At 64.5% G+C, this 229,205-nt stretch carries 211 protein-coding genes and 1 other RNA gene (2 of these 212 cut by a window edge); 71 read left to right on the top strand and 141 right to left on the bottom strand.

Going from position 1 to position 229,205, the window contains the following annotated elements; translation table 11 throughout:
- Nucleotides 1–93 carry the 5' portion of a tRNA glutamyl-Q(34) synthetase GluQRS gene (gene gluQRS, locus QEG70_RS09780; RefSeq protein ID WP_308720482.1) on the bottom strand. Its footprint begins 786 nt before the window's first position, so only the first 93 of its 879 coding nucleotides appear in the window; its start codon is at nt 91–93; its stop codon lies beyond the left edge, outside the window.
- Between the two features lie 223 nt (nt 94–316).
- Here gluQRS and QEG70_RS09775 point away from each other — a divergent pair, with 223 nt between their 5' ends.
- Nucleotides 317–877 (top strand): HNH endonuclease, encoded by a 561-nt coding sequence (locus QEG70_RS09775; RefSeq protein WP_172158517.1) that lies wholly within the window; start codon nt 317–319, stop codon nt 875–877.
- Nucleotides 878–952: 75 nt separating this feature from the next.
- Here QEG70_RS09775 and QEG70_RS09770 read toward each other — a convergent pair whose 3' ends face one another.
- Nucleotides 953–1,267, bottom strand: a complete 315-nt coding sequence (locus QEG70_RS09770; RefSeq protein WP_308720481.1) for a hypothetical protein — start codon at nt 1,265–1,267, stop codon at nt 953–955.
- Nucleotides 1,268–1,652: 385 nt separating this feature from the next.
- On the opposite strand from QEG70_RS09770, the gene hpnR reads away from it, so the two are divergent.
- Nucleotides 1,653–3,197 carry a hopanoid C-3 methylase HpnR gene (gene hpnR / locus QEG70_RS09765; protein ID WP_308720480.1) on the top strand — a complete coding sequence of 515 codons (1,545 nt, stop codon included), beginning with the start codon at nt 1,653–1,655 and terminating at the stop codon, nt 3,195–3,197.
- Nucleotides 3,198–3,809: 612 nt separating this feature from the next.
- Entirely contained in the window at nt 3,810–4,019 is a 210-nt protein-coding gene (locus QEG70_RS09760) for a heavy-metal-associated domain-containing protein (protein WP_308720479.1), read from the top strand.
- Nucleotides 4,020–4,088: 69 nt separating this feature from the next.
- Here the strand turns inward: QEG70_RS09760 and QEG70_RS09755 are convergent, their stop codons facing one another.
- From QEG70_RS09755 to QEG70_RS09705, 11 genes are all read right to left on the bottom strand, one after another.
- On the bottom strand, nt 4,089–4,535 hold the full coding sequence (locus QEG70_RS09755) for a SufE family protein (RefSeq protein WP_308720478.1): 447 nt from the start codon (nt 4,533–4,535) through the stop codon (nt 4,089–4,091).
- A gap of 85 nt (nt 4,536–4,620) precedes the next feature.
- On the bottom strand, nt 4,621–5,934 hold the full coding sequence (hslU, locus tag QEG70_RS09750) for an ATP-dependent protease ATPase subunit HslU (RefSeq protein ID WP_308720477.1): 1,314 nt from the start codon (nt 5,932–5,934) through the stop codon (nt 4,621–4,623).
- Nucleotides 5,935–5,936: 2 nt separating this feature from the next.
- On the bottom strand, nt 5,937–6,530 hold the full coding sequence (gene hslV, locus QEG70_RS09745; RefSeq protein WP_308720476.1) for an ATP-dependent protease subunit HslV: 594 nt from the start codon (nt 6,528–6,530) through the stop codon (nt 5,937–5,939).
- A gap of 71 nt (nt 6,531–6,601) precedes the next feature.
- Nucleotides 6,602–8,563 carry a response regulator gene (locus QEG70_RS09740; protein ID WP_308720588.1) on the bottom strand — a complete coding sequence of 654 codons (1,962 nt, stop codon included), beginning with the start codon at nt 8,561–8,563 and terminating at the stop codon, nt 6,602–6,604.
- Nucleotides 8,564–8,647: 84 nt separating this feature from the next.
- Nucleotides 8,648–10,468 (bottom strand): response regulator, encoded by a 1,821-nt coding sequence (locus QEG70_RS09735; protein ID WP_308720475.1) that lies wholly within the window; start codon nt 10,466–10,468, stop codon nt 8,648–8,650.
- A 9-nt stretch (nt 10,469–10,477) separates the two neighbouring features.
- Complete coding sequence (gene cheB, locus QEG70_RS09730) at nt 10,478–11,578, bottom strand: chemotaxis-specific protein-glutamate methyltransferase CheB (RefSeq protein ID WP_308720474.1); 1,101 nt, start codon at nt 11,576–11,578, stop codon at nt 10,478–10,480.
- Nucleotides 11,575–13,677, bottom strand: coding sequence for a hybrid sensor histidine kinase/response regulator (locus tag QEG70_RS09725; protein ID WP_308720473.1), 2,103 nt, complete (start codon nt 13,675–13,677; stop codon nt 11,575–11,577). Before QEG70_RS09725 ends, cheB begins: the two co-directional genes overlap by 4 nt.
- 11 nt (nt 13,678–13,688) lie before the next feature.
- On the bottom strand, nt 13,689–15,371 hold the full coding sequence (locus tag QEG70_RS09720) for a methyl-accepting chemotaxis protein (protein ID WP_308720472.1): 1,683 nt from the start codon (nt 15,369–15,371) through the stop codon (nt 13,689–13,691).
- Nucleotides 15,372–15,377: 6 nt separating this feature from the next.
- The gene (locus QEG70_RS09715; protein WP_308720471.1) at nt 15,378–15,929 is read right to left on the bottom strand and encodes a chemotaxis protein CheW; all 552 of its coding nucleotides are present in this window, start codon (nt 15,927–15,929) and stop codon (nt 15,378–15,380) included.
- A complete protein-coding gene (locus QEG70_RS09710; RefSeq protein ID WP_308720470.1) occupies nt 15,929–17,311 on the bottom strand; it encodes a CheR family methyltransferase in 1,383 nt (460 codons plus the stop codon). The genes QEG70_RS09715 and QEG70_RS09710 overlap by 1 nt, the downstream gene beginning before the upstream one ends.
- Nucleotides 17,308–17,901 carry a chemotaxis protein CheW gene (locus QEG70_RS09705; protein WP_308720469.1) on the bottom strand — a complete coding sequence of 198 codons (594 nt, stop codon included), beginning with the start codon at nt 17,899–17,901 and terminating at the stop codon, nt 17,308–17,310. The genes QEG70_RS09710 and QEG70_RS09705 overlap by 4 nt, the downstream gene beginning before the upstream one ends.
- A gap of 133 nt (nt 17,902–18,034) precedes the next feature.
- Here QEG70_RS09705 and QEG70_RS09700 point away from each other — a divergent pair, with 133 nt between their 5' ends.
- From QEG70_RS09700 to QEG70_RS09680, 5 genes are all read left to right on the top strand, one after another.
- Nucleotides 18,035–18,442: a hypothetical protein gene (locus QEG70_RS09700; protein WP_308720468.1), complete on the top strand. Its 408-nt coding sequence runs from the start codon at nt 18,035–18,037 to the stop codon at nt 18,440–18,442.
- 20 nt (nt 18,443–18,462) lie between these two features.
- Nucleotides 18,463–19,134 (top strand): cell division ATP-binding protein FtsE, encoded by a 672-nt coding sequence (locus QEG70_RS09695; RefSeq protein ID WP_308720467.1) that lies wholly within the window; start codon nt 18,463–18,465, stop codon nt 19,132–19,134.
- Nucleotides 19,134–20,078, top strand: a complete 945-nt coding sequence (locus tag QEG70_RS09690) for a cell division protein FtsX (RefSeq protein WP_308720466.1) — start codon at nt 19,134–19,136, stop codon at nt 20,076–20,078. Before QEG70_RS09695 ends, QEG70_RS09690 begins: the two co-directional genes overlap by 1 nt.
- Nucleotides 20,075–20,710, top strand: coding sequence for a YdcF family protein (locus tag QEG70_RS09685; protein WP_308720465.1), 636 nt, complete (start codon nt 20,075–20,077; stop codon nt 20,708–20,710). The genes QEG70_RS09690 and QEG70_RS09685 overlap by 4 nt, the downstream gene beginning before the upstream one ends.
- Before the next feature lie 76 nt (nt 20,711–20,786).
- Nucleotides 20,787–21,530 carry a lysophospholipid acyltransferase family protein gene (locus tag QEG70_RS09680; RefSeq protein WP_308720464.1) on the top strand — a complete coding sequence of 248 codons (744 nt, stop codon included), beginning with the start codon at nt 20,787–20,789 and terminating at the stop codon, nt 21,528–21,530.
- A gap of 58 nt (nt 21,531–21,588) precedes the next feature.
- Here QEG70_RS09680 and QEG70_RS09675 read toward each other — a convergent pair whose 3' ends face one another.
- Nucleotides 21,589–22,329 (bottom strand): pyridoxamine 5'-phosphate oxidase family protein, encoded by a 741-nt coding sequence (locus QEG70_RS09675; RefSeq protein ID WP_308720463.1) that lies wholly within the window; start codon nt 22,327–22,329, stop codon nt 21,589–21,591.
- Between the two features lie 93 nt (nt 22,330–22,422).
- Here QEG70_RS09675 and pdxR point away from each other — a divergent pair, with 93 nt between their 5' ends.
- Nucleotides 22,423–23,970: a MocR-like pyridoxine biosynthesis transcription factor PdxR gene (gene pdxR, locus QEG70_RS09670; RefSeq protein WP_308720462.1), complete on the top strand. Its 1,548-nt coding sequence runs from the start codon at nt 22,423–22,425 to the stop codon at nt 23,968–23,970.
- 12 nt (nt 23,971–23,982) lie between these two features.
- Here pdxR and phaR read toward each other — a convergent pair whose 3' ends face one another.
- The gene (phaR, locus tag QEG70_RS09665; RefSeq protein WP_308720461.1) at nt 23,983–24,519 is read right to left on the bottom strand and encodes a polyhydroxyalkanoate synthesis repressor PhaR; all 537 of its coding nucleotides are present in this window, start codon (nt 24,517–24,519) and stop codon (nt 23,983–23,985) included.
- 227 nt (nt 24,520–24,746) lie between these two features.
- Entirely contained in the window at nt 24,747–25,478 is a 732-nt protein-coding gene (gene gloB / locus QEG70_RS09660; RefSeq protein WP_308720460.1) for a hydroxyacylglutathione hydrolase, read from the bottom strand.
- A 91-nt stretch (nt 25,479–25,569) separates the two neighbouring features.
- Here gloB and QEG70_RS09655 point away from each other — a divergent pair, with 91 nt between their 5' ends.
- Genes QEG70_RS09655 through QEG70_RS09645 form a run of 3 tightly spaced genes read left to right on the top strand, consistent with a single transcriptional unit; the run spans nt 25,570 to nt 27,907 of the window.
- Nucleotides 25,570–26,322: a methyltransferase domain-containing protein gene (locus QEG70_RS09655; protein WP_308720459.1), complete on the top strand. Its 753-nt coding sequence runs from the start codon at nt 25,570–25,572 to the stop codon at nt 26,320–26,322.
- A gap of 34 nt (nt 26,323–26,356) precedes the next feature.
- Nucleotides 26,357–27,034 (top strand): phosphatidylserine decarboxylase, encoded by a 678-nt coding sequence (locus QEG70_RS09650; protein WP_308720458.1) that lies wholly within the window; start codon nt 26,357–26,359, stop codon nt 27,032–27,034.
- 6 nt (nt 27,035–27,040) lie between these two features.
- The gene (locus QEG70_RS09645; protein ID WP_308720457.1) at nt 27,041–27,907 is read left to right on the top strand and encodes a CDP-alcohol phosphatidyltransferase family protein; all 867 of its coding nucleotides are present in this window, start codon (nt 27,041–27,043) and stop codon (nt 27,905–27,907) included.
- Between the two features lie 75 nt (nt 27,908–27,982).
- Here QEG70_RS09645 and QEG70_RS09640 read toward each other — a convergent pair whose 3' ends face one another.
- Genes QEG70_RS09640 through QEG70_RS09610 form a run of 7 tightly spaced genes read right to left on the bottom strand, consistent with a single transcriptional unit; the run spans nt 27,983 to nt 34,368 of the window.
- Nucleotides 27,983–28,426, bottom strand: a complete 444-nt coding sequence (locus QEG70_RS09640) for an NADH-quinone oxidoreductase subunit B family protein (RefSeq protein ID WP_308720456.1) — start codon at nt 28,424–28,426, stop codon at nt 27,983–27,985.
- Nucleotides 28,426–29,826: an NADH-quinone oxidoreductase gene (locus QEG70_RS09635; RefSeq protein WP_308720455.1), complete on the bottom strand. Its 1,401-nt coding sequence runs from the start codon at nt 29,824–29,826 to the stop codon at nt 28,426–28,428. Before QEG70_RS09635 ends, QEG70_RS09640 begins: the two co-directional genes overlap by 1 nt.
- Nucleotides 29,823–30,878 carry a hypothetical protein gene (locus QEG70_RS09630; protein ID WP_308720454.1) on the bottom strand — a complete coding sequence of 352 codons (1,056 nt, stop codon included), beginning with the start codon at nt 30,876–30,878 and terminating at the stop codon, nt 29,823–29,825. Before QEG70_RS09630 ends, QEG70_RS09635 begins: the two co-directional genes overlap by 4 nt.
- On the bottom strand, nt 30,875–31,420 hold the full coding sequence (locus QEG70_RS09625; protein WP_308720453.1) for a hypothetical protein: 546 nt from the start codon (nt 31,418–31,420) through the stop codon (nt 30,875–30,877). The genes QEG70_RS09630 and QEG70_RS09625 overlap by 4 nt, the downstream gene beginning before the upstream one ends.
- Nucleotides 31,421–31,422: 2 nt before the next feature.
- The gene (locus tag QEG70_RS09620) at nt 31,423–32,391 is read right to left on the bottom strand and encodes a hypothetical protein (RefSeq protein WP_308720452.1); all 969 of its coding nucleotides are present in this window, start codon (nt 32,389–32,391) and stop codon (nt 31,423–31,425) included.
- Nucleotides 32,392–32,393: 2 nt separating this feature from the next.
- Complete coding sequence (locus QEG70_RS09615) at nt 32,394–34,241, bottom strand: proton-conducting transporter transmembrane domain-containing protein (RefSeq protein WP_308720451.1); 1,848 nt, start codon at nt 34,239–34,241, stop codon at nt 32,394–32,396.
- Nucleotides 34,228–34,368, bottom strand: coding sequence for a hypothetical protein (locus tag QEG70_RS09610; RefSeq protein WP_308720450.1), 141 nt, complete (start codon nt 34,366–34,368; stop codon nt 34,228–34,230). The genes QEG70_RS09615 and QEG70_RS09610 overlap by 14 nt, the downstream gene beginning before the upstream one ends.
- A gap of 49 nt (nt 34,369–34,417) precedes the next feature.
- On the opposite strand from QEG70_RS09610, the gene QEG70_RS09605 reads away from it, so the two are divergent.
- The gene (locus QEG70_RS09605; RefSeq protein ID WP_308720449.1) at nt 34,418–34,624 is read left to right on the top strand and encodes a hypothetical protein; all 207 of its coding nucleotides are present in this window, start codon (nt 34,418–34,420) and stop codon (nt 34,622–34,624) included.
- 635 nt (nt 34,625–35,259) lie between these two features.
- Here QEG70_RS09605 and QEG70_RS09600 read toward each other — a convergent pair.
- Genes QEG70_RS09600 through QEG70_RS09590 form a run of 3 tightly spaced genes read right to left on the bottom strand, consistent with a single transcriptional unit; the run spans nt 35,260 to nt 38,122 of the window.
- A complete protein-coding gene (locus tag QEG70_RS09600) occupies nt 35,260–36,111 on the bottom strand; it encodes an aldo/keto reductase (protein ID WP_308720448.1) in 852 nt (283 codons plus the stop codon).
- A gap of 52 nt (nt 36,112–36,163) precedes the next feature.
- On the bottom strand, nt 36,164–36,610 hold the full coding sequence (locus QEG70_RS09595; protein ID WP_308720447.1) for a DNA polymerase III subunit chi: 447 nt from the start codon (nt 36,608–36,610) through the stop codon (nt 36,164–36,166).
- 42 nt (nt 36,611–36,652) lie between these two features.
- On the bottom strand, nt 36,653–38,122 hold the full coding sequence (locus tag QEG70_RS09590; RefSeq protein ID WP_308720446.1) for a leucyl aminopeptidase: 1,470 nt from the start codon (nt 38,120–38,122) through the stop codon (nt 36,653–36,655).
- Between the two features lie 130 nt (nt 38,123–38,252).
- Here QEG70_RS09590 and cysQ point away from each other — a divergent pair, with 130 nt between their 5' ends.
- The 9 genes from cysQ (at nt 38,253) to rsmA (ending at nt 49,192) form a co-directional block, all read left to right on the top strand.
- Entirely contained in the window at nt 38,253–39,038 is a 786-nt protein-coding gene (cysQ, locus tag QEG70_RS09585; RefSeq protein ID WP_308720445.1) for a 3'(2'),5'-bisphosphate nucleotidase CysQ, read from the top strand.
- 11 nt (nt 39,039–39,049) lie between these two features.
- Entirely contained in the window at nt 39,050–40,027 is a 978-nt protein-coding gene (locus tag QEG70_RS09580) for an L-threonylcarbamoyladenylate synthase (protein ID WP_308720444.1), read from the top strand.
- Between the two features lie 38 nt (nt 40,028–40,065).
- Nucleotides 40,066–40,719, top strand: coding sequence for a hypothetical protein (locus tag QEG70_RS09575; RefSeq protein WP_308720443.1), 654 nt, complete (start codon nt 40,066–40,068; stop codon nt 40,717–40,719).
- On the top strand, nt 40,716–42,173 hold the full coding sequence (locus tag QEG70_RS09570) for an FAD-binding oxidoreductase (protein ID WP_308720442.1): 1,458 nt from the start codon (nt 40,716–40,718) through the stop codon (nt 42,171–42,173). The genes QEG70_RS09575 and QEG70_RS09570 overlap by 4 nt, the downstream gene beginning before the upstream one ends.
- A gap of 100 nt (nt 42,174–42,273) precedes the next feature.
- Nucleotides 42,274–43,440 (top strand): LPS export ABC transporter permease LptF, encoded by a 1,167-nt coding sequence (gene lptF / locus QEG70_RS09565; RefSeq protein ID WP_308720441.1) that lies wholly within the window; start codon nt 42,274–42,276, stop codon nt 43,438–43,440.
- Nucleotides 43,437–44,552, top strand: a complete 1,116-nt coding sequence (gene lptG / locus QEG70_RS09560; RefSeq protein WP_308720440.1) for an LPS export ABC transporter permease LptG — start codon at nt 43,437–43,439, stop codon at nt 44,550–44,552. Before lptF ends, lptG begins: the two co-directional genes overlap by 4 nt.
- A complete protein-coding gene (locus tag QEG70_RS09555; RefSeq protein ID WP_308720439.1) occupies nt 44,552–46,930 on the top strand; it encodes an LPS-assembly protein LptD in 2,379 nt (792 codons plus the stop codon). Before lptG ends, QEG70_RS09555 begins: the two co-directional genes overlap by 1 nt.
- Nucleotides 46,931–46,934: 4 nt before the next feature.
- The gene (locus QEG70_RS09550) at nt 46,935–48,332 is read left to right on the top strand and encodes a peptidylprolyl isomerase (protein ID WP_308720438.1); all 1,398 of its coding nucleotides are present in this window, start codon (nt 46,935–46,937) and stop codon (nt 48,330–48,332) included.
- Nucleotides 48,333–48,340: 8 nt separating this feature from the next.
- The gene (rsmA, locus tag QEG70_RS09545) at nt 48,341–49,192 is read left to right on the top strand and encodes a 16S rRNA (adenine(1518)-N(6)/adenine(1519)-N(6))-dimethyltransferase RsmA (protein ID WP_374762581.1); all 852 of its coding nucleotides are present in this window, start codon (nt 48,341–48,343) and stop codon (nt 49,190–49,192) included.
- Between the two features lie 69 nt (nt 49,193–49,261).
- Here rsmA and QEG70_RS09540 read toward each other — a convergent pair whose 3' ends face one another.
- The 9 genes from QEG70_RS09540 to QEG70_RS09500 all read right to left on the bottom strand — a co-directional run bounded on the left by QEG70_RS09540 (nt 49,262) and on the right by QEG70_RS09500 (nt 57,851).
- Entirely contained in the window at nt 49,262–50,485 is a 1,224-nt protein-coding gene (locus QEG70_RS09540) for a class I SAM-dependent methyltransferase (protein WP_308720437.1), read from the bottom strand.
- A gap of 120 nt (nt 50,486–50,605) precedes the next feature.
- On the bottom strand, nt 50,606–51,196 hold the full coding sequence (rplI, locus tag QEG70_RS09535) for a 50S ribosomal protein L9 (protein ID WP_308720436.1): 591 nt from the start codon (nt 51,194–51,196) through the stop codon (nt 50,606–50,608).
- Nucleotides 51,197–51,209: 13 nt separating this feature from the next.
- The gene (gene rpsR, locus QEG70_RS09530; protein WP_061271282.1) at nt 51,210–51,485 is read right to left on the bottom strand and encodes a 30S ribosomal protein S18; all 276 of its coding nucleotides are present in this window, start codon (nt 51,483–51,485) and stop codon (nt 51,210–51,212) included.
- Nucleotides 51,486–51,491: 6 nt separating this feature from the next.
- Nucleotides 51,492–51,977, bottom strand: coding sequence for a 30S ribosomal protein S6 (gene rpsF, locus QEG70_RS09525; RefSeq protein ID WP_061271284.1), 486 nt, complete (start codon nt 51,975–51,977; stop codon nt 51,492–51,494).
- Between the two features lie 159 nt (nt 51,978–52,136).
- Nucleotides 52,137–52,691, bottom strand: coding sequence for a hypothetical protein (locus QEG70_RS09520; RefSeq protein ID WP_308720435.1), 555 nt, complete (start codon nt 52,689–52,691; stop codon nt 52,137–52,139).
- A 93-nt stretch (nt 52,692–52,784) separates the two neighbouring features.
- Nucleotides 52,785–53,387: a GNAT family N-acetyltransferase gene (locus tag QEG70_RS09515; protein WP_308720587.1), complete on the bottom strand. Its 603-nt coding sequence runs from the start codon at nt 53,385–53,387 to the stop codon at nt 52,785–52,787.
- Nucleotides 53,377–55,356, bottom strand: a complete 1,980-nt coding sequence (gene rpoD / locus QEG70_RS09510) for an RNA polymerase sigma factor RpoD (protein WP_308720434.1) — start codon at nt 55,354–55,356, stop codon at nt 53,377–53,379. The genes QEG70_RS09515 and rpoD overlap by 11 nt, the downstream gene beginning before the upstream one ends.
- Nucleotides 55,357–55,576: 220 nt before the next feature.
- Entirely contained in the window at nt 55,577–57,370 is a 1,794-nt protein-coding gene (gene dnaG / locus QEG70_RS09505) for a DNA primase (RefSeq protein WP_308720433.1), read from the bottom strand.
- Nucleotides 57,371–57,392: 22 nt separating this feature from the next.
- Nucleotides 57,393–57,851, bottom strand: coding sequence for a GatB/YqeY domain-containing protein (locus QEG70_RS09500; protein WP_159262223.1), 459 nt, complete (start codon nt 57,849–57,851; stop codon nt 57,393–57,395).
- A gap of 152 nt (nt 57,852–58,003) precedes the next feature.
- On the opposite strand from QEG70_RS09500, the gene carA reads away from it, so the two are divergent.
- The 4 genes from carA (at nt 58,004) to QEG70_RS09480 (ending at nt 64,485) form a co-directional block, all read left to right on the top strand.
- Nucleotides 58,004–59,401 carry a glutamine-hydrolyzing carbamoyl-phosphate synthase small subunit gene (gene carA / locus QEG70_RS09495; RefSeq protein ID WP_308720432.1) on the top strand — a complete coding sequence of 466 codons (1,398 nt, stop codon included), beginning with the start codon at nt 58,004–58,006 and terminating at the stop codon, nt 59,399–59,401.
- Between the two features lie 13 nt (nt 59,402–59,414).
- Nucleotides 59,415–62,669 carry a carbamoyl-phosphate synthase large subunit gene (gene carB, locus QEG70_RS09490; RefSeq protein ID WP_308720431.1) on the top strand — a complete coding sequence of 1,085 codons (3,255 nt, stop codon included), beginning with the start codon at nt 59,415–59,417 and terminating at the stop codon, nt 62,667–62,669.
- Between the two features lie 134 nt (nt 62,670–62,803).
- The gene (gene greA, locus QEG70_RS09485; protein WP_078524521.1) at nt 62,804–63,277 is read left to right on the top strand and encodes a transcription elongation factor GreA; all 474 of its coding nucleotides are present in this window, start codon (nt 62,804–62,806) and stop codon (nt 63,275–63,277) included.
- 11 nt (nt 63,278–63,288) lie between these two features.
- A complete protein-coding gene (locus QEG70_RS09480) occupies nt 63,289–64,485 on the top strand; it encodes a threonine ammonia-lyase (protein ID WP_308720430.1) in 1,197 nt (398 codons plus the stop codon).
- 177 nt (nt 64,486–64,662) lie between these two features.
- Here QEG70_RS09480 and upp read toward each other — a convergent pair whose 3' ends face one another.
- Complete coding sequence (gene upp, locus QEG70_RS09475; RefSeq protein WP_308720429.1) at nt 64,663–65,316, bottom strand: uracil phosphoribosyltransferase; 654 nt, start codon at nt 65,314–65,316, stop codon at nt 64,663–64,665.
- Nucleotides 65,317–65,430: 114 nt separating this feature from the next.
- Nucleotides 65,431–65,829 carry a peptide-methionine (R)-S-oxide reductase MsrB gene (msrB, locus tag QEG70_RS09470; RefSeq protein ID WP_308720428.1) on the bottom strand — a complete coding sequence of 133 codons (399 nt, stop codon included), beginning with the start codon at nt 65,827–65,829 and terminating at the stop codon, nt 65,431–65,433.
- 92 nt (nt 65,830–65,921) lie between these two features.
- On the opposite strand from msrB, the gene gpmI reads away from it, so the two are divergent.
- The 4 genes from gpmI to QEG70_RS09450 all read left to right on the top strand — a co-directional run bounded on the left by gpmI (nt 65,922) and on the right by QEG70_RS09450 (nt 71,112).
- Nucleotides 65,922–67,478: a 2,3-bisphosphoglycerate-independent phosphoglycerate mutase gene (gpmI, locus tag QEG70_RS09465; protein WP_308720427.1), complete on the top strand. Its 1,557-nt coding sequence runs from the start codon at nt 65,922–65,924 to the stop codon at nt 67,476–67,478.
- Nucleotides 67,479–67,516: 38 nt separating this feature from the next.
- The gene (locus tag QEG70_RS09460; protein WP_374762586.1) at nt 67,517–68,836 is read left to right on the top strand and encodes a murein hydrolase activator EnvC family protein; all 1,320 of its coding nucleotides are present in this window, start codon (nt 67,517–67,519) and stop codon (nt 68,834–68,836) included.
- Between the two features lie 147 nt (nt 68,837–68,983).
- Nucleotides 68,984–70,588 (top strand): S41 family peptidase, encoded by a 1,605-nt coding sequence (locus QEG70_RS09455; RefSeq protein ID WP_308720425.1) that lies wholly within the window; start codon nt 68,984–68,986, stop codon nt 70,586–70,588.
- Nucleotides 70,589–70,608: 20 nt separating this feature from the next.
- Nucleotides 70,609–71,112: an RNA pyrophosphohydrolase gene (locus tag QEG70_RS09450; protein WP_308720424.1), complete on the top strand. Its 504-nt coding sequence runs from the start codon at nt 70,609–70,611 to the stop codon at nt 71,110–71,112.
- Here the strand turns inward: QEG70_RS09450 and QEG70_RS09445 are convergent.
- From QEG70_RS09445 to QEG70_RS09420, 6 genes are all read right to left on the bottom strand, one after another.
- On the bottom strand, nt 71,094–71,513 hold the full coding sequence (locus QEG70_RS09445) for an NUDIX hydrolase (protein ID WP_308720423.1): 420 nt from the start codon (nt 71,511–71,513) through the stop codon (nt 71,094–71,096). The genes QEG70_RS09450 and QEG70_RS09445 overlap by 19 nt on opposite strands.
- A 111-nt stretch (nt 71,514–71,624) precedes the next feature.
- Nucleotides 71,625–73,199 (bottom strand): DHA2 family efflux MFS transporter permease subunit, encoded by a 1,575-nt coding sequence (locus tag QEG70_RS09440; protein WP_308720422.1) that lies wholly within the window; start codon nt 73,197–73,199, stop codon nt 71,625–71,627.
- Entirely contained in the window at nt 73,196–74,284 is a 1,089-nt protein-coding gene (locus QEG70_RS09435; RefSeq protein ID WP_308720421.1) for an HlyD family secretion protein, read from the bottom strand. Before QEG70_RS09435 ends, QEG70_RS09440 begins: the two co-directional genes overlap by 4 nt.
- Before the next feature lie 142 nt (nt 74,285–74,426).
- On the bottom strand, nt 74,427–76,196 hold the full coding sequence (locus tag QEG70_RS09430) for an ABC transporter ATP-binding protein (RefSeq protein WP_308720420.1): 1,770 nt from the start codon (nt 76,194–76,196) through the stop codon (nt 74,427–74,429).
- Between the two features lie 74 nt (nt 76,197–76,270).
- Nucleotides 76,271–77,458 (bottom strand): CCA tRNA nucleotidyltransferase, encoded by a 1,188-nt coding sequence (locus tag QEG70_RS09425; protein ID WP_308720586.1) that lies wholly within the window; start codon nt 77,456–77,458, stop codon nt 76,271–76,273.
- Between the two features lie 29 nt (nt 77,459–77,487).
- On the bottom strand, nt 77,488–78,057 hold the full coding sequence (locus tag QEG70_RS09420; protein ID WP_308720419.1) for a DUF1285 domain-containing protein: 570 nt from the start codon (nt 78,055–78,057) through the stop codon (nt 77,488–77,490).
- 94 nt (nt 78,058–78,151) lie between these two features.
- Here QEG70_RS09420 and QEG70_RS09415 point away from each other — a divergent pair, with 94 nt between their 5' ends.
- The 6 genes from QEG70_RS09415 (at nt 78,152) to QEG70_RS09390 (ending at nt 85,936) form a co-directional block, all read left to right on the top strand.
- Nucleotides 78,152–79,204, top strand: coding sequence for an AAA family ATPase (locus tag QEG70_RS09415; RefSeq protein WP_374762580.1), 1,053 nt, complete (start codon nt 78,152–78,154; stop codon nt 79,202–79,204).
- Nucleotides 79,205–79,206: 2 nt separating this feature from the next.
- Entirely contained in the window at nt 79,207–80,202 is a 996-nt protein-coding gene (locus QEG70_RS09410; RefSeq protein WP_308720418.1) for a DUF58 domain-containing protein, read from the top strand.
- A complete protein-coding gene (locus QEG70_RS09405) occupies nt 80,199–82,940 on the top strand; it encodes a DUF4159 domain-containing protein (RefSeq protein ID WP_308720417.1) in 2,742 nt (913 codons plus the stop codon). Before QEG70_RS09410 ends, QEG70_RS09405 begins: the two co-directional genes overlap by 4 nt.
- Before the next feature lie 5 nt (nt 82,941–82,945).
- Nucleotides 82,946–85,081, top strand: a complete 2,136-nt coding sequence (locus QEG70_RS09400) for a VWA domain-containing protein (RefSeq protein WP_308720416.1) — start codon at nt 82,946–82,948, stop codon at nt 85,079–85,081.
- Entirely contained in the window at nt 85,057–85,242 is a 186-nt protein-coding gene (locus tag QEG70_RS09395; protein WP_308720415.1) for a hypothetical protein, read from the top strand. The genes QEG70_RS09400 and QEG70_RS09395 overlap by 25 nt, the downstream gene beginning before the upstream one ends.
- Nucleotides 85,243–85,339: 97 nt before the next feature.
- A complete protein-coding gene (locus QEG70_RS09390; protein ID WP_308720414.1) occupies nt 85,340–85,936 on the top strand; it encodes an ankyrin repeat domain-containing protein in 597 nt (198 codons plus the stop codon).
- Between the two features lie 89 nt (nt 85,937–86,025).
- Here the strand turns inward: QEG70_RS09390 and QEG70_RS09385 are convergent, their stop codons facing one another.
- The 4 genes from QEG70_RS09385 to QEG70_RS09370 all read right to left on the bottom strand — a co-directional run bounded on the left by QEG70_RS09385 (nt 86,026) and on the right by QEG70_RS09370 (nt 89,546).
- The gene (locus tag QEG70_RS09385; RefSeq protein ID WP_308720413.1) at nt 86,026–87,300 is read right to left on the bottom strand and encodes a DNA adenine methylase; all 1,275 of its coding nucleotides are present in this window, start codon (nt 87,298–87,300) and stop codon (nt 86,026–86,028) included.
- 22 nt (nt 87,301–87,322) lie between these two features.
- Nucleotides 87,323–88,426 carry a site-specific DNA-methyltransferase gene (locus QEG70_RS09380; protein WP_308720412.1) on the bottom strand — a complete coding sequence of 368 codons (1,104 nt, stop codon included), beginning with the start codon at nt 88,424–88,426 and terminating at the stop codon, nt 87,323–87,325.
- A 7-nt stretch (nt 88,427–88,433) separates the two neighbouring features.
- A complete protein-coding gene (locus QEG70_RS09375) occupies nt 88,434–89,087 on the bottom strand; it encodes a ribonuclease HII (RefSeq protein WP_308720411.1) in 654 nt (217 codons plus the stop codon).
- Nucleotides 89,088–89,243: 156 nt separating this feature from the next.
- Nucleotides 89,244–89,546, bottom strand: a complete 303-nt coding sequence (locus QEG70_RS09370; protein WP_308720584.1) for a CsbD family protein — start codon at nt 89,544–89,546, stop codon at nt 89,244–89,246.
- A 178-nt stretch (nt 89,547–89,724) separates the two neighbouring features.
- On the opposite strand from QEG70_RS09370, the gene QEG70_RS09365 reads away from it, so the two are divergent.
- From QEG70_RS09365 to QEG70_RS09345, 5 genes are all read left to right on the top strand, one after another.
- Nucleotides 89,725–91,113, top strand: a complete 1,389-nt coding sequence (locus tag QEG70_RS09365; protein ID WP_308720583.1) for an MFS transporter — start codon at nt 89,725–89,727, stop codon at nt 91,111–91,113.
- A gap of 180 nt (nt 91,114–91,293) precedes the next feature.
- Nucleotides 91,294–92,511, top strand: a complete 1,218-nt coding sequence (locus QEG70_RS09360; RefSeq protein ID WP_308720410.1) for an efflux RND transporter periplasmic adaptor subunit — start codon at nt 91,294–91,296, stop codon at nt 92,509–92,511.
- 63 nt (nt 92,512–92,574) lie between these two features.
- On the top strand, nt 92,575–95,754 hold the full coding sequence (locus tag QEG70_RS09355; protein ID WP_308720409.1) for an efflux RND transporter permease subunit: 3,180 nt from the start codon (nt 92,575–92,577) through the stop codon (nt 95,752–95,754).
- Complete coding sequence (locus tag QEG70_RS09350; protein ID WP_308720408.1) at nt 95,751–99,050, top strand: efflux RND transporter permease subunit; 3,300 nt, start codon at nt 95,751–95,753, stop codon at nt 99,048–99,050. Before QEG70_RS09355 ends, QEG70_RS09350 begins: the two co-directional genes overlap by 4 nt.
- 5 nt (nt 99,051–99,055) lie before the next feature.
- Nucleotides 99,056–100,612 (top strand): efflux transporter outer membrane subunit, encoded by a 1,557-nt coding sequence (locus QEG70_RS09345; protein ID WP_308720407.1) that lies wholly within the window; start codon nt 99,056–99,058, stop codon nt 100,610–100,612.
- 62 nt (nt 100,613–100,674) lie between these two features.
- Here QEG70_RS09345 and QEG70_RS09340 read toward each other — a convergent pair whose 3' ends face one another.
- The 47 genes from QEG70_RS09340 to QEG70_RS09110 all read right to left on the bottom strand — a co-directional run bounded on the left by QEG70_RS09340 (nt 100,675) and on the right by QEG70_RS09110 (nt 142,143).
- Nucleotides 100,675–100,851 (bottom strand): DUF1328 domain-containing protein, encoded by a 177-nt coding sequence (locus tag QEG70_RS09340; protein WP_082770653.1) that lies wholly within the window; start codon nt 100,849–100,851, stop codon nt 100,675–100,677.
- Between the two features lie 61 nt (nt 100,852–100,912).
- Nucleotides 100,913–101,173 (bottom strand): hypothetical protein, encoded by a 261-nt coding sequence (locus QEG70_RS09335; protein ID WP_078524547.1) that lies wholly within the window; start codon nt 101,171–101,173, stop codon nt 100,913–100,915.
- A gap of 99 nt (nt 101,174–101,272) precedes the next feature.
- Nucleotides 101,273–102,082, bottom strand: a complete 810-nt coding sequence (locus QEG70_RS09330) for an ABC transporter ATP-binding protein (RefSeq protein ID WP_308720406.1) — start codon at nt 102,080–102,082, stop codon at nt 101,273–101,275.
- A gap of 5 nt (nt 102,083–102,087) precedes the next feature.
- Complete coding sequence (locus tag QEG70_RS09325; RefSeq protein WP_308720405.1) at nt 102,088–102,852, bottom strand: ABC transporter permease; 765 nt, start codon at nt 102,850–102,852, stop codon at nt 102,088–102,090.
- Entirely contained in the window at nt 102,849–103,892 is a 1,044-nt protein-coding gene (locus QEG70_RS09320; protein WP_308720404.1) for an ABC transporter substrate-binding protein, read from the bottom strand. The genes QEG70_RS09325 and QEG70_RS09320 overlap by 4 nt, the downstream gene beginning before the upstream one ends.
- A gap of 265 nt (nt 103,893–104,157) precedes the next feature.
- A complete protein-coding gene (gene rplQ / locus QEG70_RS09315) occupies nt 104,158–104,583 on the bottom strand; it encodes a 50S ribosomal protein L17 (RefSeq protein WP_061271359.1) in 426 nt (141 codons plus the stop codon).
- Nucleotides 104,584–104,616: 33 nt separating this feature from the next.
- Nucleotides 104,617–105,636, bottom strand: a complete 1,020-nt coding sequence (locus QEG70_RS09310) for a DNA-directed RNA polymerase subunit alpha (RefSeq protein WP_007399646.1) — start codon at nt 105,634–105,636, stop codon at nt 104,617–104,619.
- A gap of 121 nt (nt 105,637–105,757) precedes the next feature.
- Nucleotides 105,758–106,150, bottom strand: coding sequence for a 30S ribosomal protein S11 (rpsK, locus tag QEG70_RS09305; RefSeq protein WP_003621069.1), 393 nt, complete (start codon nt 106,148–106,150; stop codon nt 105,758–105,760).
- Between the two features lie 77 nt (nt 106,151–106,227).
- The gene (rpsM, locus tag QEG70_RS09300; protein ID WP_061271361.1) at nt 106,228–106,605 is read right to left on the bottom strand and encodes a 30S ribosomal protein S13; all 378 of its coding nucleotides are present in this window, start codon (nt 106,603–106,605) and stop codon (nt 106,228–106,230) included.
- A 233-nt stretch (nt 106,606–106,838) separates the two neighbouring features.
- Nucleotides 106,839–107,498 (bottom strand): adenylate kinase, encoded by a 660-nt coding sequence (locus QEG70_RS09295; RefSeq protein ID WP_308720403.1) that lies wholly within the window; start codon nt 107,496–107,498, stop codon nt 106,839–106,841.
- Complete coding sequence (secY, locus tag QEG70_RS09290; RefSeq protein WP_308720402.1) at nt 107,495–108,844, bottom strand: preprotein translocase subunit SecY; 1,350 nt, start codon at nt 108,842–108,844, stop codon at nt 107,495–107,497. The genes QEG70_RS09295 and secY overlap by 4 nt, the downstream gene beginning before the upstream one ends.
- 158 nt (nt 108,845–109,002) lie before the next feature.
- A complete protein-coding gene (rplO, locus tag QEG70_RS09285) occupies nt 109,003–109,491 on the bottom strand; it encodes a 50S ribosomal protein L15 (RefSeq protein WP_172157783.1) in 489 nt (162 codons plus the stop codon).
- Between the two features lies 1 nt (nt 109,492).
- A complete protein-coding gene (rpmD, locus tag QEG70_RS09280) occupies nt 109,493–109,681 on the bottom strand; it encodes a 50S ribosomal protein L30 (protein WP_061271369.1) in 189 nt (62 codons plus the stop codon).
- Nucleotides 109,674–110,252 (bottom strand): 30S ribosomal protein S5, encoded by a 579-nt coding sequence (rpsE, locus tag QEG70_RS09275; RefSeq protein ID WP_014105019.1) that lies wholly within the window; start codon nt 110,250–110,252, stop codon nt 109,674–109,676. The genes rpmD and rpsE overlap by 8 nt, the downstream gene beginning before the upstream one ends.
- Nucleotides 110,253–110,269: 17 nt before the next feature.
- Nucleotides 110,270–110,632: a 50S ribosomal protein L18 gene (gene rplR, locus QEG70_RS09270; RefSeq protein ID WP_078524555.1), complete on the bottom strand. Its 363-nt coding sequence runs from the start codon at nt 110,630–110,632 to the stop codon at nt 110,270–110,272.
- Nucleotides 110,632–111,165 (bottom strand): 50S ribosomal protein L6, encoded by a 534-nt coding sequence (gene rplF, locus QEG70_RS09265; RefSeq protein ID WP_061271373.1) that lies wholly within the window; start codon nt 111,163–111,165, stop codon nt 110,632–110,634. The genes rplR and rplF overlap by 1 nt, the downstream gene beginning before the upstream one ends.
- 10 nt (nt 111,166–111,175) lie before the next feature.
- Complete coding sequence (gene rpsH / locus QEG70_RS09260) at nt 111,176–111,574, bottom strand: 30S ribosomal protein S8 (RefSeq protein WP_010506719.1); 399 nt, start codon at nt 111,572–111,574, stop codon at nt 111,176–111,178.
- Between the two features lie 12 nt (nt 111,575–111,586).
- The gene (rpsN, locus tag QEG70_RS09255) at nt 111,587–111,892 is read right to left on the bottom strand and encodes a 30S ribosomal protein S14 (protein ID WP_061271375.1); all 306 of its coding nucleotides are present in this window, start codon (nt 111,890–111,892) and stop codon (nt 111,587–111,589) included.
- A 105-nt stretch (nt 111,893–111,997) separates the two neighbouring features.
- Nucleotides 111,998–112,567 (bottom strand): 50S ribosomal protein L5, encoded by a 570-nt coding sequence (rplE, locus tag QEG70_RS09250; RefSeq protein ID WP_061271377.1) that lies wholly within the window; start codon nt 112,565–112,567, stop codon nt 111,998–112,000.
- 10 nt (nt 112,568–112,577) lie between these two features.
- Nucleotides 112,578–112,898 carry a 50S ribosomal protein L24 gene (gene rplX / locus QEG70_RS09245; RefSeq protein WP_010506725.1) on the bottom strand — a complete coding sequence of 107 codons (321 nt, stop codon included), beginning with the start codon at nt 112,896–112,898 and terminating at the stop codon, nt 112,578–112,580.
- Nucleotides 112,898–113,266, bottom strand: a complete 369-nt coding sequence (rplN, locus tag QEG70_RS09240; protein WP_061271379.1) for a 50S ribosomal protein L14 — start codon at nt 113,264–113,266, stop codon at nt 112,898–112,900. Before rplN ends, rplX begins: the two co-directional genes overlap by 1 nt.
- Before the next feature lie 14 nt (nt 113,267–113,280).
- Nucleotides 113,281–113,562, bottom strand: coding sequence for a 30S ribosomal protein S17 (gene rpsQ / locus QEG70_RS09235; RefSeq protein ID WP_061271381.1), 282 nt, complete (start codon nt 113,560–113,562; stop codon nt 113,281–113,283).
- A gap of 13 nt (nt 113,563–113,575) precedes the next feature.
- Nucleotides 113,576–113,812, bottom strand: coding sequence for a 50S ribosomal protein L29 (rpmC, locus tag QEG70_RS09230; protein WP_110567219.1), 237 nt, complete (start codon nt 113,810–113,812; stop codon nt 113,576–113,578).
- A 1-nt stretch (nt 113,813) separates the two neighbouring features.
- Nucleotides 113,814–114,230, bottom strand: coding sequence for a 50S ribosomal protein L16 (gene rplP / locus QEG70_RS09225; protein ID WP_007399626.1), 417 nt, complete (start codon nt 114,228–114,230; stop codon nt 113,814–113,816).
- Between the two features lie 53 nt (nt 114,231–114,283).
- Nucleotides 114,284–114,961 (bottom strand): 30S ribosomal protein S3, encoded by a 678-nt coding sequence (gene rpsC, locus QEG70_RS09220; RefSeq protein ID WP_061271387.1) that lies wholly within the window; start codon nt 114,959–114,961, stop codon nt 114,284–114,286.
- A gap of 3 nt (nt 114,962–114,964) precedes the next feature.
- A complete protein-coding gene (rplV, locus tag QEG70_RS09215) occupies nt 114,965–115,366 on the bottom strand; it encodes a 50S ribosomal protein L22 (RefSeq protein ID WP_007399624.1) in 402 nt (133 codons plus the stop codon).
- Between the two features lie 2 nt (nt 115,367–115,368).
- Complete coding sequence (rpsS, locus tag QEG70_RS09210; RefSeq protein ID WP_007399623.1) at nt 115,369–115,647, bottom strand: 30S ribosomal protein S19; 279 nt, start codon at nt 115,645–115,647, stop codon at nt 115,369–115,371.
- 12 nt (nt 115,648–115,659) lie between these two features.
- The gene (gene rplB, locus QEG70_RS09205; RefSeq protein WP_061271389.1) at nt 115,660–116,490 is read right to left on the bottom strand and encodes a 50S ribosomal protein L2; all 831 of its coding nucleotides are present in this window, start codon (nt 116,488–116,490) and stop codon (nt 115,660–115,662) included.
- Nucleotides 116,491–116,506: 16 nt separating this feature from the next.
- Entirely contained in the window at nt 116,507–116,803 is a 297-nt protein-coding gene (locus QEG70_RS09200) for a 50S ribosomal protein L23 (RefSeq protein WP_172157796.1), read from the bottom strand.
- A 35-nt stretch (nt 116,804–116,838) separates the two neighbouring features.
- Nucleotides 116,839–117,453, bottom strand: coding sequence for a 50S ribosomal protein L4 (gene rplD / locus QEG70_RS09195; RefSeq protein ID WP_061271391.1), 615 nt, complete (start codon nt 117,451–117,453; stop codon nt 116,839–116,841).
- A gap of 12 nt (nt 117,454–117,465) precedes the next feature.
- A complete protein-coding gene (rplC, locus tag QEG70_RS09190) occupies nt 117,466–118,149 on the bottom strand; it encodes a 50S ribosomal protein L3 (RefSeq protein ID WP_061271393.1) in 684 nt (227 codons plus the stop codon).
- Nucleotides 118,150–118,159: 10 nt separating this feature from the next.
- On the bottom strand, nt 118,160–118,468 hold the full coding sequence (gene rpsJ / locus QEG70_RS09185) for a 30S ribosomal protein S10 (RefSeq protein WP_007282720.1): 309 nt from the start codon (nt 118,466–118,468) through the stop codon (nt 118,160–118,162).
- A 105-nt stretch (nt 118,469–118,573) separates the two neighbouring features.
- Entirely contained in the window at nt 118,574–119,764 is a 1,191-nt protein-coding gene (gene tuf / locus QEG70_RS09180; RefSeq protein WP_078524560.1) for an elongation factor Tu, read from the bottom strand.
- 93 nt (nt 119,765–119,857) lie between these two features.
- Complete coding sequence (gene rpsG, locus QEG70_RS09175) at nt 119,858–120,334, bottom strand: 30S ribosomal protein S7 (protein WP_007399617.1); 477 nt, start codon at nt 120,332–120,334, stop codon at nt 119,858–119,860.
- A gap of 15 nt (nt 120,335–120,349) precedes the next feature.
- The gene (gene rpsL, locus QEG70_RS09170) at nt 120,350–120,721 is read right to left on the bottom strand and encodes a 30S ribosomal protein S12 (protein ID WP_003621118.1); all 372 of its coding nucleotides are present in this window, start codon (nt 120,719–120,721) and stop codon (nt 120,350–120,352) included.
- Nucleotides 120,722–121,136: 415 nt separating this feature from the next.
- A complete protein-coding gene (rpoC, locus tag QEG70_RS09165) occupies nt 121,137–125,330 on the bottom strand; it encodes a DNA-directed RNA polymerase subunit beta' (protein WP_308720401.1) in 4,194 nt (1,397 codons plus the stop codon).
- 102 nt (nt 125,331–125,432) lie between these two features.
- Entirely contained in the window at nt 125,433–129,605 is a 4,173-nt protein-coding gene (rpoB, locus tag QEG70_RS09160; protein WP_308720400.1) for a DNA-directed RNA polymerase subunit beta, read from the bottom strand.
- Between the two features lie 256 nt (nt 129,606–129,861).
- Nucleotides 129,862–130,236, bottom strand: coding sequence for a 50S ribosomal protein L7/L12 (rplL, locus tag QEG70_RS09155; RefSeq protein ID WP_078524563.1), 375 nt, complete (start codon nt 130,234–130,236; stop codon nt 129,862–129,864).
- A 103-nt stretch (nt 130,237–130,339) separates the two neighbouring features.
- Nucleotides 130,340–130,858, bottom strand: a complete 519-nt coding sequence (gene rplJ, locus QEG70_RS09150) for a 50S ribosomal protein L10 (protein WP_078524564.1) — start codon at nt 130,856–130,858, stop codon at nt 130,340–130,342.
- Between the two features lie 279 nt (nt 130,859–131,137).
- A complete protein-coding gene (rplA, locus tag QEG70_RS09145) occupies nt 131,138–131,833 on the bottom strand; it encodes a 50S ribosomal protein L1 (protein ID WP_308720399.1) in 696 nt (231 codons plus the stop codon).
- A gap of 5 nt (nt 131,834–131,838) precedes the next feature.
- The gene (gene rplK / locus QEG70_RS09140) at nt 131,839–132,273 is read right to left on the bottom strand and encodes a 50S ribosomal protein L11 (RefSeq protein WP_039732885.1); all 435 of its coding nucleotides are present in this window, start codon (nt 132,271–132,273) and stop codon (nt 131,839–131,841) included.
- A 106-nt stretch (nt 132,274–132,379) separates the two neighbouring features.
- A complete protein-coding gene (locus QEG70_RS09135) occupies nt 132,380–134,008 on the bottom strand; it encodes an efflux transporter outer membrane subunit (RefSeq protein ID WP_374762579.1) in 1,629 nt (542 codons plus the stop codon).
- Nucleotides 134,005–135,291 carry an efflux RND transporter periplasmic adaptor subunit gene (locus QEG70_RS09130; protein WP_308720398.1) on the bottom strand — a complete coding sequence of 429 codons (1,287 nt, stop codon included), beginning with the start codon at nt 135,289–135,291 and terminating at the stop codon, nt 134,005–134,007. Before QEG70_RS09130 ends, QEG70_RS09135 begins: the two co-directional genes overlap by 4 nt.
- Nucleotides 135,288–138,476 (bottom strand): efflux RND transporter permease subunit, encoded by a 3,189-nt coding sequence (locus QEG70_RS09125; protein WP_308720397.1) that lies wholly within the window; start codon nt 138,474–138,476, stop codon nt 135,288–135,290. Before QEG70_RS09125 ends, QEG70_RS09130 begins: the two co-directional genes overlap by 4 nt.
- Before the next feature lie 159 nt (nt 138,477–138,635).
- The gene (locus QEG70_RS09120) at nt 138,636–140,033 is read right to left on the bottom strand and encodes a sensor histidine kinase (protein ID WP_308720396.1); all 1,398 of its coding nucleotides are present in this window, start codon (nt 140,031–140,033) and stop codon (nt 138,636–138,638) included.
- Entirely contained in the window at nt 140,023–140,760 is a 738-nt protein-coding gene (locus QEG70_RS09115) for a response regulator transcription factor (RefSeq protein ID WP_374762578.1), read from the bottom strand. Before QEG70_RS09115 ends, QEG70_RS09120 begins: the two co-directional genes overlap by 11 nt.
- Nucleotides 140,761–140,811: 51 nt before the next feature.
- Entirely contained in the window at nt 140,812–142,143 is a 1,332-nt protein-coding gene (locus tag QEG70_RS09110) for a DNA recombination protein RmuC (RefSeq protein WP_308720395.1), read from the bottom strand.
- A 244-nt stretch (nt 142,144–142,387) separates the two neighbouring features.
- Between QEG70_RS09110 and dctA the strand changes: the two genes are divergently transcribed.
- Both dctA and QEG70_RS09100 read left to right on the top strand, forming a co-directional pair.
- On the top strand, nt 142,388–143,749 hold the full coding sequence (gene dctA / locus QEG70_RS09105) for a C4-dicarboxylate transporter DctA (protein WP_308720394.1): 1,362 nt from the start codon (nt 142,388–142,390) through the stop codon (nt 143,747–143,749).
- A 50-nt stretch (nt 143,750–143,799) separates the two neighbouring features.
- A complete protein-coding gene (locus tag QEG70_RS09100) occupies nt 143,800–145,101 on the top strand; it encodes an MFS transporter (RefSeq protein WP_308720393.1) in 1,302 nt (433 codons plus the stop codon).
- Between the two features lie 104 nt (nt 145,102–145,205).
- Here the strand turns inward: QEG70_RS09100 and QEG70_RS09095 are convergent, their stop codons facing one another.
- Nucleotides 145,206–148,541, bottom strand: a complete 3,336-nt coding sequence (locus QEG70_RS09095; RefSeq protein ID WP_308720392.1) for an AsmA-like C-terminal region-containing protein — start codon at nt 148,539–148,541, stop codon at nt 145,206–145,208.
- 65 nt (nt 148,542–148,606) lie between these two features.
- Between QEG70_RS09095 and QEG70_RS09090 the strand changes: the two genes are divergently transcribed.
- Both QEG70_RS09090 and QEG70_RS09085 read left to right on the top strand, forming a co-directional pair.
- Entirely contained in the window at nt 148,607–151,654 is a 3,048-nt protein-coding gene (locus QEG70_RS09090; protein WP_308720391.1) for a bifunctional [glutamine synthetase] adenylyltransferase/[glutamine synthetase]-adenylyl-L-tyrosine phosphorylase, read from the top strand.
- Between the two features lie 83 nt (nt 151,655–151,737).
- Nucleotides 151,738–152,247, top strand: a complete 510-nt coding sequence (locus tag QEG70_RS09085) for a peroxiredoxin (protein WP_308720580.1) — start codon at nt 151,738–151,740, stop codon at nt 152,245–152,247.
- Here QEG70_RS09085 and QEG70_RS09080 read toward each other — a convergent pair.
- From QEG70_RS09080 to aat, 4 genes are all read right to left on the bottom strand, one after another.
- Nucleotides 152,241–152,546 carry a hypothetical protein gene (locus QEG70_RS09080; RefSeq protein WP_308720390.1) on the bottom strand — a complete coding sequence of 102 codons (306 nt, stop codon included), beginning with the start codon at nt 152,544–152,546 and terminating at the stop codon, nt 152,241–152,243. The genes QEG70_RS09085 and QEG70_RS09080 overlap by 7 nt on opposite strands.
- Nucleotides 152,547–152,673: 127 nt before the next feature.
- Entirely contained in the window at nt 152,674–153,273 is a 600-nt protein-coding gene (locus QEG70_RS09075; RefSeq protein ID WP_308720389.1) for a DUF4412 domain-containing protein, read from the bottom strand.
- Nucleotides 153,274–153,307: 34 nt separating this feature from the next.
- Nucleotides 153,308–153,940: a hypothetical protein gene (locus tag QEG70_RS09070; protein ID WP_308720579.1), complete on the bottom strand. Its 633-nt coding sequence runs from the start codon at nt 153,938–153,940 to the stop codon at nt 153,308–153,310.
- 98 nt (nt 153,941–154,038) lie between these two features.
- Nucleotides 154,039–154,722: a leucyl/phenylalanyl-tRNA--protein transferase gene (gene aat / locus QEG70_RS09065; RefSeq protein WP_308720388.1), complete on the bottom strand. Its 684-nt coding sequence runs from the start codon at nt 154,720–154,722 to the stop codon at nt 154,039–154,041.
- A gap of 81 nt (nt 154,723–154,803) precedes the next feature.
- Here aat and QEG70_RS09060 point away from each other — a divergent pair, with 81 nt between their 5' ends.
- Nucleotides 154,804–155,778: a 2-hydroxyacid dehydrogenase gene (locus QEG70_RS09060; protein WP_308720387.1), complete on the top strand. Its 975-nt coding sequence runs from the start codon at nt 154,804–154,806 to the stop codon at nt 155,776–155,778.
- 26 nt (nt 155,779–155,804) lie between these two features.
- Nucleotides 155,805–156,005 (top strand): hypothetical protein, encoded by a 201-nt coding sequence (locus tag QEG70_RS09055; protein ID WP_308720386.1) that lies wholly within the window; start codon nt 155,805–155,807, stop codon nt 156,003–156,005.
- 67 nt (nt 156,006–156,072) lie between these two features.
- Here QEG70_RS09055 and QEG70_RS09050 read toward each other — a convergent pair whose 3' ends face one another.
- From QEG70_RS09050 to QEG70_RS09040, 3 genes are all read right to left on the bottom strand, one after another.
- Nucleotides 156,073–156,918 carry an EcsC family protein gene (locus tag QEG70_RS09050; RefSeq protein ID WP_308720578.1) on the bottom strand — a complete coding sequence of 282 codons (846 nt, stop codon included), beginning with the start codon at nt 156,916–156,918 and terminating at the stop codon, nt 156,073–156,075.
- Between the two features lie 178 nt (nt 156,919–157,096).
- Nucleotides 157,097–157,510, bottom strand: coding sequence for an EVE domain-containing protein (locus tag QEG70_RS09045; RefSeq protein WP_308720385.1), 414 nt, complete (start codon nt 157,508–157,510; stop codon nt 157,097–157,099).
- A 9-nt stretch (nt 157,511–157,519) separates the two neighbouring features.
- Nucleotides 157,520–157,813, bottom strand: a complete 294-nt coding sequence (locus QEG70_RS09040; protein WP_308720384.1) for a YciI family protein — start codon at nt 157,811–157,813, stop codon at nt 157,520–157,522.
- A 177-nt stretch (nt 157,814–157,990) separates the two neighbouring features.
- Here QEG70_RS09040 and QEG70_RS09035 point away from each other — a divergent pair, with 177 nt between their 5' ends.
- The 8 genes from QEG70_RS09035 (at nt 157,991) to QEG70_RS09000 (ending at nt 163,493) form a co-directional block, all read left to right on the top strand.
- The gene (locus QEG70_RS09035; RefSeq protein ID WP_308720383.1) at nt 157,991–158,791 is read left to right on the top strand and encodes a heme ABC transporter permease; all 801 of its coding nucleotides are present in this window, start codon (nt 157,991–157,993) and stop codon (nt 158,789–158,791) included.
- Nucleotides 158,788–158,934, top strand: a complete 147-nt coding sequence (gene ccmD / locus QEG70_RS09030) for a heme exporter protein CcmD (RefSeq protein WP_308720382.1) — start codon at nt 158,788–158,790, stop codon at nt 158,932–158,934. The genes QEG70_RS09035 and ccmD overlap by 4 nt, the downstream gene beginning before the upstream one ends.
- Nucleotides 158,931–159,455: a cytochrome c maturation protein CcmE gene (ccmE, locus tag QEG70_RS09025; RefSeq protein WP_110567173.1), complete on the top strand. Its 525-nt coding sequence runs from the start codon at nt 158,931–158,933 to the stop codon at nt 159,453–159,455. Before ccmD ends, ccmE begins: the two co-directional genes overlap by 4 nt.
- Nucleotides 159,456–159,474: 19 nt before the next feature.
- Nucleotides 159,475–161,454, top strand: coding sequence for a heme lyase CcmF/NrfE family subunit (locus QEG70_RS09020; protein WP_308720381.1), 1,980 nt, complete (start codon nt 159,475–159,477; stop codon nt 161,452–161,454).
- On the top strand, nt 161,451–162,023 hold the full coding sequence (locus QEG70_RS09015; RefSeq protein WP_308720380.1) for a DsbE family thiol:disulfide interchange protein: 573 nt from the start codon (nt 161,451–161,453) through the stop codon (nt 162,021–162,023). The genes QEG70_RS09020 and QEG70_RS09015 overlap by 4 nt, the downstream gene beginning before the upstream one ends.
- Nucleotides 162,020–162,499 (top strand): cytochrome c-type biogenesis protein, encoded by a 480-nt coding sequence (locus QEG70_RS09010; protein WP_308720379.1) that lies wholly within the window; start codon nt 162,020–162,022, stop codon nt 162,497–162,499. Before QEG70_RS09015 ends, QEG70_RS09010 begins: the two co-directional genes overlap by 4 nt.
- A gap of 7 nt (nt 162,500–162,506) precedes the next feature.
- The gene (gene ccmI, locus QEG70_RS09005; RefSeq protein ID WP_308720378.1) at nt 162,507–163,229 is read left to right on the top strand and encodes a c-type cytochrome biogenesis protein CcmI; all 723 of its coding nucleotides are present in this window, start codon (nt 162,507–162,509) and stop codon (nt 163,227–163,229) included.
- Nucleotides 163,230–163,313: 84 nt separating this feature from the next.
- Entirely contained in the window at nt 163,314–163,493 is a 180-nt protein-coding gene (locus QEG70_RS09000) for a DUF1674 domain-containing protein (RefSeq protein ID WP_308720377.1), read from the top strand.
- A gap of 111 nt (nt 163,494–163,604) precedes the next feature.
- Here QEG70_RS09000 and QEG70_RS08995 read toward each other — a convergent pair whose 3' ends face one another.
- Both QEG70_RS08995 and QEG70_RS08990 read right to left on the bottom strand, forming a co-directional pair.
- Nucleotides 163,605–164,123 (bottom strand): hypothetical protein, encoded by a 519-nt coding sequence (locus tag QEG70_RS08995; RefSeq protein ID WP_308720376.1) that lies wholly within the window; start codon nt 164,121–164,123, stop codon nt 163,605–163,607.
- A 24-nt stretch (nt 164,124–164,147) separates the two neighbouring features.
- A complete protein-coding gene (locus tag QEG70_RS08990; protein WP_308720375.1) occupies nt 164,148–165,317 on the bottom strand; it encodes a serine hydrolase domain-containing protein in 1,170 nt (389 codons plus the stop codon).
- Between the two features lie 75 nt (nt 165,318–165,392).
- On the opposite strand from QEG70_RS08990, the gene QEG70_RS08985 reads away from it, so the two are divergent.
- Complete coding sequence (locus tag QEG70_RS08985; RefSeq protein ID WP_308720374.1) at nt 165,393–168,083, top strand: M16 family metallopeptidase; 2,691 nt, start codon at nt 165,393–165,395, stop codon at nt 168,081–168,083.
- A gap of 193 nt (nt 168,084–168,276) precedes the next feature.
- Here the strand turns inward: QEG70_RS08985 and rpsA are convergent, their stop codons facing one another.
- The 3 genes from rpsA to aroA form a co-directional block, all read right to left on the bottom strand.
- Nucleotides 168,277–169,974, bottom strand: coding sequence for a 30S ribosomal protein S1 (gene rpsA / locus QEG70_RS08980; RefSeq protein WP_130730351.1), 1,698 nt, complete (start codon nt 169,972–169,974; stop codon nt 168,277–168,279).
- Nucleotides 169,975–170,248: 274 nt separating this feature from the next.
- Nucleotides 170,249–170,890, bottom strand: a complete 642-nt coding sequence (gene cmk / locus QEG70_RS08975) for a (d)CMP kinase (RefSeq protein ID WP_308720373.1) — start codon at nt 170,888–170,890, stop codon at nt 170,249–170,251.
- Nucleotides 170,887–172,239 carry a 3-phosphoshikimate 1-carboxyvinyltransferase gene (gene aroA, locus QEG70_RS08970; protein WP_308720372.1) on the bottom strand — a complete coding sequence of 451 codons (1,353 nt, stop codon included), beginning with the start codon at nt 172,237–172,239 and terminating at the stop codon, nt 170,887–170,889. The genes cmk and aroA overlap by 4 nt, the downstream gene beginning before the upstream one ends.
- A 180-nt stretch (nt 172,240–172,419) precedes the next feature.
- Between aroA and QEG70_RS08965 the strand changes: the two genes are divergently transcribed.
- Nucleotides 172,420–172,758, top strand: coding sequence for a TIGR02300 family protein (locus QEG70_RS08965; protein WP_308720577.1), 339 nt, complete (start codon nt 172,420–172,422; stop codon nt 172,756–172,758).
- Between the two features lie 41 nt (nt 172,759–172,799).
- On the opposite strand, the gene folB is transcribed toward QEG70_RS08965, so the two are convergent.
- The 9 genes from folB to QEG70_RS08920 form a co-directional block, all read right to left on the bottom strand.
- Nucleotides 172,800–173,198: a dihydroneopterin aldolase gene (folB, locus tag QEG70_RS08960; protein ID WP_308720371.1), complete on the bottom strand. Its 399-nt coding sequence runs from the start codon at nt 173,196–173,198 to the stop codon at nt 172,800–172,802.
- Nucleotides 173,199–173,224: 26 nt separating this feature from the next.
- A complete protein-coding gene (locus tag QEG70_RS08955; RefSeq protein ID WP_308720370.1) occupies nt 173,225–174,004 on the bottom strand; it encodes an SDR family oxidoreductase in 780 nt (259 codons plus the stop codon).
- Nucleotides 174,001–174,597: a recombination mediator RecR gene (gene recR / locus QEG70_RS08950; RefSeq protein WP_308720369.1), complete on the bottom strand. Its 597-nt coding sequence runs from the start codon at nt 174,595–174,597 to the stop codon at nt 174,001–174,003. Before recR ends, QEG70_RS08955 begins: the two co-directional genes overlap by 4 nt.
- Before the next feature lie 22 nt (nt 174,598–174,619).
- Entirely contained in the window at nt 174,620–174,943 is a 324-nt protein-coding gene (locus tag QEG70_RS08945) for a YbaB/EbfC family nucleoid-associated protein (protein ID WP_130730357.1), read from the bottom strand.
- A gap of 15 nt (nt 174,944–174,958) precedes the next feature.
- Nucleotides 174,959–176,956, bottom strand: coding sequence for a DNA polymerase III subunit gamma/tau (locus QEG70_RS08940; RefSeq protein WP_308720368.1), 1,998 nt, complete (start codon nt 176,954–176,956; stop codon nt 174,959–174,961).
- A gap of 69 nt (nt 176,957–177,025) precedes the next feature.
- Nucleotides 177,026–177,120, bottom strand: an RNA gene (gene ffs, locus QEG70_RS08935) — signal recognition particle sRNA small type.
- Nucleotides 177,121–177,181: 61 nt separating this feature from the next.
- Nucleotides 177,182–178,957, bottom strand: coding sequence for a gamma-glutamyltransferase (gene ggt / locus QEG70_RS08930; protein WP_308720367.1), 1,776 nt, complete (start codon nt 178,955–178,957; stop codon nt 177,182–177,184).
- A gap of 52 nt (nt 178,958–179,009) precedes the next feature.
- Nucleotides 179,010–179,816: a type I methionyl aminopeptidase gene (gene map, locus QEG70_RS08925; protein ID WP_308720366.1), complete on the bottom strand. Its 807-nt coding sequence runs from the start codon at nt 179,814–179,816 to the stop codon at nt 179,010–179,012.
- 135 nt (nt 179,817–179,951) lie between these two features.
- Complete coding sequence (locus QEG70_RS08920) at nt 179,952–181,079, bottom strand: D-alanyl-D-alanine carboxypeptidase family protein (protein WP_308720365.1); 1,128 nt, start codon at nt 181,077–181,079, stop codon at nt 179,952–179,954.
- 261 nt (nt 181,080–181,340) lie between these two features.
- On the opposite strand from QEG70_RS08920, the gene clpS reads away from it, so the two are divergent.
- The 3 genes from clpS to QEG70_RS08905 all read left to right on the top strand — a co-directional run bounded on the left by clpS (nt 181,341) and on the right by QEG70_RS08905 (nt 184,744).
- Nucleotides 181,341–181,772, top strand: coding sequence for an ATP-dependent Clp protease adapter ClpS (clpS, locus tag QEG70_RS08915; protein ID WP_308720364.1), 432 nt, complete (start codon nt 181,341–181,343; stop codon nt 181,770–181,772).
- A gap of 161 nt (nt 181,773–181,933) precedes the next feature.
- Entirely contained in the window at nt 181,934–184,264 is a 2,331-nt protein-coding gene (gene clpA / locus QEG70_RS08910; protein ID WP_308720363.1) for an ATP-dependent Clp protease ATP-binding subunit ClpA, read from the top strand.
- A 150-nt stretch (nt 184,265–184,414) separates the two neighbouring features.
- On the top strand, nt 184,415–184,744 hold the full coding sequence (locus QEG70_RS08905; protein ID WP_130730363.1) for a YnfA family protein: 330 nt from the start codon (nt 184,415–184,417) through the stop codon (nt 184,742–184,744).
- Nucleotides 184,745–184,825: 81 nt separating this feature from the next.
- Here the strand turns inward: QEG70_RS08905 and QEG70_RS08900 are convergent, their stop codons facing one another.
- Genes QEG70_RS08900 through QEG70_RS08890 form a run of 3 tightly spaced genes read right to left on the bottom strand, consistent with a single transcriptional unit; the run spans nt 184,826 to nt 187,155 of the window.
- Entirely contained in the window at nt 184,826–185,410 is a 585-nt protein-coding gene (locus tag QEG70_RS08900; protein WP_308720362.1) for a hypothetical protein, read from the bottom strand.
- Between the two features lie 57 nt (nt 185,411–185,467).
- Nucleotides 185,468–186,394 carry a PPK2 family polyphosphate kinase gene (locus QEG70_RS08895; RefSeq protein WP_308720361.1) on the bottom strand — a complete coding sequence of 309 codons (927 nt, stop codon included), beginning with the start codon at nt 186,392–186,394 and terminating at the stop codon, nt 185,468–185,470.
- A gap of 2 nt (nt 186,395–186,396) precedes the next feature.
- The gene (locus QEG70_RS08890; protein WP_308720360.1) at nt 186,397–187,155 is read right to left on the bottom strand and encodes an SDR family NAD(P)-dependent oxidoreductase; all 759 of its coding nucleotides are present in this window, start codon (nt 187,153–187,155) and stop codon (nt 186,397–186,399) included.
- A 129-nt stretch (nt 187,156–187,284) separates the two neighbouring features.
- Between QEG70_RS08890 and QEG70_RS08885 the strand changes: the two genes are divergently transcribed.
- Nucleotides 187,285–187,869 (top strand): YqgE/AlgH family protein, encoded by a 585-nt coding sequence (locus QEG70_RS08885; protein WP_308720359.1) that lies wholly within the window; start codon nt 187,285–187,287, stop codon nt 187,867–187,869.
- Between the two features lie 151 nt (nt 187,870–188,020).
- Here the strand turns inward: QEG70_RS08885 and QEG70_RS08880 are convergent, their stop codons facing one another.
- Entirely contained in the window at nt 188,021–190,645 is a 2,625-nt protein-coding gene (locus tag QEG70_RS08880) for a TonB-dependent receptor plug domain-containing protein (RefSeq protein ID WP_308720358.1), read from the bottom strand.
- Between the two features lie 167 nt (nt 190,646–190,812).
- Here QEG70_RS08880 and QEG70_RS08875 point away from each other — a divergent pair, with 167 nt between their 5' ends.
- A complete protein-coding gene (locus QEG70_RS08875) occupies nt 190,813–191,922 on the top strand; it encodes a pyridoxal phosphate-dependent aminotransferase (RefSeq protein WP_308720357.1) in 1,110 nt (369 codons plus the stop codon).
- Between the two features lie 87 nt (nt 191,923–192,009).
- On the opposite strand, the gene QEG70_RS08870 is transcribed toward QEG70_RS08875, so the two are convergent.
- The 7 genes from QEG70_RS08870 to QEG70_RS08840 form a co-directional block, all read right to left on the bottom strand.
- Complete coding sequence (locus tag QEG70_RS08870) at nt 192,010–192,885, bottom strand: TIGR01459 family HAD-type hydrolase (RefSeq protein WP_308720356.1); 876 nt, start codon at nt 192,883–192,885, stop codon at nt 192,010–192,012.
- The gene (locus QEG70_RS08865) at nt 192,882–193,958 is read right to left on the bottom strand and encodes a quinone-dependent dihydroorotate dehydrogenase (RefSeq protein ID WP_308720355.1); all 1,077 of its coding nucleotides are present in this window, start codon (nt 193,956–193,958) and stop codon (nt 192,882–192,884) included. The genes QEG70_RS08870 and QEG70_RS08865 overlap by 4 nt, the downstream gene beginning before the upstream one ends.
- Before the next feature lie 44 nt (nt 193,959–194,002).
- Nucleotides 194,003–195,196 carry an L-dopachrome tautomerase-related protein gene (locus QEG70_RS08860; protein WP_308720576.1) on the bottom strand — a complete coding sequence of 398 codons (1,194 nt, stop codon included), beginning with the start codon at nt 195,194–195,196 and terminating at the stop codon, nt 194,003–194,005.
- A 97-nt stretch (nt 195,197–195,293) separates the two neighbouring features.
- A complete protein-coding gene (locus QEG70_RS08855; protein ID WP_374762577.1) occupies nt 195,294–196,640 on the bottom strand; it encodes a c-type cytochrome in 1,347 nt (448 codons plus the stop codon).
- On the bottom strand, nt 196,637–198,424 hold the full coding sequence (locus QEG70_RS08850) for a GMC family oxidoreductase (RefSeq protein WP_308720353.1): 1,788 nt from the start codon (nt 198,422–198,424) through the stop codon (nt 196,637–196,639). The genes QEG70_RS08855 and QEG70_RS08850 overlap by 4 nt, the downstream gene beginning before the upstream one ends.
- Entirely contained in the window at nt 198,421–199,065 is a 645-nt protein-coding gene (locus QEG70_RS08845) for a gluconate 2-dehydrogenase subunit 3 family protein (RefSeq protein WP_308720352.1), read from the bottom strand. Before QEG70_RS08845 ends, QEG70_RS08850 begins: the two co-directional genes overlap by 4 nt.
- 397 nt (nt 199,066–199,462) lie before the next feature.
- Nucleotides 199,463–199,843: a hypothetical protein gene (locus QEG70_RS08840; RefSeq protein ID WP_308720351.1), complete on the bottom strand. Its 381-nt coding sequence runs from the start codon at nt 199,841–199,843 to the stop codon at nt 199,463–199,465.
- Nucleotides 199,844–200,081: 238 nt separating this feature from the next.
- On the opposite strand from QEG70_RS08840, the gene cbiB reads away from it, so the two are divergent.
- Entirely contained in the window at nt 200,082–201,155 is a 1,074-nt protein-coding gene (gene cbiB / locus QEG70_RS08835) for an adenosylcobinamide-phosphate synthase CbiB (protein WP_308720350.1), read from the top strand.
- A gap of 27 nt (nt 201,156–201,182) precedes the next feature.
- Here the strand turns inward: cbiB and QEG70_RS08830 are convergent, their stop codons facing one another.
- From QEG70_RS08830 to cobU, 3 genes are read right to left on the bottom strand one after another with little or no spacing between them, the layout of a single operon-like run.
- Nucleotides 201,183–202,649, bottom strand: coding sequence for a cobyric acid synthase (locus QEG70_RS08830; RefSeq protein WP_308720349.1), 1,467 nt, complete (start codon nt 202,647–202,649; stop codon nt 201,183–201,185).
- 2 nt (nt 202,650–202,651) lie between these two features.
- A complete protein-coding gene (gene cobO, locus QEG70_RS08825) occupies nt 202,652–203,260 on the bottom strand; it encodes a cob(I)yrinic acid a,c-diamide adenosyltransferase (RefSeq protein ID WP_308720348.1) in 609 nt (202 codons plus the stop codon).
- Nucleotides 203,257–203,850 carry a bifunctional adenosylcobinamide kinase/adenosylcobinamide-phosphate guanylyltransferase gene (cobU, locus tag QEG70_RS08820; protein WP_374762576.1) on the bottom strand — a complete coding sequence of 198 codons (594 nt, stop codon included), beginning with the start codon at nt 203,848–203,850 and terminating at the stop codon, nt 203,257–203,259. Before cobU ends, cobO begins: the two co-directional genes overlap by 4 nt.
- Between cobU and cobT the strand changes: the two genes are divergently transcribed.
- Both cobT and cobS read left to right on the top strand, forming a co-directional pair.
- Nucleotides 203,849–204,874: a nicotinate-nucleotide--dimethylbenzimidazole phosphoribosyltransferase gene (gene cobT, locus QEG70_RS08815; RefSeq protein ID WP_308720346.1), complete on the top strand. Its 1,026-nt coding sequence runs from the start codon at nt 203,849–203,851 to the stop codon at nt 204,872–204,874. The two genes, cobU and cobT, sit on opposite strands and share 2 nt — an antisense overlap.
- Nucleotides 204,871–205,623, top strand: coding sequence for an adenosylcobinamide-GDP ribazoletransferase (gene cobS / locus QEG70_RS08810; RefSeq protein WP_308720345.1), 753 nt, complete (start codon nt 204,871–204,873; stop codon nt 205,621–205,623). Before cobT ends, cobS begins: the two co-directional genes overlap by 4 nt.
- On the opposite strand, the gene QEG70_RS08805 is transcribed toward cobS, so the two are convergent.
- Nucleotides 205,520–206,176, bottom strand: coding sequence for a histidine phosphatase family protein (locus tag QEG70_RS08805; protein WP_308720344.1), 657 nt, complete (start codon nt 206,174–206,176; stop codon nt 205,520–205,522). The genes cobS and QEG70_RS08805 overlap by 104 nt on opposite strands.
- Nucleotides 206,177–206,453: 277 nt before the next feature.
- Between QEG70_RS08805 and QEG70_RS08800 the strand changes: the two genes are divergently transcribed.
- Complete coding sequence (locus tag QEG70_RS08800; RefSeq protein ID WP_308720343.1) at nt 206,454–207,710, top strand: restriction endonuclease; 1,257 nt, start codon at nt 206,454–206,456, stop codon at nt 207,708–207,710.
- 21 nt (nt 207,711–207,731) lie between these two features.
- On the opposite strand, the gene QEG70_RS08795 is transcribed toward QEG70_RS08800, so the two are convergent.
- The gene (locus tag QEG70_RS08795) at nt 207,732–208,628 is read right to left on the bottom strand and encodes a hypothetical protein (RefSeq protein WP_308720342.1); all 897 of its coding nucleotides are present in this window, start codon (nt 208,626–208,628) and stop codon (nt 207,732–207,734) included.
- 374 nt (nt 208,629–209,002) lie between these two features.
- Between QEG70_RS08795 and QEG70_RS08790 the strand changes: the two genes are divergently transcribed.
- The 3 genes from QEG70_RS08790 to QEG70_RS08780 all read left to right on the top strand — a co-directional run bounded on the left by QEG70_RS08790 (nt 209,003) and on the right by QEG70_RS08780 (nt 212,975).
- Nucleotides 209,003–210,457 (top strand): amino acid permease, encoded by a 1,455-nt coding sequence (locus QEG70_RS08790; RefSeq protein WP_308720341.1) that lies wholly within the window; start codon nt 209,003–209,005, stop codon nt 210,455–210,457.
- 188 nt (nt 210,458–210,645) lie between these two features.
- Nucleotides 210,646–211,788 (top strand): hypothetical protein, encoded by a 1,143-nt coding sequence (locus QEG70_RS08785; RefSeq protein WP_308720575.1) that lies wholly within the window; start codon nt 210,646–210,648, stop codon nt 211,786–211,788.
- A 293-nt stretch (nt 211,789–212,081) separates the two neighbouring features.
- Nucleotides 212,082–212,975 carry a LysR family transcriptional regulator gene (locus QEG70_RS08780; protein WP_308720340.1) on the top strand — a complete coding sequence of 298 codons (894 nt, stop codon included), beginning with the start codon at nt 212,082–212,084 and terminating at the stop codon, nt 212,973–212,975.
- Between the two features lie 52 nt (nt 212,976–213,027).
- On the opposite strand, the gene QEG70_RS08775 is transcribed toward QEG70_RS08780, so the two are convergent.
- The gene (locus tag QEG70_RS08775) at nt 213,028–213,942 is read right to left on the bottom strand and encodes a LysR family transcriptional regulator (RefSeq protein ID WP_308720339.1); all 915 of its coding nucleotides are present in this window, start codon (nt 213,940–213,942) and stop codon (nt 213,028–213,030) included.
- 543 nt (nt 213,943–214,485) lie between these two features.
- Here QEG70_RS08775 and QEG70_RS08770 point away from each other — a divergent pair.
- Nucleotides 214,486–216,639: a TonB-dependent receptor gene (locus tag QEG70_RS08770; RefSeq protein ID WP_308720338.1), complete on the top strand. Its 2,154-nt coding sequence runs from the start codon at nt 214,486–214,488 to the stop codon at nt 216,637–216,639.
- Nucleotides 216,640–216,712: 73 nt separating this feature from the next.
- Nucleotides 216,713–218,587 carry a CocE/NonD family hydrolase gene (locus QEG70_RS08765; RefSeq protein ID WP_308720337.1) on the top strand — a complete coding sequence of 625 codons (1,875 nt, stop codon included), beginning with the start codon at nt 216,713–216,715 and terminating at the stop codon, nt 218,585–218,587.
- A gap of 175 nt (nt 218,588–218,762) precedes the next feature.
- Here the strand turns inward: QEG70_RS08765 and QEG70_RS08760 are convergent, their stop codons facing one another.
- The 8 genes from QEG70_RS08760 to rfaE2 all read right to left on the bottom strand — a co-directional run.
- On the bottom strand, nt 218,763–219,764 hold the full coding sequence (locus QEG70_RS08760; RefSeq protein WP_308720336.1) for an asparaginase: 1,002 nt from the start codon (nt 219,762–219,764) through the stop codon (nt 218,763–218,765).
- A gap of 120 nt (nt 219,765–219,884) precedes the next feature.
- Nucleotides 219,885–221,153, bottom strand: coding sequence for an acyl-CoA dehydrogenase family protein (locus QEG70_RS08755; protein WP_308720335.1), 1,269 nt, complete (start codon nt 221,151–221,153; stop codon nt 219,885–219,887).
- A 114-nt stretch (nt 221,154–221,267) separates the two neighbouring features.
- Nucleotides 221,268–222,494, bottom strand: coding sequence for an MFS transporter (locus QEG70_RS08750; protein WP_472369982.1), 1,227 nt, complete (start codon nt 222,492–222,494; stop codon nt 221,268–221,270).
- 366 nt (nt 222,495–222,860) lie between these two features.
- On the bottom strand, nt 222,861–222,992 hold the full coding sequence (locus QEG70_RS08745) for a hypothetical protein (RefSeq protein WP_308720334.1): 132 nt from the start codon (nt 222,990–222,992) through the stop codon (nt 222,861–222,863).
- A 484-nt stretch (nt 222,993–223,476) separates the two neighbouring features.
- Entirely contained in the window at nt 223,477–225,150 is a 1,674-nt protein-coding gene (locus QEG70_RS08740) for an alpha-keto acid decarboxylase family protein (RefSeq protein ID WP_308720333.1), read from the bottom strand.
- A gap of 52 nt (nt 225,151–225,202) precedes the next feature.
- Nucleotides 225,203–226,543, bottom strand: a complete 1,341-nt coding sequence (locus tag QEG70_RS08735; protein WP_308720332.1) for a B12-binding domain-containing radical SAM protein — start codon at nt 226,541–226,543, stop codon at nt 225,203–225,205.
- Nucleotides 226,544–226,996: 453 nt separating this feature from the next.
- Nucleotides 226,997–228,181, bottom strand: a complete 1,185-nt coding sequence (locus QEG70_RS08730; protein ID WP_308720331.1) for an AGE family epimerase/isomerase — start codon at nt 228,179–228,181, stop codon at nt 226,997–226,999.
- Nucleotides 228,123–229,205: the 3' portion of a D-glycero-beta-D-manno-heptose 1-phosphate adenylyltransferase gene (rfaE2, locus tag QEG70_RS08725; protein WP_308720330.1), read on the bottom strand. Its footprint extends 363 nt past the window's final position; only the last 1,083 of its 1,446 coding nucleotides appear in the window; its start codon lies beyond the right edge, outside the window — the gene reads right to left on this strand; it ends in the stop codon at nt 228,123–228,125. The genes QEG70_RS08730 and rfaE2 overlap by 59 nt, the downstream gene beginning before the upstream one ends.

Below are 229,205 nucleotides of genomic sequence, written 5' to 3'. Positions count from 1 at the left end.
CGTGGCCGCGCGCCAGGCATGCAGCACCGAGGCCACATGCCCCAGATGCAGGTGCCCCGTGGGGCTGGGCGCAAAACGGGTTATTTCAGCCATTATCAAGTCAAATCAGGGTGATGGCGAAAAATTGCACCCTCTCCCTGCCCTGCTGCGTTGATGGATCGGTTCCTGCCGCCGCCCGGACATGGGGTTGCCACGCCATGCGGGGTCTGCAATAGATTCGACAGTGACCTGACGACGACGCACATCCATAAGGCGTTCGCTTCGGAACAGAGTACGCCTGAACTTTGTGCGGCGGCATTCGGAAAGGAATGCGTCCGTGCCCTGTGACAGTCAATACCTGCCAGCCCTGGTCCTGAATGCTGATTTCAGGCCGCTCTCCTATTTCCCGCTTTCGCTATGGTCATGGCAGGATGCCATCCGCGCCGTGTGGCTCGACCGCGTATCGGTGCTGAGCGAATATGATACGGTCGTCCACTCTCCCACCCAGAGCCTGCGCCTGCCCAGCGTCATTGCGCTCAAGGACTACATCCCCACCGCCCGCAAGCCCGCCTTCACGCGGTTCAATGTGTTCCTGCGCGACAATTTCTCCTGCCAGTACTGCAACACCCGCTTCCCCACGCAGGAACTGACCTTTGACCACGTCATTCCCCGCAGCAAGGGCGGCCGCACGAGCTGGGAGAACGTGGTGACCGCCTGCAGCCCGTGCAACCTGATCAAGGGTTCCTACATGCCGCACCAGATCCGCATGTATCCCGCCCGTACGCCCGCTCGCCCCTCAAGCCGCAGGTTGCAGGAAAACGGTCGCGCCTTTCCCCCCAACTACCTGCATGAAAGCTGGCGCGACTATCTGTACTGGGATACCGAACTGGAAAGCTGAAGCCACCCCGCCCGGCCAGCGCGACGCGGGCGCAACGCACCGGGGCGGCCAGGGTTCCGTTAGCGGGCGGACACGCTATTTTGTGTAGCTGTAGCCGTATTCATCGGCCATCTTCTGCAGGTCGGGCGCGCCGCGCAGGTTGAGCGGCAGCGGCTCGGCCTTCTTCTTCTTGGAACCGAAGATGAAGTTATGGTCGCTCATGCGCTGGCAGGTATTCGCCGCGATGGGAAAGCTGAGCTGCATGGTGGTGCCCAACTGCTCGCGCAGGCATTTTACGTCACTCTCGAACGGCTTGCGCCCGATCTCGGCCGTGCAGCCACCCAGCACCACCAGCCCACATGCCAGCAGCCCGAGGCGGGCAGGCAGTTTTTCCACAATCTTCAGCTTCATTTCGACCCCGTCGCTTAAGCGCTGGCAAGACTGCCACGAAAGCGCTGCCCGCGATAGGGGACAAGAGGCCCGCGCTGGCGGTGCCGCGTGGGCAATGCATAGGTGCCCTACCGGCAATGCCGGACATGAACATAAAGCATGGCTGCCAAGAAGATATGATGACGCCAGATGGTGGTATCATCTGAATGCATAGGTGATATTACCGTGATCTTGATGACAGGCGGCCCTTATATTGCCACCCTCTGTCATTATTCTGATTTTTTTTAAATCATGCGTGATATATAAAAATTGCAAATACAGCACCGGACTGGCTGTAAATTTGTTACCAGATTGCGTATGGCTGTCGCGCGTTGTCACCGTCCCCATCGATGCCTGAGGTAAAAGAATGAGATTACTGGCCGTTCATCCAAGCTCGCTCATGTACACGAAGGTCTTCCTGCGTCTTGAACCGCTGGGGCTTGAACTGGTTGCCGGTGCCGCGCGCAACAAGGGGCATGACGTGCAGATCCTCGACCTGCAGGTCGAGAAGCACCCCGATTACTGGCAGCGCATCGAGGAATTCCGCCCGCATGCCATCTGCTTCTCGGGCAATTACCTGGCCAATGTCCCCGAGATCATCGACCTGTGCAAGGAAACGCGCAAGCGCCTGCCCAACGTGTTCCTGTTCATTGGCGGGCACTCCATCTCGTTCATCGCGCGTGACGTGCTGGCCCTGTCCGATGGCGCCATCAACTGCGTGCTCAAGGGTGAAGGTGACGCCACCGTCGGCCTGCTGCTCGAGGCATGGGAACAGGGCAAGGACCTGACCACCGTGCCCGGCGTGGTGACCATGGATGGCGAAGGCCCGCCGCCCATCTTCATCGAATCGCTGGATGAGGTGCGCCCCGCGCGCGACCTGCTGCGCCACCGCCGCAAATACTTCATCGGCACGCTCGACCCCGCCGCCTCCATCGAGTTCGCCCGTGGCTGCCCGTGGGACTGCACCTTCTGTAGCGCCTGGACCTTCTATGGCCGCTCCTACCGCACGGCCAGCGCCAAGGTGATTGGCGAGGAACTGCAGGAGATCAAGGAGCCCGGCATCTTCATCGTCGATGACGTGGCCTTCGTGCATGCCGAGCACGGCATGGCCATTGCCGACGAGATCAAGCGCCGCAACATCCAGAAGGAATACTACCTCGAGACGCGCGCCGACGTGCTGATGCGCAACAAGGAAGTGTTCGCGGTCTGGAAAGAGATCGGACTAAGCTACATCTTCATCGGGCTTGAGGCGGTGGATGCCGAAGGGCTGAAGCGCTTCCGCAAGCGCGTGTCGATGGATCGCAACTTCGAGGCGCTGGAATATGCCCGCTCGCTCGACCTGATCGTGGCCATCAACCTGATTGCTGACCCGTCATGGGACCGCGAGCGCTTCGAGGTCATCCGCCAGTGGTGCCTCGAGATCCCCGATATCGTGAACATCTCGGTCACGACCCCCTACCCCGGCACCGAAATCTGGGAGAGCGAGTCCCGCAAGCTGACCACGCGCGACTACCGCCTGTTCGACATCCAGCACGCGGTCATGCCCACCACCCTGCCGCTGCGCGAGTTCTATGAGGAACTGGTCAAGACCCAGCAGATCCTCAACAACAAGCACCTGGGCTGGAGCGCCATCAAGGACACGCTGGGCATCGCCCTGCGCCTGGCCCTGCGCGGGCAGACCAACTTCCTGACCATGATCTGGAAGTTCAACTCGGTCTTCAACCCCGACCTGCAGATGGCCGACCACGCGCAGAAGCCGGAATATGAAATGCCGGTCAAGCCGCAGGGCTCCGACCAGAAGGTGGACCGCAAGACGCTGTACGTGCATGGCCCCGCTGGCCGCAAGTCGCGCAAGATCGATGACGATACCGAAAAGTTCGTTGATGAAACCCGCATGAGCACGGTTGACTGACGCCCGCAGCGTCAATCATTACCGCCATGTAAGGGCCGGTTGCGCAAGCACCGGCCCTTTTTGTATGGGTCCCTCCGCACGTTCTTCAGGTAACACCTTCAAAAACGCCGCCTTTTTAAAAAAAAGAGCGCAGCTAAAAATTTTTATCTTTTTTTATCAATGCACTATTTTTAAACAGCCACATGCAAGCCGTGCGTGATACGGGCAGTTTTCCATTCCATCACGCCACATGAACACGCTAGGATCGCAATAGCCTCTGTACGGATAGGGAATAAACAGAGCACCATTTTCATTATGAGCGATAACTGACAGGGCAAAATAAGAAAAGTTTTGGGGTGTCGCCTTGTTTCAAGAAGGCGGTGTTCTGCGAAGCTTTTTGAAAAAAGCTTCACCAAAAACTTTTATCGGCTTCCATTTTCGCGATGCCCCGATGGATCCCATAATGAATGAGGATGCCTTTATCAGGCCTGCGGCAATACGGTGTGCATCCCATGCCATGGGGGAAGCACTGCGGAAGAGGTGATGGCGCGGCCCCCTTTTCCGTTGTAATGATTCGACCGACCAACCCAACGCAGCCACTGCGGGCATGCGACAGCAGAAGGTAGCCAGATCATGGAAAAACTGACACTGAACATACAGGGCATGACCTGCGATGGCTGCGCCGCCAAGGTGAAGCGCGCGCTCGAAGGGGTGGATGGCGTATCGATGGTTGAAGTCTCGCTTGAACAGGGCAAGGCCTTCGTTACCTATGATACCCGTTTCACCAACCTTGAAGAGCTGTACGCCGCCGTGGACGACGCAGGATTTGATGCAGGTTACTGAACGCCAGAACAGTCCACGCGCCGCCTTTTTCCCTCGTAAAGGCGGCGATTTTCAAAGCGTTTCCTGTTTTCAGGCAGGCATGGCGGCAGCCGCCTTGCGAATGGCCTGCGCCATGGCCTCCACCCCGTTGCCGCGATTGGTGGAGAGCGCCTGCACCAGGCCCAGATCACGCAGGAAGGCCGGGTCGGTATCGAGTATCTCCTGCCGACTGCGGCCGGAATAGACCCGCAGCAGCAGCGCCACCAGCCCCGACACGATGGCCGCATCCGATGCGCCAGCAAGATAGAGCGCACCATCGCGCGGCTGCACCTCCATCCAGACCTGGCTCTGGCAGCCCGGCACACGATGGGCGTCATCCTGCCACTCAGGCGGAAAAGGCGGCAGCTTGCGCCCGAGTTCGATGATGTACTGGTAGCGCTGCATCCAGTCATCAAACAGGGCCAGTTCCTCGCCAATCTCGGCAATGGCGTCAGCGGCGGTATCGTCCTCGGGCTTTACAAACGGGTCGGTCATCATCTTTCCAGCATTGGTGGCCATCAAATCGGTCAGAATGCAAAAGGCCGCGCCCTGCGGCACGGCCCCCTGCGGATCGGGTCATGCCCTACAGGATAAAGCGGCTCAGATCACCCTTGCGGGCAAGGGGGGCCACCTTGGCCTGCACGTCGGCGGCCTCGATCATCACAGCCTCGCCCTTGCGGTCAGCAGCGGTGAAGGACACATCCTCGAGCAGGCGCTCGAGCACGGTGGCCAGACGGCGCGCGCCGATATTCTCGACCCGTTCGTTGATGTCGGCTGCAAGTTCCGCCAGCGCGTCAATCGCCCCGTCGCTGAACGACAGTTTCACATCCTCCGTGCCCAGCAGGGCAACATACTGCTTGAGCAGCGAATGCTCCGGCTCGGTCAGGATGCGGCGCAGGTCCTCGCGCGTGAGCGAGGCCAGCTCCACCCGGATGGGCAACCGCCCCTGCAGCTCGGGCAACAGGTCGGACGGCTTGGCGATATGGAACGCGCCCGATGCAATGAACAGGATATGATCGGTGCGCACCGGGCCGTATTTGGTCGAGACGGTGGTGCCCTCGATCAGCGGCAGCAGGTCGCGCTGCACGCCCTCGCGCGACACATCGCCGCCACGCGCGCCCCCTTCGGCGGCACGGGCGCAGACCTTGTCGATTTCGTCGAGGAAGACGATGCCGTGATCCTGCGCGTGGGTCACGGCCTCACGCGTCAGGGCCTCGGTATCGAGCATCCGGTCCGCTTCCTGCCGGATCAGGGCAGCACGGGCGGCAGCCACCGTCATGCGCTTTTGCTGCGGCACGCGGTTCATGAAGCCCTTCATCATGTCCGAGAAGTTGATGACGGTGCCCGGCGTCATGTTCGGCATGTCGGACTGGGTCGGGTTGCCGCCCTCGGCAATCGATATCTCGACTTCCTTTTGCTCAAGCTCGCCTGCGCGCAGCATGCGGCGGAACTTGTTGCGAGTCTCGGCCGAAGCCCCCTCGCCCACCAGCGCATCGAGCAGGAGCTTCTCGGCGGCTTCCCCCGCATTGGCCTCGACATCCCTGCGCCGCAGGTCGCGCAGCATGTTGATCGAGACCTCGACCAGGTCGCGCACGATGCTCTCCACATCGCGGCCTACATAGCCGACCTCGGTAAACTTGGTGGCCTCGACCTTCAGGAACGGGGCCTGCGCCAGTTTGGCGAGGCGGCGGGCGATCTCGGTCTTGCCGCAGCCGGTCGGCCCGATCATCAGGATGTTCTTGGGCACGACCTCTTCACGCATCGCATCGGGCAATTGTGCGCGACGCCAACGGTTGCGCAGCGCAATGGCCACGGCGCGCTTGGCATCGCCCTGCCCGATAATGAAGCGGTCGAGTTCGGAGACGATCTCACGCGGGGTATGATTGGGTATTTCCATGATCAGGCTGCCCCTTCATGCGCATCCGCGCCCAGTGTCTCCACAATGACGCAGTGGTTGGTATAGACACAGATGTCACCGGCAATCTTCATCGACCGGCGGGCAATGTCCTCCGCCCCCAGCCCGTCAATGCCCAGCAGGGCGCGCGCGGCCGAGAGCGCGTAATTGCCACCCGAGCCAATGGCGATGATGCCATCCTCGGGTTCGAGCACATCACCATTGCCGGTCAGCGTGAAGGAGCGCTCGGCATCGGCCACGGCCATCATGGCCTCGAGCCGACGCAGGTAGCGGTCGGTGCGCCAGTCCTTGGCCAGTTCCACGCAGGCGCGCTCAAGCTGGTTGGGGTAGCGCTCGAGCTTGTTTTCCAGCCGCTCCAGCAGGGTGAAGGCATCCGCCGTCGCCCCCGCGAAACCTGCCAGGATCTGCCCCGTCGGCCCGATGCGGCGCACCTTGCGGGCATTGCCCTTGATCACGGTAGCCCCCAGCGTCACCTGCCCGTCGCCCGCCATGGCAACATGGCCACCACGGCGCACACACAGAATGGTCGTACCATGCCACCCGACCGGGTCATGGGATGTGGAATGATGATCTTGCATGATGTTACAGATAAAACCTTCCTGCGCCAGCACAAGGGGCAACGCGCCCACCGCTGGGCACGCGCCGCATTTCAGTCAGGCGGGCGCTGCATGATCCGGTCGATATGGGCGGCAAGGTCCGCCTGCGTGAAAGGCTTGTGCATGACATTGGCGCTGCCCGCGGGCAATGCGCCCGCGCTGGCATAGCCGGTCAGGTACAGCACGCGCAGCCCGGGCCGCAGGGCCTGGAGGTGGTGCACTGTCTCGAGCCCGCCCATGCCGGGCATCATCACATCCATGATCACGAGGTCGATCGGGCCGAGCCCGGCCTTCATCGCCTCCACCGCCGCCGTGCCGGAGGAATATTCAAGCACATCATGCCCCCGCGCGCGCAGGAAGCCTGCCGTGACCGCACGCACGCCCGGCTCGTCATCCACCACCATCACATGCAGCGCGCGGCAGCTTTCCTCGCCCTGCCGGGGGCTGGCCGTGGGCAGGGGCTGGCCCTGCGCCCTGATGCCCCCCTGCACCGGCAGGCACAGGTCCACGCGCGTGCCCTCGCCCGGCTGGCTACGCACCTGCACCTCGCCGCCCACATGGCGGATGAACCCGTAGATCATGGACAGGCCCAGCCCCGTGCCACGCCCCACATCCTTGGTGGTAAAGAACGGCTCGAACACGCGCGCCAGCGTGTCGGGCGACATGCCCACCCCCTGATCGGTCACTGAAACCATGACGTAATTACCGGGCACGAGGTTGGTGCCCGCCACGATCTCCTTAACCTGCTTGAGCGCGGTCGAGACCACGATCATGCCGCCGCCGGGCATGGCATCGACCGCGTTGATGCACAAATTGAGCACGGCAAGTTCAAGCTGGCCCGCATCGGTGCATACGGGCGGCAGCACCCCGTCGGAGGCAGCCGTATCAACCACGATGGAACAGGGCTGCCCGTTTGCCCCCTTGCCCTGGCGCGAGACCACGGTCTGGGCCAGCAGGTCCTTCATGCCGTGCAACAGGGCGTTCACATCCACCGGCTCGAGGCTCAGGTCGCGCGGGCGGCTGAAATTGAGCAGCCTGCGCGTGAGTGATGCGCCACGCTGGGCGGCGGCGGCGGCGTTATCGAGCAGGCGGGCCATCGGCCCTTCCTCCGGCCCCATGTCGCGCACGAGTTCGAGCGACCCGAGCACGGCGGTAAGCAGGTTGTTGAAGTCATGCGCAATGCCGCCCGCCAGCGTGCCAAGCGCCTGCATCTTTTCCGCCTGGCGCAGGCGGGCCGCCATTTCCTGCTGGGGGGTGATGTCGCGGTTGATCACGACCGACCCCGCCGAACCATCGCCAAGTGCCCCAAGCACCACGCGCGTGATCTCGCGCCACCGCCCCTGTGCCGCACCCCTTATGTGGGCGGGCAGTTCCAGCATTTCCTCATCCCGCCCCTCCGCCCGCAGGCGCGCGCTGGCCGCACGGATGATGGGCAGGAGGTCGGCATCGCACAGTTCCTCCTCCGTATGGCCAAGGCAGGCATTGATGTCGCGGCCATAGAAATCGGCGGCCTGCTGGTTGATGCGGATGAAGCGCCCCTGCGCATCCTTGAAGCCAAGGCCCGAGCGCAGGTTGTCGAGCAGCCCGTGCAGCAGCATGCGCTCGGTGCGCAGTTCACGCTCAAGGCGGTGGTAATCCGCCGCCTGCACGATCATGGCGCGCAGGGCGTCGGGGTCCCACGGCTTGTGGGAATAGAACGAGATGCGCCCTTGGTTGAGCGCTGCCGCCACCGCGCCAATATCGGCATAGCCGGTGAGCAGGATGGCCTGTGCATCGCTATGGGCGCGGGCGCGGGCCAGCATCACGTCGCCCCCCATCTCGGGCATGCGCTGGTCGGACACGATCACGTCCACGTCGTTGCGGGTGGAGAGAATCTCCAGCGCCTCGGTGGGCGATGTGGTGGACAGGACGGTAAACGTGTCTTCCAGCAGGTCGGTCAGGGCAACGAGGATCTCCGCCTCGTCATCCACCAACAGCACAACGGGGCGGGCCTGCGTGGCAGGATCTGTATTGATGGGCATGGTCTCTCCCTGCACGCGGGTTAAAGGCATGGCTAGTTCATGCGCTCGGACGGTGTGGCGGCGGGCAGTGCCGGGCCTTCACCCCCCCTGCCCCGGGTGCCACGGTATGGAAATGGTGAAGCGCGCCCCACCCTGTGGCGCCCGCCCCACCGACAGGCTGCCGTGATGCGCCTGCACCACGCTGTAGGCAATGGCCAGCCCCAGCCCCGTGCCCGCCCCCACCGGCTTGGTGGTGAAGAACGGCTCGAAAATACGCTCCTGCACATCGGGTGCGATGCCGGGGCCGCTATCGGTAATGACAAAGACGTAACTGTCAGGCCCGCTGTCATTATGGGCGAGATAGGTGTGGATGCCGATCTCGCCCACCGCTATGCCGCCCTGACCAGACATATCATCATGCTGGGCGGCAAGAATTGCATCCGCCGCATTGCTGATGATATTCATGATGACCTGATTGAGCAGCGCCGCCTGGCAGTACAGCCGGTCAGGGGCCTCATATTGCCTTTTGACCGCAATGCCGCTGCCCAGCTTCTGGGTCAGCAGCGCCATGACCGTTTCCAGCGCCTCGGGCACGTCGATAAGCTGGAACAGCCCTTCATCAAGTCGCGAGAATTTGCGCAGGTTCAGCACAAGGTTCTGGATGCGCCGCAAGCCCATGTTCATCGACCCCACCCGGTCGCGGCACTTGGCCAGGATCGCGCCCCGCTGGTCGTGATCGGCATCGGTGGTGGCATCTTCCATCGCTGCAAGCCGGTCCAGCCCGCGCGCCACCGTGTCCTTGTGCGCCAGAATGAAGGCCAGCGGGTTGTTGATCTCGTGCGCGATGCCCGCCACGAGCTCACCCAGCGAGGCCATCTTGGCGGTCTGCACCAGCTTGCCCTGGGTTTCGATCAGCTTGCGGTTGGCATCGGCCAGTTCGCGGTTGGCCTGCTCCAGCGCCTCGGCCAGCGAGGCTTTCGATGCAATGGCCGCCGCCTCCGCGCGCGCGCTCTTGACCGCGATCTCACGCGCCTGCCGCTCCACCTCGATGCGGCGCACGTCATCCTGCAACAGCTTGCGGCGCACCAGCACGCGAATGCGCAGCGCCAGCGCCGCAGGCCCCACATCGCGCGAGACCAGATCATCAATCCCCGCCTCGAACACGCGGGCCGAGAACTCCTTGGCATCGGGCCGGGGGGCGCCATCCACGCCAAGTATGCGCGGCGGCACGTTGCCCGAGAGCAGGTCCTCCTGCCGCCATTCATCAAGCTTGCGGCACACTTCCAGCCCGTCGAACTCCCGGCATGCAAGGTCGATCACCACGCAGTCGGGCATGTGCTCGGGGTCATGCAAAAGGGCGGGCACGAGGCGGGAGGGGTCATGCCACAGGGTCACGATATGCCCGTCGCGCCGCAACTGGTCGAGCAGTTCGGGCACGGCGCGTTTGTGTTCGGGCTCGGGGGCGATGACCATGATGCGCGCGCGGCGGAACACGCGCTGTGGCAGAAGCGAGGGCGCATGCGCCGCATGCTCGCGCAACAGGGCGCGGATGCGGAAGACGATCAGCGCCGGGTCGGAGGATTTGGGAATATAGGCATCCGCCCCGCTTTCCAGCCCCTCGCGCTCCAGCCCCGGCTCGATCCCCTCGGTCAGGATCAGCACGGGTATGGTGCGCGTGACCGCGTTCATGCGCAACTGGCGGGCCAACTGGCCGCCATTCATGCCCGGCAGGTGATAATCGGCGATCACCAGCCCCGGCAGGCGCACATCGAGCGTATCGAGCGCCTCTTCCCCGCTAGCCACGCGATGGACGTGAAAGCCGTGGCTTTCCAGCATGCGGCGGATGCGCAGGGCCTGCGTGTCGGAATCTTCCACCAGCAGCAGGGTGTCGGCAATGTCTTCGCGATCGGTCAGCACCATGAGGTCGTCTTATCCAGCCAGGGGGTCTTGTGAGGGAACCGGACCGCCTGCCATGGCCCGGAGGATATGGGGGGCGATCTCATGCACCGGCAGGCTGATGCACGCGGCCCCCGCGCGCTCGGCCGCACCGGGCATGCCGTGAATGACAGCGGTGCTGCGGTCCTCCACCACCGTATAGCCACCGCGCGCGCGGATGCGGCCAAGCCCCTCCACGCCGTCCTCGCCCATGCCGGTCAGCAGCACGCCAAGCCCGTCGGCGCCAAAAACCCGCGCCACGGAGGAAAACAGTACGTCAGCCGAAGGCCGCTGCCCCTGCACGGGCGGTGCGTCATCCAGCAGCACCTCGCCGCGCGGGCCGACCGTCATGTGCCGGTCGCCCGGTGCCACGAGCACCTGCCCGCGCGCGATGGGCATGCCATGCTGCGCCAGCCTGACCGGCAGCGGCACCTGCTGGTCCAGCCACTGGGCAAAGCCTTCCATGAAGCTCTGGCCCATATGCTGCACCAGCACCACGGGCAGCGCAAAATCGGGCGGCAGGTCGCCCAGCACGCGGGCAAAGGCGGTCGGCCCCCCGGTGGAGGCGGCCATGGCCAGGATGCGGGGGTGAATGGCCAGCGGGCGCGACCACATGCCCTTATGGCGAAAGGGTTCCGCCTGCATGAGCCTGCGCCGGATGACCGGCACCTGACTCATGATGTAAAGCTGGGTGGCAATGCCCTGGGCCACGGCGGCACCCGCGCTGCCCGTAAGGCCCTGCGGCTTCTCGATGACCGACAGCGCCCCCGAGCGCAGCGCATTCATCGAGACATGCGCGGCCCCGCCCCCCGGCCTGTCGCTTACGATCACGATGGGGGTAGGAAAATGCGCCATGATCTGCCGCGTGGCCTCAAGCCCGTCCATGCCCGGCAGGCAGATATCCATCGAGATCACATCCGGCCGCAGGCGTGGCACGAGGCGCAGGGCCTCCTCTGCCGTTTCAACGGCCTCGGCCAGTTCAAGGCGCGGGTCATCGGCCACCACGCGCATGAGCAGGTGGCGCAATACCGCCGAATCCTCCACGATCAGCACGCGCCTTGGCGGCTGGTCGGGCTGGGGCGTGGCTGCGTTCACAAAAGTCCCCTTATGGTGTCGATCAGTTCGCCCTGATCGAAACGCTGCTTGGTCAGGTAGGCCCGTGCACCCCCTTCCATGCCGCGACGGATATCCTCGCCATCATTGCGCGAGGTCATGAGCACGACGGGAATATGGGCAAGATGCGCATCCCCCTGCATGGCCGCGAGCAGTGCCAGGCCATCCATGCGCGGCATTTCCACATCCGTCACCACCACATCCACATGCCGCGAGGATTGCTGGAGCATGGCCAGCGCCTCCTCCCCATCCACCGCAAGGCACACGTCATAACCGTGGGACTGGAGGATCGTTTTCTGCAATGTCCGGGTCGTGATCGAATCATCAACCACCATCACCAGCGGCGCATGGCGCACGGGCACCACGGGGGCGGCGCTGTCCACATCGCTGAAATGCGCGCCCCCGCCATTGCCGCGCTCGCGCCAGCGCGCAAACAGCCGGTCGGGGCTGAGCACGAACACCGGCTGGTCCTCGCGCGGCCAGGCAATGCCGGGCACGAGTTCGCTGTCCAGCCCCACGGCGGTCGCGTCCGACACCAGCAGCGTGCGCACATCGAGCATGCGCTCGACGGCAAAGCCGCAGCGCACGCCATCAACCTCCATCACCACCACGCTCACCGCGCCATCGCGCACCGGCAGGGGCGCGTTTTCATCGCCCACGAAGGCACGCAGCGGGGCAAGCGGCACCCGTTCCTCCTCGCGCGGTTCGCTGGCCGTACCCGCACCAACGGGCGGATGGGACACCACGGCAAACGGCACGCCGCCCACCAGGCGGATCTCGTCACGCCGCACGCGCAGCAGGTGGCGGATCACCCGGCCCGGCAGGCCGAGGGACTGGCCCGCATTTTCAACCAGCAGCACGGTGCGCTGGCGCTGCGACACCGGCACGGTCAGGATGACGGTGGTGCCTGCGGGGTGGCGCTGCTCCATGCGCACGCTGCCGTGCAGCGCGCGCGCTGCCTCCGCCACGACGGAAAGCCCCACCCCGCGCCCGGCCAGGCTGTCGGCCTTGCCCCGGGTGGAAAAACCCGGCTCGAACACGCGCGCAAGCAACTGCCGCGCATCAAGCGGGGCCTCGGCATGGACCAGCCCCTGCCCTGCCGCGCGGGCGGCGATGGCGCGCAGGTCGGGGCCGCGCCCGTCATCACTCACCGCCACCTGCAGCCGCACCCCGGTCATGGTCACGGCAATGGTGATGTTGAGGTCTTCGGACTTGCCCGCCGCCAGCCGCTCGGCACGGGTTTCATGCCCGTGCACGATGGCGTTGCGCACGAGGTGGATGACCGGGTCGCGCAATGCCTGCATCACGCGGCGCTCGGTCTGCACGTCCATGCCGGTCATGTGCACCTCGACGCCCGCCTCCGGCCCGCCATGCTCGCGCGCGATGCGCCTTGCCATGGCGGCGAGCGAGCCGAACACGCTCTCGGCTGGCACGAGGGTCACGGCATGCACTTCCTCGCCCAGGCGCAGCAGGGCGCGGTCGATCTGGCCCGCCATGAGCTCGCGCTCGCGCCCCACGCCCATCAGCCGACGGGTCATGCGCGCGAATTCGGCCACCGGGTCGGCGCGCATGCGCTCGGGCGCGTGCATGACGGCCCGCGCATCGCCCAGCAGGTCCATCACCTGCGCCCACAGCCGCTCATGCCGGTCGGCCACGGCCATGAGGTCATGCACGGCGGCGGCCAGCGCATCGAGCCGGGCTACGGGCACCTGCACATAGGCCGGGTTTTCCGCCTGCGTTGCCGCCTCATCGGGTGCGGCAGGCGCATCCGGGGGCGTTGCGGTCATGAGCAGATCGATCTCGTCGAGCGTATCGGTAATGGCGGCAAGATCGGCCTCATCGGGCAGCGCCCGGGCCGAAAGCAGGGATGAGAGGCGGTTCTCGAGCGCATGGGCCACGCCCTCGACCACCGGCAGTTCCACCGCGCGCGCAGCCCCTTTGAGCGAATGGACACGGCGGAAGATTTCCGCAAGCGCCTGCGCGTCCGGGCAGCCCGCCGCCACGATGGCGCGGATGGAGCGCAGATGGTCGCGGTATTCGGCATCGAACACCGCCAGCAATTCGTCCCTCAGATTATCCACGGGCCGACCTGTCAGGTCCGGTAACGCGCGGAAATGGTAAGGAGCTGCTTGGACAGCTTGCCAAGGTTGCTGGCCGAGACCTCGAGGTTGCGCGTGCCGCCCGATGTCTGCTGGCTGGCCTGGCGGATGCTCTGCAACGCGGTCATGACCTGCTCGATGCCGATCTGCTGCTGGTTGGTCGAGGCCACGATCTGCTGGAAGGCATGCACGCCTTCCTCGATGCCGCCGGTCATGCGCTCGATGGTGCGATAGGCGATGTCGGTGCGCTCCTTGCCAGCCGAGACGCGCTTGACCGCCTCCTCCGTCAGCATGACCGAGGTGTTGATGCCGCGCTGGATGTCGCCAAGGATGGCGCGCACGTTCTGGGTGGCGTCGCGCGACTGGTCGGCGAGGATCTTCATCTCGGCGGCCACCACGGCGAACGAGCGGCCATGCTCGCCAGCCGCCGCCGCCTCGATGGCGGCATTGAGGGCGAGCAGGTGCGAACGCTCCGACAGGTCATTGACCGAGGCGATGATCTCGCTGATCGCCTCGGTGCGCTCGGACAGGGCCACGATGTTCGAGGCCACGGCCTCGGCGCCATCATGGGTGTGGGCCATGGCGCGCGCGGTTTCCTCCACCGCTTCAAGCCCGCTGGCCGAGCTGTGCACGATCACCTCGGCTGATGAAATCACCTCACGCGCGCGCTTGCTGATCTGGGCACCCGAATGGGTGATCTCGTCCACCGTGGCCGCCGTTTCCTGCACTGCGGCAAACTGTTCCTCAACACTTGCGGCCTGCTGCTGGGTGGAGGCACGGATCTCGGCCACCGCCGCATCGAGATTCTGCGTCACCTCGCCGCTCTGGCGGGCAATCTCGCGCAGGCCGTCGATCATGCGGTTCAGCCCGGCTGCAAGGCGGGCCACTTCATCGCGCTCCTCGCCCATGCCGCCCACCTTGGCCCGCGTGGCAAGGTCGCCCTGCCCCACGCGCTCCATCACGTGCATGATCGACGAGATCGGCTCCATGATCGAGCGCCGGGTCCAGAAGGTCACGATCAGCGCCACCACCACGGCAAGCACCATGCCAATGGCCAGCGAGCGGCGGCTGTAGTCATAGGAGGCGGCACCCTGGGTTTCGGCCGCCTGCACCCCATGGTCGAGTAGTGAGGCGGCGCGGCCCACGAGCAGATCGATCGACTGCTCGCGGCTGTCTATGCGCGAGGCCTGCTCGCGCACGCTGGGGTCGTTGCCCGCGCGGATGGCCTGGAACAGAAGCCCGGCACCGCGCGTATCCATCTGGAACTGGCTGGAAATGTCACGCAACTGGCTGGCTACGGTATTGAACATCTCGCGCTGGTCACTGCTGCGCGCAAGGCGCCCGCCTTCCTCCGCGCGCGACAGCACGCCGGCGAGCAGGCTGTCGGCCTCGCGGGCCTTTTCATCCCAGCTTGCAATGGCGTCTTCGAGCACGGCGGGCGCGGTCTCGAAATCATGGGCGTAGTAATGCGCAAGGATGGCGAGCCTGCGGGCGACGAGGTCGTTCTCATTGGCGCGGATATGGGTCAGTTCACGATAGACCGACAGGTCGCGCGTGACGATGATGGTCATCTCGTCGCGCACCTCGCGGATCTGCCCCAGCGCATAAATGCCCAGCGAGACCATGAGCAGGACACCGACCATGAAACCGAACAGCAGGCGATTGGCGATAGTCACGGGACTTCACACTCCGACATAACGGGAAGAAAACAGGCGCGCGGGGTCAATGACCGTCATGCTGCGCCCGTCGGCCAGCCTGGCCTGCGGAAAGCCCGAGGGCGTAAGCGGCGTAGGCGTTGCGGTAATATCCACCGTGCCGCCCGCCCCGCTGGCCAGCAGCGCGATGCGCCCGAGCGGAATGCTCGAGACCGAGCGCAGCAGCAGCATGACGCCGGGCTTCGCAAGGGCGGTGCCGCCAAGCAGCACCGACAGGTCGAACACGGTATAAAGATCACCCTGGTAGCCATGCACGCCCCGCACGCCGGGCGGGCAGTCGGGCCTGCGCGGCATGTCGCTCCACACCGGGTCGGTCACGCGCAGCACGGCATGCAGGTCCACCCCGCAGCACTGGCCCGCAAGGTCGAGCAGAACCAGCGGGCGCGCGGGCGCGCATGGGCCTTCGGTGTCGGCACGGGCAGCCATGATGCGCGCGCGGTCAGCGAGCACGCGCCTGGCAAAGGCCTCGCGCCCCGCAAGGGGGGCATCGGCAGGCGGAGGGCCGAAAAAACGCGCCATCAGGACGGCACCTGCTGGCTGCCAGCCACGGCTGAGGCCGCTCCGGGCGGCTCGTCAAGCTGGCGCGCCAGCCGCAGCAGGCCGCCTGCGGTCAGGCCATCGCCATCAGGCAGGGGGGCATCGGGCGGGCAGCGGCTGGCGAGTTCAATCATCTGCGCGCGGATGCGGGCCGCCTGCGCATACCCTCCCGCATCTTCCAGCAGGCGGGCAAGATAGCAGCGCGCCATGACATGGTCGCGACACAGGTAGATGACCCGGCGGAACGATTCCTCGGCCTGCAGCAGGTTCCCGTGCCCCCATGCCAGCACGGCGAACAGGAAATGGATGCCCACGTCAACCGGATGCCGGGCCAGATGGTCGCGGCACATCTGCATGGCGCGCGGCACCTGCCCGCCATCAGCCACGCGGCGGATCGCGGCGGCCACGGGCGCGCTGTCGGGCAACGGCACGGGGGCTGCGGCGCGTAGCGCGCGGCGCGCGGGCAATGGCTGGGTCGCGTCCAGTACCGCCTGCGCGCCCCCCACGGGCGGCGCGCGGAAGGCCAGCGTGCCGGGCAGGCGCACGGTCTCGAGAAAGGGCCTGAAATCGGAAACAGGCTCCGAATGCCCCAAAAGCAGCCAGCCCTCGGGCACGAGGCGCCGCGCCATGGCATGCACCAGCCCCACCGCCTGCGCCTGCGCGAAATAGATCAGCACGTTACGGCACAGGATGAGGTCAAACGGACCGGCGGGGCCGCCATCGGGGCGCAGCAGGTCAAGGATGTTGCTGTAGCGGAAGGTGACCATGCGCCGGTACCCCTCATGCAGCCGCCACAGGCGCGCGCTGACGGGCGTGAACCATTCCGCGCGCTGCGTGGGGGCGATATCACGCAGGCTCCATGCGCTGAATGCAGCCTCGCGCGCCTGATCGAGGGCGCGGGTGCTGATGTCGGTGCCCAGGATGTCGATGCGCCAGTCCGCCAGTGTCTCGCCCGCCTCTTCAAGCAGGCGCGTCAGCACGATGGCGATGGAATAGGGCTCCGCCCCGTTGGCGCAGCCCACGCTCCAGATGCGCAGGTGGCGGATGGCCTGCGCCCTGCGGATCAGCCGGGGCAGGATGGTGCGCTCAAGGGCCGCGAACTGCTCGGCATAGCGAAAGAAGAAGGTCTCGCCGATGGTGATGACCGATTCCAGCTCGCGCCATTCCGCATCGCCCTGCGCGCCGTCGGCCAGCAGGGCCAGGTAGTCATGGCAGGTGTGGCAGCCATGCAGGCGCATGCGCGCGCCCACCACCTCTTCAAGCAGGTCGGTCTTGTCGACATAATAATGCAGGCCGGTGCGCCGGGTCACGGCATTGAGCAGCCTGCGAAACCCCGCTGGGGGAAAGGCGGCCGACCCGCTCACGGCGCGCCATCCGCTGCCGTGGTGGCGTCGGGGTCCGTCTGTGCCCACAGCGCCGCGCGCGCGCGGGTGCGCTCGAGCAGGCTGTCAAGCCGCATGCGTTCATCATCATCAACGATGTCGGTCATGCGCAACATGAAGGCAATGCTGCCATCCCCCAGTTCGAGTTCCTGCCCCGCACCCTCGGCTTCCCCGGCCCCTGCGTCAACCATGGCGCCACTGCCCTTTTGCGGGCGGATGACATCGAGGGCCGCATCGACCAGCAGCGCAACACGGCCGCCGCCGGGCTGGTTGCACAAAAGCAGCGGGCGGTACAGCAGTTCAAGCGGCGCGCGCACGGCCTGGGCGCGCACGCCAAGCAGCACGCCAAGGTCAAGCACCGCCACCATGGCACCCCCGAGCCGGAACCAGCCCGAAACATGCGGCACCATGACCATGGGCGCACGCAGGGCGGGCACGGGCATGCACTCGCGCACCACCAGCCCCGCCGGCAGGCCGTACTGCCGCTCCCCCACCTGAAAGACCATGACCGGCGGGGCTTCGGGGCGGCCCTGCCCGCTCAGGGCGGCCTGCTGTGGGCTGGTCTGATCCATTGCTCCGGCGACCTTCGCTGTTTGCCATATGCACAAGGCAGAAGTTTGCATTTAATACAAGCCATCGCTACCTCGGGCAGGAATGCATTTCCTACAATCCGGGGAAGCCGCCCCTTGCCGGAGTCTTGATTTGATGGACAGTTCCTTTTCCAACCCTTCCCAGGACCGCACGCTGCCACCTGAAACCGCCCCCTCCGGCAGGCTGAACGGGTCGCGCGTCGTGCGGGTTGGCGTCTGGGCGGTGTTCTATTTCGCGTTCTACCTCGTGCAGCAGGTGGCCGAACTGGTGGCGCCGCTGGTGCTGGTGCTCGGCATTGGCTGGAGCGCGCTGCCGCATGTGATCGGCATCGTCAACGGCGCAGCAGGCGCCGACCCGCAGGCGCGTGACATGATCGCCCATGTGGCCCACTCCATTCCCGATCATCTTGAGGTGGGGTCGCATTTCCTCACGCCGTCCTCGCTGGTGTTTGACGGGCTGCTGCTCATGGCGCTGGCCGCCCTGTGCGCAACACTCTCCACCATCGCCGCGCGCACCATGTAACAAACGGACGGACGCATCCCATGTTCCGCCTGCATGATGTCAGCTACGCCTATGGCGGCAGCCAGACCGGTGTTGCCGCGCTGTCGCATGTCAGCCTTGACGTGGCGCAGGGTGAATTCCGCTGGCTGCTGGGGCCCTCGGGGGCGGGCAAGTCGTCGCTGCTGTCCATCCTGTCGCTGGAGGTGCAGGCCAGTTCGGGCATGGTCGAGATCCTGGGCGTGCCGGTCAGGCAGGCGCGGCGGGCGGGACTTGCGCGGCTGCGGCGGCGCATCGGGGCGGTAAAGCAGGATTTCGGCCTGCTGCCCGACATGAGCGTGTTCGACAACGTGGCCCTGCCGCTGCGCCTGCAGCACCGCGTCGAGGCCGAGATTGCGCATGAGGTGCACGCCATCATGAAATGGGTGGGGCTGGAACACCGGCTCGAGGCCCTGCCGCCACAGCTTTCGGGCGGCGAGCAGCAGCGCGTGGCCATTGCGCGCGCCGTGATCTACCGCCCGGCGCTGCTGGTGGCCGATGAGCCGACCAACGCCCTTGACGAGCGGCAGGCCGGTCGCCTGATGCGCATGTTCCACCGCCTGGCCGAACTGGGCACCACCATCGTGGTCGCCACCCATAACGACGCCATCGTGGCAAAATACCCTGCGCCCACCATCGAGCTCCTCCACGGTCATCTCGTGCGGGATCACGGCTGATGGCCCGGCAGCGCTATCATGACGGGCTGGCCCTGCGGCAGGCGCTGCCGGGGCGGTTCCTGCCGTTCCTTGTGGGCAGCATGGCTTTCCTTGCGGCGCTCGCGCTGGCAGGCGGCATTGCGGCGCACGGCCTCTCGCAACGCTGGACGCATGGGGCGGGCGCGGTCACCACCGTACAGGTGCCAAGCCCCACCGACCCCGCCACGGCCACCGCCGCCATGGGCCAGACGCCCGCAACCCGCATTGATGCGGTGCTGGCCACCATCGCCGCCACCCCCGGCATTACCGGCACCCATCGCCTGAGCGATGCCGAACTGCGCGCGCTGCTCGCACCCTGGATCGAGCAGACCGGCGATGCCAGCCTGCCGCTGCCCGCCGTGATCGAACTGCACACCGCCCCGGGGCAGGACGTGGCGGCCAGCCTGCTGCCCCGCCTGCAGGCGCAGGCGCCGGGCGTGCTGATGGAGCATGACAGCGTGTGGAGCGACCGGCTGGCCGCCCTTGCGGGCAGCCTGCAGGCCTGCGCGGGGCTGGCGGTGCTGGTGGTAATGACGGTGGCCGTGTGCGTGGTCATGGCCGCGACGCGGGCGGGGCTGCTCACGCGGCGGCAGGCCATCGGGCTGATTCATGCGCTGGGGGCGACCGACAGCTACATCTCGGGTCGGTTCGCCACGCGCGTGGGGCTGCTGGCGCTGTGGGGTGGCGCGTGGGGCAGCGTGCTGGCGCTGCCCATGCTGCTCGCACTCTCGCACCTTGCCGCTCCCTTTACGGCCATGGGCGATATCCCTGCCACCACACCCGACTGGCGCGACGTGCATGCATGGGCCGCCCTGCTGCCCCCTGCCCTGCTGTGGATGCTCGTGATCGTGCCACCCGCGGCCGGGCTGACCGGGTGGGCCACCACGCAACTGACCGTGCGGGCCTGGCTGCGCCGCCTGCCATGACACGCCTGCGCCGCAGCCTGCTTGTGGGCCTGTGCCTGCTGGGCCTTGGTGCGTGGAGCGCGGGGCTGGGCTGGTTCATGCTCGATGCCCGCCACCCGCCCGCCATACCCCCGCATGCCGATGGCATCGTGGCGCTGACCGGCGGGCAGGGCCGGATCGAACAGTCGCTTGCGTTACTGGCGCAGGGTTATGGCGACCGGCTGCTGATTTCGGGCGTGGACCGGCATGCAACGCTGGGTGATTTCCTGCGCCGCCAGCCACCGCCCGTGCCCCTCGCGCTATGGACCAACACCACGCTGGGCCACCAGGCCGCCTCCACGCTGGGCAATGCGGATGAAACCGCAACATGGGTGCATGAATACGGCATGAAAAGCGTGATCGTGGTCACCGCGGGCTACCATATCCGCCGCGCCATGCTCGAGATCGCCCGCACCACCCCTGACGTGCGCCTGTATGGCTACCCCATCCGCTCGCCTGCCCTGCGCCACCCACTGCATCCCGGCACGATCCGGCTCATGGTGGTGGAATATGACAAATGGCTGCTCGCCTGCCTTGACATGGCCCGCCTGACCCGGCCGCTGCACGGGCTGCTCAACCATGCCGATACGCGGCCCGCAGCCCCCATAGGGTAAGCGGGCAGCTTGTCGCGTGCCGCATTTTCTGGTGTTAGGGTAGCGCTGAACCACCCCGGATGGACCTGTTAGCCCCATGACCGTACTGCGCGCCTTCGTGTTCAACCTGTATTTTGTCGTGCTGACCCTGGTGATGGGCATCGCGGCCTTCGCCATCCGGCTATGCGGCAAAAAATACGCGCTGGCCTATGCCAAGCTGTGGACCGGGCTGACCCTGCGCGGGCTGGAGCGCATCTGCCGCATCGACATACAGGTGAGCGGGCTCGAGCACCTGCCGCCCGGCCCCTGCCTGCTGGCGTGCCAGCACCAGTCCATGTTCGACACGTTCGCGTGGATGAACATCGTGCCGCTGCCCACCTATGTCATGAAGCGCGAGCTTGAACGCATTCCACTCGTTGGCCCCATGCTGCGTCTGACCGGCATGATCGGCGTGGACCGCGATGGCGGGGCCAAGGCGCTGCGGGCCCTGCTGGCCGATGCCGACAGGGCGGCCAAAGGCGGGCGGCAGATCATCATCTTCCCCGAAGGCACGCGCACGCCGCCGGGTGCTGCGATAAAGCTGCAACCGGGCATTGCCGCCCTCTCGGCCCATACCGGCCTGCCGGTCATTCCGGTTGCGACCGATGCGGGGCTGCACTGGGGGCCAAAGGCGCTGGTCAAGACACCGGGCACCATTCACATCGTGGTGGGCAAGCCCCTGCCCGCAGGGCTGAAACGCGCGCAACTGCTGCCCGCCATTGGCACCGCGTGGCAGGAGCTGTGCACGCAGAACGGGCTGCCCGTGCCCAGCGCGCCCCCACGCCCCCCCCCAAGCGCGTGACAGGGCCGGGTTGAAACCACCTCCAGCCCCGTAACCGCCCGGCTCCCGCACGGACAGATTACCCGAAGGTACGCCGGTAGGCTGAGCCCATGACCGCATCAAGCCGGGCACCAGGCACGAAATCGGCCATCCCGGCCGGGCGCGCCAGCCCCGCCTGCTGGCGCGGGCACAGGGAAGGCGCGCCCAGCACCTGTGTTACGGGGTAGAGGGCCGTCCATGCAGGCACATCCGTATAATCCGCCTCATCATCGGATACGTGTTTTTCACGGATCTTGGCCGAGGCGGTCTCGATCTTCATGCACATGATGGATGTCGCCCTGGTCTCGCGCGCATCTGGCGGCCGGATGAGGCTGGAACGGCCCGGATAGATACGGTCGATGAGCCGGTCCATCAATGCACGTTTTTCCTTCATGTCCTCGACAGGATGCGCCTGCCCGAACACCATCGCGGAGCGGTAATTGACCGAGTGATGAAAGCCCGAACGTGCCATGACCAGCGCATCGAGGTGGGTGACGGTCAGGCACAGGTCAACACCCTGTGCCTGCGTGCGGATCATCCGGCTGGCTGATGAGCCATGCCAGTAAAGATGATCCTCCTCACGCCAGAAACTGGTGGGCGTGCAGTAAGGCCGCCCGTCGATGACATAGGCAATGTGGCACAGCAGGGCCGCATCAAGAATGGCATGGAGCGTGGCCCTGTCGTAATGGCCACGATCGGGCTGGCGCCTGACCCGGTTGACCGGTGTTGCGGGAAAGCTGTCAGGCATCCCGTCAGGCTTTGCTGGCGTCTGTCTTGTCATGATTACTGATCCCGTGATGTCGTGCGCCCCTACGATTGTGGTAAAGTGGCCCAGGAAAAAGAACCAGATAGCAAAAAACAGACTGGACCAGTCATGGGACGACAGGCACGCCGGGCCGTGCTGCTGAGCATCACGCTGGAAGAAAACAGCCACCAGACACTGCAGGCCCAGATCCACGGCCAGATCCGCCGCGCGATACTCGAAGGCCGGCTGGCCTGTGACACGAAACTGCCCTCCTCACGCCTGCTGGCCGCTGAACTTGGCTGCGCGCGGGGTACCGTGCTCGCGGCCTTCGATCAGCTTCAGGCGGAAGGGTATCTGGTGGCCCGCAGCACCGCGGGCATGTCGGTAGCGCGGGACCTGCCTGATGACATGCTTGCGCCCGCCCCCACCAAAAGCGCACCCCACACCCCCATGCTGCCACCCATGCTGCCCGAACGGACCAGGACGCTGCTCAGGCATGCACGCGCGCCACAGACCGCCCCATCGGGCAATGCCCCCATTGCCTTCCCCCTCGGGCAGCCGGACAGGCAGGCCTTCCCCTTTCCGCTATGGGCCAAACTCCTTGAGCAGGACTGGCGCAGGCCCGCATGGCCTATTGCTGGCACGCCGCCGCCATCTGGCCATCCTGCCCTGCAGCAGGCCATCGCCACCCATCTGCGCACCGCCCGCGGGTTCGATTGCGCACAGGAGAGTATCGTCATCACCGCCGGTGTGGAGCAGAGCGTATCGCTGTTTGCCCGCATCGCGCTTGAAGCAGGCGAACAGGCCTGGGTGGAGGAACCGGGCTATCCCGGCATCAGGGCCGCACTGGCGGCAGCCGGCATCCGCGCCGTGCCGGTTGCCATTGATGAAGCGGGGTTTGCCCCCGAAACGGCCCGCGCCACAGCGCCGGATGCCCGGCTGGCGGTTGTTGCCCCGTCACATCACTATCCGCTGGGTACGGTGCTGAGCCTGCAGCGCCGCCTTGCCCTGCTCAGTTGGGCGCAACGCAGGCAGGGCTGGATCATCGAAGATGATTTTGATGGCGAATACCGCTATGCCGGTCGGCCGCTGGCACCATTGCGCGCCCTCGACCGCGCGGGGCGTGTCGCCTATCTGGGCAGTTTTTCCAAACTGCTCTTTCCAGCCCTTCGGCTGAGTTACATCGTGCTGCCGCCCGCCCTTGTGCCTGTGGCGCAGAAGATCCTGCCGCAGGTTTTCACCCCCGCCCCGCTCATGGGGCAGGGCGCGCTGGCCCGTTTCATCGCAGAGGGGCACCTGGCCTCTCACCTGCGGCGCACGCGCCTGCTCTATGCCGCCCGCCAGAAAAGCCTGATGGAAGCTGCAGGTCGCCACCTTGCCGGCCTCATGCATATTCCCCCTGATTCAGGCGGCATGCATGTCGTCGCCTGTCCCACGCCTGCCCTTGCCCCCACCCTTGATGATAACGCGGCCACGGCTGTCGCGCTGAAGGCAGGCGTGCAGGTTGCGCCCCTTTCGGAATGTTATGCCGGTCCGCGTAAGCAGCACGGATTGCTGCTGGGATATGCTGGCACGCCGCACCATGAAATTGATCCCGCCATGCGCAGGCTGGCCCTGGCCCTTGAAGCCTTCATGCCGCGTCACACCGGTGCAGGAGACCCGATGGGGCGGGCGTGAAGAGGGCGCCCTTCAGTCAGCCGCGCGCGGCGGGCGTGCAAGCTGGCCCTGCAGTGTTTCCACCTGCTGGCGCAGGTCCATGATTTCCTGCAACAGGTTCTCCACCGTACGGTTGCCCGCGCGCTCCACCGCGTAAAGCGAGGTGAACAGTGACATGGCCTGCCGCACCACGGCGGCCTGCTCCTGGCCAAGCGCCTCAAGCCCGTCGCCCGTTGCATCCGGGGTCTGGCGGTCCATGAACTCGCCCATCATGCGCTCGAGATAGTCCGACACCTCGCCCTGCCTGCTGTCGCCATAACAGCGGATGAGCTGGCGCAGGAAGGCGACCGGCAGCATGGCGCGGCCGCGCGTTTCCTCCTCAAGCATGACCTGGGCGAGCACGCCACGGGTAATGTCATCGCCGGTGCGGGCATCGAGAATGACGAAGGCACGGTCGAGCTTGACCATGTCCATCAGGTTCTCAAGCGTGATGTATGCCGACAGTTCGGTATCGTACAGCCGCCGGTTGGCATATTTCTTGATGACGACGGGAGCAGAAGAGACCGACACATGCCTTCCTTTCACATGGCGCGGGACCGGGCCGAAAAGCCCGAACGCCCCGCGCGGACGCCCTGGCGTGAGGCGTGCTCCTTCCCTTTAGGGCATAACCCGCGCCCCGACCATGAGCCGTGTCATTAAACCTTCATTTTTCCCTCCGGTAAAACAGCCTGTCCTGCACCGCCAGAGGGCCACGTGCTGGCGTTTCGCACCCGGCGGCGTGTTCATGACGTATTATGTCAGAAGCTGTCCTTTTCTTTTCGCAACCGGCCCAGCGTCGCCACATCCGGCGCGCGCAGGAAGGGATTGGTCGCCCGCTCCACATCAAGGCGCACCGGCAGGGTGGGCAGGCCACGCGCCCGCAGGCTGGCCACCTCGGCGGCGCGTGCCTGCACGGCGGGGTTGTCCGGATCAACATGCAGGGCGAAACGCGCGTTTGACTGCGTATATTCATGCCCGCAGCACAGCAGCGTCTGGCCAGGCAGGGCATCAATGCGGCGCAGCGAGGCAAACATATCGGCAGGCGTGCCCTCGAACAGACGCCCGCAGCCCATGCTGAACAGCGTATCACCACAGAACAGCGCAGGCCCGGTGGGGAAATAATACGACACCTCGCCCGATGTATGGCCCGGTGTTGCGATCACCTGCACCTGCTGCGCGCCAAACGCCACCACATCGCCATCGCGCACCGCGATATCGAGCGGTGGCAGGCGGCCTGCATCCACCGCCGCCCCCACGACCCGCGCGCCATAACGCTGGCGCAGGGCCTCGGCTGCGGCAATATGGTCGGCATGGTGGTGGGTGAGGAAGATCATGTCCAGCCGCCCGCCTGCTGCATCAATGGCGGCGACAAGCGGCGCCTCCTCGGCGGGGTCGACCATGGCGGCGGGGCCTGAGGGGCCATCATGCACAAACCAGGCGTAATTGTCCGACAGGATGGGAATCGCCTCGATCAAGAGTTTCCGTGTCATGACTGTCCCTTCATGTAACCTTGCCCCCGCCACACCATGAGCATGGCATGAGTGCTGGCAGCCTGTTAGTGTAACACCCATGGGCGCCAACATGCACACCGCCGCAAGCTTTTATGCTTCCCGCCGGGGCCAGATGGCCGCCCGGCTGCTTGGCCAGCGCATGGCCGGATTCTGGCCGCAGGGCGCGCGTGGCCACATGCTCGGGCTTGGCTATGCCCTGCCCTTCCTGCCGCTATGGGACCGGCCCGGACAGCCCTGCTTTTCAGCCAGGCTCGACATGCCAGTCACGCGCGAGGGCGGGCCGTGGCAGGGGCGCGACTGCGTGGTGCGAGGCGACAGCCTGCCCTTCGATGACCTGAAATTCGACCGTATCCTGATGATCCACGCACTTGAAACCAGCGAGGACAAGAACACCCTGCTGCGCCAGGTCTGGAAAATTCTCAAGGATGATGGCGTGCTGCTGCTCATCGTGCCCAACCGGGCCGGGCTGTGGGCGCATACGGACAATTCCCCCTTCGGGCAGGGCACGCCCTTCTCGCGCCGCCAGATCAATCGCTGGCTGGCCAATGCCTGCTTCCGCGCCGAGCGCCATGAGGATGCGCTCTACATTCCCCCGGCCGGTCCGTGCCCCACCGGCCCCGCCACCATGGCGGAATGGACGGGGCGCACCCTCTTCCCCCGGCTCGGCGGCGTATGCATGATCGAGGCGGTGAAGGACATTTATGCGGGTGTGCCCACCCGCCCGGCCACGATCATGCCGGCGGGGCTGCGACTGCGGCCCGCGCGGCTGTTTTCGCGCAGCCTCACCCACCGCCAGCGGGGTGGAAACGCGCAGGATACTTGACCAATTTTGCGGGAATCTCCATGAACATTGTCCCATGTCGCTAATTCAATCCCTCAAGCTTGTCCTTGCCCCGCCGCACCCGGCTGCGCGCCCCTTCCTGCTTGCCTCCGGCGCGGGTGCCGTGATCGGGCGGCTGCTGCCGTGGCGGGCGACAAAACTGCTTGGTACGGCCAGTGGCCTGTTTTTCGGGTTCTGCCTGTATTTCTTCCGTGACCCCGAGCGCATCACCCCGGCCGAAGCCAATGTGGCCGTGGCCCCGGCGGATGGGCACATCGTCTCGATCGAGAAAGTGGCGCCGCCGCCGGAACTCGACATGGGCGATGCCCCGGTGTGGCGCATTGCCACCTTCCTGTCGGTGCTTGACGTGCATGTGAACCGCATGCCGATTGCGGGCACGGTCACGCGCGTGTCGTATCATGCGGGGCAGTTCCTCAATGCCAGCCTCGACAAGGCATCGGAGCTCAATGAGCGCAATGCCCTGCGCCTTACGCTCAAGGACGGGCGGCAGCTTGCCGTGGTGCAGATTGCGGGGCTGATCGCGCGCCGCATCCTGTGCGATGCGGAGGAAGGCATGCAATATGAAACCGGCGAACGCTTTGGCCTGATCCGCTTTGGCTCACGCACCGACCTGTACCTGCCCGCCGACGTGGCCCCGCTTGTCGAGGTGGGCCAGACCATGATCGGCGGCGAGACCGTGATGGCGCGGCTTTAAGCGATTATGGCAGTTCCTCCCCCCGCCGCCCGGTCACGCCGCATCCGCAGGCTGAAAAAACGCCAGCGCCCCCGCGTGCGGGGCCTGTCGTTCAACCGGATGATCCCCAACCTCATGACCATGCTTGGCCTGTGCGCGGGGCTGACGGGCATGCGATTCGGGCTGGAGGGACGGTTTGGTGGCGCGGCCACGGCCCTCCTGATTGCCGCGTGCATCGACGGGCTTGATGGCCGTATCGCGCGGCTTCTGCGCGGCACCAGCCGCTTTGGCGCGGAGTTCGACAGCCTGTCCGACTTCCTGTGCTTCGGGGTGGCACCCGCCTTCGTGCTGTACCTGTGGGCGCTGCATGAAGGGGGGCGGTTTGGCTACATTCCGTGCATCATGTTCACGGTGTGCATGGCGCTGCGGCTTGCCCGCTTCAACGCCAGCCTTGATGATGACGCCAACCAGCCCAAATACGCCGCCAGTTTCTTTACCGGCGTGCCCGCGCCTGCCGGTGCGGGGCTTGCGCTGTTTCCGCTCTTTCTGGGGCTGGAGGCACAGCGCCTGCACATTGACTGGCTGTATGACCTCACCCGCGACCCGCTCATGCCTGCGCTGACACTCAGCGGCACGGCTTTCCTGCTGGTTTCCACCCTGCCGGTGTGGTCGTTCAAGAACTTCAAGGTGCCATCGCCGCTCATCCTGCCCACCATGCTGGGCACTGGGGCCTATGCCGCCATCATGATTGCCGAGCCATGGGGGGCACTGGCTGCGGCGGGCGTGATCTACCTGCTGCTCCTGCCCATCAGCCGGCGCAGCTTTCACCGCCTGCGCCGCGCGGCAGAAGATTTGCAGGAAAATGACGAGCCCGCGCCCCACAGCCCGGATTGATACGGGCAAGGTGCCACCTTTTTCACAAAGCGCGGCGCTTCCTGAAGCTTTTTGAAAAAGCTTCACCAAAAACTTTTATCTTTTACCTTCAGCAGCCTGCCAGCGCACCAGGGCGGCCAGGATTTCATCCGGCGCGGGCGGGCATCCGGGCAGCGACACGTTGCTGCGCGCCCGCACGCCCACACCGCCCAGCACGGCGTAATTGCCGCCAAACAGGCCGCCATCCACCGCACAGTCTCCCACCACGGCCAGCACGCGCGGGCCGGGCATGGCCTGCCAGGCCAGTTCGACCACGGGCGCCATGCCCACCGTCAGGCTGCCGGTCAGCAGCAGCATGCCCGCCTGCCGGGGCGTGGGCACGAAGCGGATGGGGTGATTGCCCGCCAGCAGGGCGCGTGACAGGCTGGCCAGTTCAAGCGCGCAGCCCGTGCAGCCGCCGCTTTCGATATGAAAGATGTCCAGCGCCTCAAGCCTTGGCAACGCCGTGCCATCGGGCCAGAACATGTGGAGTTGCGCCATTACAGGTCCGCCCCGGTGGCTGACAGGCCCAGCGAGACCACAATCAGGTCCACATCCTCATAAGCCGCGCCCGACAGGATTGCGGGCAATGCCTGCACCTGCGCCAGTGACGGCTCACCACACCACCATGCCGCGACATGCCCTGCCTCAAGGCGCAGCCAGTGCCAGACCGGGCCTGCCGGGCCTTCGGCCCAGCCCAGACCTTCCCCTCCTCCACCTTCAACCTCCATGACAGCGCTTTCGGGCGGGGCGGCAAGCAGGGACAGGCTGGCCCCGATCTCGCCCAGACGGGCCTCAAGCCGGTCGGTCACATCGCCCTGCCCTTTTTGCGCCGCCCGCGCATTACAGCCCATGATGCCCAGGCGGGCAGCCATTGTGGCTGACAGCACGCCCTTGCCACGGGCCTGCGCCGCAAGGCCACGGGGCCGCCAGAACAGCCGGTGCAGGAGCGCGTGCTGCGCTGCCAGCGTGGCCAGTTGCGTGCCATCCACGTTCATCAAAAAAGCCGCTGCGGGCGGAATGACATCAAACAGCAGGCGCCGCCCGCATATGTTCCGGCATATCTGCCGCATCTGCTCCAGCATGCTGGCGGCCAGGGTAGCGCTGCGTCCATCACCCACGATCGCGCTGGCCTGCGCCAGCACATCCAGATGGGTGGCAATCCGTTCCATAGCCCCCAGCATCACGCCTGCCGCCACGTCCTGCGCGGGCATGACGGTGCCGGTAGCGTTGTGCAGGGCACGGGCAAAGGCAAGCTGGTGCGCCACGGTTGCAGGCGCATCAATCCGGGCGACCAGCCGTGCCGCCTGCTGTGGCGCAAGCCCCCGCAGGCGCGCAGCCACCCCCCGATGCGCGTAGCCCATGCAGGGCTGCACCGCCTCGATGCGCGCGCCGGGCAGGCCGAGCCGCAGATGAAACGGGGCACGGAAATTGCCTTCCGCCGGGCCATAACCCAGCACCGTGCCGCCTGCCTGCCGCACTGCTGCATCATCAATGAACTCCCGCCCCTCCGGCAGGCCGGGCGTGGGCGCGGGATGGGCCGCCAGAGGGGAGGCCACCGGCCATCGCCCCTGATCCAGCCACGGATCGCACCTGCCGCGAATAGCCGGAATGCCCCACAGATCATGGATAATGCGCTCTGGCGCCCGTGCCCCCACACGCACGGGCGACAGGGCGGGATAGCCCCCGGATGATACCACGACACTCGCAACCAGCGGCATCGGGTCATGGTGGAACAGGGCATGCACCTGCACGCCATCAGACCATAGCCCCAGCAGGGGCAGGTCAGCCGCACTCAACCCCGCGATCATGGCCTGCCACGCCTCGGCCTCCAGCACGAAGCGCCCGGCGCAGGGCGTGGGGGCACCCTGACGGATAAGGGCCACGATCCCCTCGCTCATGCCAGCACCATCCCGCCATGCAGGGCCAGTGCCAACACCATGCAGCCCAGTACCAGCGCCACCGCCGCGCGCGCCCGTGCAACCGGGGCGGGTTCTGTCGCGCCGTGGGCCGTGGTGGTGAATACAGGCCACAGGCAGGCCCCGGCCAGCAGGGCCACCCCCGGCATGGCCCCCATCTCGGCCAGCAGCATCAGCGCCAGCGCCACCCCCGGCAGAAAAGGCGGCCATAACAGGCTGCAAGGCCCCGCCATGCACCGCACCCCGCCACCACAGGCCAATGCCAGCAGGCAGGCCGCCAGCGGCACGGATGCCGTGGCAGGCGGCAGCCCTGCGGCCAGCACCACCCAGCCCGACCAGTCCATGCCATCGGCGTGGGCGCGGGACCGGGGCAGGAGCGACCACAGCAGGCACACGCAGCCCAGAAAGGTCAGTGCTGCGCGCAGGGCAGGCGACATGATCGCCGCCTGTGCCAGCACCGGCATGGTGGCCAGCAGCGCCATCTGCCCACCCAGCGGCTGCCGCTTGCCTGACAGCACGCCACACGCCAGCAGCAGCCCGCCAGCCAGCAGCACGGCACCGGCCTGTTCCTGCCGCGCGCCCCACCCGGCCTGCAGCACGAACAGCCCGCCCTGCGCCATGACCAGCCCCCCCAGCCCCACGCGCAGCGCGGTCCAGTCGCCCTGCCTGCCCAAAACCAGATGCAGGCCCAGCCCCAGCCCGATGAACATGACCAGCAGGTCGCACCGCCCGCATGCCATCGCCAGCGTCGCACCGGCTGACAGGATGAAAGGCTCAGGCCCCGCCATGCGCCCTTCATCGTGCGCCGTAGCCTCGGGCATGAAAACGCGCACGCACAACGCCAGTGCCGGGCAGGCCAGCATCAGCGCCTGCGCCATAGGGTGGGCAGACTGGCAGCCCACCGCGCACAGCCCCAGGAGCAGCACGGCCAGCAGGCCCCGCAAGGACTTTGGCCCGTCGGTTGCCAGAAGGGCCATGGCCGCCAGCACCATCCAGCCCACCACCAGACTGATGAAAAGCGCTGGAGACATCATGGTGCCGCCCCGCCAGAGCGGGCCGCGCGCAGCAGCATGAGGTTCAGGGCCGCGACCGCAACGAGTGTTTCCGTCATGACCTGCGGATTATTGGCCAGCCCCGCCAGCAGCATGACGCCATCAAGCCCGCAGGCCAGCCCCGCGCACAGGGCGGCGGCGGCACGGGCAATGCATGCGCCCCACACGCCACACAGAATGGCGGATAATCCGGCCAGCCCCATGAGTCGCGCCGTCATGCCGCCGGGCATGCCCGGCACGATCACCTGCGCCAGCACCGCAACGCAGACCAGCCCACCGGCAAGACGCAGGCCACTGCGCTCACGCGGGCCTGCCTGCCCGTACAGCATCTGCAGCCCCAGCAGCCCGACCAGCCCTGCCTGCGCCACCGCCAGCAGGCATGACAGCCCCACACTGCCCTGCCCCCATTGCCACAGCCACACGCATGCCGCAGCCAGGCCCGCATGCCAGGCAAGCCCCCCGCCCCGCCCCCCGGAGCCCGAAAGCGACACGATCACCATCATGCCCAGCAACAGCACCAGCATGCTCAATCCGCCCCCCGGCCCGCGAACAGCAGCACCCCGGCCATCAGCGCGCATAACAGGGCCAAGCCCGCCCGCCAGCCCGCATGCTGCCTGCCTGCCGAGACCACGAACACCCGCAGCCCCGCCACACACCCGCATGCCAGCAGCATATGCGCAGCCCACAGCCCCATCGCCCCCAGCAGCGATACGCCCCGCCATGAGCGGGCCACGAGATCGGGTTCCACGATCCCTTCAGGCCAGACCAGATCACGCGCCACCATCATCCACACCACCGCCAGCAGGTCACGCGCATACAGCGCCACCGCGCGGTCGGGGCCTGCCAAGTCCTCCAGCATGGTGGCAAACAGGCGTAATGCCGCGCCATCGCTTTCCTCCACCCCCGCCAGCACCAGTGCGGCCGCCACCAGCGCAAGCGGCACGCGCACCACGTTCATATCCGCCACATGCGCCTGCCGCACCAGCCCCGCCAGCGTGCCATCGGGCAGGCACAGCCCCAGCACCACGCACACCAGCAGCAGCACGGGCTGGATCATGATGCCGATGCACGCCGCCTTCAGCCCCGCATGGCCGGGGCGGGCCAGCCCTGCCGCAAGGGCCGTGACCACAAGGGCCAGAAACGCCATCTCCAGCAACCCGCCCACGATCAGCAGGTCCGACAGGTCGCTGCCGGGCAGGCCGATGCAAAATGACGGCACCAGCCCTGCCGCGGCCAGCGCCGCCGCAAGCCCCAGCCACGGGGCCACTGCCGTAACCTGCGCGCCTGCCGCCGAACGCACCCCCGCCTGCCGCCAGGCATGGCGCAGCACGCGCCAGTGTGCCAGCGGCGCGGGCGGGTGGCGTTCGCCCTGCATGCAGGTCGCCATCCAGCGCAGCAGGGCGATCCAGACCGGCGCCATCAGCGCAACCAGCGCCATATGCCAGCCCGCCAGTAACAGCGCCTGCATGCGTGCCGCAAGGAACGGTGCCACCATCCCTATCCCTGCCATGCAATGAACATGAGCGCCCCCACGCAGGCCACCACCAGCACCACCTGCCCCGGCACCCGCCGCCCGTGCCATGCGCCAGCCACCCGACCTGCGCCAGCCCGCGCGAGCCTGCGCGCCAGCCGCAGGCCACGGGCATAATCACGCATGGCATGCCGCCGCGTTGCTCCCGCCACGGCCATGTCGAGCAGCATGCGCGCGGGGTTGCCCGGCCCGACCTGCGTGAGCGGATCACCAAACACCATCCATGGTGGCACCACGGGCGCGCCCTGCTGCCACCCCGCCACCTGCCGCGTGGGCGTGCGGCAGGCCAGCCGCCGCACAACCGCCACCACTGCCCCTGCCAAGGCGACAAACAGGCACAGGCGGGCCGGATGCAGGGCGGCACCCCCATCTGGCGATGTCAGGGCAACCGCGGCAAGGTCCGTCCATGTGCCAGCCGCCTGTGGGGCCGCACCCTGCATCAACGCCAGCCAGCAACCGGGCCAGATGGAAACCAGCATGACCGGCAGCCCCGCCACCAGCACACCCCATTGCGCGCGCACGGGCGGGTCAGCCGCCCCCGCGCCGCGTGGCGTGCGCGGCCTGCCGCACAGCATGACCGCCACAATACGCACAAGGGCGAGCAGGCGCACCGCCCAGCCCACGCCCAGCACGGCCAGCGCCCCCAGCAGCGGCACCTCGCCCGCCAACCCGCCCGCATGCGGCATGGAGGCCAGCAGGCGCAGCAGCATCCAGATAATGGAGAACCCCAGCAGCGGCGGCAGCCCGCTTTCGGCCAGCAGCGCAAGCGCAAACAGCGCGGACAGGCGCGGCATGAGCACCCCAAGCCCACCCAACCGGAGCAGCGAGAGCACGCCTGCCTCGCGCTCCATCACATCAAGCACCCGGGCGGCCAGCATGCCAGCGAGCAGCAGCCCCGCCACCAGCAGGTAGGTGCGCTGAGCACAACTGGCCATGCCCGGCAGGTCATCGGCCCGCGCCAGCAGCATGAGGCCTGCGAGCATGATGATGATGGCCCCCGTGCCCCCTGCCAGCCCGGTCAGGACCCGGCGCGCATCAGGCGCGCGCAGCGCCCGCCACGAAGCGGTCATGTAAAACAGGCACCCCGCCACGATCAGCAGGCCGCCCCAGCGCATGTCGGACACCGCCGTGCCCGCAGGCAGGCGCGCCCACAGGCTCATGGCGGCAATCATCGCGGCGATATCGGCCATGTGGAAAGGCCGCAGGCCACGCGGGGCCACCCGCAGCGAAAGCGAAAGCCCCAGCAGCCCCCCCGTGCCCACCGCGCACAGCCCCGGCAGCAGCCACCCCGCCTGCGTGGGAAAGACGCAACCCGCCGCCAGTAAAAGCAGGGCGATGCGCTCCGGCCCGTGGCGTGACGCCTCGCCGCGCGCCAGCAGCGCCCAGCCTGCCCCCATGCAGGCCAGAACTGGCGCGCCTGCAACTGCAACCGCCGCCGCCACACAGGCCGCAAGGTCGCGCAGGCTACGGGCCGCCGCGCCAACAAGGCCAAGCGGCAGCAGCAGGGCCAGATCAGGCCGCGCGGCAAAAACGCCCGGCCACGCCACCAGCCCGCCGGGCAGCCTGCCCCCCGCAAGCGCCATGCCCTGCAGCAGGCTTACCCCCAGCCAGCAGGCGACAAGCATGGGCCGCATCCGGGCCGCCTGCCCTGGCACGCAGGCCAGCAGGGCCGTGAGCAGGGCTGCCGCCAGCAGGGCCGCAAGCACGATGACAGGAATGATGACAGCCCTCCCGCATGCGCCCGGGCAACCGGGCAGGTCATGGCCCGCTCCATTGGGTGTTACGGTGCCGATGGCTTCATCAATCCGCGCCATATCCGCGCACGTCAAGATAGGGCCGGTCGCACTCCGGGCCGCGTGCCACGATGAAGGCCTGATCCGGCAGCAGCGCATGACGGACAACCGCGCGACGCGCGCCATATGTCGGCCAAAACCTGCACATCAAATATTGTCGACCTTCAGCAAAATGTTGCATTTAAGTATCGAAAAACATGACATCTGATATTGTAATGATGGAATTTGGTTCTTCCGTTGCCATCACGGCGGCGGCTGCGTGCGCATCGCCTGCTTTTGCACAAGATATGCCACTTGTCCCGCTTCAGCATACCATCGAGGCACCGAAGCCATATCCAAATGTTGTTCTGCATGGCTTATGGCGATACCCTTGTATCACCATGCGCAAGCACCATCATTTCTGAAATAAATTAAAAATACGGAGATAATATAAGCGCAAGATACCATGCCTCTCCGCTATATAATTCCCCTTCGATATATCAATTCATCCATTTGCACGGAAATGGTAACATCGTAAAATCAGCATCCGATAATAACGAGTGTGATGTACGTAATCCGCCAGACGGTAAGGAACATGGCGATATCTGCTTTTATGTAAGGTTTGTTGCTGAAAAACCAAAACATAACCCTGATGAAGAAGCCATGGACTCATTGAGCGAGCGAGTGCCTGACAGACGAAAAGATTTTTAAAGATGATATAGACGACGTAGAATCGCAATTAAATCAGACAGTAAAAAAATACGCAGGCGCCAACAATACAAAGGACGACCTGTAATTTTAAAGTAAAACATCCGGGCCGCAGGGACACGACAGGCCACCCGTGCCGCTGCCCCTGCTCGCCCCGTCCGCCTGCGGTGACGACACACCCACACCCGAACAGCTCAAGCAGGATGACAAAAAGATAATGGGAGGTTGTGGAACTGAGAAACTGAACATCCGCATCCTGCCTGCGCGGGCGGGATCATAAACGGAAGCTGCCGGGTGCCGCCTTTGATTAAAATAAAGGCGGCGTTTTCATTCAACCAGACCGGCAGGCCCGTCAGATCATGGCCAGCGGTTCCTTGCGGCGCGGCGGGGCAATGGCGGCGTCGATCTCGGCCAGGTCATCGCGCGTCAAGGTAATTTCGGTTGCGGCAAAATTTTCATGCTGGTGCTTCGGGCTGCCTGCCTTGGGTATGGCCAGCACGTTGTCCTGCCGCAGCACCCAGGCCAGCGCGATCTGGGCGGGACTGGCCGGGCCGAGCGATGTGGTGTGCCTTGCCGCCACCCGCGCGAGCACCGGTGCACGCAGCAGGTCGCCGCCCTGCCCCAGTGGCGAATAGGCCATGGTCACGATGCCCGCTTCATGGTCACGCGCCAGAAGGTCGAATTCCGCGCCACGGTAGTCGAGGCTGTACAGCACCTGATTGGCGGCACACGGCGTGGTGGCGGTAATACTCTCTACCTCGCGCATGGCGTCGGTATCGAAATTGGATACGCCCCAGGCCCGGATCAGGTCTGCTTCAACCAGATCATCAAAGCCTGCAATGGTCTCTTCCAGCGGCTCGCTGCCCTCCCAGTGCAGCAGGTACAGGTCGAGATATTCGGTGCCCAGCCGTTTGAGCGAGGCCTCGCACGCGCGGCGCACACCCTTGCGCGAGGCGTTCGAGGGCAGCACCTTGCTGACCAGAAACACATCATCACGCCGCCCGCGTATCGCCTCGCCCACCAGTTTTTCCGATCGGCCGGAGCCATACATCTCGGCGGTGTCGACCACGCGGATACCGGCTTCAAGCCCGGCATGGATGCTTTTTATTTCATCCGCGCGGCGACTGTCGCTGTCCCCCATGTTCCATGTGCCCATGCCAAGGGCCGGGACAGTGGTGCCGTTGGGGAAAGTGACCGTTTTCATACGCAACCTGCCTTTCGTCCATGCCGCGCGGGCCTGCCCCACGCGCTGGTGCCTATTTGCGACGCGCCCAGCCTTTTGGCTGCTGTTGCCAGTAGCTCAGTTCATGCCCGGCCTCGCGCCACGCCACCCACCGGGCGCGGGCGCCTGCCACGGCGGCCTCGTCATGGCCATCGAACAGGTCGAACACCCGCTCGAACGGGGAAAGATCGGGCAGTTCCACCCCATCGAGCAGGAAGGCGAAGGTCGCGCCATTGGGCACGTCCTCCCCCTCCGTCAGCCAGATGGGCTGCCATTCCCCATGCCCCATGGCCTTGGTGCCATGGGGCAGCCACAGCGGGTTGGCGGAACGCCACAGCCCGTCATCGAGTTCGGTCACCCGCTCGGCCGTGCCACAGCGGATGACCGCGCGCCTGCCCGCCGCAAGCGTGCGGCCAAGCAGCGCGGGCAGCACTTCCACCGCCTTGGAACGCGTCAGGTGATAGAAGCCAATCTGCGCCATGGAGTTCCCTGTCCTGCCCTATCCTGCCACGCGGGGCAGGCATTACCCCTCGTAATGCGTGCTGACCAGGCGGTCGAGCAGGCGCACGCCAAAGCCGGTCGCCCCTTTGGGCGCGTGCGACGTGGCGCGGGAGGAAAACACCGTGCCCGCAATGTCGAGATGCGCCCAGGGCACGTCATTGACAAAGCATTCAAGGAACTTGGCTGCCGTAATCGACCCGCCGGGGCGGCCGCCGATGTTCTTGAGGTCGGCAATGTCCGAGCGCAGCAGTTCGAGGTAGGCGGCATCCAGCGGCATGCGCCACAGTTTCTCGCCCGTGGCCTCGCCGGTGCCGGACAAGTGGCCTGCCAGTTCATCATTGTTCGAGAACAGGCCCGCGCGTTCCACGCCAAGGCTGACCACGATCGCACCGGTGAGGGTTGCGAGGTTGACCATGAAGCGCGGCTTGAAGCGGTCCTGCGTGTACCACAGCACATCGGCCAGCACGAGGCGGCCTTCGGCATCGGTGTTGAGCACTTCCACCGTCTGGCCCGCCGCCGTGCGCACCACGTCACCGGGGCGCTGGGCGTTGCCGGACAGCATGTTCTCCACAAGGCCCACCACGCCCACAGCGTTGACCTTCGCCTTGCGACCGGCCAGGGCCGCCATGGTGCCGACCACGGCGGCAGCACCGCCCATGTCGGTCTTCATCTCGTCCATGCCGGCGGCGGGCTTGATCGAGATGCCACCGGAATCAAACGTCACACCCTTGCCAACGAAAGCCACCGGGGCTTCGCCCTGCGTGCCGCCATTCCAGCGCATGATGACCGTGCGGGGCGGCGCATCGCTGCCCTGGGCCACGCCCAGCAGCGCGCCAAAGCCCAGCTTGTGCATGGCGTCGCGGTCGAGCACCTCCACTTCCACGCCAAGGTCGCGCAGGGCGAGGATGCGCTGCTCGAATTCGGGCGGGCGCAGCATGTTGGCAGGCTCGGATACAAGGTCACGGCACAGGAACACGCCCCGCGCCACGGCCAGCAGCGGCTGCCATGCCGCCTGTGCGGCCGCCGGGTCGGCTGCCAGCACGCTCACCGTTGTCAGCTTGCCTGCCTCGCCCTTGCGCGGGGTGGTGCGATACGAATCGAAGCGGTAGCTGCCCAGCACGGCGCCAAGTGCTGCATGGGCGGCAAAACCGGGTGTCAGGCTGTCGGCCACGATCGTGCCCTGCTCGCCACCCTGCGCCAAGGCGCGCGCGGCGGCAACGCCCGCGCGTTCGGCCCCGGTTGCGCACAGTTCGCTCATGGCGCCCAGCCCGACAAGGATCACGCGGTCATAGCCTGCGCCGGGCGCCAGCACCACGCAGGTCTTGGCAAGTTCGAAGCCAAAGCGGGCTGCCTTGGCGGCACGCGCCAGCGCCCCGCCGGTGGCAGCATCGACCTGGGCAAACAGGCCAGCGGGTGCCGTGCCGGAGGGCGCAAGGATGGCGATCGTGCCGCCGGCAGGCGCCGTGGCATCGGAAAAGGCAATATCGAGCATGGGGGTCACGGAGCTCCGCTTTGGTTAAATGGTGGATGAACGGCGCGAAAGGACCGGTTTTTCGCCGCCGGGCGCCATCAGGGCCGATAAAGGCATGACGGCGCGGCACGAGTAAGCTAATGCGAACAGCATGAATACGCCATCCATGCCAGCTTATGAGGACAGATTCCTTCTGGATCTGGCCCTGCGCCTTGCCGATGAAGCAGCCGAGCTGATCCGCGCCATCCGCGCGCGCGGCTTCTCCACCAAGGTCAAGACCGACAGTTCCCCCGTAACCGAGGCCGACCACGCGGCGGAAGCGCATATCCTCAAGGGCCTGCGCGCCCATGCGCCTGCCATTCCCGTCGTGGCGGAGGAGGAAATGGCCGCGGGCATCCGCATTGATCCCGGCAGCGAGTTCTGGCTGGTTGACCCGCTTGATGGCACGCGGGAATTTGCTGCCGGCCGCGATGATTTTACCGTCAATATCGGCCTGGTCCGCCACAACCGCCCGGTGCTCGGCGCCGTGGCCCTGCCCGCCTACCACCAGCTTTATGGCGCGGGTGCCGGGCGCGGGGCCTTCCGCATTGATGCGCAGGGCGAGCAGGCCATCCATGTCCGCAAGCCCCCGGCTGAGGGGCTGACCGTGCTGGCCTCGCGCCATTATGCCGATGACCCGCGGCTGAAGGAATTCCTGGGCGGCCACCCCGTTGCCCATCTGGGCAATATCGGCTCGGCGGCCAAGTTCATCCGCGTGGCGGAAGGGCTGGCCGATCTCTACCCCCGCCTCGGCACCACCATGGAGTGGGACACCGCCGCCCCGCAGGCCGTGGTCGAGGCCGCCGGTGGCGCCATCCTCACCTCCGATGGCAGGCCACTGGCCTATGGCAAGCCGGAATGGCGCAACCCGCACTTCGTGTGCCGTGGGGCGCGGTAGGTCCGGCCCGTATGCAAACCCGCCTGCTCCCTGACACCCCCGCCGGGATCGAGACCGCAAGTGCTATCCTGCGCGCAGGCGGGCTTGTGGCCTTTGGCACCGAGACGGTCTATGGCCTCGGCGCGGATGCGGGCAATGACCGGGCCGTGGCCGCCATCTATGCTGCCAAGGGCAGGCCGGGGCGCAACCCGCTCATCAGCCACTTCGCCAGCGCGCAGGCCGCCTTCGCGCAGGTCGCGGCAACGGAACTGGCCCGCGTACTGGCCGCGCGGTTCTGGCCCGGCCCGCTGACCATGGTGCTGCCCCAGGCACCCGGCTGCGGCATTTCATCCATCGCCACGGCGGGGTTAAGCACTGCCGCCGTGCGGGTGCCCGCAGGCGCTACCACGCTGGCATTGCTGGAAGCATGCGGCTGTCCCGTCGTGGCGCCTTCGGCCAATCCTTCGGGCAGGGTCAGCCCGTCAGATGCGCAGCATGTCATGGCGGGGCTTGCGGGCCGGATTGACGCGGTGCTCGATTGCGGCCCCTGCCCCGTGGGGGTGGAGAGCACGATCATCGACCTCACAGGCCCCGTGCCCGTGCTGCTGCGCCCCGGCGGCATCACGCTTGAAGCGCTGGAGGAAGCCTGCGGCATGCCCGTGGCCCTGCCAGACGCCGCCAGCAATGACACCCGCCCTTCCGCCCCCGGCCAGCTTTCATCGCATTACGCGCCCGGCCTGCCCGTGCGGCTTGACGCCACCAGCGTGGGCGCGGATGAGGCGCTGCTGGCCTTTGGCGCGCCGCTTGCGGGAAGCCCGCTTGTGTGGAACCTGAGCGAAAGCGGTGATTTGCACGAAGCAGCAGCGCGCCTCTTCGCGGGGCTGCGGTTTCTTGATATGGAGGGGCAGCGCCGGGGGCTGGTCGGGATTGCCGTGCAGCCCGTGCCCCGGCATGCGCTGGGGCGGGCCATCCGCGACCGGCTGACCCGTGCGGCCTGTCCGCGTTCGTAATGACTTCAACCGCATGATCCGACCCTGGTGCAGCTGACATGAGCGATACACAGACAATCGACCCCAGGGAGCTGAGAATCCTTTCGGATATTCTCGCCCTTGTGCTGGATGAAAACGCTGGCCAGTCGGAAACAGCGCTGGCGGCCATCCGCGCGCGCGCGGGCAAGAATCAGGTCACGGGCGGCGCGCTCAAGAACCTGTTCACCGCCATCGCGCCCAACCCGCCGCCCAAGGCAGCCCCCAAGCCCCGCGCCCCGCGCGCCACCAAGGCGAGTGCTGCCGCCAAGAAAGAAATCGAGGAGTCGCACGCCCGCATTGCCGAGATGGCGGAAAGCATCCGCACGCTCGATGCGACGCTGCGCGACACGCGGGTTGAACTGCGCGCCTCCCTTGCCCGCAACGATGCGCTGACCGCAGAGTTGCGCCAGACCCAGCAGGCCCGCGCCGAGACGCAGGCCGCCCTGTCCGCCGCGCAGAACACCGCCCGGCCGCCTGCCCGCCGCTCATCGGGCCTGATCGTGGCCGCCGCGGTGGGCGCGCTGACCGGCTTCGCGCTGACCGAGGCCTTTCACCTGCTGGCCCAGCCCAGCCCGGCGCAGGCCAGCGCCACCTACCCGCCGGTGCGCCACCATGGGCAGGCATGGCTCGTGCCCTCCTCCTTCCCCTCCCATACAGGACACATGCTGTCATGACCGTATCCCCCTCGCCCGCGCCTGCGCGCCCTGACCTGATCGCGCGCTTTACCGATCTGCTCGGCCCGGTTGGCGTGCTGGTGGATGCGACGGACACCGCCAGTTTCTGCACTGACTGGCGCGACCTGTACCATGGCCGCGCGCTGGCCGTGCTGCGCCCCGCCAATACGGCGGAACTCGCCGCCATCGTGCGCCTGTGCAACGAGCATGACGTGCCCATGGTGCCCCAGGGCGGCAATACCAGCATGGTCGGCGGCGCAACGCCCGACGGGAGCGGGCGCGAGGTGGTGATCTGCCTGTCGCGCATGAACCGCGTGCGCGCCATCGACCCCGCCGACCTGACCATGGAGGTCGAGGCAGGTGTTACGCTGAAGGCAGCACAGGACGCAGCCCGCGAGGCAGGCTTCATGCTGCCGCTTTCCATCTCATCGGAAGGGTCGGCCCAGATGGGCGGCGTGCTGGCCACCAATGCAGGCGGCAACAACACGCTGCGCTATGGCAATGCGCGTGAACTCACGCTGGGCGTCGAGGCGGTCATGCCCGATGGCAGCGTGTTCCATGGCCTGCGCCGCCTGCGCAAGGACAATACCGGCTACGCGCTGCGCCAGTTGCTCATCGGCTCGGAAGGCACGCTGGGCATCATCACCACCGCCATCATCCAGCTCCATCCGCAGCCCCGCGCCATCGAGGCCGCACTGTGCGCGGTGGATGACGCCGATGCGGCGCTGAAGCTGCTTGGCCTGCTGCGCGCGCGCGACCCGGCCCTGGTGCAGGCGTTCGAGTTCATGTCCGGCACCGGCATGGACCTCGTGACCAGCCTGATCGCGGGCACCACCGTGCCGCTTGGCGAGCGCGCGCCCGCCTATGTGCTGGTTGAACTCGCCACCCCCCGCCCCGATGCCGACCTGCGCGAATACACCGAGGAAGTGCTGGGCGAGGCCCTTGAGGAAGGCATCATCACCGATGCCGTGATTGCCGAGAGCGAGGGCCAGCGCGCGGGGCTGTGGAAGCTGCGCGAGGAACACGCCGAGGCCCAGCGCCGCGCAGGCGCGAGCGTGAAGAACGACGTGTCGGTACCGGTCACGCACGTACCGGAACTGATCCGCCGCGCAACAGCGGCGTGCGAGGCGCTGATACCGGGCATCCGCCCCGCTCCCTTTGGCCACATGGGCGATGGCAACATCCACTTCAACCTTGTCCAGCCCGAGGGCATGGACCCCGCCGCCTTCCTCGCCTGCAGCCATGACATCATGGATACGGTGGCCGATATCGTGAAGGATCTTGATGGCTCCTTCTCGGCCGAGCATGGAGTGGGGCAGCTCAAGCCCTACATGATGCCCGCCTGGCGCGGCGGCGCGGAGCTTGCGGCCATGCGCCACATCAAGGCCGCCCTCGACCCCAAAAACCTCATGAACCCCGGCAAGGTCCTGCCACCCGCGCAACCGGGCGCATGAGCCCACGCCCTGCCTTGTCGCGCGTAACAGACTGTACCACCCCCTCATCCGGGCGGGGTTCACCCCTTTTGCCCCGGCGGGAACAGGGGTAGACAGGGGCATGCCCGCCCTCCGCCCTGGTCCCGACCGCCTTGCGCCGCGCCTGTCGATTCTGGATCGTTACATGCTGCGCCAGCTCCTGCTGGCGCTGGCAGCGAGCACGGGCGCGCTGGCAACACTGATCTGGCTGACCCAGTCGCTGCATTTCGTCTCGCTGGTGGTGGGGCGCGGGCTGTCGCTGCGCGTGTTCATTGAACTGACCAGCCTGCTCATCCCGTCCTTCGTGGCGGTGATCCTGCCCATCACCACCTTTGTCGTGGTGCAGTTCATCTACCAGCGCTTCGGCACCGACCGCGAACTGACCGTGATGCAGGCGGCCGGCCTCTCGCCGTTCATGATGGCACGGCCGGGGCTGATGTGCGCGGCCATTGCCACGGGCGCGTGCCTGCTGCTCAACGTATGGGTGGTGCCGGTCTCTTACCATGCCTTCAGGCAGTACGAGTTCCAGATCCGCAACCGCATGGCCGCCTTCCTGATCCAGGATGGGGTGTTCACGCAGGTATCGGACAGCATGACGGTGTATATCCGCGCGCGCGACAAGGACGGCACGCTGCATGGCATCATGGTGGAAGATGACCGCACGCCGGGTGCCGAGGCCACCATCCTGGCCGAGGAAGGCAACCTCGTGATCGTGGGCGACCAGCCGCGCGTGGTGCTGTTCAACGGCTCACGGCAGGAAATCGATGCCCATACCGGCCGGCTCAACGTGCTCACCTTCGCGCGCAACACCATCGACCTGTCCAGCCCGCACGGCAGCCACACCCGCCAGCCCGACGCCAATGAACTGCCCATAGCCCAGCTGCTGCACCCGGACATGCACGTCTATTCGCGCCGAGATGAGAGCAAGATGGTCATCGAGGCATGGCGCAGGCTCAGCACGCCGTTCTGCGCCTTCTCGTTCGCCATGATCGGGCTGCTTGGCGCGATGGGGGGCAATTATTCCCGCCAAGCCAGCATCATCCGCCCGGTGCTGGCCATACTGGGCGTGGTGGCCGTGCAGGCGCTCACGCTCGCGGTGCAAAACCTTGCCTCGCGCAACCTGCAGCTCATGCCGCTGATGTGGATCTGCACACTCACCCCCGGCCTGATCTGTGCGGCGATCCTGTTCTGGCCCGAAATCCACGCCGAGCGTGAAACGCCCGCCCCGGCGGGCAGGCCCCGCCCATGAACATGGCCTTTACGCTCTCGCTCTACATCGCGCGGCAGTTCACCTATGCCACGCTGGCCGTGATCGCCTTCCTGACCGGGCTGATCACGATGTTCGACTTCATCGACCTGCTGCGCCGGGTCTCGACGCGCCCCAACGTGCCGACATCGCTGGTCAGCGAGATCGCGTTCCTGCACATTCCCTTCGCCTGCCTCGAGATCCTGCCCTTTGGCGTGCTGCTGGGCGGCATCATCTGCTTCTGGCGGCTTGCCCGCACATCGGAGCTGGTGGTGGCGCGGGCGGCGGGCATCTCGGCATGGCAGTTCCTGGCGGGTCCGGTCATCTGCGCCGTGCTGATCGGCACGGTGGCCACGACCGCCATATCGCCCCTTTCCTCCGTCATGTATCGCCGCGCGGAAGTGCTCGACCGGCAGTACCTGCGCGACAATAACGGCAAGTCGCTCAACATGACCGGCGGCACGCTGTGGCTGCGCCAGAGCGATAACGGGCTGGTCAGCCACGGCACGGCCATCATCCATGCCCGCCGGGTCAGGCTCAGTGGCGGCATGCTGCATGTGGGGGGGATCACCGTCTTCCGCATGGGGCCCGATGATGACCTGATCACCCGCATCGAGGCCGAGAACGGCTACCTGGGCAAGGGGCGGTGGATCCTGACCACGGCCCGCCTGCTCCGCCCCGACGAACTGCCCGAGGCAATGGGCGAGATCACGCTCCCCGCCGACCTGACCCTGGCCGGGGTGGAGGAGAGCTTCGCCTCGCCCGATACGCTGTCGGTCTGGGCGCTGCCGGGCTTTATACGCCAGCTCAAGCGCTCGGGCTTTTCCACCATCCGCCACCGGCTGCATTTCCAGACCCTGCTCACGCTGCCGGTGCTGTCGGGCACCATGGCGCTGGTGGCCGCCGGTTTTTCCATGCGGCCCGCGCGGCGCGGCGGCGTGGTGCGCATGATCAGCTTTGGCGTGGCCGCCGGTTTCGCGCTGTTCGCCATCTCCAAGATCGCGGCGCAGTTTGGTGAAACGGGCACCCTGCCACCGCTTCTGGCCGCATGGGCGCCCACCGTGGCCGGGCTTTGTCTTGCAGTCACGCTACTTCTTCATCTAGAGGACGGTTAATGTCCCGTCCCGTCCCTTCCACGCGCGCGCCGTCACTGCTACGGCCCCCCGCCGCCATGCGGCGGTTTTCGCGCGGGCTGCTGCTTGCGGCCACCATGCTGGGCGGACTCATGTCAGCAACGGATGCGCGGGCGGACTCGCCGGTGCGCGCCATGCCCATCCATGCCCCCAAAAGCCAGCCTGAAGCCCCGGCCTCGTTTACCGGCACGGTCTCGAATACCGACCCGATGACTTTCCAGGCCGACCATGTGGCCTATGACAGCAAGAACGGCATCGCCACATGGACCGGCAACGTGCAGTTATGGCAGAATGACCAGATCATGCGCGCCGACAGGGTCGTATACGACCGCAACACCGGCGTTGCCGCGGCGCGGGGCAACGTGGCCCTTGTCGAGCCTGACGGCACCGTGCTGTTTACCGAATATGCCGAGCTGAGCAACGGCATGCGCGATGGCATCATGACGCGCATGTACGCCCAGATGTATGACAACGCCCGCCTTGCCGCCAACGGCCTGCGGCGCACAAACAGCAAGGTCAATGACCTCACGCGCGTGGTCTATACCGCCTGCGAGATCTGCGCCCGCCACCCCGAGCGCGCGCCGTTCTGGCAGTTCCGCTCCTTTGACGCGACACATGACCTGCAGCACAAGCGGCTGGAATTCCGCGATGTGTTCTTCGATTTCTTTGGCGTGCCGGTTTTCTACCTGCCCGCCTTCTCCATGACCGACCCGTCCGTGCGGCGGCAGAGCGGGTTCCTCACCCCCGGCTTCACCCCGCATGACCGCTACCTGGGCACCTATGTCACCATCCCGTATTACTGGGTGATCGACCGCTTCTCGGACCTGACGGCAACCGGGCTGTTCGCCACGCGCACCGGGCCGGAACTCATGATGAGTTTCCGCCGGTATTTCAAGGCCGCGCGCCTCTTCGTCAATGGCAACATCGCCTATGACACCCACCACGACAGCACATACGTCAATACATTTGGCGATACGGTGGACAGCTCGAACAACCACGGCATACAGGGCTATATCTCGGCCAGCGGGCAGGTGAACATCAACAAGACCTGGCGCGCGGGCGGCAATATCCAGTGGGCCAGTTCGCCCAACTACATGCGTGACTACCGTGTCAGTGGTTATGGTCAGGACACGCTCAATTCCAACCTCTACCTTGAAGGCTTTGGCACGGGCTCGTATTCGCGCATCGATGCCGAGGGCTATCAGGGCATGAACCAGGGCATCATCAACAACAAGGACCTGCCATGGGTCCTTCCGCGCTACACCTACAGCTATTTTGGCCAGCCCGATGCGCTGGGCGGCCGTTTTGCGCTCGATACGACGGATTTCTATGTCTATCGCCAGAATGGCACATCCGACCAGCGCGGCCAGCTCTCGCTCAACTGGGACCGCCCCTTCCATAACTCGCTGGGGCAGATCTGGAACCTGACGCTGCATGTCGAATCCGCCGTCCATCGCGCGACCGACCTCAACGCCCAGCCCAATTTCGGCCGCACCGCGCGCACGCAGGTGCAAGGCCAGGTGGAACCCACGGTTGCGCTGAAAATGAACTGGCCTTTCCTCCGCAGCTTCAACCACAATACCGGCACCCAGATCCTCGAGCCGATCGTGCAGTTCATCGCCGCCCCCAACACCGGCAACAGCACCTCGCGCAACATCCCCAACGAGGACAGCCTGACCTATGAGTTCACCGATTCCACGCTGTTCGCCATCAACCGCTACGCGGGCACCGACCGGCTTGATGGCGGCCTGCGCGCCAATGTGGGGCTGCACAATAACTGGACATGGAACGGCCACCAGATCGACGTGCTGATCGGCGAGAGCTTCCAGGAGCATATCGACCACAACCGCATCCCCTATTCGGGGCTGAACCATCACCTGTCGGATGTGGTGATGGGCACGCACATGGTGCCCAACCAGTATTTCGATTTTGACGGCAAGATGCGGCTCGACCCCTATGCGGGCAAGGTGGATTTTGGCGATGCGCTGGGCAGCGCGGGGTTCCGCCATTTCCGCGTAACGGGCGGCTACCTGTTCGAGCCGGTGACACCGTATTACTATTACGCCCAGCGCTCATACGCCTCGACGCCCCCGGCCATTTACTACAAGCCGGTCAGCGAACTGACTCTTGGCGCCGCCTCCAACTGGGATAACTGGCACATCGCCGCCTATCTGCGCCGCAGCCTGTCGCGCAAGGAAAGCGTGGCGGTGGGTGGCGATGCGGGCTACCAGAATGACTGCTTCGGGCTCGATGTCATGTATCTCAAGCAGTACACCACGATTGGTGGCCAACAGAGCAATTCGACCGTAATGTTCTCCCTTACGTTCAAAACCATCGGCACGTTTGGTATAAATGGCTGACCTGATGCGCGAAAGACCGAGCCGGATGTTCCTCTTCCCTGCCCCCCTTGGCACAGCCTTCCCCCCCGCACCGTGCAGCCGTGGCCCGCGCCGCATGCTGGCTACGGCCCTGCTGGCCTGCGTGGCGCTGGTGGGGCACCAGCCCGTGGCCAGTGCCCGCAGCGCCCATGCCATTGCCCAGCAGGCCCAGGCGGCGGAAGATCAGGACTCCATTGTCGCCACCGTCAATGGCGCGGTGCTGACCAAGCGCGACATCGACACGCGGGGACGGCTTTTTGCGCTCTCCTCGGGGCTGGATGTGAGCGATGACGTGATGCAGCGCCTGCGCCCGCAGATCGTGCGCCAGTTGATCGATGAAAAACTGCGCATGCAGGAAATGCTTGATCGCCACATCAACGTGCCCATCCAGCAGATTGCGGGGGCCATTTCGGGCATCGAGCAGCGCAATGGCATGCCCGAGAACGCGCTGCGCAACAAGCTGGCGGAAGATGGCGTGTCGCTCACCACGCTGATCGACCAGATCCGCGTGCAGCTTGGCTGGTCGCAGGTGCTGCGGCAGGAAACGGCGGAACACGGGCGCATCACCGCAGCCGAGATCGAGCAGCGCATGGCAGCGCTCAAGCGCGAGGACGGCAAGCCGGAATACATGATCAGCGAGATCTTCATTCCCGTCGAGGATCAGCGCCACCCCGAAGGCGAGCTGAAATTCACCGAAACCATCATTCAGGAACTGCGCGAGGGCGCGCCCTTCCCCATTGTCGCGGCGCAGTTCTCGCAGGGGCAGAGCGCGCTTGATGGCGGCATGATGGGCTGGACGCAGGAAGACGGGCTTGACCCGCAGGTGGTGACCGTGGCCCGCCAGATGCCCGATGGCGCGATTTCCAACCCCATCCGGGTGGCGGGTGGTTACGTGATCGCCACCATTGCCGAGCGCCGCACGGTGGGCCACCAGATGGTGACCGTGCTGGCCATCCGGCAGGCCTTCTTCCCCTTCGATGCGCCGCTTGACCCCGAGAACCCGACGGACCAGCAAAAGCAGACGCTCGATGCCGCCAATGCCTTTTCCACCACTGCCAAGAACTGCGACCAGGTGGAAGCGCAGAACAAGAAAAACGGTGAAAAGCACCCCGCTGACCCCGGCGAGCTGATGCTGAACCACCTCAACCCGCAGATGCGCGAAGTACTTGAGCCACTCCCGCCCGGCAAGCCCAGCCATCCGCTGGTTTCGGTAGATGGCATTCTGGTGCTGATGGTCTGCTCGCGTGAAGAGCGCAACATCGCCATCCAGACACCCAGCCAGATTGCCGACCACCTGCTGAGCGAGCGCGTGGAGCAGACCTCGCGCCAGCTCAACCGCGACCTGCAGCGCCGCGCGATCATCGACATGCGCTCCAAGACCTGAGTGCCGTCATGACCATGCCACAACGCCCCCACGGGCTTGAGCCGCTGCGCGACACCATTGCGCGGCATGGGCTGGATGCACGCAAGGCGCTTGGGCAGCACTTCCTGCTTGATCCGGGCATTACGGCGCGGATCGCGGCCCTGGCGGGCGACCTTGCAGGGCAGCATGTGGTCGAGGTCGGCCCCGGCCCCGGCGGCCTGACCCGCGCGCTGCTTGACACGGAGGCGGCCAGCATCATCGCCGTCGAGGTCGATCCACGCGCGGTGGCGGTCATTACCGAGCTTGCGGCACATGCGCCGGAGCGGTTGCAGATCATCGAGGCGGACGCCATGCGCCAGGATCTTGCAACCCTGTGCCCCGCCCCGCGCCAGATCATTGCCAACCTGCCCTACAATGTAGGCACGCCGCTGCTGGTGGGCTGGCTGCGGCAGGCAAACGCGTGGTCGCGGCTGACGCTCATGTTCCAGCAGGAAGTGGCCGAACGCATCTGCGCCGCCCCCGGCTCCGACCATTATGGCCGGCTGGGCGTGCTGGCGCAGTGGACATGCCGCTGCGGGGTCATGATGCATATTCCCCCCGGCGCGTTCTCGCCGCCGCCCAAGGTCCACTCCGCCGTGGTGGGGCTGATCCCGCATGCCGAGCAGCCCGATGCCGCCCTGTTCCGCGCCATGGAGCAGGTTACGGCCGCAGCCTTCGGGCAGCGGCGCAAGATGCTGCGCGGGTCGCTGAAATCCATCGGCGGCGAAGCGCTTCTGGCCGAGGCGGGAATTGAGGGCAGCCGCCGGGCGGAAACGCTCGAGATCGCGGATTTCGACCGCCTTGCCCGCCTGCATGCCCGCCGCAGCGCCACCGTAACCTGAAGAGATAAAAGTTTTTGGTGAAGCTTTTTTCAAAAAAGCAGCATCCACGAACTTTTATCCTGTTGCGGCTTACGCGGCACTTTCCACCCGCTGCCCCCGCGCCATCATGTAATCACGCGCCAGTGGCAGGGCATCGATTTCACGCGAGAGCGTAAGCTGGAAGTTCATGTGCCCCTGCACGCGAAACGCCAGTTCCGACACCACCAGATAGAACTCGAACATGCGGCAGAAACGCTCGTCATACAGCCGGGCGATCTGCGCGCGCCGCGCATTGAAGCGGCTGCGCCAGTGCGCGATGGTGCGGGCGTAATGCAGGCGCCAGATCTCGCAATCAGCCAGCCACAGCCCGGCATGCTCAACCGCCCCCACCACCTCGCTCACGGCAGGGGAATAGCCACCGGGAAAGATGTAGCGGTCAATCCACGGATTGGTCACGCCCGGCCCTTCCCTGCGGCCGATGGCGTGCAGCACCATCACGCCATCGGGCCGGAGCACGCGGCGCATGGTGGCAAAGAAGGCACGGTAATGCGCCACCCCCACATGCTCGAACATGCCGACTGAAATGATCCGGTCATACTGCCGGGCAACAGCGCGGTAATCGAGCAGCTCGAAGCGCACCCTGCCCTCCAGCCCGGCAGCATGCGCCCGGCCCCGGGCAATGTGTAACTGCTCGCGCGAGAGCGTGATGCCCGTGACATAAGCGCCGTAATCACGCGCCAGCGTCAGCCCCAGCCCGCCCCAGCCACAGCCCACATCCAGCACGCTCATGCCGGGGCGGTGCAGGTGCAGCTTGGCGGCAAGATGATGCTTCTTGGCGGCCTGCGCCTCGGCCAGCGTTTCGTGCCCGGTGGGGAAGTAGCCGCAGGAATACTGCATGTCCTCATCAAGGAAATGCCGGTAAAGCGTGCTGTCGAGGTCATAATGATGGGCGACATTGCGCCGGGCGCGTCCCCGGGTGTTATCTTGCAGCCACGACCGCGCCATGTAGCGCAGGGTGGAAAACACGCGCTCGCCCGCCGGGCTGCGCTCCATCACGTTGCGCATGAGCACATGCATCAGTTCATACAGCGTGCAGTCCACGGGGTGCAGCGTGCCCGCCATATAGGCCTCGCCCACCTTCAGCGCGGGGTCGAGCAGCAGGGCACGCGCGGTAGCCGTATCAGCAAGGCGCATGGCGGCTTGCGGGCCGGGCCTGCCCACGTAGCTGCGCCGGTCACCGTCAGGGTAATAGACCTCGAGCCGGCCTGATGTAATGAAATGGGCGAACGCCCGGTCCAGCAGTACAGGCGCCATCGGTCTTCTCCCCGCATGCCTTTTGCTGCAACCCGAACGGCAAAAGCCCGGAAGAGTTGCCTCTTCCGGGCTTTCACAACCATTCCAGCCACCCGCGAAGCGGGTGATGGGTCAGGTCAGTCAGACAGCCGGGGTTTCCTCGATGGCGGTCTCTTCCGAAACTTCGCCCTCAGTTACCACGCCTTCATCAGCCAGTGTGGGTTCGTCGTCGATATCAACGCCGATTTCCTCGCCACGGGCCTGACGCTCTGCTTCTTCCTCAGAGCGGGCAACGTTCACGGTCACCTGCATGGACACTTCCGGGTGCAGGGCGACGCTGACGTCATACAGGCCAAGCTGCTTGATCGGCTCGGGCAGGATCACCTGGTTGCGGGTGATGCTCAGGCCGGCCTTGGTCGCCGCTTCAGCGATGTCGCGGGTCGTGACCGAACCGTACAGGCTGCCGCTGTCACCTGCCTGGCGGATCAGGATGACCGACAGGCCGTGCATGCGCTCGGAAAGGCGCTCGGCCTCCTCGCGGTTCTTGAGGTTCTGGGCCTCAAGCTGCACGCGCTCACGCTCGAAGCGCTCGCGGTTATGTGCGTTGGCGCGGATCGCCTTGCCCTGGGGCAGCAGGAAGTTACGGGCATAACCCGGCTTCACCGTGACGATCTCGCCCATCTGGCCCAGCTTCTCGACGCGCTGGAGCAGGATGAGTTCTACTGCGGACATGATTCTGCCTCCCTCAGCTTACAATGTAGGGCAGCAAAGCCAGGAAACGCGCACGCTTGATGGCCTGGGCCAGTTCACGCTGCTTCTTGGCGGAGACTGCCGTGATGCGGCTGGGAACGATCTTGCCACGCTCGGACAGGAAGCGGCTCAGCAGGCGCACGTCCTTGTAGTCGATCTTCGGCGCGTTGGGGCCGGAGAACGGGCAGGACTTGCGGCGACGGTAGAACGGACGGCGCGCACCAACCGCAACGCGGCGGGCGGCGGGGTTGATCTCGGTGGTTTCAGACATCAGCTCTTACTCCGCTTCGGCGCTGGCAGTGGCGTTGGCGCGCTGCTGTTCTTCACGCTCGTTACGGGCGCGGAACTCCTCGCGGTCATCGAAATTGCGGCGCGTGCCACGACCGCTCTCGAAACGGCCGGTGGGCTTGGGCCCACGGAAGCCACGCTCACGCTCGTCACCCTTGCGCGACAGGATGACCGAGGGAGCCTCGTCGATCTCGTCGATGCGCAGGGTCAGGACGCGCAGGATATCTTCGTTCAGGCCGAGCTGGCGCTCGATTTCCTTGACCGCGGCAGAAGGCGCATCAAGGCCGAGGAGCATGTAATGGCCCTTGCGGTTCTTCTTGATACGGTAAGCCAGCGTGCGCAGGCCCCAGTATTCGCGCTTCTTGATGGAGCCGGATTCGGCTTCCAGATAGGTGGCGATGCCATCAGCAATGGCTTCGACCTGCTGCTGCGACACGTCATTACGTGCAATCAGCACGGTTTCATACAACGGCATTGGAACTCCCTTCGGATCACTTCAACCCCCGCATGGACGGACACGGTCCGCCATGTTGCCCATAGGGCACGGGTATAGCCGGGGGCGATGCCACGCACCCGGCAGGGAAGGAGCGGGTTGAAACACAAACCCCGTCCCTGCACAAGGAAAAAGTACGGTTTACTTCGGATCTTTTGGCGCCAGCCACGTAAAGACGGGCTCGGGCGAGACAAGCTGCGGCTCGTCATGGCGGAACCCCGTGACCGACTTGACCACCGCAAGCGGCACGTCAAGCATCGGGCCGGGGGCACGGGTCTCGCCCTTCGCCATCAGGGCGCGGGTGGCGGCAAAGGCCTCCTTGTGCAGCATGGGCACGGCGGGCGGGGCCTCGCCGCGTATCTCGAGCGCGAGCATTTCCCCGCCGCGCCCGTCATGCACCACGCTCCAGCATTCCTCGCCCGCCTCATAGCCCTGGGCCTGACTGACGGGGTCGACGCTCCCCACATCACACGTTACCAGCCTGCCCTCGCGCACCAGGGTCTTGCGGTCATAATCGGCCAGAAGCCCGCTATCGTTATCAACGCGGATGACAAACCACCCGTTGGGCAGGTCGGCTATGGCATAAGGCGCCTCACCACCCGGGTCCGGCGTGCCGGTGTCACGCAGGCCAAGCGCATCGATCAGGGCAGCCCGATCAACGCCGTGGAATTTGTAGTAGGATACGTCGAACTCCATTTCCCTCTCTCCAATTATGGGACAGGAAAGAAATGGTAACGATTTCGTGTTATAACAATATCTGGAATACTATTTTTATGCGCATGCCTGCATTCAGGCCAGCCGCAGCCGTGCGGGCGGCACAAGGCCGAGCGCATGCGGAATGGTCCAGACCTCATGCAGGGTGCGCACCTTGCGAAACCCTGCCCGCAGGTAATTGGGCAGGGCGCGCGGATGATCGGCCGAGCAGGTATTGACCCGGAGCACGGCTGGCCGCAGCCCCCAGGCCCGCGCCACCATGTTGTGCAGGAATGCCTGCCCCACCCCACGCCCGATCCATGCGGGCAACAGGCCGAAATAGGCGATGTTCACGTCCGGCGCGTAGCGGCTGTCGAGTTCGCAGAAACCGGCAGGCTCGCTGCCATCATAGAGCACATGCACGGCAATGCCGGGGCCACAGAGCAGGCGGGCAAGCTGGGCATCAGGCATGACGCGGCGCAGCCACCAGCAATAATCCTGCCCGACCGCATCATACAGGGCGCGGTACCAGGCCACGCCGGGGCGGAAGGTCTGGTGAATGCTGTAGCCCGGCGGCAGCGCCGGGGGGATTCCGGGTGGCGGACGGTCCATGCACAGGAACGTCACATCCACCCCGATCCGTGTTCCGCCCCCCTCCGGCGCGTCGCGGCCGGGGGCACATGGAACCTCAGTTATCATCAAGGAACGAGCGCAGCTTGCGGCTTCGGCTCGGGTGCTTGAGCTTGCGCAGCGCCTTGGCCTCGATCTGGCGGATACGCTCGCGCGTCACGTTGAACTGCTGGCCCACTTCCTCAAGCGTATGGTCGGTGTTCATGCCGATGCCAAAGCGCATGCGCAGCACGCGTTCCTCACGCGGGGTGAGCGAGGACAGCACCCGCGTCGTCGCCTCGCGCAGGTTGGTCTGGATCGCGGCATCAAGCGGGATGACGGCGGCCTTGTCCTCGATGAAGTCGCCAAGGTGGCTGTCTTCCTCATCACCGATCGGGGTTTCGAGCGAGATCGGCTCCTTGGCGATCTTGAGCACCTTGCGCACCTTCTCAAGCGGCATGCCCAGCTTCTCGGCCAGTTCCTCGGGCGCGGGTTCGCGACCAATCTCATGCAGCATCTGGCGCGAGGTGCGCACGAGCTTGTTGATCGTCTCGATCATGTGCACGGGAATGCGGATGGTGCGCGCCTGATCGGCGATCGAGCGGGTGATGGCCTGCCGGATCCACCACGTGGCGTAGGTGGAGAACTTGTAGCCACGGCGGTATTCGAATTTGTCCACCGCCTTCATCAGGCCGATATTGCCTTCCTGAATCAGGTCAAGGAACTGCAGGCCGCGATTGGTGTATTTCTTGGCAATCGAGATCACGAGACGCAGGTTGGCCTCGATCATTTCCTTCTTGGCGCGCGCCGAATCCCGCTCGCCGCGCGAGACGGTGGCGTATACGCGGCGGAACTCGCCTACCGGCAGCCCGGTTTCCTGCGTCAGTTCCGCCACCTGGTTGCGCAGGCGGATGACCGTCTCGGCATGCTTGGCGAGGAAGTTCTTCCACGACTTGGCAGGCAGCCCCGCCACCATGTCCATCCAGCCCGGATCGAGTTCGCGGCCACGGTATTTGAGCAGAAAGTCATCACGCGAGACGCGGGTGCTCTCGGCAAGGCGCAGCATGCGGCCTTCAAGGCCGTTGAGGCGCTGGAAGATTTCCTTGAGGTGCTCGACCAGCACCTCGATGCGGGCATTGTGCAGGTGAACCTGCTGCACCTTGCCCACCAGCTCCAGGCGCAGCTGCTCGTAGCGGGCTTCCTCATCGGCGGAGATTTCGCTACCCGCGGTGAATTTTTCCAGCCGCTCGGCCTGCACCTTGTGCAGCGCCTCGTACAGCGCCTCGACTTCCTGGAACTGCTCGAGGATCTCGGGCTTGAGTTTTTCCTCCAGCGCGGAAAGCGACAGGCCGGCACCTTCGCCCTCACCCTCGCCTTCGCTCTCGCTTTCCTCGGTCTCTTCCGCCTCGTTGCCTTCGTTCTCGGCAAAGGCGCCCTCGCCCTCGGCGGCCTCGGCAGGGTCGTTGCCGCCCGCCTGCATGGCCTCGAGGTCCACGATGTCGCGCAGCAGCATCTCACCGGCCTTGAGCCGCTCATGCCACGAAATGATGGCGCGGAAGGTCAGTGGGCTTTCGCACAGGCCGCCGATCATCTCGTCGCGGCCCGCCTCGATGCGCTTGGCAATCGCGATCTCGCCCTCACGCGAGAGCAGCTCGACCGAGCCCATCTCGCGCAGGTACATGCGCACCGGGTCATCGGTGCGGCCAAGGCTTTCGGTATCGACGTTACCGGCGGCGGGTTCCTCGCTCTCGGTTTCTTCCTCGGCGGTGTCGTCGCTCTTGGTTTCAGCGGCGGGGGCGGCCTCGGTGTCGTCGTTATCCTCGTTCTCGACCACCTGCATGCCCATCTCGGACAGGGCAGCCATCACATCCTCGATCTGCTCGGAGGACATCTGATCCTGCGGCAGGACGGCGTTGAGTTCGTCAAACGTGATGTAGCCGCGCTCCTTGCCGCGCGCGATCAGCTTCTTGACGGCGCCGGACCGGGTGTCCAGCAGGGTTGTATCGTTGTCCTGATCCCCTGAAGCCGTGTCCGTACCCGTGGCTGTCTTTGTCGCCATGCCCGATCAATCCCTACCCAGCAAATCCGTTTACACGCGTGCGCCCAAACCAGCCCGCGCACAGGGGCCGCGCCCTTGTTCCCGCCCCCTTCGCGCAGCGGGACAGGATACGGCCAATCATACCGTTTTCATCTGCATTTGTCTGGTGCAGGTGGTCGATAACATGGTCGAAGTCAAGGGCACGCGCGCCCCATTTCATTCAATCGGCCCATTTTCCGCCTCATTCCTCCTCCTCGTCACCACCGCGACGCAGGGCATCGAGGGCGATGAGGCGGGTGCGCAGGCTGTCCCATTCCGCCTCATCAGGCGTACCCGCGCACAGGCGCTCGGTATCGGCGCGCAGTTCTGCGGCGAAGCGCTCCACGTCAAGCAGGGCGTAGAAATGCCACCACTCCTGCACGGGGTCGGTGTCAAACAGGTCGGCATCGGCAGCCTGGCCCCGCCGCCCGCGGGTGGCATCCACGCGCTGGCGCACATCGGCAAGGCCCGCTTCGGCCAGCCGTGCGGCAAGTTCATCCGCATCGGGCAGTTCGCCGTTGCGGTCATACAGGTCGAGCAGTTCCTCGCGCAGGGCGGCGAGGTCGGGCGGCAGCGCAAGGCTGCAATAGGCGTCCTGCACCGCGTCAAGCACGCGGGGCTGTTCGAGCAGGATGGCGCTGAGAATGCACTGGCGCTGCAGGTCGGCGGCCATGGGGGCGACCGGGGCCGTGGCCACGGGCACCCGTTTCGCGCCGCCGCGCCCATCGCGGCGGAAGGTCTGGAAAAAGCTGTCGAGCAGGGTCGAGCGGTATTCGGCGGCCAGCGTCTTGTCAGGGATGAGGGCCGCCACTGCCACAAGCTTGCGCCGCAGGGCCGCGCGCTGCTCGGGGCCGGGATCGCGCACGCCCTCGCTCATCAGCCCGAACAGCACCTGCCCCATCGGGCGCGCGCCCTCGATCATGGCGGCCATGGCGGCGCTGCCATGGCGGCGCACGAGGCTGTCGGGGTCTTCGCCTTCGGGCAGGGTGCAAAAGCGCAGCGTGCGCTCGACATTGAGCAGCGGCAGCGCGGTTTCCGCCGCCTTCACCGCCGCGCGCTGGCCCGCGCCATCGCCATCGAAGCACAGCACGGGGGCGGGGGCGACCTGCCACAGCGCCTCGAGCTGCTCGGCGGTGAGCGCCGTGCCCAGCGGGGCGACCGCGCCATGAAAGCCCGCCTGGTGCAGCGCGATCACATCCATGTAGCCTTCAACCACCAGCAGTTCCGCCCCTGCCCCGCTGCCGCGCACGCCCTCGCGCGCGCGGTCAAGGCCGAACAGCACCCGGCGCTTGGAGAAGAGCGCGGTCTCCGGCCCGTTGAGGTATTTGGGCTGGCCATCGCCCAGAATGCGCCCGCCAAACGAGACCAGCCGCCCGCGCCGGTCGCGGATGGGAAAGGTCACGCGGTTGAAGAACAGTTCACGCTGGGGGGCGCCACTTTCATCGGCGCGCATCACCCCCGCATCACGCAGCATGGCGGGCGTGATGTCGAGTTTGGCCATTTCGGCCACCAGTTCGCCCCGCCCGGCACCCGACCAGCCCAGGCCGAAGCCAGCGATGGTCTCATCGGTCAGGCCACGGCCGTGGAGATAGGCCAGCCCCTCGCGCCCTTCGGGTTCATACAGCCTGCGCTGCCATGACTGCTGCACGGCCTCGAGCACATCGCCCAGCGTGCGGGCCTGCTCGGCACGTTCGCGCTGCACCGGGTCGGGCTTTGGCATGTCCATGCCCGCCGCGGTGGCCAGTTCCTCCACCGCCTCGGGGAAGGAACGGCCCTCGCTCTGCATGACAAACGTAATGACATCGCCATGCGCCTGGCAGCCAAAGCAGTGGTAGTGGTCGTCATAGACGTAGAATGATGGCGTCTTTTCCCCGTGGAAGGGACAGCACGCCTTCCAGTGCTTCCCCGAGCGCACCAGCTTGGTGCGCCGCCCGATAATGGGGGCGATGGGCGTGCGGGCACGCAGCTCGTCAAGGAATGCGGGGTCAAGCGCCATCGTTACACGGACTCCGGCGCAATCAGGCCGAAAGCCGCGCGCGCACGACCGCCGATGCGCTGGCCGGATTCAGTGCCGCGCCAAACTGCTCCTTGAGTGCTGCCATGACCTTGCCCATGTCCTTCATGGAGGTGGCATCGGTGCGCTCGATGGCTTCGCGCACCGCGGCCTCGATGGTGGCGTCATCCAGATCAGGCGGCAGGTAGTCGCGGATGATCGCGATCTCGGCCTCTTCCTTCTCGGCCAGTTCGGGGCGACCGCCCTTGATGTACATCGCCGCCGATTCCGTGCGGGACTTGATCATGCCACGCAGCATGGAAATCACCGCCTCATCGCTTACCTGGTCCTCGCCCTTGGCGCGGCCTGCGATATCGACATCCTTCAGCTTTGCCGTAATCATGCGGATGGTGCCGACCTTTTCGCTCTGGCCAGCCTTCATGGCGGTTTTCAGGTCATCCATGAAACGTGCGCGCAGGGACATGCTGTCAACTCCTCTGCCCGGCGGGAGGGCACGATGCCCCCTTGCATGCCGGGAATAATTTTCCCAATGTCTCGGTGCAAGGGTATGTGGGAATTTTCTTCCCAATTACCAGAGACGCTGTTAGGCAATACTCCCGGAAGGGACATCATCCAATGCCGATGACGATAGAAAGTATTATCGAACGCCTTGGCGGGGCCGAACAGGCCGCGAAGCTGACTGGCGTCAGCACCGAGGCCATTCGCAAATGGCGGCAGGCCCGCGCCATTCCGCCCAAGCACTGGACCACGGTGCTGCGCGCCACCGGCCTGTCACTGTCCGACCTGCAACCCGCTACAGAATCCGACCGACCGGAGCCCCCGATGAGCACGTCAAACCCGATCGCACCGGCCGACAGGCCCAAAGCTGCGACAGCCGCCCTGATCCTGGCCGATGGCACCATCCTGTGGGGGTGCGGATTCGGCGCGTACAGCACGGAGCGCGCGCTGGGCGAGATCTGCTTTTCCACCGGCATGACCGGCTACCAGGAAACGCTGACCGACCCGTCCTTCGCAGGCCAGATCATTACCTTCACCTTCCCCCATATCGGCAATACCGGCACCACGCCGGAGGATGATGAGGCCACCACCATCAACGCCCGCGCGCTGGTGGTGAAGGAAGACCTGACCGCGCCCGCCAACTGGCGCGCGACCGAATCGCTCGATGCGTGGCTGAAAGCCCAGAACGTGCCGGGCATCTGCGGCATCGACACCCGCGCCATCACGCGACGCATCCGCGAGGGCGGCCCGCAGACGGCCATCGTGGCCTACCCTGCCGATGGCCAGTTTGACATCGCGGCCTTGCAGGCCCAGGCCCGCGCCTGGCCGGGGCTGGAGGGCATGGACCTTGCGCGTGAAGTCACCTGCGCCAAGCCTTACGCGTGGAGCGAGGGCGTGTGGCAGTGGCCGCATGGCACCGCACCCCTGCCCGCCAAGCGCCACAAGGTGGTAGCCGTTGACTACGGGGCCAAGCGCAACATCCTGCGCTGCCTGGCCTCGGCTGGCTGTGACGTGACCGTGGTGCCCGCCACCACGACCGCCGAGGAAATCCTCGCCCTCGACCCCGCAGGCGTGTTCCTGTCCAACGGGCCGGGCGACCCGGCGGCGACCGCCAGCTATGCCGTGCCCGCCATCAGGGGCGTGCTCGAGGCGGGCAAGCCGCTTTTTGGCATCTGCCTTGGCCACCAGCTCCTGGCCCTCGCACTCGGTGCCAAGACCTACAAGCTGGCGCGCGGCCACCGTGGCGCCAACCAGCCGGTGAAAGACCTTGAAACCGGCAAGGTGGAGATCACCAGCCAGAACCATGGTTTTGCGGTGGATGACAAGTCGCTGCCCGCCGATGTGCGCGCCACCCATACCAGCCTGTTTGACGGCTCGAACGAGGGGATCGCCACCAGCCGCTACCCGGCGTTCTCGGTGCAGTACCACCCCGAGGCCAGCCCCGGCCCGTCAGACAGCCACTACCTGTTCCGCCGTTTTGTCGATCTGATCGACACCACAACCAAGACCGCGTGAAAGCCGACCCGACATGCCCAAACGGACAGACATCAGCTCCATCCTGATTATTGGCGCCGGCCCGATCGTGATCGGCCAGGCGTGCGAATTCGACTATTCCGGCGCACAGGCGTGCAAGGCCCTGAAGGAAGAGGGCTACCGCGTCATTCTGGTCAACTCCAACCCCGCCACGATCATGACCGATCCGGGGCTGGCGGATGCGACCTATATCGAGCCCATCACCCCGGAATTCGTCGAGCGCATCATACTGCGTGAAAAGCCCGATGCGGTCCTGCCCACCATGGGCGGGCAGACGGCGCTCAACACCGCCATGGCGCTCGACAAGTCCGGCTTCCTCAAGAAACACAATGTCGAACTGATCGGTGCCAATGCCGAGGTGATCGACCGCGCCGAGGACCGCCAGAAATTCCGCGAGGCGATGGACGAAATCGGCATCGAGAGCCCGCGCAGCCTGATCGCCCATACGCTTGATGAGGCCCGCGCGGCCCTTGCCACCGTGGGCCTACCCTCGGTCATTCGCCCCTCCTTCACCATGGGCGGCTCGGGCGGCGGCATTGCCTACAACAAGGAGGAGTTCGACCGCATCGTCACCTCCGGGCTTGATGCCTCCCCCACCACGGAAGTCCTGATCGAGGAATCCGTGCTGGGCTGGAAGGAGTATGAGATGGAGGTCGTGCGCGACACGGCTGACAACTGCATCATCATCTGCTCCATCGAGAACATCGACCCGATGGGCGTGCATACCGGTGATTCCATCACCGTCGCCCCTGCCCTGACCCTGACCGACAAGGAATACCAGCGTCTGCGCGACATGTCGCTGGCCTGCCTGCGCAAGATCGGGGTGGAAACCGGCGGCTCGAACGTGCAGTTCGGCATCAACCCGGTCGATGGCCGCGTCGTGGTGATCGAGATGAACCCGCGCGTGTCGCGTTCCTCGGCACTTGCCTCCAAGGCCACGGGCTTCCCCATTGCCAAGATCGCGGCCAAGCTGGCGGTGGGCTACACGCTCGATGAACTGACCAACGACATTACCGGCAGCACACCGGCCTCGTTCGAGCCCACGATCGACTACGTGGTGGTCAAGATCCCGCGCTTCACGTTCGAGAAGTTCCCCGGCACGCCTGCCCTGCTCTCGACCAGCATGAAGTCGGTCGGCGAGGCGATGGCCATTGGCCGCTCCTTCCCCGAGGCGATGCAGAAGGGCCTGCGCTCGATGGAAATCGGGCTGGCGGGTCTGGACCCGGTCGAGGCGCCGGGCGATGGCGGGCCGGATGCCTTCCGCGCCGCGCTTTCGCAGCCGCGCCCCGAGCGCATCCTCATGGCCGCCCAGGCCCTGCGCGCGGGGCTGAGCGTGGAAGACATTCACGATGCCTGCCGCTTCGAGCCGTGGTTCCTGCGCGAGCTTGCCAAGATCGTGGCCGCCGAGCACGCGGTGGTGCGTGACGGCCTGCCCGAGGATGCCGACAGCCTGCGCGCACTCAAGGCCCTGGGCTTCTCCGACATCCAGCTTGCCCGCCTGTCGGGCACGCAGGCCGAGGAAGTGGCGAAGCTGCGCGAAGGCCGGGGGGTGACCCCGGTGTACAAGCGCATCGACACCTGTGCCGGTGAGTTCGCCTCCCCCACGCCCTATATGTATTCCACCTATGAAGGCGGGTACGGCGTGCCGGAATGCGAAAGCAGGCCGACCGATCGCAAGAAGATCGTCATCCTTGGTGGCGGGCCGAACCGCATCGGCCAGGGCATTGAGTTCGACTATTGCTGCGTCCATGCCGCCTACGCCCTGCGTGAGGCCGGTTTCGAGACGATCATGGTCAACTGCAACCCCGAAACCGTCTCTACCGACTATGACACGTCGGACCGCCTGTATTTCGAGCCGCTGACGGCTGAGGACGTGATCGCCCTGATCCGCCGCGAGCAGGAGAACGGCACGGTTCTGGGCTGCATCGTGCAGTATGGCGGGCAGACCCCGCTCAAGCTGTCGCACGCGCTCGAGGCGGCGGGCATTCCACTGCTCGGCACCCCCGCCGATGCGATCGACCGCGCGGAGGACCGCGAGCGCTTCCAGACCATGCTGCACAAGCTGGGCCTGCGCCAGCCTGCCAATGGCATCGCCCGCAGCCCGGCGGAAGCCGAGGCCGTGGCCGAGAAGATCGGCTACCCGGTGGTGGTCCGCCCCTCCTACGTGCTGGGCGGACGGGCTATGGAGATCGTGCATGACCGCGCGAGCCTCCAGCGCTACATGCGCGTGGCGCTGCAGCTTGCAGGCGCCGAAGTGGCCAACGGCCCGGTGCTGATCGACCATTACCTCAATGACGCGATCGAAGCCGACGTGGACTGCATTGCCGATGGCAAGGAAGTCTATGTGGCTGGCGTGATGGAACACATCGAGGAGGCGGGCATTCATTCGGGTGACAGTGCCTGCTCGCTGCCGCCCTACACGCTCTCGCCCGCCATCGTGACCGAGCTCAAGGCCCAGACCGAGGCCATGGCGCGTGAACTGGGCATTGTGGGCCTGATGAACGTGCAGTACGCGATCAAGGGGCAGGAGATCTTCGTGCTCGAGGTCAATCCCCGCGCCTCGCGCACCGTGCCCTTCGTGGCCAAGGCGACCGGCGTGCCGGTGGCCAAGATCGGCGCGCGCGTCATGGCCGGTGCCAGGCTGGCCGAGTTCCGGCTCGATGACCGGGCCGTGGCCCCGCATGTGGCGGTGAAGGAGGCGGTGTTCCCCTTCAACCGCTTCCCCGACGTGGACACGATCCTCGGCCCCGAGATGCGCTCGACGGGTGAGGTCATGGGGCTTGACGCCTCGTTCGAGCGCGCCTTCGCCAAGTCGCAGCTTGCGGCGGGCGTGAAGCTGCCGCTTTCGGGCACGGTGTTCCTGTCGGTGCGCGACAGCGACAAGGCCGCCGTCAAGTCGATCGGCCGCCTGCTGGTCGAGATGGGCTTCAGGGTCGTGGCGACCCGCGGCACTGCCAAATACCTGCGTGAAGCCGGTGTTGCGGTGGACGTGATCAACAAGGTGCTCGAAGGCCGCCCCAACTGTGTCGATGCCATCCGCTCGGGCGAGATCCAGATGGTCATCAACACCGCGCAGGGCGCACAGGCGGTGAGCGACAGCTTTGACATCCGCCGCTCCGCACTCACCCACGGCATTCCGCACTACACCACCATTGCGGGAGCACGGGCCGCGACGCATGCCATTTCGGCCATGCGCGAGGGGGTTCTTGAAGTCGCGCCGCTTCAATCCTATTTTAAGGGATCATTCTGAGCGCATCGCCACAACGCGGGTGGTCTGCTGGTCCCTGGGCTGGCAGGCTGCCCGCGTCGTATTACAGGCAATGCACCCGGACACAGCAACCAACCGTCAGTTGCGGAAACTGACCTTCACCTCGGGGACAAACCTTGCAGAAATTTCCGATGACAGCCCCCGGGCTCGAACGGCTCGAAGACGAACTGCGCAAACTCAAGAGTGAAGAACGCCCCGCGATCATACGCGCCATTGCCGAAGCGCGGAGCCACGGCGACCTTTCGGAAAACGCGGAATACCATGCCGCCCGCGAGCGCCAGTCCTTTACCGAAGGGCGCATCCAGGAACTTGAGGAAATTGTCTCCTCCGTCGAGGTGATCGACCCGGCCTCGCTCTCGGGCGATCAGGTCAAGTTCGGCGCGCGCGTAAAGCTGGTGGATGAGGAAACCGACAAGGAAGCCACCTACCAGATCGTGGGCGTGTACGAGGCCGACATCAAGCAGGGGCTTCTGTCCATTTCTTCCCCGCTGGCCAAGTCGCTGATTGGCAAGAGCGTGGGCGACAGCGTGTCCGTGCCCGCCCCCGGCGGCGACCGGACCTACGAAATCCTGGAAGTTACCTACGGCTAGGCCATAAACCCGTGATCACGCTTGAAGACATCACCGCCGCCGCAAAGCGGATAAAGGGGCGCGTACTCCACACGCCCACCGTCCCGTGCCAGACCCTCTCGCGCGCGACCGGCGCGGATATCGTGCTCAAGCTCGATAACCTGCAGGCGGTCGGCTCGTTCAAGGAGCGCGGGGCAGCCAACAAGCTCGCCCTGCTCACCCCGCGTGAGCGCGAGCGCGGCGTGATTACCGTATCAGCGGGCAATCATGCGCAGGGCGTGGCCCGCCATGCCTCCCTGCTCGGCATTGACGCGGTGATTGTCATGCCGCGCTTCACGCCCGCCGCCAAGGTCACGCGCACGGCGGCGTGGGGGGCGACCGTGGTGCTGGAAGGCGACAACTTCGCCGAGGCCACGGCGCATGCCAACATGCTGTGCCAGCGCGAGGGGCGGGTATTCGTCCACCCCTATGACGACCCCGAGGTCATGGCCGGACAGGGCACGTTTGCACTCGAACTGTTCGAGGATGCAGGCCCGCTTGACACCTTCGTCTGCCCCATTGGCGGCGGCGGCCTGCTTTCGGGCTGCGCCGTGGCCGGGCGCGCGCTCCAGCCGGGCATGGACATCATTGGCGTGCAGGTTGAAAACTTCTCCTCGCTTTCCGGCTTCCCCGGTGATGAGGTGATGCCACCGGGTGGTGCCACCATTGCCGAGGGCATTGCGGTGCTGCAGATCGGCCGCCAGCCGCTCGAGGTCATTCGGGAACTCGTATCAAGCGTGCTGGTTGTGCCCGAAAGTGCGATCGAGACCGCGATTACCATGCTGGCCGAAGGGGCCAAGCAGGTGAGCGAGGGCGCGGGGGCCACGGCCCTTGCTGCCGTGCTGACCTACCCCGAACTGTTCCGCGGCAAGCGCGTGGCCCTACCCATTACGGGCGGCAACATCGACAGCCGCATCCTGGCCAATACCCTGCTGCGCTCGCTGCTGCGCGACGGGCGGCTTTTGTGCCTGAAGATGGAAATACCCGACCGCCCCGGCGTGCTGGCCGACATCTCGCGCAAGATTGGCGATGAAGGTGGCAACATCATCGAGGTCTCGCACCAGCGCCTGTTCACCACGCCAAGCGTGCAGGCCGCCGAGCTTGAGGTGATGATCGAGGCCCGTGACCCCGAACATGCCCGCGCACTCGAGGCCGAACTGGCCAAGACCTATATCGTGCGGCGGGCCTGACGCGGGCGCGCAAAAACAGAAGATAAAAGTTTTGGGTGAAGCTTTTTTCAAAAAGCTTCGAAAAACGCCGCCTTTTTGAAAAAAGGCGGCACCCAAAAACTTTTATCAATGGGTTATTTCCAAACAGTCTCTTAAAATCACAGGTCTGCGGGGCAGCATGCAGAACCGCGTGGTGTTTTATTTCGTGCCGAACAGCCGGTCGCCCGCATCGCCCAGGCCGGGGCGGATATAGCCATGCTCATCCAGCCCACGATCAATGGCGCAGGTCACGATCCGCACATCGGGGTGCGCGCGGCGCAGGCAGGCTACCCCTTCGGGCGAGGCGAGCAGGCACACGAACACCATCCTGTTGCACCCGGCCTGCTTCAGCCGGTCAATGGCCGCCACGGCGCTGTGGCCGGTGGCCAGCATGGGGTCGACCACAAGGCAGATGCGGTTGCCGACATCATCGGGCAGCTTGAGGTAATACTCGACCGGCTCCAGCGTTTCGGGGTCACGATACAGCCCGACATGGCCAATACGCGCCGAGGGCACAAGGTCGAGCAGCCCGTCAAGAATGCCATTGCCCGCGCGCAGGATGGAAACAAGGCACAGCTTCTTGCCCGCCAACCGCCGGGCCTCCATACGCTCGAGCGGGGTATCGATTTCCACCGGCTCGAGCGGCAGGTCACGCATCGCCTCATAGCCAAGCAGCAGGCTGAGTTCACGCGCAAGCCTGCGAAATTCCCCGGTCGAAGTCTGGCGTTCGCGCATCAGAGTCAGTTTGTGCTGCACCAGCGGGTGATCGACAACAACAACACCCGTATCATGCGGGGCGGCAGGCTCGGTCATTTTGCTTCCTTCTGTTAAAGTCATGAAAGTTTCCGGGTGTCGCCTTTTTTCACACAGGCGACGTTCTTCGAAGTTTTAAAAAAAAGCTTCACCAGAAACTTTTTTCGGCCTGCTTCACGCAGCCCCGTCACGCGGCACGAATGTCAGGGCCAGTCCGTTCATGCAATAGCGCAGGCCGGTGGGCGGCGGCCCGTCGGGAAAGACATGGCCCAGATGCCCGTGGCAGTGCGCGCAGTGCACCTCCGTGCGGGTCATGCCGTGGCTGGTATCGGTGGTGGTGCCCACCGCGCCGGGAATGGCATCGAAAAACGACGGCCAGCCGCTGCCGCTTTCATATTTCGTGCCGGAATAGAACAGTGGCGCGCCACAGCCCGCGCAACGATATTCACCGGCACGCTTTTCGTTGTTCAGCGGGCTGGAGCCGGGGCGCTCGGTGCCGTGTTCGCGCAATATGCGCAACTGCTCGGGGCTCAGGCAGCCGCATGAGGCCCCCTTGCTTGCGGGATCAGACATGGCTGCTTCCTTCCTTGGCTACAGAGGCATTTGACGCTGAACGCTTTTAGGGCATCATGCCACACAAAATAAAACAGGGAGAAAATAACCCCATGAACGACCATGAATCGGTGAACAGGCCCCCCCGCCCCGTCATGCTGGTGGTACTTGATGGATTCGGCTGGCGCGAGGATGAAGCCAATAACGCGGTAAAAGCCGCCCGTACCCCCGCCTTTGATCAATTATGGGCAACCGGCCCCCGCGCCTTCCTCAAGACGTGTGGCGAGGACGTGGGCCTGCCGGGCGGGCAGATGGGCAATTCCGAGGTGGGCCACCTCAATATCGGCGCGGGCCGCGTGGTCATGCAGGAACTGCCGCGCATCAGCACCGGCCTTGCCGATGGCACGGTGGCCAACAGCGACGTGATGCGCGATTTCATTGCCGCGCTGAAAAAAACCGGCGGTACCTGCCACCTCATGGGCCTTGTCTCGCCCGGTGGCGTGCATGCGCATCAGGACCATGCCGTAGCCCTTGCCCGCATCGTGCGCGCGGCGGGCGTGCCGGTAACCATGCACATCTTTACCGATGGGCGCGATACCGCCCCGCAATCCGGGCACGGCTATGTGTGCAAACTGCTCTCGGCCCTGCCCGAGGGCACGCGCATCGGCACCGTGTCGGGCCGCTATTACGCCATGGACCGCGACCGCCGCTGGGAGCGCGTGGAGAAGACCTACAACGCCATCGTGGCCGGTGAAGGCCCGCATGCGGGCGATGCGCTCGATGTGCTCGACAAGGCGTATGAGGCGGGCACCACCGATGAGTTCATCATCCCCACCGTCATTGGCGAATATGGCGGCATGCGCGATGGCGACGGGGTGCTGAGCTTCAATTTCCGCGCCGACCGCATCCGCCAGTTGCTCGATGCGCTGCTTGAACCCGGCTTCGAGGGATTTGCGCGCGTGAAGCTGGTCAACCTCGCCGCCGTGACCGGCATGACCCGCTACAGCGACCGGCTGGCCGAACTGATGACCGTGCTGTTCCCCCCGCAATCCCTGCATGATCTGCTGGGTGATGTGGTGAGCGAGGCGGGGCTGAAGCAGCTCCGCATGGCCGAGACGGAAAAATACCCGCACGTGACCTACTTCCTCAATGGCGGGCGCGAGGCGCAGCTTGCGGGCGAGGACCGGATCATGGTGCCCTCCCCCAAGGTCGCGACCTATGACCTCCAGCCCGAAATGTCGGCCCCCGAACTGACCGACCGCGCGGTCGAGGCGATCGGCAGCGGCAAATATGACCTGATCGTGCTCAACTTCGCCAATGCCGACATGGTGGGCCATACCGGCGTGCTCGCCGCCGCCATCAAGGCGGTCGAGGCGGTTGATACCGGGCTGGGCCGCATTGCAAAAGCCATCGAACACGCAGGCGGCGCATTGCTGGTCACCGCCGATCACGGTAATGCGGAAACCATGTTCGACCCCGAAACCAACGGCCCCCACACCGCGCATACGCTCAACGTGGTGCCCGTAGTGCTGGCCGGCGGGCCAGAAGGCGTCGGGCTGCATGATGGCCGCCTGGCCGATCTGGCGCCCACGCTGCTGCAACTCATGCACCTGCCCCAGCCCGCCGCCATGACCGGGCACTCCCTGCTGGACGGGTCCACGCCATCCTGACACCACGCCTGCATGCCACAGCCCGCTGGCCGGTCCGCCTGGCCAGCGGGTTCGTGTTTTTATGCGCGGCACACGCGCCTGCCGGGGCCGTATCCTCCCATGCGGGCGGTACCCATGCCCATGCAGGCCATGCCACGCACGCCACACCCCATGCCCCCACGGCCAGCGAGCAGCGCATCCGCGAACAGCTTGAAGCCGCGCGCAGCGCGCATGAAAACCTGCTGGCACGCGAGCAGCAGCAGGCCCACGACCTCGAGGCCCGCCGCAGGGAACAGCAGGAGGCCCGCGAGCAGGCCCGCGCGGATGCTGAAAAAGCGGCCAGCCTGTCCGCCGCCACGGTGGATGCCACGGCGCGCCTGCAACAGACCGAGCAGCAGGCCGCCGATATCGACGACCGCATTGGCGACCTGCATGCCGAGCAGGCGGCCCTGCGCCAGCAGCTTGCAGCCCAGGTCGCCCGCCTCGCCCCCCTGCTGCCGCTGGCCGAGCGCCTGTCGCTCTACCCCGCCGATACATTGCTGGCCGTGCCGCTACCGGCTGACCGCGCCGTGACCGGCCTGCTGGTGGTGCATGGCATGATGACCGACATCGCCCGGCAGGCCCGCGCCATACACGACCGCCGCACCCGCCTGCTTGCCCTTGATGATGAACTTGGCCGCCAGCAGCAGCAGATGCGCCAGGTCGTAACCCAGCGTGAAAGCCAGCGCGATGCGGTCAACCGCGCGGCCCATGCCGCCCTTGAGGCCCAGCAGCGCTCGAATGCCGCAGCCCTCAGCGCCACCCAGGCGGTGGAAGACGCCGCCCGCCGCGCCTCGAGCGTGCAGGACGCCATTACCCGCATCGAGGAAACCGAGGAACAGGCCGAAAAAAATCTTGAACAGGCCGCCCGCGCCGCCGAGCGCGCGCATAACATGCAGGCCGCCACCGCAGCCCGCCGCCAGGCGCATGAAATGGCTGATGGCGCAGGCCCCGGCATCAGCACCGCCAATGCCAGCGCGGGCGCGCCCGTGGCGGGCACGGTGCTGACCGCCTGGGGCCACACGACGGAAAGCGGGCCTGCCACCGGCATCACCTACGCGCCCCCTTCACGCGCAAGCGTACGCGCGCCATGCACGGGGCGCATTGATTTTGCCGGGCCGTTCCGTACCTATGGCCAGATGATGATCCTTGACTGTGGCAAGCATTACCGCTTCGTGCTCGCAGGACTTGGCGAGATCGCGGTCGCCGCCGGCCAGCAGGTAAGCCGCGGGGCGGCGGTAGGCCAGATGCCGCAATGGAGCGGCGGCGGCTCAAGGCCGACCCTGTTCGTGCAACTGCGCCACGGGGGGGGCACGGTCAACCCCGCGCCATACCTGTAATGGCGCGCAAGGCGGTTTTGTCCCTACGCGGGTTCGGTATATGCTACCGACCCGTGACGGATGGGCAAGACCACGTTACAACGCAACGCGAAGATTACGTGCAGGCCTGCCGGAGCATGGCGGCGGGCACCCAGGAGACAACGACGCATGAAATTCCGTAATGGCCTGCTGATCGGTTGCGCCTTTCTTGCAGGGATCGTGGTGGCCCCGCAGGTTGCCCACTATTCAGCCAGCAGGTGGGGCGGTTTTGCCCCCATGGCCCATGCGGCGGACGCAGTCTCGAAGGATGACAATTCCCCCCAGGAAATCGAACAGCTCATGTTCCTGTTCGGTTACGTGCTGGAAAAGGTGAAGGCCAATTACGTCGAGCCGGTCTCCACGCGCGACCTCATCACCAACGCGCTCAACGGCATGCTGAGCGGGCTCGACCCGCACTCCTCCTACATGACCGAGAAGCAGTTCTCCGACCTGCAGGTCCAGACCAAGGGCTCGTTTGGCGGCCTCGGCCTTGAAGTGCAGGGCGAGGACGGGCACGTGCGCGTGGTCTCCCCCATTGATGACACGCCCGCAGCCCGCGCAGGCATCAAGCCCGGTGACTTCATCGTGGCGATCGATGGCAAGAACATTGATGGCCAGCCGCTCGATCAGGTCGTGACCCGCATGCGCGGCAAGCCCGATACGCGCATCACCCTGACCCTGATCCGTGAAAAGACGCCCAAGCCCGTCATCGTCACGCTGACGCGCGCCATCATTCCGCTGCAGGTCATCAAGTCCGCGCTGTATGACAATGTCGGTTATATCCGAATCGCGCAGTTCAACGAGGAAACGCAGTCCGGCCTGATGGCCGCCTACAAGAAGCTGCAGGCCCAGACCCATAACAGGATGGCGGGCCTGATCATCGACCTGCGCTCCGACCCCGGCGGGCTGCTGACACAGGCGATCGACGTAGGCTCCGACTTCATCCGCAGTGGCGAGATCGTCTCCACCCGCGCCCGCCACCCGCAGGACAGCCAGCGCTGGGATGCGCATAATTCCGACATTACCGGCGGCCTGCCCATTGTCGTGCTGATCAATGGTGGCTCGGCCTCGGCCAGTGAAATCGTGGCCGGTGCGCTGCAGGACCACCAGCGCGCCGTGCTGCTGGGCGAGAAGACCTTTGGCAAGGGCTCGGTGCAGACCATCCTGCCCATTCCCGGCGAGGGCGCGATCCGCCTGACCACGGCGCGCTACTACACGCCGTCGGGCCGTTCCATCCAAGGGCTGGGCATCATCCCCGACATTCCCGTGCGCGAGGCGCATGATGATAGCGGCTACAGCATTCACGAGGCCGATCTCGCGCATATCATCAAGAACCGGGGCGGCAACACGGCCCAGCCGCCCACGCGCACCGACCTGCCCGCAATAGCCAAGACCATCCCGACCCAGCCGCCTGCCAACTGGCCGGAATTTGACCCGACCAAGCCCACGACCGACTTCCAGCTTCAGGAAGGGCTGCGCGTCGTGCGCTCCATGGCCGGGCTGCCGGTGCCGCCCGAGCCGCCCGCACCCCCGGCTGGCAAGGCGCCTGCCACCGCTGCTGCCACACCGGCCCCCAAGGCCACGCCGCCTGCCGCCCCATCGGCTGCGGCCCCCACCACCACGCCGGATGCAACGCCGCCCGCAACCGCTGCCCCGCCACCCGCACCGGCGGAGAAGCAGGCCCCTGCGGCCCCGGCAACGCCTGCGGTGCCCGCCGCACCGGCCCAGCCCTGATCGTGCCGGAAGACCAGCCTTTGACCAGCAACACCACCCTGCCCTATCGCCCCAATGTGGGTGCGCTCGTGTTCAACCTGCGCGGGCAGGTGCTTGTCGCCCGCCGCACCGACATGCCAGGCGCCGGCGGGCCGCCGGATGAAGGCGTATGGCAGTGCCCGCAGGGCGGCATTGATGAAGGCGAGAGCCCGCAGGTTGCCGTATTGCGCGAACTGCATGAGGAAATCGGCACCGACAGGGCCGAGATCCTCGCCGCCTACCCCGAATGGCTCAGCTACGACCTGCCCGGCCACCTGATTGGCAAGGCGCTTGGCGGCCGCTACCGGGGGCAGACGCAGCAGTGGTTCGCCCTGCGCTTTACCGGGCAGGACGGGGACATACGGCTCGATACCCACCAGCCTGCCGAATTCGATTTATGGAAGTGGGTGGAGCTCGCGCAGTTGCCGCACCTCAATGTCGGCATCAAAAAAGATATTTACGCAAAGCTTGCCGCCTATTTCGCGCCTTACGCCACCGCAAGCTGAGGCATGAGGCCCGCGCGGGCAAGCGCCGTCCACGTTTTGCCACTGAGCAGCGGCGCGAGGCACAATCCTGCTGCATCGGCAGCCGTAATCCAGCGCAGTTCGGCAATTTCAGCAGCAATAGCGGGCGTGGCTTCAAGCTGCCCGGTCCAGATGCGGGCCTGCACGGTATAGCCTGGCTCATTGGCGGCGGGCGCTGAAAAATCACCGGCCAGTTCCGCCCCCAATGTAAGGGGGCAGCCCAGTTCCTCATCAATTTCACGCCGTAATGCCTGCTCCGGGCTTTCACCCACCTCCGGCTTGCCGCCGGGCAGCATGAAGGCCGTGGTGCCGCGTTTGCGCACGACCAGCAACCGCTCTTGTTCAATAATCGCGGCGCAGACGACCCGGATTACTTTTGTCATGGCCTTTCTCCTGCCTGAAACGGATACAGGTTTTTGGGTGCCGCCCTTCTTTCAAAAAGGCGGCGTTCTTTGAAGCTTTTTGAAAAAAGCTTCACCAAAAACTTTCATACATTACTTGTCCCCGCCTTTGAGCGGCGACATGAGGAAGCAGAACGGCACAACCAGCATGCACCCGATACCGAGGATCATGAAGACCTCGTTATAGGCCAGGATCGCAACCTGACGCTGGAACTCCTTGTACAGCCGCCCCACCGCCACGTTATTGAGCGCGCCCTGTGCGTAACCACGCATCACCGCAACGCCCCGGCTGTGGGCGAGGTATTCGTTGAAGGGCTGGTGGTAGGGCGTCATCCAGTGCACCATCTGGTTCTGGTGCGCCTGTCGCAGTTCCGTCACCATGGCGGTAGCACCTGAAATACTGAGTGATCCCAGTACGTTACGCGCCATGCTGAACAGCGCTGAGCCATCGGCGTTCAGGTTGCGGGGCAAGGTGGCGTAGGTAATGGTCGAGATCGGCACGAACAGGAAGGCCATCGTCCCCGTCTGGCTCATGCGGAACAGCACCAGATGCCGGAAATCAAGGTCAGGCACCAGTTGCGCCGACCAGATCATGGATATGCCCATGAGGAAGAAGCCCAGCGCGATGATATAGCGCAACTGCACATACTTCATCGCAATGCCCACCAGCGGGATGAGCACGATCACCACAATGCCGCCGGGCGAGAGGATCAGCCCCGACAGTGTTGCGGTATAGCCCATGATCTGCTGCGAGAACTGCGGCACGATAATGGCCGAGGAATAGAGCAGCGCCCCCACCGCCCCCATCAGCCCGGTGCCCACGGCGAAGTTGCGGTCCTTGAACACCCGCAAATCCACCGCCGGGTTCTTGGCCCGCAGCAGCCAGATGATGGCGCCGCCTATGCCAAGGAAGGCAAGAATGGCCATGGTGACGATAATGCGCGAGCCGAACCAGTCCTCGTCCTCGCCACGGTCAACCGCCACTTCAAGGCAGCCAAAGCCGATGGTGATCAGCCCGATGCCCACGAAGTCGAGCGGCGCGTTCTGCTTGCGCGCCCATGGCGGGTCATCGATCATGATCGAGACCGCGATGGTGGCTAGGATGCCCACCGGCACGTTGATGAAGAACACCCACCGCCACGAGTAGTTATCCGTAATCCACCCGCCAAGCGACGGGCCGAGCACGGGGGCCACCACGGTGGCGATCGCCGTCAGGCCAAAGGCCGCGGCGCGTTTGTCAGGCGGGAAGGTGTCAAGAATGATGGATTGCTGGTTGGGCTGGAGCCCACCGCCAAAAAAGCCCTGCATCAGGCGGAAGAAGATCAGTTCGGGCAGGCTCGTCGAAATGCCGCACAGGAACGACGAGAGCGAGAACATGGCAATGCAGATGAGGAAGTAACGCTTGCGCCCGAACAACTTGCCCAGCCAGCCCGATATGGTGAGCACGATGCCGTTGGCTACCAGATAGGAGGTGAGCGTCCAGGTCGCATCATCATAGGTTGAGGACAGGCTGCCTGCGATATGCGGCAGCGCCACGTTGACGATGGTGGTATCGAGAATTTCCATGAAGGCGGCCACCGTCACAACCACGGCGATCAGCCATGGGTTGTGCTTCGGTTTCCAGCCCGCGCCATCCGCCGGGGCCGCAGGCGCTGCCTGCGCGCTCATTCCGTATGGACCGTAGGTTCAACCGACAGCCCGAGGGAAAGCGGCAGGTCGGCACGCAGCCCCTCGTCGATCAGGATCTTGACCGGCACGCGCTGCACGATCTTCACGTAGTTGCCCGTGGCGTTTTCTGGCGGGAAGGCGCTGAAGGTTGCGCCCGTGCCAAGCTGCAGCGAGTCAACATGGCCCCTGAGCTTGAGGAACGGGTAGGCATCAATGGCGATATCCACCTTCTGGCCGGGACGCATGTGGGTGAGCTGCGTTTCCTTGTAGTTGGCCACGACCCAGATTTCAGGCTCGACCACGGACACGACCGTCTGGCCTGCGGTGACATACGTGCCACGCTCGATGTTGCGCTGCGAGATCCAGCCATCATGGGGCGCGCGGATGGTGGTCCATTCCACGTTCAGCTCCGCCTCGCGCAGCTTCGCCTCGGCCTGGCTCAGCGTGGCCTGCTCCCCGCTCACGCGGGCCTCGGTGCTGGCAATGTTGGGGATGACGGGCAGCGCGGTTTCAAGGTTGCCCTGCGCTTCAAGCACCTGCGCCTTGGCCGCATTCAGCGCGGCGGTGGCGTAATCGATGTTCTGCTGCGATGTCGCCTCGCGGGTTACGCCATGCTGGCGGCGGTAATCGGTCTCGGCCTTGAACTCCTGCGCCTGCGCCTGCTGCAACTGCCCCTGGGCGACCATGAGGTGGCCGGGGAAGTTCTTTTTGGCCACTTCAGCCAGAAGGGTATAGTTCTGCACCTGCGCGCGCGCGATATCGACGGCGGCCGCCGCCTGGTCACGCTGGGCGCGCCAGTTGCGGTCATCAATGCGGGCAATGACATCACCCTGATGGACGAACTGGTTGTCGTTCACCAGCAGTTCGGTCACGTAACCGGACACATGGGGGGCCACCGCCACGGCACGGCCGGCGGTGAAGGCATCATCGGTTTCCACCTCGTTGCGGTGCAGGAACCAGTACAGCACGCCCAGCACCACGACCACCACGACAATACCGATCAGGATCAGCTTGCGGCGCGGCGATACTTCCTTTTTCTTCTTGTCCTGTCCGTCTTCAGGTGCGTTGCCTTCGTCCGCGGCCATCTGCTTTCCTCATCATCACTTGATTGCAGCCCCTGATCCTGTCATCTCGCGCATTGACCGAACGGGTCGGTCAATCCATTGCACGAAGCTTGCCACACTTCAACCGCCAACCCCGGCCCAAGTGCACATTCGCCCGGTTACCTCAGAGCGTGAAAGCCTGATTGCGCACCATGCGGGCATACAGGCCATCATGTTCCATCAGCGCATCATGCGTGCCGCATTCCACCGCCTGCCCCTGCGCGATCACCACCACCAGATCCGCCGAGCGCACGGTGGAGAGCCTGTGCGCCACCACAATGGTCGTGCGCCCGTGGCGCAGATGCGTCAGGGCCTGCTGCACGATGGCCTCGCTCTCGCTATCAAGCGCGCTTGTCGCCTCATCAAGCAAAAGCACGCGCGGGTTGCGCAGCAGGGCGCGGGCCAGCGCCACGCGCTGCCGCTGCCCGCCTGAGAGGCGCTGCCCGCCGGGGCCGACCACCGTGCCGTACCCCTGTGGCAGCGCCGTGATGAACGCATCGGCCGCGGCGGCGCGGGCGGCTTCATGCACCTGTGCATCAGTGGCCTTGGGGTTGCCCATGCGGATGTTGTCGATGACCGGCAGGTCGAACAGGAGCGTGTCCTGGCTGACATAGGCAATGGCATCGCGCAGGTCGGACAGGATCAGGCGGCGCAGGTCCACGCCATCGAGCGTGATGCGCCCGCCGGTCACATCATGCAGGCGCGGAATGAGCGAAAGTGCGGTGGACTTGCCTGCCCCCGATGGGCCGACAAGGGCCACGGTCAGGCCCGGCGCGGCCACAAAATCCAGCCCGCTCAGCCCCATGCGCCCATCGGGGTAGCGAAAGGCCACCTGCTCGAAGCACAGGTTGCCCCCGCCTGCGGGCAGGCTGATGGCATCTGGCGCCTGGGCCACGGCCACGGGCTCGTCAATCACGTCAAATACGCGCTGCAGGCCACCAAGCCCTTCCTGCAGGGCGATGTTGAGCGTGCCGAGCGCGCGCAGCGGGCGGGCGGCCAGCAGCAGGGCGGCCACAAAGCCGGAAAAATCGCCCAGCGTGGCCCCGCCCTGCGTGGCCCGCCAGCCCGCAAAGCCCAGCACGGCCGCCACGGCAATGCCGCCAAGCACCTCAAGCATCGGGTCCACGCGCGCGCGCCCGCGCGCAATGCGCAGCAGGCGGTCATGCAGGATGTCGAGCACGCGGGCGGCGCGGCCTTCCTCCTCGGCTTCAAGGCGATAGACGCGGATGGTACGCGACTGGCCAAAACTTTCGGCCAGCATCGCGCTGGTCTCGCCAATCTGTTCATGCACGCCGCCGGATTCCCGCCGCAGCCGCTTGCCCAGGCGGCGCACCGGCAGGGCGGCGATGGGGTAGAGCACGGCGGCGATCAGGCTGAGTTCCCAGTCCATGTACAGCATGGAGGCGATCAGCCCCACCACGGTCACCGCATCGCCCAGCGCATTGGTGGCACGGATCATGGCCTCGCGAATCGAGACGGCATCGGTGGTGAAGCGGGCCGCGATCTGGGCCGGGGCCTCGGTTTCAATGCGCGAGATATCGGCATTGACCAGGTGGTGGAACATGCGCCCCTGCAGGCCCCGGATCACCACCAGCACCAGCGACTGCACCGCAATCGACTGCCCGTACTGCGAGATGGCCTTGGCCACCGTAATCACCACTACCAGAATGGGCACCTGGTACAGGATGCGGGGGTCATGATCGGCAAACATGTCGAGCGCGCGCTGGATCACCAGCGGGTAGAGCGCGCTGAATATGGCCATGAGCGCCGTCAGCACCATAACCGCCATGATACGCAGCTTGTGGCGGGCCAGTTCATCGCGCCACAGCCGCCGCATGAGGCGGCGTGACGACACCGGTGCATCAGGCGCCGCCGCACGATCTGGCGCGGTCATTTTTATTGCGTTCATCAATCGGCCTATAGCCGCAAGCCAGCGCAAAACAAAGCGCCGCGACATGCGGTTACAAATTATGTGGCGCGCGCAACGCCTTCAGCCAGCACGGCGCGCAGGCGCGTGATGCAGGCGGCATGGTCCGGCGCGCAGCCCTTTTCCAGCCACCACTGCCGCACCTGCCCCAGCACCTGCCCCACTGCCGCACCGGGCGGGCAGCCAGCGTTCAGGGCATCGCCGCCATTGAGCGGGAAAACCGGCGGCGGCGTGTGCGCAAGCTGGTCGCGCAGGCCCTCCCACCCGGCATCGGGGCGCCCCAGCACGTCAGCCTGCCGCAACCATGCGCGCCAGATCAGGTCGCATGGCGCATAGTCGGCCAGCAGGCGCAGGATGGCAGCGCCATCAAGGCCGGGGCACGGCACCGGCTCGCCGCGCGTACGCGCCAGCGCGCCACCCTCCGCGCGTGACAGTTTCAGCCGCCGCGCCACCGCACGCTCGTCGCCCGCCACCAGCGCGGCCAGAAGCAGCACCGGCTCATCCGGCGCCCCACAGGCCAGCAGGCGCTCGAGGCGGGGGATGCTGCTGCCTTCGGGCAGGACACGGGCCAGCACGCCGCACTCATGCATCTGCCATAGCGTGCGCGTGACCTCGGGGCCGGTCAGGATACGCCGCAGCTCCGACCAGACCCGCTCGACCGAGAGGCGGTCGATCAGGGCGGCGAGATCGGTTATGGCGTTGATCGCCTGTGGGTCCGGCCTGCTGCCGCCATACCGGGCCTGAAAGCGGAAGAAGCGCAGGATCCGCAGGGCATCCTCGGTAATGCGCAGGCGGGCATCGCCCACAAAACGCACCCTTCCTGCCGCCAGGTCAGCCTGCCCGCCAAAATAATCATGCACCACGCCCGCGCTATCGCATGACATGGCGTTGATGGTGAAGTCGCGCCTTGCCGCATCCTCGCGCCAGTCCTGTGTCCAGGCCACGGTGGCGTGGCGGCCATCGGTGTCCTCATCGCGCCGCAGGGTCGTGATCTCGAAGGGGCGGCGGTCAATGACGGCGGTGACCGTACCATGCGCAAGCCCCGTGGGCACCACCTTCATGCCCGCGGCCTTCAGCTTCGCCATCACCACATCAGGGGCCTCGGCGCAGGCCAGGTCGATATCGGCGACCGCCTGCCCGCGCAGCAGGTCGCGCACGGCGCCGCCCACCAGCCTTGCATCGGGGAGGATGGTCCAGATCCGGCCAAGCTGTTCCAGCACGCCGGGCATGCCGTGGGCCAGCGTGGCAAGTGGGCTGGTCACGAGGCCGCCTCCATGGCGGAAAGCGGGAAGAACACATGCTGGCTCCACACGCCAAGGCAGGGCACGCCCTGGCAGTGCCCCTCCACCGCAAGGGCGGCGAGTTCGTAATAGACCGGGCGGGCGATGCGGGCCTCGATGGGCAGCGCGCCATCACCGTCGCGCACATGCAGGTAGGGCACCGGGCCGGTGCCGCAGCCTTCGCACGGCACGTTCCAGTCACATCGAATCGGGTGGTCAGGCCCTGCGCAGATCACCTGGTCGACATTGGTACGAAACGAGAGCACCTGCCCCCGCCCGCAGCCATGCCATTCAAGGTGATTGGCCACGAAGGGGGCATCCTCCACCTCGATCGTGCCCTGCTCCACCGGGGTCTGGAGCCTGAAGCCGCCCTGCGCGTCGCGCCGCAGGGTGGAGGCGAACAGGCAGACCATCGGCTTGCGGCGGATGGGGGAGCCACGGTACAGCCACGTTCCGTCGCGCCTGATCACGAACGGCAGCGCGCCGCATGTTCCCGCCTGCCCCGGCGCGCGGGCGGGCGGGTTCTGTCCTGTCTCGAAATCGTCCATCAATTGCGTTAACCCGACACTATGGAAGCTGCTGGACTTGATATAGGGATCAACACCGGCTTGATGAAACCCCCGGACCTGTCAGACTGTTGGAATGATGACCATGGATGATACCTCCCCCCTCCATGCGGCGCCGCAGGCGGGCATGACATCCCCCCCCACCCTGACCGGCGAGCAGATCGCGGCCCGGGCCGAGAGCATGGGCGCGCGCCTGCGGGCCGCGCGGGCGGAAATCGGCCGCGTCATACTCGGGCAGGACCGGGTGATCGACCTGGTGCTGACCACCATCGTGGCGGGCGGGCACGCGCTTTTAGTCGGCGCGCCGGGTCTGGGCAAGACGCTGCTGGTTACAACGCTGGGTCACGTGATGGGCATGGACGCACGCCGTGTGCAGTTCACGCCCGACCTCATGCCAGCCGATATCCTGGGCAGCGAAATCCTTGATGAGGACGAGGCCGGTCGCCGCAGCTTCCGCTTCGTGGCGGGGCCGGTGTTCTGCCAGCTGCTCATGGCGGACGAGATCAACCGCGCAAGCCCGCGCACGCAGTCGGCCCTTCTGCAGGCCATGCAGGAGCGCGAGGTGGCCATTGCGGGCACCAACCACCCGCTGCCCCGCCCCTTTCATGTGCTGGCAACCCAGAACCCCATCGAGCAGGAAGGCACCTACCCCCTGCCCGAGGCACAGCTTGACCGCTTCCTGATGCAGGTCACGCTCGACTTCCCCACGGCCGAGGCCGAGCGCGCCATGCTGCTGGCCACCACCGGCACCACCACCGCCACCGCCAGCCCCGTGCTCACGGCAGCCGACGTGATCGAGGCGCAGGCGCTCGTGCGCGCCCTGCCGGTGGGCGAGCAGGTGGTTGATGCGATCGTGCGCCTCGTGCGCGCGGCCCGCCCCGAGACCAGCGATGACCCCGCCATCCGCGAGGCCGTGGCATGGGGCCCTGGCCCCCGCGCAGCACAGGCGCTGATGCTGGCCACCCGTGCCCGCGCCCTGCTTGATGGCAGGCTCTCCCCCACCATCGAGGACGTGGTGGCGCTGGCCCAGCCCATTCTGGCCCACCGCATGGCGCTGTCCTTTACCGCGCGGGCGGAAAACCTGCGCCTGTCCACGCTGATCGATACGCTGGCCGGACGGATCGGCTGACATTGGCCGTCCTTCCCTCCTTCCTGTCGCGGCTGATCCCCAATGCCGCCTCCGGCGCGTCACGTCCCGCGCCGGAGGCGGCGGGGGCCGGGTTCCTGCCGCGCAACGCCATTACCGCCACCGCGCTGGCCGATGACCTGGCCAGCAGGCTGCCCGCCCTGCTCATTGCCGCCGGGCGCCTTGCCCGCGCCACAGGCCAGGGCCGCCATGCACGCCGCAGGGCAGGCCAGGGCGACGAGTTCTGGCAATACCGCCCCGCAACGCAGGGCGAGGCGGCCAGCGCGATTGACTGGCGGCAGTCGGCGCGGGGCGACCGGGCTTTCGTGCGCGAGCGCGAAGCCCAGACTCCCCACACCATCTGCATCTGGTGCGATAATAGCGCCTCCATGCGCTGGCATTCCGCCCCCGGCCTGCCGCCCAAAGCCGAGCGGGCCTTTTTGCTGGCTCTGGCCAGTGCCGCCATGCTGCTCGGGCAGGGCGAGCAGATCCGCCTGCTTGGCACCAACCCCACAATACCGCCGCTGCGCCTGCACGGCCATCGCGCGCTTGAGCAGATGGCCCATGCGCTGCTCGCCGCCCTGCGCCATGCGCCCGATGCGCCGGACCTGCCGCTACCCGCCGCCATCCCCGCCCGCAGCCGCGTGCTGCTGTTTGGCGACGGGCTGTACCCATCCGGACAGCTTGAAACCTTCCTGCGCCAGCTTGCCACATGCCAGGCCACCGCCACGCTGGTGGAAACCATAGACCCGGCGGAGACCACCCTGCCCTATACCGGCCCCACCCGTTTCACCGCCGTGGAGGAGGACGCAGGCCGCCTGCTTTATGGCAGCCCTGCGCTGCAACAGGATTATGCCGTGATCTGGCAGCGCCACCAGGCGCGGCTTCGCGCGCTGTGCATGGCGGCGGGCAGCCCGCCCGTCGTGCATATGACCGACCAGCCGCCGCTTGACGCCCTGATGGCATTGCACACCCTGCTCGGGGCGGGAGGGCGGCCATGATCCTGCTGGCGCCCTGGATGCTGCTCGGCCTGCTGGCCCTGCCCGCCGTGTGGTGGCTGCTGCATGCCCGCCCGCCCGCGCCGCGCACGCAGTCCTTCCCGCCCATGCGGCTGCTTGCAACGCTTGCGGCCCCACCGCCTGATGCAACCTCCGCCCCGCTGTGGCGCGTCTTGCTGCGCTGCCTGGCCGTGCTGGGGCTGGTGCTTGGACTGGCGCAGCCGGTCTTTCCACGCGGGCAGGGCGGCCTGCCCGATGCCGACTGCCTGATCGTGCTCGATAACGGCTGGGCCGCGGCGGGCACATGGTCGCAGCGCGTCCACGCGCTTGATAACCTGCTCGACCATCTTGCCCGCACGGGCCACACCGCGCGCCTGCTGCTCACCGCCCACAACGACGCGCTCGACCCGATCACGGTCCAGCCCGCCCTGCAGGCTGACCTGCTGCGCAGCCAGCTCGACCCGATGCTGCCGCGCGCCTGGCCCACCGACCGCCTTGCAGCCACCCATGCGCTCACAACCCTTGCGGACCAGGGCTGGCGTGGGCCGGTCATCTACATTGCCGACGGGCTGGCCACGCAGGGCGACACGGGTTTTGCCGCAGCGCTTGCCGCCATTGGCCCCGTGCATGACATGCAGGTGCCGCAATCCGACATCATGCTGCTCGCCCCGCCTGCCAGCGGGCAGGGCAGCCTGGCCACGCGGCTGCGCACGGTGCCACGCGACCATCCACGCAGCGGCCAGCTCCGCCTTGAAACCGCAACCGGGGGCACGCTCGGCCTGCTGCCGGTCAACCTGCCAGCAGGCGCCGACCATGCCGATCTCGCCCCCGACCTGCCCGCCGAACTGCGCAACAAGGTCGATCACCTCGCCCTTGAGGGCATGGCCGGACCTGCGGGCATCCGCCTGCTTGACGAGCGCGAGCGCCAACGCCCGGTGGGGCTGATCGCAACCGGCAGTTCCGACACGCCGCTGATGGGCAGCCTGTTCTACCTGCGCCGCGCGCTGCAACCCGCCGCCGAACTGCGCGAGGGCGACCTCGATACGCTGCTCGCCCGCCCGCTTTCGGTCATCATCGCGCCCGATGGCACATTGGGCAGCCCCGAAAGCCGCAACAAAGTCGCGGCATGGGTGCGCGCGGGCGGCACGCTGATCCGCTTTGCCGGCCCGCTGCTCATTCAGGGCGCAGACACCACGGATGGCGGTGGCGATACGCCAGCCCCGCAGGCCGACCCGCTCCTGCCCGTGCCGCTCATGGCGGGCGCGCGCGAACTGGGGGGAGCAATGTCATGGAGCAAGCCCGAACATCTGGCCCCCTTCCCCGCCACGTCGCCCTTCCATGATCTTGACATCCCGGCCGATGTCACGGTGTCGCGGCAGGTGCTGGCCCAGCCTTCCACCGATCTGGACAGCCATAGCTGGGCGCGGCTCGATGATGGTACGCCGCTGGTCACCCACGCCGCACTTGGCGCGGGGCAGGTGGTGCTGTTCCATGTCACCAGCACGGCGGAATGGTCGAACCTGCCGCTTTCGGGACTGTTCGTGGGCATGCTCCAGCACCTGATCGATCAGGCCTCGGGCATCGAAACACCTGCGGGCGCCACCCTGCTGGCCCCCTACATGGCGCTTGATGGCGATGGCACTCTGGTCTCGCCGCCTGCGGGCGCGCAGGCGCTGCGGGCCGATGCGTTTGGCCACACCGCCCCCAGCCCGGAACACCCGCCGGGCCTTTACGGCCCGCGCAACAGCCGCCGCGCGCTCAATGTAGGCGATGACCCGGCAGCCCTCGCGGCCCAGCCCCCCATCGGCACCGTGTCCGACCTGCGCGGGCAGGTGGCCGACCTGTCCATCGGGCCGGTGCTGCTTGTGCTGGCCACCATGCTGCTCCTGGCCGACGGGCTGGTCAGCATCGTGCAGCGCGGGCGGCAATGGCGTGGGCTTGCGGCCCTGGCCCTGTGCTGCGCCGTGGGCATGGCGGGCGCCCACGCGCAGGCGGCAGACATACCGCCCGACGTGCCGCGTGCCGCCCTTGAAACCCGGCTGGCCTATATCGTGACCGATCACCCCGAGATCGATGACGTGTCGAAAGAGGGGCTTCAGGGCCTGTCGGACTACGTCAATGCCCGCACCTCCGCCATGCTGGGCCACCCCGATGGCGTGACGCCGGAGCGTGATGACCTGTCCTATTACCCGCTCATCTACTGGCCGGTCACACCCGATGCCGCCACCAGCCCGGCCCGCACGGCAGCGCTGAACACCTATATGCGCCACGGCGGCATCCTGCTGATCGACACGCAGGGTCAGGACCCCGCCACCGCGCCCGAAAACGCCAGCAGCTATACCGGCTCGGCACCGGGCACGGCCGCAGCGCTGAAGCGCATGACGGCGGGGCTGGACATTCCGCCGCTCGCCCGGCTCGACAGCCATCATGTGCTCTCGCACACCTTCTACCTGCTGCATGATTTTCCCGGCCGGTACGATGGCATGCCCGTATGGGTGGCGCAGGAGGGTGACAGCACCAATGACGGGGTGAGCCCGGTCATCATCGGCAGTAATGACTGGGCGCATGCCTGGGCGGTGGATGCAACGGGCAACACGCCCTACGCTCCCGTGCCCGACGGGGCGGAACAGCGCGTCACAGCCTACCGTTTTGGCGTGAATGCCGTGATCTATGCCCTGACCGGCAACTACAAGGCGGACCAGGTGCATGTGCCTGCGCTGCTCAAACGGCTTGGGGAGTAAGCGGCATGCCTGACCTGTCGCGCCACATGATGGCGCTCAGCCCGCTTGTGCCGCCATGGTGCATCAACCTGCTGCTGGCGGCCTGCGCAGCCCTTGCCCTGTGGGGCCTTGCCCGCCGGGTGCGCGGCAGCGTGTGGCGGCTGCTGGCCGGGCTGGGTGTTGCCCTGTGGCTGTACAACCCCCAGCGCATTACCGAGACATGGCACCCCCTGCCTGAAACGGCACTTGTGGTGGTGGACCAGTCGGCCTCGATGAACGAGCGTAACCGGGGCGAGATGGCGCGCAATGCGGCAGCGAGCGTGCAGGCCGCCATGAACCGCGTGCCCGGCCTCGTGCCACGCATCGTGACCGTGCGCGCGGCACAGCATGGCGGCACGCGGCTGTTTGCGGCATTGCAGCAGGCGGCGGCTGACATTCCCCCTTCCCGCCTGGCGGGTGCGGTGCTGATTACCGATGGCGAGGACCATGACGTGCCCGCCATCGTGCCCGACACGCTCAACCCCGATGATGGCCACGGCCACCGCACGCGCCTGCCGCTGCACGTGCTGCTGACCGGCAGGGGCGAGGAAACCGACCGCCACCTGCGCGTGCTCCAGGCCCCGCCCTTCGCCATCGTGGGCAAGGACGTGACCATCCGCGTGCAGATCGACGATCAGGGCGCGCCCGCCCGGCCCGGCGCCACCACGCAACTCACGCTCACGCAGGGCGATGGCGCGACCTTTACCCGCCCCGTGAAGATTGGGGAGCCGCAGGACATTACCCTGCCCGTCACCCATCCGGGCGAGATGCTCATTGGCCTGTCAGCGCCCGAACTGCCCGGCGAGGTCTCGACGCGCAACAACCATGATGTCATCCGCATCAACGGCGTGCGCGACCGGCTGCGCGTGCTGCTGGTGTCCGGCACGCCCAACCAGGGCGAGCGCGTGTGGCGGCGGCTGCTCAAGGCTGATCCTTCGGTTGACCTCGTGCACTTCACCATCCTGCGGCCACCCGACCGTGATGACGGCACGCCGCTTTCCGACCTGGCGCTGATCGCCTTCCCCGTCAATGAGCTGTTCCAGCAGAAGGTGGGGCAGTTCGACCTCATCATTCTCGACGGGTTTGAAAACCGTGGCATCCTGCCCGAAGCCTATCTGCGCAACATCGTCAATCACATCCGTGAAGGCGGCGGGCTGCTGCTGATTGGCGGGCCGGAATTCCTCACCCCCGGTTCGCTGCAGGATACGCCGCTTGCCGATATCCTGCCCGCGCATGTGACCACGGCCGATGGCATGGCCATCCAGCGCTTCAAACCCGACCTGACCGAGACCGGCATGCGCCATCCGGTCACCTCCGGCCTGCCTGGCGCGCCCGAGCATGCAGGGAGCAAGCCGGGCTGGGGGCCGTGGTATCGCAGCCTGCGCAGCGATTCCGCCCGGGGCGAGGTGCTGATGACCGGCCCCGACCACCAGCCCCTGCTGGTGCTCGACCATGCGGATAAGGGGCGCGTGGCCTTCCTGATGTCCGATCAGGCCTGGCTGTGGTCGCATGGCGAGGGCGGCGGCGGCCCGCAATCCGAACTGCTGCGCCGCATCTCGCACTGGCTGATGAAGGAGCCGGAACTGGAGGAAAACCAGCTTGAGGCCAACATCGCGGCAGGGCAGATGACCATCACCCGCCGCTCGGTCACCGCCGGGCCTGCGCCGGTGGTGCGTGTCACGGCGCCCGATGGCACCAGCCAGCAGGTCACACTCGACCCTGCGGGCAATACCGGCCTCGCCCGCGCCCGCCTGGCCGCCACACAGGACGGCATATGGACTGTGCGTGATGATGCCGGGCATGAAGCCTTCGCCGCCCCGCGCGCGGAAGACCCCCTGGAGTTTGCCGACCTGCGGGCCACGGCTTCCGTGCTTGGCCCCATGGCGGCCGCGACCGGCGGCGGCGTGCACTGGCTTGGCGCAGATGCGCAGGCCCCATCCCTGCCCGAGATGACGATGGCGGACGGGAGCCACGCTTCATCGGCCAGCCGCTTCGCCTTCCCCGCCCGCAATGCCCACAGCGTGTCGGGGCAGCAGGCCAGTGCCGTGCTCCCGGCCTGGGCCATGGGGCTGTTCGTGCTGCTGATGGTGTTCATGGCATGGTGGCGGGAAAGTCGGCCCTGAAATCATGCAAACAGTTGATAAAAAATAATAAAAGTTTTGGGATGCCGCCTTTTTTCAAAAAGGCGGCGTTCGGAAACAAGGGCGGCCCCAAAACGTCTTTATGCGTGCACGATGCTGAACAGGCGCGCTTTTCAGGCAGCCGTGGCGGGAAAGTGGATTAATCGTCGCATCAACCATCATTTTGCGGTAATCAGCAGAACCGGCAGGCGGCGTAGGGCTGTTGCGCGGCTGGCTGAACGCTCACTCTCGGGACAGGACATGATTTCCAGATCCGGTATATATCTTCTTGTCGCCGCCCTGTTCGCGGGCCTTCCTGCCGTGTGCATGCCGCTGCATGTGGCCCATGCGCAGGATGCCGAAGACGCTGAAGCCGAATCAGAGGCCGCCGATGCCGCCAAGAAGGCCGAGGCCCGCCGCGCGGCCAAGGCTGCGGCCCCTCCGGCCGCACTGCCGGGCGCTGAATCCCGCGAGGAAGAGCACGGCCACGCCAATTCCGACATGAACCCGACCAATGCGCTGTTCGATGCCATCAACCGTGGCAGTCTTGGCGCGGCGAAGGAAGCGCTGAACCGCGGCGCGGACATGACGGCCCAGAACCAGCTTGGCCAGACGCCGCTTGACATGGCGATCGACCTGAACCGCAACGACATCACCTTCCTGCTGCTGTCGATGCGCACCTTCTCGGATGCGGACCCGCATTTCGCCTCCAACAACCTCGAAAGTGGCGAGGACGACACCCCGCCGCTCACCATGCCCAGGCATGCCTCGACCACAGCCTCGCCCGACCGGCGCTATGACGCATCAGGCGGCCATGCCGATCCGTCGATCGGGTTCCTCGGCTTTGGCGGCAGCTAGGCTGGTTACGGCGGCGTTCTCCGAAGCTTTTTGAAAAAAGCTTCAGCAAAAACTTCCTTAAACAAAAACGCCACCAGAACCTGCCTTGTTCAGGATACACCGTTCAGGCTGGCCTCAAGGGTCGTGATCTCGTGCCAGATCTCATCGGCCGTGCGTTGCGGCGTGCGGCGGGTGTTGGTCAGCACGACGAATTCCAGCGTCATGGGGCGGGCGGAATAGCGCTGGCGGCTGACACGGTAGCGCTTGTAGGGGCGGGTAAAGACCTGCACCGCGCCCCGCTCGCAATTAACCTGCAGCATGTCTTTGAGCGCAATGAAGCCATCGGTGCTGTAGCTCGTGGCGATCCAGCGCGTATCAAGCACCGACAGGAGCTGCCGGTAGGCCGCAAGCGCCTGCCTGCGGTGGTTGTAGGGGCTGCGCCGCTCGGTGCGCCAGTCCTGGCGTATGGCCGCCTTGTCGCGCCCGGTAATCTTGGGGGCAAGGGGCGGGCTGTCCCACAGGGCGATGGTGTTGAGCACGTGGTAATTGGCGCCGTAGGGATGCTGGTTGTAGGGCGGATCGATATAGGCGATGGCGGCCTCGCCCACCTCTCCCGCAAGATTGGCGGCCAGGGCATGGGCATCCATGCGCAGCACCCTGTGCTCATGCCCGTTATCAATAAACCGCGCCGGGCGTAGCGCAAGATCGGCGGCAATGCGGTACAGCGCCGTGCCCGTGCGCCCGCCCCAGCCGTGGTGAAACCCCTTGAACAGCCCGCTGGTATTGCTGTTGTAGCTGGCGCTGTACAGCAACGGGGCCAGCAGGCAGGCTTTCTGCCCTTCATCAAGCAGGCCGTCATGCTCCCACCGCGCAATCTGCGTGCGGATGGCGTCGATGCGCATACCGTTCTTGCGCATGTAGAACATCCGGTCGCGCGCGGTGTCATAATGCACGTCATCATCGGGGCAGAGATGGCGGGTGATCCAGCCCTCAAGCGGCGGCAGGGCGTTGAGTTCCGCCATGACCTGCCCATAATCGCGCCCGCCATAAAAGACCGGCGCGCGCGACTGGGCCACATGGCAGCGGTTGATCTGCTCGCTATAGGGCTCCCAGTCATTGCACAGCACGCGAAAGCCAAGCCGCTTGGCCAGCCTTGAAACCACGCCGGTGCCGGCAAACAGGTCAATGAAATCGGTGTGCTGCGGCGCCTCGCCCGTAGCCGCGATGGCCTGCGCGATCAGGCCAAGCAGCTTGCGCTTGTTGCCGATATAGGGAATGAGCTGGCTGAACAGGTATTCCCCGGTCAGCAGCGCCGCATGGCGGGCCGGGCTCCATTGGATGCCGGGCAGGCCATGCGGCCCGTCAGGATCGGGGTGCCGGTTCATGCCACCCTGCCTTGCCCCGCCATCAGGATGCGACGGCTGCCTGCTCCGCCCGGATCTCGCTGCGCAGCGTATCGAGTTGCACCAGTTCGCCTTCGTGCTCGAAATACCAGAACGTCCAGCCATTGCACGAGGGCGCGTTGGTCAGCGTCGCCCCCATCTTGTGAATGGACCCCCGGTGCCGACCGCTGACCAGCGTGCCATCGGGCGAGACGGTGGCGCGCACGCGCTTCTGCCGGTCCATGAGCACGGTGCCCGCAGGCACCATGCCACGCTCGACCAGCACGCCAAAGGGCACGCGCGGACTTTCACGCCGGGCGGGGGTGGTCAGCACGCTGTCGAGCGGCACGGGTTTTTCGCGCCGGGCGCGGCCAATCGCAGCCTCGGCATAATCGGGGTGGCGCTCGATGCCAATAAAGCGGCGGCGCAGCCTGCGCGCCATGGCCGTGGTGGTGCCGGTGCCGGTAAAGGGGTCGAGCACCACGTCATCCACATTGGTCGAGGCCACGAGCACGCGGTGCAGCAGGCTTTCGGGCTTCTGGGTGGGGTGCAGCTTCAGGCCATGTTCGTTGCGCAGCCGCTCGCCGCCGGTGCACAGCGGCAGGTACCAGTCCGAGCGCATCTGCACATCGTCATTGAGCGCCTTCATGGCCTGGTAGTTGAAGCGGTAGCGACTGTCCGGCCCGCGCGCCGCCCAGATCAGCGTTTCATGCGCGTTGGTGAAGCGCCGCCCGCGGAAGTTGGGCATGGGGTTGGACTTGCGCCAGATCACATCGTTCAGGATCCAGAATCCGAGATCCTGCAAAATCGCGCCGATGCGGAAGATGTTGTGATACGAGCCGATGACCCAGATCGTGCCATCCTTGCGCATTACGCGCCGCGCCTCGGTCAGCCAGGCGCGGGTGAATTCGTCATAGGCCCGCAGGTCGGCGAATTTGTCCCAGTCGTCATCCACGCCATCAACCACGCTGTCATCGGGGCGGCGCAGTTCGCCCTTGAGCTGGAGGTTGTATGGCGGATCGGCAAACACGCAGTCGATCGACCCCGCGGGCAGGGTCTGCATCATTTCCACGCAGTCGCCGCGCAGTACCTGGTCAAGGGGCAATTCCATCATTACCGCACCGCTCATGAATTGTTCAGCATGATGGCTGCTCCGCGCTTGAATGTGAGGAAGAAAGGCCGGAAGCCTGCAGGATGCGGCGCACCGTGCCGAAGGCCGCCCGGTGGTGGGGGGTTGCGCCGTGGGCCATCAGCCCCGCGCGGTGGACGGGGGTGCCATAACCGGCATTGCGCTCCCAGCCATAGGCGGGCCAGCGCCGGGCCAGCCGCTCCATAGCCCGGTCGCGCACGACCTTGGCCACGACCGAGGCTGCGGCAATGGACAGGCTGATCGCATCGCCACCCACGACGCATTGCGCCGGGCACCCGAAATCGGGCGCGGCGTTGCCATCAACCAGGACCAGTTCGGGCCATTGCGGCAGGCGGCCGACAGCACGCTGCATGGCGATCCATGAGGCGCGCAGGATGTTGTGCTGTTCGATTTCGGCCACGGAGGCCGCCCCCACCCCGATCAGGACATCGGGGGTGTCATGCAGCGTATCGTAAAGCTGCTGCCGGACCCTGGGCCTGAGCTTTTTTGAGTCATCAAGCGAGTCAGCCAGGGTGCCCGGCACGCCCGAGAGGAACATGACCGCCGCCGCCACGACCGGACCGGCCAGCGGGCCGCGACCGACTTCATCGACACCGGCGACCCGTCCCCCATGGGCATGCTCAAGCGTGTAATCCGGCATCCGGTCCTTCCCGTCATGGTGCGAATCGGGGGTTCAGGCCCGATTCGCACCAGATTCATATTCTGGAAGGATGGAAACCATTTTTATGCACGGTTGTGCAAGATGCTGTGGACTCATCGAGTCCCTTAAAATGAAAAAAAACGACTCGACCTGTGATCAGCCCTTGCGGCGGGGAATGAAAATCAGCCCCATGATGGTGCCGAGCACCGCCGCGATACCGAGGGAAAACAGCGGGCGTTCGCGCACGAAGGTCACGGCGCGCTCGATCTTGCCTTCGCCTTCATCATAAAGGTCAGCAAATTCCTGCCGCGCCATGCCCGAAAGCTGGTCAACCTTACCTTCGGCCTGCATGCCCACATTGCCCGTCAGGCCACCGGCGGCGTCCTTCAGGCGGCCTACGCCTTCATCCACCATGCCCTCGGCCTTGGTCTCGATGTTTTTTGCCTTGTCTTCCGACATCATTCACACTCCGTAATATCGCTGTTTTGTAGCGTGGACCCATAACGCCACGATGGCGCTTGCAGTTCCGTACTCCATACTATCATGCATGATGATGCCGCCCTTGACGACAACCCAGACCGAACGGCCCACGCCCTGCACCGACATGCCCCCCCTTTCGCCCCGGCGCAAAAGGCTCATGGCGCTGATCGTGTCGAGCCTGATGATGATGGAACAGATCGATGGCACGGCGCTGACCACGGCGCTGCCCGCCATGGCAACCGACTTCCATGTCGATATTCCCCAGACCAGCATCACGCTTACGGTCTACATGCTGGGGCTTGCGGCCCTGATCCCGGCCTCGGGCCGCATTGCCGAGCGGTTTGGCAACCGGGTCACGCTGCGCTGGGCCATTCTCGTGTTCCTTGCCGGCTCGCTGCTTGGCGGGCTTGCGCCCAACCTGCCCGTGCTGGCGCTGGCACGGCTGGTGCAGGGGCTGGGCGGGGCGATGATGGTGCCGGTGGGCCGACTCGTGATCCTGCAGAACGTGCCCAAGTCGGAGCTGATGTCGGTCATGGGGTGGGTCATGCTCACCGCCACCATCGGCCCCATGGCAGGCCCGGTGCTTGGCGGCGTGCTGACTTCGCTGCTGTCATGGCGGTGGATCTTCTACATCAACATCCCGCTCGGGCTGCTGGCCATCGGGCTGATCGGGCGGTTCATTCCGCAGGTGCGCATGCGCCATCCCCCGCCATTCGACCTCAAGGGCAACGTATGGTGCGCGCTGGCGCTGGCGGGGCTGATCTTCGGGCTGGAACTGCTGACCCATTCCGGCACGACCCGCATCGTGGCCTGCGCCCTGCTTGCCGTGGTGCCGGTGTGCAGCGTGGCCTATATCCGCCATGCCAGCAGGCTTGCCCATCCGCTGCTTGACCTGTCGCTGCTGCGGGTGAGCACCTTCCGCATCTCGGTCATTGCAGGCGCATGCACGCGCATCGCCACCGGGGGCATCATCTTTCTCCTGCCCTCCCTGCTCCAGACCCGCTTTGGCGCGAGTGCGGCGCAGAGCGGCCTGATCACCTTCATCGCCCCGCTCGGTGCGGTGGTCATGCGCTTTGGCGCGCCCGCGCTGTACCGCGCCCGGGGCTACCGCAGCGTCATGTGCGCGAGCAGCATGACCCTGCCTCTGGTGTGCCTGCTGCTGGCGCTGTATGACCCCGGCATGGGCATGCCCGCGCTGCTCGCACTGCTGGCCATGCATGGCATGGGGCAGACCACGGTCTATACCGGCTACAACACCATCGCCTATGCCGACATGCCGCCTGCGCGCATGGGGGCGGCCACGAGCCTGTATTCAACCGCCCAGCAGGTCATGCTCACGCTGGGCATTTGCTTTGCGGCAGGCGTGCTGACCTCCGCGCGGCTGGTGCTGCCGTCATCGCTCCAGATGCACGACTACCGCCTGACCTTTATCCTGTGCGGCCTTGTCGCCACGATGGCGCTGCCGGTGCTGCTGCGGCTTTCGCCCAATGCGGGGGCTGCGGTGAGTGGTCATGACCACACCGCCACACAAAAGGACCGGTTGTGAAACGTCTGGCGTTTTGGCCCTTCCACCCGCCGCACAGGATGTTACATTCCCTAACTTATTCCATTCACGCGCCATGTTAATACTGGGGTATTCCCCGGTTCAACCTTACGCTTTTTTCATAACGGCCCGGTTATTCACACCGACCCCCATTCGACAGCAAGCAGGCAGAAACCCGACCGCATGGATACAACGCCCCCCCCGCCCCGCGCCAGCGCCACACCCACGCCCCCGACCGACCGACCGCGCCGTGGGCGGCGCGTGCTCTACCTGGCGGGCGGGGCGCTGGCGGTCGTGCTTGCGGTCGCTTTCCTGCGCCCCCATGCCGGCACCAACAAGAAGCACGCCGCAAGCGGCGACCAGCCCGTGGCGGTCACCGCCGTAAGCCGGGGCGACATGCCCGTGGTGCTGACGGAGCTGGGCACGGTGGTGCCCATCACCAACGTCACGGTGCAGTCGCGCATTGATGGCTACCTGATGCAGGTGCTCTTTACCGAAGGGCAGCATGTGCACAAGGGCGACCTGCTGGCCCTGATCGATACCCGCCCCTATGAGGTGCTGCTCGCGCAGTACGAAGGCCAGCTCGCGCAGGACGTGGCCCAGCTCAGGGCCGCCCAGGTGGATAACGCCCGCTACCAGCGCCTGATCCAGCAGAACAGCGTTGCCGCCATGACGGCCAAGGACCAGCAGTACAAGGTCGAGCAGCTCGAGGGCACGGTCAAGGCCGACCAGGCGCTTGTCGATAACGAGAAGCTCCAGATCACGTACTGCCATATCATAGCCCCCGTTGACGGGCGCGTGGGCATCCGTGAAGTGGACATGGGCAACTACATCACCGCAGGGCAGACCAATGGCCTCGTGATCCTGACGCAGATGCAGCCGATCTCGGTCATCTTCACCCTGCCCGAAAACGATATCGGCCCCGTGGCCACCCGCCTGCGCGAAGGCACGCCGCTCGAGGTCGATGCATGGGACAGCGCCAACCTCAACAAGATCGCCACCGGCCAGGCCAGCGTGCTCGACAGCCAGATCGATACCTCGACCGGCACGGTGCGCATGCGCGCGATCTTCCCCAATTCGCAGGAAGAACTCTTCCCCAACCAGTTCGTCAACGCCCGCATGCTTGTCAGCACCGACCATGACGCCCTGCTCGTGCCCACCAATGCCCTGCAAAATGGCCCCAACGGCCAGTTCGTTTACGTCGTCAAGGCGGACAGCACGGTGGAAGTGCGCAACGTCAAGACCGGCCATGCCAACAACACCATGACCGTGGTGAGCGACGGCGTGAAGGAAGGCGAGCGCGTGGTGACCGATGGCGTGGACCACCTGCGTGATGGCGTAAAGGTCAGCATTCCCCAGCCTGCCGACAGCACCCCTGCCCCGCAGAAGGGCAAGCAATAGGGTGCGCGCCCGCCTGCCCGCCTCCCTGCCTGACCTGCCCTGCGCGTTGCCGGAGATTGCTGCGTGAATCCTTCCCGCCTTTTCATACACCGTCCGGTCGCGACCACGCTGCTCATGCTGGCCATCCTGCTGGCGGGGCTGCTGGGCTATCACTTCCTGCCCGTATCGGCCCTGCCGGAGGTGGAATACCCCACCATCACGGTGCAGACCTTCTACCCCGGCGCCAGCCCCGATGTGATGGCTACCTCCGTCACCGCCCCGCTTGAAACGCAACTGGGCGAAATGTCGGGGCTGGAGCAGATGACATCGCGCTCCTCGGGCGGCTCATCGGTCATTACGCTGCGCTTTGGCCTGACCATGACCATGGACATTGCCGAGCAGGAAGTGCAGGCCGCGATCAACCAGGCCAATTCCCTGCTGCCGACCGACCTGCCCGCGCCCCCGGTCTATGCCAAGGTCAACCCCGCCGACACGCCGGTCGTGACCCTTGGCATCTCGTCAAAGACCATGCCGCTGACGGAGGTGGAGGATTACGTCGATACCCGCCTGGCCGAGAAGATCAGCCAGATCTCGGGCGTGGGGCTGGTCACGCTTTCGGGCGGCAACCGCAAGGCGCTGCGGGTGCGCGTCAACATCCCCAAGCTGACCTCGTTCGGCATAGACCTTGATACGCTGCGCACCACCATCGGTAACGTCAACATCAACTCCCCCACCGGCACGTTCGATGGCCCCAAGCGCGCGACCACGCTGCGCATTGATGGCCAGATCACCGGGGTGCAGCAGCTTCTTGACCAGGTCATCGCCTACCAGAACAACGGCCCCGTGCGCATCCGCGACGTGGCCAGCGTGGTGATCGGGCCGGAGAACACCGAGCTGGCCGCCTGGGCCAACCGCACGCCAGCCCTGGTCATGAACGTGCAGCGCCAGCCGGGTGCGAACGTGATCTCGGTGGTGGACAACATCAAATACGCCCTGCCCCGCCTGCAGGAGGCCCTGCCGCCGGGCATCACCATCACCCCGCTGACCGACCGGACCACCACCATCCGCGCCTCGGTGGAGGATGTGGAGTTTGAACTGGGCCTGGCGCTGGTGCTGGTCGTGTGCGTGATCTTCGTGTTCCTGCGCAACGTGCCAGCCACGCTGATCCCCAGCCTGTCGGTGCCGCTGTCGCTGGTGGGCACGCTGGCGGTGATGTACCTGTTCGGCTTCTCGCTCGACAACCTCTCGCTCATGTCGCTCACCATCGCCACGGGTTTCGTGGTGGATGACGCCATCGTCATGATCGAGAACATCGCCCGCTACATCGAGATGGGCGATACCCGCATGCAGGCGGCGCTGAAGGGCGCGGGCGAAATCGGGTTCACCATCATCTCGCTCACCGTATCGCTGATCGCGGTGCTGATCCCGCTGCTGTTCATGGGTGACGTGGTAGGCCGCCTGTTCCATGAATTCGCCATGACGCTGGCGGTCACCATCATCCTCTCCGCCGTGGTCTCGCTCACGCTGGTGCCCATGATGTGCGCCCGCCTTTTGCATGAGCACGACACCAAGCATGCCGAACCGGCCTGGTCGGCCGCCATCGAGCGCTGGACGGTCGCCACGATCGAGGGCTATGGCCGCGCGCTCGATGTAGTGCTGCGCCACCGCAGGCTGACGCTGGGCGTGTTTGGCGCGACACTGATGCTGACCGGCGTGCTGGCGGTGATCATTCCCAAGGGTTTCTTCCCCGTGCAGGATACGGGCGTGATCCAAGGCATATCGGTCATGGCGCAGTCCACCTCGTTCAGCGCCATGAAGCGCCACCAGCAGGAACTTGCCGAGCGCATCCTGCAAGATGAGGACGTGGCCAGCCTGTCCTCCTTCGTGGGGGTGGACGGGCAGAACGTCACCCTCAACCAGGGGCGCTTCCTCATCAACCTCAAGCCGGTGGACAAGCGCTCATCCACCGCGCAGCAGGTGGCGACCCGGCTGCGGGCCGAGACCGCCGACATACCGGGGGCTGAACTGTACGTGCAGCCGGTGCAGGATCTCTCGCTTGATACCTCGGTCGCCGCCACGCAGTACCAGTTCCTGCTCGAAAACCCCGACTACAGCCAGTTCACCACCTGGGTGCCGAAATTCATCGCCCGCCTGCAGCAGGAAAAAGCGCTGTCCGACGTGACATCGGACCTGCAGGCGGCGGGACTCGTGGCGCATGTCGATCTCGACCGCACCACCGGCGCGCGCTACTCGATCACGCCGCAGACCATCGACAACGTGCTGTATGACAGTTTTGGCCAGCGCCAGATCTCGACCATCTTCACCCAGTCCAACCAGTACCGCGTGATCCTTGAGGCCACGCCCAGCTTCCAGCAGGACATGGGCTCGCTGAGCCAGATCTACCTGCCGGGCATCAGCGGCAATGCGGGCGAGAGCACGTCCGGCCCCACCCGCTCGCCCACCTCGGGGCTGGTGCCGCTTTCCTCCGTCACCACGGTTACGCAGGATACAGCGCCGCTGCTGATCACGCATGTGGGGCAGTTCCCGGCCACCACCGTCTCGTTCAACGTCAGGCCCGGCTATGCGCTGGGGGATGCTACGGATGCGATCGAGCGGGCGGCGAAGGACATCCACCTGCCCTCAAGCTTCCAGACATCGTTCCAGGGCACGGCGGCGGCCTTCCGCAGTTCGCTGTCAAACGAGGCGTGGCTGGTGCTGGCAGCGCTGGTTGCGGTTTATATCGTGCTGGGCATCCTGTACGAGAGCTTTGTCCATCCCATCACCATTCTCTCCACCCTGCCCTCGGCTGGCATTGGGGCGTTACTGGCGCTGTGGCTGACGGGATCGGGGCTGGACGTGATGGGCATCATCGGGCTGGTGCTGCTGATCGGCATCGTCAAGAAAAACGCCATCATGATGATCGACTTCGCGCTTGAGGCCGAGCGGGTGGAGGGCATGACGCCGCTGCACTCCATCCGCCACGCCGCCCTGCTGCGCTTCCGCCCCATCCTCATGACCACGCTGGCAGCCATGCTGGGCGCCGTGCCGATGATGCTGGGCACCGGCACCGGCTCGGAACTGCGCCGCCCGCTGGGCATCGCCATCGTGGGCGGGCTTGCGGTGAGCCAGTTGCTCACGCTGTTCACCACCCCGGTCATCTACCTGCTCATGGACGGGATCAGCCAGAAACTGGCCCGCCGCTTTGGTGGAACGGATCAGGCCAGACCTGATGGCGGCCAGCCCGGCCCGCAGGCTTCTGCATGAACCCGCTTGCCATCTTCGTACGCAGGCCGGTCGCTACCGTATTGCTGACGGTAGCGCTGATCCTCGGCGGCGTTATCGGCTATACCACCCTGCCGGTGGCCGACATGCCCAATGTGGATTTTCCGGTCATACAGGTGCAGGCGCAGCAGGCCGGCGGCTCGCCGGAGGAAATTGCAAGCTCGGTGGCCGCCCCGCTCGAGCGGCACCTTGGCGCCATTGCCGACCTGACGGAAATGACCTCGCAGTCATCGGCCAACCAGGCGCGGATCACGCTGCAGTTCTCGCTTGACCGCGACATCAACGGTGCCGCCCGCGACGTGGAGGCCGCCCTTCAGGCCGCCCATGCCGACCTGCCTTCCTCGCTGCGGCAGAACCCGAGCTACTTCAAGGCCAACCCCAACGGCGCGCCGGTCATGATCCTGGCGCTGACCTCGCGCACGCGCACACCGCCGCAGCTTTACGACCTCGCCTCGAACGTGCTCCAGCAGCACCTCTCGCAGATTCAGGGCGTGGGCCAGGTCGAGATCGGTGGCAGTTCGCTGCCCGCCGTGCGGGTGGAGATGAACCCGCTGGCGCTGTACAAATTCGGCATCGGGTTTGAAGATATCCGCGCGGCCCTCGCCTCGGCCAACGCACACACGCCCAAGGGTTTCATCGACCAGGGCGACAGCCGCTTCGTGCTGTCCACCAATGACCAGGCGCATAACGCCCAGGCCTATCGCGACCTGATCGTGGCCTACCATGACAGCCGCCCCGTGCGGCTGGAAGACGTGGCCTACGTGCATGACAGCGTGGAGGACGTGCGCAACGCGGGCTATGTGGATGGCAAGTCCGGCGTGCTGGCCATCATCTTCGCGCAGGCCGGGGCCAACATCATCAACACCAACGACCAGATCCGCGCGCAGATCCCCATGCTGCGGGCCGCATTGCCTGCCGATGTGGACCTTGGCAACTTCATGGACCGCTCCACCACCATCCGCGCGGCCCTGGCCGATACGCAGTTCACGCTGGTGCTGTCGGTCGTGCTGGTGGTGCTTGTGGTGCTTTTGTTCCTGCGCTCGCCGCGCATCACCATCATCCCCGCCATTGTCGTGCCCACCTCCATCATCACCACCTTCGGCGCGATGAAGCTGATGGGCTATTCAATCGACAACCTCTCGCTCATGGCGCTGACCATTTCCACCGGCTTCGTGGTGGATGACGCCATCGTGGTGGTGGAGAACATCAGCCGCCACATGGAGGCGGGCATGGACCGGCTGCAGGCCACCCTGCTCGGCACGCGCGAGGTGGCGTTCACGGTGCTGTCGATCACAATGTCGCTGATTGCGGTGTTCCTGCCCATCCTGCTGCTCAGCGGGGTGGCGGGGCGCCTGTTCCATGAATTCGCCATGACGATGTCGCTCACCATCGTCATCTCCATGGTGCTGTCGCTCTCGCTCACCCCCATGATGACCTCGCGCCTGCTCAGGCAGTATGAAAAACCCACCTCGGGCAGTGGTGTATTCGGGCGCGTTGGCCTGTGGCTGGAAAGCGGGCTGAATGCCGCCCAGCAGGGCTATGCGCACTCGCTGGAATGGGCGATCACGCACCGGCGCATCACCATCCTGTCGCTGCCCGTCACCATTGCCATCATGGTTGGCCTGTTCATCAAGATGCCCAAGAGCCTGTTCCCTGAATCGGATACCGGCATGCTGATGGGCCACCTGATGGGCGACCAGTCGATTTCGTTCCAGGCCATGCAGTCGCAGGTCCATACCGTGCAGTCCGCCATCATGGCGGATCGGGACGTGGCGCATGTCATGGGCTTCATGGGCGGGCGCGGCAGTTCCAACCAGGCCAACATGTTCGTAACCCTCAAGGACAAGTCGGAGCGAAACGACACCCCCGCCCAGACCATTGCCCGCATCTCGCGCCGGCTGCGCAACATGGTGGGGGCGACATTCTATGCCTCGGCGCCGGGCCAGTTGCGCATTGGCGGGCGGCAGAGCAATGCGGCCTACCAGTATTCACTGCATTCCGATTCCTCGAAGGATCTGTACAAATGGACGCCGCTGCTGGTCTCGGCACTGCAGAAGCATCATGAACTGTCCGATATTTCATCGGATGTGCTGCAGGGCGGCTCGGCGCTTGACGTGCAGATCGACCGCGATACCGCAAGCCGCCTCAACATCACGCCGCAGCTTGTATCGAACACGCTGTATGATGCGTATGGCCAGCGTTCGGCCTCGGTCATCTATAACGCGCTCAACCAGTACCGCGTGGTGATGGAGGTCGAGCCCCGCTTCTGGGCGGACCCGACCACGCTCAAGCAGGTCTGGGTCAGTGTTGCGGGCGGCACGGCGGGGGGCGGCACGCAGTCCAACACAATCCGCGTCAAGACCGATACGGGCACCACCGCCTCGCAGCTCAGTGCCGAATCCTTCCGCAACCAGGTGGCCAACAAGCTTGCGGGCGGCAACAGCGCCTCGACCGGTTCAGCGGTGTCCACCAGTTCGGAATCCATGGTGCCGCTCACGCTGGTCTCCACCCTCAAGCCCACCAAGACCGCGCTCAGCATCAATCATGACGGGCAGACGGTCTCGAGCACGGTCTCGTTCAACCTGAGCAATGGCGTCTCGCTCAGCCAGGCGGTGCAGATCATCAACGAGGAGATGGTGCGCCTGCACATGCCCGACAACATACAGGGCGCGTTCGCGGGCAATGCCGCGCAGTTCCAGAAATCGGTCAATAACGAGCCGCTGCTCATCCTTGCCGCCCTGGCCGCGGTGTACATGGTGCTGGGCATCCTGTATGAAAGCTACGTGCACCCGCTGACCATTCTCTCCACCCTGCCCTCCGCCGGGGTGGGTGCGCTGCTGGCGCTGCAGTTCTTTGGGGAGGCGTTCTCGCTTATTGCCATGATCGGGGTGATCCTGCTGATCGGCATCGTGAAGAAAAACGCCATCATGCTGGTCGATTTCGCCATTACCGCCGAGCGCGATGAGGGGCATACCGCGCTCGAGGCCATCCGCACCGCCTGCCTGCTGCGCTTCCGCCCGATCATGATGACCACGTTCGCCGCAGCCCTGGGCGCGCTGCCGCTCATCTTCGGCCATGGCTATGGCTCGGAGCTGCGCCGCCCGCTGGGCATCGCCATCGTGGGGGGGCTGCTCGTCAGCCAGGCGCTCACGCTTTATACCACGCCGGTTGTCTATCTCTATCTCGACCATATGGGGGTAGCCTGCCGCGACCTTTTCAACCGGCTGTATGGACGGCTGTCCCGACGCCATCGTCTTTCCCACCAGCAGGATTCCTGAACCGGATGACACGTCCCTCGCCATCCCCCATCCGTGCCAGCCACGCGCCGGGCCGCCGCCTGCGTCTTGCCCTGGCCCTCGTGCCGCTTGCAGCCCTGAGCGGGTGCATGATCGGGCCGAAATACCATCGCCCCGCCGCCATCGTCTCGGCCCGCTTCAAGGAATTGCGGCCTGAACCCGGTTGGGAAACCGCTAACCCGAAGCTTGCGGAACTGCCCAAGCATGACTGGTGGACCATCTATAACGACCCCGTGCTGAACGGCCTGGAGGCGCAGGTTGCGATCTCCAACCAGAACGTGAAGCAGTACGAGGCCAATTACCGTAACGCGCGCGCCATGATCGACAGCGTACGCGCCCAGCTTTTCCCCACCATCAGTGGCAGCCTTGGCTTCAACCGCGCGGGGCATGGGGCGGGGTCGCTTTCCTCGAGTGGCAGCAATTACGCCAGGGAGGGCTCGACCTACAACACCTATGATATCGGCCCGAGCGCCAGTTGGGATCTCGACATCTGGGGCAAGATCCGCCGGCAGGTGCAGGAGCAGGTAACGGCGGCGCAGGCGAGTGCGGCCGACCTGGCCAACGCCACGCTGTCCTATCAGGCGCAACTGGCCACGGCCTATTTCAACCTGCGCTACCAGGACAGCCTGACCGACCTTTTGCAGCGCTATGTCCACTTCAATGAACAGGCGTTGCAGATAACCCAGAACCAGTTCGAGGCGGGCACGGCAGACCCCACCGCCGTGCTGCAGGCCCGCACCACGCTGGAGCAGAACCGGGCCTCGCTGGTGCAGGCGGGCATCAACCGCGCGCAGTATGAGCATGCCATTGCGGTGCTGGTGGGCAAGCCGCCCGCCGATGTCACGATCGCCCCGGCGGAGCTGTCGCGCACCGTGCCGCCCATTCCGGTCAGCGTGCCAGTCGACCTGCTGCAACGCCGCCCCGACATTGCCGCCGCCGAGCGCACGATGGAGGAATACAACGCCATGATCGGGGCCGACATGGCGGCCTTCTTCCCCGACATCACCATCAATGCCAGCTATTCACAAAGTGGCGGCGACCCGGTGACCTCGCTGATGCAGGCCATGAACCGGGTGTGGTCGCTTGGCGCGTCCGCCACCGAAGTGCTGTTTGAAGGCGGCTCGCGCACGGCGGCCGTGCATGAGGCCAACGCCCAGTATGACAGCGCGGTGGCCACCTACCGCCAGACCGTGCTGACCGCCCTGCAGAACACGGAAGATCAGCTCTCCAACCTGCGCATCCTGGCCGAGCAGAGCCGCCAGCAGCAGAAGGCGCTCGACTTTGCCAACCGCACGGTCGAGGTCTCGCTCAACCAGTACCAGGCCGGCACCGCGATCTACACCACCGTCATCACCAACGAGAACTCGGCCCTGAGCGATGCCGAGACGCTGCTTGGCATCCAGCAGCAGCGCATGGTCGATAGCGTGAGCCTGGTGCAGGCACTTGGCGGCGGGTGGGATGCCTCGCGCCTGCCCAGCAAGAAATCGCTGCAGAAGGATAATCCCCTCCTGCCCTCCTTCATCCAGAAGGACACGAACAAATAGGCATGAAAAACCCCCTGGGCCGCATGGCACAGGGGGTTTTTTCGATAAAGCCGGACCGGTTGCTACCGGAATAATGTATTGGCCGAGAACAGTACCAGCAGCACCACGACCACAAAGCAGAGAATGGCGATAAAGAACAAAATCTTCGCCATTCCGGCCGAAACGGCGGAAATGCCGCTGAAGCCGAACACGCCGGCCACCAGCGAGACAATAAGAAAAAACAGCGCCAGTTTCAGCATGGCTTATTTCCTTGCAAATCAGTCATGCCCCATTCAACGCGGCAGCATGGCATATGTTGCCTCAGCCGCGCCTGCGGCGCAGGAACGCGGTCACGATAAAGCCGAGAAAAGAGGCGCCAAGCAGCGCCACGAGCGGGCGGTCGGCGGTCACGTCACGCAGGCTGTCGCAGATCTCGCCCATGCCCTGCTGGGCTGCACCGCCCGCACCCTGCATGCGGGCTGACAGCGGCATGCCGGAATCACCGACAAAACCATCCAGCCCATCCTGAAGGCGGCCAATGCCTTCCTCGAGATGCGCTTCAAGATTGGGGGGATTTGTCATGTTCTGTCTTCCCTGTGCTTGCCGGGAGCACAGGCCCGACCGCCCTGCCCCCATGCCTTCATGCCCACCTGCGCCAGGCAGGGTGAGTGCCGAGACTTATCATATCTCCGATGCCTGCCAATAGGCCGCATCCTCGCCGGGGTCGGGTTCACCGGCAATGAGCCGCCTCATCCGCTCGGCCATGGCCTGCACGGCAGCCCCCTCACGCGGGCGTGGCCCCACCATGAAGTCACCCTTCACGCCTGCCGGGTGGCCGTGCAGGATGATGATCCGGTCAGCGAGCAGCAGGGCCTCGTCAAGGTCATGGGTCACGAACAGCACCGTGCCCTGCCTGCGGGCATGAATGTCGAGCAATTCGCGCTGCAGGCTGGCGCGCGTAATCGCATCAAGCGCGCCAAAGGGTTCATCCATAAGCAGCAGGTCAGGCTCGACCGTCAGCGCCCGTGCCACGCCAACGCGCTGGCGCTGCCCGCCCGAAAGCTGGCGGGGCCAGCGTGCCGCCCTGTCGGCCAGTCCCACCAGTTCAAGGGCGGCCATGGCGCGGGCATGGCGCTCGGCACGGTTCAGCCCCAGCCCCTCAAGCCCGAGTTCTACATTGCGCCGCACGCTGCGCCACGGCATGAGCTTGGCATCCTGAAACACCATGGCGGCGGGCCGATGCGCCTGCGCGGGGCGCGATTGCAGGCTCACCTGCCCCTCGCTTGGGGGCATAAGCCCCATGATGACGCGCAGCAGCGTGGACTTGCCCACGCCTGAAGGACCAAGCAGCGCCACGAACTCACCGGCCCGGATTTCAAGATCGACATGACGCAGGATGAAACTGCGCCCGTGATCGTGCGACAGGCCGATATTCTCCAGCCGCACCACGATTTCCGCCGTGCTGGCGGGGTCTGTTTCGCATTTTGCCATCGTGTTCATCCCTGCCAGCCCAGAAGCCTGCGCCGCACCAGCATGAACAGCATGTCGGTCACGGCATAGAGCAACGCCATGGTAAGCATGTAGACCACCACCAGATCGGTTGCGAGCAGGCTTGACGCCTGCATCATCCGCGCGCCAATGCCCGGCACGCCGAACAGCTCCGCCGCCACGACTGACATCCAGGCCTGCCCGATGCCCGTGCGCAGCCCATCGAGCACGCCGGGGCTTGCGGCAGGCAGCACCACCGTGCGCAACCGCGCCCAGAAGCCCCCATGCCCGAAGGCGGCGGCAACCTCGTACAGGTCCGGGTCGATGGCGCGTACCGCCCCGTAAGCGGCGTAAAAATTGATCCAGAAGACCGAGATGGCGATGATGAACGTGGCCCCCGCCGTATTCAGCCCGAACCACAATATGGCGAACGGCACCCACGCCAGGCCCGGAATGGGGCGCAGCACCCGCACGATGCCCGAGAGCAGGCCATCAAGCACCGGCAGCGCCCCACACAGCAGCCCAACCAGCGTGCCCGTGACCGAGCCGGCTACGAGGCCCGTCAGGTAATGGGTCAGGCTGTCACGGATGGCCTGCACCCATGCCCCGCTGCGCACCTCATCCAGCCATGCCGGGCCGAGGCTGGAGGGCGCAGGCAGGAAACCGGACTGTATCCACCCCCCACGCACCGCTCCTTCCCACACGCCAAACAGCACAGCCAGCCCAGTCAGCCCGAGAGCGGGGCGCAGCAGGCGGGCGCGGGCCTGACTCATGGCCGGGCCTGCCGGTAGGTTTCAAGATCGAACAGGTCGGCCACCGGCTCCGCCTTGCGCAGCAGGCCGCTTTCAACCTCGAAATCCTGCAATTTGCCCACGGCCGCCATAATCCGCTCGGGATCGGACACATAGCCACCTGCCGAGGCCTTCAGCGCCTCGACAATGATCGCCTTGGGTAGCATGCCGCCGCCAAGTGCCTGCTGCACGTAAGGCGCTGCCTGCTCGGGGTCGGTTGCAAGAAGCTGCGTGGCCTTGACGAAAGCGCCGACAAACGCTGGTTTCCACGCCGCCCGGTCAGGCGCGTTTGCATTGACGATGGCCAGCACCGATCCCGGCTGGCCGGGCATGAGGTCATGACCCGAGGCCAGCACCCGTGTTGCGGGCAGACGATGGCGGATGATGGTCAGCGCGGGTTCACGCAGGATGGCGCTATCCACCGCGCCTGCCAGAAAGGCCTGCTGGGCAGCATCGATATCAATACCGACAATGTCGGCCACCTGCGCCGGGTCGAGTCCGTTGCCTACCTTCAGCCAGTAGCGCAGCAACGTATCTGGCACCGAACCGAGCGGCTGGGCGGCAATCTTGGGCTTGTGGCCATCCTTGGCCGTAAAGTCAGCCAGGCGCTGGCGCAGCGCGTCAGGGGGGAACGTTGCAGGCTGCTCGGGCAGGCCCGTTGCCAGATCCCCGCGCGCGACAACTTCGAGTTCCTCCGTCGCCGCACTGGCCACCACCTTGACATCCGCCCCATGCGCGCGGGCCTGCAACAGCGGCAGCACGCCCGCCACATAGGCATCAATCTTGCCCGAAATCAGCGCCTGTATGGCCTGCGGCCCGGACTGGAAGCGCACAAGCTGCAAATCCATGCCCGCATCCTGCCCCCAGTTCGTGCCCTGCATGACAAAAAGCGGTGCCGAACCGATGACCGGAATATAGCCCACCCGCACGGAGGCCGCCTGCGCCGCGCCGCACAGCATCATCACGCTGGCCATGGCATAAAGCCCGCGCCGTAACAAATGCCCCCAGATTTTTGCTGCCATGTTCTACGCCCCATCCTGCCGCACAGGTAAAACCCTGCTGGTAAGAGATTTTTTGAAAACACCGATTGATAAAAGATGTCACGCATCGCCCGCCTTCAGGCCAGACGATATGGCACGACGTCTTTTGAACAGAAGCCAAGTGTATTAATCAGTAATGTACGAAATACCGCCTGTATATCTATATAACGATGAAAAAAGATCAATTAGGTTCAGGACACAAAAAAACCCGGCATAAAGCCGGGTTTCCTTGAAGGAACAGGGTTCCTCAGGCTGCCAGGTTTTCTTCCGTGGCGGCCTCGGGGCGCGGACCGCTGTCCTGGCCCTTGGCCGACACGTCGCGGTCAACCAGTTCGATCACAGCCATATCGGCCGCATCGCCATGGCGCATGCCTGCACGCAGCACGCGGGTGTAACCACCCGAACGCGCCTTGTAGCGGTCAGCCACGGCAGCAAACAGCTTGGACACGATCTTGTCGTCACGCAGCTGGGCGAAAGCCTGGCGGCGGGCATGCAGATCGCCGCGCTTGCCAAGGGTGATCAGCTTTTCCACGACCGGGCGGAGTTCCTTCGCCTTGGGCAGCGTGGTGGTGATCTGTTCGTGCTTGATCAGGGCGACAGCCATGTTGCGAAACATGGCCTGTCGATGGGACGAGGTAACGCCGAGCTTACGGCCGGCAACACCGTGACGCATGATGTAATTTCCTGTTTTATCCGGTTCGGAGGATCAGAACGGCTCGTCGAGCCTCTTGGCCAGATCTTCGATATTTTCCGGCGGCCATGCCGGCACATTCATACCCAGTGAAAGCCCCATGGCGGTCAGGACTTCCTTGATCTCGTTGAGCGACTTGCGGCCGAAATTCGGGGTGCGCAGCATCTCCTGCTCGGTCTTCTGAACCAGATCACCGATATAGACGATGTTGTCGTTCTTCAGGCAGTTGGCGCTACGGACCGACAGCTCAAGCTCATCAACCTTGCGCAGCAGGTTGCGGTTGAACGGCAGGTCATCCTGCGGCTCTTCCGTACGCACCGTGCGCGGCTCATCGAAGTTGATGAACAGCTGAAGCTGATCCTGCAGGATACGCGCGGCCAGGGCCACGGCATCTTCAGGGGTCACGGCGCCGTTGGTTTCCACCGTCAGCAGCAGGCGGTCATAATCGGTGACCTGACCCACGCGGGTCTGCTCCACCTTGTATGACACGCGACGGACCGGCGAGTAGATGGCATCGACCGGGATCAGGCCAATCGGCGCATCTTCCGGGCGGTTTGCCGCTGCCGGAACATAGCCCTTGCCCATATTCACGGTGAATTCCATCCCGAACTTCACCCCTTCATCAAGGGTGCAGATCACGAGATCGGGGTTCATGACTTCAATGTCATGCCCGGTCTGGATCTGGCCGGCACGCACTTCACCAGGGCCAGTGGCCGTCAGCACCATGCGCTTGGGGCCTTCGCCATGCATGCGCAGCGCGAGCTGCTTGATGTTCAGCACGATGTCGGTCACGTCTTCACGAACGCCCGCCACCGACGAGAATTCATGCAGCACGCCGTCAATCTGGATTGCCGTAACCGCAGCCCCCTGCAGGGACGACAGCAGAACCCGACGGATCGCGTTGCCCAGCGTCATGCCGAAGCCGCGTTCCAGCGGCTCGGCTACGACGGTAGCAATGCGTGAAGGTTCCGCCCCCGGTTCGACTTCCAGCTTTTCCGGCTTGATCAGGGATTGCCAGTTTTTCTGGAGGACCAAGGTAATGGCCTTTCAAGACTGATCTGCCACCCGAAAGTGGCAGATGGTACCCTTTGGCAGGATACCGGAATGACAATCTTCCCCTGCATGCAGGGGAAATACGACTAAGGCAGACGGCGTATCAGACGCGACGGCGCTTGCGGGGGCGGCAGCCGTTATGCGGCACCGGCGTCATGTCACGGATGGCCGTGATCGAGAAACCGACAGCCTGCAGCGCGCGCAGGGCGCTCTCACGCCCCGAACCCGGACCGGAAACCTCGATCTCCAGCGTTTCCATGCCGTGCTCGCGGGCCTTGCGGCCTGCATCTTCAGCAGCAACCTGCGCCGCATACGGCGTGGACTTGCGCGAGCCCTTGAAACCCTGGGCACCAGCGGAAGACCAGGCAATCGCATTGCCCTGCGCATCCGAGATGGTGATCATGGTGTTGTTGAAGGTGGACAGCACATGCGCCACACCGGAGATGATGTTTTTCCGCTCTTTCTTACGAATACGCGGAGCCGCAGCTTTCGCCATAATTTTCTCGATCCTGTCAGTTCAAACGGTGCACGGAACCCGCAGGCTCCATGCACTCATACCAGGCAATCCGCTGATTAGCGGGTCGCCTTCTTCTTGCCCGCAATAGCCACGGCCTTACCCTTGCGGGTACGGGCGTTGGTATGAGTCCGCTGACCATGGACAGGCAGGCCACGACGGTGGCGCAGGCCACGGTAGCAGCCGAGGTCCATCAGGCGCTTGATGTTCATCGCCACTTCACGGCGAAGGTCACCTTCAACGCGGTAATCGCTGTCGATCAGTTCACGGATCTTGCCGATCTCATCGTCAGACAGTTCGTTGACGCGCCGCTCAGCCGGAATTTCCAGCTTGTCGCAGATCGCCTGGGCCTTGGTGGCCCCGATACCATAGATATAACGAAGGCCAATTGTGACCCGCTTGTTGCTAGGGATGTTCACGCCGGCAATACGTGCCACGCCACTTACTCCTCGTCCGCCCTGATTCAGGGCACTAACTATCAGGCAGGGCTGCGTCACACCACCCGCCCTGTCTGGCGGGAGCATCGTGAACATACCGGTTTACGGACCGGCCAACCCCATCATCATACATTCTGGCCCTACGAGCCGCCCCTCATGGACGACTCACACGACGCTCATACCTTGAGGGCGCGCAATATACTGCTGCCCCCCATTGAGTCAATTATTTTGCATCACTTTTTAGTGATACAGTCGATAACACCAAAGACCTGCTTCGTCACGTCATCGATATCCGCCATGCCATCCACACGGTACAGACGGCCTTCCGCCTCGTAATAAGGCAGGATCGGCGCCGTGAGTTCCCGATAGGTCTTCAGGCGCGCGGCTACGGTGTCCCGGCGGTCATCCTCGCGGCGGATGAACTCGTGGCCACCACATACATCGCATGTGCCTTCCACCTTCGGCCGCTTGGACACGTCGTTATACCCCGCGCCGCACTTGGCGCAGGTGTAACGGCCCGCGATCCGGTCGGCCAGGGCATCCTCGTCCACATCGAGCAGCAGCACCGCATCGATGTGCTGCCCGCTGCGGGCCAGCATGGCGTCAAGCGCTTCCGCCTGAGCCCGCGTGCGCGGGAATCCATCAAGGATGAACCCCTTGGCGCAGTCCGGCTGGCGGATGCGGTTTTCAATCATGGAAATGATCAGGTCATCGGACACAAGCTGCCCGTTCGCCATGACCGCCTTGACCTTCTGCCCGAGCGGGCTGCCGGTCGCGACTTCAGCCCGCAGCATGTCGCCGGTTGAAATCTGGGCGATTCCGTAGCGTTCTTCCAGCCGCTTTGACTGGGTGCCTTTTCCAGCACCCGGCGGCCCGAGAAAAATAATATTCACCGCATTTTGCCCTTTCGGCCCCGTCCGCGACGCATGAGGCCCTGATACTGATGCGCCACCAGATGCGACTGCACCTGTGTTACGGTATCGATCGTCACGGTCACGATAATGATCAGACTCGTACCACCAAAATAGAACGGCACGTTGTAATGGCTGATCAGGATCTGCGGCAACAGGCAGACAGCGACAAGATAGAGCGCGCCAATCGTCGTGATGCGCGTCAGGATCCGGTCAAAGAACGCCGCCGTATTGGCGCCAGGCCGGATGCCGGGCACAAAGCCGCCCTGCTTGCGCAGGTTCTCCGCCGTCTCCTGCGAGTTGAACGTCACCGCCGCATAGAAATACGAGAAGAACACGATCATCGCCGCATAGAACAGCATGTAGAGCGGCTGCCCCTGCCCCAGCGATTGCCCCAGGAAGGACAGCCAGCCAGGCATCGAACTGTTATTGACGAATCCCGCAATGGTCACGGGAATCAGCAGCACCGATGAGGCGAAGATCGGCGGAATCGAGCCCGCGGTGTTCACCTTGAGCGGCATATGCGTCGAGTCACCGCCAAACATGCGCTGGCCGACCTGCCGCTTGGGGTACTGGATCACCACGCGCCGCTGTGCCAGTTCCATGAACACGATGAACGCGATGGTCACCGCGGCCAGCACCAGGAAGACCAGCACGAAGAAGGGCGAGAGCGCCCCGGTATAGCCAAGCTGGAACAGGCTTGCGAGCGCATTGGGCAGGTTTGCCACGATACCTGCGAAGATGATCAGCGAGATGCCGTTCCCGACCCCCCGCGACGTTATCTGCTCGCCCAGCCACATCAGGAACATGGTGCCGCCCACCAGCGTCAGCACGCACGAGACGATGAAGAACAGCCCCGGCGAGACAACGGCCGAGCCCGCCTCCGTATGCATGTTCTCCAGCCCGATGGCGATGCCGTAGGCCTGGAACAGCGCAATGACCACCGTCAGGTAGCGGGTATATTCATTCAGCTTGCGCCGCCCGCCCTCGCCTTCCTTCTTCAGGGCCTCAAGGGAGGGAATGGCCGCCGACATGAGCTGCACGATGATCGAGGCACTGATATAGGGCATGATGTTGAGTGCGAACACGGTCATGCGCCCTAGCGCACCACCCGTGAACATATCGAACATACCCAGGATACCGCCCTGATGCCGGGCCAGAAGCTGCCCCATCACCGTCGCATCGACGCCAGGGACGGGGATATAGGTGCCAATCCGGTAGACGATCAGCGCACCAAGGGTAAACCAGATACGCTTCTTCAGTTCCGTTGCGTTGGCAAAGGAGCTGAAATTCAGATTGGCAGCCAACTGTTCGGCCGCGGAGGCCATGCGCCCATCCTTTCACAAGAACAGCGCCACCGCCGAAAACGGGACGCTGTCATGATAAAAAAAACCGCAGAAAGTAATAAAGCGATGCGCCCGCCGAGTGCAAGCAGCATCGCTTTTATCATGCTTCGGGTACAGAACGTGCCTGTGCCCCCAGCCGGTCATTCGGCGGCAGGAGCCTGCTGCTTCTGGACCTTGACCTGCACCTTGCCACCAGCCTTTTCAACGGCGGCAATGGCACCGGCCGAAGCACCGGACACTTCAATGGTCACGGCGTGGTTCAGCGCGCCATCGGCAAGCAGGCGGATGCCGTCAAAGCGGCCTGACCCGGCCAGACCGGCCTTGGTCAGGATCTCTTCCGTCACCACGGCCTTGGCATCGATCTTGCCAGCAGCAATCGCCTTGTCGAGCACGCCCAAGTTCACCACCGCATAGTCCTTGCGGAAGATGTTCTTGAAGCCGCGCTTGGGCAGACGACGGTAGATGGGCAGCTGACCGCCTTCAAAACCGTTCAGCGACACACCGGAGCGTGCCTTCTGACCCTTCACACCCTTGCCCGACGTCTTGCCCTTGCCAGAGCCGATGCCGCGACCAAGGCGCTTCTTGCGATAGCGTGCGCCCTCGTTGTCACGAAGTTCGTTCAGGTTCATCTCAATCCTCCACCTTGATCAGGTGGGACACCTTGCGGATCATGCCACGAACCGAAGGGGTATCCTCCAGCTCGCGGGTACGACCGATCTTGTTCAGGCCCAGGCCCACCAGCGTAGCCTGCTGGCCCGGCTTCTGGCCATTGCCAGAATGCACCTGGGTAACGCGAATGGTTGCCTTGGTATCAGACATCGGCCGCAGCCTCCGTCGCTACCGCAGCCTCGCGGCGCCCCAGAATGTCCGAAACCTTCTTGCCACGGCGGTTGGCAACCGAACGCGGGCTGGCGCAACGCTCCAGCGCGGCGAACGTCGCCTTGACCATGTTGTGCGGGTTGCGGGTGCCGAGCGACTTGGCCACCACGTCATTGATGCCCAGGCTCTCGAACACGGCGCGCATCGGACCACCGGCAATGATTCCCGTGCCTGCATCAGCAGAGCGCAGGACAACCTTGCCCGCTCCGAAGTGACCGGCCACATCGTGATGCAGCGTACGGCCTTCCTTCATCGGAACGCGGATCATCGTCCGCTTGGCGCGGTCGGTTGCCTTGCGGATCGCCTCGGGAACCTCACGGGCCTTGCCCGCGCCGAACCCTACGCGACCCTTCTGGTCACCAACAACAACCAGTGCCGCGAATGCAAAGCGGCGACCGCCCTTTACAACCTTGGCAACACGATTGATCGTGACCAGCTTGTCGACCAGATCGTCGCCTTCGCGGTCACGATCGCGACCACCCCGGCCGCCTTCTCTCGGTTCACGTGCCATTATGCGTGACCCTTTCGTCAGAACGAGAGACCGCCCTCACGGGCAGCCTCCGCCAGGGCCTTGATACGCCCATGATACAGATACGAGCCGCGGTCGAAAACGACCTTCGACACACCAGCAGCCACCGCGCGCTCGGCAAGAAGCTTGCCGACTGCACCGGCTGCCTTCACGTCCGTACCACCCTTGAGGGTGGAACGCAGATCCTTGTCGAGGGTCGAAGCTGCGGCCAGCGTGCGGCCAGCGGCATCGTCGATCACCTGCGCGTAGATATTCTTGCCCGAACGGAACACCGACAGACGCGGACGGCCACCACTCTTGAGGCGAAGCTGGAAACGGAGACGCTGGCGCCGCCGCTCCCGCAGATCCTTCTGCGTGCTCATTATTTCTTCTTGCCTTCCTTGCGACGGATGGTTTCCGTTTCATAACGGACACCCTTGCCCTTGTAGGGCTCAGGCTTGCGGAAGCTACGGATATCAAGCGCAACCTGACCAACCCGCTGCTTGTCGATCCCCTCGACAGTCACGGCCGTCGGCCGCGGGGTGGTGATCTTGATCCCTTCGGGAATCGCATAGACGATATCATGCGAATAACCGAGGTTCATGACCAGGTTCTTGCCCTGCACCGCAGCACGGTAACCGGTCCCGGAGATTTCCAGTGTCTTGGAAAACCCTTCCGACACACCCTTGACCATGCTCGCGATCAGGGAGCGCGTGGTGCCCCACATCATGCGGGCCTGGGCTTCGGTGCCAACCGGCTTTACCGCAACCTTGCCATCCGCAACATCAACGGCAACGTGACCGGACAGCGGCAGCTTGAGCTCGCCAAGCTTGCCCTTCGTGGTCAGCACGCCACCAGCAACGGAAACCTGAACACCCGACGGAACTTCGACGGGATATTTGCCCACTCGCGACATTTATCCCTCCTCAGAACACACGGCAGAGGACTTCACCGCCAACATTGGCAGCGCGGGCCTCCGCATCGGACAGAACACCACGCGGCGTCGACAGGATCGACACACCCAGCCCGGCATAGACACGCGGCAGTTCCTTGATCTTGGAATAGACGCGGCGCCCCGGCTTGGACACACGGTGGATTTCTTTGATGACCGGCTCGCCATCGAGATATTTCAGCTCGATGCGCAGCTGGGCCACACCCTTGCGCAGTTCCTCACGCGAGAAACCACGGATATACCCCTCGCGGCGAAGCGCCTCGAGAACACTGGCGCGCAGCTTGGAAGCCGGCGCCACGCAGGCAGCATGCCGTGCACGCTGCGCGTTGCGGATCCGGGTGAGCAGATCACCCAAAGGATCAGAAAGTGACATCGTTCCCTGCCCTTACCAGCTTGACTTGACCATGCCCGGGATCTGACCATTAGAGGCCAGGTCGCGCAGGGCGATACGGCAGAGTTCAAACTTTCTGTAATTGGCGCGAGGACGCCCGGTGAGCTTGCAGCGCAGGCGCACGCGCACGCGCGAGCCATTGCGAGGAAGTTCAGCAAGCTTGAGCGACGCATCGAAGCGATCTTCAACCGGCAGAGACCGGTCCATGATGATGTTCTTCAATGCAGTCCGCTTAGCCCGGTCCCGGTCTGCCATGCGCTCGCGCTTGACATTCCGGTTTACGGCGGAAATTTTGGCCATGCCTTGTTTTACCCTCCGGAACCTGTCGGGCCAGTCCCAACGGTTTTCCAAACAACGTGTGTATTAGGTCTTCTGGACTTCAGACGGAAGCCCTTTCGCTACATTTTATGCAGCGAAGGGCAGATCAAACGCCTTCAGCAGAGCCTTCGCTTCCGCATCCGTCTTCGCAGTGGTCACGAAGATGATGTCCATGCCGCGGATCTCGTCTACCTTGTCGTATTCGATTTCCGGGAAGACAATCTGTTCCTTCAGCCCCATCGCGAAGTTGCCACGGCCGTCGAAACCCTTGTTCGCCGGCAGCCCGCGGAAATCACGCACGCGCGGCAGGGCGATCGTCACGAAACGATCCAGGAATTCGAACATCTGGGCACGGCGCAGCGTCACCTTGCACCCGATGGGCAGACCTTCACGGATCTTGAAGCCGGCGATCGCCTTCTTGGCAACCGTCTTGACCGGCTTCTGACCAGCGATAAGGGTCATTTCCTTGACCGCCGCGTCGAGCTTCTTCTGGTCGCCAGCGGCTTCGCCAACACCCATGTTCAGGACAATCTTCTCGAGACGCGGAACCTGCATCTCGTTCTTGTACCCGAATTCCTCACGCAGCTTCGCGCGCAGCTCGTCCTGATAACGCTGCTGCATGCGCGGCAGGGCGCGGGCTTCTTTCACTTCAGACATTCCCGCCCCCTCAGCCTTCGATTACTTCGCCGGTCGCCTTGGCGACACGAACCTTGCGACCATCTTCCAGAACGCGGAAGCCGACCTTCGTCGGGTCGCCGCTCTTGGGGTCGATCAGCTTCAGGTTGGACAGGTGCACCGGCATTTCCTTCTGGACAATGCCGCCCTGCTCACCCATGCGCGAAGGACGGGTGTGACGCTTCGCAATGGCTACGCCACGCACCACGGCCTTGTTGGCTGCGGGCAGGACCGTAACGACCTCGCCACGGGTTCCCTTGGAACCACCGGTGGTGACCAGAACCTGGTCACCCTTCTTGATACGAGCAGCCATTACAGCACCTCCGGTGCCAGCGAGATGATCTTCATGAACTTGCGGGCACGCAGCTCACGCACGACCGGGCCAAAGATACGGGTACCGATCGGCTCCTGCTGCTTGTTGATCAGCACGGCCGCGTTGCGGTCAAAACGGATGGCGCTGCCATCAGCCCGGCGCACGGGGTAGGAAGTGCGCACGATCACCGCCTGGTGAACGTCGCCCTTCTTGACCTTGCCGCGGGGAATGGCTTCCTTGACGGACACGACAATCACGTCGCCGACCGAGGCAGACTTCCGCTTGGAACCGCCCAGTACCTTGATGCACTGCACCTGACGGGCGCCGGAATTGTCGGCGACGTCAAGGTTGGTCTCGGGATGGATCATGGTCTATGCCTTCTTTACGCCTGGGCGCCAGACGCAGCACCGGCGGCTGCCGCGAGCGGCTGGCCATTCCGGACAACGACCGTCCAGGTCTTGCGGCGGGAAATCGGCTTGCATTCTTCAATGCGCACCGTGTCGCCCACCTTGCATTCGTTCAAGCCGTCATGCGCCGCATACTTCTTCGAGCGGCGAATGAACTTCTTATACAGCGGGTGGATAATGCGACGATCGACAAGAACCGTAACGGTCTTGTCCATCTTGTCGCTCGTTACCCGCCCGGTCAGGACGCGCCTTGGCATCGCCCGTCTCCCTTCAGGACTTTGCTGCCGGCGCGTGGCCAGCAGAACTCTTCTTAACAACCTCGGTCGCAATCGTCTTCACGCGCGCGATCTCACGACGCACCACGCGCATACGGGACTGCCCCTCGGTCTGGCCGGTCGCATGCTGAAACCGAAGATTGAACTGCTCGCGCTTCAGATCGACGAGAAGCGTATCCAGTTCTTCAACAGTCTTGGCACGCAGATCGGCGGGCTTTGTTGCCTTTGCCATCTCACGCCTCTCCGATACGGGTCACGAACTTGGTCTTGATCGGCAGCTTTGCCGCACCGAGAGCCAGCGCTTCACGCGCGACTTCCGGCGGCACGCCTTCGATCTCGAACAGGATTCGACCCGGCTTCACACGAGCCACCCAATATTCGGGCGACCCCTTGCCGGACCCCATACGCACTTCTGCCGGCTTTGTCGAGACCGGAAGATCAGGGAAAATCCGAATCCAGACGCGACCCGCACGCTTCATGGCGCGGGTAATGGCCCGGCGGGCCGCTTCGATCTGGCGGGCCGTGATCCGTTCAGGCTGGAGAGCCTTCAGGCCAAAAGCCCCGAAATTCAGGGTTGTGCCGCCCTTGGCCAACCCATGAATGCGCCCTTTGTGGGCCTTGCGGTACTTTGTCCGCTTGGGAGAAAGCATTTTTCAAATCCTCACGCGCCGCCTGGCGCATCTAGGTCCATTGGACCCCGCAATTAGCGCTGCGGGGCCTGTTCGGCGGCGCGACGGTCCTGCGCCAGCGGATCATGGGCAAGAATCTCGCCCTTGAAGATCCAGACCTTCACACCACAGGTGCCATAGGTCGTCTTGGCGGTCGCCACACCGTAGTCGATATCCGCACGCAGCGTATGCAGCGGCACCCGACCTTCACGATACCACTCGACGCGCGCGATTTCCGCGCCGCCAAGGCGGCCCGAGCAGTTGATCCGGATACCCTGCGCACCCAGGCGCATGGCGGACTGCACGGCGCGCTTCATGGCGCGACGGAAGGCCACACGACGCTCGAGCTGCTGGGCGATGTTCTCGGCCACCAGGGTCGCATCGATTTCCGGCTTGCGGATCTCGACGATGTTCAGCGCCACATCGGTCTTGGCCATGCGGGCCAGGTCCTTGCGCAGCACATCAATGTCCTGGCCCTTCTTGCCGATCACCACGCCGGGGCGTGCCGCGTAGATGGTCACGCGCGGCTTCTTGGCCGGGCGCTCGATCACCACGCGGGACACGCCAGCACCAGCCAGCTTGCGGCGCAGGTAGGCGCGCAGCTTCAGGTCATCATGCAGCAGGCGGGCGTAGTCCGCATCGGCGTACCAGCGGCTGTCCCATGTCCGGTTAATACCGAGCCGAAGCCCGATCGGATTAACTTTATGTCCCATGGATCAGGCCGCCTTCTTTTCGGTTTCAGCTTCGGGCTTCTTTTCGGCCACGACGATCGTCAGGTGGCTGAAGAACTTCTCGATGCGGGCCGAACGGCCACGACCACGTGCGTGGAAACGACGCATCACGATCGACTTGCCCACCTCAGCGCGGGCAACAACCAGCTGGTCAACGTCCAGCTGATGGTTGTTCTCGGCATTGGCGATCGCACTTTCCAGCGTCTTCTTGACCTGCTGGGCAATGCGACGCTTGGAGAATGTGAGGGTGGCGATTGCCTGCGCGGCCGGCTTGTTGCGGATCAGGCCCGCAACAAGGTTCAGCTTGCGCGGGCTGATGCGGATGTTCCGCGTCAGCGCCTGCGCCTCGGTTTCCGCGAGCGTGCGCGGATGCTTAGGCTTGCTCATGTTCAGCCCCGCTTCGCTTTCTTGTCCGAAGAATGACCCGTGAAGGTACGGGTCGGTGAGAACTCACCGAACTTGTGGCCCACCATGTTCTCGGAAACCTGCACGGGCAGGAATTTGTGCCCGTTATAGACGCCGAACGTCAGTCCGACGAACTGCGGCAGGATGGTGGATCGACGCGACCAGATCTTGATCACTTCGTTACGGCCCGACGCGCGCGATGCATCGGCTTTGTTCAGCAGATACCCGTCTACGAACGGGCCCTTCCAGACGGAACGTGCCATCTTAAATGCCCCTTACTTGCCGGTCTTCCGGCGACGGATGATCAGACTGTCCGTACGCTTGTTGACCCTGGTCTTGTAACCCTTAGTCGGCTTGCCCCATGGCGTAACCGGATGACGCCCACCCGAAGTGCGTCCTTCACCACCACCATGCGGATGGTCAACCGGGTTCATGACGACACCACGGTTGTGCGGGCGGCGGCCCAGCCAGCGATTGCGACCGGCCTTGCCCAGGTGCTGGTTCATGTTGTCCGGGTTGGACACGGCACCGATGGTGGCCATGCATTCCGCACGCACAACACGCAGCTCACCGGACTGCAGCTTGATCTGGGCATAGCCCATGTCCTTGCCGACCAGCTGCGCATACGTGCCAGCCGAGCGGGCGATCTTGCCACCAGCACCGGCCTTGAGCTCGATGTTGTGGATGATCGTGCCCACCGGAACGGCAGACAGGGGCATGGCGTTGCCCGGCTTGATATCGGCGCGCGCACCGGCGATGACTTCGTCACCCACCTTCAGGCGCTGCGGCGCGATGATGTAGGCCAGTTCGCCATCGGCATACTTGATGAGCGCGATGAACGCCGTACGGTTGGGATCGTATTCCAGCCGCTCCACCGTGCCGACCACGTCGAACTTGCGACGCTTGAAGTCAACATAACGATAGGACTGCTTGTGTCCGCCACCGATGAAACGCGAGGTGGTGCGGCCGTGGTTGTTACGGCCGCCGCTCTTGTTCTTCCCCTCGGTCAGGCCCTTGACGGGCTTGCCTTTCCACAGCTCCTTGCGGTCGATCAGAACCGTTCCGCGCAGGCTGGGGGTAACTGGATTAAAGTGCTTCAATGCCATTTCTTGTCACCCCGCGTCAGACCAGCTTCGCGGTCAGGTCGATGGACTGACCTTCTGCAAGCTGAACAAACGCTTTCTTAACATCCGAACGCTGGCCGGGACGTCCCTTGAAGCGCTTGGCCTTTCCCTTCTGGATGAGCGTGTTCACACCCAGAACCTTCACGCCAAACAGCGTCTCGACCGCAACCTTGATCTCCGGCTTCGTGGCGCTGATCGCAACCTTGAAACCAACCTGGTTCTTCTCGGAAAGGGCGGTCGCCTTTTCCGTGATCAGGGGGGAGCGGATGATGTCGTACATCGCTTCCCGAGACATGCGTTCCGCCTTCTTGCGGATTGCCAGGATGTTGGTCATGCCAGACGCTCCTTCAGACCCTCAACCCCGGCGCGCGTGATCGCGAGCACATCGTGGTTCAGGATGTCGTAGACATTGGCGCCCACCGTCGGAAGAATATCGATCTTCGGCAGGTTGCGCGCAGCACGGCCAAAGTTCTCTTCAACCGCGGCATCCACGATCAGCGCGGATGTCCAGCCCAGGACCTTCAGCTTCTTCGCCAGCTCGGCCGACTTGCCCGAGGCGGTGGCGGCGTCGAGCACCACCAGCTTGCCTTCCGCCGCCTTCTGCGACAGGGCGGAAATCAGGCCAAGGCGACGCACCTTCTTGGGCAGGTCATAGCCATGGTCACGCACCACGGGACCATGAACGATGCCACCGGTGCGGTACTGCGGCGCACGCAGCGAACCCTGGCGGGCGCTACCCGTGCCCTTCTGGCGGTACGGCTTCTTGGTCGTGCCGGAGACTTCCCCCATGCCCTTGACCTTGTGCGTACCAGCCCGGCGCTTGGCCAGCTGCCAGTGCACCACACGCGCCAGAATGTCCGTGCGCGGCGTTGCGGCGAAAATCTCGTCGGGAAGGCTGGCGGTACCTGCGCTTCCGTTATCGAGGGTTTTGATCTCGTAATCCATTGCCCTCTATCCTCAGCCCGCAGCCTCAACCAGGGCCGCCGGATACGGCGCCTCGGCATGACGGGCCTTCTTGATCGCATCACGAACGAGAACCGTTTCATTCTTTCCGCCCGGCACGGAGCCGCGGATCATGATCAGGTTCTTTTCGGCGTCAACAGCCGCAACCTCAAGGTTCAGCGTAGTGATACGCTCGGAACCGAGATGGCCGGCCATCTTCTTGTTCTTGAAAACCTTGCCCGGATCCTGGCGGTTACCCGTGGAACCGTGCGAACGGTGACTGATCGAGACACCGTGGGTGGCTTCGAGACCGGCAAAGTTCCAGCGCTTCATCGCGCCGGCAAAACCCTTACCCTTGCTGGTGCCGGTAACGTCCACCTTCTGCCCCACCACGAAATGGGCGGCGGACAGAGAAGCCCCGACTTCCAGGACGGCGTCATCCGATACACGGAATTCCGCCAGCTTCTTCTTGGGCTCGACCTTGGCCTTGGCAAAATGGCCGCGGTTCGGCTTGGACACATTTTTGACCTTGGCCTTGCCCGCGCCAAGCTGGACGGCTGTGTAGCCATCACGCTCGGTGGTGCGAACATCAACCACCTGCAGATCATCAAGCTGCAGGACAGTCACCGGCACATGTGTGCCGTCTTCCTTGAACAGCCGGGTCATACCCAGCTTTTTTGCGATCAATCCGGTGCGCATCGTCTGGACCTTAGAGTTTAATCTCGACATCTACGCCAGCGGCGAGGTCGAGTTTCATGAGAGCGTCCACGGTCTGCGGGGTCGGCTCGACAATGTCGAGCAGCCGGCGATGGGTCCGAATTTCGAACTGCTCGCGGCTTTTCTTATCCACGTGGGGGGAGCGGTTTACGGTAAACCGTTCAATATGCGTCGGCAGCGGGATAGGACCCCGAACCCGCGCACCCGTACGCTTCGCCGTATTGACGATCTCCTTCGTGCTGTTGTCTAGCACCCGATGATCGTACGCCTTCAGGCGAATGCGGATGTTCTGGTTGTCCATCTTTCTGTTTCAGTCCAACTTTACCTGATTCGGGGGAACCCGATCCGCAATGGAAACCCGGCCGGATTGCTCCGACCGGGATGCCACAGTTCAGTTACTGTCCAATCACGCCGTGATGGAAGCAACAACACCTGCACCAACGGTGCGGCCACCTTCGCGGATAGCGAAGCGCAGGCCTTCATCCATGGCGATCGGAGCGATCAGCTCGACATCCATGGCGACGTTATCGCCAGGCATGACCATTTCCGTGCCTTCCGGCAGGTGAACGACGCCGGTGACGTCGGTCGTGCGGAAATAGAACTGCGGACGATAGTTGGTGAAGAACGGCGTGTGACGGCCACCCTCTTCCTTCGTCAGGATGTAGGCTTCCGCCTTGAACTTGGTGTGCGGGGTGATCGAACCCGGCTTTGCCAGCACCTGGCCACGCTCAACGTCTTCACGCTTCGTGCCACGCAGCAGCGCGCCGATGTTGTCACCTGCTTCACCACGATCAAGCAGCTTGCGGAACATTTCCACGCCGGTCACGGTCGTCTTCTGCGTCGGGCGCAGACCAACGATCTCGATTTCGTCGCCAACGTTCACGGCGCCACGCTCGACACGGCCCGTCACCACGGTGCCACGGCCCGAGATGGAGAACACGTCTTCGATCGGCATCAGGAACGGACGGTCGATCGGACGCTCCGGCTGCGGGATGTATTCGTCCACAGCGTTCATCAGGTCCATGACGCGGTTTTCACCGACTTCGGCGTCGCCATCTTCCAGCGTCACCAGGGCCGAACCCTTGATGATGGGGATATCGTCGCCGGGGAACTGGTAAGCGGAAAGCAGCTCGCGCACTTCCATCTCAACCAGCTCGAGCAGCTCGGGATCATCAACCTGGTCAACCTTGTTCAGGAAGACGACCAGGGCCGGCACGCCAACCTGGCGGGCAAGCAGGATGTGCTCGCGGGTCTGGGGCATCGGGCCATCAGCGGCCGACACGACCAGGATCGCGCCGTCCATCTGCGCGGCACCGGTGATCATGTTCTTCACATAGTCAGCATGGCCGGGGCAGTCGACGTGTGCGTAGTGACGCTTCGCGGTCTCGTACTCGACGTGGGCGGTCGAGATGGTGATGCCACGGGCGCGCTCTTCCGGCGCGGCGTCGATCATGTCGTACGCCTTGAATTCCGCGCCACCGGCCTTCGCCAGCGTCTTGGTGATAGCAGCGGTCAGCGAGGTCTTGCCGTGATCGACGTGACCAATCGTGCCGATGTTGCAGTGCGGCTTATTCCGCTCAAATTTAGCCTTTGCCATCGTTTTCTCCGTTAACTCGGCCTCGTGCCGAGAGTCGGGTTGGAAAGTTCCGTTTCGGAAGCCGGGCCGGTGAATAGACCGGCCTGACCGCCTTTACCAGCGGTAATGACTGAATGCCTTGTTGGCTTCTGCCATGCGGTGCGTGTCTTCGCGCTTCTTGACCGCGGCGCCACGATTGTTGACGGCGTCAAGAAGTTCGTTCGACAGGCGATCCTGCATGGTGTTCTCGCCACGCTTGCGCGAGGCGTCGATCAGCCAGCGGATGGCCAGCGCCTGACGACGCTCGGCCCGGACTTCGACCGGAACCTGGTAGGTGGCGCCACCAACACGGCGGGAACGCACCTCGACAGCCGGCTTGACGTTGTCCAGCGCGCTGTGGAACATGACCACAGGGTCCGCAGCTGCACCACCACGGCGGCGCAGCACCTCAAGGGCGCCATAGACGATCCCTTCAGCGGTGGACTTCTTGCCGTCGTACATCAGGGCGTTCATGAAACGCGTAATGACGACATCACCAAATTTCGGATCGGGAAGAATCTCGCGCTTGACTGCGCGATGACGGCGACTCATGCCTCGTTATTCCTTTTACTTAGGACGCTTCGCGCCATAGAGCGAGCGACGCTGACGACGCTTGGCGATACCCTGGGTGTCCAGAACGCCGCGCAGGATGTGATAACGCACGCCAGGAAGATCCTTAACGCGACCACCACGGATCAGGACAACGCTATGTTCCTGGAGGTTATGCCCCTCACCCGGAATATAGCTCACAACCTCATAACCGTTGGTCAGGCGTACTTTTGCCACCTTACGCAGAGCCGAGTTCGGCTTCTTCGGTGTGGTTGTGTAAACACGAGTGCAAACGCCACGCTTCTGCGGACAGCCCTGCAGGGCAGGAACCTTATTGCGTTTGGCTGCGGGTTCGCGACCTTTCGCGATCAACTGGTTGATGGTCGGCATACGCCTTTCCCGATCCTTACAAAATTCGGCCGGCCAACCCCATATCTGGTTGCCGACTGTCGTTCACAACAAAACCCCAACGAATGACAACCATCCGTTCGGGCATCATATTTACATCCGGCCTGGGCAGCCCGATTCCCGGACTGCGGCACCGCATGTCTGCATGCTGCATTCGACGGCCAACGACGTCTTTCAGACAGGGCTAGCCGAGGGCGCGTTACCTACGGGCAAACTGACCAAAAGTCAAGCCTTGCGCAGGATTCGCTAGCAGTCTGGCGAAACGACTCTGTTCCACCGGACTCGGAGCACCGCTCCGTCAGGCTGCTGATACCGCCTGAATCGGATGGTGACAATAGTGCAGCACCGAATCATGCCGGATAGCGGTCCCCCGCCATCCGGCATTTCTCTCGTGTGGTTACTCGGCCGCCTTGGGCGGCACGGCGGCACGGGCCTTGGCGAGGCGCTGCTTGTCCTCGCCCGCGGCAACCGCGCGGAGCTTGTTCATCACGCTGCCCGTCCCTGCCGGGATCAGGCGGCCGACGATGACGTTCTCCTTGAGGCCATTGAGTGTATCCTTCTTGCCCGCCGTAGCAGCCTCGGTGAGGACACGGGTGGTCTCCTGGAAGGAGGCCGCAGAGATGAAGGACTGCGTCTGCAGCGAGGCCTTGGTGATGCCCTGCAGCACCGGCATGGCGACGGCAGGATGTTCACCGAGGTTCAGGCGCTTGGCGTTCTCTTCCTCGTATTCGATACGGTCCACCGTCTCACCGATCAGGTAGGTCGTATCGCCCGGCTCAAGGATTTCCACCTTCTGCAGCATCTGGCGAACAATGACTTCGATGTGCTTGTCATTGATCTTCACGCCCTGCAGTCGGTAGACGTCCTGGATCTCGTTGACGAGATAGTCGGACAGCGCCTCGACACCCAGTACCTTCAGGATGTCATGCGGCACGCGCGGCCCGTCGACGAGCGGATCGCCCACCTGGACAAAGTCGCCTTCCTGAACGGATACGTGCTTGCCCTTGGGGATGAGGTAATCCGTCTCCTCGCCCGTCTCGTCGTTCTTGACGATGACGCGACGCTTGGACTTGTAGTCCTTGCCGAATTCCACGCGTCCCTCGGTTTCCGAGATGATGGCGTGATCCTTCGGGCGGCGGGCCTCGAACAGTTCCGCCACGCGCGGCAGACCACCGGTAATGTCACGCGTCTTGGAGCCTTCACGCGGGATACGCGCCAGCACGTCACCTGCGTTGACCTGTGCACCGTTCTCGACCGAGAGCAGCGAGTCAGGCGACAGGAAGTAGCGGGCGTCGTTACCGTTGGCCAGCTTCACCACGTCGCCGTTGGCGTCCTTGAGCTGCAGGCGCGGACGCAGGTCGATCCCCTTGGAAGCCTGCTTGTAGTCCACGACCACTTTCGAGGTCAGGCCGGTCACCTCATCCATCCGCTCCACCAGGGTGATGGAGTCGATCAGGTCGAGATATTCCACCTTACCAGGCTGCTCGGTGATGATGGGCAGGGTGTACGGGTCCCACTCGGCCATCTTCTGGCCACGGGCCACCGCAGCGCCATCCTCGACCAGCAGGCGCGCACCATAGGGCACGCGGTAGCGGGCGCGTTCGGTTCCGCGGTCATCCGTCAGCAGGATCTCGCAGTTACGCGACATGACGATGGGCACGTTCTGACTGTTATGCACCACGTTCTTGTTGCGGATCGTCACCTTGCCATCACGCGAGGCCTCGACCATCGACTGCTCGGCGCCACGCTGCGCCGCACCACCGATATGGAAGGTACGCATGGTCAGCTGCGTGCCCGGCTCACCGATGGACTGGGCGGCGATAACACCCACGGCCTCACCGATATTGACCGGCGTGCCGCGTGCAAGGTCACGGCCATAGCAGTGGCCACACACGCCCACGCGACTGTCACAGGTCAGCACGGAGCGGATCAGCAGGCTTTCGACACCCGCCTTCTCGATCTGCTCGGCCTCGGCTTCCTCGATCAGCGTATTGCGCGGGAACAGCACCTTGCCGGTTGCCGGGTCGAGCACGTCGGCTGCCAGCGTGCGGCCAAGCATCCGCTCGGACAGGGAGGCCACGACTTCGCCGCCATCCATGACCGCACGCACGGTCAGGCCGCGCTCGGTGCCGCAATCTTCCTCGACGATGATGCTGTCCTGCGCCACGTCAACGAGGCGGCGGGTCAGGTAGCCCGAGTTCGCGGTCTTGAGCGCGGTATCGGCCAGGCCCTTACGCGCCCCGTGGCTGGAGGTGAAGTAATCGAGAACCGACAGGCCTTCCTTGAAGTTGGCGATGATCGGCTGTTCGATGATCTCGCCCGACGGCTTGGCCATCAGGCCACGCATGCCGGCAAGCTGCTTCATCTGCGCTGGCGACCCACGGGCACCGGAGTGGCTCATCATCCACACCGAGTTGGTGGGCTTGCCGATCTCCTGCTTGGAGATCTCCTTCATCATCGCGGCCTGCACTTCATCGGTGCAGCGCGACCAGGCATCGACCACCTTGTTGTAGCGCTCGCCAGCGGTGATCAGACCATCCTGATACTGCTGCTCGAACTCCTTCACCTCGGCGGCGGTGCGGTCCACGAGTTCCTTCTTCTCGACGGGGACGATCATGTCGTCCTTGCCGAACGAGATGCCCGAACGCGCGGCGTGGCGGAAGCCAAGGCCCATCAGACGGTCACAGAAGATCACGCATTCCTTCTGGCCGCAGTGACGGTAAACCGCATCGATCACGTCCGACACGATCTTCTTGGTCAACTGGCGATTGATCAGCGAGAACGGCAGCGCCGGGTTGCGCGGCAGGATCTGGGCGACAAGCATGCGGCCCGGCGTGGTCACGACCGTCTCACGCACGGTCTTGCCCTCTGCATCGAAGCCCTCGATGCGCGCGCGGATCTTGTCGTGCAGCTTCACCGCACCCGTGCTCAGCGCGTATTCCACTTCACCCACGCTGGAGAAGGACGGCGCGCCGGTCACGGTCACCTGCCCCTTGTCATCGTAGCTGTTCTTGTCGGGCGTTGCGCGGAATTCGGGCGTCTCGAGGCTGAGGTAATACAGCCCGAGCACGATATCCTGCGACGGCACGATGATGGGCTTGCCGTTGGCGGGGCTGAGGATGTTGTTGGTCGACATCATCAGCACGCGGGCTTCAAGCTGCGCCTCCAGGCTCAGCGGCACGTGCACGGCCATCTGGTCGCCATCGAAGTCGGCGTTGAACGCGGTGCAGACCAGCGGGTGAAGCTGGATGGCCTTGCCTTCGATCAGCACCGGCTCAAACGCCTGGATGCCCAGACGGTGCAGCGTAGGCGCACGGTTGAGCATAACCGGATGCTCGCGGATCACCTCTTCAAGGATATCCCAGACTTCGGGACGTTCCTTTTCCACCATCCGCTTGGCGGCCTTGATGGTGGTGGCGTGACCGTATTTTTCCAGCTTGGAGTAGATGAACGGCTTGAACAGCTCGAGCGCCATCTTCTTGGGCAGGCCGCACTGGTGCAGCTTCAGCTCCGGGCCCACCACGATGACCGAACGGCCCGAATAGTCGACGCGCTTGCCAAGCAGGTTCTGGCGGAAGCGGCCCTGCTTGCCCTTGAGCATGTCGGACAGCGACTTGAGCGGACGCTTGTTGGCACCCGTGATGGCACGGCCACGACGACCGTTATCGAACAGCGCATCGACCGATTCCTGCAGCATGCGCTTTTCGTTACGCACGATGATGTCCGGCGCGCGCAGTTCGATCAGCCGCTTGAGGCGGTTGTTACGGTTGATGACGCGACGGTACAGGTCGTTCAGGTCGGACGTGGCAAAGCGGCCACCATCAAGCGGCACCAGCGGGCGCAGCTCGGGCGGAATGACCGGCACGAGGTCCAGGATCATCCATTCCGGGCGCGATTCACTGTCGGCAAAAGCCTCGACCAGCTTCAGGCGCTTGACCAGCTTCTTGCGCTTGGCCTCGGACGTGGTTTCCTTCAGCTCGAGGCGCAGCTCTTCCTTCTCGACCTTGCAGTCGATGCGCTCGAGGATCTTCTTGATCGCTTCCGCGCCAATGCCGACCTCTATGCCCTCGTCGCCATGCTCGTCCATGACATCGAGATACTGGTCTTCCGTCAGCAGGCTGTACTGCTTGAGCGGCGACGTGCCGGGCTCGAGCACCACATAGCTCTCGAAATACAGGATCTTTTCCAGATCCTTCAGCGTCATGTCGACCATCAGGCCGATACGGCTGGGCAGGGATTTCAGGAACCAGATATGCGCAACCGGGCTTGCCAGCTCGATATGGCCCATGCGCTCGCGGCGCACCTTGGCCAGCGTAACTTCAACGCCGCACTTTTCGCAGATGATGCCGCGGAACTTCATCCGCTTGTACTTGCCGCACAGACATTCGTAGTCCTTGATCGGACCAAAAATCCGCGCGCAGAACAGGCCATCACGCTCCGGCTTGAAGGTCCGGTAGTTGATGGTCTCGGGCTTCTTGATCTCGCCATAGGACCACGAACGGATCTGCTCGGCCGAAGCCAGCTGGATCTTGATCTGGTCAAAGGTCATGGCCTGGCCGCCCTGACCAAGGATCTTCATGAGTTCATTCATGCGCCGCAAACCCCCTGAGGGAATGAAGCGGAAGCAGGCGCCGCACCTGCCTCCACTCCTGAAAGAAAAATAGATGAACCGACGTGCAACATGCCGACCGGATCAGTTACCGCTCTGTTCCAGGTCAACATTCAGGCCAAGGGACTTCAGTTCCTTGATCAGCACGTTGAAGCTTTCCGGAATACCGGCCTCGAAATCATCCTGCTCACGCACGATGGCCTCATAGACCTTGGTACGACCGGACACGTCATCCGATTTGACCGTCAGCATTTCCTGCAGCGTGTAGGCGGCGCCATAGGCTTCGAGCGCCCACACTTCCATCTCACCAAAGCGCTGCCCACCGAACTGCGCCTTACCGCCCAGCGGCTGCTGGGTCACCAGCGAATACGGGCCGATGGAGCGTGCATGGATCTTGTCATCAACAAGATGATGCAGCTTGAGCATGTAGATGTAGCCAACCGTGGTCTTGCGCTCGAACGGCTCGCCCGTGCGCCCGTCGATCAACTGCGACTGGCCGGACTTGTCCACGCCCGCGCGGGTCAGCATCGCCTCGATGTCAGGGATGGACGCGCCATCGAACACCGGGGTCGCGATCGGCACGCCCTTGCGCAGGTTGCCGCACAGCTCGAGCAACTGGCTATCGGTCATGTCACCGATCTGCTCGTCATAAACCGCGTCGCCATAGACCGACTTCAGTTCATCAAGCAGTTCCTGCCGCTTCTCGCCCGTGCGCTGGTAGTCATTGGCCAACTGGCCGATCTGGCGGCCGATATTGGCGCAGGCCCAGCCCAGATGCGTCTCGAGGATCTGCCCCACGTTCATGCGCGAGGGCACGCCAAGCGGGTTGAGCACGATGTCAACCGACGTGCCATCCTCAAGGAACGGCATGTCTTCCACCGGTACGACGCGCGAGACGACACCCTTGTTGCCATGGCGGCCGGCCATCTTGTCACCCGGCTGCAGCTTGCGCTTCACCGCGACAAAGACCTTGACCATCTTCATCACGCCCGGCGGCAGTTCGTCACCGCGCTGCAGCTTCTCGACCTTGTTGTCGAAGCGGGCCTGGATCTTGGCCACCGCCGCGTCAAACTCACGGCGCAGGGTTTCAAGCTCCGCCATGACCTCATCGGACACGACGGTGATGTTGCGCCATGCACCACGCGGATGCTCGGACAGGACCTCGTCCGTGATCTCGGTACCAGAGCGGATGCCCTTGAAGCCCGCACCCGCGGTCTGGCCGATCAGGTGCTCGCGCAGACGGTTATAGAAGGAACGCTCCTGAATGGCGCGCTCGTCATCACGGTCCTTGGCGAGGCGTTCGATCTCGGCGCGCTCGATGGCCATCGCGCGCTCGTCCTTGTCCACGCCACGACGGGAGAAGACGCGCACGTCCACGATGGTGCCGGTCGTGCCGGGCGGCAGCTTGAGCGAAGTGTCACGAACATCAGACGCCTTTTCGCCAAAGATGGCGCGCAGCAGCTTTTCTTCCGGCGTCATCGGGCTTTCGCCCTTGGGCGTAACCTTGCCGATCAGGATATCGCCGGGGTTCACTTCCGCGCCGACATAGACAATGCCCGCCTCGTCGAGGTTGCGCAGCGCTTCCTCGCCGACATTGGGAATGTCGCGCGTGATTTCTTCCTGGCCCAGCTTGGTGTCGCGGGCCATGACCTCGAATTCCTCGATGTGGATCGAGGTAAACACGTCATCGCGCGCGATCCGCTCGGAAATCAGGATCGAATCTTCGAAGTTGTAACCGTTCCAGGGCATGAACGCGACCAGCACGTTGCGGCCCAGCGCCAGTTCACCCAGTTCGGTGGACGGACCATCGGCGATGATCTCGCCAGCCCGCACCTGATCCCCCACGCGCACCAGCGGGCGCTGGTTGATGCAGGTGGACTGGTTGGAGCGCATGTATTTGCGCAGGCGGTAGATATCCACGCCCTGCGTGGCACCACCCTCATCGGTGGCACGCACCACGATACGCGCACCGTCGATCTGGTCGACCACGCCATGGCGGCGGGCCACGATGGCGGCGCCCGAGTCATGCGCAACAGCCGCTTCCATGCCCGTGCCGACCAGCGGCGCATCCGAGCGCACCAGCGGCACGGCCTGACGCTGCATGTTCGAACCCATCAGGGCGCGGTTGGCGTCATCGTTCTCAAGGAACGGGATGAGCGCTGCGGCAACCGAGACAAGCTGCTTGGGCGATACGTCGCAGGCGGTGACTTCGGTCGGGGGCACCTGGCGGAAGTCGCCGCCACGGCGCACGGAAACCAGATCATCGGTCAGGTGGCCCTGCGCGTCCTGCTTCGCATCGGCCTGGGCGACGATCAGCTTCTCTTCTTCCATGGCGGAAAGATATTTCCAGCCATCCTGAAGCACGCCGTCCTCGACCATGCGGTACGGGGTCTCGATAAAGCCGTACTTGTTCACCTTGGCGTAGGTGGCCAGCGAGTTGATCAGGCCGATGTTCGGGCCTTCAGGCGTCTCGATCGGGCAGATGCGGCCATAATGCGTCGGGTGCACGTCACGGACTTCAAAGCCCGCGCGCTCACGGGTCAGGCCACCCGGGCCAAGCGCCGAGAGGCGGCGCTTGTGCGTCACTTCGGACAGCGGGTTGGTCTGGTCCATGAACTGGCTGAGCTGCGAGGAACCGAAGAACTCGCGCACGGCAGCGGCAGCAGGCTTGGCGTTGATCAGGTCATGCGGCATGACCGTGTCGATATCGACCGAACCCATGCGCTCGCGGATGGCGCGCTCCATGCGCAGCAGGCCAACGCGATACTGGTTTTCCATCAGTTCGCCCACGGAGCGGACACGACGGTTGCCAAGGTTGTCGATATCGTCGATCGCGCCGCGACCGTCCTTCAGCTCGCACATGATCTTGACGGTGCGCAGGATGTCTTCCTTGCGCAGCACGCGCACCGTGTCGGGCACGTCCACGCCAAGGCGCATGTTCATCTTCACGCGACCCACGGCGGACAGGTCGTAGCGGTCGGGATCGAAGAACAGGCCGGAGAACATCGCTTCCGCCGTCTCGGGCGTGGGCGGCTCGCCGGGGCGCATGACACGGTAGATATCGGTCAGCGCTTCCTCGCGCGAGGCGTTCTTGTCCACTGCCAGCGTGTTGCGGATCCACGGGCCATTGGCCGCGTCCACCGCCAGCGTGGTCAGCGTGGTCAGACCCTCGTTTTCCAGTTCCTCAAGCTTCTGCTCGGTCAGCTCGTCACCAGCCTCGGCATAGATCTCGCCGGTGTGCTCGTTGACGATGTCGCTTGCAATGAAGCGGCCAATCAGCCCCGCGGGGCCAACCAGCACTTCCTTGGTGGTCTCGGCGATCTTGCGGACCATGCGGGCGGTCAGCTTGGCGTCGGCCGGGGCCACTTCCTCGCCGGTCTGGGCATCGATCAGCGGCTCGAGCAGCTTCTGGCCACGGAAGGCATCGGCATCGAAACGACGCGCCCAGCCCTTCTCGGTCTTGGTGAACTCCACCTTGCCGTAGAAGTAGGACAGGATCTCGTCAGGGTCCATGCCCTGGATTTCCATCGACTCCACATCCCCGCCCTCGGCAGCCTTGGCGGCGCGGGCGGCCTCGGAGGCGGCGCCTTCGAGCGCGTAGAGCAGCGTCGTGACCGGCAGCTTGCGCTTGCGGTCGATGCGGACGTAGATCAGGTCCTTGCTGTCGAACTCGAAATCGAGCCACGAGCCACGATAGGGAATGACGCGGGCAGCAAACAGGAACTTGCCCGAGGAATGGGTCTTGCCCTTGTCATGATCAAAGAACACGCCGGGGCTGCGATGCATCTGGCTGACGATGACGCGCTCGGTGCCGTTGATGATGAACGTGCCGTTATCGGTCATGAGCGGCATGTCGCCCATATAGACCGGCTGCTCCTTGATATCGCGGATCGAGCGCGACCCGGTATCCTCATCCACGTCCCATACGATCAGGCGCAGGATCACCTTCAGCGGGGCGGCAAAGGTCAGCCCGCGCTGGATGCATTCCTCAACGTCGTATTTCGGCTCCTCGAGTTCGTAGCTTACGAACTCGAGACGCCCGCGCCCCGCAAAGTCATTGATCGGGAAGACGGAACGGAACACTTCCTGCAGGCCCGTCGGCGTCCGGCTGTCGGGCGCCACATTCATCTGAAGGAACGTTTCGTAGCTTGCCCGCTGCACGTCGATCAGATTGGGCATCGGAGCCACTTCGGGTATGTGCCCGAAGCTCTTGCGGATGCGTTTGCGTCCCGTGAACGATTTCGTAATCGCGTTCATCGCCTATCCAGCCCCCATCCACACAGGCCCGCACGGTCGTGACATGGTCATGTCACGCGGACTGCGCGGCCCTTGAAAATCCTTGGCAGATCGACCGGACCTGCGCCCGACCAACCTTTCACTACCGCCAAAGGCACCCGAAGCCTTGCGGCCAGGGTGCCTGTAACGCCCAAGGGGGCGGAAACCAGACGGTTTCCACCCTCACCTGAACAATCAGCCTGAGTGCGTCATAAACGACGCATCCCGATTGGCCAACTTATTTGATTTCGACCGAAGCGCCGTTGTCTTCAAGGGTCTTCTTGATCTTCTCGGCTTCATCCTTGCTGGCGCCTTCCTTGATGGTCTTGGGCGCGCCCTCGACCAGGTCCTTGGCTTCCTTCAGGCCCAGACCGGTGATCGCACGGATTTCCTTAATCACGTTGATCTTCTTGTCGCCAGCCTTGGTCAGGACAACGTCAAACTCGGTCTTCTCTTCTGCCGGAGCAGCGCCAGCGCCCGGAGCGGCAACGGCAACAGCGGCCGGAGCAGCGGCGGAAACGCCCCACTTCTCTTCGAGCAGCTTGGACAGCTCAGCCGCTTCCAGAACGGTCAGGGCGGACAGGTCTTCAACAATCTTGTTCAGATCGGCCATGGTATTGGTCTTCCTAATTTATACACTGGTTGGCACGACACAATCCCGTTTTTTAGGGAAAATGCCGTTTTGTTGATAGCCCGGCGGGCCGGGCCATGGGGTCTCAGGCGGCTTCGCCCGTCTTGGCATAGGCACCAAAAACCCGTGCAAGCTGTCCGGCCGGCGCCTGCAGCACGCCTGCGATCCGCGTAGCGGGGGTGGAGATGAGCCCCACCAGCTGCGCGCGCAGAACGTCAAGCGACGGCAGTTCGGCCAGAGCCTTGATGCTTTCGACGTTGAGCGTCTGAGCACCAAGCGATCCACCGAGCAGAACAAGCTTGTCATTGGTTTTGGCGAACTCGACGAGCACCTTCGCCACGGCTACCGGTTCATCCGCCCACGACAACGCGGTCGGCCCCTTAAGCAGCGGCTTGATGCCTTCGAACTGGGTCCCTGCCAGGGCGAGAGAGGCCAGCCGGTTCTTCGCGACCTTGTGTGTAGCTCCAGCCGCACGCACGCGACGCCGAAGGTCCGTCACATCAGCCACGCTCAGCCCGTCATTACGGGTGACAATGACCATGGACGTTTCAGCGAACACGGCTGCGAGGGAGGCAACAAACTCCCGCTTCTCCGTACGGTCCAAATCCCGTCTCCATCATCACCTGCCAGCCTGGGCCAGCAGGTAGGGTTTACCCTGGGGATGCGCCGACAAGCCGGTGCATCCCGGTTCGCCTGTCCTTTTAACGGAACAACCAGTGTGGGCTTTCGCCCCGATCCGGCAATCCCCGTCTTCCGGCTGCGGCCCTTTCGGGGCCATCAAGGCTTGCGCCACATCCGGTCATGGACAGGTTCGGAAACTGGCGGCAAAACCGCCAGCCCCTGTCCCCTCCCCCTTAGCGGGAAAGGGTCATTCTCTGGCTGATCAGCCCGCCGCGAAGGCGGCGACGTCAACCGTAACACCCGGCCCCATGGTGGAGGACAGGGCGATCTTCTTCACGTATGTGCCCTTGGCACCCGTGGGGCGGGCCTTCTGCACGGCATCCACGAACGCGCGGATGTTCTCGGCCAGCTTGGATTCGTCAAACGAAGCCTTGCCAACGCCAGCGTGCACGATACCGGCCTTTTCAGCGCGGTATTCAACCTGGCCGGACTTGGCGGCGGAAACCGCGCCCTTCACGTCCATGGTCACGGTGCCCAGCTTGGGGTTGGGCATCAGGCCACGCGGGCCGAGGATCTTGCCCAGACGGCCCACCAGCGCCATCATGTCCGGCGTGGCGATGCAGCGGTCGAACTCGATCTCGCCAGCCTGCACCTTCTCGGCCAGGTCTTCGGCGCCAACCACGTCGGCACCGGCGGCCTTCGCTTCCTCGGCCTTGGGGCCGCGGGCGAACACGCCAACGCGCAGGGTCTTGCCCGTGCCGTTGGGCAGGGACAGCAGGCCACGGACCATCTGGTCGGCATGACGCGGGTCGATGCCGAGGTTCATGGAGATCTCGACCGTCTCGTCGAACTTCGCCTTGGCGTTGTTCTTGACCAGCGTGATCGCCTCATCAAGGCCATACTGCTTGCTGGAATCGACTGCGGCGCGGGCTGCGGTCAGACGCTTGTTCTTTGCCATTGGTATCAGCCCTCCACCACGTCGAGGCCCATGGAGCGGGCAGAACCTGCCAGCATGCGCACGGCGCCGTCGATATCGTTGGCGTTCATGTCTTTCTGCTTCGTCTCGGCAATCTCGCGCAGCTGCGCAATGGTCACCTTACCAACGCTCGCGGCCTTGCCTACAGTCGAGCTGCCCTTGGAGACCTTGGCAGCCTTCATCAGGAAGTAGGTGTTCGGCGGGGTCTTGGTAATGAAGCTGAACGTACGGTCGGCATAGGCGGTAATCACGACCGGGATCGGCATGCCGGGCTCGAGGCCCTGCGTCTTGGCGTTGAACTCCTTGCAGAACTGCATGATGTTCAGGCCGCGCTGACCGAGTGCCGGACCAACCGGCGGTGACGGATTCGCCTTGCCGGCGGGGATTTGCAGCTTGATGTAGCCAACGATTTTTTTGGCCATATCCGGGGCTCCTGACTGTTTCACCCGGACCGCGGTTCTGGTGGCCACCCGCCTGCCCGCATGGGCAGGGCGGGCGACCTCCCGCGTTCCGATAAGAGGCGCGCACCTACCGCTGTTTTGGGGTGCCTGTCAAGTCTTTGTCATGGAATCCACTGCCGGACAGGTCAAAGGACTCGGGACCATTATCAACATTCACGCCATTGACGGCTTTTGGCATGCGCAGATGGTTGTACTGCATCACGTCAAACGGGCGGATCTGTTTGTTATTGGGCAGTTCGGCCGTGCTCCAGCCACCACCAAGCGAGCGGATGAGCTCCACCTGCGCCTGCATGTAGCGGGTCTCGACCTGCACCTCGGCAATGCGGGCCTGAAGGGCGGCCACCTGCGCCACCACCACGTCGAGGTAGTTGGTCAGGCCGCCGGTATAGAGCTGCATGGTCATGTTCTGCGTGCGCATGGAGGCCTGCACGGCCTCGGCCTGCTGACCGGCCTCGATATTGAGGTCATGCGTCATGCTCAGCCCGTCTTCCACGTCCTTGAAGGCATCGAGCACGGTGGCGCGGTACTGGTCCTCCGACTGGCGGTACTGCGACCAGTTGCGTTGCAGTTCCGCGCGCCGCAGGCCGCCCTGGAACAGCGGCAGCACCGCCTGGGCGGCATAATTGTACATGCCGTTGGCGATCTTATCGAGCGTGAAGCCGTTATCCATGAAACCGGCCATCGCGCTGAAGGTCACATGCGGGTAGAACGCCGCACGCGAGATGCCGATGGCCCGGTTGGCTGCCGCCATGTGCCGCTCGGCGCTGGCAATGTCGGGCCGCCGCTCCAGCAGGGTGGAGGGCAGGCCCGCCGGTATCTTCACCTTGGGGAAGCTGATCTGCGCACGCGGCGCGATATGGAAGCTGGACGGCGCCACGTTGCACAGGATGGCGATGGCATGCTCCATCACCGCGCGATGGGCCTGCAGGTCGGTATCTGCCGCCTGGGTCGAGGCAAGCTGGGTCTGCGCGCGGGCCACGTCGATGCCTGCCGCGATCGCGCCCGCCTGCCGCATCTTCGTGATCTGCACGGCGGTCTGGTAGTAGCGGATCGAGTCGAGATAGACGGCGTGCTGCGCGTCCATGCCGCGTAGCTGCATGTAGTCATTGGCCAGCTCGGACTGGATGCTCAGCCGGGCCACGGCGAAATCCGCCGCTGCCGCCTGCGCCAGGCGCTGCTGCACCCGCCTGCGGTTACGGATGGCCGACCAGAAATCCGGCTCCCACCGCGCCGTGGCGCTGTACTGCTCGGATGACATGTAGATCGGCCCCGTCGAACCCGCACCACGCCACAGCCTGTGGGAGGAGGCCTGGTTGTTCGAGGCCCCGGTGCTGCCCGCTATCTGCGGATAGAGGTTGGACTGCGCCTCGGCGGCGATGTCACGCGCCTGGGTGAAGGTTTCCGCATCCGCCTGCAGGTTGGGGTTCATGCGGCTGGCACGGTCCTCGAGGTCATCGAGGGTGGAGTCGTTGAAAACGGCCCACCAGTCCCCGCGCGGCGCGCCATCCTGCGGCGTGCCGTACTGCATCAGGCTGTCGCCCTTCCAGTTATCAGGCAGGAGATAATGCTGGTGGCGATATTTGGGCGCCAGGTCCACGCACCCGGCCAGGCTGCCCGCAAGGGCGGCGCATCCGGCCAGGGACAGCATGCGACGGGACAGGACCTGGCGTGACCGGCTATGCGGCGCCGCACTCATTGGCGCACTCCCGCGTCGCTTGCGCTGCTGTCTCCTGCTGGCATGGCGCGCACGTCATCTCCCTTGCCCACGGCTGGTGATGCCGACGCGCCAGCATCGTTATAGCCGGGCGTCGAGCCAACCAGATAGACCTTCTGGCCTTCGAGCAGCCCTGCCGAAGGGTTGTTCACAATCCGGTCCTGCGGGCCGATGCCTGCAAGAATCTGCACTTTGGTACCCAGGTTCGTCCCCACCGTTACGTTGCGCAGGCGGATGCGGTCGTCCTTGTCCACGATCGCCACCTGCATGCCCTGCGCGCGGAATACGAGCGCGCCTTCAGGCACTATCAGGATATCGGGGTCACCGGGTGCGACAAAGTGTACATTGGCGTAAGAATCAGGCCACAGTTCGCGCTTGTCGTTATCGACCACCAGTTCCGTGGTCACGGTGCGGGTGCCCGCGTTGAACGCCTTGGCGGTGGCAAGGAACTTGGCCTTGAACACCCGGCCCGGATATTGCGGCACCGACACGTCACCCTCGAGCTTGGGGCTGATGATGTCGGCATAATCCTGCGGCACGGACACGAACACGCGCATGCGGTGCACATCGGCCACGCTGAACAGTTCGGTGGCCGTGCCGCGTGAGGAGACATCGCCGCCGCCCGCGTTCACGTAGTCGCCTACGTCGGCCAGGCGGGTGGTGACCACGCCATCAAACGGGGCGACAAGCTGCTTGAAGCCGATCAGCGCCGCATAGCGCGAGACCTCGTGGCGGGCGGCCTCGACCTCGGCCTGCCGGGCCTCGGCATCGGCGGCCTGCACGTCCACCTCCTGCTGAGAGACGGCCTGCGTGCCCTGCAGCGCGCGCCAGCGCTTGGCCGTGATCTGGGCCAGGCGGTAGCGCGCCATCGCCACGTCAAAATTGGCTTTTGAAGCTGCGTACTGCGCATCAAGGCCCGGCGTGTCGATGGTGGCCAGGATCTCGCCTGCCTTCACCTTGGCGCCGATATCCTTGTACCACATCTGCACATAGCCCGAGACCTGCGCATAGATCGGCGCCTGGTACCATGCCGAGATGTTGCCCGGCAGGTCGAGCGTGCGGGTGGTGGGGCCTTTTTCAGCCGTGATGACCTGCACACGCGGGATGGCGGCATCCTGCGCCGCATCCCTGAGGTTGGAGACATGGATGCGCCGCTCGAGAATGCCCCCGGCAACAATGGCAGCCACCACAACCCCGCCAAGGGTCACGTACAGCCGCCCACGCCTGGACATGCGCGGCGTCTGGTTTTCCCCTGAGGCGGTCATGCGTGCTCTCCTTCGCCTGCGGCGGCTTTCTTGGACTTTCTGGAATGGATCAGCGCAAACACGCACGGCACGAACAACAGCGTGGCGCAGGTGGCCACCAGCAGCCCCCCCATCACCGCACGCCCGAGCGGCGCATTCTGTGAATTGCTCAGCGACATGGGCAGCATGCCGATGATCATGGCCGAAGCCGTCATCAGCACCGGGCGGATACGCTCATAGCCCGCCTCGATCGCAGCCTTGACCGCATCGCCATGCAAATCCATCCGCTCACGCGCGAATGACACGACAAGGATGGAGTTGGCCGTGGCCGTGCCCATGCACATGATCGCCCCCGTCAGCGCCGGAACCGACAGCGCTGTGTGCGTGAGGAACAGCGCCCAGGCAATGCCACCAAGCGCGCCCGGCAGGGCCGTGATGATGATGAACGGGTCAAGCCATGACTGGAAGTTGACGACAATGATCAGGTACACTAGCAGGATCGACATCGCGAGGCCGCCGATCAACTGGGTATAGGCCCCGTTCATGGTCGAGGCCTGGCCGTAGATGGTCAGGCTCGAGCCCTGCGGCAGTTCCTTGCGGGTCTCGTCCACCACGCGCTCGACCTCACGCGAGACCGCGCCAAGGTCCAGCCCCTCGTTCGAGGCATAGATGTTGAACACGGGCATGATGTTGTAGTGCGACACCTCGCCCGGCGTGCCGGTCTGCACGATCTCGCTCAGGCCGCCAAGGATCTGGGGCGCCTTGTCGGACGGGTTGCCATCGCCCTTGTCGATGGGAATGGTCTCGAGATCGTTCATGGTTTGCAGGAACTGCAGCGGCGTCTGGATATCGACCAGATGCGACACCCCGGTCTTGGGGTCGAGCCAGTAGGTCGGCGCCACCTGCCCGCTGCCCGACAGCACGGCGAGCGCGTTATTGGCCACGTCAGCTTCCGTAAGTCCGGTGCCCAGCGCGTAGGTGCGGCGCGCATTGACGCGCAGCGTGGGCGTGTTGAGCGGCTCCTGCACCGACACGTCGGCAATGCCGGTGACATGGCGCAGCTTCTCGGCCAGCTTCTCGGCAAAATCGAAATTGTTATACAGGTTGCGCCCCGATACCTGCACGTCGAGCGGCGCGGGCAGCCCGAAATTCAGGATCTTGGCGGTCAGGTCGGCAGGCATGAAGGTGATGTCGGTGCCAGGGAATTTCTCGGCCAGCCCCTTGCGCAGGATGCCGCGGAACTTCGCCACCGGCGCTTCCTCGTCCTTCAGCGTCACGGTCAGGTCGCAGTCCTGCGCGCCGACGGTGGGCGTGGGGATGAAGGCCTGGTTGAGCGGGCTGAACGGCAGGCCGCAGTTATTGACAATACCCTCGACCTGGCCGGGCAGCAGGCGTTCGATCTCGCCATTGACCAGCATGGCGATCTTGCCCGCTTCCGCGATCTTGGTGCCCATGGGCGCGCGCATGTGAATGGCCAGCGCGTTGGAATTGATCTCGGGGAAGAAGTCCTGCCCGGCAAACAGCAGCAGGCCCAGCGAGGCGAACGCCCCGATGCCAAAGATCGGCACGAAACGCCCGCGGATGAGCAGCAGGTGCTCGAGCAGTGCCTTGTAGCGGTTGCGGAAGGTGACGAAACGCCGCTCGAACCCCTGCTGGAAGCGGCCGAAGATGTTGGTCGGCTCATGGTGGCCGCCCTCCGCCTTGGCCTTGGCGTGGGCTGCGACCTGCGCTGCGAGCATGTATTTGGCCATGGTCGGCACCAGCGTGCGCGACAGGATGAACGAGGCGATCATGGCGAAGATGATGGCTTCGGCCATGGGCATGAACAGCCAGCCCGCAACACCCGTGAGCTGGAACAGCGGCATCCACACGATACAGATGCACAATGTCGAGACGAAGGTGGGAATGACGATCTGGTTGGCGGCGTCAATGATGGCCGTTTCCAGATCCTTCTCCATTTCCAGATGCGCGTCGATGTTCTCGATCATCACCGTCGCATCATCGACCAGAATACCCACCGCGAGCGCAAGGCCGCCAAGCGTCATGACGTTGATGGTCTGGCCCGCAGCCCCCAGCCCCACCACCGAGCACAGCATGGCCAGCGGAATGGAGGTGGCGATGATCACGGTCGATCGCCACGAGCCGAGGAACAGGAGCACGACAAGGCTGGTCAGCAATGCTGCGGTGCCCATTTCCTGCACCACGTCGCGCACCGCCTCCTTCACGAAGGTCGAGGCATCGCCCAGCACGGTAATGTCAACGCCCGGCGGCAGCGTGCGCACGATGGAGGGCAGCAGCGCCTTGATCCCGCTCACCACCGACAGCGTCGAGGCGTCGCCGCTCTTCATGATCACGATCAGCACCGCCTGGTGCCCCTTGACCAGCACCATGTTGGTCTGGGGCGGGCCGCCCGCGTGCACCCACGCCACATCGCGCAGGTAGACGACGGAGTTCCCCTCCTGCTTGATGGGCATGTTGTTGAAGCTGTCGATCTCCTCAGGCGAGGCGTTGGTCTGCACCATCCAGTCAAACGCGCCGATCTGCTGGTCGCCTGCTGGCAGCACGATGTTCTGCTTGCTCAGCGCATTGCCGATATCGGTGGCCGAAAGCCCGTGCGCGAGCAGCTTGTTCTGGTCGAGATCGACCATGATGTTGCCCGGCTGGCCACCATAGGGGTTGGGGATGGCAGCACCTGCCACCGAGACCAGCGCAGGCCGGATCAGGTTGGAGGACATGTCGTAGATCTGCGACGCGGTCATGGAATCCGATGAGACCTGCAACGTCAGCACCGGTACGGACGAGGCATTGTAGGTCAGCACCAGCGGCGGCGTCATGCCCGCGGGCATCTGCTTGATGACGGTCTGGGAGACGGCGGTGATCTGCGTCTGCGCCACGGCGGTATTGGTGCCGGGCTGGAAGAACACCTTGACGATGCCACGCCCGTAATAGGACTGGCTCTCGATATGTTCGATATTATTGACCGTGGAGGTCAGGGCGCGCTCGTAATAATAGACCACGCGGCCGGACATGTCCTCGGGCATGAGGCCGGTATAGGTCCAGCAGATCGCGACCACGGGAATGTTGATGCTGGGGAAGACATCGGTTGGCGTGCGGAGCAGGCCACGGACACCGAACACGACGATGAGAATGGACAGGACAACAAAAGTATAGGGCCGCTTGAGCGCGGTAACGACAATACCGTTCATGCGCGGCCTGTTGCCCCCTGCCCTGTCGGCAGGCCCGGCCCCACGGAGCGCGCGCGCGGCGCTCCGGGCCGGGACAGGTGGTGTTCTTGCATCTCTCGTCTCCCCGTCTGTCCATTCGGTGTTAATGGGGGTGCGTCAGGTGGCAAATGAAATTTCAATTTAGTTTCCGGCCTGCACCACACAAAAAGGCGGAAAAATTATGTTCATGGTGACACCCGGCAGCCGCTCGTGCACGCGCGTGGGCGTGATGTCGAGCCGCGCATGGTGCAGCGCCACGATGGCCGAGACCAGGCTCAGCCCCAGACCGGATCCGGGAATGTGGCGGCTCTTGTCCGAGCGGTAGAAGCGCCCCGTCACCGCCTTGCGCTCGGCTGCCGGAATGCCGATGCCCGTATCGCTCACCTGCAGCAGGGCGCACTCCCCATCCATGGCGGTATGAATTTCAACCCGGCCGCCGCCGGGGGTGAATTTGATGGCGTTGTCCACCAGGTTGGCCAGCACCTCGATCAGGAGGTCACGGTCGCCCTGCACCGTGATCGGCACCTCACGGGCGGCACAGGCGAGGATGATACCCTTGGTTTCAGCTATGGGTTCATACAGATCGACGATATCGGCCACCAGCGCATCGAGGTCCACCGTGCCGAATCCGGCCCGCCTGCGCCCGTTCTCGATCTCGCCTATGCGCAGCAGCGCGGTAATGATGGCAAAGGACTGGTCAAGGTCATCAATGGTGCGGGAAATGACATTGCGCAGCGCCTCTGCCGAATGATCGGCATTGAGCGCGCGGTCAAGGCGGGCGCGCACGCGGGCGAGCGGCGTGCGCAGGTCGTGGGCGATGTCGTTGCCCACGTCGCGTATTTCATCAAGCAGTTGCTCAAGGCGGTCGAGCATGCGGTTGACGCTGCCCGCAAGGCGCTGAAGGTCGTCATTCTGCCGTCCTGCGGGCAGGCGCTCGTGCAGGTCGCCCTCCATGATGCGGTCGATCGCCTCATGCATGACCTTGACGCGCGAGAGCGCGCGGTGGCTGAGGATGATGCCGGTAATGAGCGCGAACAGCACGGTCGGCACGATCGAGACCAGCATGGAATGCCGCATCATCAGCCGCAGTTCGGTGCGCATCTGCCGGCTGCGCCCCAGTACAAGGTAGCGCCCGCCGGGCACGCCCACGGCCACCATGCGCAGCACGGTGGCCGAACTGCCCCCCGTGGCCTCGGGGGCCACGACATGCACGCGCCCGTCGGCCACAAGCCCCGTGGGCCAGCTATGCAGGTCGCCCACGATATAATGCTGCCCGGCATCGAACAGGGTGGTGGCGTTCATGATGATGCGCAGGTCATCGGTGGCGCGGTCGCGCACCTGCTGCTCGAGCGCTGCAGGCGTTTCACGCTGCAGGATGCCCGCCTCGCGCAGCAGGAGCAGGTCAGAGCGTTTGGCCTCGAACACGCTGGCCTGGCTGTAGCCAAAAAAGAACTGCAACGCCGCCGAGCCGATCATCGCCGCCACGACCGCCAGCGTGAGGCGGAAGGTGGCGGTGCGGAACAGCTCGTTACGAAACACGCAGCATGAACCCCGCGCCGCGGATGCTCTGGATCAAAGGCGGGCGGCCCGTCTCGTCAATCTTGCGGCGCAGCTTGCCGATATGCACGTCCACGAGGTTGGTCTGGGGAATGAAGCGGTAATTCCACACATCCTCGAGCAGCATGTTGCGCGTAAGCACCTGGTTGGGGCGGCGCATGAGGTATTCGAGCAGCCGGAACTCACGCGGCAGCAGGTCGATCGGCTCGCCATCACGCCGCACGGTGCGGGTGATCAGGTCCATCTCCAGCGGGCCCGCGCGCAGCATGGTGTGGCGCGAGGTATCGGGGCGGCGCAGCAGGGCCTCGAGGCGGGCGGCGAGTTCTTCCATGGCGAACGGCTTGGTCAGGTAGTCATCCCCCCCCGCCTTGAGCCCGCTCACCCGGTCATCCACCGCCGAAAGGGCGGAAAGCACCAGCACAGGCACATGCACCTGCCGCTCGCGCAGGGTCTCGATCAGCGTCAGGCCATCGAGTTCGGGCAGCATGCGGTCAACGATCATCACATCGAAATGCGCGTTCAGCCCCATCGACAGCCCCGCCGCGCCCGAAAACTCGTGCTGCACGACATAATGCCGACTTTCCAGTTCCTCGATCACTTCCTGCGCGATCTTGCCGTCATCCTCCACCAGCAGCACGCGCGGCGTGGCCTCGGGCCGGGGCACGGTGGGCATGGGGTCGGGCGGCAGGTTTTCAGACGGAACATTCATCACCTGCCCCTTATGCCGCGTGCAGCAAAATACGGCCAATTAAAATCAATTTCAGCGAGGCGGAACACCCTCATACCCCCACTGCGCCGTCATATCGCCCTGTGCATCAGGGTCAGGGGCATCAGGGCCGGGGGGCGTGGCGGATGAATCGGGGGTGGCCGCATCCTGCGTATCAACATCAAGCTCGCGCAGCCTGCGGCTGACCAGCCCGGTGCGGCGGCGGGCCTCGTCGATGGAGGAGGACATGGCGGACGCATTGCGGGCCAGTTTTTCCAGCACGCCATCCATGCGCAGCATTTCCTGCCGCGTGGCGCCAAGCAGGCGGGCGATATCATCGGTGCGGCGCTCAAGGGCAAGCGTGACATAGCCAAGGTGGATGGTGCGCAGCATGGCGGGCATCAGCCCCGGCCCCATCACGATCACGCGGTAGGTGCGCCCGATTTCATCAAGCAGGCCGGGAATGCGCGCCACCTCGGCATACAGCCCGTCAGTGGGCAGGTACAGCACCGCGAATTCCACCGTAACGGGTGGCACGATGTATTTGGTGGCGATCTTGCGGGCCTCGATGCGCAGCGTGGTTTCAAGCGCACGGCGTGCGGCGCGCTCGGCATCGGGGTTGCAGTCCTCCACGGCCTGAAGCAGGCGTTCATAGGCTTCGGTGGGAAATTTGGAATCAATGGCCAGCACCGGCGGCACGGTGGCGCGCACCGGCATGCGCACGGCAAACTCCACCACCTCGCGGCTGTCATCGCGCAGGCGGCGGTTGGTGTCGTAGCTGCCCGCGGGCAGCACGTCGTCAAGGATGGTGCGCAACTGCGCCTCGCCCCAGCCACCACGGGTCTTGACGTTGGAGAACAGCCGCTTGAGGTCGCCCACCTGCGCGGTCATGGCCGAGACCTCGCCCATCGCCTTCTGCATCGCGCCGATCTGCTCGAGCACGCGCTGGAAGGAGGTCTGCATCTGCTTTTCCACCGCCTCATGCAGGCGTTCGTTGACGGCGGCGCGCAGCGCGTCGCTGTTGCGCCTGCCCTCTTCCGCCATCTCGCGCAGGGATTCCGACTGGGTCACCCGCATCTCGGACAGGTCGCGGCCCATCATGCGGGCAATGCGGTTGAAGGTCTCGGTCAGTTCCTGGTGGCGCTGGTCGAGGCGGTTGGTGAGCGCGCGCTCGATCTCGGCCATGCGGGCGCGCTGGGCTTCATTCTCGGCCATGCGGGCGGCAGTCTCGCGCTCCATCATCACGCATAGCCGCCCGAGCTGATCCGCATCCTGCCCGGTTCCCATGAAAGACAGCCTGCGCAGCACGATAAACGACATCAGGCACGATATGACGGCGCATAGCAGGCTGATCCAGATAACGGGTGACGCGGACAGATCAGCCATGATGCACGGACTTCCCATAATAAGAACAAACCATGACCGTGCCCTGTCATGTGGCTGATGTAAAGTCATCATGTTTTTTTGGAATATCTGGCAACCGATGATATGCACCAACCGAAACGATCGACATCTCACCTGATTTTCAGGTTCGCGCCGCGCCAAAACCCACTAGCGTACCCCCGGCATGCCACCATCCCGCCCGTTTGCGGCACATAAAACCGACCCGACCCCAAGGACCCGCGTCATCATGCTCAAGCCAACGCCGACCTGCCCGCAGGGCCAGCCCGCGCGCGGCAGATCCCTGTTCACCAGCCTGTACGCGCAGGTGATCATTGCGGTAGTGGCGGGCATTGCGCTGGGGCATTTCTGCCCGCATGCGGCGGTCACCCTCAAACCGCTGGGCGATGGCTTCATCCGCCTGGTCAAGATGGTGATCCCGCCGGTGATCTTCCTCACTGTGGTGACGGGGGTTGCCGGCCTGTCCGACCTTGGGCAGGCAGGCAGGCTTGCGGGCAAGGCGATGGTCTATTTCCTCACCTTCTCATCACTTGCGCTGGTTGTGGGCATGATCGTGGCCAACGTGGTGCAGCCGGGCGCGCATATCCATGCAAACCCCGCAACGCTCGATGCGCACGCGGTGGCGGCCTATACGGCAAGGGCGCAGGCGCATTCGTTCAGTGATTTCCTGCTCAACATCATCCCCGATACGGTGGTCAGCGCCTTTGTGTCGGGCGACATATTGCAGGTGCTGCTCGTTGCCATCCTGTTCAGTGTCAGCCTCTCGCGCATGGGCAGCAGGGGCCAGGCCATCCTGACCCTGCTCAAGCAGTTGACGCAGCTCGTGTTTGGCGTGGTGCGGCTGGTCATGTACGCAGCCCCCATCGGGGCGCTGGGCGCCATGGCCTTCACCATCGGGCGCTTTGGCATCGGCGCGGTGCTGCACCTTTTCTTCCTGGTGGCCACGTTCTATGTCACCTCCGCCCTGTTCGTGCTGGTCATTCTGGGCGCCGTGGCGCGGTGGAACGGGTTTCGCATCCTGCCGCTGCTGCGCTACCTGCGCGAGGAACTGCTGATCGTGCTGGGCACGAGTTCATCTGAATCCGCCCTGCCCACCCTCATCACCCGGCTGGAAAACGCAGGCTGCGCCCCCTCCGTGGTCGGGCTTGTGGTGCCGATGGGCTATTCCTTCAACCTTGACGGCACCAACATCTACATGTCGCTCTCGGCCCTGTTCATTGCCCAGGCCACCGACGTGCATCTGGGGCTGGGCCAGCAGCTCACCCTGCTGCTTGTAGCCATGATCAGCTCCAAGGGGGCGGCAGGCGTTACGGGTGCCGGGTTCGTCACCCTTGCGGCCACGCTGGCGGTCGTGCCGGACGTGCCGGTGGCGGGCATGGGGCTGATCCTGGGCATTGACCGCTTCATGTCCGAATGCCGGTCGCTGACCAACATCATCGGCAACGCGGTGGCCACCATCGTGCTGGCCCGGTGGGAGGGCGCGCTCGACACGCAGCGCCTTGCCGCCGCCCTGTCGGGCCGGATCAGCGACATGCAGGCCGATACACCCGTCCTTGCCACCGACGGGCAGCCCCGCCCCACCATTCACTAACGCCCTGCCTTTCCTTTCGGCCCTCCATTTGCGTCCATAGGTTTCACACCATGCCTGTTTTCAAGCCCCAGATCGGCGCACTCACCACCGCGCAGAGAATACGAAGCATTATTGCGGGTTCATCGGGTAATCTGATCGAATATTACGATTGGTACGTCTATGCGGCATTTTCCATGTATTTTGCCCATTCGTTCTTCCCGCCCGGCAACCCGACGAGCGAACTGCTGCGCAGTGCTGCGGTGTTTGCCATCGGCTTCCTCATGCGCCCGGTGGGCGGGTGGCTGATGGGGCTCATGGCCGACCGGCATGGCAGGCGGGCGGCACTCAGCGTGTCGATCATCGCCATGTGCGCGGGTTCGCTCGCCATTGCCCTGTGCCCAACCTATGAGCAGATCGGGCTGGCGGCGCCCTCCGTCCTGCTGCTCGCCCGGCTATTGCAGGGGCTGAGCCTTGGCGGGGAATATGGCGCGAGTGCGACCTACCTTTCCGAAATCGCGCCGCCTGCCCAGCGCGGGTTTTATGCCAGCTTCCAGTATGTGACACTGGTGATGGGGCAGTTGCTGGCCCTTGTGGTGCTGCTTGCGCTGCAATTCGTACTGCTCAGCCCGGCCCAGCTTGGCGCGTGGGGCTGGCGGGTGCCGTTTGGCATTGGCGCGCTGCTTGCGCTGTCCATCCTGTGGTTTCGCCGCGGCATGGCCGAGAGCGAGCAGTTCAGCGCCGCGACAAAAGACAGGAACACGCATGGCGGCCTGCGCGTGCTGCTCCAGCACCCGCGGGAAGTGCTTGGCGTGTGCGGCCTGACGCTGGGCGGCACGGTGGCGTTCTATACCTTCACCATCTACATGCAGAAATATCTGGTCAACACGGCGGGGCTGGCCAAGGAGCAGTCCACGCTGGTCTCGACCGCATCGCTGTTCGTGTTCGCGCTGATCCAGCCCGCCTTTGGCGCGCTTTCCGACCGGGTGGGCCGCAGGCGGCTGCTGCTTTCCTTTGGCGTGATCGGCTGCCTGGGCACCGTGCCGCTCATGGAGGCCATTTCCAGCGTGCACTCACCGCTGGCGGCCTTTGGCCTGGTTACGGCGGCGCTGATCGGCATTTCGGGCTATACGTCAATCAACGCGGTGGTGAAGGCCGAACTCTTTCCCACCCGCGTGCGCGCGCTGGGCGTGGCACTGCCCTATGCGCTGACCGTATCGGTGTTTGGCGGCACGGCGGAATATGTGGCGCTGTGGTTCAAGCAGATCGGGCATGAGGGGCTGTTCTACTGGTACGTAACCGGCTGCATCGCCTGCTCGCTGCTGACCGTGCTGTTCGTGCTGCCCGGCCATGATCGAATCACGCCGGAAGCCTGAAATCAAAGATAAAAGTTTCTGGGCGCCGCCTTTTTTTTTCAAAAAAGTGGCTTTCTTCTGAAGCTTTTTGAAAAAAGCTTCACCAAAAACTTTTCCTTATGTTCTCAATGCACATGCATCAGGTTGCGCAGGAAGCCGGGCAGTAGCATGGCATAGGGGTTCACATGCACCGCCGGGTTGTCCATCGGCCCGGTCACCTGATAGGTAGCCGACACCACGCCGCCATTCTTCTCCGGGCTGAACAGCCAGCCCAGCAGGCCCGGCAGGTGGCCGGGTGCTGCATTGACCGCAAAGGCGGGGATGATGGTGCCATCCAGATTGAGGGTCTTCTTCTCCAGGTTCACGTCGCCTGATACCGTGGCGCCAAGGGAGGCGTTGCTGACCAGCCCGTCGGAAATGTGGATGTCGCCTTCATCCATCTTCACCGGCGCGTTGAGCTGCTCGATCTGCATGCCTGGCGCATGCGGCGCGCGCAGCCAGCCATAGATCGAGGCGTTATTGGCCAGCCTGACCACGGCAGGCACGTTGCGCAGCTTGAACGGCCCCATATGCACCGTGCCCGAGAAGGGGGCCGTGGCCGTGCTGTCATCGAACTGCCCGGTGATGTCGGTCACGCCGCCCTGCATCTCGTCAGTCACCTTCATGTCATGCAGCAGGTCGCCCAGGCTTGCCACATGCACGTCGAGCAGGCGGGCATTGCCCTGCTGGGTCAGGTGCGCCTGCGCGGGCACCGGGCCTTCCACCGTCAATATGCCCTGGGTCAGGCGCACGCCATTGGTTTCAAGGTGGCTGTGCACGTTGGTCAGCGTATCGGTGGGGCCGTAATACAGGGTGTGGGCATCCACGTTCAGATCCCACCGGCGGCCCGGCGGGCCGTTGACACGCCCGGTCGCCATTTCGGGCATGTGGTAGCCGCCGCTCTCGCCCTGGTGGGCAGCCACCTTTTTCGCCGCCGTGTCATCAGGCGCAGTCTGGAACGAGACCAGCGGCGAGAGGTCAAGCACCTTCGCCGCCACGTTCACGCCAATAGGGTCGTTCTCACGCTGCGGCAGCAGCACCGAGGCATTGCCCACCGAGCGCCCGATGCGAAAGCCCCGCAGCACCAGCCGGCGCGTTACCCCGCCCGCGGTCTCGGCATGGCCATCAATCAGCAGGTCGGGGCCGACGGCGCGCATGTTCTCGATGCCTGCAATCTGTCCATGGTCGAGGTCAAGCTCGACCGAGGCATTGGCCTCCTGCCCCACCTTCTTGGACCAGATGGGAATGGCCAGCGCCGCACGATCAAGGTCGAGGTCGATATTCACCTGCGCCTTGCCGCCCACGTAGCGGTCGTAATCCACATCAAGCAGGGCGCTGCCCGAGAAATGCTCGCCCATCTCGAATCCGGCCCGCTTCACCCCTTCCGGCGTGACATGGCCCTGCAGGCTGGCGCTTTCCACTGCATGCACCATCGGCCCGCTGCGGAAGTCCATGGTGTAGATCACGCTTGAGGGAATGCCCGCCAGCACGCCCGTGCCCTGCAAAAGCAGACCGTTGGTGGTGGCATCAATGCCCAGTGCGCCGTTATCAAGCGGGCGCCCCACCACCACATTGCCCAGATGCACTTGGGCCAGGTCGGTATGGCTGCGCAGGTCGATCTGGTCGAGGCGCACATGCGCATCAAGCGGCAATGCTATGTGCAGCGACACGTTGGCCCGCCCCGACGGATGCGTGAACGACATGGGGTGGCGCGAGAGCACGTTGAGCCGCGGCTCGGCCAGCAGGGCCAGCACGTCGCGCGCATTGCCCAGCAGGGTCACGTTGATGTCGCCAACCTGCACCTTCTCGTTCAGGCCGGTAATGCGCATGGAGCCGGGGCCGACCTCAATCCGCCCGATGCCCGTGGCATCGACGTGCCGCCCCGCCAGATCGACAAGCTGGTACGCATGGCCGAAATGGATCATGATCTCGTCGGGACCATCAAAGGTCAGGTGGGCATCCATGTCGTGCAGCGGCGGGATGGGGCTGAGCCAGTGCAGTTCCATCGCATCGGCATCGATCGTGCCGCCAAGCGAGGCAAGGTCCAGCCCGCCCCAGCCCTTGTGGCTGGTCAGGCCCATATTGACCTGCAACTGCCGCACATGGCCATGGGGTATGTTTTCGGTCACCCACCGGCGCGCGCCCTTCATGGCGCGCGGTGGCCAGAAATCGGCCAGCGTTTCAAACTCCAGCGCCCGCGCATGCGCGCCTACGTCAAGCTGGACGTGGGCCGGGTCAAGCAGCGATGCGGCGCTGAGTGCCGCCGTGGCGTTCAGCGTGGGGCCGCTGCCATCATCATCGGCATGGCCCGGTGCGCGCAGGTGCAGCTCGAGGTTGCGCAGCGCCACCTTCAGCGGGCCATCAAACGGCGCGTTGGCCGGTCCCGGCCCCAGCGTGCCTGCAAGGTCGGCCATCCCCTCGCCCACCAGGAACTGCCCGGCCTTGCGCGTGGTGACCTGGCCATTGCCCGCATCAAGATGCAGCGTGAAATCGCGCGGCATGAGAAAGCCCTGATCCTGCCCCCCATCGCGGAAAGCAATCTGCAACCGCCCGCCCACCGGCAGGTCGAGCGGGGCGACTTCCTTCTGCCCCGGCGCAAAGGCCGCCGGGCTGATGGGGTCGAGCACCAGGGTCCAGTCCACATGGCGGGGACCGGCATGGGTGCCCTGCCCGTGCAGCACCAGCCGCTCGCCATTGCCTTCCAGCCCGAGGCGGATATCGCCTTCCACCCCTTTCTGCCCGGTATCGTTCACCACCTTCAGCCGGGCATCCGCCTCGCCCAGCCGCCAGTTGCGCCCGGTCATGCGATCGGTGAACTGCACATGCGTGTCCGACACCACGGCCTGACGCAGCGCGGTCATGTCGAGGGGGGATTCCTCCTCGGGCTTGTGCGCGGGATAGGGCGTGTCCGGCCCGAGGTCGAGGCCGATCTTGCCCTCATGGCTGCGCGCAAGCTGCAGCCGCCCATGCGAGGCCGACAGTTCAAGAATACGCACGATGCCATGCGCCAGCGCCGGGGTGTCGAGCGTGATGCGGCCCCGGCGCAGCGTATCGGCCACGTGGCCATCGCGGCGCGCGATGCGCACATCCTCCACCCAGATCACGAACGGAGCGCGCAGCCCCTCATGCATCGCATTCCAGCCCAACCGCACATGGGCTGCCGACAGGCTGCCAATAATATCCTCATGCCCGCGCCCATGCGCCACGGGCAGCGGCATGAACAGGCGCACCACCGGCGTAACTTCAAGCGGACCAGCCGAAAGGCGCATGGTCAGTACCAGCAAAAGCAGGGCAGGCAGCGTAATGCACAGCAGCAGCAGCCACACCACCACGCGGCCCGCGGCCAGCACCGCGCGGCGCACGCGGCTCGGGCGTTGCGGCATGCCACCGGGCGGCGGCGCGGCTTGACCTGCCTGCGTCATGCCGTCCACGCTACGCACCCGCGCCAATATGCGTGCATTCCCAGTCTCTTGTCGGACATTTCTCCATGGATCAGCCCATTCCGCCCCTGCCCGCGCCCCATTCCTCGTGGCAGGAATGCACATGGCCCAAACCCGCCGACCCGCGCGCTGCCCGCATCCTGCGCGAGAACCTGCACGATGCCTGCGCGCGCGCAGGGCTGCCCGACCTTACGACCATACCGAGCATCATGCCCATGCTCGATGCGCTGGGGGGCAACAGCCCCTACCTGTCCGATCTGGCGCTGCGTGATACGGAAGCCTTCGCGGCCCTTGTGCATGAAGGGGCGGATGCGTGCGTGCGGCGCATCCTCGCCACACTCGACGCCCTGCCGCCTGATACGGCCCGCGCCGACATCATGGCCGAACTGCGCGAGGCCAAGCGGCAGGCGGCGCTGGCCATAGCGCTGGCCGATATAGGGGGCGCATGGTCGCTCGAGCAGGTAACCCTGGCGCTGAGCGAACTGGCCGAGAACGCGCTGAACGCGGCACTCAGGCATCTGCTGCTCCAGGCGCACGAGACCGGACGCCTGCGCCTGCGTTACCCCGAGACCCCGTGCCGGGGCAGCGGCTTCGTGGTTCTGGCAATGGGGAAGCTGGGCGCGCGGGAACTGAACTACTCCTCGGACATAGACCTGATCATTCTGTACGACCCGGACCGTCACCCCGGCAATGGGGAACTGCGACATACCTTTGTGCGCATGACTAGCGATCTTGTCACGCTTATGGAAGCGCGTGATGCAAATGGTTACGTTTTCCGCATGGACCTGCGGCTGCGGCCCGACCCGAGCGCAACGCCTGCCGCCGTGTCGTTTCCCGCCGCCATACAGTATTACGAGAGCATGGGCCGCACATGGGAGCGCGCGGCCATGACCAAGGCGCGGCCCGTGGCGGGCGACATCACGGCGGGGCGCCGTTTCCTCAAGAGCATTCATCCGTTCATCTGGCGCCGCCACCTGGATTTCGCGGTAATTGATGACCTGCATGACATGAAAGCCCGCATCGACCGCCACCGTAACGCAGGCCACGCCAACCTGGACAGCCTGCGCGCGGAAGATATCCGCAATCCAGACACCGCCATGCGCTGGCTGCTCGGCCAGAATGTCAAACTCGGGCAGGGCGGCATCCGCGAGGTGGAATTCGTAGCCCAGGCGCTGCAGCTTGTATGGGGCGGCAGAAGGCCCGAACTGCGCGACCCCACCACGCTTGGCGCGCTGCGCAGGCTGCGCCGGGCGGGGCTGCTGGCGCGTGAGCAATCCGCAATACTGGCCCGCAACTACCGCATGCTGCGCCAGGCCGAGCACCGGCTGCAGATGCGCCTCGACCATCAGACCCACAGCCTGCCCGACGCGGCGGACGGATTCGCGCGCTTCGCCACCTTCATGAACATGGGGCCGCCCGATGAACTGGCCAGCAGCCTGCTGGCAGTCATGCAGCGCTCGCGGCGCATCTTTGACCAGCAGTTTGCCGAAAACGGGCCAGAGGACATCACCATCGCCCCCGAGGATGCCGATGCCGCCGACCGGCTGCGCGCGCATGGCTTCCCTGCCCCTGACATCAATGATGCGCTGGCCATTCTCAACCGGTGGGAGGGCAACCGCCTGCGCGCCCTGCGCTCGGACCGCGCGCGCAAGCTGCTGCGCCGCCTGCTGCCCGGCCTGCTGGCCGAGATCGGCCGCCGCCAGCAGCCACTGGCCGTTCTGCGCCGCTTCGATGCGCTGCTGGAGCGGCAGTGGGCGGGGGTGCAGTTCCTGTCGCTGCTCGAGCGCAATCCCGCCCTGATCCACCGCATCGTGACCGTGCTGGACTGCGCGCCCTTCCTGGCCGACCACCTGGCCGAGACCCCCTCCGCGCTTGATGGCCTGCTCGACATGGATGGCGGCCCCGGCGCGGTCAGCACGGTGACAGCGCTGGCGCGGCGGCAGGTGGCGGCGGCGCAATCGGCCGAGCAGGTGCTGCCGGTGCTGCGCGGGCTGGTGTGTGGCGAGGAGTTCCGCCTGTCGGTCGCCCGCCTTGAACACCGCATGAGCGAGGACCGCGCCGCGCGTGCCCGCACCGCCATGGCCGAGACGGTCATGCGCGGCCTGCTGCGCCTGGTCAGCGCCGAGCACCGCCAGCGCCACGGCACCGTGCCCGGTGGCGCGGTGGCGGTGGTGGCGCTCGGCAAGGTGGGCTCGCGCGAGATGATGCCCGGCTCGGACCTTGACCTGATGGTGGTGTTCGACCACCCCGGGGATGTGACCGAGAGCGTGGTCACCCCCGGCGATAGCCCGCGTGCCCGCCCCCTTTCCGCCGGCACCTATTACGTGCGGCTGGCGCATGCCTTTGTCGCGGCGCTGACCGCACCGGGGCGCGAAGGCCCGCTCTATGAGGTGGACATGCGGCTGCGGCCCTCGGGCTCGAAGGGGCCGGTAGCGGTCTCGCTCTCCGCCTTCCGCCGCTACCATGCCGAATCCGCCTGGACATGGGAGCGCATGGCGCTGACCCGCGCGCGCGTGGTGGCAGGCCCGCCCGGGCTTGCAGGCCCGCTGCGGGCGGCCATCGCCACGGCGCTCGACCACGCGCCCGACACCCCGCAGGCCCGCGCGCAGGTGCTCCATGACGTGCGCCACATGCGCGAACGCCTGGCGCGCGAACGCCCCGCCTCAAGCCCGTGGGACATCAAGCGCCGCCGGGGCGGCCTGATGGATGTGGAATTCGTGGCCCAAGGGCTGCAACTCGTGGCTCCCTCGCCCGCCTGCCGCAGCCAGTCCACCCGCACCGCACTCCTGCGGCTGGCGCAGGCAGGCCAGATCAGCAAAACCGATGCGCGCCTGCTGCGCCGGGCCGATCTGTTCTGGCGGGCATTGCAGGGGCTGATCCGCATCATCTGCGGCCATGACGTGCCCGACACCATTGCACCCGCAAGCCTCGAGATCCTGACCGGCGAGGTCGGCGCCCCCGATGCGGCCGGGCTGCTCACGCGCATGGACCGCATGGCCAATGATGTCACAGACGTGTTCGACCGGCTGATTGCGCTCACGGATGCGCCCGATGGCGGAGAAGAAGCACATGACGGAGGTTCCCCCGCCGCCTGAAGCGTTGCATGATCGCACCTGTTTCAACCCCGCCGGGGCCAGCGCGTGACGTGGCCCCCGCACCCGGAGCAGCAAGGCAGGTCATGAGCAAGGCTTCCATCCCGTTTCCCGAACCCGGCAGCGCCGTCCCCGATTTTGACATGCCCGCAAGCGGTGGCCGCACGGTCAGCCTCAACGGCGAGAAGGGTCATCCCTTCGTGCTGTATTTCTACCCCAAGGCCAATACATCGGGCTGCACCAAGGAGGCCTGCGAATTCGAGGCCGCCCTGGCCGACCTGCAGAAAGATGGCGTGAGCGTGATCGGCGTCTCGCGCGATGGCATGCCCGCCATCGAGAAATTCGCAGCCGACCATGCCCTCACCTTCCCGCTTGCCTCCGATGCGGATGGCAGCGTGACCGAGGCCTATGGCGTGTGGGTGGAAAAATCGATGTATGGCCGCAAATACATGGGCATCGAACGCGCGACCTTCCTTGTCGATGCGACCGGCCACCTGGTGCAGGCCTGGCGCAAGGTCAAGGTCACGAACCATGTGGCTACCGTGCGCAAGGCCATTACGGCCCTGACGCTACAGGCTGGCGCCAAAGGTCAGTAATACGGGCGCGGCGGGCCATACGGCCCGTAGGCACCCGGCGGCGGAGGCGGCGGCGGGGCGTAATAGGCCACCGGCGGGGGTGGCGGCGGCGGACGGTAATAGACCGGCGGCGGAGGGGGCGGTGGCGGGCCATAGGCATCGACCATGGCGCCGCCAACGACACCGCCCACAAGGCCACCCACAAGCCCGCCTACAAACGCATCGCCCGCGCCACGCCCGTGAGCCTGGGCCTGCGGTGCTGCCATCGCCATCCCGGCAATGAGGGTCAGCCCCGCTGCAATACGCCCCATGTTCTTCATGACCTGTATCCTGATCCTGTCCTGTTCTGGCAGGGCACGCGGCCCCGCCGGAACCCCTTAGACAGGATGGACATGGCGATTTACGGGCAGGCCACGCCCTTTTCATGCCATAAAGCGGACCGGACCGTTACGGATGGGCCGCGCGCAGTTCCTTCAGGCCGGACGGGGTCTCGAACACGCTCGCATCCTGCGTGGCGTGGTTGACCGATGTGGCTTCGACCATGACCTTGCCATCGCGGATGACCTCGAGCATCACGCCGTCATCGGTGTAGCAGATCTCGCTGGAGCGCTGGTCGGTGTCCTGCGTCTGCCACAGGGCGCAGGGCAGGCCCGCCACTTTCGAGACACCCGTGCGCAGCCACGTGCCCTGCGCGCGCTGGCCCATCTGCACATTGGCAGCACCCGGAGCGGGAATGACGGTCTTGATCTTCTGGTCGGCGTTCACCACCGTCAGCGTGCCCGCGCGGTAGTCGGTAATCATGTAGGTGGTGGCATTGGCGGGATCGACACGCTGCATCATGCGACTGGCCGACCACCGCATGCGCTGGCTCATGGTCTGGCTTGTGTCGTGCGGGGGGTAGATGGTGTAGGTCACGTCCACATCGGCCTGCGGGGTGACGTAGGGCGATGAAGGCTCATCGGCGGCCCGCGCGGCACTGCCCGCGCCCGCAGCGATCAGGCAGGCAAGCAGGGCGGTCCGGCCCAGGGCTGGGGTAATCCGTGTCACGTCATGCAATCCTTGAAAAAAACGGGCAGGCCGGTCAGCCACCCTTGTTGTCCCTGGCGGCAGGCGTGCCGGGCGGGGGCGGCGGCTCGACCTTGCGGTAGCCCTCGGGCGGCTGGAACATGCTGTCGGGTATGGGGCCATAGACCACTTTCGTCGCCTCGAGCCGGCCTTTCAGCCCGTCGCCATCCACCCCGATCTCCTGCAGCACCACGCCATCATCGGTCACGCAGGCGGTGGCGTTGCCCTGGTCGGTCGTGACATCCCACTGCGTGCAGGCCACGCCCGCCACGCTCGACGTGCCCTTGCGGGCAAACGTCATGGACAGGTCAAGCAGGAAGGGGTTGCGGATGCCGTAGCGGGCATCAAGCTGGCTATACACCTTCTGCGGGTTGATGATGATGGTGACCTGGCGGCTCATGCGATTGAGAATCATCTCGCCCATGCCCTGCGGGCTGTCGATTCGCATCAGCCCGCCATTATAGGCAAACCATGTGCGGATGGGCTTGGGTTCGGGCACGCCATCGGGCTGCACGTTATAGTCCACCTGCACGTCACGGGTGGGGGTAAGCGGCGGATGCACGCCCGCACCGTCCTGCGCCCGCGCGGCGCACAGACCCGTGGCGGACAGCGCGGCCGCCACAAGCGCCACCCGGCCCGGCAGCCACATGCGCCTCATCATCGCGCGCCGCGCCGGGCGGGCCGTTGCATGCTTCATCACATATTCCCTTTCATCTGCGCAGACGGAAGCCCGCATGCGTGGCCCTGTCAACCGCCTGCCCCATCGGCCCCGCCACGCAGGGCCAGCAGGCCAGCGTGCAGCCGCGCGCCCTCATCATTGCCCACCCATGCCGCCTGCCCCGCAACCGCGCGGCCAAGCTGGCGCATGTAGTCATCAGCCGGGATCTCGATGCCGCCAAACCCGGCCAGATGCGCCGTGCCGAACTGCGTATCAAGCAGCGTGAAGCCGCCAAGGCGCAGCCGGGCGACCAGATGCACCAGTGCCACCTTCGAGGCGTCACGCACGCGGCTGAACATGCTCTCGCCAAAAAATGCCTGCCCTATCACCACGCCATACAGGCCGCCCACCAGGCGGCCCTCATGGCGCACCTCAACGCTATGGGCATGGCCCATGGCATGAAGCTGGCAGAACAGGGTGCGGATGCGCGGGTTGATCCATGTATTCTCGCGCCCCGGCGCGGGCTCCGCGCAGCCATCCATCACGGCGGGAAAGTCGTGGTCCGTCGTCACCTCAAAACGCTGCGACAGCACGGTGCGCATGAGCCTGCGCGGCACATGGAAGCCGCCATCAAGCGGCAGGATGCCCCGCATTTCAGGGTAGAACCACTCCAGATCATCGGAACGGGCATCGGGCGCCATGGGGAACAGCCCTGCCCTGTAGGCACGCAGCATAAGGTCCGGCGTGATGGGAACCGTCTCTTGACCCGTCATGTTCTTAGGATAACCCTTTCGCACGCAATCATGGGCATGATCGCCCCGCATGCACCCATCTGGCAGGAGAAACCATCCCCCATGTCCGACACCCGTCCCCGCCTTTTGCTGACCCAGCGCCAGACCCTTCCCGTAATGCAGCGTATTGAACAGAGTTTTAACATATCCGGCGTGCCGGAGCACAAACTCACAACGCGCGAACTGCTTGAGCGTGCCCGCGCCTTCCAGCCGCAGGCGATCCTGATTTATACCGGCCTGCCGCTCCGCCATGACGATGTGGCCCAGTTGCCTGACTGCGTGAAGATCGTGGCGACCGTCAGCGTCGGCACCGACCATCTCGACATTGCAGCCCTGCATGCGCGCGGCATCATCGTCACCAACACGCCCGACGTGCTGACCGACTGCAATGCCGACATGGCCATGCTGCTCATGCTTGCCGCAGCCCGCAGGGCGGCCGAATACACCACGCTGATGCGCCAGGGCTGGGGGCGCGGACTGGCGATGGACGAAATGCTGGGCACGCGCATCAGCGGCAAGCGGCTGGGCATTGTGGGCATGGGGCGCATTGGCCGCGCCGTGGCAAAGCGCGCGCGCGGGTTTGACATGCAGGTGATGTATTCCAACCGCCGCCGCCTGCCCGCCGACCAGGAACAGGGGGCCACCTATTTCAGCACCGTGGCCGACATGCTGCCGCATTGCGACATACTGAGCCTGCACCTGCCTGCATCACCTGAAACCGATGGCATGATCAATGCCGACCTGCTGGGCCGCCTGCCGAAAGGGGCCATTTTCATCAATGCCGCCCGTGGCGCGCTTGTTGATGAGGATGCGCTGATCGCGGCGCTGAAAAGCGGGCAGCTTGCCGCTGCCGGGCTGGATGTGTACCGCAACGAACCCAACCCCGATCCGCGCTTTCTCGAACTGCCCAACGTGTTCCTGACCCCGCATGTGGGCAGCGCCACCACCGAGACGCGCAGCGACATGGGCATGCTTGCCCTCGATAACGTGGAGGCCGTGCTGAACGGACGCGCCGCCCTGACCCCGGTCAAGGGCTGACCCGCCCCCTTTACGGAGAAGCAGACATGGGCATTGCCGGTATTTTTGTCATCTTCACGCTGCTCGCCATCGGGCTGGACCTGCTCGTGCCCCGCTACGGGGGCATACTGGGCACGCTGGTGAAGTTCTATCTGGGCTTCATGCTGGTGGCGACGTGCATTGAACTGCGCAACGCCTTCCGCCCCGCCGTGGCCAAAGAGGGGGATGCGGCCTCAGAGACGGCCTGAAACATGCTTTGAAAACAGAAGTTTCTGGTAAAGCTGTTTTTAAAACGCTTCACCAGAAACGTTTATCTCAGGCTTCGCGCGCCTGGCTTGCGGCATGGGCCTTGAGGTCGGCTGCGGTGCGGCGGACTTCCGGCCCGTATTCGCGCTCGAGCCTGCGGATGGTGAAATGCGCCTGCGCCACCGCGCGGTAATGCGACAGGAACGCCGCATTGAGCGAGGCGCCGCACAGGGCACCGGCCACCGGCATCATCTGCAACGCGAATTTGCGCGACAGGCCCAGCCCGTAATGGGTGGCGACCTCGCTGACCAGCATCACAACCGGGCGGCCACGCAGCATGGCGCGGGCTGAGAAGTAGCCCAGTTCGCTTTCCTCTGGCGTGCCTTTTTTCGCGCCAAACGGAAAGGCGCGCAGCGCGAAGACTTCAAGGCAGGCCGCGCGCGAGGCTTCGGTGGAGAGATCCTCGCCATTCTCACGCGCGATGCGGGCGATCTCGCGCATGATGGCCATGGTGGTGAAGCCTACATCCGCCACCAGCCCCGGCAGGCCGGTAAAACCGCCCACGGCGCCGGACACGGTCACCGCGGCCTTGAGCGCGGGGTCGCGCCACGTGCCACCGCTGCTGGCCTCGACCGAGACATCATGCGGGCGGTCCATGCCCACCACCGCAAGGTCGAACGCGCGGCGGATGGCCGCCTCCGCCGTGGCCTGCAACTTGGCCTGCAGCGTGGGCGCCAGCCCCAGCGTGCGCATGCCCAGCATGGCCGCCTGCCCCACGGCGCCGCCCATGAGGTCGGCAAGGCGCACCAGCACGCCCCGCCCGGTCTCGACACGTTCCAGCGCCTGCTGGAGTTCAGTGATACACGCGCTGTCCAGCGTCAGCGGCGCCAGTTCGTTTGCGGAACCTGCACTCATTACAATGCCCTTCGCCTGATCTATCGTACCGCGCGCCAGCCTGCGGGCCACGCCATGGCGGCGCGGCCCCACATGGCCAGCCGCAACGCCCATGCGGCAATTGCCACCGTTTCAGCACCATGATGGCATTCTTGCAACGGGCATGAGCATGCCCGCAGCCATGAAACGCGGGCACAGCCTAGCTGTTCCAGCCCCCCATGCGGCACAGATGCGCCCAGTGCGCCTCCGATACCGGCACGACGGAAAGGCGCGACTGCCGCACCAGCGCCAGGTCGGCCAGCGCCGGATCGGCCTTGATTTCGGCCAGCGTCACAGGGGTGGGCATGGGGCCGATGGCACGCACGTCCACGCACACCCACCGGCCATCTTCGGCCGTGGGGTCGGGATAGGCCGCGCGCACGACTTCAACCACGCCCACGATCTCGCGCCCCACGTTGGAATGATAGAAGAAGGCCCTGTCGCCCACCTGCATGGCGGCGAGGTTCTTCTTTGCCTGATGGTTACGCACGCCGGTCCAGGGTTCAGTGCCGTTTTCCACCTGCTCGGCCCATGAAAACGCATCCGGCTCGGACTTGATCAGCCAGTAGGCCATGACCGTTTTCTACTCCACCCGCAGCCCATCACGAAAAACTGAACGGAACGGACGGATCACCACGCTCTCGAACAGGTCCACCTTGGCATAGGGGTCGGCAGCCGCGAATCCTTCCGCCGCCGCGCGGTCGGCCACGTCCACCACCAGCAGGCTGCCGCAGGGGCGGTTTTCCGCGTCCAGCAGCGGGCCGCCCTGCACCAGGTGCCGCTTGTGCTGCTCAAGGTAGGCAAGGTGTTGCTCACGGGTTGCCTTGCGGGTTTCAAGCCTGGCGGGCCGGTCGGTGCAGATGATGGCAAACAGCATGTTTTATCCTCCTGTGGGCCTGCTGTCTCACGATTGGGACAGGACTGGCCGTGTCTTTTTTAACGCGATAGTGTAGAGCAACAAAACGTCAGCCCCTACCCACCCGTGGGGGAAGGCCGGAATTTCTTGACCGTTTTCATCGCAGGGACAGGTGCCCCCGGCACGGATGGATCAACCTTGAACGCAACGCAGAGCCTTACCGCGCGAACCGGTAACCTTTTTCACCGTTATGCCAACCCTGGCCGTTTCCTGCGCATGGGAGCGAAGCTGCAGCCGTGGCTGACATGGCCCGCCCTTGTGCTGTCGCTTGCCGGAATCGTGTGGGGGCTGTTCTTCTCCCCCGCTGACTGGCAGCAGGGTGACAGCGTGCGCATCATGTACGTGCATGTGCCCACTGCATGGCTGGCATCATCAGGTTATATGGGCCTTGCGGTCTGCTCGCTGCTCTCGCTGGTGTGGCGCCACCCGCTGGCCGACCTTGCGGCGGTGGAGATCGGGCCGGTGGGCGCTGCCATCACCGCCGTGTGCCTGGCCACCGGCTCGCTATGGGGCAAGCCGATGTGGGGCACGTGGTGGGTGTGGGATGCGCGGCTGACCTCGGTGCTGGTGCTGTTCTTCCTGTATCTGGGCCATATCGCGCTCATCCGTGCGTTTGACGAGCCGCAGCGCGGCTACCGCGCCACCGCCATCCTTGGCCTTGCGGGCGCGGTTGACCTGCCCATCATCAAGTTCAGCGTGCAGTGGTGGAACACCCTTCACCAGCCTGACAGCATTACGGTGACCGGCGCGCCCACCATGTCCACCTCCATGCTGTGGCCGCTGGGCCTGACCACGCTGGGCTTTACGCTCGGCTTCGCCGCCATCGTGCTTGCCCGCCTGCGCGCCTCGGTCATGGAAAGCCGCGTGCGCACCATCCTTGCCGCCAACCGGGGCCGCCAGTCAGCCGCCGCCCCCCAGCCAGAGCGCGCCACCCCATGACCCACCTGCCCTATATCGTGGCCGCCTATGGCCTGACCCTTGGGGTTGCCGCCATCCTGTCGGTCAACGCCACGCTGCGCCTGCGCCGCGCCCACAGGCGCCTTGCCGCCATTGAACAGCCCCGGACACGCCAGCCCTCATGACACGCAAGAGCAGACGCCTGTGGCTGGTGGTGGCGTGCATGATCGGGCTGGGCTCGGCAGCAGCCCTTACGCTCAATGCCTTTTCCTCCAATATCGTGTTCTTCATGGCGCCCTCGCAGGTGCACAGCAAGCCGCCACCGGCTGACCGCACCATCCGCCTTGGCGGCATGGTGGTGGCGGGCAGCGTGCACCAGGAGAAGGTGAAGGACGCCCCTGTCGCCATCTTTGACGTCACCGACGGGCAGGCCGCCGTGACCGTGCGCTACGAGGGCATCCTGCCCGACCTGTTCCGCGAGGGGCAGAGCGTGGTGGCCGTGGGCACCGTCAACCCTGATGGCACGTTCCGCGCCAGCGAGGTGCTGGCCAAGCATGACGAGACCTACATGCCCAAGGAAGTGGCCGAGGAACTGCGCCGCAGCGGCAAGTGGGACCCGCGCTTTGGCAAGGCCCCCGATGCCGCAAGCTGGAACACCATGACCGCCGCAGACAATGCGAAAAAACCGGCCACCCAGACGCCCTAACGGAAACTGACATCCGACAATGAACCCGGAACTTGGAAATTTTGCGCTGGCGCTGGCATGCTGCATGGCCGCCGGACAGGCCATCCTGCCCCTGATTGGCGCAAGCCGCCGCGATGCGCGGCTGATGGCGCTGGCACCAGCACTTGCCGTGGGGCAGATGATCGCGCTCATCACCTCGTTTGCCTGCCTGATCCATGCCGCCATCACCAATGACTTTTCGGTGCAGAACGTGGCGGCCAACAGCGCGGTCAGCAAGCCGCTGCTGTACAAGATCACCGGCGTGTGGGGCAACCATGAGGGCTCGGTGCTGCTGTGGGCAATGATCCTGTCCATCTGCGGCGGGGCGGTGGCGCTGTTTGGCCGCAACCTGCCCTCAGCCCTGCAGGCGCGCGTGATTGCGGTACTCGGCGGTGTTGCGGCAGGATTTGAACTGTTCTGCCTCACCACATCCAACCCGTTTGCCCGCGTGTGGCCCGCCCCCATGGATGGGCAGGGCATGAACCCGCTGCTGCAGGACCCCGGCCTCGCCTTCCACCCGCCCATTCTCTACACCGGCTATGTCGGCTTTGCCGTGCCGTTTGCCTTCGCCATCGCAGCCCTCATCGAGGGCCGGGTCGATGCCGCATGGGGCCGCTGGGTGCGCCCGTGGGCCGTGGCCGCATGGTGCTTCCTGACCTGCGGCATCGCCATGGGGTCGTGGTGGTCGTATTACGTGCTGGGCTGGGGCGGCTACTGGTTCTGGGACCCGGTGGAGAACGCCTCCCTCATTCCGTGGCTGACGGGCACGGCGCTGGTGCATTCGGCCATCGTGGTGGAAAAGCGCGAGGCGTTGAAAATCTGGACCGTGCTGCTGGCCATCGGCACGTTCTCGTTCTCGCTCTCGGGCACGTTCCTCGTGCGTTCGGGCATTCTCAACTCGGTGCATGCCTTTGCCAACGACCCTGCGCGTGGCGTGTTCATCCTTGGCCTGCTTGCCCTTGTCATTGGCGGCTCGCTGCTTCTGTTCGCCATCCGCGCCCCGCAACTGACCACGGGCGGGCTGTTTGCCCCCGTCTCGCGCGAGGGGCTGCTGGTGCTCAACAACATCCTGCTGTGCTCGATCTGCGCGGTGGTGCTGACGGGCACGATGTACCCGCCCTTCATGTCGCTGCTGTTTGGCAAGACCATCTCGGTCGGCAAGCCGTTCTTTGATGCGACCACCATTCCACTGGCCATTCCGCTCATGGTGTTCATGGGCTTTGGCCCCATGATGCCGTGGAAGCGCGCGCAGATGTGGCCGGTGCTGCGCCGCCTGTGGTGGGCGGCCTGCGTTACCGCCGTGGCGCTCGTGGTGGCCACATTCCAGATGCGCGAGATCCTGCCGGTGCTGGCTACCGCCACCGCCGTGTGGGTGATCTGCTCCAGCGTGGCTGACATTGCCGAGCGCCTGCGCCTGTTCCGCCAGCCTCTGGGCCAGAGCTGGCAGCGTGCGCGCAGCCTGCCGCGCGCGGTGTTTGGCGCGGCCCTGGCCCATGCGGGCGTGGGCATTGTGGTGCTGGGCATTGCCGGCATGTCGCAGGCGGCACACCGCATTGTGGAAGTGCATGTGGGCCAGAGCGAGATGCTGGCAGGTGATAGCTGGACCCTGACCGACGTGAAACCGGCCGAAGGCCCGAACTACACCGCTCTGGTGGCCACGATCGAGGTGCGCCACAACGGCAAACTGGTCACCACGCTGCACCCCTCCAAGCGCACGTTTGCCAGCCAGCACCAGACCACGACCGAGGTTGCGATCCATACCAACCTCATGGCCGACATCTATGGCGTGCTGGGCGACAAGCATGGCGATGACGCCAACCCGACCTATGTGCTGCGCCTGCATTACAACCCGCTGGCGCCGTGGATGTGGCTGGGCGGGCTGATCATGGCCTTTGGCGGCGCACTTTCCCTGTCCGACCGGCGGGTGCGCGTGGGCGCACCACGCCGGGCCAAAACCGTTGATGTGGTGGTGGTGCAATGAGCGAACAGCCTTCTTCCCCCACGCGCCGCCGCCTGCTCATGGCAGCCCCGCTGGTTGTGGCGGGCGGGGTTGGCGTAGGCTTCTGGCGCATGCTCTCGGGCATGACAAAAGGCTCGTTCGACCCGCATGACATCCATGCCCCGGCCCTCAACCGCCCCGTGCCCGACTTCGCGCTGCCCGACCAGGCACCGGGCACCGGCTTTTCGGCCGCCGACCTGCGGGGGCTGAAGGCGCCGGTGCTGGTGAACTATTTCGCCTCGTGGTGCATTCCCTGCGTGGCCGAGATGCCGGTGCTCAACGTGCTGAAGGACAGGCTGCCGATCTGGGGCATTGCCTACAAGGACAAGCCCGAGCATGCGCTGGGCTTCGTGCAGCGCGCGGGCAACCCCTATGCCCGCATCGCCTCTGACCATGACGGGCTGGCCGCGATTGACTGGGGCGTGTCCGGCGTGCCGGAAACCTTCCTGGTCGGGCCGGGCGGGATCATCCGCTGGCACACCGCCTCCCCCATTACCGAAGCCATGATCACCAACACCATCATGCCGCTGGCGGACAGCCTCAAACCATGAAGACACATCCCCTACGCCGTGGCGGCCTGATTGCCCTGCTGGCCTGCCTGTTCTTTGCGCCACTGGTGGCGCTGGCGGTGGATGACCCGTCGGAAATGCTGCCCGACCCGGCGCAGGAGCAGCGCGCCGAGGCCATTGGCGCGCAGTTGCGCTGCCTCGTGTGCCAGAACGAATCGATCGAGGACAGCAGCGCCGATCTGGCCCGCGACCTGCGCCACGTGGTGCGTGAGCACGTGACCAAGGGCGAGAGCAACCAGCAGATCATGGACTGGATGGTCAACCGCTACGGCAATTTCATCCGGCTCAAGCCGCCCTTCACCATTGGCACGCTGCTGCTATGGGTCATGCCGCTGCTCGCACTGTGCATTGGCATCGGCATTGCGTGGTGGACCTTCCGCCGCCCGCGCGCGCCCACGCCGCCGCCGCTTTCGGATGAAGAGCGCCGCCGCCTGTCCGACCTGACCGAAACACGCTGAGATTGATATGATCTGGATTGGTATCTGCCTGCTTGGCGTGATCGCGCTTGTGCCAGCACTCCTGTCGTTTCGCCGCACCACGCTGCTGCGTGACGAGCGTGAAAGCGCGCTGGTGCTGCATCAGGCCCAGTTGGCCGAACTCGAGCGCGACCTGGCCGAAGGCATGATCGCGCCCACCGAGCATGACAGCGCGCGGCTGGAAATCCAGCGCCGCGTGCTCGGCGCGGACATGCTGCCTGCCTTCGTTGCCCGCAAGGGCGCTTCGACCGGGGCGATTGCGGCTGCCCTCGTGGGCCTGCCGGTTGCAGCCATTGCGCTGTACATGACCGTGGGCCATCCCGGCCTGCCCGCCCAGCCACTGGCCCCGCGCCTTGTGGCGCTGCAGAAGGAAGACCACCGCAACGATGCGCTGATCGACCGCCTGCGCGACCAGCTCAAACTGATCCCGCCCGGTGATCCGAGCCTGTTCCAGGGTTACGTGCTGCTTGGCCAGGCCGAGGCTGGGCGCGACCATTACGCCGCCGCCGCCCAGGCCTGGCGCAGCGCCATCGAACAGCGCTTCGACCCCGAGGTGGCAGCCCGGGCGGCTGAAGCGCAGATGATGGCCGATGATGGCCATATCTCGCCCGAGACCGCCGACCTGTATCGCCGCGCGCTTGATGCAGCCCCGCCAGATGCCCCGTGGCGCATGACCGTGCAGCAGCGCATTGCCCAGTCGGAACATCAGTAACCGGTCCATCAATAACGCGCTATTGCGGCCCCCCGGGGGTTTTTACGCTTGCAAGCCCCCCATGCCGGGCGGAAAGTGATGGGCATGAGCAAGGATACATCCCCCTCCCCCGCCCCTGCAGCCGATAGCGCACAGGACGAAGCGGCCAAGGAAGCCGCATTGCTGAAACAGCCTGCCGAGGCCGATGAAGTGGGTGGCCCCAAGGGGCCGGAACCCACCCGCTACGGCGACTGGACGGTCAAGGGCCGCTGCGTGGATTTCTGATCCCGCTGCCCATTTCCTTAAAAAATAACAGAAGTTTCTGGGCGCCGCCTTTTTTCAAAAAGGCGGCGTCTTTCGAAGCTTTTTGAAAAAAGCTTCACCAAAAACTTTCACTCAGAGTTCGTTGGGCAGCGGGCCACGCCCGAAGGATGTCTGCCGCGCGCGGTGCCCCGGCGGCGGCACGTTGCATGAGATCAGGTAGATCCCGGCCACGAATACAAGCTGCGAGAGCGAATTGAACCACAGCGCAAGTTCATACACTGCATCCGCGGTTACGGCCTGATAGAGCGCATAGGCGGCAAACGGAATGGAAATGGGCCGCATGCCCGCGAGCATGATGCGAAAGGGGTTCTGGTAGCCCGGCCGCACCATGGCCCGCATGCGGTGGATGCCGATGTAGAAAATCACCTCGAAAAACCAGCCCAGCACATTGGTGATGAGGTTGTTGATCGTCATGCCATCAAGCATCAGCAGGGCGGAAATGGAGGCGGCGGAGAGCACGATCGAGCCGACCTGAAAGCTCATGCCCACCTCCATCGCCGTCAGGCGCTCGGGCAGCGCATCGGCAACAGGCTGGAAAATCCGGTCCAGCAGCCAGGCGTCGAACTGATTGACGCGTTCACCAAATGACATGACAGTTCCCAGCCTTCTCTCTCATCACGCGCAGGCAGCAGCCACGATCGCATCGGGGTAGCTGCCCGCCATGCCCGCCAGCGCGGTGTTGCTGAGCATGACAATGCTCATGCCCCGCGCCCGGTCCACCACCCATTGATGCCCGTACACACCGCCCCATGTAAAACTCCCCGCACTGAGCGGCGTGCGCGCGGCAGTGGAATCCGTAATCACCGCGCCACCATAACCGAAGCCACGCCCGCGCATGAGCGGCCCCATCTCGATCGTGCCCGTGGCATTACGCCCGAACAGCATGGCCGATGCAGGCGAGAGCAGCCCCTCACCGCCCAGCCGCACCGCTTCGAGAAATGCCAGGAATTCAGGCGCATTCCCCACCATACCCGCCCCACCCGAGGGGTAGGAGGCCGGGTTATAGATCCGCTCAGGCGCAAAACGGATGGCCCCCACCCCGCCGCCGGGCAGCAGGCGGGGCAGCACGTATTCCGTGCCCATGCGAATGGGGGCGGGCCTGCCATCGGCGTAGCAGGCGGCGAGCGTGCCGGGCGCGGGCGGAGTAAACCCCGTCTGCTTCCAGCCCAGCGGGCCGCCCACATACTGGCGCAGCGCCTCGGGCAGCGTGCATCCGGCCACGGATTCGATCACGCCGCCCATCACGTCCAGCCCCAGCGAATAGGCCCATCCCTGCCCCGGCGCGAAGATGAGGCGCGTCAAAGCCAGCCGCGCCAGATTCTCCGCCAGCGAAAGCCCCGGCTCGGCAATGCCGTCGGACACGCCCGCGCGGGTATAGGGATTGTTATCCTGCGGAAAGGAGAAACTGTAGGTCAGCCCGCTGGTATGGGTGAGCAACTGGTGCGATGTGATCTGGCAGGGCGTGCCATCAGGCAGGGCAGGACGGAAATCAGGCAGGTAGCGCGTGATCGGGGCATGAAGGTCGAGCCGTCCCGCCTCCGCCAGGGCCAGCGCAACAGTGGTGACGGCAGGCTTGGTCAGCGAGGCGAGGCGGAAGGGAGTGCCCACCTGCATCGGGCGTCCGGCCTCGCGGTCGGCAAGGCCCACGGCCTCGCGCACCACCACCTCGCCATCAACGGCGACCAGCACCACCGCACCGACCAGACGGCCTGCCGCCACGGCACTTTCCATGACATCACGCACCCGCCCGGCCATGCGGGTTGTTTCCGGCTGGGTTATTGACATGACCGTGCCTCCTTCATGACTGGCAGCGCAACACGCGAACTGGCCCCCGCCCGCAAAGCGGCGTAACCTTGTGGCATGATAGCACGCCTGTTTTCCAAGACATTATGCCTCTCCCTCCTGTTATGCGGTAGCACGCTTGCCACGCTCCCGCAGGCCGGGGCCGCAACGCCCGCGCCCCAGCCAGACATGCCGCTACAGGCCACCCTGCCCAACGGGCTGCGGGTGGTGATCGTGCCTGACCGGCTGGCTCCGGTGGTCAGCACCGAGATCAACTACCTGGCCGGTTCGGCTGCGGCGCCGGCGGGCTTTCCCGGCACGGCGCATGCGCTTGAGCACATGATGTTCCGTGGCAGCGAGGGGCTGGACCGTGACCAGCTTGCCGCCATCGGAGCAAGGCTGGGCGGCAACTACAATGCCGACACGACAGAAAACGTGACGCAGTTCTTCTACACCGCCCCGGCGGAAAACCTCGACGTGCTGCTGCATATCGAAGCCCTGCGCATGAAGGGCCTGACCTTGGCCGCCGATGACTGGGCGCATGAGCGCGGCGCGATCGAGCAGGAAGTCTCGCGCGACCTGTCCAGCCCCGGCTATGTGTACCTGGCCCGGCTGCAATCCATCCTGTTTGCAAACACGCCTTACGCGCATGACGCGCTGGGCAGCAGGCCATCGTTTGACAAAACCGACACCGCCCTGCTGCGCCGGTTCTACCGCGACTGGTATGCGCCCAACAACGCCATTCTGGTCATTGCCGGTGATGTTGACCCCGCCCGCACCATGGCGCAGGTGCGCGCGGCCTTTGGCCCCATTCCCGCCCGCGCGCTGCCCGCGCGCCCGCAGGTCCACCCCGGCCCGGTCCATGCCCAGACGCTGCATTTCCCCACCGATTACCCGGTGGGGCTGGTGGCCATTGCCAGCCGCATGCCCGGCCAGAACAGCCATGATTATGCCGCCGCCCGCATTCTGGCCGATGTGCTGTGCAGCCAGCGCGGGGCGCTGTATGAACTCGTGCCGCAGGGCCGCGCGCTGCTGTCGAGCTTTGATTTCGTGACCAAGGCGGATGCGGGCATCGGCATTGCCATTGCCGCCTTCCCCAAGGGCGGGGAGGCTACCCCCCTGCAGGCCAGCATGCAGGATATTTTGAAAACCCTGCGTGAAAACGGCGTGCCCGCCGATCTGGTCGAGGCCGCGAAACGCAAGGAACTGGCCCAGCTCGGTTTTGCCGCCAACAGCATTGCAGGGCTTGCGGAAAGCTGGTCGGAGGCACAGGCCATCATGGGCCTGCAATCCCCCGATGATGAAGCCACCGCCTTTGCCGCCGTAACCCCGGAGGATGTCAACCGCCTGGCCCGGCAGGTGCTCGACCCGCAGCAGGCCATCACCGCCATCCTCACCCCGCGTGATGGCGGCCACCCGGTTGAGGGCAAGGGCTTTGGTGGCTCGGAATCCTTTGCTTCCACCCCCGATCACCCCGTCAGCCTGCCGCAATGGGCCAATGACAGCCTGATGGGCGTGAACGCGCCCACGCCCTCCGCCCAGCCTGCCGCCTTCACGCTCCCCAACGGGCTGCGCCTGATCGTGCGCCCGGCCACGGTCAGCCACACGGTCAGCCTGTACGGCACCATCCGCCAGAATGAGGACATGCAGGAACCAAAGGGCAAGGAAGGCATTGCCGACATAACCGATGAGATGTTCCGCTACGGCAGCACCACGCATGACCGGATCGGGCTGCAAAAGGCGCTGGATGATATTGCCGCCACCGCAAGTGCCGGTTCCGATTTCAGCCTGAGCGTGCTGACACCCGATTTTGAGCGCGGGCTTGACCTGCTGGCGGAAAATGAACTGCACCCCGCCCTGCCCGAGGCCGCCTTCAGGGTGGTGCAGGCCAATGCGGCGGCCTCGCTGTCCGGTCTGCTGCATTCGCCAGACTACCTGTTTGGCCGCGCGCTGCAGGCCGCCGTCTCGCCCAAGGGTGATCCGTCGCTGCGGCAGGCCGAGCCTGCAGGCATCATGAAACTGAGCCTGTCGGACTGCCGCGCCTTTTACGCCGCCGCCTATCGGCCTGACCTGACCACCATTGTCATTACCGGCGATATCACGCCCGATGCCGCCTACAAGGCCATTGTCCGCACCTTTGGCGCCTGGCAGGCCACAGGCCCGACCCCCGCAGTCGACCTGCCGCCGCGCCCCGACAGCCGGGCCAGCGTGACCCGCGTGCCCGACCCGTCCAGTGCGCAGGCCACGGTTTCCCTGCCCGAGAGCCTGGGGCTGACGGCCACCAACCCGGAGCATTTCGCGCTCAACCTGGGCAACGAAATCCTTGGCTCGGGCTTTTCCTCGCGGCTGTATCGCGACCTGCGGGTGCGCACCGGCTATGTCTATACCGTGCGCAGCCACCTGACATGGAAGCGCCAGCGCGCCGCCTACAGCATCTCGTTTGGCGCTGACCCGCAGAAGGTGGACGCCGCGCGCGCTGCTGCGATACAGGACATCATCGCCATGCAGACCCAGCCCGTCAGCGCGGATGAACTGGCCATGGCGCGGGCAGGCATGCTGCGTGGCCTTGCGCTGCAATCGGCCAGCCTCGACACCATTGCAGCGGGATACCTGCATTTCAGTGATCTTGGCCTGCCGCTCAACCAGAATGATATCGCAGCCCAAGCCTATTATACCCTGAGTGCGGACGCGATCCGCGATGCCTTCCGCAAATGGATCCGCCCCGATGACCTTGCCGAAATCATCAAGGGGCCGCCTGCAACACGATAATAAAGGCAGATAAAAGTTTTTGGGTGCCGCCTTTTTTCAAAAAGGCGGCGTTCTCTGAAGCTTTTTGAAAAAAGCTTCACCAAAAACTTTTATTCCCCATCCAGCATAAAAAAAGGGCGGTGCATTCCTGCACCGCCCTTTTTCATGCCCGACTCCAGCCCACGCCAGCGCGGGCCGGAGCCAGTGGCTCGGATCAGCTCTCGGCGTTACGGCGACGGATCGCGGCACCCAGAATGTCACCCAGCGACGCACCGCTATCGGAAGAACCGTAATCGGTGATCGCCTGCTTGTCTTCCTCGACCTCACGGCCGCGGATGGTCAGGGCCAGCTTGCGGGCAGCGCGGTCAACCGACACGACCTTCGCATCGACACGCTCGCCAACGGCGAAGCGCTCGGGGCGCTGGTCGGCCTTGTCACGGGCCAGTTCCGCACGGCGGATGAAGCCGGTCAGAACGTCGTCAACCTTCACCTCGATGCCGTTCGCCTGCACCGCGGTCACGATGCAGGTCACGACTGCACCCTTCTGCACCTTGCTCAGCGTGTCGGCTGCGGGGTCTTCATGCAGCTGCTTGATGCCCAGCGAGATGCGCTCTTTCTCCACGTCCACGTCCAGAACCTTGGCCTTTACGACCTGGCCCTTCTCGTAGTGGCTCATGGCGACTTCGCCCGGCTCGTCCCACGACAGGTCGGACATGTGAACCATGCCATCGATGTCGGCGGAGAGGCCGATGAACAGGCCGAACTCGGTGATGTTGCGGATCTCGCCTTCCACCACGGAACCAACCTTGTGTTCCTCGGCGAACTGCTCCCACGGGTTGCGCTGCACCTGCTTCAGGCCCAGCGAGATGCGGCGCTTCGCGCTGTCCACATCCAGAACCATCACATCGACTTCCTGCGAAGTGGCGACGATCTTGCCCGGATGGACGTTCTTCTTCGTCCAGGACATCTCGGACACGTGCACCAGGCCTTCGACGCCCGGCTCGAGCTCGACGAACGCACCGTAGTCGGTGATATTCGTGACGCGACCGGTGTAGCGGGCACCCGGCGGGTACTTGATCGCCACGTTCTCCCACGGGTCAGCCTCAAGCTGCTTCATGCCCAGCGAGATGCGCTGCGTGTCGGGGTTGAAGCGGATGACCTGCACGCGGACCGGCTGGCCGATCTGCAGCGCCTCGGACGGGTGGTTGATGCGCTTCCATGCGATATCGGTCACATGCAGCAGGCCATCGACGCCGCCAAGGTCAACGAACGCACCGTAATCGGTGATGTTCTTGACCACGCCATCGAGGATCATGCCTTCCTTCAGGCCCTGGATCAGCTCGCTGCGCTGTTCCGCACGCGTCTCTTCGAGCACGGCGCGACGCGAAACGACGATGTTGCCGCGCGCGCGGTCCATCTTCAGGATCTGGAACGGCTGGGGTACGCCCATCAGCGGGGTCACATCGCGCACGGGGCGGATATCGACCTGCGAGCCGGGCAGGAACGCCATCGCACCGCCGAGGTCGACCGTGAAGCCACCCTTGACGCGGCCATAGATGGTGCCGTTGACGCGCTGGTTGCCTTCGAACGCCTTTTCAAGGTTCGACCAGGCTTCCTCGCGGCGGGCCTTCTCGCGTGAGAGGACGATGGACCCGTCACGATCTTCGTACCGCTCAACGAACAGTTCGATGACATCACCCGGCTTGACATCGGGGGTAACGCCCGGCGGGCCGAATTCCTTGAGGGAGACGCGCCCTTCGCTTTTCAGGCCGACATCGACGATGGCGTATTCATCCGTCAGGCGAACGACGCGACCGGTGACGACGGAACCGTCAAACGCGGAATCGCGACCGAGGGTTTCCTCGAGGAGATCGGCAAAGTTCTCGACGGGCTGTGTTGTGGCTGAAGCCATGAGTTACTCGTAAATCCTGTAACCACACCATGACCGCGCGGCGGCGGATGTGGACAATCCTGCGCCCCCGCCTGCCCGCTTGCGCGGTAACATGGGAACGACTTGCCCGGGCTCCGCGCCACGACACGGTCGCGGCACGCCTGCGGGCCAGATGTGAAAGACCATGCCCCGGCGCAGGCGCGCGGGGCATATACCGTTGAGCACAGACACCCTACGGGCGGCGTATGTCAATAAAAACCGTGCCGGGGGCGCATGGTTCGCGCACAAAAGCGCGCTAGCGCGTCTTCAGCGCCACGATCCGCAGGGCCTCGGCCAGCACGGCTGCCGCATCGAGGTGGTCGGTCTCGATATGCACGGCGTCATCCGCCGGGCGCAGGGGCGCGGTGGCGCGGGCGGAATCGGCCGCGTCACGCGCCGCGATCTCGCGCTCCACCTGCGCAATCCGGGCCGCGCGATCAGGGGCGTCGGGGTCGGCGGCCATCTGCTCCCACCGCCGCTCGGCGCGCGTGCGGGCCGATGCGGTGATGTAGAGCTTGACCTGGGCATCGGGGAAGATGACCGTGCCGATATCGCGCCCGTCGAGCACCGCGCCATGGGCACCGGCAAAGCGGCGCTGCACGTCAACGAGCACCCGGCGCACGGCGGGCTGGGCGGCCACAAGGCTTGCGGCGCGGTCCACCTCGGGCACGCGCAGGTCGGTGCGGCGCAGGTCTTCCATGCCAACACCCGCAGCAAATTCCTCCGCCGGGGCGGTGGCGGGGTCATGACCCGCGTCGAGCATGCGCCGCCCGGTGGCGCGGTAGAGCAGGCCGGTATCGAGATAGGGCAGGCCCAGCGCCTCGGCCAGGCTGCGGGCCAGCGTGCCCTTGCCCGCCGCGGCCGGGCCGTCAACCGCTATGACCAGACGCTGCGTCATGCCACAAGCCCCGCGCCGATGCTGTTCATCAGCCCCACGAAGCCGGGGAAGCTCGTGTCGATGAAGGCGGTGTCATCGACGCTGACCGGCTTTTGTGCCGCAAGGCCCATCACGATGGCGCTCATGGCCAGGCGGTGGTCCATGCGGGTCTCGACCAGCCCGCCACCGGGAATGGCGCCACCCGTGCCATGCACGATCATGTCATCGCCCACCACGTCCACCTTGATGCCATTGGCTTCAAGCAGCGCCACGGTGGCGGCAAGGCGGTCGCTTTCCTTCACGCGCAGTTCCTCCAGCCCGCGAAAGCGCGACTGGCCCGTGGCATGGGCGGCGGCCACGGCCAGCACCGGATATTCATCAATCATCGACGGTGCGCGGGTGGCGGGCACGTCCACGCCATGCAGCGCGCCTGCGGTGGCGGTCAGGTCACCCACCGGCTCGCCGCCTTCCACGCGCTCGTTGCTGATGGCAAGGTCGGCCCCCATTTCACGCAGCGAGGTAAACAGCCCGGTGCGCAGCGGGTTCAGCCCCACGCCCTGCACGGTTACCTTCGAGCCCGGCACCAGCAGCGCTGCCACTAGCACGAAGGCCGCAGAAGACGGATCACCGGGCACCACGATGTCACGCGCCACAAGGTCGGGGCGGCCCTGCAGCGTAATCACGCGCCCGCCCGCGCCCATGGGTTCAACCCGCACCTGCGCGCCGAAGTGGCGCAGCATGTTCTCGGTATGGTCGCGGGTGGCCACGGGTTCTTCCACCCGGGTCTCGCCCACAGCGTTCAGCCCGGCGAGCAGCACGGCGGACTTGACCTGCGCCGAGGCCACCGGCAGCCGGTAGGCGAGCGGCGGCGGGTTGGCGTTGCCCGCGATGGCCAGCGGCAGCCGCCCGCCCTGGCGCGAGAGGAAGGTAGCGCCGGTGGCGGCAAGCGGGTCGGTCACGCGCTTCATCGGGCGGCCACGCAGGCTGGCATCGCCCGTCATGACCGAGGTGAAGCCGTGGCTGGCCAGAATGCCCGACAGCAGGCGCGCCGCCGTGCCGGAATTGCCCATGTCCAGCACATCGGCGGGTTCACGCAGCCCGTCGAGCCCGCAGCCCTGCACGCGCCACTGGCCTGCCCCCTCGCGGGTGATGTCCGCGCCAAGGGCACGCATGGCATCGGCGGTGCGCAGCACGTCCTCGCCTTCCAGCAGGCCTGTGATGTGGGTCGTGCCGCGCGCAAGCGCTGCAAACATCAGCGAACGGTGGCTGATCGACTTGTCACCCGGCACATGGACCGAACCGGACAGGGGCGCGCGCGGGGGATGAACCGTCAGCGCGCGAACGGAAGAAGGGGCATGATCGGTTTTCATAACGCATCCCATTCCGTATTCCGGGTGACAAAGTCAATCACAGATCGGCATGATCGGGGTGCCGGGCTGTGGGGGGAATGTTTGACATCAGCCGCGCAAACTGGCATGGGGCTGCGCCTTTTGCCACTTCCGGATACGGTGGCTCCATTCATCATTAAAAACAGGATCGACAGGTTCAAGATGGCTCAGTCCAACCTCGGCACCAAACGTGTCTGTGTCTCCTGCAGCGCCCGTTTCTACGATCTGAACAAGAATCCGGCCGTCTGCCCCAAATGCGGCGCTGAACAGCCCGTGGAACTGCCCCGCGTGCGCCGCCCGGTGGACGCTGCCCCCGAATCCAAGCCCAAGACGGGCGAGAACGCGGTCGATAACGACGTGGATGTCGATCTCGACGCCGATGCGGATGAGGATGCAGACGCCGTGCTGCCTGACGACGCGGGCCTTGACGACGATGATGACGACGACATCAGCAGTGCTGACATCGACGTGAAAACCGACAAGGACGACCACGACAACTGAGGCCATGCGGCCCGGGGCACGCGCTCCGGGCCGTTTTTGCATCAGGCGGGGTTGCGGCGCTCGATCTCGACGCCAACCGATTCGGCATCATCGAAAATATCAAGCTTTTCGATGCTGACGCGCGTGATGCGCACGTGCTTTTCCGCCAGCACACCGGCTGCGATTCGCTCGGCCAGCGTTTCCACCAGGGCAACATGCCCCTGCGCCACCAGTTCGCGCACCAGCAGCACCACACGTTCATATGATACCGTGCGGGCCAGGTCATCCGCCCCCACCGCAAGCGTGGCGCTGTCGGGCACGCCAAACATCACATTGACGCGAATGCGCTGGGTCACGCCCTGCTCGTGTTCGAACACGCCGATATGGGCATCAAGCACCATGTTGCGCACGAACAGGCAGCGCAGGTTTTCAGGCTCGTTCCACGGCGGGAATACGGACATGATTCTTCCTGTCAGTCGGGAAAGGGTCAGCGCACGGGGGGAGCGGGCGACCACTGCATGTGCTGGCCGCCATCAAGGGCAAGCATCTGCCCGGTGACCGATGGCAGGCAGATCAACGACAGGGCCGCGCGCGCGATTTCATCAGGCGTTGCCACCTGCCCTAGCGGCACGGAGGCGCACTGGCGGGCAAACTGCTCCGGTGTCTGCCTTGGCGTAGGCAGCACGGGGCCGGGACCGATGGCGTTGACGCGAATCTGCCGTGGGGCAAGTGCGAGCGCCATGGTCTGCGTCAGGGTCCATAACGCCGCCTTGGACACGGTATAGCTGACAAAATGGGGCGTGAGCGACCACACGCGCTCATCAAGCATGTTCAGCACCATGCCCTGAGCGCCCTCGGGCAGCAGGCGGGCGAATTCCTGCATCAACACGAAGGGCGCGCGGGTGTTGGGTTCCATATGGGTATCCCACCCTGCCCGTGTCGCGTCATTCCATTCATCACGCATGAACACGCTGGCGTTGTTGACCAGCACGCCCACCGGGCCAAGCTGGCGGGTCGCCTCGGCCACGAGCGGCGTGACCATTGCCTCCCGCGCCAGATCGGCGGGCAACAGCACGACCCTGCGGCCTGATGCGCGGATTTCAGACGCAGTCTGTTCCGCAGCCGTGGCGGAACTGTTGTAATGCAGCGCGATATCGAAGCCCGCGCGGGCGAGTTCCAGCGCAATGGCGCGGCCAAGACGGGCCGCCCCGCCGGTAACAAGGGCTACGCGCGGCATGGCGTCAGGCACGGGCCAGACCCTGCTCATGCGGGCCTGCGTGCCATGATGGCGGCGGCCAGCGTGCCATCATCAAGAACGTCAAGCGCGCCACCTACCGGCACGCCCTGCCCCACGCGGCTGATCTTGATGTCGAACCGGGCCAGCCGCTCATGCAGCCAGTGCATGGTGGTGGCCCCTTCCACCGTAGCCCCCAGTGCCAGAATGACTTCGCGCACGCTGCCCCCGGCAATGCGGTCAAGCAACGGCTGCACGTTGAGATCATCCGGCCCGATGCCCGACAGAGCGGACAGCGTGCCGCCCAGCACCTGATAGACGCCACGATGTACGCCCGCGCGCTCGAGCGCCCACAGGTCGCCCACGTTCTCCACCACGCACACCAGCCCCGTATCGCGGGTAGGGTCGGCGCAGATGGCGCAGGGGTCGGTCGTGTCGAGATTGCCGCAACTCGAGCAGGTGCGCACGGCGCGCGCCGCCTGCTCCATGGCCTGCGCAAGCGGCAGCATGCGGGCATGGGGCTGGCGCAGCAGGGCCAGCGCCGCCCGGCGGGCCGAACGGGGCCCGAGCCCCGGCAGGCGGCCCAGCAGGGTCACCAGCCGGTCGATCTCACCCCGCCCGCTCATGCATGCCCTCCTGTGCCCTGGCTCAGAACGGGAATTTCATCCCGCCCGGCAGGTTCAGGCCGCCGGTGACCTTCTTCATTTCCTCGCTGGCGGTGGCGTCGAGCTTCTTGCGCGCATCGGCGCTGGCGGCAAGGATCAGGTCCTGCAGCATTTCCATCTCGGCGGGATCGGCCAGCTTGGGGTCGATGGTGATCGACTTCATGTCGCCCTTGCCGTTCATGGTCAGCGTGACCATGCCCGCGCCCGCGCTGCCTTCAATGACCATATCTTCAAGCTTGGCCTGCATTTCTTCCATGCGGGCCTGCATCTGGGTGGCCTGTTTCATCAGGCCGGCAAGATTTTTCATGTTCAGTGTTTCTCCTCAGGCAAAATCATCTGCATCCAGATCGTCCTCTTCTACCAGATCGGCATCAAGAGGGGCGAATTCGAGATCCGGCGCCAGACTTTCCAGCGCAAGCTCTTCTGGCGGCAGGCCGTAATCATCAAGCGCGTGGTCGGTCACGGCGCCGAGCCGGGCGGTGGGAAAGACCGCAAGCACCGCCTGCACCAGCGGATGGGCCTCGGCCTGCGCGCGGTGCAACTCGATGATCTCGGCCCCCTGCTCTGCAATCGTGGCCTCGCCTTCCTCCTCGGACTGGCGGACCTGCCAGGTGGCATCGCCCGTCATCTCGCGCAGGAAGGTTTCGAGCCGCCGGGCCAGGCCGGGCAGGCTGTTGCGCTCCACCCGGATCGTGATCAGCGGCGGCTCAAACGCGACAAGATGCACCGCATGGTAAAGATGGCCGTGCAGCATGGCGTCACGCCCCGACACAAGGGCCAGGGTCTCGCGCCACGTGCGGGGTGCGGGCGCAAGCTCCGTTTCCTCCACCCGGCCCATATCGGGCGCGTGCTGCGGCGCGACATCAACCCGCACGCCGCCATTGGCCACCATGCGGATCGTGCTGCCACCACCATCAGGCCCCGCCGTGACACTGGCGGATGCGCCTGCCTGCACCCCGCCGCCCGTGGGCGCGGCAGACGAAGGCGAAGCCTGCACGGGTGCCGCCGAGGCATCCTGCCCCAGCACGCGACGCACCACATCACCCGGCGGCGGCAGGTCGGCCACGTAGCACAGGCGGATCAGCACCATCTCGGCGGCCTGCCTGCGGTCTGGCGCCTGCTCGACTTCAGCCACGCCCTTGAGCAACATCTGCCATGTGCGGCCCAGCACCGGCACCGGCACGCGCTCGGCCAGGGCAGAACCGCGCCTGCGCTCGGCCTCGGGCATCTCGGGGTTGTCACGCAGGGCGGGAATGGCCTTGAGGCGCGAGACGGTGTGCACCAGTTCCAGCACATCGCCCAGCATCACGCCCAGATCGCTGCCACGCTCATACACATCGCCGGTAATGGCCAGCGCGCGTTCGGGGCGGCCTTCGAGCACGGCATCGAGCAAGTCGAACACCAGCCCACGATCGGCCAGGCCCAGCATGCCCGCCACGAGGTCCAGCCCGATGGGGGCGGCGTCCGTGCCGCCCTCGCCATCAAGCGTGCCCTGGGCTATGGCCTGATCGAGCAGCGACAGCCCATCGCGCACCGAGCCGTCGGCAGCGCGCGCGATCAGGGCCAGCGCATCGGGGGTGAAAGTGACGTTTTCGGCCCGGGCCACGCGGTCGAAATGGGCGGCAAGCTCCACCTGCGGCACGCGGCGCAGCGCGAAGGTCTGGCACCGCGACAGCACCGTGACCGGCACCTTGCGCAATTCGGTCGTGGCGAAGATGAAGGTGACCTGCGCCGGCGGTTCCTCCAGCGTCTTGAGCAGCGCGTTGAACGCGTTGCGCGAGAGCATGTGGACCTCATCGATGATGAAGACCTTCATGCGCCCCTGCATGGGGCGGAAGCGGGTCGCCTCGATGATTTCGCGCACGTCATCCACGCCGGTGCGCGAGGCGGCATCCATCTCCAGCACATCGGGGTGGCGGTCGGCGAGAATGGCCACGCAGTTGGGGCATACGCCGCACGGGTCCGCCGTGGGGCCGCCCCTGCCATCAGGCCCGGTGCAGTTGAGCGCGCGGGCAATGATGCGTGCCGTGGTGGTCTTGCCCACGCCACGCACGCCGGTCAGCATGAAGGCATGCGCCACGCGCCCGAGCGCAAAGGCGTTGCGCAGGATGCGGACAGTAGTTTCCTGGCCGATCAGGTCATCAAATGTGGTGGGGCGATATTTGCGGGCCAGCACGCGGTAGGGTGCGGCGGGTGCTGCATCCGCCACGGCGGGCGGCGCCGGTGGCGGCGGGGCGTCACCAAACAGGCCGGGGCCATCTGCGGGCGGTGCAGGCAGCCCGGCCTCCTCGGAACGATCCTGATCCGACGAAACGGTCATTGATGCATCCGGGCTGGAGAAGTGGCCATGACGTACGCAGCGCGATGGCGACACACAAACTTGTTTCAGATGAAAGACCGGCCATAACCCGGACGAAACTCACTACGGCTGCTTCCTTCCGGACCTGACCAGGTTAGCAAGGTATCCGTCTACAACCGATCTCCCGAGCGGGTTCTAACACATACACCCGCCCCATGCACAAGGGGCTGGATGAAAAAATCACGCTTATTCCCCTACAGCCGCACCGGACTGGTGGCGCAGGTCGGCCCCGCCATAATAACGCGCCTGCCCCGCCTTGCCGATGCGCGGACCACCGACAAGGATGCTCTCGGCGACACCCCACGGCGCGTGCTCTTCCACCCTGTAGCCTTCATGGGTGAGCGTGCGGATGACTGCGGGCGACAGCGCCCCGTGCTCCACCTGCACCACATCGGGCTGCCACTGTTCATGGATGCGCGGCAGGTCGACCGCCTGCTGCACGTCGAGCCCGTAATCGACCATGCCGGTCAGCACCGACAGGACGATGGTGGGAATACGCGAGCCACCGGGGCTGCCAAGCACCATGGCAGGCTGGCCATCATGCGAGATGATGGTCGGCGCCATGGAGGAGAGCGGCGTCTTGCCGGGCGCTATGGCATTGGCCTGGCTGCCCACGATGCCGAACATGTTCGGCTCGCCCGGCCGGGTGGCGAAATCATCCATCTCGTCATTCATGACCACGCCGGTGCCGCCCGCCACCACGCCCGCGCCAAACCAGCCATTGAGCGTATAGGTCACCGCCACCGTCATGCCCGACTGGTCGGCGATGGAATAATGCGTGGTTTCCTCCTTCTCGCCTTCAGGCTGGCCGGGGCGCAGGCTGGCGGAAGAAACAGCATGGTTGAGCGGCAGGTACTGGCGCACCTGTGCCGCGTAACCCGGATCGGTCAGGTGGCTGATCGGGTTATTGACGAAGGCGGGGTCGCCAAGGTCCTGCCGGTCGGCATAGGCGTGGCGCATGGCCTCGACCTCGCGCTGCACGCTTGCGGCCGTGTGCAGGCCGAGCGCGTGCATGTCGTAGCCCGACAGGATGTTGAGCATCTCGCACAGCGCCACACCGCCGCCGCTTGGGGGTGGTGCGGTATCAATATGATAGCCGCGGTACTCGCAGGTCAGCGGCGCCATCATGCGGGTGTGGTAACTGGCAAAATCCCTGCGCGACAGGATGCCGCCGCCCTTCTCGCTGCTTCTGACAATCTCTTTTGCCACCGGCCCTTCATAAAAGCCGCTGGCCCCCTTGCGCGCGATCCGCTCGAGCGTGCGGGCCAGGTCAGACTGCACCAGCCGCTCGCCCGCCATGAGCGGCGTGCCATCGGGGTGCAGGAATATCTTGCTGGCATAAGGATCTTTGGCAAAAGCCGCCGTGGAGGTATGCAGCAGGTCCACATCGCTGGGCTTGAGGATGAAGCCGTCACGCGCCAGCGTTATGGCGGGCGCCATCACATCGGCGCGCGGCAGCTTGCCCCACCTGTCATGCACCTGTTCCAGCCCCGCCACGGTGCCGGGAATGGCAACGGCTTTCCACCCCTTGGTGGACGCATCGGCAATGACGTGGCCCGCTGCATCCTGATACATGGTGGCCGTGGCCGCCCCTGGCGCATGCTCACGAAAATCGATGAAAGTGGCCTGCCCGTCCGGCAGGCGCAGGGTCATGAACCCTCCGCCGCCAATATTACCCGCAGCGGGATAGACCACCGCCATGGCGTAGCCCACCGCAACGGCGGCATCGACCGCGTTGCCGCCGCGCGCGAGGATATCGGCCCCCACATGCGCAGCCAGGTCCTGTGCCACGACCACCATGCCATTGTGCCCCGGCGTGGGGGCCATGCCGATGGCCTGGCCGCCCTGCGTATTTTCAAATGCCAGCGGGTCCACCACCGCGGCCTGCCCCGCCACCGGCAGGGCGGCGACAAGGCATGAAAGAAGAAGCGCGCGATAGTGCAGGCCACGGGCAGAAGGCATGGGCGTTTCCTTTTGGGTCTTGCGGGCGTGTCTGGCCCTTACGGGTGGTGCATCAGGCCTGCGTGTAAGGCGGACAGGTATAGCCTGCGGGCGAGAGGGTAAAGACCTCGCACCCGTCTTCTGTCACGCCCATCATGTGCTCGAACTGGGCGGACAGCGAGCGGTCGCGGGTGACGGCGGTCCATCCGTCTTCAAGGATCTTCACATCCGGGCGGCCGATATTGAGCATGGGCTCGATGGTGAAGAACATGCCCGGACGCAGCACCAGGTCCTCGCCAGGGTTGCCGTAATGCAGCACGTTGGGCGGCGCGTGGAAGGTACGCCCGATTCCATGCCCGCAGAAATCGCGCACCACCGAAAAGCGCCGCGCCTCGGCATAGGTCTGGATAATATGCCCGATATCGCCCAGCGTGGCGCCGGGGCGCACGGCATCAATGGCCAGCATGAGGGATTCGTAGGTTGCCTCGATCAGCTTCTGCGCGCGCAGCTTGACCTTGCCCACGGTGTACATCCGGCTCGTATCACCGTACCAGCCATCAAGGATGACGGTCACGTCAATGTTGAGGATGTCGCCATCCTTCAGCGTCTTTTCGCCCGGAATGCCGTGACAGACGACATGATTGATCGAAATGCAGCTTGAGGCCGGATAGCCGCGATAGCCCAGCGTGGCGGGCACCGCGCCATTGGCAACCATGTAATCATGGATCAGGCGGTCAAGTTCCGCCGTGGTCACACCCTCGCGCACATGCGGGGTGATCATGTCGAGCGTGCGGGCGGCAAGCTGGCCTGCCGCCCGCATGCCCACGAAATCTTCCGGCGTGTGAATCTTTACCGCGCCGCCGTGCATATCGCCTTCCATGCCGCTAACCTTTCCTGTCATCTGTGCATGACCACCCGCCCGCAGTCATGAGAGGGACAACAGGAACACGCCTGACCCGCCTGCCAGCCACGCCGGATGGATAATCGTGCCTTCTATACCCTGCGGCGCGTGCTGTCAGCTTCGTGACTTGGCGCGCGCATGCGTGGTGTGCGCCACATGCCCCATGCTGACCAGATGCACATGGGCATGCACAGGCGCCGGTGCGGGATGTACATGCACCACCGTGCCATGCCCGCGCCGGATGCGGGTGTAAGAGGCGGGAATGGCCGGGGCCTCGGCCACTTCATCCGCCGTCGTGCCCCTCAGGCGGGCTGAGGCCAGCGTCATGCCATGGCGCCCGGCAACCGACCTGCCGCCCGCACGCGCCAGCAGCAGCGGCCGCATGGCGGGACGCGCCACGGGGGCCACGCCCTCGGCATCGAAACTGGCATCGAGCAGGGCGGCCATGGTGGTATTGCGCCGCGTGTTGGACTTCGCCCCCATCACCACGCCGATCAGGCGCACGTTGTCGCGCACGGCGGAGGTCACGAGGTTATGCCCCGCCTCATCGGTATAACCGGTCTTGAGGCCATCGGCGCCGGGATAGGCGCCAAGCATCGGGTCATGGTTGGGCACGTCATGCCCGTGAAAATAGAAGCCGGGCACCGCAAAGTAATGGTAGTACTCGCCATAATCCACGATCAGGTGGCGCGCCAGGGTGGCGAGGTCACGCGCCGATGTCATCTGCTCGGGGTTGGGCAGGCCCGATGCGTTGCGGAACACGGTATCATACATGCCCAGCCTGCCGGCCTCGCGCGTCATCATCGCGGCGAAGCGGGTCTCGTCGCCACCGCCAAGGAACTCGCCCAACGCGCAGGCCGCATCATTGGCGGACTTGGTGACCAGCGCGAGCACTGCCTGCTCCACCGTAAGCTGCGACCCCGGACGCAGGCCAAGCCTTGATGGCTCCATCGAGGCGGCATGGATCGAGACCGGAATTTCCTGATTGAATGCAACCTGCCCCGAGCGCACGGCCTTGAAAGCAAGGTAGAGCGTCATCAGCTTGGTAAGGCTGGCGGGGTAGCGGCGCAGGTCCGAATCCTGCTGCGACAGCACGGCCCCGGTGCGGGCATCCACCACGATGGAGCTGACCTGCCCCACATATTGTGCCCTTGCCGCGTGCATGCCCCCAAGGCCGACACACAGCCCCACGGTGGCAGTAACCCCGAGGCGGGAAAAACAGGTAGTGGATAAACGGCTCATGAGATGGTGAAACCTGCGCGTGCAATGATCATCATACGGCTTCGGGCGCACGGGCGTTACCCGTCACCCCTCCATCCATTCACGGGTTGCTTGGCTGCAACCATTCTAAAAGAAAGGTTTTCTATTCGTCCAGAGCGTATTTATATCCTTGCCATTCCATAAACGTGAATGCAGGGGAACCAGGGGCACATGCAAAAAAATCCCGGCGCCCCGGCGCGCGCCCCTTTCAACTGGCCGCAAAGTTCCAATATGGTACCTGTCATGTCTGCTATTGCTCACGCTTCCCTGCCCCACCCCGCGCACCCACCTCGCGCGGACAGACCGCGCCCGCATGGGCATGGCGGCAATACGCCCCCACGCCGTAACGGCGGGCAGGACTCGCCGCCGGGCAATGATGACGGCATGATCGACGTGGTCATCCGCACCCGGCCACAGACCCGCAAGCCGGCAATGTACAAGGTGCTGATGCTCAATGACGACTACACGCCCATGGAATTCGTGGTGCATGTGCTCGAGCGCTTTTTCCAGAAAAACCGCGAGGAAGCGACCGACATCATGCTCCACGTTCACAAACGTGGCGTGGGCGTGTGCGGGGTCTTTACGTACGAGGTTGCCGAAACCAAGGTAACACAGGTGATGGACCTCGCGCGCCAGAACCAGCACCCGCTGCAATGCACGATTGAAAAGGACTGAGCCCACGCGCAAGCGCATCTTCCCGCCCCCGTCGCGACCCGATCGCGTTCCATGGCATTTTGTGCTGGCATTTCCATCGCAACAGGGCAAGGATTGTCCTGGCTTACCGGTTATGATCTCCGGGGCCCTGGTGGCCCCTCTTGGAAAAGGAGCGTCTCGGCATGTTGTCACGTAATCTTGAACAGACGCTTCACCGTGCGCTGACACTGGCCGGCGACCGCCGGCACGAATACGCAACGCTTGAACACCTCCTCCTCGCCCTGATCGACGACCCGGATGCCGTAACGGTGTTCCGCGCCTGCGGGGTCGACCTGAACAAGCTGCGCACCGACCTGACCGACTTTCTCGACAAGGATCTGGCAGGGCTGGCGGCTGACCGCACCGTTGACCCCAAGCCCACTGCCGCCTTCCAGCGCGTGATCCAGCGCGCGGCCATTCACGTGCAGTCCACCGGGCGCGACGAGGTGACCGGGGCCAACGTGCTCGTGGCCCTGTTTGCCGAGCGCGAGAGCCATGCCGTGTATTTCCTGCAGTTGCAGGACATGACCCGGCTGGACGCGGTCAACTTCATCTCCCACGGCATTGCCAAGGCACCCGACCGCTCGACGCGCCGCCCCGTGGCGGGCAGCCCGCCCGAAGGCGGCGAGAGCGAGGAACGCGGCAAGACCGGGCAGAAGAACCAGGATGCGCTGTCCACCTACTGCACCAACCTCAATGACAAGGCGCAGGAAGGCAAGGTCGACCCGCTGATCGGCCGCGACTCTGAAATCGAGCGCACGATCCAGATCCTGTGCCGCCGCACCAAGAACAACCCGCTCTATGTGGGCGACCCCGGCGTAGGCAAGACCGCCATTGCCGAGGGGCTGGCCAAGCGCATCGTTGAAGGCGACGTGCCTGAAGTGCTGCTCAACGCCACCATCTACTCGCTCGACATGGGCGCGCTGCTTGCCGGCACCCGCTACCGTGGTGACTTCGAGGAGCGGCTGAAGGCGGTCGTGACCGAACTCGACAACAATCCCGGCTCGATCCTGTTCATTGACGAGATCCACACCGTGATTGGCGCGGGTGCCACCTCGGGCGGGGCGATGGATGCCTCCAACCTGCTCAAGCCCGCGCTGGCCGCAGGCACGCTGCGCTGCATGGGGTCCACCACCTACAAGGAATACCGCCAGCACTTCGAGAAGGACCGCGCACTCGTGCGCCGGTTCCAGAAGATCGACGTGGCGGAGCCTTCGGTCGAGGATGCGGTCAAGATCCTGCGCGGCCTCAAGGTCAATTACGAGAAGCACCACAAGGTGCGCTACACCGATGATGCGATCCGTGGGGCGGTGGAACTCGCCGCCAAATACATCCACGACCGCAAGCTGCCCGACAAGGCCATCGACGTGATTGACGAGGTGGGCGCCTCGCGCATGCTGGTGCCCGAGAACCGCCGCCGCAAGACCGTGACGCTGAAGGATGTGGAAGACATCGTGGCGAAGATCGCCCGCATCCCGCCCAAGAGCGTCTCGTCGGACGACAAGGAAACCCTGCGTTCGCTCGAGCGTGACCTCAAGGGCATGGTCTACGGGCAGGACAAGGCGATCGAGGCCCTGACGGCGGCGATCAAGCTGTCCCGCGCGGGGCTGCGCGACCCGGAAAAGCCGATTGGCAACTACCTCTTCTCCGGCCCTACCGGCGTGGGCAAGACGGAAGTGGCCAAGCAGCTTGCGGCAACGCTGGGCATCGAGCTGATCCGTTTCGACATGTCGGAATACATGGAGCGGCATTCGATCTCGCGGCTGATCGGCGCGCCGCCGGGCTATGTCGGTTTTGACCAGGGTGGCCTGCTGACCGATGCCATCGACCAGCACCCGCATGCGGTCCTGCTGCTTGATGAAATCGAGAAGGCGCATCAGGACCTGTATAACGTGTTGCTGCAGGTGATGGACCATGGGCGGCTGACCGACCATAACGGCAAGACGGTCGATTTCCGCAACGTGGTGCTGATCATGACCACGAACGCGGGGGCTGCCGACCTGAGCAAGGAGGCCATCGGCTTTGGCCGCACCAGTCGCGAAGGCGAGGACGAGGATGCGATCAAGCGCCTGTTCACGCCGGAGTTCCGCAACCGGCTTGATGCGATCATCCCGTTCGCCAACCTGTCGCCGCATGTGGTGGACCGGGTGGTGGAGAAGTTCATCTTCCAGCTTGAGGCCCAGCTGGCCGATCGCAACGTGATGATCGAGATCTCGTCCGCCGCGCGGGAATGGCTGGCAGAACGCGGTTACGACCGCCTGTATGGCGCGCGCCCGCTGGGCCGTGTCATTCAGGAAAACATCAAGAAGCCGCTGGCCGAGGAACTCTTGTTCGGCAAGCTGACCAAGGGCGGGGTGGCCAAGATCACGCTCAAGGATGGCAAGCTTGACTTTGAATACATCTCGCAGGTGGAAAGTGATTCCACCGAGGGTGATGAAGGCGACAGCACCCGCGAAGCCGAAGCCGCTGACTGAAGGTTATCCACCCAGCCTGAGAACAAGACAGGAGCCAGAAATGGCTCCTGTTTTTTTAGGGGTGCTGCCTTTTTCAAAAAGGCTGCTTCTTTCAAAGCTTTTTGAAAAAAGCTTTACCAAAAACTTCTGATTGTTTCCTGTAAGGGTGCCATGCTGACCGCCGCCATCTACATTCCCGCAGCGTTTGCCGAAATTGGCGGCTGTTTCTGTTTCTGGGCCTGGATGCGCCTTGGCCGCTCGCCGCTCGTGCTGGTGCCGGGCTGCCTGTCGCTGGTGCTGTTTGCATGGTTGCTGACCTTCAGCCCCGCTGACAATGCGGGCCGGGCCTATGCCATTTATGGCGGTGTGTACATCGTGGCCAGCCTGGTGTGGTCCTGGCTGGTCGAAGGGCTGCCGCCTGACCGGTGGGACATACTCGGCGCTGCAATCTGCCTTGCGGGGGCTGCACTGATCCTGCTCGCCCCGCGCGCCCATCCCTGAGCAGAAGTTTCTGGTGAAGCTTTTTTCAAAAAGCTTCGAAAGAACGCCGCCTTTTTGAAAAGGCGGCATCCGGAAAACCTTTTACTGATAACGGGTGCCGTTGACGCTCACATAGCCTTCAACCGGCCAGCTCCGCCCGGTGCCGTGATGGGTCCAGTCAATGCCTTGGCTGCGGGCGTTGTCATAATAATAACGGCCCAGCACATCAGCCTGGTCACCCTTGGCCACCCACGGCCATGCGGGCGCGGACATGCGGTCCAGATCCGACACGATGCGGATGGACACGCCATGCCCGACATCAACATAAAAATACCCGTGCAGGCCGCTGCGCGTGCGCTTGGAGGCCGAAACGGCAATGACCTTCCCGCACACATGCTCGACCCGGTCGGCATGGGCTTCGCTGCTGCTGCCTTCCGCAGCCTGAAGGTCGGCAAGGAATTTGCCGTCATCGCACGCCTCGGGCACGGGGCTGGCAATGGGCTGCGGGCGTGAACTGCTGCCCTCATACCCGCCTTGCCCGCCCTGTGTGTCCTGCGTTTCATCACGCGACTCTTCATGCCGGTGGTGGTGATGGCGCGCATGGGCAGGTGTCATGCCCCCCATCTGCAGGGCCACGACCGCCCCGAGCCCCATCATCACGCATCGCTGCCAGCGCATTGCCGCCATCTGAGTGTTCTCCCTTTCCAAAAGATCACAATCTTTTGCGGTGCGCGGGCGGCGGCGTCAATGAACGGGGTTACGCACGGGCCGGGGGGCTTCCGCCTCAAGCTGCCTGCGGGCCTTTTCCATATCCGCCTCCATGGCGGGGTCCATGGCGGGCATTTTCAGGTGCAGCTTCTCCAGCGCGTCGATGATCGCCTCGATCACGACCAGGCGCTCGAACCATTTCTGGTCAGCAGGCACGACAAACCAGGGCGCATCGGGGTGGGCCGTATGGCGGATCGCTTCCTCATAGGCGTTCTGGTAGTCATCCCAGTACTGGCGCTCATGAATATCGGCAGGCGAGAATTTCCAGTTCTTGGCGCGGTGCTTGATGCGCTGCAAAAAGCGCAGGCGCTGCTCCTCCTTTGAAAGGTGCAGGAAGAATTTCAGCACGATCGTACCCTGACGGGCCATGTAGCGCTCGAAACTGCTGATGTCCTCGTAACGGTCCTGCCAGAAGGTGGGCTTGCGGCGCAGGCTCAGCGGCAGGCATTCATGCTCGAGCAGTTCGGGGTGCACACGGGTGACGAGCACCTCTTCATAATGGCTGCGGTTGAAGATGCCGATGCGGCCAGCGGCAGGCGCCACCATGTGCTCGCGCCACAGATAGCCATGCGCCAGCTCGACCGGGCCGGGCTGCTTGAAGGACGAGACACTGACCCCCTGCGGGTTGATGCCCGACATGACATGCTTGATCACGCCATCCTTGCCGCCAGCGTCAAGCGCCTGCAGCACGACCAGCACCGACCATGTGTTGTTGGCGTATAGCAGGGCCTGTAGCTGCGAGAGGTAGCGGATGCGCTCCTTGAGCAGGTGCTTGCCGGTTTTCTTGTCCAGCCCGCAGGCCTCTGCGGCGCGGGTGGGGCAGTCGGCAAGGGAGAACCCCTTGCCGTTATGCACGCTGAAACGGCGTGCGAGGGTATTTGTGGTCGTTTTCTTGCGGGCCATGCTCAATCCTTCATGCCCCGCGCCACCGCGAGGCCACCAGCCGCCTGACAGGTCGGCATCATCTCCACCTCGTTGATATTGACATGACGCGGCAGCGCAATGATCCAGGACAGGGTCTCGGCGATGTCCTCGGGCAGCAGGGGGTGGGTGCCTTCATACACCGCCGCTGCCTTGGCCGGGTCGCGCAGGCGCACGGTGCTGAACTCGCTGCCGCCACACAGGCCCGGCTCGATATTGGTCACGCGCACGTTGTGGCCCAGCAGGTCGCAGCGCAGGTTGCGGGTGAACTGGCGCACGAACGCCTTGGTCGCGCCATACACATTGCCACCCGTATAGGGGTAGATGCCCGCCGTGCTGCCCAGCGTCACCACATGCCCCCGGTCGCGCGCCACCATGCCCGGCAGCAGCACGCGCGTCAGTTCGACCATGCCGGTCACGTTGGTGCTGATCATGGTCTGCCAGTTGGCCAGATCCGCCTCCTGCGCCTTTTCCATGCCCAGGGCGAGACCCGCGTTATTGACCAGCACATCCACATCGCGCCAGCCCTCGGGCAGGCTGCCCGGCAGGGCGGCGATGGCTGCCGCATCGGTCATGTCCAGCTCAAAGGCCAACAGGTCCGGCCCGAGTTCAGCCGCCAGCGCATCAAGGCGTTCGCGCCTGCGGCCGGTGGCAATGACGCGGTAGCCATCACGCACGAGCCGCGTGGCGATTGCCTTGCCGAATCCGGCCGTAGCCCCCGTTACCAGTGCAATCTGCTTCATGGTCTTTTCTCCTGCTGTGTCGGTGGTCAGCCTTGCATATCAATCGCCTCCCGTCATGGGGGCAATGAACCATACAACCCGAAGCTGAAATGGTTGCAAAAGAGGGCAAATCCGGTTCTATGGTGGTGTATGGCTTCCTTCGCGACATCTCCAGGCCGTAGCCTGACCGGTCACCTGCTGGTGGCAACCCCTGCCCTGACCGACCCCGCCTTCGCGCGCAGTGTCATCTATCTGTGCGCCCATACGCCCGAGGATGGGGCGATGGGGCTGGTCGTCAACCGCAGGCTGTCGCAACCCGTGCTTGATGATGTACTTGAACAGCTCGGCATTGCACCCGTGCCGCCCCGCCGCCGCATCAACCTGTGCGCAGGCGGGCCGATGGATAACGGGCGCGGTTTCGTGCTGCACACATCGGACTGGAGCGGCGATGGCAGCCTGCCGGTGGATGGCAGCACGACGCTGACCGCCAGCCTTGACGTGCTGCGTGACATTGCCGATGGCAACGGGCCGGCCCACGCCATGCTGGCCATGGGCCATGCAAGCTGGGAGGCAGGCCAGCTTGAAGAGGAGATGCTGCGCCACAATGCCTGGGTTTCCGCCCCGGCGACCGAGGCCATCGTGTTTGGCCCGGACCATAACGCCAAATGGCGGCAGGCGCTGGCCAGCGTGCGCATTGACCCGGCGTGGTTTACCGGCGCGGTGGGCCACGCCTGAGCAGGACGCAGCGCTTTTCACAGAGGCGGCGGCAGGCACCTGCGCCTACGCCCCCCCTGCCCGGCCACGACAAGGTGCCGGGACGGCATGATAACGCCAACAGGCCGGAAGCAGTCCCTGCTCCCGGCCCTGTCAGTCATGGTAGAAAAATTCAGAAACGTGCGTCAATACGGCCATAGTAATAGCCGCCCGTCATGGGTACCTGTGCTGAATTGGCATCATAGATCCGGGCGCCATAATTATTGTTCAGCGGGTTTACCATGCGGGGACGGATATTGAAGACATTGTTTGCCCCGACGGTAACATGCAGGTGCGGCGTGACGCTGTAGCCTATTTCGAGGTCTGTCAGCCAGCGCGGGGTATTGTTGAACTGCGCGAAACAGGTGTTGGAGTAACGCAGCGCAGTGGTCATGCCGTTGGATACGCACTGGGCGCTGGAAGGGGTCCAGTCCTGATAGGCCAGCATGTCCGTGGTCTGGCCATAGCGGGTCTGGCGTATGTTTACATCCCACTTTCCGATCGTCCAGTAAGCATTGAGGATCAGCTTGCTGCGCGGATAGGCAGTGGTGATGTAGCTCGCTGTTGCGGCATTAAGCAGTGGCGTGCTCACGCCATTGACCATGGTGGCGGCCACATGGCTCAGGCGGGTACGGTTCAGGTCCAGCGAAGCGGAAAGGTTCAGGTTGCCGTAACGGTGCATGTGCAGCAGGTAACTGGCCTTGAGATCAAAGCCCTGCGTGCGCGTGCTGGCCCCATTGGCAAAATAGTAGGTGCTGACCGCATTGGGGTCGAGCCCGGCTGGCAGCACGAAGCCAAGCTGCTGCACGGCGTTAATGGCCGTAGGCCCGTTGACGGACCCGCCGGCGATGATGCGGTCGCGGATGTTGATCTGGTAGACATCGGCCTCGACATGGAACCCATTGATCGGCTCCAGCACGATGCCGGCGCTTGCGTTGGTCGAACGTTCAGGCTTGAGGGGGGAGGCACCAAGCGAGCGTGCGGCCCCCGAACTGACAGGCAACAGCCCCGACACGGTCGAGGCACCGACATTGATGGCGCTGAAATGCTGCTCGGCCAGGGTGGGCGCGCGGAAGCCGTTGCTTATGGTGCCACGCACCGCAATGCGTCGCGTAATGTCATAGCGCGTGGATACCTTGCCGTTTTCGGTGTTGCCCACATCGGTATAGTGCTCGAAGCGTCCGGCAAAATCGACATCCCAGTGCCTGAGCGGATGAAAATCGCCGTCAATGTAACCTGCCCAGATATCACGGCTCCAGCTGCCAGCGTTGTGCGGGCTAAGGCCAACATAGCCCGCCATGCCACCGGCCTCGTAGGATGGCGGGGTGCCTGCCGTTATCTCATAGGTTTCAAGCCTGTGCTCGGCGCCAAAGGCAATGGTGGTGGGGGTGGCAAAACCGGTTTTGAAATTGCGCCTGAAATCGGCCGTGTTGGTCCATTGCGCCATGCGGTAGCTTTCGGCCCGCGTGCTGGTGGGCGACCAGCCGCACCCATCGGTTGAAACATAAGCGCTGGTGCTGGTGGGGTTGCTGCTGCGTGCAATGCACTTGCTGCTCAGCATGCCCGCATTCACGCTGTTCTTGTCACCGATCTTGTCTTCATCCGCGCCATATGTCGTGCTGATGTCCCAGGCGAATTTGAAGAAGTTATCACCCTTCAGCCCCAGGGTGGCGGCATAGTCATTCTCCTCCATCGTTTCGATGGGCGAGAAACCGGAGGGATAGACAGAAGGCAGCGTGTTGGGCGGACGGTAGTTTTCATAGGCTTCGGCATGGCGATGGGCGTAGGTAATCAGCCCGTAACCCTGTATGCCCTCCGCCAGTGTCTTGCCAAAGGCAATGCTCAGGTTTTCACGCGTTTCCTCTGGCGTGCTCATGACCTTGTTGGAGTTCTTGGGAACGGAAACCGATCCGGTATAAAGCGAGGTCGCTGCCCCCGCAGGCGCATAGCCCATCAGGCGATGGTCTTCAGTATAGGGGGCCATATGGTCGGTATGGTACACCTGCCCGCTCAGGTGCAGGTAGCCATCGCCACCAAGCGACAGGCCGCCATCAACGCTGGTCTGGTACTGCCAGCCATCGCCATTATAGGCGTTTGCGCCTGTCTGGGCGCTCATGTTCAGGCCATGATTTGTTTTTTTGGTAATGATGTTGACCACGCCCGCGATGGCGTCCGACCCGTACAGCGCGGCGGCCCCGTCTTCCAGCACTTCGATATGGTCGATGGCGGCAGCCGGGATCATGTTCAGGTCAACCGGTGTCGCGCCAAAGTCCGGCCCGGCATCGGCATAGATGTTTGCCGTGGTATGGCGGCGTTTTCCATCCACCAGCACCAGAACCTCGTTGGGGTTGAGGCCACGCATGCGAATGGCGGATGTCAGTGCGCCGGCATCATTGCCCATGGCACTGACATTGATCGAGGCATAGGTGCGCGTCAGTGCATCGGCCAGGTTCAACTGCCCCGAACGCCGCAGCGTTGCGGCGGACAGGACCGTAACGGGCGATGTGCTCTGCTGCGCCTTGCGATTGACAGCATGGGTGCCTGTTACAATCAGGGTTTCACTGCTGCTGGCCGGAGCATTTGTGCCCTCAACCGGCTTCCCGCCAGATTTCGTGCCTTTCACGACAGGGTTTTTTCCACGCCTGTTACTGTCAGGCTTGTGCTCATCCACAAGTGGCGCCGCATAAGAAACGGTTGCGTCCACTACCATACCAAAAGTGATTGCTGTCGAAAATAGAAAGGCTTTTCTGATTGCCATGAGTATTTCCAGGGACAAATTATTGAAACCGAACGCAAGCCCCTTATCGAAAATGTTAGATTCTTTTAAAGTTAAGTTATGATGAAAATTTATTCTTATTTATTTCATATTCTATTTTAGCGAGTTCATATAATAAACTATTCAATCTTATGCTTACACGGACCATCATGCTGCATCTGAACCGGCGCTCCATCATCCAGTCTGCCAGCCTGCTCACCTCCGCCTTGTGGGCCGGTGTGGTCCACCCCGCCAGGGCGGCGGAAGAACCCCTACCGGCACGGGCGCGCCTGAATGTAACGGAAAACCCGTTTGGCCCCTCGCCTGCCGCACGCACCGCCATTGCGGGCTGCGTGCCGCTGGCGCCCTATTATGTTGAGGATGAGCATCTTCTGCGCGACCGGATTGGCCAGCAGGAAAATCTTGAACGTGAGAAGGTCGCCCTGTCCAATGGCTCGCTTGATGCACTTTCGCTGCTTTCAACCGATATCGGGCGCGCCGGGCACATTCTTGCCCCCCAGCCAACCTATGCCACACACCTGAATTATGCGCAGCGCCGGGGGGTGGCCATACGGTATGTGCCGCTTTCGGCGCATGCGATCGACCTGCAAGCCATGCGCCGCGCCATAACACCCCAGACCGCCCTGGTGTATATCTGCAACCCCAACAACCCGACAGGGCATATGCTCAGGCATCAGGAACTTCTGGCATTCTGCCGGGATGTTTCAAAAACGGTCCCGGTTATTGTGGATGAGGCCTATTTCGAACTGCTGCCCGATGCAAACGGCATGACCGTTGCCCCCCTTGTCCATTCCGGGCACGATGTGATCGTGGCGCGCACGTTCTCCAAGGTATATGGACTGGCGGGATTACGGATCGGCTACATCCTGGCGCAGCCCCCCCGCGTCAGGCAGCTTTACAGCCTGACCACGACATCGCGCAATCAGGCAGGCTTTGCCGCAGCCGTCGCCTCACTGGGGGACAGACACTACCTTGACGGCGCGATCGCCTACCTGAAAAACTGCCGCCAGATGATCTATGATATCTGCGAAAAAAATGGCCTGTCCTATCTGAGGAGCCACGGCACGTTCGTGTATGTAAATACCGGACGCCCCGCCAGGCTGATGGAACAGGCGCTGGCGCAACACAATATCGATATCCGTGTTTTTGACGCGCCTGCCTATCAGACATGGATCCGGGTGGGAACCGCCACTCCTGCCGAACTGGCCATGTTCGGGCACGCCCTTCCCCTTGCCCTCAAGGAAGTGCCCAAGACCTGAGGCGGCGCAGGCTGCTCACCGAGCGAAAACACCCGTGCGATCCGGCAGCATGAAGGCCGGCGTGGCGTTGGCCATACGAGGCAGCGATTACCAGCGGAGCGAGGGCACGCAGGCCACGGGGGCAAGCCCTGCCGCACGCGCTTCCGCCACCGCAAGGTCGTAATCAGGGTTGCGACCGTGCTCCCAGCTTCCGCCCAGCATTTCCTGATGAATGCCGCCCAGCACCCAGCAGCCGTCAATGTCTGCCGTAGCCGCCCCGCGCATGTCGGTGGCCAGTGCATCGCCCAGCGCCAGCACGCGCTCGCGTGGCACATCGAGCAGCGATAAAGCCAGCGCGTACACTTCCGGGTAGGGCTTGCCGATCCAGCGCACGGGGCGGTTGCGGCTTTCATACCAGCTTGCCATCGCACCCGCGCAGATCAGGCGCTGGCTGCCGCGGATGACCTGCTGGTCGGGGTTGGCGCAGATCATGGGCAGGCTGTGGGCCGCGCACTGCTCCAGCATGGGCAGGTAGGGGTCAATTTCCTCCTCGCCCAGTTCGGCGTCCGGCCCGGTATTGAGCACGAAATCGGCCTGTGCCGGGTCGCTGACCACATCAAGGTCCAGCCCGGCATAGACATCAACATCCTTGTCGGGGCCAAGATGGACCATACGGCGGCCAAGACCCGCAAACCACGGGTCGGTGCGGGCGGCCAGCATGCCGTGCGTGCACTCGCCACTGGTCATGATGCCGTCATACAGGTCAGCACTGATGCCCATGCGGCGCAGGCCCGGCTCCACCGTAGCGGTGCGACGCGGCGCGTTGGAGAGCAGGACGACCCGCCTGCCCGCCTCGCGCAGGCATTGCAGGCATTCCAGCACGCCGGGATAAGGGGCGACGCCATTGTGCACCACGCCCCACAGATCGAGGATGTAGCCATCATAGTCATGGCTCAGGCCGGACAGGCCATCATGCCATTTCATTTAAGGACGGCTCCCTTGGCGTCGGCCAGCGTCTCGAAGCCTTCGGCACGCAGGGCGCGCAGGGTCTCGGCCTTCAGGCGCTTGAGGATTCCCGGTCCTTCATACACATAGGCCGTATAGATCTGCACAAGATCCGCCCCTGCCTTGACCCGGTCGAGGATGTCCACGCCGGTTTCGATCCCGCCGCTGGCCACCAGCGCCACGCGGCCTGCCGCCACCTTTGCCACGCGGGTCAGCATGTCCTGTGCCAGCGGGCGCAGCGGGCGTCCTGACAGGCCCCCGGTCTCGGTAGCATAAGGGCTGAGCAGCCCGGCGGGGCGCGAGATGGTGGTGTTGGACACGATCAGCCCCTGCGCGCCACCGGCAATGGCAGCCTCGACCACGGCTTCGACATCATCATGCGCGATATCGGGCGAGATCTTGACCAGAAGCGGCGGGCGCTCGGGGTGGGCGGCGTTGATGGCATCCAGAATGCCCTTGAGCCTTGATGCCTCAAGCAGGTCGCGCAGCCCCGGCGTGTTGGGCGAGGACAGGTTGATAACGATGTAGTCGGCATAATGCTTAACCCGCCCCACCAGCATGGGGTAATCGCGCTCGGGGTCGGCGCCCACCTTGTTGATACCAAGGTTGGCCCCCACCGGCACCTGCGCGCCGGGCGTGCGGCGCGGCGAGGACACGCGATGCAGGCGCGCCATGCGCACGGCAAAGCGGTCGATGCCCTGGTTGTTGAAGCCCATGCGGTTGATGATGGCGCGGTCTTCGGTCAGGCGGAACAGGCGCGGCTGCGGATTGCCGGGCTGCGGGCGCGGCGTGACGGTACCAGCCTCGACAAAGCCGAAGCCCGCGCGGGTGAGCGGGCGCACCACCACGGCATTCTTGTCAAAGCCCGCCGCCATGCCAATGGGGTTGGGAAAGCGCAGCCCCATGGCGCGGACGGACAGCGCCGGGTCATCATTGCCGGGGCAGGAGACGCCGCCAAGGCCAAGTTGCAAGGCATCAAGGGCGATATGATGGGCGGCCTCGGGTTCCAGGCGCCGCATCAGGGGCAGGATCATGCGCGACATAATATTCATGGCCGCGATTGTTGCCGCAATTCAGCGCCGGGGGAAAGGGGGAACTAGCCGGGTGCGGGCTTTGCGGCATCGAAGGCCGCGGGCGCATCGGTAGGGAAACGGATCAGGTAATAGGGCGGCACACGCAGGTCATGGCCGCCATTGAAGCCTGCAAGGCGGTTCCACTGGCCCAGCGTGCAGTAAACCATGTTGCCATCAACAAAAATGCCATCAGGCGAGAGCACGCGCGGGTCACGCACCATGGTGTCGAACGAGCCATCGGTATTGCGGCGGAAGATGGCGTCATGCTCGAAATTGGTGGTGTAGATCCGGCCCTGCGCATCAGTGGCCAGCCCGTCGGCCACGCCTTTTTCGCCCAGATCACGGATGCCTGCGGCAAGCTGCGCATCAGTTTTGTCAAAATCGGCCAGCAGGCCAGTGGGAATGCTGTACAGCCGCCGGCTGGTCAGCGGGCTGTAATACAGCGTGGCGCTATCGGGCGAGAGCGTAATGCCATCCACCCCACCTGATACGAAAGCAGGCTTGTGCGCAGGCGGGTCAAACACCAGCGGCCGCCCCTCCACCACCGCCATGAAGGGGTGTTCGGCCTGAATGGACGGGTGGCTTGCCAGCACCCGGCGCTGCCGCCCGCTCGCCACGTCCACCACCACGAGGGCAGGCGAGTGGCCAAACGAGGAATCGGTGATGAACACCGTGCCCTGCGGCCCGTGTGTAAGGTCCACGCGCAAATCGTTCATGTGGCTATCCGGCAAAAGCGTGGGCGCGGTCAGCACGATATTGGCGAAGATGCGATTGGTAACGGGGTCGATGCCGATCACCTTGGCTGCCCCCGGCGCGAGGGGCTGGCCCGCCAGCTTGCCATCATCAATGGCCCATAACCGCCCCTTCGCATCGGTGGTCATGCCGTGGATGGACATGAGGCGGGTGGCAGGCGGGCGGTCCGATGGCATGGATGTCGCGGCATCGGGATAGGGATACAACCGGCCATTTTTCAGTTCAGCCAGCGTCGCCCCCGTGTGGTTGACCGCATGGCGCGGAAAGCCCACGAACACCCGCCCGCCCGTGAGCGCAATGCCCGACGGGCCGGGGCCATCGAAACGGGCCACGATCTCGAACGGGCCTTCCGGGGTTGCGCCATGGTCGTGATTGGTCGCCTCCTGCGCGGGCTGGGCGGCCCGGGCCATGGGTGCTGCCCCCGCCAGCAGGAGTGCAGCCCCGAACAGGTCACGCCGATGCATGGTCATTGGTCTTTCCCCCGGTTTGTGCGGCAGGCATCCATTGATGCAAGTCCGGGCGGCAAGGGCAATCGCGCCACGCGCCGCATGGCGTTCACAATCAGTTCATGGGCAGCGAGGCGGGCGGGTGTTCCGGCGACAGGCTGCGCCGGATGCGCGCCACGTCAGCCGCACCCACCGCAGGCGCGTCATTGCCCCATGCCGCACGAATGAAGCTTACGGTATCGGCCACCGCCGCATCATCCATGCGGGCGGCAAAGCCGGGCATGACAAAGGCGGAAGGCGCCTGCTTCGTCGCCCGCAGCGTATTGCCCTCCAGCACGATGCGGATGAGCGAATCCGGTGTCGGGTCCATCACCACCGGGTTGCCCGCCAGCGGCGGGAAGGTGGTTGGGTAGCCGCGCCCGTCGGTGCGATGACAGGCGGCACAGCTATCCACGTAATGCCGCGCGCCGCGTGCGCTCACATCACCCGCGCGCAGGGCGTTGGTGGCGGCAGGGTCATACGCCCAGCCCGGCGCCTGAGCAGGCGTGGTGGGCGAGAGGGTCTTGAGGTAGCGGGCAATGGCAAGCTGGTCATCGGCCGTCATGTGCTGGGTGCCGTGGTTGATGGCATCGGTCATGCCGCCAAAGGCCGCACCGAGCGGCATGCGCCCCGTGGCCAGAAAGCGCACGATGTCCTGCTCGCTCCACCGCCCAAGCCCGGTGCGGTTCTCACCGCGCAGGCTGACGGGCCGCCAGCCATCAACCGACCCGCCGCCAGACAGGTAGAGCGGACCATCCTCCGCCGTCAGGGCCTTTTCCTGCATGGTCACGGCGCGGGGCGTATGGCAGGCCCCGCAATGGCCTGGTCCCTCGACCAGATATGCCCCGCGCGCCACCACCGGGTCGGGGAAGGTGCGGGCCGTGGCCCCCTGCAATGTTACCGCCGGGTCCGGCGCGAACAGCCTGCGCCATACCGTGAGCGGCCAGCGCATGGACAGCGGCCAGTGCATGCCATCCTGCACCACCGGCGTGGAAACCGGCCTGACGCCATGCATGAAATAGGCATAGAGCGCATGCAGGTCCTCATCGGTCATGCGGGCGTAGGAGGGATAGGGCATGGCCGGGTACAGCGTGGCCCCGTCGCGGCGGATGCCCTGACGGATGGCGCGGATGAATTCGGCCTCGGAATACTGGCCGATCCCCGCATTTGCATCCGGCGTGATGTTGGGCGCGTACAGCGTGCCGGTAGGCAGGTGAAAGGCCATGCCCCCTGCAAAGGGCGCGCCGCCGGGCACGGTGTGGCAGGCGGCGCAATCCGCAGCCTCCGCCACGTATTCCCCGCGCGTGACCAGTTCCGCCTGTGGCGCGGCATCCTGCGCCCGCGCAGCCTGAATACCGAAAGCCGACAAGACCAGCAGGGCCGCCGCCAGGGGGCGCAGCCCGGATTTCCACACGCCCCTCATCCGGCCAGCGGGCCGGGATGGGCAAGGTAGGTGGTGCGGATGTGGTACGCCGCCCAATAGGCCAGCGCCGCGACCATGCCGGTGGGGTTGTAACCCGTGCCCTGCGGGAAGGCGTTGGCCCCGATTACGAACACATTATGCACATCCCATGACTGCATGTAGCGGTTAAGCGCACTTGTCTGCGGGTCCGTGCCCATTACGGCGCCACCGCCCAGATGGGTGGTCTGGTACTGGCGCGTATCGAACGGCTTGCCGAATTCACGCATGCCCAGATGCACATTGCGCGCGCCCATGGCCTTGGCCACGTTGCCGATCTTGTCCACCACGTAGCGGTTCATGCGGATGTCATTGTCTTTCCAGTCGAATGTCATGCGCAGCAGCGGCTGGCCGTAGGCATCCTTCCATGTCGGGTCGAGGTCGAGATAGACATCACGGTAGGCCATGTTCGCGCCATGCGCATCGATACGCAGCGAATGGCGATAGGTGTCGATCATGCCTGCCTTCCACGCACTGCCCCAGCGCGGCGTGCCCGGCGGGCCGCCGGAATGCGCCCCCGCAATGGCCTTGACGCCCGCCTGGTTGACCCAGACCGGCGAACCGCCCACGAAGCCGAGCGGCCCGTGGTCAAAGTTCTCGCTATTGAAGTCATCAAACGCAACGCCGCCACCGCCTGCGCCGATATACTGGTTGGTCTCTACCTTGGGGTCGAGCCACACCACGCTGGTGGTCACGTTCTGGTAAACGAAATTGCGCCCCACCACGCCTTCGTTCCTGACCGGGTCATAGGGTTTGCCAATGCCCGAAAGCAGCATCAGCCGCACGTTATGAAACTGGAAGGCGGTCAGGATCACCATTTCCGCAGGCTGGGTCACCACCTTGCCCTCGGCATCGGTATAGGTCACACCCGTGGCGCGTTTGCCCGTGCTGTCGCGCTCCACCCTGAGCACATGGCAGTTGGCACGCAGTTCAAACAGCGGGTGGCGGCGCAGCACCGGCAGGATGTTCACGTTGGGCGACGCCTTGGAATACATGTAACAGGCATAGCCACTGCAATAACCGCAGAAATTGCACGGCCCCATCTGCACGCCATACGGGTTGGTATATTGCTGCGAGGCATTGGCCGCAGGCAGCGAATACGGATGGAACCCCACTTCCGCCGCCGCCTTGCGAAACAGGTGGGCGGTATAGACATCCTTGAGCGGCGGCAGGGGGAAATGATCCGAGCGCGAGGGCGAGAACACATTGCCCTGCCCCACCACCTGGCCATTCACCTTATACGCCTCGCCCGAAGTGCCGAATACTTTCTCCGCCTTGTCAAAAAACGGTTCGAGTTCCTCATAGGTCACGCCGTAATCCTGAAGGTTCATGCCTTCGGGGATGAATTTGGCGCCATATTTCTCGATCACGCGCGAGCGCAGGCGCAGGTCATCAGGGGGCATACGAAAATGCACGCCCGACCAGTGCAGCCCCGCGCCGCCCACGCCCTCGCCCGGCAAAAAGGCCGCCATGCGCCGGTAGGGCAGCGCCGTCTGGCTGGCGTTATTGCGGATAGTGACCGTGCTTTTGGAGAGATCCTGGAACAGTTTGTAGCGGAAATTGCCCTCAAGCTCGTCGATGGAGGCCGGGTATGCCCCCTCCCCCGCCGTGCTGCGGTCCGGCCCGCGTTCGAGCATGACCACCGTGCGCCCGGCCTCGGTCATCTCCTTGGCCATGATGGACCCGGCCCAGCCGCCGCCCACCACCACCACGTCAACCGGCTTGAGCCTGCGTGCGTCATCACTCATGCCGTCTCTCCGGTTATGGAGACACTGCCCAGCGGGTAATGCACCCCGTAGCGATCCACCCAGTCCATGAAATCGGCCCGCGCGCCGGGAAAGCCCAGCATGGCCCAGCCGCCAAGGCCGGTATTGCCGCCGTGGATGGGGTCGCTGAACGCGCCTTCCATCACATTGGCCAGAAGCTGGTCGAAAAACGCGGCAGATGGCACATCGCCAAACACCAGCTTGCCGCCTTCGGCAGCCCGCAGCAGGTCATCCTGCACATCGGGCGCAAGGGCTGCGAAGGGCCTGGCATGGCGGGTGGCCGCATGCGCGTTCATACCCGCAATGCCGTGCCGGTACAGGTCACGCGGGGGGTAGGGCAACTGGTAGCCGAGGTTATCCGGTCCCTGCACGAAAGGGGCGGCCATGTACCACTGCGCGCCCTGTGCGTAGGGCATGGTCATCTGCTGGTCGATGAAGCGGGGCACGTTCAGCGCAAGGGCTCCGGGACCATTGGCATCAGCCGGGATCAGGCGGTCACAGGCGGCAAGAAGAAAATTCCATTCCGCCGCGTTAAAGAAAACCGGCGTGTATGGCCTGGGCGGAGCAGCCGCCCCCGTGCCTGAAACCGTGCTGCAGGCGGCGACACCTGCCAGCCCCTGCATGAACCGCCGTCGCGATGAGATGAACCCTGAACCGTTGATACCCAAAAACTGCCTTCTCCCTGACACCATGCTTCTATCGCTTCTCTGTCCTCACGTTATCCGCAAGCGGGGACAGGCTGCCTAGAGCCTTTTGCACGATTTCCCTTAATGCAAGAAAAAATGATCCGGGGGTTAATGCAAGCCCACCATGCTACAGGCAAGGGCCGCCTTGATAAGGTTTGCGGTCAGTCTTTTGCAAAAACCAGCGCCTTTATGCCGCGTCGCATCACGAGTTGCATCAAAACACTCTCGTTCCAGTCCCTGCAACAAACTGAGCCGCCCTGCCTTCAACCGTAGTATATTACATTGAAATATTATTATGTTCTTTTGCAAATCCATATAATTCAATGATATATAACTACCCTTCAGGCAAATTGAAGAACGAAAAATGCAGGATAACCAAGGCAATGCTACTGCGTCTGAATATCTTGCGCATGAGCACGGATGCATGGGCGCCCATCATTTGTAACATCCCATTTTCAATACCAGGACGGGCATGATGTTTTTCATACACACGCAAATTAAGGATACAGCATTTATGAAATTCCTTCCCCTCGCCCTTTCCGCCGTAATGGCCACCGGCCTTCTCACGCCTCTCGCCGCCCACGCGGAAGACATGCACAAACGGGCCGAGATGGAGAAACATCACAAGGGGGAAATGCATCATAAGGAAGAGATGCACGAAGACGAACTCCGCCACGATCAACATGAATATGAAGAAGAGCACCGGGATCATCATTGATCGGCCAAGCGAGCGCTCATAGTCACGTCAAAGCACTCTCTCACGCCATAGAACCGGCGTGAGAGAGTGCATGAAGAGATGTATCTGCAAGCATCAAAACGCACGAACGTAATGACGTGAAGAAACTGGTGCATGTCGAGACATAACGCTCGTAATTATTGATGGGCCTGCGCCCACGCACCGCCCGTTCTCCGCGCCCTTGACCCTGTGCAGGGGGCACAATATCCATCGGGGCATGCGCCTTTCCCGTTACCTGCTTCGTCCTGTCAGCATGGCCTGCGTGGCCTCGGTCACCGATGTCCTTGTTGGCTACCCGCAGGCGCTTGTCAGCCGGATCGGGCATCCCGTGATCTGGGTTGGCCGCCTGATCGATGGGCTGGACCGCCGCCTGAACACCCCCGAACGCCCCCCCGCCCGCCGCCGGGCCAATGGCTTTGCAGCCAGTGCCGTGATCGTGGCCGTGCCAACACTGGCCGCAGCAGCGCTTGAACACGGCATCCGGCGCGTCCTGCCACGCAATCTGGCCGTGGGGCTGAGCGGCGTGCTGGCCAGTTCGCTGGTGGCCCAGCGCTCGCTGCATGAGCATGTGCTGGCCGTAGCCCAGCAGGCGCAGGTCAGCCTGCCCGCCGCCCGGCGCGCGGTCTCGCACATCGTGGGCCGCGACCCCGAACAGCTTGATGAGGCAGGCGTGCTGCGCGCGGCCATCGAGACGCTGGCCGAGAACTTCTCCGACGGGATCGTCGCCCCCCTGTTCTGGATGGCGGCAGGCGGCCTGCCGGGGGCGGTGTTCTACAAGGCGGTCAATACGGCAGACAGCATGATCGGCCACCGCACGCCCCGCCATGAAGCCTTTGGCTACGCGGCGGCACGGCTTGATGATCTGGTCAACCTGCCTGCCTCGCGCCTGTCCGCCCTGTGGATCATCCTTGCCGCCCTGAGCCTGCCCGGCATGGATGCGCGTGGTGCCCTGCGCGTGCTGCGGCGCGATGCCCGCACCCACCGCTCACCCAATGCAGGCTGGCCGGAAGCGGCCATGGCGGGCGCGCTGGGCATCCGCCTGTCCGGCCCGCGCGCCTATAACGGCGTGCGCGTGGCCGAGCCATGGGTGGGCGATGGCACGCCCGACCTGCGCCCGGCTGACCTGTATCGTGCCCTGGCGCTGTATCGTCGCGCATGCCTGATCCAGACCCTGACGGGACTGACCGCCACGCTTCTACTGGCCCGAACTCGTAATAAACAGCCTGCCATCATACAGAAGTTTTTTATGAAGATTTTTTCAAAAAGCTTTGAAAAGAACGTCTCTTTTTGAAAAAAGGGGGCACCCGGAAACGTTCCCTCACCCACGCCGCACCGGGCGTGCCATGGCCAGCAGGGCGTCGATATCGAGATGCGCTTCCAGATGGTCGGCCAGCGCCTCAAGGGCTGCATCCACCGTCGCATCATGGTCCCGCGCGTGCGAGCCCGCGCCAAGCCGCGCCAGCAGGGCCGCCCGTGTACGGCCATCAGCCAGCAGGCCATGCACATAAGTGCCCCATATCCGGCCAGAGGGGCTGACAGCGCCATCAGGCCGCCCGCCCAGATCAACCAGCGCTCGCGCGGCATCAGGGCCTTCGGTGCGGCCGATATGCATCTCATACCCATGCAGGGCCACGCCTTCGGGCAGTAACGCGCCGGTCACGTCCTCCAGCCGCTTGTCACCCTCCAGCACGGTGGCCACATCCAGCAGGCCCAGCCCCGCCACCGTGGCGGGTGGGCCCTCAATGCCTGCGGGGTCGGCAATGCTCCGGCCCAGCATCTGGTAGCCACCGCATATGCCCAGCACATGCCCGCCACGGCGCACATGGGCATGTATGTCGATATCCCACCCCTCCGCGCGCAGCACGGCAAGGTCGGCGATGGTGGCCTTGGCACCGGGCAGGATGATCAGGTCACAATCAGGCAGCACCTGCCCGCGCGGCACCATGGTCAGTGAAACGCCATCTTCCGCCGCCAGCGGGTCGAGATCATCAAAATTGGCGATCATGGGCAGGCACGGCACGACAATACGCACCCCGCCCCCGCGCGGGCGCCCGCCTGCGGCAAGATCGGCCGCGTCCTCGGCTGGCAGGGCGCGCACGTTGTCGAGGAATGGCACGAGGCCCACGGCCTGCCACCCGGTCATGCGGGCAATCGTGTCCATACCCGCGGCAAACAGCGTGGGGTCGCCACGCATGCGGTTGACGATAAAGCCGCTGATGCGCCGCGCGTCATCGGGCGCCACCACCACCTTCGTGCCCACGAGGCTCGCGATCACGCCGCCCCGGTCGATATCGCCAATCAGCACCACATCAATATCCGCCGCCTGGGCAAAGCCCATATTGGCGATGTCATCAGCCCGCAGATTGACTTCGGATGCAGAACCCGCCCCTTCCACCAGCACGATATCGGCCTGATCGGCAAGGGTGTGGAAGCTGCCCAGCACCTCGGGCATCAGCCCGCGCTTGAAGGACTGGAAATCACGCGCACGCACCTGCCCGCACATCTGCCCGCGCACCACAAGCTGCGAGCCGGTCATGCCCTGCGGCTTGAGCAGCACCGGGTTCATATGCACCGAAAGCGGCACGCCGCACGCCCGTGCCTGCAATGCCTGCGCGCGCCCGATCTCGCCGCCATCAGCGGTCACGGCGGCGTTGTTGGACATGTTCTGCGGCTTGAACGGGCGCACGCGCAGCCCCCGGCGGGTCAGGGCACGGCACAGCCCGGCCACCAGCACGGACTTGCCAACACTCGACCCCGTGCCCTGAAACATGAGTGCGCGCGCCATGCTCAGAACTCGATCCCGGCCTGCGCCTTGACGCCTTTCTTGAAGTGATGGGCCACCTGCGTCATCTCGGTCACGAGGTCGGCAGCCTCGATCATGGCCGGGCGGGCGTTGCGGCCTGTCACCACCACGTGCTGCATGGGCGGGCGGGCGGCGATATCGGCCAGCACCTCGTCAATGGGCAGGTAGTCGTAGCGCAGGGCGATGTTGAGCTCGTCAAGGATCACCATGCTCACATCACTGCGCTTCAGCGCGGCGCGGGCCTGATCCCATGCGGCACGGCAGTTGGCAATATCCTTGGCGCGGTCCTGCGTGTTCCAGGTAAAGCCCTCGCCCAGCGCATGCCATTCCACCTGATCGCCAAAGCGTTCCAACGCCTTGCGCTCGCCGGTGTTCCATGCGCCCTTGATGAACTGGATCACCACGATCCGCCCGCCATGGGCCAGCGTGCGCAACGCCATGCCGAAGGCTGCGGTGGACTTGCCCTTGCCCGCCCCCGTATGCACGGCCAGCAGCCCCTTCTCGATGGATCTGCTCTCCACCTCCCGGTCCTGCACGGCCTTGCGTTTTGCCATTTTGTCACGGTGGCGGATTTCTTCGGGGGTCAGGGTCATTTCATCTCCATTGGCAGGCCTGCCACCACAAAGACAACACGAGCGGCCCCGCGCGCAATAGCCTGATGCAGCAGCCCCGCCTCATCACGGAAGCGCCGCGCCAGCGCATTGTCGGGCACGATGCCCTGCCCCACCTCGTTCGAGACCAGTACCGTAGGCCCCGCGCGGCGTGCGAGGGCGGCCAGCAGCGCCTGCGTGGCTGCGGGAATGTCATGCTCGGCCAGCATGAGGTTGGTCAGCCACAGGGTCAGGCAATCGACCAGCACCGGGCAGGTGCCTGCGGCGTCGAGCGCGCGTGGCAGGTCGAGCGGTTCCTCGGTCGTGCGCCAGTTTTCACCCCGGCGGGCGCGGTGGCGGCTGATGCGGGCATCCATTTCGCCATCATGGGGCTGGCAGGTGGCAAGGTAGGTCCAGGGCGCGGGCCACGCCGTGAACAGCCCCTCGGCAAACGCGCTTTTGCCCGAGCGCGCGCCACCAAGCACGAAAATGCAGCCCTGCTGGCCTGCTGGCATGGCCTGCGTGCCATCCGCCATCATTTTATCCTCCCCCATCTTGCATCGGCGCGCATAAGACCACACAACGCTGCCCATGCCATCTCGTCTTTCCATACCGCAGGACATGGCCGCGCTGCGTGCGCTGTGCCGCGATCTCCCCACCGCCGACAGCACCGCTGGCAGCGCCATTGCCGCGCATGACAGCCAGTTGACCAAGCCACCGGGCAGCCTTGGCCGACTGGAAGAACTGGCATTATGGGCCGGGCAGTGGCAGCGCACCGACCGCCCACGGGCCGAGCGGGTGGATATCATCGTCTTCGCGGGTAATCACGGCGTGACCGCGCAGGGGGTGACACCGTGGCCCAGCGATGTCACGCGCCAGATGGTCGAGAACTTTCGCACCGGTGGCGCGGCCATCAACCAGATCGCCCGCGTGGCGGGAGCAAGGCTGCGCGTGGTGGAAGTGGAAGACCTGCGCCCCACGGCAGATTTCACCCATGCCCCCGCCATGGATGAAGCCACCTTCCTGCGTGCCGTGGCCACCGGCATGCGCGCGGTCCAGCCCGGCACCGACCTGCTATGCGTGGGCGAGATGGGCATTGGCAACACCACTGCGGCCGCCGCCATGTGCGCCGCCCTGTTTGGCGGCGGTGGTGCGCGATGGGCCGGGCGCGGCACCGGGCTTGATGATGCGGGCGTGCGCCACAAGGCGGCGGTGATCGACCGCGCTTTGGCCCATCACGCCGGGGCAGGCGACCCGCTCGAGATCCTGCGCCATGTGGGCGGCCACGAACTCGCGGCCATATTCGGGGCGGTGCTGGCCGCGCGGCACAGGAATATTCCCGTGCTGGTTGATGGCTTCATCTGCACGGCAGCGGTCGCCCCGCTGGGCGTGATGGCGCCGGACGGGCTGGCCCATACGCGACTGGCCCACTGCTCAGCTGAGGGCGGCCATGCCCACCTTGCAGCGGAACTGGGGCTGACGCCGCTGCTCGATCTGGGGCTGAGGCTGGGCGAAGGCTCGGGCACGGGGCTGGCCGTAGGGCTGGTGCGCGCGGCGGTGGCCTGCCTGTGCGGCATGGCCACCTTCGCGCAGGCGCAGGTGAGCGGGCGGGAATGAGCATTACAGCCCGACTGCGCGCCGACCTTGTGTGCGGGCTGGGGCTGCTGACCCGCCTGCCCACGGGCTGGCTGGCACATGACGGGCTGCCCTACAGCATGACGCGCTCAATATGGTGCTGGCCCCTCATTGGCGCGGGCGTCAACGCGCTTGTGGCCCTGGCCTACGGGGCGGGACTGCGGCTTGGCCTTGCTCCCCTGCCCGCCGCGGGCTGGTGCGTGGCCGGGCTGCTGCTGCTATGTGGCGGGCTGCATGAAGATGGACTGGCCGACATGGCCGATGGCTGTGGGGGTGGCCGCGACCGGGCACGCAAGCTCGAGATCATGCGCGACAGCCGCGTGGGCAGTTATGGCGTGATGGCGCTGGTCGTGGCCCTGCTGGTGCGGATCACCGCCCTCGCCGCCATGAAGGGGCCAGCCGCGCTGCTGGCCCTGCCGGTTGCGGGGGCGCTCGCCCGTGCCGCCATGGCGGGCGTGCTGTGGCGGCTGCCACCCGCCCGGCGTGATGGGCTGGCAAGCACCATGGACCACCTGCCGCGCGCGGCACGTGTGGCCTGCCTGGGCCTTGCCGTGGCAATGGCCGCGATAGTGCTGCCCGCGCCAAGGGCGCTCACCGCCTGCGCCGTGGCCCTGCTGGCCAGCGTGGTTATGTATTGCCTTGCACGCTGGCAACTTGGCGGACAGACCGGTGACGTTCTTGGTGCAACGGCAGTCGTGACGGAATGCGCAGTTCTGACGGCCCTGTGCTGAACGCGGCACTCCCCTGCTCGATTACCCGCACCGACCCCATGGGCGGCGAGGGCGCAAGCAGGTTGCCCGCCGTGCCGTGAACCATGCCGTGCATCAGGCGCAGCGGGCCACCATGGGTGATGATGGCGCAGGACTGCCCGCGCTGGTGCATCTCGGTCCAGAAATGGCGCACGCGGGCGCGCAGCGCGGTGCCACTCTCGCCGCCGGGAGGGGCAAACCCGCTCACATCCGCGGCCCACGCATCGAGTGCCGCGCGCGAGATTCGGCTCCAGGGACGGCCCTCCCACTCCCCGAAGCTGATCTCACGCAGACGTGAATCCACCCTTAAGTCCAGATTCATGAATTGCGCCACCCGCTCCGCCACCATGCGGCACCGCCGCGCGGGAGACGAGAACAGAATCCGGCATCCCACCCCCTGCATGACAGTGCGCAGGCCATCGGCCATGCGCTCCCAACCCTCGGCCAGGGCAACGTCGTGTTGGCCGTAACACACGCCTTCCGCGCCCGTTACGGCGGGATGGCGCGCCAGAACCACTGCAAAACGGTCAGTCATCCGCTCCTGCTTTCCAACATGTCGCACCGAGCATCCGCGATGTTCGTGAACATCGCCATAAGAGCGGCAAGGGGGCAGATACCCGATAAGGACATGCCACTTTTTTGCGCCACCGTGTTCCGCCAAACCAAGATTCAAACATACAGGACTAAATAAAGCCTGTTTACAAGAACAACCGTATTCTGCATATCGGCATCTGCACGTTAAAACATCTTGATTTGCTAATATCCAGGGTCTGCGCCAGCCAGTTCACCAGACCGGAAGGATAAAGAGCATCATGCGCATATGGGCAAGTGCCTGCCTGCTCCTGTGGCTGCCTGCAAGCGCCAGCGCCGCGGGCCTGTTCAGCGCGCCCCATCCCACCCTTGCCTGTGGGGATGATGGCGCCCTGCGTGCCCTGTCCGATGCCGCCCAGGTTGCCCAGCACCCCGCCGCGTGGCGCAAGACGCTGCTCAGGCAGGGCGACTGCCATGCCGTGACCCCTGACATGAAGTGGGAAAAGATCGCCAACCGCAACGGCCTGCCGCTCATGCGCCGCGTGCCGCCGGTGCCGGGGCTGCCGCCGCTGTATTTCATGACCGGTGACATCGCGCCCATCGGGGCACCTGCACCTGCGCCGGTTCATGTCACGCCGCCCCCCGCGCCACCTGCCGCCGAGACCCCCACCCCTGAAGGCCCGCAGCAGCAGGCCACCGATGACACGCCCCCGCCCGCGCCGCCCGTTATCGTGCAGAACCGCGAAACGCCGCTGCCGACCGACCTGTTTTTCATGACGCGCGGCTTCCAGAAACTCGGCTCGCTCATCCTGACGCTGATGCTCATTACCGGTGCCGGCTGGATCATGATGCGGGTGCTGCGCACGATCTGGCTCATGGCGCGGCGGCGCAAGGCCATCGGCACCTGCCTGAAGCTGGCCGAGCGCCATCGCCCCATGCTCGCGCGCTGGTACCAGCAGGCCGAGGATGGCGCCAACACCGCCACCCTGACCCAAAGCCGTGTGCCATGGAACACGCATGTGGAGCGCTTCACGCGCACGACCCTGCTGCCTGCGCTCGCGCGTGACGGGCAGAGCGCGCTCTGGCCTGCCATTCACAAGACGGTATGCGCGCACCTCACCACGCTTGCGGCCAATACCGCGCGCGCGCCCTCCGCCACCGTGCTCACGCCTGGCATTTACCACCAGGACATGAACCAGGCGGAATACGCGGCCTTCTGCTCGCAATGGATTGAAAAGGCGGGATGGGAAATCCGCCCCCCCGTGGCCACCGGCCTGGGTTCGGTCATCCATTGCAGCCGCAACGGGCTGAAGATGCTGGTGCATTGCTGGATCGACCGCAAGCCCGTTCATGATGACGTGATCTGGCAGGGCATCAAGGAAAAGACCGAAAGCCGCGCAGATATTGGCGCCATCGTCTCCAACGCGCCCTACACGCAGGAAGCCCTGCTGCTGGGCAAGAAACACCGCATCTTCCTGCTGCACCATGAAGACATCTACAAATTCGTCTCGGGCATTGAAGTGCCCGATGTGGCCTGAACGCCCGCGGACAAGCCGGGCCTAATCGTGCGCCTGACGGGCCGCGAGCGCGTTGAAGCACAGCGCCGCGCCATCGGCCTGCGCCGGGCTGGCATCAAAAAAGGTTGTGTCATCCGCCCGCTTCTGCCCGGTTATGCGGGCGGCGCAATAATCGAACACGGCCCTGCTGTCATGCAGGCGCGCGCAGTTGAGCAGCCCGGCAAAGCTGACATAACCCGCATGCTCGCGCCGACCCGTAACATAGGCCGCGCACTGCTTGAGCACAGGCGGCGCAACATGGCGCGCCATGATGCCAGCATAGGCTGATTCCTCGCGCGCGGTACAGGCCGCCTGCGTTTCATGCGCGTGATGGCGGGTGCAGTACTGCGCCACCGCCCCATGCAGGTAGCCGCTCTCGGCCGGGCTGTGGGCCCAGACCGTATCGGTGGCGCGGGTGTAATGGAAAACGGCGGCGCTTTTTCCTGGGCCAATCGCGCGGAATGGCACCACGCGCGAACTGCAGTACAGCGTCATGTCATAATGCGCTTCATCATCGCCCTGGGCTGCAAAATCAAGATAAAGCGGGTTGAGTGGCGCCGCGCACAAAAGGTTCCCCGTCGGCATGACCGGATTCTGCCCGTATTCCACCCGGTAGAGCAGATGCCCCGCCCGCCCGCCCGGATCGGGCATGACGTCAAGCCGCTCGCCATTGCTGAAATCGATGCTGCTCTCGGACAGGCGCAGTTCGCCCATCTGCGCGGCTGTAGCCGCATCATCAGGGCGCAGCACGAAATATTGCGGCGCATCCTGTGCCAGTTCGCCACCGTCAAAATGCTGGTTATCGGCATGGGCCGCGACCGGGATGATGATGATGCCAAGCACGGCCGCGATCAGGCCAGTGGCGCGGACTCTCGCGGGGCCAGATTCCGGGTCAGACATGGGGAAACGGCTCCTTTTTATGATTAAATATGATGCATTTACTGCCAACGCTTTGAAAATTATGTTCATCTTTTAATCATAACGCTTTTATCAAGGCATCTTTGCTTGTCAGCCGTTAACGTGTCTGACAATGTTCGCGGCAGAACAACTATTTGATGCTGCATGATATTTCTTTCTGTTTCTTCCCCACCGCACGGATTCTGCCCCCAAAAGGCCAGATCTGTACGAACCGGACCGAGCCGTTCCCACCATACAGCAAAACTGCATATTTTTTGTACATGGTTTAGGCCTGCTCCGAACAATGCCATGCCGGACAACCGGCTGGCGCCTTCCTTCACCCTTCCATCTGCAATGACCACGGCGGAGACGACAGCATGAGCATACCGGACCACGTGCAGGAAGACAGCACCCCCATTTTGCCAGCGGAAGATGACGAGGGCTATCACAAGGGGCTGGGCAGCCGCCAGATCCAGATGATCGCCATAGGCGGCGCGATCGGCACGGGGCTGTTCCTTGGCGCGGGCTCGCGGCTGCAGGCGGCGGGGCCATCGCTGGCGCTGGTCTATCTGGTGTGCGGCATGTTCTCGTTCCTGATCATGCGCGCACTGGGCGAACTGGTGATGTATCGCCCCACCTGCGGCAGCTTCGTGTCCTACACGCGTGAGTTCCTGGGCGAGAAGGCGGCGTTCGTCGCCGGCTGGCTTTCCTTCATGAACTGGGCCATGACTGGCATTGTCGATATTACGGCAGTGGCGCTTTACATGCATTTCTGGGGCACGTTCGCCTTCATGCCGCAATGGGTATTCGCCCTCATGGCGCTATGCGTGGTCACGACACTGAATCTGGTGGGCGTGAAGTGGTTTGGCGAGATCGAGTTCTGGTTCTCGCTCATCAAGATCGTGGCGCTGTGCCTGTTCCTTGTGGCGGGCAGCATCATACTGGGCGTGCGCATGCCCGTAGGCGGCCACCAGACCGGCCTGCACCTGATTGCCGATAATGGCGGCATCTTTCCGCACGGGCTGATTGCCAGCCTGCTGCTGGTGCAGGGGGTGGTGTTCGCCTATTCGGGCATAGAACTGATCGGGACCGCGGCGGGCGAGTGCGCGGATGTGCGCACCGTGCTGCCGCGCAGCATCAACAGCGTGATCTGGCGTATCGGCCTGTTCTATGTGCTGTCGGTGGTGCTTTTGGTCAACCTGCTGCCCTGGACCGCCTATCACGGTGGCACCAGCCCGTTTGTTACGTTTTTTGAAGCCCTTGGCGTGCCGGGCATTGATACGATCATGAACATCGTGGTGCTGACGGCGGCCCTGTCGAGCCTCAACTCGGGGCTGTATTCCACCGGGCGCGTGCTGCGCGCCATGGCGCTCGGTGGCGCCGCCCCCGCGCCGCTGGCCCGCATGAACGCAAGCGCCGTGCCCGCCAACGGCATCCTGCTTACGGTTGCGGTGTACCTGGTGGGCGTGGTGCTCAATTACATCGTGCCCTCGCAGGTGTTCGAGATCGTGCTGAACATGGCGGCGATCGGCATCATCAGCACCTGGGGGTTCATCCTGCTCAGCCAGATCAAGCTGCGCCAGGCGGTACGCAGCGGGCGCATGCCCTCATCGGGTTTTGAAATGCCGGGCGCGCCCTTCACCTCGTGGCTGACACTGGCCTACCTGGCCGGCGTGCTCTTGCTGATGCTGTTTGACTACCCCAACGGCACCTACACCATTGCCAGCATGTCGATCGTGGCCGTGCTGCTGGCAATCGGGTGGAAGTGCCTCAACCCCGCGCCCCCCGCCCCGCAGGATGGGCAGGAGCCGCCGCGCATGACCACGCCATAAAGGAAAACGGCGGGAGAACTGCCATTCTCCCGCCGTCTCACTGGTCTGTCAGCCTGAGGAGCACCGTCGTGATGTCCTGATCCCTTCCCTGCGACTGCAGTTTGTATAGCAGGCACCCGAACACTGACCCCAGAACCAATAAGACCCGGCATGCACTGCCATGCATGCAGGGACGCCCTGAGCAGGAAATGGCCTCAACCATGATTTCCCTGACACGCGCCCACGCCGCAAGGCTGGGCACCGCATCCGCTACCCGCGCCATGACAGCACGGGAAAAAGACGCTGGTCGCCCCCCTGCAAGAGCATCATACATTCCGATACCGGAATCAATATTATTCGTTGCGATTCCATTTCTTGTTGCCCTCTCCAGCTTTTCCTCCGCGCAGGCAGCAGGCACGGGCAATGGCACGGCGGCAGGCTCGCAGGGCGTCGATGAGCATTATACCCAGTGGTACACCGGCTCGCTCGTCTCCCCCTCCGGCGCGCTGACCAAGAAGGGCGTGTTTGCGTGGGAGCCGTATTTTGCCTACAGCCAGCCGGTGGGCAACCTCGATAGCGTGGGCCGCGCAGCCCCCATAAAAGACCGGGCGCACATGGTCTCGAGCTTCACGCTTTACAAATATTCCATCACCAATTCGATCAGCCTGCAGATGACGCCCACCATCAGTTACGGCTGGCGGCATGGTGGCTATGGCGGCACCACAAGCGGCACGAAAATGGGCGACCTGCCGGTGGATGTGATGTGGCGCTACCTTGATGCCGACCCGAAGCGCTACATCCCCGCGCTGAGCCTGTTCGTGGGCGTGGCCTTTCCCTCAGGTGACTATACAAAACTGGGCCGCGCGGAAGATGGCGTGGGTACCGGCACCTACACCTTCCGCGTAGCGCTTACGGAGCAGTCCACCTACACCCTGCCCGGCCACCACGAGTTGCGGCTGCGCACATGGGGCACCTTTCGCCGCGCGCTGACGCAGGCTCATATTGCCGATATCAGCAGTTATGGCACCACGGCGGGGTTTCGGGGGCTGGCGCATCCGGGCATGTATGGTGAGAGCGGCTTCTCCCTGGAATATGGCGTGAACCAGAAATGGGTCATCGCCATGGATCTGGCGCGCGACTGGGCCAATGGCTCGCGGGTGCGCGGCTATAACGCACAGGGCAAATACCAGGACGTGCTGGGGCAGGCCTCGGGTGACTGGGTGATCGCCCCTGCGGTGGAATATAACTGGTCGCCGCGCTTTGGCATCATTGCCGGTGTGACGGCCATTTTCGCAGGCCATAACACCGGGCAGGTCATCTCGCCGCAATTTGCTTTCAACAGCGTGTTCTAGGCTCCCGCCCCCGCAACCCGAACCGGGTGCGCAAAAGCCGGTCGGGCCGCCATCACAGCGCATGGCTGCATGGCCCCGTGCCTGATGAAGCCGCCACGCGCCAGAGCCGGTTTATGGCCAGCGCCACAGGCATGCCCGCCCGCGCCCGCCACACATCAACACCTTGCATTACCGAAACATGTATGGCTTGCTTCGGGCACGGCACAGGGCGGGTGCATGCCAGCGTTCGCGCATGATGCGCCATGCCGTGTCCATCCCTGTTTTTTCATGGGTCAGGAGCCATACAGGGTCTGATGCAGTTTTCCTTCCGCCAGCTCCAGATCATGCGGGCCCTGTATGAAACGGGCTCCATGCGCGCGGCGAGCGCGCGGCTGAACGTATCCTTCGCCGCCATTTCCAAGGGTCTGAAGGAGATGGAACAGAAATATGGCTGCGCCCTGTACCACAAGCATGACGGACGCGTCGTGCCCACGCCGCAGGCGCGGCGCATTCTCTTAACCGCCATCCGCATGGATGACGAAATGCAGATGCTCGAACATGACCTGGCCCAGATCGGCACGGGCATGAACGAGCGTGTCACGATCGGCTATTCCACCGTATCGCTCCAGCCGCTGCTGCGCCGGATCATTCTCGATACGAAAAAGAAGCACCCGCTGCTGACCATCAATGCCGTGCGTGACATCCGCATCCCGCTCCTGCGCCGCCTGCAGGCCGGCAGCATCGACCTGTTCTGCGGCGGCCTGACCGGGGTGGACACCAAGAAATTCACGATCCACCCCCTTAACGACACACGCTACATCGTGCTGGCCCGCAAGACGTTCAACCTTACCGCCAAACAGGAGCAGGACTGGCCTTTCCTGCTGCGCTGCCCGTGGCTGCTCCACACATCGGGGCTTGTCAACCGGGTACATTTCAACAATTTCATCAGCAGTCATGGCCTGACCATGCCGGTGGACGTGCTTGAACTCGATGACAATACCTACCGCCCCGAGAACTATGACCAGAACCGCCTGATCTTCATGACCGAAGACGTGCTGGAAGAAACCTCATTCCTTGATCATTACAGGATATTACCCCTTGCATTTGCCAAGATGCAGGGCAGTTCCGGCCTGGTCTGGGCCAAGGGAGAGCACAGGCGACCGGGCATAGAATACATCATGGAAACCGTGCGCGAGATCATGGCCTAGAGCAATTCCACCCGTTCGAATGTGTCCATTCAGACTGGATATGCCCCAGCCCTTACAGGCCGTTATGGTGCAGCAGATGGACGGCATGGTCTATCACCGCCTGGGTGGCGGGGCGCGTGGAGGTATGCCAGGCCAGGCCGGTCGCGGCATGAAAACCCGGAAGCGGAATGGAAAGGCGCCGGAAACGCTGGTCCATGCCGAAGGCCCGGGCCGCGCCATCGGTGGTCAGCATCAGGCGGCCGGGGTCAATCTCGCCGCGCTCGAAGAACAGGCCATCGGTTTCAATGACATCAAGCGGAATGGCCTGCCCGATTTCAGACAGGTAGTTATGAAAATATACGGAATTGGCCAGACCGGGGCTTGGTAGCAGCCATGGGCGCGTGCCCAGATAATCCCAGTCATACATCTGCTCGGTGGTGATGGGGTCTTGCGGGTGGGCGAATATCACCATGTGGTCATGATAGATTTCCAGGCGTTCCAACGCCGTGCTGGGCGGCAGGCAGCCAAGATAGCCCACGAATATATCAATCAGATGGGCGCCAAGGTGCTGGAGCAATGTCTCCCTGCGGCCCCTGTAGGCCGATATCGTAACGTTTGGATAATGTTTTTTGATATCAAGCATCAGGCGTTGCAGGAACGGGCGCAGGGCGGCCGTTGCATACCCGATGGATACCGTATCGGCCAAAACCCTGTGCGTGCGGGTGAAATCTATTTCCAGCGCCGCGAGTTCATCTTCTATCCGGCGCGCGGTTGCCAGCAGCAGGGCACCCTTGGCCGTGGGGACAAGCCTGCCATCATGGCTGGCCAGCAGGCTCTCGCCCGCAAGCCCCTCAAGCTCACGCAGGGACTTGGATACGGCAGAGGCTGACAGGCAGAGCCGCTGGCTCGCCCCCTCGCGGCTGCCGGTTTCAACCAGCGCGATCAGTAACCTGAAATGCCTCAGGGCAATATGCCGGATCGCCGTCATGCCAGAATTTCTCTCTGAAACCGTTTCTCTACCGGAATATGATTCAATGTGAAGTTGAATTTATCAAACAATTTTTCTCTGGAATGAATTCGTAACGAAATGATTATAATCACGCTCGGGTCGATGATTGTATTAAGGAAAGGGAGCATAAGCGCGCCCTGCCCACGGTAATCCATCCTGAATATTGAAATTGATACGTTTTTTCTGAATGGACGCAAACGGACGGAGGCGATGATGTTCAGAATACCGCATAGGACCATAAACAGCGCGAAATATATAATAAGGCAGAAAGCGTGCTTACGGATTTTAATTCTGTCTTCCACGGCGTTTTATGGTCTGTGCAATAGCCAGCACGCACGCGCCCAGAGCGTTACGCAGCATAAAGCCCATGCACCGTCTTCTTCCGCCACGCCGGCGGCCACTGCCGCGAAGGCGCCCGCCGCCGATACGCCGCCCCCTGCCCCAAAGCCTGAAATCATTCATGTCAGCAAGGGCACGCCTTCTTCCAATGGCGTGACCAATACCACGCCAGGCGGCGGCCTCATGGCGCGACAGACCGTGGCGAAAAGCCAGAGCACCATTACTCGTGACTTCATTGCCAAGCAGTCACCCACCGCCAACCCCATTGCGCTGGTCACCAACCTGCCGGGCGTGGTCTCATCGGGTAACGACCCGTTAGGCCAGTCCACCACCTCCATCTCCATGCGCGGCCTGAACCAGACGGAAATCGGGTTCCTTTACGAAGGTATGCCGCTTGCGGATTCCATCAACTACACGCCCTACACGCAGTCGGTTGTTGATTCGGACAATATCTCCAGTGTTACGATCGATCAGGGCGCGCCTGACATTTCAGCGCCTGTCTATAACGATGTCGGCGGCCTGATGAAGATCTCGCTGCGCCACGCGGCGGACAAGATGGGCGGGCGCGCTGACTTCAGCTTTGGTTCCAAATCCCTCGAACGTGAATTCATCCGCCTCGATTCAGGCGATATCGCGCATACGGGCATCAAAGCGTTTGCTTCCTTCTCCTCCACGAGCAACAACGAATGGCGTGGTTCGGGCCAGTTCCGCAAATACCACGTGGATGCCGAAATCCGTAAGGACTGGACGCCCGAGACCAGCCTCGCCTTCATCTTTTCATATGACAACTGGCAGCAGAGCAACTACCGCCCCATGACCCTGGCGGCGTGGAAGCAGTACGGCATCAACTACAACTATAACAAGGATTATACCGTTGGCGACCAGAACTGGACGGGCCTGAACAATTACGAACGGCGCTCCATGATGATGATGCTGCCGTTCAAGACGAAATTCGCCAAGGGGCTGAGCTTCAATTTCACGCCAGCCTATTCCAAATTCGATGAATTCTACCTGGGCGCGCACACCCTTTCCACCGGTACCAACTATTACGGGACGCAGGCCGTAAACAATCTGCAGGGTCTTGGCGCTTCCTATAACAACGGCGCCACCACCATGGCGGAGCAGATCAATCCCGTTCCGCAGCAGAGCTTCTTTCTCAATACCGGCCTGACCTGGAAAAAGGGCATCAATACGCTGCAGTTTGGTTACTCCTACAACTACATCGACCTGCTGGAGCAGATCTGGTACACGGGCGTTGCCGCCAATGGCGGCATGCGCAACGTGGAGGGAAAATACCCCGTTACCCTGAGTGACGGCACCCGCTTCATGTCGCTGGACCAGCACTTCCAGCACCAGATGAACAGCCTCTATATCTCGGATACCGTCAAGCTGCTCAATGACCGGCTCACGATCAACGCCGGCCTCAAATACATCATGATCAACCGCACCATGGTCAACAACACCCCTGGTGCGATCCGCGATGCTGGTGGCTCTTACTCGCAGCCCCTGCCCCAGTTCTCCGCCAGCTACATGATGACCAAGCATGACCAGATCTTCATCGATGGCACAACCGCCTATCGTGCCCCGGCCTCGGTCGAGGCCTATGGCCAGCTCTGGACGCCATCCTCCGGAGCAGCCGCCTCCAACTTCAAGAATATGGCCGGTGAATATTCGATCGGTGAGGAACTGGGCTACCGCCATTACGGCCTGGTGAACGTTTCGCTCTCGCTGTTCAACTACAACATCACCAACAACCAGGTGCAGACCTACGTTACCATCGGCAGCATGAACGTGCCCGAGCCTGTGCAGAACGGTGGCAAGACCTCCCGTGGTGCACAGATCGAGATCGGGCTGCGCCCGTGGCATCATTTCAGTCCCTACGCCTCGGCCCAGTACCTGCACGCCACCATGGATAACAACTACGTGGCGCAGGATGCAGCAGGCCGCAACGTGGTCCTGCCCACCAAGGGCAAGGTCGCGGTCATGAGCCCCGAACTCGTCGCCGCCGTGGGCCTGGCCTATGACAACGGGCGTTACTTCGGCAACTTCTCGTTCAATTATGTCGGCTCGCAGTATTCGACCTTCATGAATGACGAGAAAATTCCGGGCTACGAACAGGCCAACATGACGCTGGGTTACCGCCTGCATGATGTCGGATTTGCCAAGCGCCCGCAGTTCCAGCTCAATGTCATGAACCTCGGGGCCAAGAACTATCTGTCCGGCATCCAGAGCGCCACGGCCACGTCAAAAGGCTATGGCACGGTCGCGGGCCATGCGCCGGTTTACTACGTGTCTGGTGGCGTTGCTGTCACGGCTTCCCTCTCCACAGGGTTCTGAGCAGGAGAAGGCCTGGCTCAACGCAAGTACCCGCCCATCGTGTTTTTTGATAACCTTATCTGGAAGAGCATTCATGCGCCGTTATCTTCTTTTACTCAGTTGCGGTTTTGTCGCCCTGTCGGTGGGGAGCGCCCGCGCGGCGGCATGGCCGAGCGATGAAGGACGCGGAAGCTGCCGCGTCACCAAGAAGACCGATGTTCCCGCCACCATGCGCGATGGGGTGGTGCTTCGCGCTGATGTCTATACGCCCGATACGAAGGAGAAGGTTCCGGTCATCCTCATGCGCACCCAGTACGGCAAGTCGGCGGCGCAGGTCCAGCCCTCGCGCTTCCAGTCACCGGAATGGTTTGCGTCGCATTGCTATATCGTCGCCATTCAGGATATCCGCGGCCAGGGCAAGTCCGGGGGTACGTTCTATGAATACCGCAATGACCGTGACGATGGCTATGACGCCGTGGAATGGGCCGCCCGCCTGCCCGGCTCGAGCGGCAAGGTTGGCATGTATGGTTCATCCTATGTCGGCGCCACACAGTGGCTGGCCGCCACGGCAACGCCGCCCTCGCTGGCCGCCATCGTGCCCTCCAACACCGGGTCGGACTACGGCAATGGCTGGACCTATGAGGACGGCGCCTTCCGCCTTGCCTTCATCGAACCGTGGATGATGGAGGATATCGCCTCATCCGCCGCCGAAAACCAGGGCGACAAGAAACTGTCGCAACAGTTGTACCTGCAGGGCAAGAACCCCGCGATGCTCATGCAGCAGCTACCCTATTCCACGTTCACGCCCTTTACGGTCAATGGCAAGAATGTCGCGCCCTATTTCTATGATGCGGTCAATCACTCCACATCCGATGATTACTGGAAGGCGTTCGACATCCGCTCGCGCTACGGCAAGGTGAACGTGCCGGTACTGGCATTTGATGGCTGGTATGATTCCTTCCTTGATGGCGCGCTGGAAAACTTCAATGGCATGCAGAAGGAGGGCGGCACGCCGCTTGCGCGTGAAAACCAGCGCATCATCATCGGGCCATGGGAACATATCGGCTGGGGGCGGCCTGCGGCCGTGGTCAGCCCGCGCCTGAAGGCCATTGGCCCTGTCGCCAACAGCCCTGTCAACGAACTCATGATCCAGTGGTTCGACCATTTCCTCAAGGGGGTGGATAACGGCGTGCAGACCGGCCCGCATGTCGATTACTTCACCATGGGCGAAAACCGCTGGCACAGCGCCACGTCATGGCCTGTTGCCGGCACGCAATACCAGAAATGGTACCTGGGAAGCGCGCACAGCGCATCTTCCTCCATGGGCGATGGCGCGCTGTCGCAGGAAAAAGGCGACAAGCAGGCCAAGACCCAGACGGATACTTTCGTTTATGACCCCCACAACCCGGTTCCAAGCGTAGGCGGTCATTCCTGCTGTGCCTGGACGGCAGGCCCGCAGGGGCAGTTCGACCAGTCTTCCATCGAGCGGCGGCCTGACATTCTGGTCTATACCAGCAAGGCTCTGGATACGCCGATGAATGTGACCGGACCGATTACCGTGGACCTGTTTGCCTCTTCCACCGCCAAGGATACGGATTTTACCGCCAAGCTGGTTGATGTGGCGCCCGATGGCACTGCAATCAACCTCAACAACGGCATTCAGGTTGCGCGTTTCCGCAATTCCCTGTCCACCCCGGAACTGATCACGCCGGGACAGGTTTACGAGTATCGCATCAAGGTATGGCCCACCAGCAACCTGTTCCTCAAAGGGCATCGCATCCGGCTGGAAATTTCATCGAGCGACTACCCGCAATTTGCGCCCAACCCCAATACGGGCGAAAAATTCGGCGCATCCGACCGCATGGAAGTCGCAACGCAGACCATCTGGCATGACAGCAAGCATCCCTCCTCGCTCATCCTGCCGATTATTCCTGTAACCACGGGCGACGATACCCCGCCCCAGCACTAAGACAAGCTGCATGATCAGGCTGCGTGGTGTTCTTGACCCAACATCATGCAGCCTGTTTCCAGCATGACAGATCCGATATGCTTCATGATAAATGCCGCCTTTTTCAAAAGGCGGCATTTTTTTGCACGCATGAAAAACGGCTTAAACCGCAGCCCTGCCTTGTCCTGCCCCGCACTCAGGGCCGGTCGAACAGGGCCTGAATGGCATCGGTATCCGCACCCGTCATGAGTGCGAGCGCGAGCAGGATGCGCGCCTGCCGGGGGCGCATGTGGCCCGCGGCAAGCAGGCCGCGCTGACACAGTTCGTGGCGCCGCACCACGCCGCCGCAATATCCGCTGCTGGCCTGCACCACCACAACACCCGCCGCCACGGCTTCATCAAGGGCGGCGTTCTCTGCGGGCGTGCACATGCCGGGCAGCATGCCCGCCGCGATGAGGCCACGCGCACCCGCCTGCACAAAGGCGCGTATGCCTATGCCATCGGCGCCTGCATGGCTGTAGGTTATGTCAACGCGCGGGATTTCGCCGCCCGCGCCATAAGCGGGTGGCCAGCCCACATGCCGGCGGTAGCCGCTTGCGCGCCCAAAGAACACCCGGTTGGCCTCGATCATGCCGAGTGGACCAAAATCGGGCGAGCGGAAGGTTTCAAGCTGATAGGTGGATGCCTTGGTCACTTCCTGGGCGGCGTGGATCTCGTTATTGGCCACCACCAGCACGCCGCGACCGGCGGCCTGCGGGGCCGATGCCACCAGCAGGGCGGCATACAGGTTGGCCGGACCATCAGCGCTGATGGCGCTGGCCGGACGCTGCGCGCCCACCACCACAACCGGACAGGGCACATCGAGCACAAGATCGAGAAAACAGGCGCCCTCCTCCAGCGAGGACGTGCCGTGGGTAACGACCACGCCGCTCAGATCGGGCTGGCTTGCAGCCGTGTGGCTGATGACGCTGGCCAGTTCAAACCACCGCTCCAGGGTCATCTCCACGCTGTCGCAACTGGAAAAGGGAATGCCCCGCACCACGAAACGCGCCCGCACGGCCTCGGGCAGGGCCGCAAGCAGGTCAGCCCCGCCAAGGCTTGTGCCGATCTCGGCATAATCGACCGTATCACGCGGGTCCATCGCCTGGCGGGCAATGGTGCCGCCGGTTGATATAATGGCTATGACGGGTCGCTGCATTCCGTTCCACCTTCTGGTTCAGGCCTGTTCGGCGCGATCAATCACGCAGGCGGGCTGCCTGTCAAATCCGTCCGTAAAAGTTGCGGGGTACTGGCTTTTTTTAAATACTTCTGTTGGTTTTTACTGATATGGCCCCGGCTCCGGCACCCAGCCCGTTAGCAGGTTGCGCCCGATTTCAGCATTTTTCCAATCCACGGGGTCATGTAGCGACAGGGTGCGGGCATCGCGCCAGTAACGGTCCAGCCCCTGTGTGGCATCCGTGCCCCGCGCGCCTGCCGCCGCCGGTGCCTCACTGCCCGCACGCAGCGCCGCGCGCGTGGCGACCGAACGCGCAGCACTCGCGGCCATGGCCACCGTGGCGCGGGGCACTTCGCCCTGCTCGTGCTCGTCAAGCAGGCGGCCCGCCTGCGCCACGCTGCACCAGGCACCGAACAGGTCGGCCCCGATCTCGCCTAGCAGGCGGCGCACATAGGGGTCCTGATCCGCGCTGTCCACGCCTGCCGCGCCCCATGGGCGGGCATGATCGGGCACAAAGGCACAGACCGCCCGCAACGCGCCGATGCCGATACCGGTCAGGATGGCGCTGAAACCGGCCTGAAAACGCAGGGCGACATGCTGCGGCAGGGCGGTATCGGGGGCCAGAGCGTTCCAGAAATCATCGACCACGACATTCTCCAGCGTCACGGTGCCGGAATCGGTCGCGCGCTGGCCCATGCGGTTCCAGTCATGGTGAAAGCGCAACCCCGCCGCCCCGCGCGGCACGAGGTCCATGCGCACGCCCGCGCGCACGCTCCCCCCCGCCTGCTGCGCCCGCATGGGATCGAAGGAGGAGACCGCAACAAGGTCCGCACCCGAGGCCCCCGTGGCATAGATCTTGCGGCCCGATACGATATGCGTGCCAGCATGACCCGCCCGGGCCAGTGTCTGCATGAAGCTGTCCGCCCTGCGCCCGTTCTCGGCCACGGCCATGCCGAGAATGGCATGCTCATGTACGATGCGCCGCGCCAGCACGGGCCTGAGCGCGGCAGGCGCGTAGACAAAGATCTCGCGCACCAGATCGTCATGCACCTTGTAGATCTGGGCAATGGCGGGGTCCGCCACCGCAAGGCGCAGCATAAATTCGAGCGAGAGCGCCTGTGCCACCCCAAGCCCACCCCAGGCGCGTGGCACGGCAAGGGCCAGCACACCGGTGGCCTTGAGCGCCGCCATGGCCTGATGGGGGTAACCGCCTTCGCGGTCACGCTGCGCTGCCGTGGGGGCGATGACCGTGTCAATCACCGCCTGCGCCCGCAGCAGCACGGCACCCGCTTCACCCTGCACAGGGCGGGCGGGAAACAGGTCACCTAACAGCGGGGGCAGGCACGCGGCCTGTGCCGATGAAATGCTCATGCGGCACGATAGGAAGGATGGCACGGGGCATCAACCATCCCCCTCTTTTTAAAATGACAGAAGTTTCCGGCTGCCGCTTTTTGCAAAACACTTCACCAAAAACTTCTACACCGGTCAGCCACCGGCCTGCCTGCGGGCGGCGGCGCGGATATCGCTCAGCGTCAGCAGCCAGATCACGAAGCCGCCCATGGCCAGGCAACTGCCCACCCAGCCCACGGATTCCCAGCCCAGCCCGGCGCTGATCGCCATGCCGCCCAGCCAAGGGCCAATGGCGTTGGCCATGTTGAAGGCGCTCTGGTTCATGGCCGCTGCCAGCGCCTGCGCATCCACCGCCACACTGAGCAGGCGCGACTGGATGACCGTGCCCAAACCCCCGCCACAGCCAATCAGGAACACGATGGGCATCATGCTCCACACGGAATGCACCGAACCGGGAAAGCCTGCGAGCGCTGCCGCATTAACCAGGAGTGTTCCGCCAATGGTGGGCATCATCTTGTGGTCGGCAGCCCACGCGCAGGTCATGGTGCCCACCGTCATGCCCACGCCAAATACCGCCAGCAGCACGGGCGTCATGTAGGCGGGCGCATGCGTGACCTCCTGCAAGATGGAGGCAAGATAGGTATAGACGCAGAAGATGCCGCCAAAACCCACCACGCCAATGCCCAGCGTCAGCCACACCTGCCGGTTTTTAAGGGCGCGGATCTCGGTCATGGCGCTGGCGTCGGGGCGCGGCGGATCGGTGGGCACGAAGCGCATGATGAGCAGCATGGTGCATAGCGCCAGCCCCGCAATCAGCACGAACGCCCAGCGCCACCCCACCAGCATGCCCAGCCCGTTGGCCATGGGCACGCCACCAATGGTGGCTATGGTCAGGCCCAGCACCACGCGGGCCACGGCCTGCGTGCGGCGGTTTTCAGGCACGAGAGCGGAGGCGACAATCCCCGCCGTGCCAAAATAGGCCCCATGCGGCAGCCCGCTGATGAACCGGCACAAAAGCAGGCACAGGTAATTGGGGGCGAGGGCCGTCAGCCCATTGCCAAGGACATAGAGCACCATCATGCCGATCAGCAGGTATTTACGGCTGTATCTGGCGCCCAGCATGGCAATGAGCGGCGCGCCCACGCACACGCCCGCGGCATAGGCCTCGATGGCGTGGCCCGCCTGGGGCACGGTCACATGCATGCCTGCCGAGATCATGGGCACGAGGCTCATGGCCGCGAATTCAGCCGTGCCAATGGCAAAGCCGCCAAGGGCGAGAATAAAGAAGATCAGGCCGGGGCTGCCAACATGGCGCACGGGCGCGGGAGCCCCTCCACGGTCATGGATCATTGTCTGTGTCATGCATATGCTCTGGATGAATGGAGTAAAGCGCGCATACCGCACGCGATCGGTTGCGCGCCGTTACACCCATGCCGACATGCCGACAAGCCCCGTTGGGCAATGTATTTCCACCCGCACCCAGGCCATGCACGCAAAAGGGGCGGTAAACGCCAGATGCGGCGTTTCATGACGTTTTTTGAAAAATGACGCGTTGCCGCCCACCCGGCGCAGGCAGGCCCTTCATGGCCGGTCAGGCAGAACACTGGGCACAAAAAAAGACGCCGAAGCGCCTGTCATGGTCATTCTTTTTGCCTGCCGACTGCCGGCCATTCCCGCATTAATGCGGGAATTCCGGCGGCAGGGGTATCAGGACAGAAACCCCTGAGCTCAGGCAGCGCGATCGGACACGATGGTAGCAACCATCAGGGCAGCGATCATGGGCAGGAAAGCAACCATGGTCAACGAGGACATGGCGTTAACGGAGTGGGCAATTATGGTGCTGATGTTTTCAATAAACATGTTTTCAGTTCCTTTGGTGTCGTGTTGGTGAGACGGAAGGAACACCAGAACCGAAATACTGGCAATAAAAATTCTGGAACAGTTGGCGATAACCAGCAGACCATTACAGTATCGGCATATTATTATTGTTCAATAAATGCGCATAACCTCAAGACCGCCCTGATCCTTTTCCCGGCGCCCGGAAAAACTGTGCCGCGCAAAGCAGCATAATGGCCTCGCACCCCGTCAGAGGGATGTAAGGCCAGATTAAAATCCGTGCAATTGCACAATATTTAATCTTCTATTATCACGATTTCGTGAACTATCTGGCTTGTTAATCGACCCGATTTCGGGCCATGCCAGCGCGTTTCAGGCCACTTCAGGTGCAGGCCCGGAAAAACTGTCTTATTTTCAATAGCCTGCGTTGAGGCACCCGTCCAGCATAAAAACAGGTCATTTTGCCCCAGAGGCAAAAAAGTGACCTGCCTGCGCGCAGCAACCCCGATCAGGCCTGATCAGGCAGATCGATTCCATAATCATAGCGCCGCACCGCTGCTCCCATTTTAGCCATGCCCGCCGGGGCATCCATGGAGGTGAACAGCACCTCGATGAAGTTCACGCCCTTATGGGCCGCTGCCTGGTCCAGCGCGGTTTCGAGTTCATCCATACTCGCTACCCTGAACGTCCGTGGCGCCCTGTCCGGGCCAAAGACCTGCGGCAGGTCGGCATAACGCCAGTTGGCGATGTCGTTATAGACCGATTGTGGGCCAAGGATCATGCGCTCGATGGTGTAGCCGCCGTTATTGATGAGGAAGATGGTGATATTGGCCTCATGGCGCAGCAGGGTGGAGAGTTCCTGCACGGTCATCTGAAAGGAGCCATCGCCAATAAACAGCACATGCCGCCGTTCGGGCTGGGCAAGACATGCGCCAAGGCTTGCGGGCAGCGAATAGCCGATCGCAGCCCACACCGGCTGCACCAGCAGGCTGCACCCAGCAGGCAGTTGCGCGTGCAGCATGGCCGTCATGGAGGAACCGTTATCGGCCACCACCACGTCAGCCGGTTGCAAGAAGGATTCGACCCGGCGCCAGAACGGGGCCTGCGCCCAGCCTTCATCCTGCGGCGCGGGCGCCGTGGGGGCAGCGGGAGCGGCAATCCGTTCAGGCCGCGCCATGCGCACGCTGGCCAGGCGCTGGTGCACGCTGTCCAGCAGGTCGGCGGCCGTAATGCCCTGAATGTTCTCGCCATTGCAGGTCAGGCTGAAAGGCTGCACATCCACCATCGCCCCCGGCGCGATCTGCTGCGAGAAATAGCCTGACGTGGAATCAACGAACCGGACCCCCAGCGCAATCACGCAATCGGCGGCCTTTACGTAATCCGCCACAGCCGGAGCGGAGGCAGCGCCCCCGTACTGCCCCAGCCATTCAGGCCCGGATTCAGGCAGCAGCGTGCGCGCGGTGGACAGCGCGGCATAGGGAATGCCAAAGCTGGTGCACAGCGCCTGCACGCGTTCGCGCAACCCATACTGGCGCACCATGGCATCGATCAGCACCACGGGCTTGCGGGCCTGGCTGATGCGCCGGACCACCTGCTCGCCGGCCCGGGCGAGCAGGCCGGGGTCGGACACCGCGGCAACCGTGGGCGGCGGCGGAACGTCAACCGCCACATAACAGATATCGGACGGGAACTGGATATAGACCGGGCGGCGTAACGCCTGCACCGCCTGCAGCACGCGGTCGGTCTCGGCCACGGCGGTTGCGGGGTTGAGCCGCGCGCAGGCGACCGTGAACTGCCGGTAGCAGTTCAGCACGTTGTCATAATTGCCATCGGCCAGGGTGTGGTGCACCAGCGCGCGCGACTGGATGGCATGCCACGGCGGCATGCCCGAAATCACGACCAGCGGCACCCCCTCGGCACTCGCGCCCGCCACGGCGGAAAGGCATGACAGGTCGCCCACTCCATAGGTGACCAGCACCGCCCCGATGCCAGCGAGCCGCGCATCGCCATCAGCCGCGTAGGCCGCATTGAGTTCATTGCAGGTGCCGATGAACTCAATGCCTGGCGTTTGCTCGATGAGTTCCAGGAATTCCAGATTGTAATCACCGGGGACGCCATAAATACGCGAAACACCAAGATGCCGGAGCCGGTCCAGCAGCATACTACCGATTGATCCGCGCATGCCGTCTTTCCCCTATCTGTTGCCACCCCCGCCGGAATTGGCGGGGGTGAAATCAATAGATATCAAAATCATTGTTTCCGGTGGATGAAAAGGCCATACGGCGTTCCGTCATGTTCAGGATCCATGATGACATGTCCGAGCGCGTGCGCGGAAATGGCAGACGGTGCACCATCGAGCGCATGCTGTAGAATTTGCGGTACATGCTCTGGATACGCTGCTCCATCTGCCCCGGCGTGCAGTTCTTGGGCCAGATATGGCAGACCTGGCCGGGCCAGCGGTCGATATCCTCGGGGTCGATGATACGGCCCGCCTTCTTCATCCGCTCGAACAGGGCCGTGCCCTTGGTGGGGGTGAGGATGTTGAAGTAGGCCGCAGGCACCTTGTGCGCCTCGAGGAAGGAGAGCGTCGCCTCGTACACATCGGGGTGCTCGTCATCATAGCCGAAGATGAAATTGAGCGAGTAACTGATGTCGCGCCTGCGCAGGTTGTCGAACATCTCGCCATAGCGGCTGGCCTTGTTCCAGCCCTTCTTCATGCCCTGCAGCATTTCCTCGTCAATGCTCTCGATGCCGATATTGACGTGCATGACCCCGCTGCGCTGGGCCAGGTCGAGGAAGTTCGTATCAAGGCACAGATTGGACGACCACAGCGTGGACCAGCGGATTTTGAGCGGCACAAGCCCTTCCATCAGTTCCATGGCGCGGCTTTTCTTGCCGCCGAAATTGCTCTCGCCAAAAAAGAAGTGGCTGCCCTTGTCCTTGATGCGCTCAAGCTCGGCCACCATCTGGTCAACCGGCCGCCACCGGAAGCGCCCGCCAAGGTAGAAACGCTCCGAACAGAAATCACACACGAACGGGCACCCGCGCGAGGACTGCACGGCAAAGGTGCGGAAGGGGCCGAACTTTTTCAGGTCCAGCAGGTCGTAGCGCGGGGGCGGCAGGTCATTGAGTTCCTTGAGCGGCGTGGCGCGGTAGATCTTTTGCAGGCGGTCAGCCGCCGCATCTTCAAGCATGGTGCGCCAGATGGGTTCGGCCTCGCCCACGCCTACCGCATCACAATGCTCGGCTGCCTCCTCGGCGTAGAAGAACACATGCGGGCCACCCATGATGACCTTGACCCCGCGCCTGCGGAACTCGGCGGCGATGTCGTAGGCGCGGGGGGAATGCAGCGTCCAGGCGCTGAGTGCGACCACATCGACCGGCACCTCGAAATTGATGTCCTCCAGTTGCTCATCAAGCAGGGTGACGGTCCATTCGCGCGGCGTGAGGGCTGCAAGGTAGGGCAGCGCCAGCGGCACCATCTGCCGCCGCTTGGTCTTGAAAATGGTCCGGTCGGTCTTGGAACGGTAATGCGATGGCTGGATGATAAGCAGCTTGAGATCTGCCTTGGACATGCTTCAACTCCATGGACCGGGATGTGAAGAAAATATACTGGACAAATAACTGTCAGGCATATCGTACGGTTTTTGTCCCGCATGTCCACCGCGCGCAGTAAACACAATTATATTCAGAAGCGATCATATAGAGTATGCATATTTCATATATCAAAAATTTGCATGACTATTTACTGAACAGATTTTTTATTACTTGTTTATTATTTATTTTATTTTACTTACTATCAATCACCCCTCCGCGACTTGAAACTGGCCACATATCAGGTTTAAGCCTGCTGCATGCCTGTGCCCCTGCATGCAAAAGGCCCGTTCCCTATGGCACGGGCCTCGTGACCTCACTCAGCAGCAGGGTGCGCGCTGATCCATATGCCCCCATCATCTTCGGCAATCAAGAAACGCCAGCCAGGTGCTGCTTTTTTTCCAGAACCGTCATGAGGCTGACAGGCTGTTGCCTCACCTGATTTCGCGTACGGCACCGTAAATATGGTACAGCGAACTCGCGGGCATGTAGCCATCAAGCGGCGTGCCATCCGCCCCCAGCCGGTCAAACCAGCCACCGCGCAGGCGGGGCGGCACATAAGCACGTGCAAAACGGGCGCAGGCCGGGGCCAGCAGGTTTTCCGCCACCCCATCGCCCCCTGCCGTGCGGCGGGCAAGCTGGCGGATGAATTCGGTCTGCTGCCAGATGCGCGTCGTGGCTTCGAGCGGTGCGCCGTGATCGGTCACCGCATCGCATACGGCCAGCGTATCGGGGCACACGCCATGGCGCATGCCAAACGCATGCAACTGTGCCGATGCGTGCAGGAAGGGCGAGTCCGTCCCCTCCCCCGCAAGGCGGGCATATTCCGCCAGCAGCCAGGCCCATTCAAACACATGGCCCGGCTCGGTCCGGTTCTGGCCCAAAGGCGCGCTTGGCTGCCACAGCGGCGTGAACAGTTCGCCCACCGCGCCACCAGGCAGCATGAAATGCCGCATGCCCAGCCCCGCAAGGGCACGGGCGTGATCGAGATACATCTCCCCGCCGCCAACTTCAGCCAGCGCAAGAAAGGCTTCAAGCAGGTGCATGTGCGGGTTCTGGCGGCGAAACCCGTCCTGCCCCGGCACGGTATCAAGATAGCCGCCGGGCTGCGGCGTACCGAACAGGGTAGTGATTTCATCCACCGTCTGCCGTGCCGTCTCCAGCCATGTCCTCTCGCCTGACAGCCGGTATGACCACGCGCAGGCATAAAGAATGAAGGCATGGGCATAGAGATCGCGCCGCGTATCAGCCAGGGTGCCATCAGGGGCCAGCGAAAAGACCCAGCCCGGCGCGCCATCCGCCCGCCAATAGCGCCTGCGCACCTGCGCCATGCAGGCCAGCGCCGTGGCCCCGGCAGCACTATGGCCATCATCGGCAGCCCGCACATAGGTCGCAATCTGCCGGGCCTGCACCATCAGCCGCAGGGCGGGCGGGTTGCACGGCACCCCGTCAAAGCCCAGCCGCTCATGAAACAGTTGGCGTGCGGGGTCGAAGCCCGCCTCGATCCATAACGGCAGGGCGGCCTGCGCCAGCCAGTGCCGCAGCCCCCCGGCGGGTTGCTCACCCATTGGCCTGCCCAGCCCCCGCGCGCCGGACCAGCGATGTGGTCGAACGGCCATCAATCAGATCAATCAAGGCCACCCGGCCACCATAACTGCGCACGAAGGGCGCGCCCACCACCTGATCCTCGGTGTAATCCGCGCCCTTGACCAGCACGTCCGGGCGCAGGGCCTCGATGGCCTTGATGGGCGTCTCCTCATCAAACAGCACCACAAGATCCACATCACGCAGGGCGCCGAGCACGGTGGCCCGCGCCTGCTCATCCTGCACCGGGCGCGATGGCCCCTTAAGGGCTGCCACCGAGCGGTCGGTATTGAGTGCAACCACCAGCCTGTCACCCTGCCTTGCCGCCCCCCGCAGCAGGGCGATATGGCCGGGATGCAGCAGGTCGAAACAGCCATTGGTGAACACGATGCGCGCGCCATGCCGCCGCCAGTCCGCCACGATGCGCGTGGCCTCGCCCAGGCTGACAAGGTTGCCGTGGCCTGTCGTTTCCCCGTTCAGGGCGTGTTGCAGTTCGTGGCGCGAGACCGTGGCCGTGCCATGCTTGCTGACCGAGATTGCCGCCGCCGTGGTGGCGATGACCACCGCCGTCTCGAGCGGCAGCCCGGCGGAGAGCATGGTGGCGATGGTGGCCACCACCGTATCGCCCGCGCCGCACACATCAAACACTTCCGAGCGCTGGGCCGAGACATGCCGCACGCTGCCCCCACGCTGCCACAGCGACATGCCCTGCTCGGAGCGCGTGACCAGCACGTCGCCGCCGAACTGGCTGCTGGCGGCACGCGCCGCCGCCTCCACCTGCGCATCGGTATCGGTGGGCAGGAAGGTGGCGCGGCTGATCTCGGCGCGGTTGGGCGTAATCAGCGCGGCCCCAGTGTAGATGCCGAATGTCGCGCGCTTGGGGTCCACGATCACGGGCACGCTGGCCGCCGCCGCCCGCGCCATGATGCCCCGTATCACCTCATCGGACAGCACGCCCTTGGCGTAATCCGAGCACACCAGCACGCGCGCGCCCGGCAGGGCCGCATCAACGGCGGCGAGCAGGCGGGCATTGGTTTCCGCGCTGAAGGGGGTGAGAAT

Source organism: Komagataeibacter xylinus (assembly GCF_031081985.1).
GTDB classification, from domain to species: domain Bacteria; phylum Pseudomonadota; class Alphaproteobacteria; order Acetobacterales; family Acetobacteraceae; genus Komagataeibacter; species Komagataeibacter xylinus_E.
Note: the sequence above shows the minus strand (reverse complement) of the source record. Positions and strands in the feature narration are given on the sequence as shown.

Bases quoted from the DNA above. Each gene is read 5' to 3' on its own strand.
- QEG70_RS08745 (WP_308720334.1), bottom strand. From the start codon at position 222,992: ATGTTTATTGAAAACATCAGCACCATAATTGCCCACTCCGTTAACGCC.
- carB (WP_308720431.1), top strand. From the start codon at position 59,415: ATGCCCAAACGGACAGACATCAGCTCCATCCTGATTATTGGCGCCGGC.
- QEG70_RS08730 (WP_308720331.1), bottom strand. From the start codon at position 228,181: ATGGCCGTTCGACCACATCGCTGGTCCGGCGCGCGGGGGCTGGGCAGG.
- QEG70_RS09520 (WP_308720435.1), bottom strand. From the start codon at position 52,691: ATGGAGTTCGACGTATCCTACTACAAATTCCACGGCGTTGATCGGGCT.
- QEG70_RS08880 (WP_308720358.1), bottom strand. From the start codon at position 190,645: ATGGCAATCAGAAAAGCCTTTCTATTTTCGACAGCAATCACTTTTGGT.
- QEG70_RS08770 (WP_308720338.1), top strand. From the start codon at position 214,486: ATGGCGCGACAGACCGTGGCGAAAAGCCAGAGCACCATTACTCGTGAC.
- secY (WP_308720402.1), bottom strand. From the start codon at position 108,844: ATGGCCTCCGCGGCCGAACAGTTGGCTGCCAATCTGAATTTCAGCTCC.
- QEG70_RS08885 (WP_308720359.1), top strand. From the start codon at position 187,285: ATGGCTTCCTTCGCGACATCTCCAGGCCGTAGCCTGACCGGTCACCTG.
- lptF (WP_308720441.1), top strand. From the start codon at position 42,274: ATGCCCGCCCTCCGCCCTGGTCCCGACCGCCTTGCGCCGCGCCTGTCG.
- map (WP_308720366.1), bottom strand. From the start codon at position 179,816: ATGGAAGGCGATATGCACGGCGGCGCGGTAAAGATTCACACGCCGGAA.
- QEG70_RS08985 (WP_308720374.1), top strand. From the start codon at position 165,393: ATGATAGCACGCCTGTTTTCCAAGACATTATGCCTCTCCCTCCTGTTA.
- QEG70_RS09015 (WP_308720380.1), top strand. From the start codon at position 161,451: ATGAGCGAACAGCCTTCTTCCCCCACGCGCCGCCGCCTGCTCATGGCA.
- QEG70_RS09455 (WP_308720425.1), top strand. From the start codon at position 68,984: ATGAAATTCCGTAATGGCCTGCTGATCGGTTGCGCCTTTCTTGCAGGG.
- QEG70_RS09620 (WP_308720452.1), bottom strand. From the start codon at position 32,391: ATGGTGGCACCGTTCCTTGCGGCACGCATGCAGGCGCTGTTACTGGCG.
- rplA (WP_308720399.1), bottom strand. From the start codon at position 131,833: ATGGCAAAGAACAAGCGTCTGACCGCAGCCCGCGCCGCAGTCGATTCC.
- rplK (WP_039732885.1), bottom strand. From the start codon at position 132,273: ATGGCCAAAAAAATCGTTGGCTACATCAAGCTGCAAATCCCCGCCGGC.
- QEG70_RS08795 (WP_308720342.1), bottom strand. From the start codon at position 208,628: ATGTCTGACCCGGAATCTGGCCCCGCGAGAGTCCGCGCCACTGGCCTG.
- hpnR (WP_308720480.1), top strand. From the start codon at position 1,653: ATGAGATTACTGGCCGTTCATCCAAGCTCGCTCATGTACACGAAGGTC.
- QEG70_RS09395 (WP_308720415.1), top strand. From the start codon at position 85,057: ATGGTGGCGGGAAAGTCGGCCCTGAAATCATGCAAACAGTTGATAAAA.
- QEG70_RS08870 (WP_308720356.1), bottom strand. From the start codon at position 192,885: ATGAAATGGCATGATGGCCTGTCCGGCCTGAGCCATGACTATGATGGC.
- QEG70_RS09045 (WP_308720385.1), bottom strand. From the start codon at position 157,510: ATGGCCTACTGGCTGATCAAGTCCGAGCCGGATGCGTTTTCATGGGCC.
- QEG70_RS09500 (WP_159262223.1), bottom strand. From the start codon at position 57,851: ATGTCCCTGCGCGCACGTTTCATGGATGACCTGAAAACCGCCATGAAG.
- lptG (WP_308720440.1), top strand. From the start codon at position 43,437: ATGAACATGGCCTTTACGCTCTCGCTCTACATCGCGCGGCAGTTCACC.
- aat (WP_308720388.1), bottom strand. From the start codon at position 154,722: ATGACGGGTCAAGAGACGGTTCCCATCACGCCGGACCTTATGCTGCGT.
- QEG70_RS09325 (WP_308720405.1), bottom strand. From the start codon at position 102,852: ATGAGTCAGGCCCGCGCCCGCCTGCTGCGCCCCGCTCTCGGGCTGACT.
- cobO (WP_308720348.1), bottom strand. From the start codon at position 203,260: ATGACCCTGACCCCCGAAGAAATCCGCCACCGTGACAAAATGGCAAAA.
- QEG70_RS09755 (WP_308720478.1), bottom strand. From the start codon at position 4,535: ATGATGACCGACCCGTTTGTAAAGCCCGAGGACGATACCGCCGCTGAC.
- QEG70_RS09080 (WP_308720390.1), bottom strand. From the start codon at position 152,546: ATGAAGAACATGGGGCGTATTGCAGCGGGGCTGACCCTCATTGCCGGG.
- QEG70_RS09360 (WP_308720410.1), top strand. From the start codon at position 91,294: ATGGATACAACGCCCCCCCCGCCCCGCGCCAGCGCCACACCCACGCCC.
- cmk (WP_308720373.1), bottom strand. From the start codon at position 170,890: ATGACGCAGCGTCTGGTCATAGCGGTTGACGGCCCGGCCGCGGCGGGC.
- QEG70_RS08805 (WP_308720344.1), bottom strand. From the start codon at position 206,176: ATGACTGACCGTTTTGCAGTGGTTCTGGCGCGCCATCCCGCCGTAACG.
- QEG70_RS09115 (WP_374762578.1), bottom strand. From the start codon at position 140,760: ATGAATGTTCCGTCTGAAAACCTGCCGCCCGACCCCATGCCCACCGTG.
- aroA (WP_308720372.1), bottom strand. From the start codon at position 172,239: ATGAAAACCGATCATGCCCCTTCTTCCGTTCGCGCGCTGACGGTTCAT.
- QEG70_RS08800 (WP_308720343.1), top strand. From the start codon at position 206,454: ATGCGCATATGGGCAAGTGCCTGCCTGCTCCTGTGGCTGCCTGCAAGC.
- QEG70_RS09445 (WP_308720423.1), bottom strand. From the start codon at position 71,513: ATGACAAAAGTAATCCGGGTCGTCTGCGCCGCGATTATTGAACAAGAG.
- QEG70_RS09655 (WP_308720459.1), top strand. From the start codon at position 25,570: ATGCACACCGCCGCAAGCTTTTATGCTTCCCGCCGGGGCCAGATGGCC.
- rpmC (WP_110567219.1), bottom strand. From the start codon at position 113,812: ATGGCAAAGGCAACAAAGCCCGCCGATCTGCGTGCCAAGACTGTTGAA.
- cobT (WP_308720346.1), top strand. From the start codon at position 203,849: ATGCCATCTCGTCTTTCCATACCGCAGGACATGGCCGCGCTGCGTGCG.
- QEG70_RS08945 (WP_130730357.1), bottom strand. From the start codon at position 174,943: ATGAAAAATCTTGCCGGCCTGATGAAACAGGCCACCCAGATGCAGGCC.
- QEG70_RS09375 (WP_308720411.1), bottom strand. From the start codon at position 89,087: ATGCCGGATTACACGCTTGAGCATGCCCATGGGGGACGGGTCGCCGGT.
- rplL (WP_078524563.1), bottom strand. From the start codon at position 130,236: ATGGCCGATCTGAACAAGATTGTTGAAGACCTGTCCGCCCTGACCGTT.
- QEG70_RS09405 (WP_308720417.1), top strand. From the start codon at position 80,199: ATGATCCTGCTGGCGCCCTGGATGCTGCTCGGCCTGCTGGCCCTGCCC.
- cysQ (WP_308720445.1), top strand. From the start codon at position 38,253: ATGAATACGCCATCCATGCCAGCTTATGAGGACAGATTCCTTCTGGAT.
- QEG70_RS08865 (WP_308720355.1), bottom strand. From the start codon at position 193,958: ATGAATATTATGTCGCGCATGATCCTGCCCCTGATGCGGCGCCTGGAA.
- QEG70_RS09130 (WP_308720398.1), bottom strand. From the start codon at position 135,291: ATGACCGCCTCAGGGGAAAACCAGACGCCGCGCATGTCCAGGCGTGGG.
- rpoD (WP_308720434.1), bottom strand. From the start codon at position 55,356: ATGGCGACAAAGACAGCCACGGGTACGGACACGGCTTCAGGGGATCAG.
- QEG70_RS09640 (WP_308720456.1), bottom strand. From the start codon at position 28,426: ATGGCGCAACTCCACATGTTCTGGCCCGATGGCACGGCGTTGCCAAGG.
- QEG70_RS09635 (WP_308720455.1), bottom strand. From the start codon at position 29,826: ATGAGCGAGGGGATCGTGGCCCTTATCCGTCAGGGTGCCCCCACGCCC.
- QEG70_RS09760 (WP_308720479.1), top strand. From the start codon at position 3,810: ATGGAAAAACTGACACTGAACATACAGGGCATGACCTGCGATGGCTGC.
- dnaG (WP_308720433.1), bottom strand. From the start codon at position 57,370: ATGGCGCTTGACCCCGCATTCCTTGACGAGCTGCGTGCCCGCACGCCC.
- QEG70_RS09400 (WP_308720416.1), top strand. From the start codon at position 82,946: ATGCCTGACCTGTCGCGCCACATGATGGCGCTCAGCCCGCTTGTGCCG.
- rplV (WP_007399624.1), bottom strand. From the start codon at position 115,366: ATGAGCAAGCCTAAGCATCCGCGCACGCTCGCGGAAACCGAGGCGCAG.
- cbiB (WP_308720350.1), top strand. From the start codon at position 200,082: ATGCGCCTTTCCCGTTACCTGCTTCGTCCTGTCAGCATGGCCTGCGTG.
- QEG70_RS09735 (WP_308720475.1), bottom strand. From the start codon at position 10,468: ATGGTGCTGACCGATCGCGAAGACATTGCCGACACCCTGCTGCTGGTG.
- QEG70_RS08965 (WP_308720577.1), top strand. From the start codon at position 172,420: ATGGCTCAGTCCAACCTCGGCACCAAACGTGTCTGTGTCTCCTGCAGC.
- tuf (WP_078524560.1), bottom strand. From the start codon at position 119,764: ATGGCAAAGGCTAAATTTGAGCGGAATAAGCCGCACTGCAACATCGGC.
- ccmE (WP_110567173.1), top strand. From the start codon at position 158,931: ATGACACGCAAGAGCAGACGCCTGTGGCTGGTGGTGGCGTGCATGATC.
- clpS (WP_308720364.1), top strand. From the start codon at position 181,341: ATGTCTGCTATTGCTCACGCTTCCCTGCCCCACCCCGCGCACCCACCT.
- pdxR (WP_308720462.1), top strand. From the start codon at position 22,423: ATGGGACGACAGGCACGCCGGGCCGTGCTGCTGAGCATCACGCTGGAA.
- QEG70_RS09135 (WP_374762579.1), bottom strand. From the start codon at position 134,008: ATGAGTGCGGCGCCGCATAGCCGGTCACGCCAGGTCCTGTCCCGTCGC.
- QEG70_RS09630 (WP_308720454.1), bottom strand. From the start codon at position 30,878: ATGATGTCTCCAGCGCTTTTCATCAGTCTGGTGGTGGGCTGGATGGTG.
- QEG70_RS09320 (WP_308720404.1), bottom strand. From the start codon at position 103,892: ATGGCAGCAAAAATCTGGGGGCATTTGTTACGGCGCGGGCTTTATGCC.
- QEG70_RS08790 (WP_308720341.1), top strand. From the start codon at position 209,003: ATGAGCATACCGGACCACGTGCAGGAAGACAGCACCCCCATTTTGCCA.
- recR (WP_308720369.1), bottom strand. From the start codon at position 174,597: ATGAGCGGGCGGGGTGAGATCGACCGGCTGGTGACCCTGCTGGGCCGC.
- gloB (WP_308720460.1), bottom strand. From the start codon at position 25,478: ATGACACGGAAACTCTTGATCGAGGCGATTCCCATCCTGTCGGACAAT.
- QEG70_RS09700 (WP_308720468.1), top strand. From the start codon at position 18,035: ATGGACAGTTCCTTTTCCAACCCTTCCCAGGACCGCACGCTGCCACCT.
- QEG70_RS08760 (WP_308720336.1), bottom strand. From the start codon at position 219,764: ATGCAGCGACCCGTCATAGCCATTATATCAACCGGCGGCACCATTGCC.
- QEG70_RS08765 (WP_308720337.1), top strand. From the start codon at position 216,713: ATGCGCCGTTATCTTCTTTTACTCAGTTGCGGTTTTGTCGCCCTGTCG.
- QEG70_RS08875 (WP_308720357.1), top strand. From the start codon at position 190,813: ATGCTGCATCTGAACCGGCGCTCCATCATCCAGTCTGCCAGCCTGCTC.
- rpsC (WP_061271387.1), bottom strand. From the start codon at position 114,961: ATGGGACATAAAGTTAATCCGATCGGGCTTCGGCTCGGTATTAACCGG.
- rplX (WP_010506725.1), bottom strand. From the start codon at position 112,898: ATGGCTGCTCGTATCAAGAAGGGTGACCAGGTTCTGGTCACCACCGGT.
- QEG70_RS09575 (WP_308720443.1), top strand. From the start codon at position 40,066: ATGAGCGATACACAGACAATCGACCCCAGGGAGCTGAGAATCCTTTCG.
- QEG70_RS09090 (WP_308720391.1), top strand. From the start codon at position 148,607: ATGGATCAGCCCATTCCGCCCCTGCCCGCGCCCCATTCCTCGTGGCAG.
- QEG70_RS08890 (WP_308720360.1), bottom strand. From the start codon at position 187,155: ATGAAGCAGATTGCACTGGTAACGGGGGCTACGGCCGGATTCGGCAAG.
- rpsK (WP_003621069.1), bottom strand. From the start codon at position 106,150: ATGGCGAAAGCTGCGGCTCCGCGTATTCGTAAGAAAGAGCGGAAAAAC.
- QEG70_RS09050 (WP_308720578.1), bottom strand. From the start codon at position 156,918: ATGAGTGCAGGTTCCGCAAACGAACTGGCGCCGCTGACGCTGGACAGC.
- QEG70_RS09675 (WP_308720463.1), bottom strand. From the start codon at position 22,329: ATGACAAGACAGACGCCAGCAAAGCCTGACGGGATGCCTGACAGCTTT.
- QEG70_RS08830 (WP_308720349.1), bottom strand. From the start codon at position 202,649: ATGGCGCGCGCACTCATGTTTCAGGGCACGGGGTCGAGTGTTGGCAAG.
- carA (WP_308720432.1), top strand. From the start codon at position 58,004: ATGCCGATGACGATAGAAAGTATTATCGAACGCCTTGGCGGGGCCGAA.
- QEG70_RS08750 (WP_472369982.1), bottom strand. From the start codon at position 222,494: ATGACACAGACAATGATCCATGACCGTGGAGGGGCTCCCGCGCCCGTG.
- QEG70_RS08840 (WP_308720351.1), bottom strand. From the start codon at position 199,843: ATGATGATCCCGGTGCTCTTCTTCATATTCATGTTGATCGTGGCGGAG.
- QEG70_RS09430 (WP_308720420.1), bottom strand. From the start codon at position 76,196: ATGACCGCGCCAGATCGTGCGGCGGCGCCTGATGCACCGGTGTCGTCA.
- QEG70_RS08990 (WP_308720375.1), bottom strand. From the start codon at position 165,317: ATGTCAATAACCCAGCCGGAAACAACCCGCATGGCCGGGCGGGTGCGT.
- ccmI (WP_308720378.1), top strand. From the start codon at position 162,507: ATGATCTGGATTGGTATCTGCCTGCTTGGCGTGATCGCGCTTGTGCCA.
- msrB (WP_308720428.1), bottom strand. From the start codon at position 65,829: ATGTCTGATCCCGCAAGCAAGGGGGCCTCATGCGGCTGCCTGAGCCCC.
- rpoC (WP_308720401.1), bottom strand. From the start codon at position 125,330: ATGAATGAACTCATGAAGATCCTTGGTCAGGGCGGCCAGGCCATGACC.
- cobS (WP_308720345.1), top strand. From the start codon at position 204,871: ATGAGCATTACAGCCCGACTGCGCGCCGACCTTGTGTGCGGGCTGGGG.
- QEG70_RS09345 (WP_308720407.1), top strand. From the start codon at position 99,056: ATGACACGTCCCTCGCCATCCCCCATCCGTGCCAGCCACGCGCCGGGC.
- gpmI (WP_308720427.1), top strand. From the start codon at position 65,922: ATGAACGACCATGAATCGGTGAACAGGCCCCCCCGCCCCGTCATGCTG.
- QEG70_RS09380 (WP_308720412.1), bottom strand. From the start codon at position 88,426: ATGAGCGGTGCGGTAATGATGGAATTGCCCCTTGACCAGGTACTGCGC.
- QEG70_RS09335 (WP_078524547.1), bottom strand. From the start codon at position 101,173: ATGACAAATCCCCCCAATCTTGAAGCGCATCTCGAGGAAGGCATTGGC.
- QEG70_RS09020 (WP_308720381.1), top strand. From the start codon at position 159,475: ATGAACCCGGAACTTGGAAATTTTGCGCTGGCGCTGGCATGCTGCATG.
- QEG70_RS09770 (WP_308720481.1), bottom strand. From the start codon at position 1,267: ATGAAGCTGAAGATTGTGGAAAAACTGCCTGCCCGCCTCGGGCTGCTG.
- rplC (WP_061271393.1), bottom strand. From the start codon at position 118,149: ATGCGCACCGGATTGATCGCAAAAAAGCTGGGTATGACCCGGCTGTTC.
- QEG70_RS08785 (WP_308720575.1), top strand. From the start codon at position 210,646: ATGGCCTCAACCATGATTTCCCTGACACGCGCCCACGCCGCAAGGCTG.
- rpmD (WP_061271369.1), bottom strand. From the start codon at position 109,681: ATGTCTGATACCAAGGCAACCATTCGCGTTACCCAGGTGCATTCTGGC.
- rplO (WP_172157783.1), bottom strand. From the start codon at position 109,491: ATGAACCTGAACGAACTTCGTGACAACGAGGGCGCACGCTATCGCAAG.
- rpsR (WP_061271282.1), bottom strand. From the start codon at position 51,485: ATGTCTGAAACCACCGAGATCAACCCCGCCGCCCGCCGCGTTGCGGTT.
- dctA (WP_308720394.1), top strand. From the start codon at position 142,388: ATGCTCAAGCCAACGCCGACCTGCCCGCAGGGCCAGCCCGCGCGCGGC.
- QEG70_RS09605 (WP_308720449.1), top strand. From the start codon at position 34,418: ATGACATCTGATATTGTAATGATGGAATTTGGTTCTTCCGTTGCCATC.
- QEG70_RS09200 (WP_172157796.1), bottom strand. From the start codon at position 116,803: ATGTCTCGGGAAGCGATGTACGACATCATCCGCTCCCCCCTGATCACG.
- rpsG (WP_007399617.1), bottom strand. From the start codon at position 120,334: ATGAGTCGCCGTCATCGCGCAGTCAAGCGCGAGATTCTTCCCGATCCG.
- QEG70_RS09645 (WP_308720457.1), top strand. From the start codon at position 27,041: ATGGCAGTTCCTCCCCCCGCCGCCCGGTCACGCCGCATCCGCAGGCTG.
- QEG70_RS09060 (WP_308720387.1), top strand. From the start codon at position 154,804: ATGTCCGACACCCGTCCCCGCCTTTTGCTGACCCAGCGCCAGACCCTT.
- QEG70_RS09695 (WP_308720467.1), top strand. From the start codon at position 18,463: ATGTTCCGCCTGCATGATGTCAGCTACGCCTATGGCGGCAGCCAGACC.
- rsmA (WP_374762581.1), top strand. From the start codon at position 48,341: ATGACCATGCCACAACGCCCCCACGGGCTTGAGCCGCTGCGCGACACC.
- QEG70_RS09705 (WP_308720469.1), bottom strand. From the start codon at position 17,901: ATGGATCAGACCAGCCCACAGCAGGCCGCCCTGAGCGGGCAGGGCCGC.
- QEG70_RS09340 (WP_082770653.1), bottom strand. From the start codon at position 100,851: ATGCTGAAACTGGCGCTGTTTTTTCTTATTGTCTCGCTGGTGGCCGGC.
- QEG70_RS09085 (WP_308720580.1), top strand. From the start codon at position 151,738: ATGAGCAAGGCTTCCATCCCGTTTCCCGAACCCGGCAGCGCCGTCCCC.
- QEG70_RS09600 (WP_308720448.1), bottom strand. From the start codon at position 36,111: ATGAAAACGGTCACTTTCCCCAACGGCACCACTGTCCCGGCCCTTGGC.
- QEG70_RS08905 (WP_130730363.1), top strand. From the start codon at position 184,415: ATGCTGACCGCCGCCATCTACATTCCCGCAGCGTTTGCCGAAATTGGC.
- QEG70_RS09550 (WP_308720438.1), top strand. From the start codon at position 46,935: ATGCGCGAAAGACCGAGCCGGATGTTCCTCTTCCCTGCCCCCCTTGGC.
- QEG70_RS09000 (WP_308720377.1), top strand. From the start codon at position 163,314: ATGAGCAAGGATACATCCCCCTCCCCCGCCCCTGCAGCCGATAGCGCA.
- QEG70_RS09650 (WP_308720458.1), top strand. From the start codon at position 26,357: ATGTCGCTAATTCAATCCCTCAAGCTTGTCCTTGCCCCGCCGCACCCG.
- QEG70_RS09555 (WP_308720439.1), top strand. From the start codon at position 44,552: ATGTCCCGTCCCGTCCCTTCCACGCGCGCGCCGTCACTGCTACGGCCC.
- QEG70_RS09110 (WP_308720395.1), bottom strand. From the start codon at position 142,143: ATGGCTGATCTGTCCGCGTCACCCGTTATCTGGATCAGCCTGCTATGC.
- QEG70_RS09390 (WP_308720414.1), top strand. From the start codon at position 85,340: ATGATTTCCAGATCCGGTATATATCTTCTTGTCGCCGCCCTGTTCGCG.
- QEG70_RS09580 (WP_308720444.1), top strand. From the start codon at position 39,050: ATGCAAACCCGCCTGCTCCCTGACACCCCCGCCGGGATCGAGACCGCA.
- QEG70_RS09625 (WP_308720453.1), bottom strand. From the start codon at position 31,420: ATGCTGGTGCTGTTGCTGGGCATGATGGTGATCGTGTCGCTTTCGGGC.
- folB (WP_308720371.1), bottom strand. From the start codon at position 173,198: ATGTCCGTATTCCCGCCGTGGAACGAGCCTGAAAACCTGCGCTGCCTG.
- rplQ (WP_061271359.1), bottom strand. From the start codon at position 104,583: ATGCGTCACGGTGTTGCCGGCCGTAAGCTCGGCGTTACCTCGTCCCAT.
- QEG70_RS09415 (WP_374762580.1), top strand. From the start codon at position 78,152: ATGATGACCATGGATGATACCTCCCCCCTCCATGCGGCGCCGCAGGCG.
- QEG70_RS09055 (WP_308720386.1), top strand. From the start codon at position 155,805: ATGGGCATTGCCGGTATTTTTGTCATCTTCACGCTGCTCGCCATCGGG.
- QEG70_RS09095 (WP_308720392.1), bottom strand. From the start codon at position 148,541: ATGACGCAGGCAGGTCAAGCCGCGCCGCCGCCCGGTGGCATGCCGCAA.
- rplB (WP_061271389.1), bottom strand. From the start codon at position 116,490: ATGGCATTGAAGCACTTTAATCCAGTTACCCCCAGCCTGCGCGGAACG.
- QEG70_RS09010 (WP_308720379.1), top strand. From the start codon at position 162,020: ATGAAGACACATCCCCTACGCCGTGGCGGCCTGATTGCCCTGCTGGCC.
- QEG70_RS08775 (WP_308720339.1), bottom strand. From the start codon at position 213,942: ATGACGGCGATCCGGCATATTGCCCTGAGGCATTTCAGGTTACTGATC.
- rplI (WP_308720436.1), bottom strand. From the start codon at position 51,196: ATGTCCGCAGTAGAACTCATCCTGCTCCAGCGCGTCGAGAAGCTGGGC.
- QEG70_RS09685 (WP_308720465.1), top strand. From the start codon at position 20,075: ATGACACGCCTGCGCCGCAGCCTGCTTGTGGGCCTGTGCCTGCTGGGC.
- rplR (WP_078524555.1), bottom strand. From the start codon at position 110,632: ATGAGCACGCAGAAGGATCTGCGGGAGCGGCGGCGCCAGCGTCTCCGT.
- rpsJ (WP_007282720.1), bottom strand. From the start codon at position 118,468: ATGGACAACCAGAACATCCGCATTCGCCTGAAGGCGTACGATCATCGG.
- QEG70_RS09370 (WP_308720584.1), bottom strand. From the start codon at position 89,546: ATGTCGGAAGACAAGGCAAAAAACATCGAGACCAAGGCCGAGGGCATG.
- QEG70_RS08940 (WP_308720368.1), bottom strand. From the start codon at position 176,956: ATGACCGTTTCGTCGGATCAGGATCGTTCCGAGGAGGCCGGGCTGCCT.
- QEG70_RS09690 (WP_308720466.1), top strand. From the start codon at position 19,134: ATGGCCCGGCAGCGCTATCATGACGGGCTGGCCCTGCGGCAGGCGCTG.
- rplF (WP_061271373.1), bottom strand. From the start codon at position 111,165: ATGTCGCGAGTGGGCAAATATCCCGTCGAAGTTCCGTCGGGTGTTCAG.
- rplE (WP_061271377.1), bottom strand. From the start codon at position 112,567: ATGTCTGAAGTGAAAGAAGCCCGCGCCCTGCCGCGCATGCAGCAGCGT.
- QEG70_RS09040 (WP_308720384.1), bottom strand. From the start codon at position 157,813: ATGCTGTTTGCCATCATCTGCACCGACCGGCCCGCCAGGCTTGAAACC.
- rplD (WP_061271391.1), bottom strand. From the start codon at position 117,453: ATGGATTACGAGATCAAAACCCTCGATAACGGAAGCGCAGGTACCGCC.
- rpsL (WP_003621118.1), bottom strand. From the start codon at position 120,721: ATGCCGACCATCAACCAGTTGATCGCGAAAGGTCGCGAACCCGCAGCC.
- QEG70_RS09570 (WP_308720442.1), top strand. From the start codon at position 40,716: ATGACCGTATCCCCCTCGCCCGCGCCTGCGCGCCCTGACCTGATCGCG.
- QEG70_RS09610 (WP_308720450.1), bottom strand. From the start codon at position 34,368: ATGTGCAGGTTTTGGCCGACATATGGCGCGCGTCGCGCGGTTGTCCGT.
- QEG70_RS08850 (WP_308720353.1), bottom strand. From the start codon at position 198,424: ATGAGTGATGACGCACGCAGGCTCAAGCCGGTTGACGTGGTGGTGGTG.
- QEG70_RS09440 (WP_308720422.1), bottom strand. From the start codon at position 73,199: ATGAGCGCGCAGGCAGCGCCTGCGGCCCCGGCGGATGGCGCGGGCTGG.
- cobU (WP_374762576.1), bottom strand. From the start codon at position 203,850: ATGGGCAGCGTTGTGTGGTCTTATGCGCGCCGATGCAAGATGGGGGAG.
- rpsA (WP_130730351.1), bottom strand. From the start codon at position 169,974: ATGGCTTCAGCCACAACACAGCCCGTCGAGAACTTTGCCGATCTCCTC.
- hslU (WP_308720477.1), bottom strand. From the start codon at position 5,934: ATGGAAATACCCAATCATACCCCGCGTGAGATCGTCTCCGAACTCGAC.
- hslV (WP_308720476.1), bottom strand. From the start codon at position 6,530: ATGCAAGATCATCATTCCACATCCCATGACCCGGTCGGGTGGCATGGT.
- QEG70_RS08895 (WP_308720361.1), bottom strand. From the start codon at position 186,394: ATGGCCCGCAAGAAAACGACCACAAATACCCTCGCACGCCGTTTCAGC.
- QEG70_RS09515 (WP_308720587.1), bottom strand. From the start codon at position 53,387: ATGATAACTGAGGTTCCATGTGCCCCCGGCCGCGACGCGCCGGAGGGG.
- clpA (WP_308720363.1), top strand. From the start codon at position 181,934: ATGTTGTCACGTAATCTTGAACAGACGCTTCACCGTGCGCTGACACTG.
- QEG70_RS09715 (WP_308720471.1), bottom strand. From the start codon at position 15,929: ATGGCGCGTTTTTTCGGCCCTCCGCCTGCCGATGCCCCCCTTGCGGGG.
- upp (WP_308720429.1), bottom strand. From the start codon at position 65,316: ATGACCGAGCCTGCCGCCCCGCATGATACGGGTGTTGTTGTTGTCGAT.
- QEG70_RS08755 (WP_308720335.1), bottom strand. From the start codon at position 221,153: ATGAGCATTTCATCGGCACAGGCCGCGTGCCTGCCCCCGCTGTTAGGT.
- QEG70_RS08740 (WP_308720333.1), bottom strand. From the start codon at position 225,150: ATGCGCGGATCAATCGGTAGTATGCTGCTGGACCGGCTCCGGCATCTT.
- rpsF (WP_061271284.1), bottom strand. From the start codon at position 51,977: ATGCCGTTGTATGAAACCGTGCTGATTGCACGTAATGACGTGTCGCAG.
- QEG70_RS09615 (WP_308720451.1), bottom strand. From the start codon at position 34,241: ATGGCGCGGATTGATGAAGCCATCGGCACCGTAACACCCAATGGAGCG.
- ccmD (WP_308720382.1), top strand. From the start codon at position 158,788: ATGACCCACCTGCCCTATATCGTGGCCGCCTATGGCCTGACCCTTGGG.
- QEG70_RS09420 (WP_308720419.1), bottom strand. From the start codon at position 78,057: ATGGACGATTTCGAGACAGGACAGAACCCGCCCGCCCGCGCGCCGGGG.
- QEG70_RS08780 (WP_308720340.1), top strand. From the start codon at position 212,082: ATGCAGTTTTCCTTCCGCCAGCTCCAGATCATGCGGGCCCTGTATGAA.
- rpsH (WP_010506719.1), bottom strand. From the start codon at position 111,574: ATGTCACTTTCTGATCCTTTGGGTGATCTGCTCACCCGGATCCGCAAC.
- QEG70_RS09350 (WP_308720408.1), top strand. From the start codon at position 95,751: ATGAACCCGCTTGCCATCTTCGTACGCAGGCCGGTCGCTACCGTATTG.
- QEG70_RS08735 (WP_308720332.1), bottom strand. From the start codon at position 226,543: ATGTCCAAGGCAGATCTCAAGCTGCTTATCATCCAGCCATCGCATTAC.
- QEG70_RS08860 (WP_308720576.1), bottom strand. From the start codon at position 195,196: ATGCATCGGCGTGACCTGTTCGGGGCTGCACTCCTGCTGGCGGGGGCA.
- QEG70_RS09590 (WP_308720446.1), bottom strand. From the start codon at position 38,122: ATGCTCGATATTGCCTTTTCCGATGCCACGGCGCCTGCCGGCGGCACG.
- QEG70_RS08845 (WP_308720352.1), bottom strand. From the start codon at position 199,065: ATGCAGGGGCTGGCAGGTGTCGCCGCCTGCAGCACGGTTTCAGGCACG.
- QEG70_RS09330 (WP_308720406.1), bottom strand. From the start codon at position 102,082: ATGGCAAAATGCGAAACAGACCCCGCCAGCACGGCGGAAATCGTGGTG.
- QEG70_RS09540 (WP_308720437.1), bottom strand. From the start codon at position 50,485: ATGGCGCCTGTACTGCTGGACCGGGCGTTCGCCCATTTCATTACATCA.
- rpsE (WP_014105019.1), bottom strand. From the start codon at position 110,252: ATGGCACGTGAACCGAGAGAAGGCGGCCGGGGTGGTCGCGATCGTGAC.
- ggt (WP_308720367.1), bottom strand. From the start codon at position 178,957: ATGCCTTCTGCCCGTGGCCTGCACTATCGCGCGCTTCTTCTTTCATGC.
- QEG70_RS08900 (WP_308720362.1), bottom strand. From the start codon at position 185,410: ATGGCGGCAATGCGCTGGCAGCGATGCGTGATGATGGGGCTCGGGGCG.
- rpsS (WP_007399623.1), bottom strand. From the start codon at position 115,647: ATGGCACGTTCCGTCTGGAAGGGCCCGTTCGTAGACGGGTATCTGCTG.
- QEG70_RS09365 (WP_308720583.1), top strand. From the start codon at position 89,725: ATGGCGCTGATCGTGTCGAGCCTGATGATGATGGAACAGATCGATGGC.
- rplP (WP_007399626.1), bottom strand. From the start codon at position 114,230: ATGCTTTCTCCCAAGCGGACAAAGTACCGCAAGGCCCACAAAGGGCGC.
- QEG70_RS08955 (WP_308720370.1), bottom strand. From the start codon at position 174,004: ATGAGCAGGGTCTGGCCCGTGCCTGACGCCATGCCGCGCGTAGCCCTT.
- QEG70_RS08995 (WP_308720376.1), bottom strand. From the start codon at position 164,123: ATGTCATTTGGTGAACGCGTCAATCAGTTCGACGCCTGGCTGCTGGAC.
- rpsN (WP_061271375.1), bottom strand. From the start codon at position 111,892: ATGGCCAAAATTTCCGCCGTAAACCGGAATGTCAAGCGCGAGCGCATG.
- QEG70_RS09070 (WP_308720579.1), bottom strand. From the start codon at position 153,940: ATGTGGCTGCCGGGCCGGGTGGCGCTTGTGGCGGCCGCGCTGTCCGCC.
- QEG70_RS09100 (WP_308720393.1), top strand. From the start codon at position 143,800: ATGCCTGTTTTCAAGCCCCAGATCGGCGCACTCACCACCGCGCAGAGA.
- rpsQ (WP_061271381.1), bottom strand. From the start codon at position 113,562: ATGCCAAGGCGCGTCCTGACCGGGCGGGTAACGAGCGACAAGATGGAC.
- QEG70_RS08855 (WP_374762577.1), bottom strand. From the start codon at position 196,640: ATGAGGGGCGTGTGGAAATCCGGGCTGCGCCCCCTGGCGGCGGCCCTG.
- QEG70_RS09435 (WP_308720421.1), bottom strand. From the start codon at position 74,284: ATGGCCGCGGACGAAGGCAACGCACCTGAAGACGGACAGGACAAGAAG.
- rpoB (WP_308720400.1), bottom strand. From the start codon at position 129,605: ATGAACGCGATTACGAAATCGTTCACGGGACGCAAACGCATCCGCAAG.
- QEG70_RS09125 (WP_308720397.1), bottom strand. From the start codon at position 138,476: ATGAACGGTATTGTCGTTACCGCGCTCAAGCGGCCCTATACTTTTGTT.
- QEG70_RS09680 (WP_308720464.1), top strand. From the start codon at position 20,787: ATGACCGTACTGCGCGCCTTCGTGTTCAACCTGTATTTTGTCGTGCTG.
- QEG70_RS09385 (WP_308720413.1), bottom strand. From the start codon at position 87,300: ATGAACCGGCACCCCGATCCTGACGGGCCGCATGGCCTGCCCGGCATC.
- rplN (WP_061271379.1), bottom strand. From the start codon at position 113,266: ATGATCCATCCCGAGACCAACCTTGACGTCGCCGACAATTCCGGCGCC.
- QEG70_RS08920 (WP_308720365.1), bottom strand. From the start codon at position 181,079: ATGAGCCGTTTATCCACTACCTGTTTTTCCCGCCTCGGGGTTACTGCC.
- QEG70_RS09425 (WP_308720586.1), bottom strand. From the start codon at position 77,458: ATGCCCGGCGTGCTGGAACAGCTTGGCCGGATCTGGACCATCCTCCCC.
- QEG70_RS09595 (WP_308720447.1), bottom strand. From the start codon at position 36,610: ATGGCGCAGATTGGCTTCTATCACCTGACGCGTTCCAAGGCGGTGGAA.